Here is a 230,686-nt window from a genome sequence, read left to right on the forward strand (position 1 = left end):
CGCGGTGAGCCGGACCATCGGCATCGTCGCCATCACCCTGCTGGCGGGCGCGGCCACGGCGGCCTGCGGCCCCATCGCGTTCCTCGGGCTCATGGTGGCCCACGGGGCCCGGTATCTGACCGGTCCTGACTACCGCTGGCTGGTGCCTTACGCGGGTCTGCTCGGAGCGGTCGTCCTGTTGGTCTGCGACATCGTGGGGCGCTTGGTGGTGCGGCCGGGTGAGTTGGACGCGGGTGTGGTGGTCGCCCTTCTCGGCGCCCCGTTCTTCGCGGTTCTGGTGTGGCGAGGAAAGTTCAAGAGCGCATGAACGGGACAGATGTGAAGCCTTTGGTGGCGCCGGGCGTTCGGCTCGGCCAAGTGTCGTTCGTATGGCGGCCCTGGCTTGTCCTGGTCACGCTGCTGCTGATGGCGGCGACCTTCCTGGTGTTCTGCCTCTCCCTCAGCGCCGGGGACTTCCCCATCGGCCTGTCCCGGGTGATCGCCACGATCCTCGGCCGGGGCGAGCAGGTCGACGAGTTCGTGGTCATGGATCTGCGGATGCCGCGCGCCCTGGCCGGTCTCATCGTGGGCATCGCGCTGGGGATGTCCGGGGCGATCACACAGTCCGTCGCGCGCAATCCGCTCGCCAGTCCCGACATCTTGGGGATCACCAGCGGGGCCAGCGCCGTCGCGGTGTTCCTGGTGACGGTGTCGGGCGGGACTGCCGCGGCGGTCGTCAGCTCGGTGGGCCTGTCCGCGGCGTCGCTCGCGGGCGGCCTCGGTACGGGTCTGCTGGTGTACTTCCTGGCGTGGCGACGCGGGATCGACGGCGTGCGGCTCATCCTCATCGGTATCTCGGTGAGCGCCGTGATGGAGGCGATCACGACCTGGCTGCTGGTCTCGGCCGACATCAGGGATGTGGCCAGGGCCCAGGCGTGGTTGGTCGGTTCGTTGGACAACCGGTCGTGGGACGAGGTCCGGATCGCCTTCTGGTGCACGCTCGTTCTCATGGTCGTCGTGGCCGGCGCCGCGTTCCAGTTCAAGCCGATGCACCTCGGTGACGACGTCGCCGCCGGCCTGGGCGTCCGGTATTCCAGGGTGCGGGCGGTCCTGCTGTTGTGCGCGGTCCTGCTGGCCGCTGTGGCGGTGAGCGTGGCAGGCCCGGTTCCGTTCGTCGCGCTGGTGGCGCCGCAGGTGGCGATGCGTCTGGCGAAGTGCCCGACGCCGCCGATGGTGGCCTCAGGCCTGGTGGGAGCGTTGCTGCTGATCGGCGCCGACCTGGTCGCCCGCTCGGCGCTGCCGATCACTCTGCCGGTCGGTGTGGTCACCGCCGCGATCGGCGGCCCGTTCCTCGTCTATCTGCTGGTGCGGGCGAACCTCAAGTAGATGGTAGAAAGTAAGGTGAACCTAATAAGGGGGGCTTGTGGTCGCTCAGTCCATCACCGAGATCGAGTCCGGGGCCAAGGACGTCTCACGGCTGGCAGCCAGGGGCATCACGGTCGGATACGGCGGCCGGCCAGTCATCGACGACCTCGATGTGGCGATTCCGCCAGGAGTGATCACCACGATCATCGGCCCCAACGGCTGTGGGAAGTCCACCCTGTTGCGCACCCTGACGCGGCTGCTCAAGCCGACCAGCGGGACGGTGGTGCTGGACGGCGAGGACATCGTCAAGCTCAAGACCAGGGACGTGGCGAAGAAGCTCGGTCTGCTGCCGCAGGCGCCGGTCGCGCCGGAGGGCTTGACGGTGGCCGACCTGGTCGCCAGGGGGCGTCATCCGCACCAGAGTTGGCTGCGGCAGTGGTCGTCGGACGACGCTGGCGTTGTGGAGCGCGCGCTGGCCATGACCGGGGTGTCCGACCTGGCCGACCGTCCCGTCGACTCGCTGTCCGGCGGCCAGCGCCAACGCGTCTGGATCTCGATGACCCTGGCCCAGGGCACCGACCTGTTGCTCCTTGACGAGCCGACCACCTATCTGGACCTGGCGCACGCGATCGACGTACTCGACCTGGTGGACGACCTGCACGAGTCGGGGTGCACCGTGGTCATGGTGCTGCACGACCTCAATCTGGCCACGCGCTACAGCGACAACCTCATCGTGATGCGGGCGGGATCGATCCTGGCGCAGGGGCATCCGCGTGACGTGATCACTGCCGAGTTGCTGCACGAGGCGTTCGGGTTGAACGCCAGAGTGATCGACGATCCGGTGGGCGATCGGCCGCTCATCGTGCCGATCGGCCGTACGCACGTCCGGCTCGATCCGTAGGCCCCTGGGGCAGGGGAAAGCCCAACTGGGTTCCGGCGACGGAAGCTTGAAAGTTAGGCTAGGCTAACCTCACTTGTGCACGATAAGGTTTGGCTGCCCTTGCAGGGGGGCGCAGTGGACAGTGCGACAGTAAGGAACTCCGAATGCTTCTCCAACGAACGACGCTTGTGAAGCCATGGCTGCGGGTGGCGACGGTACTGACCGCCGCGACCTTCGGTGTGGGCCTCCTCGCGGGATGCGGTTCCGACTCGGCGGACAAGAAGAGCGACGACGCCCCGGCTGCCGCCGCCGGTGCCTTCCCGGTCACCGTGGAGCACGCGTTCGGATCCACGAAGGTCACCAAGGCGCCCAAGCGGGTCGTCTCCGTGGGCTACACGGACGACCAGGCCATCCTGGCGCTCGGCACCAAGCCGGTCGGCATGGTCGACCAGTACCCGAACCCGGCGGGCAAGGCCCCCGACATCAACACCCAGTGGCCCTGGGTGAAGGACAAATGGGGCGACACCCGCCCCGAGGTCGTCATGAACAACGGTGACGCGGGCCCCAACTACGAGAAGATCGCCTCCCTGCGGCCGGACCTGATCGTCGCGGTCTACTCCGAGATCGACAAGGCCGCCTACGAGAAGCTCTCCAAGATCGCTCCGACGGTGGGCCGCACCAAGGGCGAGAAGGAGCCCTTCAGCGCGCCGTGGCAGGACAACGCGGTGCACATCGCCAAGGCGCTCGGCAAGGCGGACGAGGGCGCCGAGCTGGTGAAGGGCATCCAGACCAAGCTCGACACGGCCGAGAAGGCGAACCCCGGGTTCGCGAAGCAGACCGCTGTCGCGGTGTCCTGGTACAAGGACGCGGTGGTGCCGTTCACCTCCACCGACGTGCGCGGACGGCTGGTGACGGGCATCGGATTCAAGTACCAGACCAAGATCGACGAGATCGCGGACGGCGGCTTCTCCGTCCCGCTGTCCCCCGAGCGCATGGACCTGGTCGACGTCGACCGCATCTTCGTCATCAATGACAAGGCGGACACGGAAGCGCTGAAGAAGTTCGAGCTGTTCACCAACCTGCCCGCCGTCAAGAACGGCAAGGTCTCGTACCTGCTGGACAGCGAGGGCCCGGCGGTCGGTGCGGCCATGTCCCAGGGCACGCTGCTGTCCCTGCCGTACGCGATCGACGAGCTCGCCAAGTCGGTCGACTAAGAAATGACGATCGCACCGTCCCGTCGTCCCCGGCAAGATTTGGTCTCTTTGTGAGTATCACCGACACCCGCGTCGCCCCGACAACCCTGCGCACGGCGGCCGGAGGTGAGGCCACCGGGTGGGTCGCGGCGCACTGCCGCCGGGCCCCGTGGCTGACGGCATCCACCGTGCTCACCACAGTGGCCGGGGCGGCGCTCCAGGTGCTCCCGGTGCTCCTGCTGAGCCGGGTGGTCGACGGGGTGGTCGGGGGCGAATCGCGCTCGGTGCTGGTCACGGTCGGGGTCGTGATGGTGGCCGCCGCGCTGCTCGGCGCGGCGGCCACCGCGGCGTCGACGTACCTGATCGGGCGGCTGGGAGCGGATCTGCTCGCGCAACTGCGGGAAGCCGCCGTCCGGGCGGTCCTGGGGATGCCGAGCGCGCGCATCGAGCAGGTCGGCCGGGGCGACGTGCTGTCCCGGGTCGGTGACGATGTGGCCGTGCTGTCCAAGGGCATCCGCACGGCCGTCCCCACGGTGTTCTCGGCGGGAGTGCTGGTCGCCATCGCGACGGTCGGCATGTTCGGCCTTGACTGGCGGCTCGGCCTGGCCGGTGCCTGCGCGCTGCCCGCCTACGCGCTGGCGCTGCGCTGGTATCTGCCCCGGTCCGCACCGCTCTACCGCAAGCAGCGGGTGGCCCAGGCCGACCGCGCGCAGGCGCTGATCAGTGGTCTGAACGGGATCGACACGGTCCGGGCGTACCGCCTTGAGGGCGCCGTCCGCGAGAAGGTCACCCAGGAGTCGTGGCGGGTGCGTGAACTCGGCATCGAGGTGTTCCGGTTCTTCGGCCGCTTCGTCGGCAGGGAGAACCGCGCCGAGTTCATCGGGCTGGTACTGATCCTCGTGGTGGGGTACGCCCTGCTGGAGGCCGACGCCGCCACCCTGGGCGAGGTGTCGGCGGCCCCGCTGATGTTCCACCGGTTGTTCACCCCGCTGGGCGCCATCATGTTCACCTTCGACGAGGCGCAGAAGTCCGGCGCGAGCCTCACCCGCCTGGTCGGGGTGTTGGGGGAGCCCGCGGAGGACCGGTTGGTGGGCGACGTGTCCGTCGCGCCGGCGGACGCCGCGCCCTACCCGGTGACGGTGGATGGGCTGACGTTCAGTTATCCCGACACCGAGGAACCGGTCCTGCGGGATGTGAGCCTGTCCATCCCGGCCGGCGGTTCGCTCGCCCTGGTAGGGGCGACGGGCGCGGGCAAGTCGACCCTGGCCGCGCTGATCGCCGGCATCGGGACCCCGCAGGCCGGGTCGGTACGCATCGGCTCGCACGACCTCGCCGGTATGGACGAGGCCGCGGCGCGGGTGTTGGTGAGCATCCTGACGCAGGAGACACATGTGTTCTCGGGGCCGCTCGCCGACGACCTGCGGCTCGCCGCGCCCGACGCGAGCGATGCCCGGCTGACGGACGCGTTGCGTACGGTCGGCGCCGGCGGGTGGGTCGAGCTGCTGCCCGACGGGCTGAACACCATGGTCGGCGAGGGCGGTGAGCGCCTGGACGTCACCAAGGTCGCCCAGGTCGCCCTGGCCCGGCTGGTGTTGAGCCGCTCGCCGGTGGTGGTGCTCGACGAGTCGACCGCGGAGGCGGGCAGCGAGGGCGCCGCCGAGCTGGAGCGAGCCGTGCTGGCCGCGTGCGCGGGCCGCACCACGCTGCTTGTGGCGCACCGGCTGACCCAGGCGACGGCGGCGGACCGGGTCGCCGTGCTGGACGCGGGACGCGTGGTGGAAGAGGGAACGCACGAGGAGTTGGTGGCTCTGGGCGGCCAGTACGAGCGTCTGTGGCGCGCCTGGCGAGAAGGTAGTTAGGCGAACCTAAGTTAGGTTAGGCTGACCTGTATGCCTTGGAAGGATACTGAGTCTTCGATGATGGAACCGAGCGCTCCCCGCGTACTGCTTTCTCCCGCCCGCCTGGCCGATGTGCGCCGGCGAACCGGCGACTACGGTGACCGGACCATCGTCGAAGCATGCGCCATCGCACTGTCGTACTGGACGACGGGCCACAGTCCCGACGGCATCGACCTCACCTCCGGCACGCTGTTCGCCGACGTCCTCGGGTGGATCGACAACGGCGGTGCGGGCAGCGGGGATTGGCAGGTCGGTACGGACGGCCGGAGCATCACCGTCCCCGACGGAGTCGGGCCGGCCGACGCGCAGCTCGCGCTGGACGACCTGGCCGACTTCCCGGACCGGCCCATCGGCACCATCAGCCCGTCCAGCATCCCGGCGAGGATCGCAGCCCTGGCCGAGTGGAACGACACCCGGGCCGACCGGGTCCGCCCGACCATCATGGAGATGTTCCATGAGCAGGTGCGCGGCAGGCCGGACGCCGTCGCCATCGTCGACGAGTACCAGTCGCTGACCTACCGTCAGGCAGCCGAACGCTCCAGCCAGTTGGCCCATCACCTGATCGAACGCGGCCTCACCTCCGAGCAGGTCGTCGGTATCTCGCTGGGCCGCTCCGCCGACATGGTCATCGGGCTCCTCGCCGTGCTCCAGGCGAAGTGCGCGTTCGTACCGTTCGATCCGCAGTGGCCGGCCGCGCGCCGAGCCGTCGTCGTCGAGGACGCCCGGGTCGTACTGCAGCTCAACACATCGGGTGAGCACGGCGAGGGTGAACCGGACGCCGTGGCCGTCGACCTCGCCGACTGGAAGTTCGGTGCCTACCCCACCGAGGCACCCGAAGCGACCGTGCCCGGCACGGCCCTGGCGTATGTGATCTTCACGTCCGGTTCGACCGGGCGGCCCAAGGGCGCCATGATCCGCCACGAGGCGATCAGCGAGCGCCTGCTGTGGCAGGTCAATGAGATCCTGGGCTTCGGCCACGACGACGCGTCGCTGTTCAAGGCGCCGCTGTCCTTCGACATCTCCATCAACGAGATATTCCTGCCGCTGGTGTCCGGCGGCAGGCTGGTCATCCTGCGGCCCGGCGGCGAGCGGGACCCGCACCACCTGCTGAGCGTGATCGCCGAGCAGCGCGTCACCTTCACCTACCTGGTGTCGTCCATGCTTGACGTGCTCCTTGAGATGGCGGGCGACTCCGGCCGCCTCAGCAGCCTGCGGCACGTGTGGTGCGGCGGCGAGGTGCTGACACCGGAGCTCTACGAGCGGTTCCGCACCCAGCTCGACATCCCCCTCTACCACGGCTACGGCCCGGCCGAGACGACCATCGGTGTCTCCCACGTCATCTACCGTGGCGCGGCCGAGCGCCTGTCGACGTCGATCGGCAAGGCCAACCCCAACACCCAGCTGTACGTGCTGGACGACGAACTGCGCCCGGTCCCGGTCGGGGTCGGCGGCGAGCTGTACGCGGGAGGACTCCTCCTGGGACGCGGATACGTCAACGCACCGGGCCTCACGGCGTCCCGGTTCGTGGCGAATCCATTCGCCGGGGACGGGTCGAGGCTGTACCGGACCGGTGACCTGGCGCGTTTCGCCCCGGACGGGTCGCTGGACTTCCTCGGCCGCGCCGACAACCAGATCAAGATCCGAGGCATGCGGCTGGAGATCGAGGACGTCGAGGCCAGCCTCGCGGAACACCCCGGCGTACGGCACACCTGCGTCGTCGCGAAGAAGAACACGGCGGGCGGCACCTACCTGGTGGGGTACGTGATCCCGGCCGCCGGCCACGAGGACCTGCAGGCCGACGAGGCCAAGGCGTGGGCCACTCAGCACATGGTGGAGTACATGGTGCCCACCCACCTCGTCGTGATGAAGCAGTTCCCGCTCACCGCGAACGGCAAGGTCGACCGGGCCGCCCTGCCGGAGCCCGTGATCGGCACAGGCTCCGTCGTGGCGCCCGCCACCGACAACGAGCGCGTGGTGTGCACGGCCGTCGCGGCCGTCCTTCGGCTGGAGAAGGCCGGTGTCGACCAGGACTTCTTCCAGCTCGGCGGAGACAGCATCCTGGCGATCTCACTGCTTAGCGCGCTGCGGAACGAGGGCCTCTATGTCACCGCGCGGCAGATCTTCACCCACAGCGTCCTCGGGGCACTGGCCGCGGTGGCGAGCCGCGAAGACGTCTCCGCCGTCGACACCGGCGATGTCGCGACCGGCTCCGTCGTGGGATCGCCCATCGTGCAGTGGCTCGGCGAGACCACGGACGCGATCGACGGCTTCGTACAGTCGGTCGTACTGAACACGCCGGCGGACCTGACCGCCGACGCACTCGACGAGATCCTCGCCGCGGTGCTCGGGCGCCACGACATGCTGCGCGCCAAGCTGGTGCGCGGCGAGCGCTGGAGCTTCGACATCCCGCAGGCCGGCCAGGCCGACGCGGGGTGGCAGGAGAGCGACCGCCCGCTCGACGAGTGCATCGCGCTCGCAACCGACGGGCTCGACCCCGACAACGGAGTGATGCTGCGCGCCGTCTGGCAGCGCGAGGCACAGCAACTGGTCCTGGTCGCCCACCATGTCGTGATCGACGGCGTGTCCTGGCGGATCCTGATGGACGATCTGGCCGCGGCATGGCGCCAGTTGACCTCGGGCACACCGATCGACCTGCCCCCCGTGGGCACGTCGTTCAGGCGCTGGACGCAGTTGCTGGGGCACGCGACATCCGACAGCGACCGTACCCACTACCAGCGGCCCCTGCCGGGAGTGGATGCACCGTTGGGCAGGCGTGCGCTGACCGAAGCCGACACCGTCGCCCGCGAGCGGACGCAAAGCGTCTCCATCGGGCCCAAGGACACGGCCGCGCTGCTGGGCGAGATACCCGCCAAGTTCCACGCGGGCGTCAACGACGTGCTGCTGACCGCGCTCGCCGTCACCCTCGCCCGGTGGCGCCGTGACCGTGGACAGGATCAGACGTTCGCCCACATCGAACTGGAGGGACACGGCCGCGAGCAACGCTTCGTGGCAGGCGCCGCCGGTTTCGAGCCCGATCTGTCGTGCACCGTGGGCTGGTTCACCACCCTGTTCCCAGTGACCGTGGACCCCGGTACGGCAGCCGACTTCACCGCACCCGAGTACCTGGCCGCCACCCTCAAGGCGGTCAAGGAGGACCTCGCCCGGGTGCCGAGCAACGGCGTCTCCTACGGCGCCCTGCGGTACCTGACCAACACCGCGCTGACCGCGCCCGCACCGCAGGTGCTGTTCAACTACCTGGGCCGCTTCGACGCGGGCCTGGCCGGAGCCTGGCAACTCGCGGGCACCACAGGGCAGTTGGGCGAGAAGCGCGACCCGAGGATGCGCATGCCGCGCGCCCTGGAGTTCAACGCGATCGCCGAACCCGACGCGAGTGGCGCGTACGAACTGGTCACCACCATCTCCTGGCCCGAGGGGATATTCACCGACGAGGACATCGCAACCCTCGGCGAGTACTTCCGGGCGGCCCTGGCCGCGCTGGCCGCACTCGAAGAAGGCGGCCACTCTCCCAGCGACTTCGCCCTGGTGCCGCTCACCCAGGCCGATGTCGACGACCTGGACGGCCCGGCGCTGCGGGACATCCTGCCGCTGACCCCCTTGCAGGAAGGCCTGTACTTCCACTCGGTCTTCGACGACGACGCGACGGGCAGCTACGTCGAGCAGCAACTGTTGACGCTGGACGGCGACGTGGACGCCGACCGGCTCGCGGCGGCAGCCACCCGGCTGCTCACGCTGTACCCCAACCTGGCCGCCCGGTTCACGGCCCTCGCCGACGGCCGTGTCGTCTCCGTACTCGAAAGCGGTGTGCAGGCGCCCTTCACCACGCTGGACCGCCCCGCCATCACCGACGAAGAGATCCGCGACCACGCCGAGCGTGACCGCCGCGCCGGTTTCGACCTGGCCACCGGGCCGTTGATGCGCTACACGCTCATCCGCGCCGGGTCCGGCCGCAACGTCCTGGTGCAGACCGTGCACCACATCATCGCCGACGGCTGGTCGGTGCCGCCGATGCTCCGCGCGCTGCTGGCCGAGTACTCGGCGCCGGGAACCGTCTACCCGCTCGGCGGCTACCGCGACTACGTGAGCTGGCTCGCCGAACGCGACCAGGACGAGAGCGACCGGGTGTGGGGCGACGAACTCGCCGCTCTGCCAGGCCCCTCGCTGGTCGCCGAGGGGCACACCCCCTCGGAGCGGTTCGCCGACATCGCCGCTGAGCCCGCCGACGACATCGACGCGGCCGTCCGCTCCGCCGGCGTGCCTTTGAGCGTGGCCGTGCACAGCGCGTGGGCGCTGACACTGGGCGGCATCCTGCACGGCACGGACGTCGTATTCGGGTCCACGGTCTCCGGGCGCGACGCGGAGGTGCCCGGCATCGGGGACATGGTGGGCCTGTTCATCAACACCATTCCCGTGCGCGCCCGTTGGGCCGGTACCACCACGGCCCGCGACCTGCTCGCCGCGGTGAAGGAACACCAGAGCGCGGTGCTGGCGCACCAGCACGTCTCACTGGCGAGGATCGGCCGCGAGGCCGGCGCCGGCTCCCTGTTCGACACCCTGGTGGTGTTCGACGTCGCGACCGACGTCGACGCACTGCGCTCGCCCGGCGACGAGCTGGTCATCACCGACATCGTCAACGAGGGTGCCCCGCACTATCCGTTGACGCTGGTGGTGGAGCGCGCACTCGACGGCCGTCCGCGCTTCAACCTGATCTACGACGGGGAACTGCTGCGCCGGGAGAGCGCCGAGGCGATCCTGCACACGTTCACCCGGACCCTCACCGGCCTGCTCGACCGGCCAAACGCCCCGGTCGGCGAGCTGGCCCCCGAGGCCGGCCGGCGCCCGGCGCCGATCACCCCCGCGACCCTGGGCGAACTTTTCGATGCCGCCGCGAACCGTGACCCGGCAGCCACCGCCGTCACCCAATGCGCTCTCGACGGCGCTACCCTGTCACTGACGTACGGCGAACTGGCGACCGCCAAGAACGAGCTGGCCTCGGCCCTGTGCACGGCCGGTGTCGGCTCCGGAAAGCGGGTCGCCATCGCTGTCCCGCGCTCCCTCGAACAGGTCGTCGCCCTGGTCGCGGTCGTCACCGCGGGCGGCGCGTACGTGCCGTTGGACCTGGCGTACCCGGACGAACGGCTGGAGTACATCCTCGCCGACGCCGCTCCGCAGGTCGTACTCGTGGACCGGGACCAGCACGACCGCTTCACCCGACTGCTGGCCCGAGCAGGCGTACAGGCCCGCGTGCTCGTCCAGGGCGATGAGCTGCCTTCGGCCTCCACCGCGCCCGAGGTGAGCTGGCACGACCCCGCGTACGTGATCTACACGTCCGGCTCGACCGGCAGGCCCAAGGGCGTCGTCGTCCCGCACTCCAGCGTGGTGACGCTCCTTGCGAACACCCGCCCCGACATGGACTTCGGCCCGCACGACGTATGGGTCCAATTCCACTCCTTCTCCTTCGACTTCGCGGTCTGGGAACTGTGGGGCGCGCTGGTGCACGGCGGTGAACTGCTGGTGCCGGAGTACGGGCTGACCCGCTCCCCGGTCGACTTCCACCGGCTGGTCCGCGAGCGGTCGGTGACCGTGCTCAACCAGACCCCGTCGGCGTTCTACCAGTTCATCGAGGCCGACCGGCACGCTGGTGAGCCGGTCACGGCGCTGCGCCGGATCATCTTCGGCGGCGAGGCACTGGATCTCGGGAAGCTGCGCGGCTGGGTCGAGCGGCACGGCACCGGTTCGCCCGAGCTGGTCAACATGTACGGCATCACCGAGACCACCGTCCACGTCACCCACCGCGTGCTGACCGACGAGGACTTCGGCCACGGCGCCGACGTCAGCCCGATCGGCGGTCCGATCCCCGGCCTGCTCACCTACCTGCTCGACGACCGGCTCCGGCCGGTGCCGCCGGGCCGGGTGGGCGCCATCTACGTCGCCGGCGACCAGGTGTCGCTCGGCTACCTGGGCAGGGCCGGGCTCACCGCGGGCCGGTTCGTGGCCAACCCGTTCGCGGCCGACGGCTCTCGCATGTACCACACGGGCGACCTCGCCCGCCGCACGCTCGACGGCGAGCTGGAGTTCACCGGCCGCGCCGACGACCAGGTGCAGCTCAAGGGATTCCGCATCGAGCTCGGTGAAGTGGAGTCCGCGGTCAGAGAACTCGACGGTGTGGTCGATGTGGCCGTCACCGTGGCGGACAGCGGCGACCAGCTCGTCGCGCACATTGTGGGACAGGTGCCCGGTGACTTCGCCGCCCTGCTGTCCACCAGGCTGCCCGTGCACATGGTGCCTGGCCGGGTCCTGCCGGTCGACATCCTCCCGCTGACGGTCAACGGCAAGCTGGACCGTAAGGCCCTGACCGAGCGCGCCGCACGGGACGACACCCCGGTGGCCGCGAGCGACTCCGCGCTCATCGCGCTGATCGACATCTTCGCCCAGACGCTGCCCGGCGCCGATGTGGACGCCGACACCGATTTCTTCGGCGCCGGAGGCGACAGCATCGTCGCCATCACCGTGATCAACCGGGCCAGGGCGCTCGGCCTGCCGATCGCCCCCCGCGACGTGTTCCTGTGGAAGACACCGCGCGCCCTCGCCGACCACGTGGCCACGCGCACCCCGCAGACCGTGACGGCCGCGCCGTCCCGCCGGGAGGACGGCCCGCTGCCGGCCACACCGATCATCCTGCGCCAGCGTGAACTGGGCGGTTCGCTGGCCCGGTTCGCCCAGGCCAGGACGCTGGTGGCAGCCGAGGGCACCGACCTCGCCGACGCCCGGCGCGCCGCGAACGCCGTCGTGGCCGCACACCCGGCCCTCCGGTTGCGGCTGCGCGTCGAGCACGGCGTGTGGTCCCTGCGCACCGGACCCGCCCGCGAGGTCACCGTCGCCCGCACGGACGCCGCCGATGCCACGGCCGCGGCGAACGAAGCCGCCGGACGGCTCGACCCCGAATCCGGAGACGTCATCGCCTTCTCCTGGCTGGAGGCGAGCCGGACCCTGGTGGTCACCGTGCACCACATCGCCGTCGACGCAGTGTCCTGGCTGGTCCTCCTCGACGACCTGGCCACCGCCATGAGCGGGGCTGACCTGGCGCCGCCGACCACGTCCTACGCCGAGTACGCCGAAGCACTGGCGGTACGGTCCACCGAGGTGATCGACGACCTCGGAGACTGGATCACCACGCTCCGGGCGCCCGCGCTGCTGCCCGCGGTCCAGGACCTGCGCGAGACCACGGTCGTACTCGCGCCCGAGGTGAGCGAGCGCTTGACGCGCAGTGCGCCCGCCGCACTCGGCGTGGGTCTCACCGAGTTGCTGTGCGGCGCGCTGCGCACCGCGCTGACACACATTCAGCCCACGCCCACCGATCTCACGATCGAACTGGAGCGGCACGGCCGGGTCCCGGCCCTGGAACACCACGACTACACCCGCACCATCGGCTGGTTCACCTCCATCGCACCGCTACGGCTCACGGCACACACCGAGCCCGTCGCGGCGGCCCGCGAGGTCGCCGAACGCCAGCCGGACGAGTGCGGGCACGTCGCCTACGGCCAGCTCAGGTACCTCAACCCGCAGACGGCGCCGCTGCTGAACGCCCGCCCGCAGGTGCTGTTCAACTACCTCGGCCGGGGCAGCGAGTCCCAGGCGCTGCACCTCACCGGCGGCGACCAGGGCAGCCCGTACGCCGTCGAGGTCAACGCGTGGATCGACGATGCCACCGGAAGCCTGCACGCGGCCTTCACCCTCGCCGCGGGCATACCCGACGAGATCACCGAGCACTGGCGCAGCGCACTTGAGCACATCGCCGGCGCCGCCGCGACGGCCGAGCGCACGGCGCCGGTCACCCCGCTCCAGCGAGGCCTGTACTTCCAGGCCCAGATGGCGGGCACGGCCGGATACTACGTGGCGCAGAGCTACTTCACCTTCGACCGGCGCCTGGACACCGACGCGCTGGCCGAGGCGATGGCGTACGTGATCGCGCGGCACCCCGTCGTGGGCGCCGGCTTCACCACCGACGACAACGGAAACCCGGTCCAGGTCCTCAAGATGGGCCGGAAGGTCGATGTCCACACGGTCCGTCTGACGACGGACGCCGACGTCGAAGCCTTCCGCACCCGGGACCGCGAGTCGGGATTCGACCCGGGTGAGCCCCCGCTGATCCGGGTGACCGTGGTGCGCCTGCCCGACGGCCGCGACGGCCTGCTGCTGAGCTACCATCTGCTGCTCTGGGACGGCTGGTCCCGCGAGATCCTGCTGGGCGACCTGTTCGACGCCTACCAGGCCGTCGTCGCGGGCGAGCCGCTGGACGCCACCCCGGCCACGCCGAGCTTCGAGGATTACGCCCGGACGCTCGACGCCAAGGACCCCGCGGTGTCGAACCGCTTCTGGGCGGAGCACCTGTCGGGGCTGTCAGGTCCGACGCTGCTCGCCGGGCCGACCCCCTCCGTCTCGGACGACCTGCCGCGCGCTCTCGTACACACACTCTCCGCCGAACTGTCGGAGCTGCTGCGGGACGCGGCCAGGGAGCACGGCGTCACACTCAACTCGGTGCTGACCGGCGCGTTCGGCCTGCTGCTCGGCGCCCACACGGGCCGCAGTGACGCCGTGTTCGGCGTGACCGTCTCGGGCCGCGAGGGCGAGGGCCACGAAAGCATCGTCGGTGTGCTGCTCAACACGGTCCCCACATGGACGCGGGCACGGCCCGACGACACGGTCGGCGCCTACCTGTCGGCCGTACAGGCGGACCGGGTCGCGGCGATGGAGCACGAGCACCTGGGGCTCGGCGAGATCCAGCGGGCCTGCGGGCAGGACACCCTGTTCGACAACCTGTTCGTACTCCAGAACTTCCTGGACCTCGACGCGTTCGCCGAGATGAACACCAGGCACGGCGTCACCTCGGTGAAGGCCGACGACTCCACGCACTACCCGTTCACCTGGGTCGTCACGCCCGGCGACCGGCTCACGGTCAAACTGGAGCACCGCGACCGCGAACCGGACGACGCCCGTCGTCTCCTCGACGACTACCTTCGCGTCCTTGAGGACGTGGCCCGGTCGACGGGCAAGGTGGGCGCGCTGCGAGGGCTGGGAGCCGATCCCAAGCCCGCGGATCGCACCGAAGTCGGCACCGACACCGTCGTCGACCGCTTCGACCAGGCGGCGGACCGTGATCCGCAGCGGATCGCGCTCGTCGCCGACGGCTCGACCATGACCTTCGCCCAACTCCGCGACCGCAGCCGTGCGGTGGCGGGAGTGCTCGCCCGGCGGGGCATCGGCCCCGAGACGACCGTGGGCCTGGCGATCCCGCGCTCACTCGACTCGATCGTGGCGCTGTTCGCCGTGCTGCGCGTCGGCGCCGCGTATGTGCCGCTGGAACTGGACCACCCCGACGAGCGGATCGCGGCGATCGTCGCGGACGCCCGCCCCGAGGTGATCCTCACCGTGAGCGCGGTGTCACCCCGGTTGAGCGGCGACCTGATCGAGCTGGACCGCCCCCTCACCGGGACCGAACCGTATGTGACGTTCGCACCGGACGACCCGGACCGCCTGCGCCACCCCGCCTACACGATCTACACCTCCGGCTCTACGGGGAAGCCCAAGGGCGTGGTGACCGAGTATGCCGGGCTCACCAACATGCTCATCAACCACCAGCGGCGGATCTTCGAGCCGGTCCTCGCGGAGCACGACCACCGGGTCTTCAAAATCGCGCACACCGTGTCGTTCGCGTTCGACATGTCGTGGGAGGAACTGCTGTGGCTCGCCGACGGCCACGAGATCCACATCTGCGACGAGGAACTGCGCCGTGACGCACCCCGGCTGGTCGCGTACTGCCTCGAACACGGGATCGACGTCATCAACGTGACCCCGACCTACGCACAGCAGCTGGTGGCCGAGGGCCTGCTCGACAACCCGGCACGGCGCCCGGCGCTGGTGCTCCTTGGCGGCGAGGCCGTCACCCCGACGCTGTGGCACCGGCTCGCCGAGACCGAGGGGACGGTCGGCTACAACCTGTACGGACCCACCGAGTACACCATCAACACCCTCGGCGTCGGCACCTTCGAATGCCTGGACCCGGTCGTGGGCGTGGCGATCGACAACACCGAGGTGTACGTCCTCGACCCGTGGCTGCGGCCCCTGCCCGACGGAGTTCCCGGCGAGCTGTACGTATCGGGCATCGGCATCGCACGCGGCTATCTCGGGCAGAGCGCCCAGACCGCGCACCGCTTCGTCGCGTGCCCGTTCGGCGACCCCGGCGAGCGCATGTACCGCACCGGGGACCTGGTCATCCGGCGGCCCGACGGGAACCTGACGTACCTGGGCCGCACCGACCAGCAGGTCAAGATCCGCGGGCACCGGGTCGAACTGGGCGAGGTCGAGGCCTTGTTCGCGGCCCACCCGGCAGTGCGGTTCGCCGCCGCGGTCGCCCAGCCCGACCCACAGGTCGACGGCGCGTACCGGCTGGCCGCCTATCTCGTGCTGGACGGCTCCGACTTGGCGACGGTCGCCGGCGAAGTGGGCTCCGGGCTGCCGGACTTCCTGCGCCCGACGCACTACGCCCAGGTCGACAGCATCCCGCTGACCGTGAACGGGAAGGCCGACACCAAGGCGTTGCCGGAGGCCAAGCCGCTCGGCGCGCTGACCACCGCCGGAGAACGCGGCCCGGAGACCGAGACCGAGACCACCGTGTGCGAGTTCTTCGCCGAGGCACTGGACCTGGACGACGACGAGGTGAGCGCGGTGAGCGATTTCGTGTCCCTCGGCGGGCACTCCATGCTGGCGGTGCGGCTGATCGGGCTGCTCCGCCGGGAATACGGACCTGTGATCACCATCCGTGATCTCTTCACCCTGCGAACCCCGGAAGCGATTGCCCGCCACCTTGATGAAAACTCCTGACACGCAGCGACCCCGCCCGGGGTCGGACATCCTGCGGACCGCACTGCGCCGCAACACCGGGGCCATGGTCTGGGGCACCGTCCTCATGGGCCTGTACCAGGCAGGGGAGACGGCCTTCCCCATCGCGCTCGGCCTGATCGTGGAGCACACGATGCAGGACCGCAGTCTGGGCGCGCTCGGCCTGTCGATCGCCGCGCTGGCCGTGATCATCACGACGGTGTCGCTGTCGTGGCGGTTCGGCATGCGCGTGCTGCAGAAGGCCAACACGACCGAGGCGCACCGCTGGCGGGTCCGGGTGGCCGCCTGCGGGCTCCAGCCGGTGGCCAGGGACGTCGACCTGAAGTCCGGCGAAGTGCTGACCATCGCCACCGAGGACGCCGACCAGACCGCCGACATCGTCGAGGTGGTGCCGCTGCTGATCAGCTCCCTGGTCGCGGTGGTGGTCGCGGCGGTCGCGCTGGGCCTGGCCGACATCAGGCTCGGCCTGCTGGTGATGGCGGGGACCGTCGCGATCCTGTCGATCCTGGCCGTGATGTCCAAGCGGATCGGCGCCAGTACCCAGGAACAGCAGGCCCGGGTGGCGCGGGCGGGCGCGAAGGTCGCTGACCTGATCATCGGCCTGCGCCCGCTGCACGGCTTCGGTGGCAACCACGCGGCGTTCGGGTCCTACCGGAAGGTCAGCGCGGACGCGAAGCGCCAGGCCATCACCGTCGCCAAGGTGAACGGCACGTACGCGGGCACCGCGCTGGCCCTCAACGCAGTCCTCGCCGCAGCCGTGTCCCTGACGGCGGGCTGGCTGGCGTTCGGCGGCCAGATCACCATCGGTGAACTGGTCATGGCCGTGGGCCTCGCGCAGTTCATCATGGAACCGCTCAAGTTGTTCTCGGAGATGCCCAAGTACGTGATGATCGCGCGTGCTTCGGCCGCGCGGATGGCGCTCGTGCTCACCGCGCCGCCGATCACGACCCCGGGCCCGCAGCGCCCGGCCGCGGGCGGAGACCTACAGGTCGACTGCGTCCGGTACGGGTCCTTGCGCAAGCTGAAGTTCGAGGTGGCCGCCGGCGAGTTCGTTGCGATCGCCGCCTACCAGCCACGCGCGGCGGCCGACCTCGCGTCGGTCCTCGCGGTGAACGTCGCGCCCCATGCGTACGAAGGAGTGGTGCGGGTCAGCGGGCAGGCGCTCGCGGACCTGTCGATCGAGGCGGTCCGCGAGCACATGCTGGTGAATCCGTACGACGGGGAGATCTTTGCGGGGACCCTCCGCACGAACATCGACCCGTCGGGCACCAGCCGGACGATTTCCGAGGCCGTCGAGGCGTCCATGCTGACCGATGTCGTCGCCCTCCACCGCGACGGGCTCGACTACGCGGTCCGCGACCGCGGGGCGAACCTGTCCGGGGGGCAGCGACAGCGGCTGTCCCTGGCCCGTGCCTTGGCTGCCGACACCGACGTACTGGTCCTGCGCGACCCGACGACAGCCGTCGACGCGGTCACCGAGCAGCTCATCGCGCGCAACGTCGCGGAGCTGCGCCGCGGCCGGACCACGGTCGTGCTCACCAGTAGTCCGGCCCTCCTGGACGCCGCCGACCGTGTTCTGGTCCTGGACGACGGTGTCATCACCGCAGAGGACACCCACCGCAACCTGCTGGCAGGCGACGCGGACTACTGCCTGGCCGTGGCGAGGTGAAGCGCCGGGCGGTTCCGGGGGCGTGTCCGAACACGCCCCCGGAACCGCTCAGGCGAGAGCCCAGGCGACGTCTCTGAGCAGGGCGTGCCGCCAGCCTGCCCGGTCGTGCTCCGAAGCCGACCGCGAAACACGCACGGTCGCACCGGCCTGTTCGGTGAGGGTCTCGGTCAGCTCGCAGTGGGGCAGCATCCGTGTCTCGTGTTCCCCCACGTCGAACGCGCACCGCAGACGGGACAGGTCGGGGCGCCGGCGCAGGCGCTCGGCGATGGCGCCGCCGACCGGGCCGCCCAAGGGGTCGGCCTGGTCCATGGCGTCGGGTGTCCACCAGAAGGACGCCGACTGGCAGGCGATTCGCGAGACCAGATCCGGGAACTCCAACGCCGCGTACATCGCGCTCAGCCCGCCCAGGCTCTGCCCGGCGACGACCAGCCGGTCCAGGTCGGCAGGGACGCCGGACTGCGCCACCAGCGGTAGCAGTTCGTCCCGGACCGCCTCCCACAGCTCGGGCCTGCACCCGAACTCGGCCTGCCGGTCCTTGGCCGGAAGGAAGACGAGTGTGACGGGGGGCAGCTCACCGCTGGCGACGGCCGAGTCGAACGCGGTCATCGCCGGGTGCAGATACAGCCAGTCGTCCCCGTCGAGCAGCAGGACCACGGGTCCGCCGCCGCCCGCCGGGTGAACGCGTACGGTGCGCCGCCCGCCGAGCCGTTCGCTGGTCCAGCGGATCCGGGTGCGCGGGAGGGGCAGGACGTCGTCGGCGCCGACGACGGGCCAGTGCGGCTGGGCCGGGGCGTCCGGGGTCGCGGCGATGGACCGGTCACCGCCGGCACCGACCGGGTTGAGCGGGTCGGCGTAGGCCGCGTCGCCCGCGACGATTCGGTAGGTCACCCGCAGCCGCGCGGGCATGCGCACTTCGGCGTACCAGCAGTCCGTATCGGCCCACCGGCGCAGGGGAACCGGCTGTGACCAGCTTTCGAAGTCGATGCTCGCCGAAGACCCGCGCCACAGGAACAAGGTCAGCCAGCCGCCGTCGTCGGCAGGTATCGACGCGGGCGTCCGTGCCGAAGCCCAGAACTCGTCGGTGCCTGGTCTGCCGGGCAGTCCGAACTCAGCGAAGGCATTGTCGTTGTCAGCCGCGGGGCCGGAATCGGGAGCGGTCATGGCCGGCCGGTGAGGCGGCCGCCCGTGGTCCGGGAGAACGTGCTCGGGGGCACGTTCGCGCCGTACTCGGTGCGGACCCGATCGATCACTGGGCGCATGAACTTCTCCTTGTGAGAGGGAAGGGGAGAGGTTAGGCTCATCCTGCATTAGGTGAGCCTAACCTAATGCTTATCCTCCCTCTGTCTCCGATCCACCTCCTGAACGGGCCCCATGTTCCTTGCCGGGGGCGCGGCAACGGGCCTGCCCACCGCCCCACCCACAACAACGACCTGACGCACACTCACGACGCGGCCGGCACCGGCCCGTCTGCCCTGAGGAGGCACTGACACATGAGCACCAACCCTTTCGATGACCCCGAAGGCCGCTTTCTGGTCCTGGTGAACGACGAGGGACAGCACTCGCTCTGGCCGTCCTTCTCCGAGGTTCCCGGGGGATGGACGATCGCCCTGGACGAGAACACCCGAGAGGCATGCCTGGACTTCGTCGAGGCCCGCTGGACCGACCTGCGCCCCCGATCCCTCACGCCGTCCGCCGGCTGACCCCTCACAGCGAACCGCCCCACCGGGGGAACGACCCGCCCACAGGCCCACCCGTGCGGGGGATCCGAGGCCGGGAAGGGCGTCGCCGAGCTCCTGCATTTTTCCGATGGGCAGTTCGGCACTGAGGGGCCACCGGTCGCCGCTTTCCTGCGTGGCACCGATGTGCCCACCTAGGCCGGCGATCCTCGAGCGACCGTTCCCAAGGTGTGATCGGGGATCACCGCCTCCACTTCCCTGCACGGCTCGTGGACCTGTGTTCCCGCGCGGCTCAGCACGCGCGTCAGCACCAGCGGTGTGAGTGTGCGGAAGTCGCTGCGGTGCTCATCGGGGATGCCCGGCCCTCGTCGGCAAGGTCGCTCAGCGCGGCGTGCAGCGCGCCCCGCTGACCGGGGCGGCGTGCGCGAACGACGGCCTCCAGTCCCGGCGGGGCGGGCTGCCGGCCGGTCGCCGCTGGCCGCACCGACGCGGTCGCCGACCCGGATCCCCGTTGGACCGCGAAGTACCCCTTCGTGCAGCTCGTGATTGGTCGGGACGTGTTTCGTTCTCCGGCGAGCCGGCGAGCCGGCCACCTGGCGTTAAAGCTTCACATTGGCGGTTGTGCGCAGGTGTTTCCGCCGCGTCCGGGGGAGGGGGCACTCACACAGCAGGCTTGGGTGTGGGTTTGCGACGCGGGGCGGTGGAGCGGGGCGGGATGGTCTGCATGTGTTCGCGGACGCGGCCGAGGGTGTCGCTGAGGGTGGTGATGTCCGGGCGTGCCAGTGGCGCCAGGAGCAGGCGCTGGACAAGTTCTTCGTGGCCGGGCATGACCTGGCCGAGCCGGGCCCGTCCGTCCGGGGTGAGGGCGACCGTGATGCTGCGTTCGTCGTCGCTGGAGGGTGCCCTGGTGACCAGCCCGGCCTTGGCCAGCTGGGTGACCTGGTAGGTCAGTCCGCTGCGGCTGTGGACCAGCCGGTCGGCGATGTCGGTCATGCGCTGCCGGCCGTCGGGATTCTCGCCGAGCGTGGCGAGGATCTGGAACTGGGTGTAGCTGAGGCCGCCGTCCTCGCGCAACTGCTGATCGACGGCGTGCTGGAGCAGGGTGCTGACCTCCATCAGAGCGAAGTAGGCGGCCAGCTGTTCGGGATCGAGGGACGGCGTGTGCGGCATGGACGTAGATTCTACTTGCTGCGAACTCGAAGCAGATGCAGGGTCATGAAGTGCTTCGAATTCTCAGCACATAGGGATCGGTCTCGAAATCCGGGACGACGGTCCGTATCGATGACCCTCAGGAGGCTTTATGAAGGCAGTACGTTTCCACGAGTACGGCGCCCCGGACGTCCTGCGCTACGAGGACACCGCTCGGCCCGAACCGGCACCCGGCGAGGTGCTGGTCGAGGTCGCGGCGACCTCGTTCAACCCGGTCGACGCCGCGATCCGCGCCGGGTACCTGCAGCAGGTCTTCCAGGTGGCGCTCCCGCACATCCCGGGTATCGATGTCGCCGGAACGATCGCGGAGCTCGGCGACGGCGTCACGAACTGGGCGGTCGGGGATCAGGTGATCGGGTTCCTGCCGATGATGCTCGACGGGGCCGCCGCCGAGTTCGTCGCGGTTCCGGCCGGCATTCTGGCGGCCGCGCCGACCTCGATCCCGCTGGCCGAGGCCGCGGCGCTGCCCGCGACGGCGCTGACCGCCTGGCAGGCGCTGTTCGAGCACGCGGGGCTCCAAGCAGGTCAGCGGGTGCTCATCAACGGTGCGGGTGGGGGCGTCGGCGGGTTCGCCGTGCAACTGGCCAAGCAGGCCGGGGCGTTCGTGATCGCCACGGCTAGCCCGCGCAGCACCGAAGCGGTCCGGGAGGACGGTGCGGACCAGATCGTCGACTACACCGTGACCACGCCGGCCGACGCACTGACCGAGCCGGTCGATGTGGTGCTCAATCTGGTGATGGCCTCCGAAGCGCAGATGGCGGCCCTGACCGGGCTCGTCCGTCCAGGCGGCGTGCGTGATCCTCTCGACGGCGTCACCCGCCGTGCCCGATCCGGAGCGGGGTGTGCGGGACCTCCAGATGCAGTTGCGGGCCGACGCCGACCAGCTCGCGGCACTCGCCAAGAAGGTCGACGCAGGGGAGATCCGCGTCCACGTCAGCGCCACCTACCCCCTGTCGCAGACCGCCCTGGTGCACGAGCAGAGCGCCGCCGGCCGGATCAGGGGCAAGGTCGTACTCACTCCCACCTCCTGATTCGCCACCTCACGGGCACCAGCTGTTGTGGCGCCATCGCACCGGTTGAACGGAGCAAGACATGGCCGACACGCTCGGCCCGTGGTGGAGAGGTCGCGAGCCGGGTCCGCGGTCCTCCGGTTGGGCCGTCGCTTCGGCGCGCGCAGAATCTCAGCAGACGTAGGCCGGATCCCCCTAAGTCGTCGGTCGGCTGACGCCATGTTCCGTGATTGGCCAACCGCCAGCGATATTCCCGTCGCCGGTGTGGCGCAGCAGACACCGTGAGTTGGATGGCGCCGCCGCTCTCCCTGGTTGCGTAGAGCGGACCCCATGCCTCCGGGCCGTGGCCGTCCCCATTCACGTATCGACCGAGGAGACTGACAGTGACATCCAGCGACTCCGCCGCCCGCGCGGCGCAGGTGCTTTCCCGCCCGTTCTCGCTGGGCCGCCTCACCGTGCCGAACCGGATCACGATGGCGCCGATGACCCGCGAGTTCTCGCCGGGCGGCGTCCCAGGCGCAGATGTCGCGGACTACTACGCCCGCCGTGCGGCGGGCGGTGTCGGCCTGATCATCACCGAGGGGACCTACGTCGACCACGCCGCCGCCGGGACCAGCGGCAACGTGCCGCGCTTCCACGGCGCGGACGCGCTCGCGGGCTGGGGACGCGTGGTGGAGGCGGTGCACGCAGCGGGCGGCCGAATCATGCCGCAGCTGTGGCACGTCGGCATGGCCCGCGCCGCCGGTGCGCCGCCGTTCCCGGACGCGCCGCCGTCCGGCCCCTCCGGGCTCGCCCTCGACGGGACGCAGTCCCCGACCGGCCACGCCATGACGCAGAAGGACCTCGACGACGTGGTGGCGGCCTTCGCCCAAGGTGCGGCTGATGCAGAGCGCCTCGGCTTCGACGGCGTCGAACTGCACGGCGCGCACGGCTACCTGATCGACCAGTTCCTGTGGTCGGGCACGAACCGGCGCGAGGACGGCTACGGCGGTGACCTCCCCGCCCGTACCCGCTTCGCCGCCGAGATCGTGGCCGCCTGCCGCGCCGCCGTCTCGGCCGACTTCCCGATCCTGCTCCGGATGTCGCAGTGGAAGATGGGCAATTACGAGGCGCGCCTCGCCGACACTCCGGAGGAGCTGGAGGCGATCCTCACCCCGCTTGTCGCGGCCGGCGTGGACGCCTTCCACTGCTCGACGCGACGCTACTGGCTGCCGGAGTTCGAGGGCTCGGACCTCAACCTCGCGGGATGGGTCAAGAAGCTGTCGGGCAAGCCCACGATTACCGTCGGCTCAGTCGGTCTCGACAACGAGTTCATGGGCTCCTTCAAGGGCGAGTCGGCCGCCGTGAGCGGCATCGACGGCCTGCTGGACCGGATGGACCGCGACGAGTTCGACCTCGTCGCCGTCGGGCGCGCGCTCCTCGGGGACCCGGAGTGGGCCGCCAAGGTCTTCGAGGGCCGCGACGGCGACCTCGTACCGTTCGACGCGGCGATGCTGCGCACGCTGAGCTGATCGCCGAGCGCGGGAGAGTCCGCAGCCAGTGTGCCCACTTCCAGGGCCAAGGCCGGCTCTTTGGTCGATTGGACCCTTGAGTCAACTGTCCAATTGATTGGACATGTCCGTCCGGTCAGTGATCACTGATGCGATACGGGTGTGGATTGATCCGCTCATGTCGGCCGATCCACCTGGCGGGGCGGCGGTGGGCCAACCATCGCCGCACGCTGGAACCCATCGCATGGAAGTGCCGGACCTGCTGGCCTCGGTGGGACCTGCCCTCTGAACTCGGCTCGTTCAAGGCTGCCCACAAGGCGTCCCCATCGAACTCCACGTATGGCCCGTCGAGCGTGGCGGAGCCGTGGACGGGGCGCTGCTTCCGTCGCCAGGTCCACAGGCCATACTGGTCGGGCCCTGATCACCCACGGAACGACTCCATGGCCAAGAAAAGCACCTCCTCGACCACCGTCCCCGACACCGCGTGGCTGGGGCGCGGGCGCCACCTCGGGCCCGAGCCCGAGCAGGACGTCCGGCGCAACCTGATCGCCCTCAAGGCGGCCGGGGTGCTCGATGACTTCCTGGACCTCGACCCCGTCGAGGCGGCCCGCTCCACAGTCCTGCACCCGCGGGACGGGTCCGCCGACCCCGGCCCGTCGGCCCGCCGCCTCTTCGAGGCCCGCTGGCGCGTGGCCGACGACGTCACCGTGCGCGCGCAGCTGACCACGTACGACCCCGAGGCCCGCCGCAAGGAAGGCGAGGGCGTCACCTGGGTCCTCGCAGCCGAGACGGAGCGAGCGTGGGACGTGTACTGGCCCTCGCCCGCCACCATGTTCTGGCCCGACAGCGAGCAGGTCGCCTGGGATCACGACACGGTGCCCGGCGTGCGCCAGCGGACGACGAATCACCTGCCGAAGGAAGACGGCGAGCTGCGCCACCGGCTGAGGGACTGCACCCGGCAGAGCTGGTTCATCCATGTCGTGGTGCACGAGGCGATGACGCCGGACGCGATGGGGCAGCAGCCGATCTCGGCGTTCCTGCCGCCGAGCCTGCGGCACCGGGTGATCGAGCACCGGGGCACGCCGGAGCAGGCACAGGTCGCCGACTTCGCGATGAAGCGGGAGCTGGGCGTACGGATACCGCGCGGCGGCGCCGTCGTCCTGCCTACGGCGCCGCAAGGCCCGGGGTACGACGCGGAGCGCTTTACTGTGCGTAGCGTCTTCCTGGACGGCTCGGAACCGACCGAACTCCTCGACAGAATCAAGGAGTTCGCCGCACTGCCGCGGCCGCTGCCGCCCGACGCCGAACGGGCCCTGACGCGGCTGCGTCAGGGCTGGCACCTGCTCACTCCGGACGAGGAGCTGGTCCACGCCCAAGGCATGGTCACCCAGTACGCCGAGGCGCTCGATGCCATGACGAACTCCCGTGACCTGTACCGGGAGGCTATGGAGGCGGCGCACGCCGCGCTGGCCGAGGTGACGGGTGGCGACGGCGTGCCCCGGCCGCCCGCGTCGGGGCCGGTCAAGGCGGACGGCTCGCCGCTGGGCGCCCTCACGAAGGCGTTCGGCCGCTTCCGGGACCCGAACAAGTAGGGGAACCAGTAGCGGGCGGGATGACCGCTGACCGCGCTCAGCCAAGCGACGAAGTGTCCGAGCCGGCCGGCAGGGTCCCGTTATGCGTACCCGAGTCAGTTGATCAACCCGCCTGTGGCGTACAACCTTTCCTGGGGTTGATCAGTCTTCTCAACGGCCACCATCGTGGTCGCGCCTACGAGGAGATCGTCATTTCCGCCATACGTAAAACCCTGACCGCTACTGCCGTCGCCACTGCGGTCCTGGCCGGATCCACCGCCTGCGGCACGGTGGAGAACCTGTCCGCCGGGCAGAAGCTCGACCGGGCCTTCGACAAGCTCGGTCAGGAACACTCGCTGTCCTTCGAACTCGACCTGGACGCCGACGCCAAGACGCTGAAGGCACTGGATGCCGATGCGGAGCCCGGCGAGGAAATTCCGGACGAGGTCGCCGAGCTGCTCACTGCGGGGCGGCTCTCCGTCTCGATGCAGTCCAAGAAGCCTCTCGCCGAGTCGGGCGACAAGGACATCACCGGCGTAGCCATGAAGTTCAGCAGCCCGGACGGTGACCTGTTCGAGTACCGGCTCGTCGGCAAATACACGTACTTCCGCGCCGACGTGGATGGCTTCGAAAAGATGACGGGCATGCCCATGCCGCCCGCCGACGAGCTGTCCAAGAGCGCTGGAGCCTTCAAGAAGCTGCTCCAGGGCGAATGGGTCAAGGTCGCGACGAAGGACCTTGAGGACACCCGCGACGAGATGGGCGCCGGGCAGGGCCCGGAAGGCGGGAAGCCCTCGGCGGAACCCACCCTCGATGCCAAGACGCAGAAGGACCTTATGAAGGCCCTTCGTGAAGTCCTTGCTCGCGAGGTCGATTTGCAGACCGCCGGTGGGAAGGGCGACACCGAGCACGTCACCGCCACCGCCCCGCTCCGTACTCTGCTCACCGAGCTGGTCGACGAGATCCGTCCGCTGGCGAAGGATCTGCCGCCGGGTGCCGAGCTGCCGACGGACAAGGACCTCAAGGAAGCGCCTAACAAGAAGGTCACCGCGCGCTTCACGCTCAACAACGGTGCGCTGAGCGAGGTGTCCGTGGATCTCGCGAAGCTGGCGCAAGACGCGAAGGTGAAGAAGCTCGCACTTGTGCTGCGCGTGGGCAAGGGCGAAAAGGCCACGGTTCCGGCCGGAGCCACCGAGGTGACGGTCGACGAGCTGATGGAGAGCTTCTTCGGGGGCACCTCGGGCGAGGTGCTGGGCGGAGAGGGATTCCCGGAGGAGGCGTAGGGGTAATGTCAGGCGGCAGGTGGGGCGGTGCCGCCTGCCGCCTGCCGCTTGTCGCCGGTGTCGGCGTCGGAGGAGGGAGATCCGTGGCCTCGGCGCTCTCCTGTACGCCGACGACTCTGTGGTCCTCGTGAGGTGAACCCACACCGGGGCACTGACCTCGGAATATCGTGACGGCTCGCCAGTTCAACTGGCGGGCCGTTTCGGCTTGTTGGGTAGGTTGAGGGGCGGTGCGCCGCTCGCCGTGCTGGTCGACGTATTCACCTATCTGGTGTCCGGCCTGCTGCTCGCCTCGGTGAGGGCCCACGATCCTGTCCCTCACACACAACTAATCGTTGTTGCCTAACTGGCAGCAGCGACTATCGGCGCTCTGGGTGGGAGCTCATTCGCTCGTCGAGTGCAGTTGGGCGAACTCGCCGGCGAGCATGCCCATGATGACGAGATCGTGGTGTTGACCGGCGAAGAACACGTGGTCGCGGAGGCGGCCCTCCTCAACAAAACCGAGCCGCTGATGAAATGTCATTGACGCCTCGTTGTGTGCGAAGACCCGCGCTTCGCACTTATGAAAGCGCCGCTCGGCGAACATGAAGCGCAGCAGCATCACCGCGGCTTCAGCCGCGTAGCCTTTGCGCCGGTGATCAGCGCCCATCGTGATGCCGTACTCGAACCAGCCCGCACGTGGATCAGCGTGGTGCGAGCCGACAGCACCGACGATTTTCCCCGTGTCGACTGCTTCGATTGCCAACCCGAAGCAGTCGCCATCAGATTTGGCGGCGGCCTGCTCCTTCGCCCAGGCACGGACGCCCTCGGCGGAACGAGGAGGGTTCAGCAGGTCCCCCAGCCGCTCCTCGTCCTCGGCGAAGCGCATGAACGCGGTCCAGTCGTCGGGCTCGATACCGCGCAGGCGTACCCGTTTGCCAGTCCAGAACGATGTCATCCCCTATTCGATCACTCTATATCGCGGTCGTGTGCCGCCAGCGAGACCGGATCAACCGGCTGTGCCAGGTGCCGCTGAAGACGCTGCGGCACGACGACTCCGTCGACGATTACGTGCTGCACTGGATCGACACACTACAGACCTACTTCTCCGAGCGCCCCCTGGACGACGTCGTGGCGAAGCTGCTGTCCACCATGGAGACGTCCACGCCGGACACTGTGAACCAAGCGCCGCAGGACTTCGTGAACCGCGTCGATTACCAGCCGGTCAGCAGGTCATGGCCGCGCTCTGCGACATCCTGTCCTGCACCCCGGCCGACCTGGTGACCACCACCGCCGAGAACGCCGGTGTCCGCAAGACCGCCACCGGCGACCTGCCCGCACCGCCCGTCGGCAACATCGCGAAGCTGCGGCCCCGCCCGGCCCGCATCCTGCCCGACGCATGAGCCCCGTCTACAAGACACCCGAACGGGCTGGGTTCCTCGGGGAACCGGTGACAGTTGAATACGAGAGCCCATCAGTACCGAAGGCCATGCTCTAGCGGAGGCGGGCCAGCAAGTGGGCGTCGAGGAAGCCCCGTTCGGTGGCCGGGTCGTGGAGCAGCCGGGCGAACGTGACGAGCCCGGCCCCGGCCAGCAGCTCGGCGAAGCGGTCAGCCGGCCAGCTATAGGCGGGCGTCACCTTGTGGTCGAAGCGGACCGGCTCGGGCCCGTCGGTCGCGAAGAACGAGACCAGGAGCAGGCCACCTGGTGCCAGGACACGCGCCTGCTCGGCGAGCAGCGCGGGTAGTTCCCCAGGAGGGGTGTGGATCATCGAGTAGTGGGCCAGCACGCCGCCGAGCGCGCCGTCCTCGACTGGCAGGGCCTCCATCCGCGCCTCGTCGAACTGCAGTGCCGGATGGGCCCGCCGGGCGTGGTCGATCATGGCTGGGGAGAGGTCGAGTCCGAAGGCATCCAGCCTCAAGTCGTACAGCATGGCCGTCAGATGTCCGGGCCCACAGCCGACGTCGGCCGCCCGCGGGTTCCCCGTCCCGCGCACCAACTCGGCGAAGGTGCCGACCATGGCCCGCGCGAACGGCTGCGTCTCCAGCCGATCAGCGAACATCGACGCATACAGCTCGACGATTCCGTCGTATGCCGCCCTGGTCTCATCCTGGTGTTCCACCACGGGAAGGAAGTTAACACCCCCCGTTCGCAGCTGTTCTCCGGCCCCGTGCCGAATCCCGTCCCAGTCGTCGCGGACTCGCTCGGCTACCACGACAAGACCACCACCCGGCTCCGCAACGAGACAGGTGGGATCTGGAGCCGATACGCCGCTGGCGACCACAGTCGGTCACCAGTTGGCTGGGTTCCTCGGGGAACCGGCGACAGTTGATCAGGCGATCACACCAGTATCAACCCCCGGAAAGTCCTTACCTATTCGTCGGTTCACCCCAGCGCTCAACAGGCACAACGAGCCGACAACGCGACAGCCGCATGATCAGCCGGGCAGGCCTCAGGCCTTGTCGAGTTGGTCGGCCAGGTCGGCCAGGTCGTCGGCGTGCAGGTCGAACCGGTCCGAGGATGCGGGCGGGTCGCCGACGGGGCGGGCGACGTAGGCGGAGCGCAGGCCGAGGCCCTGGGCTCCGCGTAGGTCCCAGGCGTGGGCGGCGACCATCAGCAGCCGCTCCGGCAGTCGTCCGGAGACGGTGACGGCCAACTGGTAGACCGCCGGGTCCGGCTTGTAGGTCCGGACGTCCTCGGCGGACAAGGCCTGGTGCCAGCGCAGCCCGGCGTGGGCGTTGAGTCCCAGCAGCGCCGTCCGGCTCGCGTTGGACAGTCCGATCAGCGGGAACCGTTCGGCGAGTCGGGCGAGCCCTGCCACGGTGTCGGCCCACGGCGGGAGGCGGCGGCCTGCCAGGGCCAGCGCCGCTACGGCGGTCGGGTCTTTGACCCCGGCGGCGTCCGAGTTGGGCGGCTTCCCGGTCGAGGACGTCGCTGGTGAGGTAGGGCCGGAGGCCGTCGAGGATGCGGCTTTGCTCGCGGTCGATGTGCTGCTGCCACAGCGACAAAAGATGCTCGATCCTGAGGTCGTCGAGCGACGGGTCGAGTTCACGAATGCCGGCGCGGATACCGGTGGGTTCGTCGACGAGCGTGCCGAGCACGTCGAACACGACGGCATCGATCTCTAGCTCTGCCATGGGAGAGGTCTCCTGAATGAAGCAGGTGCGTGAAGGCGGCTGTTGGTCGAACGCGACGGGAAGCCACCTTGATTCCCGACCCGCACATGAGAACCGCACGCACTGGGCCGCCCCGTTCTTGCGGGTGATCTCCTGGCCTTCGAGGGCATTGTCGCGGATGTAGTAGTGGATGTAGTCGCGTTCGGACTCTGCCATGGCGGCGAAGAAGGCGAACAGGGCGGCTCCGTGTCCGGTTGACCTCACCCTGGACCTCAAAGAGAACCGCCCCGCAGCGCATCCGAACTCGCGCAGCGGGGCGGGGCTCGCACCAGGGCGTCGGGTGATCCGCGCCGCCGTGCTCCTGGGGCAACTCCCCGGGAACGTCAGGGTGCCGGGACAGCCGGGACAGCCGGGAGTGCACAGCCTGCGGCGGCGGCTGCGGTCTTGAGAGCGTCGGCAGCCGCAGCGTTGGCCGTCTCCTGGGCCTTGAGGGCCTCCCCGGCCGCGGCCTGGGCAGCGGCCGGGGAGGCAGCGATGACCAGGGCGGCGGCCATGCTGGCCGACGCGGCGACGTTGGCGGCCGCGAAGGCCGCGGCCTTGGTGGCTGCGTCCTTGAGCAGGCCCACGCAGGCTGCGGCATCGGGGGGAACGGGAACGGGATCGGCAGCGGCCGACGGCGCGGTCAACAGCCCACCGCTGACCACCAGGACCGAAGCGGCCAGGGACGTGGCGGCGATACGACGAAGCTTCATGGATCGAACTCCTGACACATAAGGGACGAGCCCACACAGGGCAGATCCAGAACCGGAACCTCAATGCACGGGCCCACAGCCACGCGGCAGGCGACAGATTCGCTACCCGTTACGCGGCCAGCCACGGCGCGGCTCCCACCAGAGCCGACCACGCTCCGACCCCATCCGCATCCTCAAGCAGGCCGAACGAGTCGCGGGCTCATGAAGCTCGCGTATATCTGCGGTACGCGTTTCGTATCGAGCCGGTAAGTCAACGCATCGCTTTGGCACGGACGTTCGGCTGCGCAGGGGTGGTCTACAACGATGCGCTGGAGGGGCGGCGCCTGGAGTCGGCTGGCGAGCTCGTATACGACGGGTGCGTTGCCGCAGCCTTCGGCGAGCTCACGGAGCGCGGTCCGTTCGGCGTGAGTACCCGACGCGGTTTCGTGGAGCCCCAGTCCGCGGCGTAGGCGTAGTGTGCGTCGGCGGATGGAGACATTCACTTCGCGGGGTCCTTGTCATCCTTGGGTCGGTTGGAAGCGCGCGGGTTCGCAGATTCCTGGACGTAATGGGGCTGAAACCCGTGTGTGGTGCGGTGGTTGAGCTGCGAGTCCCGCGCGGTTTCGTGTCCTGGTCGCAGTCCTGCTGGCCCGGGTTGGGTGCGGGCGGCCTGATGTCCTGTCAGGTTGGAGCGCTCGCCATCTGTGGAGGGAGCGGGAGTAGCCGGCGAATCGGTCGAGGATCTCCTCGGCGCTCTTGTGCCAGGTAGGGGCGGGTTTTTCGTTCCAGTGGCTAGAATCGGCGGGATGCCAGGGCCGACCGCAGGAGGCGCCGTACCCGTGGGTAGGGCCCGCACACTCGCTCAGGTGTACCGACACTTCGGTGAGGTCGACGCCGCCGAAACATCGCCGCTGTACGAGCGTGTCGCCATCGCTCTGAGTGAGTCCGACGAGGCGCTGCACGCCATCGAGGCGGCGCCGACGCGCAAGTGGCACCCCACAGTGATCCTCGCCGCACTGCACGACCTCGCCCTCGCCGGACGCGCCCCGGCGCTTGCCGCGGCCTATGCCGCTGCGGACGGCGACGCTGCCGCGGGCGCGGCGGTCGACACGCTGCTTCGGATGACCGACTCGGTGGTGGCCATCGCGGTGCGCCGGCAGACGCTGACCAATGAGACCGGACGCTGTGCCGTGCTGTATCCGGCCATTGCCGAGGCGGCGCGCCGGGTAGGCGCGAATGCGGTTGGGCTCATCGACGTGGGGTGTTCGGCTGGGCTCAATCTCAATGTCGATCGCGTTGGCATCACGTACAGCAACGGACAATCGTTGGGCGACGCGTCATCTCCCGTGCAGCTGTCGTCTTCGATCGTGGGAGGCCGGCCCATCCCGACGCGGGCGATGCCCGAGGTCGTAGCCCGGGTCGGTGTCGACCTCGATCCGGTCGACGTGACCGACGCGGATGACGCTCGATGGATGCGCGCCTGCCTGTGGCCGGATCAGCCGGAGCGGGTCGCAAGGCTCGAAGCGGAGATGGCGTTGGCGGCGACGTCCCCTCCGCTGCTGCTGCAAGGTGACGCCGTCGAAGTGGTGTCCGAGGCCTTCGCCCGTGTGCCCGCGGATGCCCTGCCTGTCGTCACCACGACGTGGGCGCTGTCGCACTTCTCGCTTGAGAGCCGCCTGCGCTTCCTGCGCTGCCTCGACGAAGCGGCGGCCGGCCGGGCGGTGGCGTGGGTGTCAGTGGAGGGGGTCGGGGTCGCGCCGACGATACCGACACTTGGCGATCGCCGCGCCTCTGGCCACAGCATCATCGGCCTGGCGGTGTTCGACCGGTCGACTCTGCGCGCCGAGGCCATTGGCCGATGCTGGTCGCAGGGCCGCCTGCTGGCGTGGCTGGCAGACTCCTAGTGTCCTGTCAGGTTGATCCATCGACGAACTCTCCTGGAATCGGGATTTCGTAGGCTGGAGCTGGAGCGGAAGAGGCAAGTGCCTCGACAGAAGGGCTTGAGCACTCAGGGTGTGTCCGGGCAGAACGGGCTCCGGTCACCCGTGCGAGGTAACAGGTCCTGGTACAGGCACTTTCAAGAACGCCGGTCAGTCGTGGGTGAGGCCGGAAACTCAGCGACTATTGCTCAACCCTGGTCGGTGGTCGGTGGTCGGTGGTCAGCGAGGGAACCGGGTGGTCTTCCCGGGGTGAGCGGCAGAGATGTAGCGGAGGTCCACTTGAGCAAGGCGCTGTTGACGCGCGGGTGTCAGGTCGAGGCGACCAGGCGACGACCGCCGTCGTCCATGCCATGCAGGCAGGGTGTCGCAGCATTGACACCGTGGCGATCAACGACAACGAGGCCCACCGATGAACGCGAGTGTGTCCCATGGCCCACGGGCCATACCGTTCGGGCACCTCCCGCCAGGCCGTGCTGGTACGGAACTTCCGGCGGAAGGGCTCACTCCGTGGCCCGAAGCGACGGACCGCTTCGCCCTCGTCGGCGGCCACTTCGCCGAGCAGATCGAGGACGTGGCGCGGCGGGTCGCACGCGTCACCGGACACGAGCCGGTGGCGCTGGACCTGTCCGACGCGGACAGTCCCGTCCACGCGCTGCAGGTCGTCTGTCCTCGGTACCCGTACCACGCGCGAACCGAGAACCGTGATCTGCGGCGCATCACAGTAGACCAACTCAGGCTGTCCCAGAGTTGGTTCGGCGCTTCGCGTCCTGATCCTGCACTCACAAGCCGTTTTCGGCCAATCGTCGGTGCCTCATGGGTTCGCAGCCAACCCACAGCGCCTTCACCACCTCTCACAGGCAGGAGAAAGTTCGGAAGACCCGGAAGACGAGGAACGATGACCAGACCCCCCTTGAACCGGATGTGGCGCGCGGCGATCGCAGCCGGCGCGACAACTGCCGTTATTGCAGGAGTTGTTGCTGCCGCACCCGACGGCAACAATGCGCAGTCCGCGCCGAAGCTCAGCCTGATCGCCGCCTCCACCTCGGTCACCCTCGACTCGTGGAAGGAGGATCCGGGCGTCTACCTGGACCTCGGTACGTATCTCACCGCCGAGAGCGGCCCGCTCGAACTCAAGGTGACCCGGAAGTCCTACAAGGACCCGGTCGTCGCCCAGCAAGTTATCCGCGACGGCGCCAGGACGACGGTCAAGACCCTCCCCAAGGGGCTGGTGAAGGGCTTCTCCGGGCTGCCGGACTTCGCCCAGATCAAAGTCACCAACACAGCGGGCGCGACGGTGATCAGCAAGACTGAGCCGTTCTGTCCCAACAACGCCTCCGGCCGCGTTCGCCCCGACGCCCCGGCCAAGTCGAAGTATCCCGAGAGCTGCCCACCGAACCCGTTCACACTCGGTTCGGTCTGGGGCGTCGAGAATGGCTGGGCGTCCAACACCTACGCCGGTTACGACGCCGCTCCCGTCGCCCTGCCGGCCGGGAAGTACACCGCCACGGTGTCCGTGACCAAGACCTACCGCGATCTGTTCGGCATCGCCGACAAGCCGCAGACGGTCAAAGTGACCGTGCGTGAACGCAGTTGGGAAAATGGTGGTGCCGGGGCCCGCGCTCGCTCCACCATGGATCACAGCACCCACCAGATGTCCGGGCACTCAGGTCACGGCGCGATGCGCTCACCCGCGCCCGCCGCCGCTACGAGCGGCGCCGGACCCTCGTACAACGTAGGTCACGGTCCGCACACCCCCGCGCCGCCCGCCCTCCCCTGGGCGGTGAAGAAGGCCGCCGGTTTCCGTGCGGCCCAGACGGGTGACGCGCCCGGCCAGACCGACGGCTCCCGCAAGGCGCCTGCCGTGCAGCCCAACGCGAAGCGGCCGACCGGCAAGGCGGCCGTGCCCAACGTGCCCAAGCCCGACCTGCGCTCGCTGCCCGCCTACGGCATCCAGATCAGCGACGGCGGCCAGGACGTGCCCGGCAAGGACTACCTGGCCTTCAGCGCCAACGTGTGGAACGCGGGCCCCGCGCAGCTCGTGGTGGACGGCTTCCGTAAGCCCGGCGCCGAACTGATGGACGCCTACCAGTACTTCTACGACGCCAACGGCAAGCAGGTCGGTTACACCCCGACCGGCACCATGGAGTGGGATCCGCGCCCCGGTCACGAGCACTGGCACTTCACCGACTTCGCCAGCTACCGGCTGCTGAAGGCCGACCAGAAGGAGCAGGTGCGCAGTGGCAAGGAGGCGTTCTGCCTGGCCAACACCGACGCCGTGGACTACACGGTGAAGAATGCCAACTGGCACCCGGGCAACACCGATCTGTCCACCGCGTGCGGCCAGGAGAACTCCATCTCCGTACGCGAGGTACTGGACGTCGGCTCCGGTGACACGTACACCCAGGACCTCCCCGGGCAGTCCTTCGACATCACAGGGCTGGCCAACGGCACCTACTACATCCAGGTGCTGGCGAACCCGGAGAAGCGGCTCAAGGAGACCAACCTCACCAACAACAGCGCACTGCGCAAGGTGATCCTGGGCGGCACGAACGGTGCCCGCACGGTCACCGTGCCCCCGCACGACCTGGTGAACGCCAACTGACACCAGAGCGAGGACAGCGGTCGGCCCCCGGGACGCGTTCCCGGGGGCCGGTCCGCGCTCACCCGGTTCGCAAGACGCCGATGCCGTTCGGTACGGGCCGCTCCGCGCTGCCGCTGGGGTGGTCGAGTGCCGCTGCCCCTGCGTGTGCGGCGGACCGGGCGATGGTGGAGATGGTTCCCTTGGCGGTCCGGTTGAGAGCGCCATCTCCGCGCCACGGGGTGATCACCGGGCCGTTTCTCGTGTGCCGGGGCAGGCATGGAAGGAGGAGGCCGATCGCCACCTCGGGTGGTGGCGTGCAGCGCGAGCAGCATGCTCGGCGGCGGCGCCGTGCAACTGCACTCATACGCAGCGGACTTGAACCCAGTGGAAAGTGTCTGGTTGCTGCTGCGGCGTGCCTCACTGGCCGATGTTGCCTTCACTGACGACGAACACCTCGAAGGCGCTGTCGCCCTCAGGTGACCTCGTTCATGCCGTCAAGGTTGGTCGCCATTGGGATTTTCCCTTTGCCGAGGGGCCATGCCTCGATGTCGCGGTAGTGGACCGGTCCGCGGCTGCGGCCGACGTTGCTGCCGACCAGGTGCAGACGTTCGGCAGGCCATCGGCGGCCGGTGAATCCGGCGAATCCTTCGGCGATTTCTCCTGCCGAGGATCGGTCTCCTCGGCGGGCGCGGGCCAACGTCAGATGGGGGTGCAGGGGGCGGTCCTCGAAGGCGACCCCGCAGTTCTTGACGGCGGTACGTACATCGGCGGCGAGCATGTGCAGCTCATCGAGGTCTCCGTCGATTCCGCTCCACAGCACCCGGTCGTCGAAGTTTCCGCTGCCGCGCAGTGCCAGACAGGGGGGTTGGTGGTCGGCTGCGAGGTTGGCGAGTGGCGGTCGCAGGAGCGGAACTGTCTCGGCCGGTAGCTCCCCGAGGAACGCCAGGGTGATGTGCCAGTCTTCAATGCGGTTCCACCGCATGTGAGGGTGTGTGTCATAGGCGGGGCGCAACTCCCGGGCCAGTTCTTCTTTCGCGTGGTCGGGCGGGGCGAGGGCGATGAACACGCGAACGGTCGCCGGCTGGGTCTGATCGTTCATACCGGACTCCGTTCTGCACCCGGGAAGTGGATGCGATGGCCCAGGCTCCGGGCCTGTGCCCAGGTGACGGCGGCCGGGCAGGTGAGTGTGCGACGCCTCGTCGCGGAGGCCCGGCTCTGCGGAGGCCCGATCCGCGGCGGTACCGGCGCGCTCGGGTGCGGGCTTGGTCGCGGTGTTCGGGGTACGGGGGCCGGTGCCCGGCGTTCTCTCGCATGTTTTACCTGTTGTTTGTGATTCTCGGTGGAGGCACGGTTCTGCAGGTCATGCCGTATCGGGTGGTGTCTGTTTCCCGCAACAGGTCGGCATGGACTCTGCGGGCCGTTATGCATGAAGGGGGTAGCGCCGAGGTAAGGCCAAAATTCAGGGGCACGCGATCTTGGTGCAGCTGCGGCGGGTTCTGCGACCGCTGCTAGCCTGCCGTCCATGATCAAGGGCAGCCTGACGGGCCGAATAGGCCGCATTGCGGGGGACAGCAGGCCGGAGCGCGTGCTGATCGCCGCCAGTTTCGTCAACCGGGTCGGCAACGGTCTGTTCAACGCGGCGTCGGCGCTCTATTTCACCTTGGTCGTGGGCCTGCCAGCTGTGCAGGTCGGCGCCGCGCTCACCATCGCCGGATTGATCGGCTTGTGCGCGGGGATACCCGGAGGGCATCTCGCCGACCGACGTGGGGCGCGCACGATCATGATGCTGGCCCTCGCGGTCCAGGCGATGTCGATGGCGGCCCTCGTCCTCGTCGAGAGCTGGGCCGCGCTCACGATCATCGCGGCGGTCGACCAGATCGCCGCAGCGGTGGGCGGGGCGGCCTGGGGCGCTCTGGTGGTCCGGGTCGGGGGTGATCGCCCGGCCCTGTTCCGGGCGAAGTTGCGCACCTTCGTCAACCTGGGCGTCGTTCTCGGAACGGTGGGTGCCGGGCTGGCGCTGGCCGTGGACACCCGTGGCGCCTATGTCACGCTGATCCTCGGCAACGCGGCGAGTTTCGCCCTGTGCGCGGGGCTTCTGCTCCTGCTGCCCCGCTATCCGGTGCTGGCAGCACCGCCGCAGCAGCGTCGCTGGCTCGCTTTCGCGGACCGGCCATTCCTGACGTTCACCGCCCTCTACGGGGCCATGGGACTGCAATACCCGGTGGTCTCCCTGCTCCTGCCGATCTGGATCTCCGAACACACCGAAGCGCCGCGCTGGACGGTGGCCGCACTGTTCGCCGTCAATGCCGCCTTCTGCGTACTGATGCAGACCAGGATCGGCTCCCGTATCGAAACCCCGCACGACGGCGGCAGTGACGGCGGCCGTGGCAAAGTCCAGATGTGCGGCCAGCCGAGTCCAGGCTGATGGCCACCGGAAGTCCAGGTGGATGGCCGTCTGACCAGTGGTGTTCCTGATCACTTCCTTAACTGGAGGAGACCCCTCCGCCCGTTTGCTGGTGTTTGCACGCATCAGCTACCGGCCGGAGAGGTCCTGTGACGAAGTCTGACACGGAGATTATGGAAATCCTTGAGGCGTACGACCTGACCGGGACGGTCTGGTCGGCGGCGACCTTGACGGGGCACGACCCGAAGACGGTCAAGAGGTATGTCGAGGCCCGCAACGGCGGGCGCAATCCCTATGAGCGAGAGCCGCGGCCGAAGATGATCGACGCGTTCGGGGAGAAGGTCGAGGAGTGGGTCGAGCAGTCGAAGGCGACGATCCGAGCCGATGTGGTGCACGAGAAGCTCGTGAAGATGGGCTACCGGGGCAGCGAACGCTCGACGCGGCGGGCGGTGAACGCGGCGAAGAGCGCGTGGAAGGCGGGCAAGCGCCGCACGTACCGGCCGTGGATTCCCGAGCCGGGCCGGTGGCTCCAGTTCGACTGGGGCGAGGGTCCGCGCATCGACGGCCGTCGGACCTGGTTGTTCTGCGCGTGGCTGTCCTGGTCGCGGTTTCGGGTCGTGATCCCGGTCTGGGACTGCACGTTGGGCACGCTGGTGGCCTGCCTGGACACCACGCTCAGGCGGATCGGCGGGGCGCCGACCTACGTGCTGACCGACAACGCGAAGACGGTGACCGTCGAGCACATCGCCGGGATCCCGGTACGTCATCCGCAGATGGTCGCCGCGGGCCGGCATTACGGCTGCCAAGTGGTCAGTTGCGTGCCCTACGACCCCGAATCGAAGGGCGGCGCGGAAGCGACGGTTCGTATCGCGAAAGCCGACCTGGTGCCCACAGATGCGAACCTGCTGGCCGCTTACGACACCTTCTCCGAGCTCGCCGATGCCTGCCTGACCTGGTGCGATGCGGTGAACTCGCGCCGCCACCGGGCGACTGGGCAGATACCTGCGGACCGTCTGGACGTCGAACGCACCACGCTGCACGTCCTGCCCATCGAGCCGCTCGCGCTCGCGCTGGGCGAGGAACGGCTGGTCGGCTCGGACCGCACTATCAGCTTCAACTCGGTGCGCTACTCGACCCCGCCGGGATATACCGGCGCGAGGGTGTGGTGCCGGGTGGTCGGCGAGGAACTGTCCATCACCGCCCGCACCAACTCCGGTGATCTCTCGGAGATTTGGCGCCACGAGCTCTCCACCCCGGGTGTTCCGCAGATCATCGACGAGCACTACCCCGACCATCCCGACGGACGCAGCATCCACCAGCCGAGGCTGCGGCCCCGCTCGGAAGCGGAGATCGCGTTCGTGGGCATCGGCCCCGGAGCCGGGCGCTGGCTCAAGGAAGCCGGACCCGCCGGCGCCACCCGCATCCGCGCCAAGATGGCCCGCGCGGTCGAGCTGGCCGCCGTCCTGGGCAACGACAGAGTCGACCAGGCCCTGGGGCTGGCGGCCACAGCCGGGCGCTTCGCCGACGACGACTTGCTCTCGATCCTGGGACACATCGCCGACAGCAAGCCCGCCGGAGAGGTCGTCCGCGCGGACGAAGCCCACTCCGTCCAGAACGGAACCAGTGGCTGGCAGGCCCTGGGCCGCTGACCCAACACATCACCCACCAGCGAATCCTGACCGAACGTCTCATAAGAGAACGGCACCCCCATGAGCTTTCCCAACCCGCCCGCGATCCCCGAGGAACTCGACAAGCTCATGCGCCGCATGCGTCTGCCCTATATGCGCAAGGCGGCCCCGGACGTTCTGGCCACCGCCCGAGCTCAACGCTGGGACCCTGCCGAGGTGCTGCGGCTGCTGATAGCCGAGGAGGTCACCGGCCGCGACGCGGCCACCCGGCGCCTGCGGCGCCACTCGGCGAACTTCCCCACCGGCAAGACCCTGGGCTCCTGGCGGGCCGAGGACTCCACCATCCCCGAACCCACCCAGAATTCCCTCACCACCCTGGAATGGATCGGCCGCGCCGAGAACTTGGTGATCGCCGGCCCGTCGGGGACGGGCAAGAGCCACTTCACCGAGGGCCTGGCCCAGGCCGCGATCGAGAAGGACATGCGGGTGTCCTGGTTCACCCTGGAGACGCTGAGCACCGCGATCGGCAAGTCGAAGGTCGACGGGTCCACCGCACGGACCGTCGCCCGGATCTGCCGGGCCGATTTGATTGTCATTGATGACATTGGCCTGCTTCCAGTCGGCGAGGACGCCGCCGAGGCGTTCTACCGGATCATCGATGCCGCCTATGAGCGCCGTTCTATCGCGGTGACCAGCAACATTCATCCCTCGGGCTTCGACACGATCATGCCGAAGACTCTCGCGGGCGCGAGCACCGATCGCCTCATGCATCACGCTCACCTCGTGACCACCTCCGGCGACTCACATCGCCTCGCTGAGGCCCTCGCCGGGAAGGGAGTGGTCCCCTTGAACTGACCCCCCACCCCAGGAACACCACTGGCCACACGCCTGGGTTTCTGATGGCCACCAGCCTGGGCCTCCAACGGCCACCTACCTGGGCATCTCAATGACCGTTGACAGGCAGGGCGTTTCGCACCGCGGGGCTGCTCTTCCTCGTCAGCTGCCCGATGATGGCGCTGGCGGCGTACACCCCGGTCTGGGCGGCAGCGGGACTGGTCCTGGCAGCGATCTTCGTCCATAGCCTGGCAGAGGTCTGGGAGTCCTCGGCGGGCTTCGCCTTGGGCTTCGGTCTTGCCCCCGACCATGCGCAGGGCCAGTACCAAGGTGTCCTCGGCCTAGGCTTCAGCGCGGGCCAGGCTCTTGCCCCCGCGATCCTCACCACGGTGGTGCTCGGCCTCGGCACGGCGGGCTGGCTGCTGCTGGCGGTGTTCTTCGCGGCGCTGGGATCTGCCGGCCCAGCTCTTGCCCGCTGGGGCATGCGGACCCGGCCGCAGCCGGGCGTGGCTGCGGAAGTGACGGGATGACCAAGGAGCAATTGTGTCAGGTCGCCTGGCCGTAGCCGTCCACGCCGGGGACATCGCCGCGCAGCGGACTGAAGTCGACGTCCAGGGGCGGGGTCCCACCAACGACCCGTGGCCGAATGGGTGACGGGCGACATCGGCCGGACACCAAGATCAAGTACTGGCGGCTTTGGCCTCACCTCGGCGCTACCCCTGAAGGTTCCGCCGTGTTGATCGCCCAGTCCCTGCTCACGGAGAGTTCTCGGGGCGGGGTAGAGCCACCACTTGGGCGGTATTGGTCTCGCGCCCGGTCAGGGCGGCGTTCTCCAGAGCGAGCAGGTTGATCGCGGTGGCGTAGAGCTGGAGTCGTTCTTCCAGTTCAGCGCAGTGTTTGACCAGCTTGGTGTGCTTCTTCCTGAGCTTGTCGTAGTCACTGAGGTCCTTCGCGAATGCTGCCGGGGTGGCATCGGCGGCCTTGACTCGGGCCTCGAAGAGTTCTTTGAGGTCAAGGTGCTGGTGCGTCAGGTGCCAGCGCTTGACGCCTGCCTCGATGGCGAGTTGGGAGACGCTGAGCCGTCCGCTGGACCGGAGCGGCTGGCCGGCGAGCAGGCGGTCGATGGCGGCCTGGATTGCGGTCCGGACAGTGTCTTTCCCGGTGGGCTGGGTGGCTGTCATGCCCGGTGTTCTGGCCTTTCGTGGTCGTGGTCTCCGAGGATGGCGGCCAGGCGTTCCCTTTCGTTCGTCTCGCGTGCGTGACGGATCGGGGGCGCCAGGGGGTCCGTGGTGATCTCGGTGAGTTCCTGGTGTCGTGTCCGAATCTGGAGGATGTCGCGGTCGGTGCGGGCGATGTTGCGGCACTTGGGCCGGCAGTCGTCGGTGTCGGGGGTGACCAGCGGGTCGCCCTCGGTGCCGCGGAGCTGACAGGCGGCCTGGGCGGGGTCGAGCACGCAGGTCATCCCTTCACCGTGGTGGATTTGGAGGAGGGGGTTGCCGACGAGGTCCCGGGCTTGGCGGTCGCTGGTCAGGACGTGCCCGGCGAATTGGCGGTTGGCGGCGGTGACGCGTTGGCGGTAGGCGTCGGCGGCTGGGCCGCTGATGTGCTCTCCTGCTTCCAGGGCTTCCTCGTCTTCGGCGAGACTCTCGATCCGGAACAGCCAGTCCTCGAAGGCGTACTCATCGGGGAAGCCGGATTCGTAGGTGCCTGCATAGCCTTGCAGGAGCCGGGTTTGGAGATGCCCGTACTGGATCGAGGCGGCGACCAGGCCGCGCGGGCGCCGCCGGATGAACCAGGCCAGTGTCCGGCGGAGCCGGGAGGCGGCGAGCAGTCCCAGATCGTCCGCGGGAATGCCGTCGGTGCGTCCTTGTGTCCGGCATTCTTCGTTGACCCATCGGACGAAGTTGGCCATGTCCATGGCGATGCGCTTGTCCGGCCGGGCCTGGCCCTGGCGCTTGGTAGGGCTGGACTGGGTATGAGGCTCGATCCGGGTCGGGAACAGCAAGGGGCCCGGGTGGAGCCGTTCCAGTACGGTCACCGCCCGCGCGACGGCTTCGACGATGACCCAGGGGTCGCGGCGGAGTTCTCCCTCCGGCATCTTGTTGCCGTCTGCGTCCACGGCGTTCTTGAAGTAGCGGCCGTGCATAAGCCACAGCTTGCTGTCCGGTGTGTAGGTCACGCAGCCGCGACGCAGGTTCAGTACCTCCCCCGGACGGGCCCCGGAAAGGTAGGCGATGGTGAGGAAGCAGGCGGTACTCAGGAGACGGGCCAGTTGCTTGGCCTCGGGGTAGGCGATGTGCTCACGCCAGGCGCTGCCATCCAGCATGCCGATGACGGGTGTGTCGAGGTAGGCGTTGTCAGCTATGGGAAGCCCCGACTCTGCGGCCATCCGGCCGGCCGGGGACGTCTGGACCGAGGCGGAGCAGATCACGGCCCGGCTGATGTGGTTCCAGTCGATTGCCAGGGTGCCGTCTGGCTGGCGCTTGCCCGGTAGCGATCCTCCGTCCCGGTGCAGCCGGTTCAGATAGGCGGTCATCCGCCGGGTGACTTCCCTGTGGGGGAGCCTGGCGTTCTGATCATTGCGTCGGCGGTGGACGGGCCCGTTGTCTCGGAGCTTCAGGAACTGGGAATGGGCGGCGAGGATGTCGTCGGAGAAGTCCTCGACGAAGCGCAGTGACCACATCAGCAGGGGCTGCATCGCCCGTTCCGGGATCCTCCGCGTGCGGTTGTCCCCGCTGATCCTCGCGCGGCCGAACAGGTCGCCGGAGTCCTCGCCGTCCCACGGCGGCGCGGCTGGCAGTCTCATGCTCGCGGGCAGGAGGTCTCGGTGTGCCCACAGCCTGCGGACTGCGGTCAGGCGGCGGTACTTGCGTTCCAGGTCGATTTCCTCGTCGGCCATGTCGGCCAGGTAGTCGTCCAGCAGTTGCGGGGTCACGCTGCTGAGCGCGGTGACACCGCGTCGATCCAGCCAGTTCAAGAACTGTTTCAACCCGCTGAACGTGTGCAGAACGGACGTCACTGCGAGGCGGCCGCCCTGCGCGTGCCTCATCATCTTGGGGCCGGTGTAGTTCAACAGCTGCCAGACGTAGCACTTCGCGGTAAGCCGCAGCGGGGCGGGGACCAGTGCGAAGTTGAAACTGCTGGCTTGCGCGTGATCCTCGAAGATCGCTGGGTCCATGTCCCACCGGTCGTCGGCGAAACGGGACAGCCGGGCCAGATCGGTTCCGGGCCGCAGTTCGCGGGTCATCAGCACCAGTGTGTCGGGGGCCGGACAGGTGATGCCCTCGGGAGTGTCGTCCTGGAGATTCGCGATCGTGGTCCCGGTCATCGTAGATCAAGCTCCCTGGTCAAGAACCGGGCGACGACAGCCCGGTCGCTGTCGGTGGCATCCGTCCGGGCGTCCTGGATGTCCTGGACGTCATGACGGGCCAGCAGATCGGCGAGCTGGGTGTGCGGCAGCGCGAAGCGCTGGGCCCATTGCATCGGCGTCAGCTCGTCGCGGCGGGCTTCGAGCTGGTCATGGACCAGCACTTGGAGGGGCAGATGCCGGGGCAGGGCCCGTGCGCAGGGGCAGTCCAAACACAGCATGAACGAGGCCCTGCAGGGCTCACTGGCTGGGGAGTGTGGGCTGTTGGTGTTGTCGACGCACGCGTTCATCACCGTGTCGAGCTCGCCGGCGATCATGCGCCCGAGTATGACCGCGTCCACTCCGAGCTCGGCGGCGACCGCTTGGGCATCGGTGTGGGCCCGGATGAGGTCGGCCTTCGACATCACCGACATCACTCCGCGGACGCGGGCCTTGTCGACCTCTTCCGCCAGGGCTGCCGCGACCACCTTCTGGTACTCGGCCAGGTTGCCTCGGTTGCGTGCCAGGTAGTCGGTAGCCAGCGTCTGCTCCGTATGAGCGACGGGCTTTTGGTGCAGTTCCAGGTATGTCAGCCGGGTTCGGGCCAGCGTCACCCGGAGCGGAAGCGGTGAGTCTTCCCCGGCGGACTCGTCCGCAGTCAAGGCGTGGTCAGCTCCCCATTTCTTGACCCATCCGCAGGGAGCCTGCGGGCGTAGCCCTCGGTGGCCGGCGTTCTCGGGCCACCCCATGAGCAGCAGGTCCGAGCCGGTCAACGCGCGCGAGTGCGAGGTCAGCTCGTGCAGCAGGAGGTAGAGACCGAACGGTGTGTGCAGCTCGTCGCGGGCCGAGATGCCGTCCGCATCCGCAGGGATCGTGATCCAGTCGGGAACCTGGCTCAGAAGCCGTAGTTCAATCGATCATGTGGCCTGGCGGTCGATCTGATGTTCCTCGCGTCGATCCCGGATAGGTGATCTTCATGGGGCGGGGCATGAAAGCAGGGCCTCTTGGAAGCGAGTGGTTGTCGAGATCACCGTTTCCAGGAGGCCCTGTTGTTCCAGTTCACCGCATCGATGGGGCCGGTGGCCAGTGGTTCGGCGCGGTCGTGTGACTGTCTCGCGCACGTGTACGGAAACGCGGCCGATCAGCCCGGCCGTGAGCGTCGGTACCCGACGGACATGACGGACGCGGAGTGGGCGCGGGTGCGCCCGTTGCTGCCGGTCCCGGCGTGGCTGGGCAAGCAGGCGGGCCGGCCGGAGTCTTATTGCCACCGGCAGATGGTCGACGCGGTGCGCTACGTCGTCGACAACGGTGTCAAGTGGCGGGCGATGCCCGCAGACTTCCCCTGCTGGGAGCGGGTGTACGCGTTCTTCCGCCGGTGGCGGGAGCAGGGGTTGATCGCGGAGTTCCACGACCGGCTGCGCGAGCAGGTGAGGGCGCGGGCGGGCAGGAACGTGGAGCCGAGCGCGGGAATCGTGGACTCACAGTCGGTGAAGGCCGCCGCCAACGTTCCGGCCGCCTCACGGGGTTACGACGGAAACAAGAAGATCAACGGGAGGCGTCGGCACATTGTGACCGACGTCCTGGGTCTGCTGCTGAGCGTCCACGTCGCCCCTGCTGACATCGGTGACCGTGACGCGTTCCAGGCCCTCCTGCCCTTCCTGAGCAAGAGATTTCACCGGCTCCGTCTCATCTGGGCCGACGGCGGCTATACCGGCCCTGTCCTCGCCGGTGCGGCGAAGGCGCTGAACATCGTGCTGGAGGTCGTCAAGCGCAGTGACGACACCAAGGGCTTCAAGATCCTTCCCCGCCGCTGGGTGGTGGAACGGTCTTTCGGCTGGCTGATGCGCTCGCGCCGTCTGGCCCGCGACTTCGAGACCACGACCGTCAGCGCCGAAGCGATGATCCTGTGGTCGATGACCATGGTCATGAGCCGTCGCCTCGCTGGCCGTCCGCGAGCGTGAACCGTCCCGCCCGCACCTCGGTCAGCCATCCACGGGCCACCATCTTCTTCGCCTTCGACCGCACCCCCTCCACCTTCGCCGGCACCAACTCCAGGCCCAGCCCACCGGCGATCTCCCTGCAGATCATCGACCGGTCACCATCCGCCCCGCCGGCCTCCCGGCCGACCAGAACACCGATGATGCGCTGATAGTCCGGCGGGAGCGCGGAGGCCGACAGGTCCGCCCGCCATTGCGGCACCATCGAACCCGACACCGTCACCGACGGGTCGGGCCGCGACTCCCCTCCCACCTCGACCGCCACGGACCCGTGGTCCACGCTCAAGGCGTCATCGAGCTCTTCCAACGCGACGACCTTCCGTTCCCAGAACGTCTCGGCCTCCCGCAGCGCGGCCAGGACCCGCTCGGCCTCCTCGCGCAGCAGTTCCACCCGCTGCCTCGCCGCACGTTCCCGCTCCTCGAACAGCCCTTTCACCGACGGCATCCCCGCACCTCCACGCTCGGACAATCATGACGCCCGAACCCTTCCGCGCTCAGCCCACTTCATACCTGACCAGCGGAAACGCAACCCTCAAGACCCTTTTAGCAACAGCTTCTCATCACCAGGCTCATGTGTGCCCTCCGGCCCCGCCGCGGCTTATGGGCGGGAAGGATCGCCGTTGCGGTCGCTCCCGTGTAGCCGTCAGCGCGATGGTGGGCGGCCCGGGTCGCGAGCACCACGTTCCGATTCTGGCCGGTCATAGCGGTCAGCAAGACGGCGGCCGCTGTCGTTTCCCGCGCCGACAGATGGAGCGAGCAGACGATCTCGCTCACCGTTCCGTAGCCGAACACCCATTCATGGGGGAAACCGATCCGGCCACGTGTGAGCTTCGTCCGTCGCGGAACGTCTCCGTAGCGGTCCACCCAGTCCATGAGCTCCATCCGGCGGTCGGTGACGCCTTCGAGCTCCCCCTGTCGGAATCTGAGCAGCAGCTCGCGGTTGTGCCGGATCCTGCGGGCCGCCGTGCGAATGTCGGACCGCGCGGCGTCCACGATGCGCTGGAACTCGGCCTTGCTGTAGCTCGCTTTGGGAGCCTCAGGCCGCCACCTGCCAAGAACGGGCTCCTTGAGCTTGGCGACCACCGACTCGTCCAGGCGCTCGGCATGGGCCAAAAGCAGCTTGAGCGCGCCCAGCTCCGCGCCCGCAGTCTTCTTCACCTTCCGTCGGATCTCGTAAAAGCGGTCGAGATGGTCCGGTGCCAGGTGGGCCACCCTCGTCGGAGGCCAGGCCAGCCCGGCCAGATAGCGCGTGAACATCACCACGGCGCCGAACACCTTGTTCACCGAGACCAGCGCCGTCAGCCCGCCCCCCGGCGCCGTTCGTCGTGCGAACGCCTCGGCGAAGTTGGCCTGGATGCCCTCGGCGACTGGTAACGCGCCGAAGTCGTATTCGCGGCTCCTGCTCCCGTCCTGGGCGAAGACCCGGACGACGAGCGCCCGGTCAGCGTCCAGAAGACCGTGGGCTGTCGGGGCGCCCGGGGCCGGCAAGGCTGCCCGGCGTCCGCGGGGGCTCACCGGCCCACCGCCAGGGGATCCGTGCGCACCCATGGATGGCTGGCGAACGCCTCGGCCATGAACCGGCCCACCGGGAAACCTTCCGCATGGGCGAGCAGCAGCTCGACCTCCAGGTTTCGGAAAGGCTCCAAGTAGACCTCCTTGGTCGTCTCTACCCGGCGATGACCCAACATCGTCTGCACCAGGTGCCAGACATCCCCGAACTGCTCGCGGAAGTCCTGCAGTTCGTCATTCGTGAGATGGGCGAGCCGCCGGGCACTGACCAGCTTGCCGACCGCGAACCATTTCAGGGCAGCAGAGTGGCGGAGCATGTGGGCGGTGCAGGTGAAGTTCTGCAAGCCCAGCTGCTTGATCCTGCGGTTGCCGGCCGTGAAGGTGTGCTGCCAGCCGTGTCCGGCCCTGGGCAGACCGTCCTCGTTCAACCACAGCGCTAGGCAGTGTCTGATGGCTCTTGTCCGGGCGGTGGATCTATCGCTGTTCAGGGCAGGAGTCGGTCATGGTGCGTCGGCATGAACTGACAAATGCTCAGTGGGAGCGGATAGCTCCGCTGCTGCCGGAAATCGGCGGGCCGGGTGGACGGTGGGCCGATCACCGCACCGTGGTCAACGGTGTGTTCTACCGGACACGGACCGGGATTCCCTGGCGTGACCTGCCTGAACGCTACGGAACCTGGCAGACCGCCTACGAGCGACACCGCCGTTGGTCGGCCGACGGCACCTGGTCAAAGATCCTGCGTGCCTTACAGGCCGGCGCGGATGCCACCGCTTTGGATACAGACGGCGAGTGGGCGGTGAACGTCGACTCAACGACATGCCGGGCCCACCAGCACGCGGCTGGAGCCCGGCATACTCCTCCGACCGACCATCCTGAAAAAGGGGCGGCATTCGTGTGGACGAAGATGGGCGTGAGGCCCTGGGACGCTCCCGGGGCGGACTGACCAGCAAGATCCACCTGCTGGCCGACGACCGCTGCCGGCCTCTGGTCTGGCTGACCTCGCCCGGTCAGCGCGGGGACAGCCCGATGTTCATCCCGCTCATGCACGCCCTGAACGTGCCCCGCACCGGGACCGGGCGTCCCCGCACCCGACCGGACCGGGCCCGCGGCGACAAGGCGTACTCCAGCCGCGCCAACCGCGTCTACCTGCGCAGACGCGGGATCAAAGCAACGATCTCGCAGCCCGACGACCAGCGCGCGAACCGCCACCGACGCGGCCGGGCCGGCGGACGTCCACCAGCCTTCGACCGCGACCAGTACCGCCGACGCAACACCGTCGAACGCACCATCGGCAAACTGAAACAACACCGGGCCGTCGCCACTCGGTACGACAAACGCGACTACATCTTCAACGGCACCCTGGCCACCGCAGCCATCGTCATCTGGCTCCGCGACCTCATCAAAGAGCCATCAGACACTGCCTAGCGGCTCCAGCCCGTGCGGGGTCTCCTGGAAGAGGTTGCGCCTCAGCGGCGGCGGCACCAGGTTCCACGGCCGCTTGACGGTGCCGCCCCGGCCGTCCTCCAAGATGACCGAGGTCCTTCCGGCCGCCACGACTACGCGGCGGCCCGGCACCGACGCGTAGCGGCCCTCCTGCTGTGCTTGCCGCACGGCCCGGGCCCGAGCACCCTCCCTGTAAGAGGACGTGCCGGTGAGCACGGCGCGAGGCATCCAGTACCGATAGCCGTAACCGCCTTTGGCGCACTTGTCAGCGAGGGCGCAGGTGAAGTAGCCGCGGTCTGGAGCGATGCGGGGCAGCTCGGGCAGCACCACGCTGGCCCACGACGACACGCGCAGACCGGTCCCGTACAGACCGTCGAAGAACGCCGTGTCCCGCTGTTCATTGCGCCCGCGCCAGGACCTGTCAGCCCGGCCGTCCAGGCCCCGCCCCCGCAGTCCCACGTCCCGCCAGCGGGCGACGGCCGCGGGGTCGAGCCACTTCACGTTCTCCTGCCGCTTGCCCCGAGGAGCCTCCATGTCCTCGAAAGGGTCGGCCACCTGGTACTTCCTGCCGGCCCATCGGTAGAACTTCTTGCAGGCAGCCAGGTCCTTGGAGAATGCAGATGTCTCGACCGTCCGGCTGTTCCCTGGATCGGTAAGCCGCCAGAACTGGAACTCCTCGGCGTCTTCCTCGGTCGCCTCCCACCAGCGTCGTCCGCAGGTCAGCAGGAAGTTCAGCCACAGTGCGAGCGAGTAGGCGTAGTCGCGGTTGGTCAGGTCGGCCAGATTGCGCATCTTCGCCGAGGCCAGGAAGGCGTTGATCCGGAGATCCGGGTAGCCCTCCGGCCCGATGAGGAACCGCTGCCCGTCCCTGCCTCCACGCTCGCTCAGCCACGACGCCAGATCTTGCGTACGACCTGGCAAAAGATTGCGTAACTCACCCCACACACGATCCCCGTCGTACCGATGTACACGCCAGCCCACAAGGTTGTCGGCAGCCGCAACTGCCTCAGCAACATGCATGCGGTCACTACAACAGAGCACTTGCTACAGAACCAAAGGGCGGCGGGTGCTCACGGCTCCTATTCTGCCTGTGTCTGGGTGCCCAATACGCGGAGAGGGGGTCGTTGCATCGTGACCACAGCCGTTGTGTGGGTGGGGCGGGTTCAGTCGACCGGCTTGCCGGGCTGGTCGTGCGTCGAGCAGTGGATGCCGCCGCCGCCGGAGGCGATGGTGTCGATCTGGACCGGCACGATGTCGCGTTTGGGGAAGTGCTCCTGGAGGATGCTCCGGGCGTGGTTGTCGGCCTTCCGGTCTCCGAACTTGGGCATGAACACGGAGTCGTTGGCGACGTAGAAGTTGGCGTAGGTGGACACGAAGTCGTCGCCCTCGCCGGTGATCCTGTCCAGGTCGGGCTGCGGCAGATCGATGATCTCGAAGGGCCGGCCCCTGGCGTCCGTCGCCTCGCTGAGTACGGATCTGGCCTGATCGGCCGCGCGTGACCAGGAGTCGGCGGGCATGCCGGGGAAGGCACTGTCCAGGAGCACCACACCGGGCGCGGTGAACCGCACGAGGCTGTCCACGTGCGCGTCGGTGATGTCCTGGCCGCGCACGCCGGCCAGCCAGATCACCTTCTTGATGCCCAGGGTCCGCTTGAGCTCGGCCTCGATCTGATCCCGGTTCCTTCCCCGGTTGCGGTTGTCGTTGACGATCGAGCTTTCGGTGATGAGGAGGGTGCCCTCGCCGTCGGTCTCGAAGGAGCCGCCCTCGGAGACCAGGGAAGCCTTCCTGCGGGGGATGTCGTACTTCGACAGGAGGGCGCGGCCCACCCGGCCGTCATTCGTGTGCTCTTGCTTGTTGCCCCACCCGTTGAAGTTGAAGTCGATGCCGATGACGTCGCCGTCCTGCTCCACGAACACCGGCACGGTGTCGCGGGCCCACAGGTCGTCGACGGCCAGCGGGATGACCTCGACGTCGCGCCCGCACGCCTTCTGGGCAGCGGATAGCTGGTCGGGCCTGGCCATCATCACGACGTACTCGCACTGCGCGATGGCGCGGGCGACGCGTGCGATGTCCTCGCGTACGTAGGGGAGGTCTTCCTCCCACACCGACTCGCGGGCGGGCCACGACATGAAGGTGCGCGCGTGGCTTTCCCACTCGGCACCCAGGCGCAGGCCCTTGGCCGCCGTGTCCTCGTCGCCGGCGATGCTTGCGGCCCCCGCCAGTTTGTCGCCGGGGCCGCACGCCGAGGCGCCCAGGACTGCAGCGCCGATCCCGGTGAATGCGCGCAGGGCCGAGCGGCGGGAGGGGCGGGTGAGGGGGACGGGGAGGGACACGGTGAACTCCGATCATCGTGATGAGGATCAAGCTATCCGTCGGCACGGCGTGACGCTCCACGAGCGTGGAGCGGACGGGTGTGACACGTGGAGGGTGCGATGCGGTTGGAGCTGCTCGCCGTCTCGACTCTGACACAAACTGAAAATTCAGTCAAAGAGGGAAGTGGTACGCCACCGGTGCGCCAGTTTCACCGCGATGGCCTCGCGCATGAGCCCGCAGGTCACGGTGGTCACGGTGGTCACGAACGGTCACCGTGAGAGCGACTGACGCAGGGCCGCGCAGGCTGCCGCCCCGTTCGGCTGGCGGTCGCCTGAGATCACCGGGCTGGGAACGGACCGGTAAGGTTCGGATTCATGGCGCCTCGCACTACTCAGATCCTCGAAGCAGCCGCACGGCTGATCGCCCGCCGCGGCGTCCGCGGACTGCGCGTCGATGAGCTCGCCACCGAGGCCGGTGTCTCGACGGGGCTGATCTACTACCATTTCAAGGACCGCACCGGGATCCTGCGCCATACGCTGGATTTCATCAACGACCGCGCCGAGCGCTACACCACGTGCCGCGACACGGACGCCGGACCGGTGACCCCCCGTGCGGAACTGGAAGAGACCCTCCTCCTGGAGCTGCAGGACACACCGGAGGTCAGGGAGAACAGCTCGGCCTGGGGGGAGTTGAGGGCGAGCGCTGTCTTCGACGAGGTGCTGCGGGAAGACCTCGCCCGGGCGACCCTGGCGTGGGTGCAGGAGGTGGCCGCTCTCCTCGGTCGGGTGCACCCGATGACCCCGGCGCCCGCCCTGGCCGCGGCAGGCGAACGGCTCACCGCCATGCTGGAAGGGCTCAGCATGCGCTGGCTCAGCGGCGGAGTGCAGCTCGGTCACGCGCGTGACCTGGTGCGCGGCGCCATCGACGCCGAACTGGCGCTGCTGCGGGAGAAGTAGCGCCGGCTCCTGCGGGGCTGTTCCGCCGCTGTCGCAGGCTCGTAGCCGACTGTGGTGGTGGGCCTCACTGGCTGTTGCTCATTCGGCCGTGATGCTTGACGGTCGAACGGGAGTGCCAGCCGGATCCACCTTCGCGTGATCATTTAGCGGTCCGCGCATGAAAGCAGGGCCTCCTGCACAGCTCGGGGATGTCGAAGTCCAACGAGCAGGAGGAGACCCTGGTGCTCCAGTCTGTCGCGCCCGCCGCCGCGACGTCCAACTCCGGCGTGTCGCGGTGCGATTGCCTGGCTCACCGATTCGGGAACGCCGGCGACCACCCTGACCGGGCAGCGCGCTATCCATCCGATACGACCGACACCGAATGGGCGATCGTGCGCGCGGCCATGCCGGTCCCGGCCTGGCTGGAGAGCCGGCGCGGACGCCCGGAGTCCTACTGCCACCGCCAGATGCTCGACGCCGTCTTCTACCTCCTGGACGGCGGCATCAAGTGGCGTGCGATGCCTCTCGACTTCCCGCCCTGGGACCGCGTCTACGCCTTCTTCCGCCGCTGGCGGGACCGCGGATGGACCATCGAACTGCACGACCGGCTGCGCGCGCAGGTACGCGAGGACGCCGGCCGCGACCCCGAGCCGACCGCCGCCATCATCGATTCGCAGACCATCCGCTCCACCCCCACCATCCCGGTGGCCACCTCCGGCTACGACGGCAACAAGAAGACGGTCGGCCGCAAACGCCACCTGCTGACCGACACCATCGGCATGCTGCTGGCCGTCACCGTCACCCGCGCCGATGTCGGGGACCGCGACGCCGGCCAGCACCTGATCGAACGTGCCGGCGCACGCCACCACCGCATCCGGCTCATCTGGGCCGACGGCGGATACACCGGCTTCCTCGTGTCGTGGTGCGTGGCCGTACTCGGCCTGACACTTCAGATCGTCAAGCGCAGTGACGACGCGGAAGGCTTCCAGATCCTGCCGCGCCGCTGGGTAGTGGAACGCACCAACGCGTGGCTGTGCCGCACCCGCCGCCTGGGCCGCGACTACGAGCGGCGCCCCGACTCGTCCGAGGCGATGATCTACTGGTCGATGGTCATGCTGATGCGGCGCCGGCTGGCCCGTCGGCCAGGGTGAACTTCCCCGCCGAGGTCTGGGTCAGCCAGCCGCGCTCAGCCAGGCGGCGGGCCCGGGAGCGCACCACTCCCTCGATCTTCGACGGCGTCAGCTCGACGCCCATCGCCGTGGCGATCTGCCTACAGGCCATCGGCTCCTCGCTGCGGCGCCGGGCGTCGGCCAGAACGGCAAGGATGCGCTGGTAGTCCACCGCGAGCGCTCCAGGATCGGCACCAGGACTCCACGGCGGCAGGATCGATCCGGGGCGCGCGGCAACGACGGCTGCAGAGCCCGACTCGCGGCCCGCCACCGGAGCTTCCAGCTCTCCCGCCGCCTGCCCGCCAGCGTCGTCCTGATGCTGCCCGGCCAGGACCCGGCCGACCCGCTGCTGGGCGATGACCAGCTCCTGCCAGTCGGTCTCGGACTCGTGCAACTCAGCCAGCAGCCGGTCCGTCTGCTCACGCAGCACCTCCACCCGCTGCCGGGCGGCGCGTTCTTCGGCTTCCAACAGTCCCATCACCGACGGCATCGGCAGCATCCTCCCTCTCGGCAGCAACATGCTGGAAAAGTTCTGCCGCACCACCCGGGCGCCTATGCCTGACCTGCGGAAACCAGCCGGTCACACTCGAAAGAACAACAGCCAGTCAATGCAGCACTGGTGATTCTGGCCGCCGGGCAGGCGAAAAGGCGGACAGGTTGAACGCTTCCGGAGGGCCGGTGAGCCTTGGCGTGGCAATCCCACGCCAGGCACGGCCCGTTGAACGAGGAACCCACCCGAAGCCCCGGCCGGTCACCACCGGCAGGCGGACGGACATCCTCCCCGCCATTGTGGGCGGGGAGGATGTCCGTCCGCACTCGTAGTCCCGCGCGTTGCAGGACCGGGCAGGTCACGGCAGGAGGGGCGTCACCATGTCGCTGAGGACCGAGTGCAGGTCTTCGCCGGGGCGTGGGCGGAGCGCGGTGGCCAGGCGGTCGGCGCGGTAGTGCCAGTGGTGGTCGAGGTCCGGGTGGACGTGTTCCTCGTCGACACTGACCGTGCTCTTGCTGTTCAGCAACCGCACCAGCACGGCGGCCAGTTCCGGCCAGGCGACGTGGCCGTTCACGGCGTTGGCCACCCCGTGGACCGGTGTGTCGAGGCAGGCGGTCACCGCCCGAGCCAGTGCCGCCGCGTGCACCCACGGTGCTCCGTACCAGTCGTGGCCGCCGCTACCGGACGCGGGCAGGGTGATCGGGTGGCCGTTGACGGCGGACTGGTAGAGCAACCCCGTTGCACCCCAACGGAGTTGGTCGCGCAACCGGTCGTGGGGGCCCCAGACGAGGGGCGAGCGCACGGCGCTGGCGCCGCCGCGGCCGCCGGTGCCTGCCGCCCGCAGCAGGAGCTGCTCGCAGTCGAGCTTGGCCTGCCCGTACGGGCTGAGTGGTTGCCGGGACGGCGCCTCCTCCGCCACCCACGCGTCCGGGGGGTGGCCATAGGCGTCCACACTGCTGACGAAGACGAAGGGGCCGCCGCGCCAGGCGTCGACCATCGCGGCCATGGCGGCCACGTCCACCTCGGGCCGGGTGAAGGTGCTGGCCGCGTGGATCACCGCGTCGGCGCCGGCGACCGCGGCCCGTAGCCCTTCGAGGTCACTCAGGTCGCCTTCGACGACCTCGATGCCGTCCCCGGCCACCAGGTGCGCCGACTCGGGGCGGGCGAGTGCCAGCACCGGCCGGCCGCTCGCCGCCAGCTCCCGCAGGACGAAGGCACCCACGCCTCCGGTGCCCCCGGTGACGAGGACAGTTCCGGTACGCGTCCCGGTACGTTTCCGGCGCGAGGCCGCCGTGACGGCGGAGGCCGCCTGCTGGGCCGCGCGGGTGTCCAGGAGCGTGGTGACGCCGCGCGGGGTACGGGCCTGCATGATGTCCAGGCCGGTCAGCGGCAGGGTGAGGGTGGCCCGTAGCCGTTCGGCGAGCTGGACGGCGGTCAGCGAGTGACCGCCCAGCGCGAAGAAGTCGTCGTCCGGCGCCGGGGGCCGGCCGAGCAGGTGGCCGAACGCTTCCGTCACCGCCTCGGCGCGCGGTCCCCGCGGAGCGGGCACCGCCGGGGCGCCGGGCAGCCGGTCCGTGGCCGGCGTTCCGTCGGCCCTGCGCGGCATCGCGTCCAGCAGGGTGATGGCGGCCGGGACCAGGTCGGGGCCGAGCGTGGCCCGCAGGTGGGCTCGCAGCTGGGCGGGGGAGAGACCGTAGGGCCTGCGCAGAACGACGTAGGCGAGCAGCGGTCCGTCCGCCGGGGCGGGGACGACGGCTTCGGCGACCTGCGGGTGGGCCAGGAGCAGGGCCTGCGCCGGATGGAGGAGGGCGGGGTCGTCAACGGCCGGACGTACTGCCGCGACACCCGGAGGCACCGTCGCGACACCCGGACGTACCGTCGGGCCCGGCAGCGCGGAGAGCCTGCGGGCGGGATCGGACGCGACCTCGGTGAGCAGGGCCGCGAAGGACGTGGCCAGCGCCTCGCCCGTCGTATCGTCTAGCGCGCTCCGGCGGTACTGGACCAGAGCGGCCGGGCTGCCGGTGTCCACCAGGCCGAGCGAAAGGTCGAACTTGGCCTCGCCCACGCCGATTTCGACCGCCGCCGCCCGTAGGCCCGGCAGCCGCAGCGCGGTGGGTTCGCCCAGCACGTCCGACGTCACGCGTATCAGGGCGGTGCCGTCGCTCCCGCGCGCCGCCGCGCCGAGCCGCTCCACCATGAGGTCGAAGGGCACCTCCCGGTGCTGCTGCGCCTCCAGCAGTGCTTCGCGTACACGCCCAAGCAGGGTCCCGAATCCGGGGTCGCCGGACACGTCCACACGTACCGGAAGGGTGTTGACACACAACCCCACCAGGCCGCGCATGGCCTGGCCCTCGCGGTGAGTGGCCGCGCAGCCGATCACCAGGTCGTCCTCACCGGTCAGCCGGTGCAGCGCGGCGAACGCGGCGGCCAGCTGCACGGTGAACAGCGTGGCCCGGTGCGCCCGCCCCACCGCACGCAGGGCAAGCAGAACCTCCTCGCCCAGAGGTGCGGTACGGGTGACTGCCGGGCGCGCCGCCCCGTCGGCGGGCGTTGCCACGGGCCGGGGCAGTCGGGGCGGTGTGGCCCCGGCCAGTGTGCGGACCCAGTGGTCGAGGCCACGGCCGAGGCGGTCGGCGGTGGCGTGTTCGCGCCGGGCGACGTCCGCGTACTGCGGCGGGTGCGGCGGCAGGCGGTGCGCATCGCCTCCCGCGGCGGCTGCGTACAACTGCTCCAGTTCGTCCGCGACTGTCTCCAGTGAACCGCCGTCCAGGGCAATGTGATGGAACGTCAGTAGAACCGTGTGGTCCTCGGGTCCGTGGCGCAACACCAGGGCGCGCGGCAGCGGGCCCGCCGCCAGGTCGAACGGGCGCCGGGCTTCCTCGGTCAGCAGCTCCGTTCCGTCGCCCTGCGTGGCGACCACGCGTACCTCGATCGACGGCGGTGCGGAAAGCGTCTCCTGGTACGGCTCCTCGCCGCGCTGTCCGTACCGGGTGCGCAGGATCTCGTGGCGGCCCACCAGCGTGGTGAGCGCGCTTCGCAGCGCGTCCACGTCGAGCGGCCCGGCCAGCCGGGTCGCGAAGGGCACGCTGTACAGGGCGTCGTGGTCGCCGAGGCGCTCCATCAGCCACATGCGGCGCTGGGCGTGCGAGAGCGGCGCGGGCCCCAGGTCGCGGGGGGCGGCGGGGGCCGCGGCCGATGCGGCGGTACGTGCGCGGGCCCGGCGCAGCAGTTCCTGCTGGAAGGCGGTGGAGGTGGAGGTGGAGGCGGAGGCGGAGGTGGAGGTGGAGGTGGCGTCAGTGGTCATGGGTGTGCTCCGGCGCGTCGGGGTGCGGGTCACTGTGGGCGGCCAGCAGGGCGCGTTCGACCAGCGCCGCCTGCCCGGCCACCGTGGGGGTGGTGAAGAAGTCGGCGAGGGACAGTTCGACTCCGAGATCCTCGCGGAGATCGTCGGTGACGACGAGCGCGAGCAGGGAGTGCCCGCCGAGGGCGAGGAAGTCGTCGTCGGGGCGGGTGACTTCGCACTCCAATGAGCGGCTCCACACCTCGGCGACGGCCTGTTGTAGCGGGGTCAGCGACTCGGCTTCGCCCCGGGGTGCCGCCGGGGCAAGGGCGGCGAGCGCCCGCAGGTCCACCTTGCCCGAGGTGGTGAGCGGCAGCCGGTCGATCACTGTCAGCTCGTCGGGCACCAGGTGGTCGGGGAGCAGCTCGGTGAGCCGCTCCCGCAGGGTCTGCGCGAGCACCGGGGCGGGGCCGGCCACCACGAAGGCGGCGAGCCGGGTGTCGTCGGGGGCCGGGTGGCGCACGGTCACCGCGGCGTCGGCCACCTCGGGCTGTTGGCGCAGGACGTGCGCGATCTCGCCGGGCTCGATCCGGTGCCCCCGGATCTTGATCTGGTCGTCGCTGCGGCCGTGGAAGTCCAAGACCCCGTCGGGGCGGGCGCTGACGAGGTCGCCGGTGCGGTAGAGCCGTCCCAGCGAGGGGTGTTCGGTGAACCGTTCAGCGGTCAGCGCGGGCTGTCCCACGTAGCCGGCGGCCAGCCGGGTGCCGCCGATCCACAGCTCGCCGCGCTCGCCGGCGACGGCCATCTGCCTGTTGTCGTCAAGGATATGGGCGCTCGCCCCGGCCACGGGGCGGCCGATCGGCACCGGTCCGTCGCAGTCCGCGTCGGTGACCCGGTGAGCGGTGGCGAAGGTTGTCGTCTCGGTCGGCCCGTAGCCGTTGACCAGTTCCAGCCAGGGGAACGCCCGCAGAACGGCACGGGCGTGCTGGGCGGAGAGGGTCTCGCCGCCCACCACCACGGTGCGCAGCACCGAGAAGACGCGTGAACGGCGTGCAGCGAGCTGGTGGAAGAGCGCCGTGGTGAAGAACGCGACGGTGACCCCGTGCCGCTCCACCTCGCGCACCAGGTCCTCGAAGGAGGGCCGCTGGGCCGTACACACCACAACGGCCGCACCGTTGGCGAGGGCCGCCCACACCTCGAACGTCGAGGCGTCGAACGTCGCGGGGGAGTGCAGCAACACCCGGTCGCGGGGGGTCACCGTGAGGTACGACGGGTCTGTGACCAGCTCGGCGACGGCGCCGTGCCGGACGGCGACGCCCTTGGGGCGGCCGGTGGATCCGGAGGTGAACATGATGAACGCCGTGGCGTCCGGGCCGGGCCCGGCGACGCCATGGGGCTGGCTGCGGCTCGGCGCTGTATCGTCGGCCGGCGTGTCGCCGTCAGGCAATGGCGTGTCGTCGTCGTTGAGCCAGGCGTCGGGGCTCAGCGTCAGGCACCGCCCGCCGCCGCCCGCCGACTCCAGTAGCTTGCCGTCGCCCACGGTCAGAGCGACTTCCGCGTCGGCGAGCATCGCTTCGGTGCGGGGCCGGGGGTGCGCCGGGTCGAGCGGGACGCATACCGCGCCCGCCCACCACAGGGCGAGCTGCGTGACGACGGAGTGCGCCGAGCGCGGCATCAGCAGTGCCACCCGGTTGCCGGGCCGCACACCCTGCTGCGTCAGGTGCGCGGCCAGCCGTCGGGCGCCCGAGGCGAGCTGGGCGTACGTCAGTGTGGTGTCGCCGTCGGTCACGGCCAGCGCGTCGGGGGTCAGCCCGGCGTGCCGGGCCACCAGGGCGGGGAGGTCGGGCACGTCGGTGGACGGGGGAGGGGACGCGGGCATGGAAGGTTCCTGTCGGTGGCCAGACCGGTGGTCAGACCGGTCGTCGGGCCGGTGGCCGGGCCGGGGCTGCGTCGATGCGGTCCGCATGTCAGATCCCCGCGCTTCGGTCGGCGGCAGCGGCGGTCGAAGACCGCTTGTCGAGGACGGCAGCCATCGCCCGCAGGCTGGGCTGGCGCAGCAGCTCCGGCGCGCGCAGTCGTACGCCGGTCTCCGCCTCCACGACCGCCAGCAGCCGGGCGGCGTCCAGGGATGTGCCGCCGAGGTCGGTGAAGTTGTCGTCGGGTGCGGCTCCGGGGAGGCGCAGCAGTTCGCGCACCACCCGCAGTACGAGCCGCTCGCTCGCAGTCGCCTCCGGCGAGATGTCCCCGCCCGGGGCGAGAGGTTCATCGCTCTGCTCGACGGCCTCGCGCCGCAGGAGCGCGGGCCGGTCGACCTTGCCGTTGGCGTCCAGCGGGAAGGCGTCCACGATCCGCACCACCGAGGGCACCGCCTGCTCGGGCAGCCAGGCGCGCACCGAGGCCCGCAGCTTCTCCGGTTGGGGCTCCGTTCCGGCCGCCGCGGTCACATACGCCACCAGCCGGGCACGGCCGCCGGCGTCGCGGGGTGCGGTGAGCACCGCGCTGCGCACCGTGTTGTCCTGCTCCAGTGCGGCCTCGACCTCGGCAGGTTCAATCCGTACGCCGCTGATCTTCACCTGGTCGTCGAGACGGCCGAGGAACTCGATCAGCCCGTCGGCGCGCATCCGCACCCGGTCCCCGGTGCGGTACACGCGGGCGCAACCGGGCACAGCCGCTTCGCGCGGCGGGGCGGTGAACCGGCTCGCGGTGAGCTCCGGGTCGAGGTAGCCGAGTGCGAGCCCGGCGCCGCCGATCAGCAGTTCGCCCTCCTGCCCGCGCGCTACGACGCGTCCGGCGGCGTCGGTGACCATCACACTCACGCCGGTGACCGGACCGCCGATGGGCGGCGCGGCATTCTCGTGCACATCGGCGTCGGTGGCCCGCATGGTGTGAACGGTGGCCAGGACGGTGGCCTCGGCGGGCCCGTAGGCGTTGTGCACCACGGCACTGACGTCGGGGCCGGGACGGCGGCGCATCCGGTCGCCGCCGACAAAGAGGTGACGCAACGTCAGATCCTGGGGCCAAGGCCGGTCAAGCAGCGGTTCGACCATGGGGGTCGCGGCGATCGCGACCGTCACGCCGGCGCCGCGCCACCAGTCGGTGAGTGCGGCGGGGTCCCAGCGGACGGCGTCCGGGGCGGGCACCAGCGCCGCACCGGAGGTCAGCCCGGCCCACAGTTCCAGCAGGTGCGGGTCGAAGGCGACGCCGATCAGCAGCGACTGCCGGTCGCCGGGGGCGAGCCCGGTCTCCTCGCGATACCAGCCCAGCAGCGCTGCCAGGGCCGGTTCGGCCACGGCGACCGCCTTGGGCCGGCCGGTGGAACCCGAGGTCAGTACCGCGTACAGCGCGCCGGGCAGGGCGGTCCTGGCGTCCGGCGCGGGCGGGGCGAACGCGGCGACCACCCCCGCGGCGGCGTTCGCACCCGCGCGGGGCAGCGGCAGCTCCACCAGTTCGGCCGCCGTGCGGTGCTTCTCCGCGAGCACATCGGGGGTGCCGATCAGGCAGACGACCCCGACGTCCTCTCCGACGGCGGCGAGCCGGCGTTCGCCCGGACGCGGCCCGAGCGGCAGATAGACCGCACCGACCCGGGCCAGCGCCACCGCGCACACCACCAGGGCCGCCGAACGGTCCAGGCAGACCCCGACGAGGTCTCCGGCCCGTACCCGCCCGCCCCAGGCCCGTACGACGTCGTCGGCCGCCGCGTCGAGCTGCTGGTACGTCCAGGAGTGGTCCCCGTCGATCACGGCGGGGGCCTGCGGGGAGCGGCGTACCCACTCCTCGTAGGCGGCGAGCACGCCGGAAGGAGCATGGGGGTCAAGTGGCCTGCCGTGCAGCACACTTGGGATCTCGTCCGGGTGAACCGGCGTGTTGCTGGTGAGTGTGTCGTCGAGTGTGTCGGTCATCACGACTCCGTCGGCGTGGTCGTAGCGGCGAGGGTGAGGGCGGGTGCGGCGGTGGCCGCGAGGGCGCGGGCCTGGTCGGCGAGCACCGGGTTCTGGAAGAGCAGCCGCAGCGGCGGCCGTTCGCCCAGGCGCGGTTCCAGCCAGGCCGCGAGCTGTGCGGCGAGCAGGGAGTGACCGCCGACGCGGAAGAAGTGCGAGGAGTCCTCGAAGCGGCTGTGGCCCAGCGCCTCACGCCAGCCCTCAGCGACCAGCGCCACCAGGGGTTCGGTGGCAGACGTGGGCTCCCACGCGGGCTGGGTCTCCGCCACCGGGGCCGACGGCTCCAGCTCCGCGGCCAGCCGGGCCAGCGCCACCCGGTTCGGTTTGCCGCCGGGCAGCGACGGCATGGCGTCCAGCCGCACCCACTGGCCCGGCACCAGCGCACCGGGCAGCCGGCCGCTCAGCTCGACGTGCAGCGCCTGCTCGTCCCACACCCCCTCCGCCGCGTCCCGGGTCTCCAGGAAGCCGACGAGGCGTGGCCCGCCACTGGCCTCCCGGTCGAGCACGACGGCGCAGGAACGGCCGCCGAGCACTGCCGATGCCGCTGCCTCCACCTCCTCCAGCTCGATGCGGTAGCCGCGCAGCTTGATCTGGTTGTCCTTGCGTCCCAAGAAGCGCAGCAGGCCGTCCGTTCCGCGATAGCCCAGGTCACCAGTGAGGTAGACGCGTTCGCCGCCGAGCGCCGGGACCGTCACGAACCGGGCGGCGGTCGCTTCCGGGTTCCGGAGGTACCCCTCGGCCAGACCGGCGCCCGCGACGGCGAGTTCACCGACCGCCCCGGCCGGCAGCGGGCGCAGACCGGCGTCCAGTACGTGGATCCGGGTCCCGGGCAGCTCGGAGCCGAGCGGGATCTCCGCTCCGTCCACCAGAGCGTCCGCGGTGATCTCGTACACCGTCGAACTGATCGCCGCCTCGGTCACGCCGTAGACGTTGAGCACGCGCACCCTGCCGGCGGTGTCGGTGAGGAACGCGCGCATCGCGTCCGCCGGGATGCGCTCGCCGCCGAGCACGAGCAGCCGCGGCGTCCAGCGTCCGTCCCGCAGCGCGGGCCGCAGGTCTTCGCGGGTGGCGAGGAAATAGCTGGTGGGCAGGTTGGCGACGGTGACGCGGGCGGCGGCGAGCAGGTCGGCCAGCTCGGCCCCGGTGGGTACCTCCTGCTCGGGCACGACCAGGCAGGCACCCGCGTACAGCGACGGCAGGACCTCCTCCAGCGCCACGTCGAACGACGGCTGTGCGAACAGCAGCACCCGGTCGCCCACCGCGAGGGAGAACCGGTCGGCGGCGCCCGTCAGATGGTTCCGCAGGGCAGCCCGGCCGACCGCGACCGGCTTGGGTATGCCCGTCGAGCCCGAGGTGTGGATGATGTACGCCGCCGAGGGCACGGCCTCGGCCGGTGCGGCCGTCGGCAGCACGGCGGTGTCGACGGTGGCCGTCACCAGGCCCCGGGGGAGAGAGGTGGCGGCGTCGGACGTGAGCACCAGCGCCGGACCCAACCGCTCAAGCAGCAGCTCAAGCCGGGCGGGCGGGTCGGACGGCGACAACGGGCAGTACACCGCGCCGGTCCGCAGACAGGCCAGCAGCGTCACCACGGAGTCGACGCCCCGGGGCAGCACCGCCGCCACCGGCTGACCGGCCCGTACCCCTGCGGTACGCATCCGCTGCGCGAGCAGGGCGACCCGCTCGTCCAGCTCGCCGTAGGAGATCCGGCGGGCGCCGACGAGCAGCGCGGGCAGCGACGGGTCCTGGAAGGCGGTGGCATCGAGCGGATCGCGGTCCTTCGGCACATCGAGGGCGGGCGCCGCCGGCGTGGGGCGCGCCGGCAGGGCGAGCTCAGCGAGAACCGAACCCGGCGCGTCCAGATAGGCGCGCAGCAGGTCGAGGAACCGCCCGGCGAGCAGCGTCGCCACCTCCTCGCCGAACAGATCGGCGTCGTAGTCCCACACCAGCGTCATGCCCGCGACCCCGTGCCGGGGGCCGACGCCGCGCCGGTCGTCGGGCAGCAGCACCACATCGAGGTCGAAGCGGGTGGTGCCGGTGTTGAAACCCTCGAACAGGGTGATGTCCAGGCCGGGCACCTCCAGCTCGGGCAGGGCAGCATCGTGCGCGCTGAACATCACGCCGAACAGCGGATTGTCGGCGCCCGAGGTATGCAGCCCCAGCGCGCGGGTCAGTTCCTGGACCGGTACCTCCTGGTGCGGCAGCGCACGGAAGAGCGTGTCGGTCACCTCGTCCATGGTGTCGTCGGCCGGGGCGTCGGCGTCCAGGTGCAGCCGCAGCGGGATGGTGTTCACGAACATCCCCACCGCGTCCTCGAAACCGCGCGGCCGGTTGCCCACCGCCGTGCCGATCACCATCTCGGACCGGCCGCTGTGCCGCCGCAGCAACTCGGCGAAGAGCCCCAACAGCGCGGAGAACGGGGTCAGCCCGCGCTCACGGGTGTGGGCGCGCAGCCGTTCGGCGAGGTCCGCGCCGATTGACTGGCGCAACTGCCCGCCGCGGTGCCTGCGCACGGCGCCGGGCCGCACCAGACCGGGCAGCGGCATGTCGTACGACGCCTCCCGCAGCTCGTTCACCCAGTGCTCCAGGCCGGCACGTCGCTCTGCGGCCTGCCCGGCGCCGGCCTGGGCGCGCACATGGTCGGCGTACGACGAGGCGGGCACCGGCTCGACGCTCTCGCCGAGCACATGGGCGCGGTAGACGCCGAAAACATCGGCGAGCAGGATCGCGAACGAGTGCCCGTCGTGGATCAGATGGTGTTCCACATGGATCAGCCGGTGATGGTCGTCGGCGAGCCGCACCAGCGTCCAGCGCAGCAGCGGCGCCTCGAAGGTGTCCAGCGGGCTCTCGGCCTCGGTGCGCAGCAGCGACTGGTACGCGGTCTCCGCATCAGGCTCCTGGGTCAGGTCCACCGTTCGCAGCCGGGGCAGGCACGTGTCTGCGACCCGCTGGCCCGGCACCGCGCCGGCGGCGGGTACGAGTTCCAGCCGCAGCCCGGGATGGCGGTCCAATGCGGCGCCAAGACCCCGGTTCAGGGCGGTGCTGTCGAGGGTGCCCCACAGGTCGAGCGAGGCGGTGAAGTTGTAGGCGCGGCTGCCCGGTTGCACCTGTTCGTGCAGCCAGACGATCTCCTGCGAGGACGAGAGAGGAAGCATGGTCGATCCCTGGGGTAGTCGGGTCGGATTCCGGGCGCGTGTTGTCCGGGTGCACCGGCACGGTCTGTACGGATGCACGGGCACGGTGGTGTCCCCGCGTCCTGCGGTGCACCGGCCGGTCCGCGGATCGCGCGGTCGGCCGGGTGGGGCGTTGCGGGTAGTGAGGTGCGGGTGGTGAGGTCCTGGGAGGAACGTGCGGTTGGTCCGGGGTATGGCCTGCTGGTGTGGCCGGGGCCGGTCCGGGTGTGCGCGGGGGCGCGGGGGCGCGGGCTCAGCCCACGGGGGCCGTCGCCCGCAGCTCGCCGCACAGGGCGGCGAAGGCCTCGCGGGCCGCGCCGTCGTCGAGAACCGCGCGGTCCCACACCATCCGGAGCCGGAGTTCGCCCCCCTGCACGACCGAGACCGCGAAGGGGCCCCGGACCTGCCGTCCGTCGACGTACACCTCGCGGCCCGGCACGTCGCCCAGGCGCAGTACCGGCCGCCGACGGGCGTCGTCCACGGTCAGCAGTCCGTCCAGCTGCCCGGACCACCGGGACCCGGCCGACCGGGCGGCGTGCACCACTTCGTCGAAGGGGGTGTCGGCGCGATCCAGGTCGTCCCACCACTGGGTGGCTGTCAGGTCGGGATTGGGCCGGACCGCGTCGGTGGCGGCCGGAAAGACCACGGTGTTGAGGAAGCAGCCGAGCACCGGCGGGGCACCGGCGGGGCGCCCGCCCCACGGGTAGCCGATCGGCGGCATCCGAGGTGTCCCGTACAGGACTGCGGCAGCCGCCCGGCAGGCATCGAGCAGAGCGGGGAACGGGACCCCCAACTCCGGTGCGGGCAGTGTCAGTTCGGCTGATCCGGTGGGTAGGACGCCTGCGGCGGGCAGTTGCGCCCGCGGCTGTGGGGCCCGCTCGTGCACCGTACGCAGCCGCTCGCCCCAGTACGCGAGCGCGCCGGGCGAACTCGCGCGGTGTTCGGCGTCGAGTTGGAGCAGGACGGCTTCGCGGTAGGCGGTCAGTTCGGCCGTCACCTCGGCGGGCGACGCGTCGTCGGGCCCGAGCCCGTAGCGGTAAGCGGCACCCAACTCCTCCACGAGGCGGGCGAGGGACTGGCCGTCGCAGGCGGCGTGGTCCAGCACGACGGCGAGTACGTCCTCCGCTGTTTCGGCGTCCCCCTCTGCGAGGAAGAGCCGCAGCGGCGGCCCGTCCGCCGACCAGGAGCCCAGGACGCGGCGCAGCGCGGTGTGCGCATCTTCACCGGGGCCGCGACGTACCCGTTCCACGGGTACGTCCGGCTGATGCGGCCGGAGCACGGGGGTGCCCCGCACCACGTAGGCGCGGGAGCGCAGCGCGGGATGGACGGCGGCCAGGTGTGTCGCAGCGGCGCGCAGCCGCTCCACGTCCACGGTGCCGCGCGGGAACGCGAAGAACAGGGGGACGGTGTCCGGACGACCGGCGGGGTCCAGGGAACGCACCAGCACAAAGCGCCGCTGGGCCCCGGTGACGGGCAGCAGGTCCGCCCCTTCGTCGCCTGCGGCGACACGCTGGTAGCGGGTCAGATACTGACCCGTGATGCTGCGGTGCACGTGATCCTCTCAAGACTGGACTGGATACGGAGGGCTGGTCTCAACGAGCTGCTGTCAAGGAAGCGGCTCCAGGCTCCATGGCACGGGCTTCGGCGATCGGGATCAGCGAACCGGCTGTGGGTCGCGCCGACCGTCCCGCTCCTGCTCGTCGTCCGCCACCGGGCCCGGCAGGTCGCGCATCCGGCGCAGTGGCGAGAGCAGCAGGGGCAGCGGTACGAGGAGGAAGCCGGCCGCGCAGATCCACAGGGCGGCGCGCGCCCCGAACACCTCGGCGACGGCCCCGCCGGCGAGGGCGCCCAACGGCAGCGTGCCCCACATCAGGAAGCGCAGAGTGGCGTTCATGCGGCCCAGCAGCCCTGGCGGGCACAGGGTCTGACGGAAGCTCACCTGTGCGACGTTGTAGACGACCGCGCCGAAGAAGACCGCGCCGGAGGCGACCGCGAACAGCGCGGCGGCAGCCCCCCTGCCCGACAGCGGCCACAGCAGCGCGAACGGGCCTGAGACCAGCGCGGACAGCCAGATGAGGCGCGCCTGCCCGAACCGCGCGGCCAGCTTTCCGGCGCACAGCGCGCCGGTCAGCCCGCCCACGGCGGACGCGGCGAGCATCAGCCCGACGGCTGCGGGCTCCAGGCCGAGCACCCGCACCAGGAAGACGGTCTGGGTGGCGAGCAGCATGGCGCTGAAGAAGTTGCCCAGGCCGGTCGCGCCGGCGATGACCCGCAACAGCGGATGACCGAGCACGAATCGCAGGCCCTCCGCCACTTCCTTACGCAGCGAGGCGCCCGGCACGGGTTCGGGCTTGGCCTCGGGCTGTCGTATCGCCATCAGGAACAGCGCCGAGAGGGCATAGCCGATCGCATCCGCCACGATCGCGAGTTGGGCCCCGACCAGCTGCACCAGCCCTCCGCCGAGACCCGGACCCGCCACCTGGGCGGACGACCGGACGGTCTCCAGCGCGCCGTTGCCCTCCACCAACCTCTCCCTGGGCAGCAGTTGCGGCAGGTAGCTCTGGTGGGCCACGTCGAAGAAGACCGTCGCCACCCCGGTGACCAGGGCGACGACGTACAGCTGCACCATCGTCAGCGATCCGGCCACCGCGGCGAGCGGCACACTGGCCATGGCCAGCGCGCGGACCAGGTCGGCCCGGATCATCAGCGAACGCTTGCGCATCCTGTCGACCCAGGCCCCTGCGGGAAGGCCGATCAGCAGGAACGCGGCGGTCTCCGCTGCGGTGAGCAGCCCGACCTGGAAGGCGGGTGCGCGCAGTTCGAGCACGGCGACCAGCGGCAGGGCGACCAAGGTGACTTGGGCGCCGACCTGTCCGGCGGCCGCTCCGGCGAGCAGCAGGCGGAAGTCGGGCAGGCGAAGCAGGCCGCCGGAAGCGGCCTGGGGCGAGGTGGGCATGTACGCGACCCTCGGGCACCGGGTGATCAAGAGTCAAAGCAAGTAGGAGAGTTTCGGTCGTTTCTTCGGCCCTTGTGCTCAACTTCTGCAAATTTTCCCGCTGATGTGGGCAACTGGCAAATGAATTCGCTGCCTTGGGGGCCTCATGTGTGGGACATGTGCCCGCTGGCGCACCGGTGATCACAGGTGAGTACAGGCTGTGCACCGCTGGTCACGCACGCATGTCCGAAAATCGACACTGCCGGCGATCCGTAGTGGTCGGGGGGAACCTCAACGGGCCCATGAGCGTCCCGGGTTGCGCTCCCTGCGGCGGCAGCTACCGTCGAGTCATCGCGTGCGCCCTCTGGTTATGAGTGTGATCGTGTGTCGGGGCTCGCGGGGAGGTGGGCGTCGACCAAGCGGAAACCGATGCGGCCGTCGACGTCGGCGGTGCCCGATGCGGTCAGGGCAGAGGGCTCGCCCCCCGCTGCGGGCCGGCCTCGGCCGTGGGTGACCCCCTGGTCGCCTCGCCGGGGCGGTGGTAGGGGTTGCTGCCGTCCCAGCGTCGATGAACCCCGGGAACAGCGCGTTGATCGACTCCTCGAACTCACCATGCAGGACACCGTCTTGGCGACGCATCGGGTGGCCGCGAGGTCGGAGCCATGCCGTCCTTTCAGCCGGCGCTTTTGACCGCGGAGAAGTACGCGCGGGATGCGGGCAGGAAAAGGATGACGGCGATTGCTGCGGTGAGGATGCCCGGGGCATGCGAGGAAAGGAGGCTCCAGTCGAGCGCGGTGAGTCCGCTCATGCTCATGTCGTTCAACGCGAACAGCAGAGAGCCCGCGCCCATGACGATCATTACCAGCCGCGCCCAGTTGTGTCCCCGGCGCATCCACACGGCACACAGCAGCCAGGAGGTGGCGAGCACTGCGAGCACCGCGGCGGACAGGGAGAGTTGGAGGATCGCTCCCGGCAGTCCCTCGTGATGGCGCAGTTGACGGAATCCGGTGGGAGGAATGACGGACGCGTGCAGCACCCAGCCACCGCATTCGAGGAACACGGTTCCGAATGCCGCTCTGAAGGCGATCTCCACCTCGTTCGGGGGTTGGATGCGACGTGCCATGGCGCGGATCATGCTCTCGCTCTCCTGGAGGCGTCGGGGGCGGGGACCTGTCGCCGCAAGTCCGTCCGACCGGGGCGGGCTTGCGGGGCGTATGAGTGTCACGGGCGCCGCGGCCTTGACGGGCAGGGTTGCGGACCTGTCCGGTCGGTAGCCAAGACGGAGGCCATGGACTCGGGGTTCCACCGGTCGCCGCGCAGCCCGTAGAGCGTTCCCCTACGGGCCACACCCGGCCGAGGCCCCGTCAGGGCCCCACCGACGCGTACCAGTTGCCTCCCCTTTGGCTCCGACCGGCTTGGGCCGGCCCCGGTGCCCTCCGTAGCGCGCAGTACTGCGGCGCGTTGGAAGCCGAGCTCTGCCCATAGCTGACCGAGGCGTTGTCGTCCTCGTAGATGCAGGCGGGCAGGCTGCCTGTCCACACCGACTCGAAGACCAGTTACTGGACGTCCCTTACTCAAAGGTCTTCAGGGTGTCCTCGCCGTCGGTCCACCAGATGCCGAGCCTTTGGCGGGTCAGGAGCCAGCCGTTCGGGCCCCGGCGGAATTCCCAGTCGTAGGGGCCGCCCATGGCGTAGGGGGGCGAGGTCTTCCCAGGTTCGGTGACAGCGACGAACCACATGTAGCCGATGCCGGTCCCAAGGTCTCCCGCTACGTCGAAATGCATGTTCAGGATGTGGTGCTGCATGCTCGGGTAGGCCGATTCCGCCTCTTCCACCTGCGCCCGGACCGCTTCCTTCCCATGGGTCTTCTCCCACGGTCCGAACTCCAGCACTGCCTCCTGGGCCCAGCATGCGATCCAGGTCTGCCAGTCCTTACGGTCCAGTGCCCTCCACCCGCGGATCATGAGGGTGCGCAGCGCTTCCTTGTCCTCCAGGGCCCGCACTCTTCGCACCAGGCCGTGGTAGCCGGCGGCAGTGGGCGGCACATCGGCTCCTTTGCTTCCGGGGTAGGTGGCACTCGTGGCGGGACGGACCACGATCTCGTTCACGTCGACCTGCGCAGGCTGGGAAAGGGCGTAGGCGACGGCCTCCGCGATGGCGGCGGCGGGCAGTGCTACGGCTCAGTAGGCCTTCATCGCCTCCCTGACTTCCGGGTCGCAGATGTGGTCGGCGAGTTCGGACTCGGTCACGCCCGGGGAGACGAGGGTGACGCGGATGTCCCCGGTGGACTCCTGGCGCAGTCCTTCGGAGATCGCACGGACGGCGAACTTGGTGGCGCAGTAGACGGCGGCGGTGGGCGAGACCTCGTACGCGCCGACGGAGGCGACGTGCACGAAGTGCCCGCCGCCCTGTGCGCGCATCACAGGAAGTGCGGCGGCGATTCCGTGCAGGACTCCCCGCACGTTCACGTCGATCATGCGGTCCCATTCATCGGTCCTGAGCGCTTCCAGCGGGGAGAGGGGCATCACGCCCGCGTTGTTCACGAGGGCGTCGATCCGGCCGTACTTGCCAAGCGCCGCATCGATGAACGCGCGCATGCTCGCCGTATCGGTGACATCCAGCTCTCGGAACGCGGCGGTGCCGCCCTCCGCGGTGATCTCCTCGGCCAGCCGCTCCAGCCGCTCCAGCCGGTCGGTACGGCGCGCGCCGAGAAGAACCCGGTGCCCGTCCGCCGCCAGACGACGCGCGGTCGCCTCACCGATGCCGCTGCTCGCACCGGTGACGGCCACGGCCTTGGTGTTGGTCTGCGTCATGATTGTTCCTCCTTGTAGAGCACGAGGTGCCCGTCGTGGAGCACACCGTCACGGACCCCGCCCGTGGTGGTGCACCCGGTGCCGTCGACACGGCCGAGATGGCTGCCGGTCGGCGTGGAACGGCCGGCACAGGCCCTGCGAAGCGTGCCGCGGGCCGAGTCTGGGCGGCGGCGGAACGCCCGGCCAGGACAGGCTGTTCCTGGGTATGGCGCACCCTGGTACACCGCCTGAGCGCGATCTAACCTGAAGTGGTGACCCGCAACGATCTCGGAGATTTCCTTCGCGCCCACCGCGCACGGCTGCGACCCGGCGACGTAGGACTGGCCTCCTACGGCCGACGCCGGGTTGCGGGGCTGCGGCGGGAGGAAGTCGCCGTCCTTGCAGGCATGAACAGCGACTACTACGCCCGCCTGGAACAAGGCCGCGAGCGCAGCCCCTCGCCACAGTTTCTCGACGCGATCAGCGGCGCCCTGCGCATGGATCACGAGGCACACGACCATCTGTACCGGCTGGCGGACGCCTTGCCGACCGGTCACCGGACGCAGCCGAGAGAGACGGTCAGCCCGGGGCTGATCCAATTGCTGGACGGCTACACGAACACCCCGGCATTCGTTCTCAACCCGGCGCTGGACCTCCTGGCAGCGAACAGCCTCGCCGACGCGCTCTTCTCCCCGTTCGGGAAAGCGGACAACCTCGCCCGCATGACCTTCCTCGACCCCGCAGGCCGCGGCTTCTACGCCCAGTGGGACCGTACGGCCGAGGCGGTCGTCTCCCACCTGCGCCAGGCCACCGGCCTGAAACCGCACTACCCACGCCTGCATCAACTGGTGGGCGCCCTCACCGACACGAGCGAGGAATTCGCCACACTCTGGTCCTCGCACACCGTCTACGGAAAAACCCACGACACCAAGGAACTCATCCACCCCGACGTCGGACCCCTCTCACTCACCTACCAGTCCCTCGACGTACGCGGAGCACCCGGCCAGCAGGCCGTGATCTACCACGCAGAGCCAGGAAGCCCCAGCTCCCAGGCGCTCTCCCTGCTCGGCAGCCTCAACGCCACACGCCGCCGAGAGCCGGCCTCGGAGCAGTAGCCCCGCACACCGGCCGCTCGTGCCGGGTGCGAGAGAACTGGTGCCGCTACTCAGCGCGGTTGTGATCGGGAACGAGTGCCCCTGCGCGGCCAGCCGCCAGATGTCGTCCTCGGCGGGCGGGGCCAGCGCGGCCCGCCGGGCCGACCCTGGTCCCCGACCGACCCCGCGCTGCCCCCGCTCGGCCCCAAGCGCGCCACCGCGACGGGCGGCCCCCCCAACACCGCTGCGTGAGAGAGGGCCGCTGCATCTGTACAGCGGCCCTTGTGTACGGGGAGCTTGCCTCCCCATTTCCGTGGAGGTCGGCGAATTCCGTGACGGGTGTCAGTGGTAGGCGTGGACGACGGCATGGCCCTTGCCGCGGCCAATCATCCACTTGTTGACCGGGGTCGTGATCAGGAAGGCGACGGCGAAGCCGCCCAGGAGTGCCGACCAGAACAGCCCGTCGGACAGGTGGGCATCCATCGCGCCCGGCGTCAGGGCGATGATGCCGTTGTCGACAAGCTCCATCACCGCGATCGAAACGGTGTCCGCGGCCAGAGCCACCTTCACAGCGGTTTTGAAGTCCAGCCCCGCCCTGCGGACTGCGAAGAGGGTGAAGGAGTAGCCGAAGATGAATGCCAGGGTGATCGCCAGGATCATGGTGGGCACGTTGTCCCACAACAGGGCAGTGCCGATCACCATGCCGAGGATCTCACCGATGGCGCATCCGGTCAGGCAGTGCAGCGTCGCTTTTGCTGCAGCCCCCCAAGTCACCACGCCCGCGTGCTGCACACCGTGCCCTTGGTGCACGGCGTGGTCGTGACCGGTGCTGGTCTGGTGTGCGCTGTGGTCCATGACCGTCATCCCCATTCCCGTCCAGTGTGACCCGTACTCGGTGCCAATAGAGAAAACCATATACCCCCCATGGGTATATGGCGAAGGCAGGAGAGCGAATGGTGCAGGGGGTGCGGCAGGCCGAACCTGGCCTCCTGCACCCCCTGCACCGTGCGGGGTCAGTTCTTGCCGAGGAGCCTGTTCATCGTGCTGATCTCGGCGCTCTGGGAGGCGATGATGGCGTCGGCCATCTTCTTGGCGTCCGCGAAGGCGCCGTCGGCCTTCTCCGTCTTCGCCATCGTCACAGCACCTTCATGATGCTTGATCATCAGCTCCATGAAAGCGGTGTCGAACGCTTTGCCGGAAGTCTTCTCCAGCCTGTCCATCTCCTCGACCGTCATCATCCCGCCCGTGCCGTGCGCGGAGTGGTTCATGGCGCCTTCGGCGGGCACCTGCTCGCCCCAGGTGGTCAGCCATCCCGCCAGGGTCTTGATCTCCGGGGCCTGGGCCTTCTCGATCTCCGCGGCGAGCTTCTTCACCTCGGCCGACTCGGCCCGGGTGGGAGCGAGGTCCGCCATCTCTACGGCCTGGCGGTGGTGGGGGATCATCCCCTTGGCGAAGGCCACGTCGGCGAGGTTCTGCTGCCCCTGCGAAGCCGATGACGAAGCCGACGGTGGCTTCGAGGAACGGCCGTCGTGCCCGACAGAGCTGTCATCGCCCGAGCCGCAGGCGGCCAGCACCAGTGTGGCCGCGCCGACGGCCGCTCCGGCGGCGGTGCGGCGGATGAGGGAACGGTTCTTGTTCATGGTGAGGCAACTCCTTGCTGCGCAGCCACGATGGGCATGCGTCCGTGCGGGATGAGGGCCTACTGGTGCGCGGCATCCGTTGCCGGCCGAGCCGGGACAAGCGGGTGCCGTGTGGGCCGCTCTATATCCGCAGGAGTTGCAGTTTCGCCAGGTCAGGCGGCGCGCGCTCGACCTCCGTTGCTTCCGCCGCGCGGCCAGGCGGTGCCGCAGCAAGGGGCGCGACGTCGAGGGCGGGTGCCAATGCGGGCGGGGTGTAGGGGGCGCCGATTCCTGTTGCCGCACACGTGGCATCGGCGTGATCCAGGTGACCTGATCCACCGGCGGTGTGCGAGCAACTCTCACCGCCCTGATGGCCGGTCCCCTGAACCGTCACCGTGGTGTGACCGCCGGCGGCCGCAGGCGTTGCCACGGAAACCGGCCCGGGGCTGAGGCCGTGCATCGCCAGGACGCCGGCCAGCACGGCGAGCACCAGCAGCGCGAAGCCACGCCCGACAGGGCGGCGGCTCGACGGCTCCGCGGCGAAAATCACGCGCTCATCGTATGTCCGCCGGCGCAGGGTGCGCTCGGCGGCCTCGACCGGGGCGGAGTCGACTGCGTCCATCGAGCGGTACTCGCTCCTTCACGTCGTTGAACTGGAACTGGACGCCGGCGACTTCCCCCGGGACCCCCCATTGCTTGTTAGGTTAGGCTTACCTAAGATTCCGGCTCGGACCTCTTCAACCGCCCTGGAGTATTTGGATGCGCCCTCACAGCACCCGCGTCACGCAGCCGACCCCCGCCGAGCGCGTGCAGTCGATCTTGCAGGCGGCGCAGTCGATGACAGTGGTGAGCGACGGGAGTTACGGCGAGGTCCGCCGGCTTGTCGGCGCGGGTGCAATGGGGCACATCCACCTGCACGCTCCGGCCGACGACGCTCCGGCCGCGCCGCACGGACGCCTCCCGGTGCGACTGGAACTCACTGACATCGCACCCACAGCCGTACGTGACCGGCTGCGTGCCCGTGTCACCCTCACGGGGCTGCTCGCGGCCCCGTACCAGGATGAGTCACCCCAAAGCACCTGCATGCAGTTCGGGCAAGCACTCCTCGAAGACGGCCAGGGGCGCCACTTCATCTCGCTCGACGAACTCTGGGCGGCCACCCCTGACCCTATTGCGGGGAGTGAGGCGGACATGCTGACCCATCTCGTGGACAGCCATAGAGAACTTGTGCCTCTCCTGGTGCGCCTTGTGCAACCTCGGCCGACGCGAGGCATGCTGCGCGCGGTCCCGCTGGCGATGGACCGCTACGGGGTGGTCCTGCGCCTGGAGTACCCCACCCGCCATCTCGATGTCCGGCTGCCGTTCGCAACTCCCGTCAGTGACATCGACCAGGCAGGTCCGCAGGTCCGGGGGCTGCTGGCGGCGGCCCGTCGCGCCTCCCATCGAAATCGCCTGCTCACCTGACGCTTGCGGTGCCGCACCGGAGGATGTACGCGTCCTGCCAGCCCAACACCGAGAGATGTCCCGGTGCCACGGCAACCGCGTGCCGTGGGCCGACTCCTGACGGACCGGTGAGTACAAGGAGTGGGAGTCGGCGATGTTCGCGCCCCGCACTTGTCCAGCGACCAGCGTCCTGCTGGCAGTTCGGGCAGGGACCGGCCCCTGAAGCCACTCCTGGCGTGCGGCCTACAGCGCTCGGGCCGCGCTGTGCAACGCGGGCCATGGACGGGGCAACTGTGACTTCACCGGTGAAGTCACCCGGCCCGGCAGTGACCGTCTTGGTCGCGGCGAGTGGAGTCCTCAGCTCGCCGCTCGCTGCATGAGTGCGCCGACGCTCGCCTCGTTGTCAGCAGTCAACTCCGTCAGTGCGAAGGCGGTCGGCCCTGCTGCTCGAACACCGGCCTGATGTCGCCGTACTCGACATCAGGCTGCCACCGGGCTACCGGGCTACCGGGACGAGGGTCTGCGTGCCGCCACCGAGGCACGGAAAGCCGTCCCGGGACTGCCCGTTCTCATGCTGTCGCAATACGTGGAGGGCAGTTACGCCACCGAGCTTCTGGCCGGTGGCGCCGCCGGTGTCGGCTATCTGCTCAAGGACCGGGTCGGACGGGTGGCGGAGTTCCAGGACGCGCTTGAGCGCGTGGCGGCCGGCGGTACTGCTCTCGACCCCGAGGTGGTCTCCCAACTGATGAACCGCCACAGCCCCCTCGACCTCCTGACACCACGCGAACGCGAACTGCTCGTCCTGATGGCCCAGGGCCGCGCCAAACACCACCATCGCGAGCACCCTCCACATCACCGAACGATCCGTGAGCAAGCACATCGGCAACATCTTCGCCAAACTCTAACTCCCGCCCAGCGACAGCGGACACCGCCGCGTCCTGGCCGTCCTGGCCTACCTCAACTCCTGATACCACTCAGGGGAATCCGGCTCAGCGCGCATCGGGGCCGCGTCAGGACTCCGCCCACCGGCCACCTTCACCGCGACGTCGTCTGTGACCGTTCAGCTCCTCAGCATGGGGCCTGGGCGGAAGGGCTTCTCATCGGCGGGCCACTGGCCCTCATGCGTGTTCGGCTGTGCCTGCCGGACAGCGGTCAAGGCCTCCAGCATGGTGGCCACGATCTTCAGGAGCGGGCCGACCCCGGCAGCGTTGAGGACACGAAGGGTGAAGCGGTGCGCGCAGATGACCACGAGGCGGCCGCCCGGCTCCACGGTCATTCGGTGGAGCCTGCACAGCTCCTCGGCCGCGTCGCTGCCGAGGAAGCTGACCAGACGCAGGTCGATGATCAATGGACTGTGGCCACGAACGCCGGCGGCATCCAGATGCCGACGCACTTCGGGTGCCGACTCCAGATCGATGGCCCCCCGAAATTCCACAACAGTCGCTCCCTGTATCGCTCGGGTGACAGTGCGAAGTGCCGGTTCAGGGCGCTCCATCGGCACTAAGTGGTCGGCGCCGCAAATCCTTCGGGGGTTGTTCACGCTGCCGGTGCGGCAGAGGATTCTTCGTGGTGATCGGCGGTGTGCCGGTCGAGCCTGGCCAGCAGATCGTCCAGGTCGGAGGTGGTGAACCTCCACTGGAACGGCTGTGCCGTGGCGTTGTAGCGGTCTTCGAAGGCTCGGAGCCGGTCCCTGACCTCGGTGAGGTCGGTGAAGTCGTTGGGCGAGAGGGCCTTGCGCTGGACGGCAGAGAAGTAGATCTCGACTTGGTTGAGCCAGGAGGCGTGCACGGGGGTGTGGACCATGACCGTGTTCGGGAACGCCGCGGTGGGCCGGTCGGCCGCCTTCTGACCGCGATGGGAGGAGCCGTTGTCGACGATCCAGAACACGCGCTTGGCGCTTGCGTAGGGTTCCTGGTTCATGACCTGGGTAGCCAGGTTCATGAACGGGACGATGCCGGTGCGTTCTTCGGTGCGGCCGAACACCTTCGCGGCGTGGACGTCGTAGGCGGCGAGGTAGGCTAGGGCACCGCCGCGTCCGTAGGTGTGATTGACGCGCATCGCCCTGGCCTTGCCGGGGGCGAGGGTGGGGTGGCAGCGGCACCGGGCCTGGATGGAGGTCTTCTCGTCCGCGCTGATCACGTACTCGTCATCGCCGAGCTGTTCGCCCTGCCAGATGCGGGCGTACACGTCCAGCACCCAGGCGGCCTTCAGCCGGAGGCCGGGGCTGGTGATGAAGATCCAGGAGCGGTGCTGCCAGGGCTTGAGCGCGTCCTGGGCCAGCCAGCGACGCACGGTCGACGCCGACATGAACGGGGCGATGCCCCGCCGGGCGGCCTCGCGGGCCAGTTCCGGGCACGACCAGCGTGAGAGCGGTACTTTACTCTCGGCAGGCAGCCGGCAGGCCAGCGCCTTGACCTCGGCGGCCTGCAGCGGTGTGAACGAGGCGGGACGGCCGCAGCGTTGACGGTCTTTGAGCCCGGGCAGGCCCGCCTGGGCGAACCGGCCACGCCAGCGGCGCACGGTGTCCAAATGCAGCCCCGTCTCCCGGGCGATGCATGCGTTGGAGCGTCCACGCGCGGCGTGCAGCACCACCTGTGCACGCACCCGCAGCCGGTGCTCGGTCTTGTGGCCGTAGGCCATCTTCTTCAACCGCACGCGTTCGGCGGCACTCGGGGCTATCGGACAGGGGGTGCGGACGGGCATGACGGGCGAACCGATCGGCCGAAGTGGATCACTGGTACCCCGCAGCCTGCCCCGCCCGTCACCGCCCCAGCCCCCGCAATGACCGGTGCAAGAGGCCACTTGGGCAGGGAAAACGCAACTTCGACATGGCCCGCAGAGGCAGCTACCTTCACCTGGTCTTCGGCGATCGTCCACGGTCGCACAGGAGTTCCTTCAGGCTGAGCCACCCGCGACGGGATGAGTTGGTCACGCCCCACGAATCCTCGCCCCCCATGCGTAAGCCACCGAACCGGGTCCACACCAGGCACCCCCAACCAGGGAGAGACGAATGCCCCATCTTGCGCTGTACACATTCGGCGTCCTGAAGTCACCTCTCGCCGATCCCGCACCTCTCACGCGCGAACTCCACGAGAGCGGCGAGGCCATCTACCGGAAGATCAGCCAGCACCCCGGGTACCTCGCTCATGCTGAAGCGGCAGACGGCGACCGGGGCACACACTTCGACTTGGACTGGGGTGCATGGGGAAAGTTCGCCGTACCGACCTGGTACGGCAAGGGCCATACGGTGGAAACCACCGCCCTGGCCGCGACCCTCTCACTCTGGACCGACCTGCGCCCCGCCTTCGACGCCATCTACACCGGTCTGCACCGCGAGGCGCTGAACAGGCGTTACGACTGGTTCGAGAGGACAGGACACCCGAGTTACGTGTTCTGGTGGGTCTCCGACGGCGTGATACCCACCTGGCAGGACGGGGTTTCCAGGCTGGAACACCTCCACGACCACGGCTCCACGCCGCACGCCTTCACCTTCCACCACTCGTTCGCCCCGGAGGGAACTCCGACCAGGATCAAAGGCATCGGGCCGAAGAGCGACCAGGTTCGCTGACAAGGAAGCCTGAACGACTGGGTTCGCTGTCAAACGCCTCGATTGAATGACGGCGAACAGATGCGTCTGCGCCACGGCGGATCCGCCAGTACCTGGGGCTTCGCCCTCTACCTCGCGAGCACCGATGAGTACCAAGACGCCATCCTGCCCACCAGCGGCTTCGCCGGCACCCCCGAAGACGCCCTCGACTGCCCCTGCGGCCTCTACCTCACCGACCCCAGCATCTGACCCCGCACCACACACAACACAGGCTCCACAGTCAACCCCCGAAGGATTTACGGAGCCGACCACTAAGCGATGAAGATACGAGAGAACAGAACGGCCCACGACATCCCCCTGCGACGTGACTATGCGATGCCCACGCACCGGAGGGTGGCCGATGACTGCCACTGAGGTCCTGGGCGACGGAAGAACCGTACAGAGCAAAGCAGTTGATGGGGCGTCATGGCGTCCGGCGTCCGCTCGAAAGAGTGAACTTCCGTTCCTCGGCTTGCTTGTCAGTGGATCCCTCAGGAGCGGATGTTCTCCGCTCGTGGCCGGTCGGAGACGTGCCGTTGAGCATCCCGACCGGGCGCGGGTGGCGCGTTCCTGATCGGATCCCCCGCCGCCGGAGTGGCCCCGGGCTCCGGACATGCTTGATCATTGCCACAAGCCGCACTGGCGCAGCGCCGGAGAATGGATACGCGCCGGGGCCTTGCCCCACCCGGCCGGGGCCTCAACCACCGCCTCCACACGCCTCGCGCGCTGCTCGTATGCCATCCGGTTTGGCTCCACGGCCTTGGCTTGAGCCCTCTATCGGCCAGCCCTCTGTCGCGTCTAATCTGTTCGTAGGGCATGTGCCCGGCGCCTCGGCGTCAGCCGGTCACCGGGGCGGGCCCGTGCGCCTGGCCCCCAAACCCCGGGTCGATAGGCGGGCCGGAGCTGTATCGCCGACAGTGCTCCGGCCCCGTCCTCCCAGCATGTTCCAACCCGGGGTGCTTCCCGCACATCTCGGATGCCGGTGAGGACACCCCGTGCGGGGACACCGCGGAGGGGGAGCCGCGCCGTCCCCACACAGAGGCCGCCGCCGGGTGACATACCGGCGGCGGCCTCACACCTCTGCGGACCACGGCCGAAGGTCTCGATCAGGTCAGCTTCAGGTCCCCGTGCCTCGGCAGTACGCGCCCCAACGCGCCGAGGGGTACTCGCCGTTCAGGCCAACTACCCTCCAGAACAGGCTGGTTGAGTCAGCCCTGAGGGCCGCTCAGGGGGGCGTCGGCAGGGGCGCCGGGGGCCTGGGCCGGCGCCGGTGTGCTCAAGGGGCGGGTGCTCGCCCCGGGCGCGGATCCGGTGCCGGTCGGCAGACAGCAGGGGCTTAGCCTCGGGCGGGGAGTGCGGGGCGTCGCGTACTGCTGCCGTGCCGTACTGCTGCGGTGCGCGCCGGCCGACCGCGCACCACACCGGCAACGCCACCCCCTTCACGTCATGCGTTGGCGGTCAGAAGCGGTCCGGGGAGCGCTGGGGGAGCGGGGCCCCGGGGATTTCATCCCGCTTCTGGTTTTCCCGGGCGTGGGCGTTCGAGTCGGCCGTCGCCCGGCAGGTGATGTCCTTCGCCGGGTGCCTGCCGGTGGTCAGGTAGTCCGTCACCTTGCCGTCCACGCACGCGTTGCGGCTCAGGAGGTAGACGCCGTGACCCTCGCCGCCGCGGACCGTCAGCATCTTCGAGTTCTTCAGGTCGGCGTGCAGGGCCTGACCACTCGGCAGCGGGGTCTGGGAGTCCCACTCGTTCTGCACGATCATTGAACCGACCTTGTTGTTCACCACGGTGGCCGGTTCAACGGACTTGTCCCAGAACGCGCAGGGCTTGATGTTGGACGCGTAGTCACCGAAGAGCGGGTAGCGGCCCTTGTCCTCGATGGCGTCCCGCCGGTAGGTCTCGGGGTTGCGGGACCAGGCGGCCGAGTTGTCGTTGCACACCACGGCCCAGAAGCTGGCCGTCCCGTTGTCGAGTGGCACGTCGGAGCCGGCGGCGAGGCGTGACCTTTCGGCCGGAGCCGGAAGGTTCTTCGCGGAGGCGGGTTCGCCTGCCGCGGCCTTCTTCAGTTTCACGACCAGTTTGGTGCCGGACTGCACGCTGAAGACCGCGCCGCGCATCATTTCCCGGATGTCATCACCGGTGTACGGCTCGCCGTCCATTTCGATGGGCTTCTCGTCCGCCTGCTGGACCAGGTCCCAGAACGTCCGGTCGACTTTCTTCGGGGTGTCACCGAGGCCGTACTGCCCGGAACGCGCGGCGGCCCACTTGGTCCACCGGTCGAACGCGGGCTCGGCTCCCTCCGCCCACCACTGGATCATCCCCCGCCAGGCGCGCGCCGGATCGACCGCGCTGTCGAGCACGAACCGGTCGGCCCGTCCCGGGAACAGTTGGGTGTAGACGGCGCCGAGGTACGTCCCGTACGAATAGCCGAGGTAGGAGATCTTCTTCTCGCCGAGGATCGCACGGAGCAGATCCAGGTCTCGCGCCGTGTTGCGCGTGGTGATGTGCTTGAGCGTGCTGCCCGACTTCTCGCGGCACTTGCGCGCGACGTCACGCGCCCAGGTGACGTCCTTGTCGAACGTCGCTTTCTTGTACGGCCGCAGCCAGTTCTCCTCTTCCGGCTTCAGACCGCAGGTGACGGGCGTGCTCCGGCCCACTCCGCGCGGGTCGAAGCCGATGAGGTCGAACTTCTGCCGTACGGTCTCGGGCAGCAACTCCTTCATTTCCAGCGGCATATCGAGCCCCGGCCCGCCGGGTCCGACGACGAGTTCGCCCGGCAATCCGCCGCCCAGCTACGCGCAGCAGGCGCCCGCAGCAGAGTGTGCCGCTCAGCCGGATGGCCAGCCGGATGGTGTTGCGTTCCTCGGAGGACAGCAAGCCCGAAGTCGATGATCAACTCGGCTGCCGCGCTGTTCCAGGCCAGGATGTCCAGTCGCTCGTCAGCCAGGTAGGCCGGTATCGGCCCGAGCCGGTCCAGAAACTGGCGGACGTCGCCGGACACAGGCGGTCCATCGGCGTCGGTGACGCTCGGGACCTGCCCGGCCAGCCGTGCCAAGTAGTCGCGTTCCGCGGCAGTGAGCCTCAGCGCCCTGGCCAGCGAGGCCAGCACCTGCGGGGACGGATGCGGTGCGCGTGCCTGCTCGAGCCGTTCGTAGTAGCTAATTGACACCCCGGCCAGCGCGGCCACCTCTTCGCGGCGCAGTCCGGGAGTGCGCCGCGCGCGCCGGCCTGGGGGATGGACAGCTTCGGCCGGCACTTGGTCGGGGCGCAGTGCCTCCCGTCGGCGGCGTAGGAAGTCGGCCAGTTCGCCTCTGTTCACCCTGTCAGGTTCGCACAGGGGCGCCCGGCTTAGCCACGGACTGGTGGTCCGGGGCTCAACTGTCCGTTCCTCGGCGGCGATCCGAGGCCCAGCCTGGTGTGGTCCCACTCGCTCGACACCGGAGGGCCACCGTGCCACGTACCCCTGATGAGATCTTCCATCGGCTGCTAGACCTGTTGCTGGCCAAGGACATGGACGCCGTCGCCGACCTGTGGGCGCAGGAAGGCACCGCCGAGTTCCCTTTCGCAGCGGGGGCCGCGCCGCGGCGGCTGGCCGGGCGGGAGGCGGTCCGCGGCTATCTGGCCGGCTACCCGGAACTGATGGACGTGCGAGAGATCCCTCCGGTCACCGTGCACCACACGGAACGGCCGGAGACCATCGTGGTGGAGTTCACCACGCACGGGCGCACGGTGCGCACCGGAGAGCCCTACCGGCTGGACTACATCACGGTGATCACCGCCCGGGACGGTCTGATCACCCACTACCGGGACTACTGGAGTCCGCTGGCCGCCGCTGCCGCGGCCGGCACGCTGCCCGAGCTGCTCGACTCGCTGCGCCCGGGGGCCGCCCGATGACCGGCGTACTGGTGACCGGCGGCACAGGGAAGACCGGGAGCGCGCTGGTGGACTTGCTGCGAGGCAACGGGGTGCGGGTCCGGGTGGCCAGTCGCAACCCCTCTGCCGATGATCCTGACGCGGTTCGGTTCGACTGGGACGACCCGGCCACCCATCCGGCCGCGCTGCGGGGGATGGACAGGGTCTTTCTGGTGCCTCCGATCAATGCCGTGGATCCGATGCCGCTGGTCGGTCCGTTCCTGGCCGAGGCGCAACGCCTCGGCGTGCGCCGCGTGGTGCTGCTCGGCTCCGCCATCGTGCTGCCGAACGCTCCCGGCGCGCTGGAACTGGCTGAGCGGGTGCGGGCCCGCCCCGGGTGGGTCGTGCTGCGCGCGTCCGGGTTCATGCAGAACTTCCTTCGCCCACACCCGCTTGGCGAGCGGATCCGGCGGCACGGCGAGATCCGCACCGCCGCCGGTGCCGGCCGATTGGGCTGGATCGACGCGCGGGATATCGCGGCCGCCGCCTCCGCCCTGCTGATCGACCCCGACGTCGATGCCGGCGACCAGCGTGACTACCTGCTGACCGGGCCGAAGGCGTTGGGCTACGGGGACGCGGCGGCGATCATCACCGCTCGCACCGGCCCGCCGATCCGGGTGCTGCACATCGGGGCCGACGAGCTGGCGGGCACCTACCGGGCCGCCGGCATGCCGGGTGAGTTCGCCGACGCCCTCGCCGCCGTGGAAGACGGCATCAAGGCTGGTCGGGAAGATCTGGTCAGCACCGCGGTGCTGGACCTGACCGGCCGCCCACCCCGCCCCTTCGCCGAGTTCGTCCAGGACCACGCAACCGAGTGGGCGAACCATGGCTTGCCCGAGTGCTGACCGGCGCCCGCCGGCTCTTTGAGCCCTGAACCAGCCTTCATCACCCTTGGGCGGCGGCCGCATCGCCCTCGGGGGTGCACGCGGGCAGGGTCACGGGATCGTCGGATTCGAGGTGGAGGCGGGAGTTCATCCACGAGCGGCCCCGATCGGCCTGGACACCGCCGCGGTCAACGGCAACCACGGCGGCCGCCCGCCCGCGATCGGGTCGGGCTGACTGCTCCGCGCGTGCTTGGGTCTGGGCGAGGCGGTGTGAATGTGTGCCGGTCTCGATGATGCGATCTTTCGCGGGAGCCCGTCAGCTTGGTGACGGGCTCTTCTTCGTTTGGTGTGGTGGGTGTTGGGGCGTGTGGGCAGGCTGGTGGCCCGGCTGTCGCGTCGGGTGGGCGCCGGGTTCCACGTCTCCGGTGGGGTGTTTCAGGCTCGTCAGGACAGGTGATTGTGCTGGTTCAGTCGGGGTTCGGGAGGGCGTTGAGTCGCTTGATCGCGACTGTGATGACGTCGGTCCAGGGCCAGTGGTCTGCGAATCTCAGGTGCCGGCGGCGGGCGGTCGTGACGATCTGGGCGGCGGCGGAGAAGAGACGGAGCCGGAGACGGCGGGGCTCCCACCTGCGGGTTTCGCCGGTCAGAGCGAGCATGGGCATCCAGGCCAGCAGGTCGAGGGCGATCTGGATGATCTCCAGCCAGATCTGGTTCTGCGCGGTGTCGTGCAGGGGCAGGTTGCGCAGGCCGGTGGTGCGGGCGGCCCGGATGCGGTCCTCGGCACGTGCCCGCCGGCGGTGTCGCATCCGCCTCAAGATGCAAGACCTGGCGGCGGATACGGCCAGCACTCCGCACCTGGAGGTCGTCGGCCCTGCCCGGACCACCGGTCTGCCGGCCGCCGTCGAAGTCGCCGCATACCACATCGCGGTGGAGGCAATGGCCCAACTGCATCCGCCAGGCGCACGCCTCCCACTGCCTGGTGCGTATCGGCTTCACCGCGCCACCTGATCCGCCCAGGCCGTCGACCTTCGGTGGGGAAGCGCCGCCGCTGCAGTTTGAGGTGGTCGATGACGGCATCGGGTTGCCGGTCATCATCGATGACTGTGGCCCCGGCTTCCTCTTCCGGCGGCATGCTCGCTGGTTCGATGATTGCGCTCAGCATTGAATGTACGTGAAAAGTTCGCCAATTGGTACGCGACATGTTCGGTTCTTGCTATGGTGTGGGACAGGAGGTGTTTCATGTCCGAGTTGTTCGACGCGGTCGATGCCCTGATCGCCGGGCAGTCCCCGTTGCCGGCGCCCGCCGAGCGTGAGCGTCTGCGCAAGGCCCATGGCCTCACCCAGGACCAGGTCGCCCAGGCGCTGAAGGTGCGCCGGCCGACCGTGGTGTCGTGGGAGAGCGGCAAGACCGAGCCGCGGTCGCCGCAGCGCGAGGCGTACGCCCGGCTGCTCGAGCAACTGTCCGAGCTCTACCCCGCCAACACCACCGCGCCCGTTCAGGACGCGGCGGTGCCCGGCACATTCACCCGCCCAGCCGCGTCCGCGCAGCAGTCCGCCGGGCCCGCAGAAAACCCGCCGGCCGCAGACCCGGCCCCGGACACGGCGGCCAAGGCTGCGGAACACCGCGCCCCCCAGCGCCCCGCCCGGCTGTCCCGCGCGGAGGTCTGGGCCGGGCCGTCGATGACGGCCCGGCGTCCGGCCGCGCGTCCGGCCGCGGCCAGGCCCGCCCCGGCCGCCGTTGCCTTCGATCCGCAGTTTCAGAACGGGCCGCTCGCGGTCGTCGATGTTGTGGACGGGCAGGTCTTGGCGTACGGCGTCGGCGGCCTGATCCTGGACGTGCCCGCCAAATCCATCCCATCCCTCGTCGACTGGACCCTGACCGAGGCGAAACTCGGCGCACCGAAACTGAGCGGGCCGGGTAAGGACGCCGACCCGCTGATCGTGCTCACCGAGGCCGCGTGCGAGCGTTACGGCCTGCCGCCGCACCTCACCAGCGAAGAGCGCCAGTCCGGCCGGCTGCCGGAGGACCACAAGGTCATCAAGCAGCTCACGCGGGCCGAATGGCAGCTCACCAAGCGCGGGTTCGGACCATGGGCGAGGATCTACCGCCCGGCGAAGGGCTCCGAGCGGATGTGCGTGCAGCTGTGCATCCCGTCCTGGGAGGCACTCGACACCCGCCACTGGGGCGAAGCCGCACAACTCCCGCCGGCCGAACTCGCCCGGCTGCTGGGCACCTACGCCACCCGGGTCATGACGCCCCGCGGCTCCACCGCGGTGACCGGGCTGGAACTGATGACGGCCCTGCACCCGCCGACCCGCGCGTCCGAGCCCGACGAGACGGGCAAGCGCCACAGCGAGCACAACCCCGGCTCGCTCGGAAAGGACGCGGTCGACTGCGCGCCGTGCGAGGCCCCGGACGGACACCCGCTCCTCAAGGACCTGCCTCGCTTCCACCGGCGCACCCCGGCCGAAGTGCTGATGGAGGAGGCGTACGACTGGGCACGCCCGCTCACCGATGACGAGTGCCTCAAGCGCCACCTGGTGGGCATCGATGTGAACATGGCGTTCGCCGCCGGTGCCAACGGCACGATCGTCGGCCTGGGCGCACCGACGCATGTCAACAACCCACGGTTCGACCCGAAGCTGCCCGGCGCGTGGCTGGTCGACCTCAGCCACGTCGACGTGTCGCGGGTGCTGGTCGCCAAGCAATGGCAGCAGTTCGACGGGGACCTGCTGCCCAGCCCGTTCACGCCCAGGGGCGAGCGACCCGAGGGCCCGGCCTGGTACGCAACACCGACCGTGGCGTACGCGGTGGAGCTGGGCTACGACGTCGCACCGGCCGAGGCCTACGTCCGCTACGACAACGGCCGTTACCTGGACGGCTGGTACAACCGGCTGCGCGACGCCTACGTGGCGACGATGGCCGATGTGGGTGTCACCGCCGACCTGCCGCCCGAAGAATTCCTGACGCTGATGGACGGCCACAAGCAGGTGGACCCGCAGTTGACGATCGTGCTCTCCGCGGTGAAGGCCACCGTGAAGGGCGGTATCGGCAAGCTGCGCGAGCGTCCCCGCGGTGAGGGCTGGAAGCCCGGCGAGCCCTGGCGGGCGCTGTCCCGCCCGACGTGGCGGCCCGACATCCGCGCCGCCGTCATCTCCCGGACCCGGATCAACATGCACCGTAAGGTCCTCAAACACGCGCTGGCGACGGGCCAGTACCCGGTCGCCATCCTGTCGGACTGTGCCGTGTACGCCGCTGATGGGCCCACGCCGCTGGACTTCGTGCCGTACCAGGACGGCAAGCCGCTGCCGGGTGGCTGGAGGCTCGGGGTGAGTCCCGGGATGGTCAAGCACGAGGGCACTCAGACCACCCTGTGGGGCGAGGGCGCTCGCGAACAGTACGGCCCCGAGCTCAACTTGGCCCGCTACATCAAGGACGGCAACGTCACGAGCAAGGACGACGGGGAGTAGAGCGCGATGAGCATCTTCGGGGACAGCCTGGACAAGGCGGTGCAGAAATCATTCACGCGCCCCATTCCCAAGTCGGCCGGCGCGCAGATGCGGTACCTGGTCAAGCAGCTCAAGGGCACAAAGACGGTGGCCGAGTCGCTCGGGATCTCCCAGCGCACCGTTGAGCGGTATGTGAAGAACCAGCTCAAGAAACCGCGCAAGGATCTCGCGCGGCGCCTGGAAGACGCGGTCAAGGGACGGTGGCAGCCGCAGATCCGGGCGAAGGCCAAGGAGACGGCCGCCACCAGTGGTGGCATCGTCATCGACACCCAGGCCCAACTGGGCTACACCGCATCGATCGGCACCACCGACCAGGACCGCCTCCGTCATCTCACCGTGGCCCTGCCGCCGCCGTACGCCGCCCGCCTCTTTGAAGCCCAGGAGCAGGGAGCCGGCGATCAGCGGCTCCAGGAGATCGCCGCCGAAGCCCTCAAAGACGTGTACTTCCAAGATGGCGGCCGCCGCGCCGGAAGTCTGGACGAGGTGCGCTTCACCAACGTGAAGCACATCGCCTTCGAGCTGTAGGTCTTCGCGAGCAATCGCGAGGGCCGGGTTTGGTGTGACTGATTCCCATTGGGCGGCGTGCATCGTGAGTTGCTGGTCTCGCGTCTGGTGTGCGTGGGCTTCGGGGTGCTCGGGCTGGTTGCGGGCGGATGACTCCCGTCAAGATCGTCTGACCGTTCGGCCGGGGAGGTTCTCGGATTCTGTTGCGCTCGCTGCAGTGCCGCTTTTACGATCCGTCACCGGGCGTGCCCGGGGACGGCTGAGCACATCGCCGCGATGCCCGGGATCACCGTCCTGGACCTTGGCCTGTCGGCGGCCCTGGCCGTGGCACGTCATGAGACATGGGCCGCCGCCCATACCCAGTACGCGGCGCAGCCCACGGCCGACCGGCCGGACGGAGCCGTCATCGCCACCACCGCGCCGAAACGGTTGGGCGGCCAGCCCGACCGCGTCCTGGACCTCACCCCCTACAGCGGAGCCGGAGCACTGGGAGGTGACTCGGATGCCTTCCGCCTCCTGACGGCCTGAGCCTCCGCCCGGCGGTAGCCACGACTACGTCGGTATCGACCGGGCGGAGGGTCCTCGCGCTCGCGCATAGTGCAGGAGAGGGGCATCTCGCTGCACGTCGGCTAACGGGCCCAGGAGCGTAGGCGGTCCGCTCCGAGCCGACCACGGGTGACCACGGGACCAGACATACCGAACTGTTCGACTACGACGCGGAGTTGCGGCTGCACAACGAACAATTCCGCGCCGCTGCCCGCGTCGGCGCCCGCGACCGTGTGCTCGACATCGGCTGTGGCACGGGCCAGACCACGCGCGAGGCCGCCGGCGCCGCCGTCACCGGAAGCGCGCTGGGCGTCGACCTCTCCGCGCCAATGCTCGAACGGGCCCGTCAGCTCAACGACGACCAGGGGCCGTCCAACGTCACCTACCAACAGGCGGACGCCCAGGTTCACCGCTTCCCACCGACGCATTTCGACCTCTGTATCAGCAGATTCGGAACGATGTTCTTCGCCGACCCGGTCGCCGCGTTCACCAATATCGGGCGCGCTCTGCGCCCCGCAGCGCGCTTGGTGCTGCTGCTCTGGCAAGACCGCGACCGCAATGAATGGGCCTCCGCGATCCGCCAGAGTCTCACCGCCGCAACAGCCACACCCACCCCTCCCAGCTGCGGTCCGGACGCGTTCTCACTCGCCGACCCGAGCATCACGGAAGGCATCCTGGCGGCGGCAGGCTTCACGGACGTCAGCTTCACCGACGTGCACGAGCCCGTCTACTACGGCCCGGACAGTGCCACCGCCTTCGATAACGTGCTCCGCCTACTGAAATTCCAAGACCTGCTTGCCAACCTCGACGCCGCGACGGCCGAGCAAGCACGCACGCGGCTACGCGCCACCCTCGCCGCCCACGACACCGGCGGCGGCGTGTGTTTCGACTCGCGTGCCTGGATCGTCACAGCCCGCCGCCGCTGACCACCACGCCCGAACGCGGAGACCCGCAGCTAGCTACCAAGATCAAGCGCTGAACGTTGGGACCACAGGATCTGGGACCCCACAGAGGTTTAGGTTCCGCGTCGGTTTGTCCACCGGTGTCGCTCTGACCATCGGTTTCCGCCCTCGCCGGCGGAAGCCAAGCCGACGATGAAGTGTCATTGGCAGCTTGTTGTGCGCGAAGATCCGCGCTCCGCACCTATGAAAGCGCCGCTCGGCGAACATGAAGCGCAGCAGTATGCTCGGTCCAGCCGCGCAGCCCGTACATCTGACGATCCCGGCCATGTCGGCGGGCGGCAGCGGGCAGATCTCGGGGGCGCGGCATTGCGGTAGCGGCGGGTGGCATGGCGTCAATGGCCCTGACGGGAGGGGGAGGTGCATCGCATCTGCCGGATGGTCTGCGACGGTGTGCGGGCTTTCGCTGGGGTTGTAGAGGCACTCGGTGACCAGAGCCCGAAACGCGATGCGCGTGGCACGGGCCACCAGGTGGGCGGCCAGTTGGCCCTTGGTGCGAAACGCCGGATCGGCAGGCCCTTGGGGCAGGGTGGGAGCCGGCTGGTGGGGCACGGTGTGCGGCGGGCAGTGCACACACTCATCGGCCCGGGCGGTGGTGACCGTGACAATGCCGTTTCCGACCTGCCCGCGGGAGCCGAGGTACTGACGGGACACATAAACCGTGGCGTGCCCGGACTTACGGTCACCGGAGTCGTCCGGAGAGATATGAAGGTCACCGAAAGCAGGCCGGGCAGTTTGCAAGAGGGCCTGGAGCAGGGGAAACAGGAAGCCGCTGATTCATGGCTGTTTATCGGTCGGACGAAGGGCCGCACCCTCACTCTGCCTCAAGAAGTCAAGATCCGGAACATCGTCTACCGATCACAGCGAGCTACCGCAGATCGACCGGACGCGGTGGGCGCGTGACCGGCCGGCCGGCGCCCGCGGTGCTGCCCCCATCGCTGCGCGCGTGGCTCGGGCTGATCGCGGCCCTCGCCACTCTGATGGTCGTCGTGCTCGGGGTCCTGTACGCTGGCCACAGCCAGCCCGGCACGGTGGACGCGTGGATCCAGCCGGCGGTGGACGGTGTGCGGCCGCCGTGGCGGCACGTAGCTCTGGCCACGGACTTCCTGGGGGAGCCCGCCGGAGCGGCGACGCTGGTCGTGGCCGCCGTGACGGGCTGCCTGCTGCTTCGACGTCCTCGCGCCGCGGTGCTCATCGTTGCCGGCGTCGGCATGACCGTGGGGACGACGACGCTGCTCAAGTCCCTGGTGGGACGCACCATCCACGACGGGCACCTGTCCTACCCGAGCGGGCACACCGCCTTCTTGACCGCGCTCGCCCTCATGGTGGCGCTGCTCGCGACCGGCCGGCGAAGCCTTGGCAAGTCGGCCGGCACGTTGCTCGTGCTCGCCGCGGCGCTGGTTGCCGGCGCCGCCATGGGCTGGGCGCAGGTCGCTCTGGGCGCGCACTACCCGACCGACGTCCTCGGCGGCTGGTGCACCGCGCTGGCGGTGATACCGGCGACCGCGTGGCTGGTCGACCGGATGGCTGACGTCGGCCGGCGGAAACGCCGCTGACGTCACGTCACGCCAAGCGGCGGAATGCGGGCTTCACCGGTCGCCCGGCCAGCCAGGGGGTGGGGTCAGCGGCGTCCAGCGCCTTCCGGTACACCGCACATGCCTGGGCCACTGTGTCGACGGTGCGGTCGATGTCGGCTTCGCTGAGCGCGCTGCTCACCACGAACGACGGGGCCAGCACCCCGCCCGCGAGGAGCTGGCGCAGGAACAGGGTGCGGTACTGCTGCGACGGCTGCCGGTTCTCGTCGAGGGTGGCATAGACCAGGTTGCTGGCCCGGCCCCGGACGACGATGTGGTCGCCGACGCCCATGCCGGCCGCAGCCTCGCGGACACCGGCGGCCAACCGCTCGCCGAGGGCGTGCAGTTGCGCGGTGATGCCCTCCTCTGCATAGGTGGTTTGCACGGCCATCGCGGCGGCCAGCGAGTGCGTTTCCGCACCGTGCGTGGTGGACAAAAGGAACACCCGGTCGCCGGAGTGACGCAGCCCGCCCCACTCCATCAGATCGCGGCGCCCGGCCAGCGCCGAGACGGCGAACCCGTTGCCCAGCGCCTTGCCGAACGTGGAGAGGTCGGGGACGACGCCGTACAGGCCCTGAGCGCCCGCCTCGGACCAGCGGAAGGCGGTGATCATCTCATCGAAGATCAGTACGCAGCCGTGCCGGTCGGCCAGCTCGCGCAGGCCGGCGAGGTACCCGGGAGTGGGGTCTCCCCTGCTCGAACGGAGTTGAGAGCCTTGGGAGGGCTCATTGTGGGTGGCAGGTTCCAGGATCAGGCAGGCGACCTCGTCCTGGTACCGGGTGAGCAGCTCCTCCGTGGCGGCCAGGTCCCCGTAAGGGAACGCCAGGGTGAGCTCGGTGGTCGCCGCCGGAACACCGGCGGACATCGGCGTGGTGCCGATGAACCAGTCGTCGACGGAGAAGAACGGCTGGTCGCCGCAGATGGCCACCCGCGGGCGCCCGGTGACGGCACGGGCGAGGCGCACCGCGGCGGTGGTGACGTCGGAGCCGTTCTTCGCGAACTTCACCATCTCGGCGGTCGGCACGGTGGCCAGGAAACGTTCCGCGGCCTCGACCTCCACGATGGAAGGCCGTACGAAGTTGCTGCCGCGGTCGAGTTCCCGCCGTACTGCCTCGATCACGCGGGGGTGGGCGTGGCCGAGGCTGACCGACCGCAGACCGGAGCCGTACTCGACGTAGCGGTTGCCGTCGATGTCCCACACGTGGGCACCGCGGCCGTGGCTGATGACCGGGGCCAGGTTTTCGGGGTATTGGTCGTCGCCCTTGGCGTAGGTGTGCGCGCCCCCGGGAATCATGGTGTGCAGCCGCTCGTTCGCCAGCCGCGACAGGGGCAGTTGGAACTCTTCGGTGTCCATGCCGACCTCACCTCTCTTTTCGCTGCAGGACCTCGGCGAATCTCGGCGCCTCCCGGTCCCGCTGGGACATTGATGTGACCGGCAGCGGCCAGGGAATGGCGAGCTCCGGGTCGTCGAAGGCGATCGTCACGTCCTCGGCCGGATCGTGCGGGCGGTCGATCCGGTACGAGACGTCGGCGGTCTCGGTCAGCGCCTGGAAGCCGTGTCCGCACCCCGCTGGGACGTACAGGGTTGCCTGGGTCTCGTCGGACAGCTCGAAGAAGGCCCGGTTGCGGTATGTCGGCGAGTCCGTCCGCAGGTCCACGACGACGTCGAAGACTCTCCCGTACGAGCACCGCACCAGCTTGGCCTCGCCGGCGCCGGAGCGCAGGTGCAGGCCGCGCAGCACCCCCCGGGCCGAGCGGGACACGCTGTCCTGGATGAAGGTGCCCGGGTCGAGGCCCACCGAGCGGACCACGTCGGCGTCGAAGGTGCGGCAGAAGAAGCCGCGCTCGTCGGCGTACGGCGTCGGCTCGAACAGGTACGCGCCGACGATCGCCGGGATTCCGGTCGCCTTCATGAAGCCTCTCGCACGGTGTGGGCGTGGGTGTGGTCGGTCGCCGCGAACAGGGCCGCGGTCAAGGCGGTGAACTGGTGCTCAAGGCGCCGGGCGGCGACCAGGTTCCGCTCGGTGAGGGTCCGCCGTAGCTCCGCCGATCTCTGCTCCAGCGCCCGGAACTGCTTGAGCAGCCGGTCGGCGTCGACCTCGCGAGCCGGGTGGCAGTACGCGTCAAGACCCATCTGAGCCATGAGCGCGTCGCTCTTCGCCGCATAGCTGAGTGCGAGCGTCGGCGTGCCGACCTTCAGGGCGCAGATCAGGTTGTGGTACCGGGTCGCCACCACGGTGTCGGCAGCCGCCATCTCCTCCATCAGGTCGGCCAGTGAGGACGCCTCGGCAGCGGTGACCAGCGGCGAGTCCACCGCGTCGAGGATCGCGGCGACCACCGGCACGTCGACCTCGTCGCCGGTGAGCAGCCGGACCGGCCTGCCGTCCTCGACCAGCGCGCGGACGAACCGGGTCGTCCCGTCAAGGTAGCGCCGGTGGATCTCCTCGGCCCGGGCGCGGTCGTCGTTGCCGCCGTGGAAGGCCATGACGCCGACGCAGACCGGGCCCGGGGGGCCCGGGGGCGCTTCCCCAAGCTCTCCGACAGGCTCCGAGCAGGGGATGCCCCATTCCCGCGGTGTCGGCAGGGCGAATGCGAGGTCCGGGTAGACCTCGTCGCGCGCGGTGTCCACGCCCATCGCCCGCATCGCGTCGCGGGACAGGGCGTCCCGGTACGACCGGTACGTGGCCAGCCGCGCCGACCAGCGCACCAGGGCTCGGGTAGGCCGGCGGCCGATCGCGGCGGCGCCGACACCGACCAGCGCGACCCGGGTGCCGAACAGCCGGCCGGTCGCGCAGAGCAGGAACAGCGAGTACGGGAAGCCCCACGGCCGCAGCGGCAGCGTGGCCTCCAGGACGCCCATGCCTGGCACGATCACCACGTCGTGCCGGCGCACCCAGGCAGCGGTGCGGAAGGCGTCGACGAGTTTGCCCAGCCCCTTCGCCGCGATCGCGCCCGCACGCGACGCGGTCCGGTACTCCCCGCGGTACCAGTGCAGCCGCGTCGCGGGGATCCGGTACCGGGTCGCGACGACCTCGGGTCCGCCGCACAGCGCGTCCACGACCGCCTCCGGGTGCGCGGCGCGGAGGTACCCGAGCACGGCTTCGAGCGACCCGTCGTTGCCGTGGTTGCCGGAGCCGAGCAGGCCGAACACCCCGACGCGCACCGGAGTCCCGTTCGTAGACTTCATGCCTGCCTGCCTTCACGGCCGGCGACGAGGGCGTCGACGGAGACAGTGAGCCGGCCCGGGTCGACCGGGGCGCGGTCCTCGACCCGCTCGCCGGCGCCCGGCCGGACCCGGCTGGCCATCCATGCGACCAGGTGGCGGTAGCACGCGCGCCGATCGGCCGGGGACAGCGGCGCCCGCCGGATCGCCGCAACGAAGCCCCAGACGTACTCGGCGAGCAGCCGGGGTGTCGGGTGCAGCGGGCCTGCCCGGCGCGGGTCCAGATTGACGCATCGGGAGCGCTTGCCCGGGTTTGCCCGCTCGGCGCGGGTGGGGTGGTCGCGGCGGAAGTACAGCAGCTCCGGCACCTGGTGGAAGGGCCCGTGCAGGGCGATCTCGGCGACGAACGTGCGGTCCGCGTGGTGGTAGCTGTCGTGCGGCTTCACCCGGCGCAGTACGTCGGCCCGCATCACCCCGTAGAAGTCGTCGCCACCGGGCTCGAACAGCAGACTGTGGAAGCGCTCCGGCGGGTGCGGCGAGTCGGTGGCGAGCCCGTAGTCGTACGGGACCTTCACCTGGCCGTCGCCGTCGATGACCGCCTGGCCGCTGTGCGCGAGGATCACGTCCGGCTGCTCGTCCAGCGCCTCCACGCAGCGCCGCAGCAGGTCCCTGGCGTACAGGTCGTCGTGCGAGGCCCACTTGAACAGCTCGCTGCGGCACTCGGTGAACACGTAATTGTGGTTCGGCGCGGCGCCGATGTTCCGGGGCAGCCGGATGTACCGGATACGTGAGTCCCGCGCGGCGTACCGGCGGCAGATGTCCCGGGTCCCGTCGGTCGAGGCGTTGTCGGAGACGACCAGCTCGAAGTCCTCGTAGGTCTGGCCGAGCAGGGCGTCGAGCGCCTCGGCAAGGTACTCCTCGCCGTTGTACACGGGCAGGCCGATGCTCAGCCGGGGAAGGGCGGTCATGGCGTCCTCACTTCGCGGATGGGGTTCTGGTGGCGCTCGCGCAGGGCGGACCGCAGGTGCAGCCACCACACGGCCGAGCCGCTGACGGTCGCGGCGGCTACGCCCCAGGCCGAGCCGACCGTGCCGGCCACGGCCGCTCCGCCGAGCCCACCGCTGACATAGCAGGCGGAGGCGAACAGCTGGCAGCGCAGGCTGCGCCGGGCCGCGGCGAGTGCGCGCAGCCCGGCCGCCGCGCCGGTGCCGAGGCTCGCGCCCACGACGCCGAGCGTGGCCGGCACGATGAGCTCCGAGGCGGAGTGCCAGACGCCGCCGAGCACGAGCTCGCCGACCCGGTCCGGCACCAGCAGCAGCGCCGCGCCCCAGAGCAGCGCGGCGGCGGCCTGCCCGCCGCCGAGCAGGAGGCAGAACCTGGCCAGCCGGTGCGGGGCCTGCCGCAGCACCCGTGCTGCCTCCGCGACGGTGACCAGCGACAGCCCCATCAGCACAGCGAGGAACGGGCCGAGCAGGAGCTCAGCTCCCCGGACCACACCCACCGCGCTGACCCCGACGATCGCGCCGAGCCCGTACGCCCGCAGCTGGCTCGCGCCGCTGACGCCGACGTTCTCGACCAGGTACCGGTAGCCGAGGTCGCGGTGCTCGCGAAGCCACTCGCGCGCTCCGGTCAACTGGGGCCGGATGCCGGACTGGAAGCAGCCGTACACCGCGGCCACCGCGGCGGACGCCCCCCAGGCGAGCACGAAAGCGGCCACGCTGCCCACGCGGGCCGCCACCACCATGGCCGGGACGAGCGCGACGCCCCACACGAGGTCGTTGACGAACGCCTTCCGCCCAGCGCCGGCGGCGAAGAACGAGTACCGCCAGGCGTCCTGCAGCAGCAGCCCCGGCAGCATGACGCCGAGGCCAGCGAACGCGGGCCCCACGCTGCCGCCGAGAGCAAGACCGACCACCAGACACACCGCGCCGATGGCGGCACTGATGCCGAGCGCGGTCCCCGACGACCGGGCCACCGCCCCGCGCCAGGACGCGTCCGACACGCCGCTGAAGCGCACCACGAGCGGGTCGGTGGCCAGCCCGCGGGAGACGCTGAGCACCACGCCGTAGGTCAACCAGGCCAGGCTGAACACGCCGAACGCGGCCAGCCCCAGCGAGCGTGCCACGTAGAGCCCCACCGCGAAGTTGGTCATGCTGGAGGCCGCCTGGTCGGCCAGTCCCCAGGACAGCCGGCCGACGGTGGCCCGCTTGGCGGTGGACCGGGCGTGTCCGGCCCGGGCCGTCGAGGTCGTCGTCTTCTCCCTCCGGGTGGTCATCCGCGTCATGCCTTGATCAGCCCGGCGCCGATCAGGGCGTCGGCCGCGACGGCGACGGTGTCGAACGGCAGCCCGGACCGCTCGGCGACGTCCAGCAGACTGTGCTCGCCGTCGGAGAGGCTGAGCACCCAGAGCATGGCCAGCTGGGCCTGCTTCGCGTCGCTGCGGCCGCCGAGCGAGTCGTACAACCCACGCCGGCCCAGCTGTGGTTCGCCGTAGGGGCTGAGATTGAGGTACTGCCGGTTGCGGTCCAGCACGGCGAATGTCTCGCGGCAGACGGCGAGGGTGTCCGCCATCGCCTCCGGGGAGACGAAGTCCAGGTTGTCCGCCGAGGTGTGGTATTCGGGGTAGCCGGAGTACGGGGTCCGGCTGAGCGAGCCCACGCCGAGATCGAACCCGGGCGAGCAGAACTGCCGCTCGTCGTAGCCGTACGGAGTGAACTCGGTGATGCGGTGCGGGCGTTCGGAGGCGGCCAGCACGTGCTGCATCACCCGGTCGATCTCCGCGTTGCCGCGCCTGCTCTGCTTGTACGTCAGCCGGCCCGAGTCGCCGGCGCAGGCCAGCACAAGACCGTGCTTGACCCGCTCCACCCGCTCCGCGTTGCGGGCCAGCCAGGTGATCGCCCCGATGGTGCCGGGCGCGTAGATGAACCGGTAGGTGTAGTACGGCGTCTCCTGCGCCAGCGCCCGGGCCAGGAACGTCGCCACCGCGATGCCGGCCAGGTTGTCGTTGGCCAGCGACGGGTGGCACACATGGCAGGAGACGATCACTTCGTCGGGGACCTGACCGGGGATGACGTACTCGGCGTAGGTGAGGTGGCCGTCAGCGAGTGTGGAGTCGATGCGCACCTCGTAGTCGCCGTCCGGCAGCGCGTCCAAGGTCTCCTGGGCCAGGCAGAATCCCCATTCCGGCTGGTAGTAGCTGGTGCGGTACGGCACCCAGCTCGGGTGGTCCGGCAGGGTGTGCAGGTGTCCACGCAGCTCGGCCAGCGGCATGGCCGCCGACACCGGCACGCTGTAGCCGAGCACGTGCAGGCTGGACGCGGCGAAGTCGACGACCCGGTTCCCGGCGGTGTCGGCGATGTACGCGTCCCGGATGTTCCACTCCTGGGGCACCGTCCAGTCGAGCACCTGCGTCCCGGTCGGCACCTCGTGCACCTGCAACGGGACGTACTCGCCGACGATCTCCAGGGTGGCGCGCACACCGTCGCCGGTGATGCTCCGGCACAGCGGGTACAGCCGCTCCACCAGCGCGTGCATCTGTTCGCCGACCGCGGTCATCGGCGCCACCGCAGGGTGTCGTCCACGGCGCCGGCGTCGGACGCCGCGCGCAGCACTGCCAGCCGGGTGAAGCGTCGCTCGAAGTCCTCCCGGGTCAGCCCGTGCTTCCGGTAGGCGTCGGCGAGTTCGAGCGCGCCCTGCTTCACCGTCCACTCGCAGTCGAAGCCGGGCAGCGCGGCGCGGAACCGGGAGAAGTCCACCCGGTACGACCGCGGATCGGCACCGTTCTCCCCGGTGATCTTCACCCGCGAGCCGGATACCGCCTCGGCGACCTGCTCGGCGATCTCGGCGACCGTGACGTTGTTGAGCTCGCTGCCGATGTTGAACGCCCGGTCGTGCACCGCCTCGCGCGGCGCGATCAGCGCGGCTGCGAAGGCCCGTGCGATGTCGGCGGCGTGCACCAGCGGGCGCCAGGGGGTGCCGTCGGAGAGCACAAGGACTTCGCCGGCCAGGAGCGCGTGCCCCACCAGGTTGTTCAGCACGATGTCGGCGCGCAGCCGGGGTGAGTAGCCGAAGGCGGTCGCGTTGCGCATGAACACCGGGCTGAAGTCGCCGTCCGCCAGCGCGTGCAGGTCATCCTCCACCCGGACCTTGGACTCCGCGTACGGCGTCACCGGGCGCAGCGGGGCGTCCTCGGCCACCAAGTCGTCACCGCCGGAGGCGCCGTAGACCGAGCAGGTCGACGCGTACAGGAAGCGCCGCACTCCGGCGTCGCGGGCCAGCCGTGCCAGCCGCACGGACGCGTGGTGGTTGATGTCGTAGGTGAGGTCCGGCGCCAGCGCCCCCAGCGGGTCGTTGGACAGCGCGGCCAGGTGGATCACGGCGTCCACCCCGGCCACGTGTTCGGCGGTGACGTCGCGCAGGTCCACCCGATGCCCCGGCGGGTCCGCGGGCGGCGGGCCCAGCACGCAGTCGGCGAACAGGCCGGCGTCAAGACCGACGACCTCGTGCCCGGCGGCCGCGAGGACCGGGGCCATCACGGTGCCCAGGTATCCCTGGTGTCCGGTCAGTAGTACGCGCAAGGTTCATTCCCCCAGGTTGAGAGTGAGTTTGGTGACGGCGAAGGCCTCGGCGTAGCGCGCGTGGCATTCGATGCCGCGGATCCGTGCAAGACCGAGGAAGGCCTCCCGGTCGTACCAGGGCCGGTGCCGCTGCGAGGGGTAGTGCTCCTGCAGCAGCCGCACCTTGCGTTCGGCGATCTCCGGCGACAGCGGCTGGTACGCCGCCGGACGGCCGAGGTCGCCGTCCCACTTGACGATCTCGTAGCCGAGCATCAGGTGGTCGCGGAACGCGGTGGATACCAGCTTCGCCAGGCCGCGGTGGTCTTGGTGGGCGTCATCGGTACGCGGGGCCAGCACAAGATCCGGCTCGGTCTGCGCGCGCAGCTCCTCGACCGCGGCCTTGGCCTCCTCCCACTGCGCCGGCAGTCGGCCGTCCGCCAACTTGAGTACGGTCAGCCGCAGTTCGGCGCCCGGACAGAAGGCGGCGAGCGCGGCCTGCTCCTCCTGCTCCCGCTCGCCGCCACCGCCGGAGAGCACAAGGGCGTCAATGCGAATACCGGGCCAAGCGAGGCACATCGTCAGCAGCGTGCCGCCGGCGCCGATGGCGATGTCGTCGCAGTGCGCGCCCACCGCGACGAGCCGGTCCAGGCGCCCGGCCCCGAGCCGGATCACGAGGTCCTCGCTTTGGCGCCGTTTGTGCTCCCGTTCGCGCTCGCCCGCGCGCCGCCTTGTTCCCACACGGCCCACGGGCGGTCGCCCCGGGTGTAGGCGTCGTCGAGCGCGGCCCGCTCCTTCACGGTGTCGGTCGGTTTCCAGAAGCCGCGGTGCTGGTGCGCCACCAATCGGCCACGCTTGGCCAGTTGGGCGCAGCCGTCAGCGACCAGGTCCCCGTTCTCCGGGATGTGGTCGAAGATCTCCTGGCGGAGCACGAAGTAGCCGCCGTTCTCCCACAGCGGCAGTTCGCTCACCGCGGTGATGCCTCCCACCAGGCCGTCCTCGCCCAGCTCCACGCAGTGGAACGAGGACTGCGGCGGCACCACCAACATCGACGCCCCGGCGTCGCGCCGGGCGAACCGGTCGATCATCTCCGGCAGCGGGGCGTCGGTGAGCACGTCGGCGTAGTTGGCGAGGAACATCTCGTCGCCGTCCAGGTGGTGCCGCACCCGGCGCAGCCGCTCCCCGATCGGTGACTCGATGCCGGTCTGCACGAACGTGATCGTCCAGGAGGCGATGTCGGTGGACAGCAGCTCGGTCTGCCCGTTGCGCAGCACGAAGTCGTTGGACGTCGTCTCCTCGTAGTTGAGGAAGAAGTTCTTGATGTGGTGAGCCCCGTACCCGAGGCACAGAATGAACTCCGTGTGCCCGAAGTACGCGTAGTAGCGCATGACGTGCCAGATCAGCGGCCGAGGGCCGACCATCGCCATCGGCTTGGGCATGTCGTCGGAGGCTCCGTTGCGCATACGCAGTCCGTAACCGCCGCAGAACAGAACGACCTTCATGGCTTGACCTCGACAATGCTCAGTTCCGGGATGGGAAAGACCAGTCGGCCGCCCCAGGCGTGCACGAAGGACAGCTGCTCGACAAGCTCGGCCCGCAGGTTCCAGGGGAGTACGAGGACGTAGTCCGGTTTGTCGGCGGCAATCTGCTCGGGCGGCAGGATCGGGATGCGGGTGCCCGGGGTGAACCTGCCGTGCTTGTAGGGGTTGCGGTCGACCGTGTACGGGAGCAGGTCGGGCCGGATGCCGCAGTGGTTGAGCAGGGTGTTGCCCTTGCCGGGGGCGCCGTAGCCGACGACCGTCTCGCCGCGCTCGGCCGCCTCGATGAGGAACCGCAGCAGATCCCGGCGCACCTTGGCCACCCGCGCGGAGAACTCGGCGTACCCGGACAGCTCCTGCAGCCCGGCGGCCTTCTCCCGGTCCAGTACGTCGGCCACCTGCCGGCTCGGCTCGCCGGCCACCTCGGCCGGCCGGGCCCACAGCCGGATGGAGCCGCCGTGCGTGGGCAGCAACTCGACGTCCACGAGCGCGAGTCCGCCGCTCGCCAGCGCCCGGGCCGCGGACGCGACCGTGTAGTACTGGAAGTGCTCGTGGTAGATCGTGTCGTACTGGTTCTCCTCGATCAGGGTCAGCAGGTGCTGCACCTCGATGGAGACCCAGCCGTCGTCGGCGACCAGGGCGCGCAGCCCCTGGGTGAACCCGACCACGTCGGGGATGTGCGCGTACACGTTGTTGGCCACGACCAGGTCCGCCGGGCCGTGCTCGGCGCGGACGGCGGCGCCGATGGCCGGGTCCAGGAACTCCGTGAGCGTAGGCACACCCGCGTCCCGCGCCGCGGCGCCGACGTTCACCGACGGCTCGATGCCGAGGCAGCGGATCCCACGGTCCACCATGTGCCTCAGCAGGTACCCGTCGTTGCTCGCGACCTCGACCACGAAGGCGTCGGTGCCGAGACCCAGCCGCTGTACGGCATCGGCGACGTACGTGCGCGCGTGCTCCACCCAGGAGGTCGAGTAGGAGGAGAAGTACGCGTACTGGGTGAACGTTTCCTCCGGCGTGATCAGCGGAGGGATCTGCGCGAGCCAGCAGTCGGTGCAGACCCGCAGGTGCAGCGGGTACGCCGGTTCCGGTTGGTCCAGTTGGTCCGCGGCGAGAAAACTCTCGCACGGCGGGGTCGCTCCAAGATCGACGACGCTTGCCATCGCCGCCGAGCCGCAGAGTCGGCATCGTGTCATCTACTGCCCCCATCGCGCTCGCGCGGGTGCCCCCGCCGCGAGCCAGTGTTTTTGTCCCCTACCGGCGGCGGGCTGTCCCCGCCGCCGGACCGACCCGCGATCGCGGTGCGGTACTCATCCAGCAGGCGCTCCAGCCCGATGGCCGGGCTGAAGTCCTGCTCGTAACGGCGCCGGGCCGCCTGGCCCATCTCCCGGTTGCGCTCCGGCTCGGCCGTGATCCGGCGCAGGCAGGACGCGAGCGAGTCGGGCTCGCCCGGCCGGTGCAGCAGCCCGGTCACGCCGTCCTCGACGAGTTCGACGAAGGCGCCGTGACCGGCGGCGACGGCCGGGACCCCGGCCGCCATCGCCTCCACGACCACCAGGCCGAACGCCTCCAGCCACGTCGAGGGAGCCACCACGGCGACCGACCGCGCGACGGCCTGCCGGCACTGCGCCGCGTCGTACAGGCCGACGTACCGCACGTCGTCCCGGCCCGCCGCCCAGGCGGTCACCTCTCGCTCCAGTGGCCCCGCGCCCGCGACCACGAGCGGCACGCCCACACCGCCGTCCGCGGCGATCTCGTCCCACGCGGCCATGAGCAGCCGTACGCCCTTGGCCTCCGCGAGTCGGCCGAGATAGAGCAGATGCTCGCCGGCGCCCGATCGGCGGGCGTCCGGGTCGGGCACGAAGTTGTGCTTCACCGCCAGCCGCTCGGGTGGCATGCCGGCCCGCACCAGGACGTCGCGCTGCGCCGCGGAGATGCAGAAGAACCGCTCCACGCCGGACCACCACCGCCGCCGGTTGACCGACAGGCTGACCGCGAGCGGCACCGTCGCCAGCCGGGAGCTGCGGTAGCAGCCGTGCCGGATGGCGGGCAGCGGCGCTCTCCCGACGCACTCGGTGCACGGCCGACCGTCCCGCTGCAGCGTGCCGGGTGGGCAGACCTGGGTGTAGTTGTGCAGCGTGGCGACGGCGGGCACGCCGGCGTCGGCGCAGGCGGCCAGCACCGCCGGGGACAGGAGCGGGAAGACGTTGTGGACGTGTACTACGTCCGGCCGCTCGGTGCGAAGCCGGGCGGTGAGCTCCGTGCGGACCGCCGGGTTCCACGGCACCAGCAGCGGCACGGCGGCCTTGCCCAGCAGGGACCGGGCGGCGATGTCGTCGCTGCGCCGCTCGAACACCTCGACCCGGTGGCCGGCTGCGCGCAGCAGCTCCACCTCCTGGTCTACGACCTTGTTCTCCCCGCTCGGCTGCGCCGAGGAGTAGCGGTTGTGCACCACGAGGACGTGCATGTTTAAGGTCACCTCCGATCCTGGGCCCATCGCGGGATGCGTCGTTGGGGGACTGCGGGCGTTGTGAGGGGTATGGCCGCGGCAGGTGCCGCCAGCAGTGAGGCGGCCAGGGCCAGATGCAGCAGATACGGCGAGGCGTCGCCAAGACCGGCCTCGGTGTACGACGCGATCGCGCAGTAGCTGATCAGGAAGATCGCGCAGGCCCTCGGCAGCGACGGTGGGCGAAGCAACGCGACGCCGCCCAGCACGATGATGATCGCCGTCACCAGGGCGACGCCGGTCAGACCCTGCTCGTGGTAAATGGCCAGCCAGCTGTTGTCGATCGGCAGCCCGCCGAAGGACTTGTCGCCCAGGCCCACGCCGAACAACTTCTTCTCGGTCGTCCGGGGCGCTGCCAGCAGGGCGTCCCAGACCTTGGCCCGGCCGGTGAGGCTGGTGAGGTACTCCTGGCTCTGTCCGCGCAGGAACCACGCCTGTAGCGCGGAGGTGAACCCCACCGCGGCCACGGCGGTGCACAGCACCGCCCAGATGAAGAACCGGCGGGCGGCAGCGCTGGTCAGGATGAGCGAGCTGATCGCCAACACCAACCCGATGAGGAGGCCGAGCGTGGCGGTGCGGGTGTGGGTCAACGCGAGCAGGATGAGTGAGGGCACGATGACTACCGCCGCGCCGGCCCTGTCGGTCCGGCGGCCCAGTACGAGCAGCACGGTGAGCCCGATGATCACTGCGGCGTACTGTCCGATCTGCGGCGGGGTGAGCGGCCACAACGCGCCGACCAGCCGCCCGCCGTAGAGCTCGGGCATGGCCGCGCCCGGTGAGATGACCGCGCCGGCGGCGACCGACCCGAGCACCGCGAAGTACATCCGGATGTGGTGCCGGACGAACGTCAGGCTGCCGTCCCACCAGCGGCTGAGTAGCCACAGCGTGCCGACGAAGAGAGTCAGCCGGGCGCAGCGGAACAGCGCGCCGAACCCGGACTCCAGTTGCAGGCTGGAGATCACGCTCGGCACCAGCAGCAGGGTGAGCAGGAGCACGAAGGCGCTGGCTCGGAGGCGCAGCCGGAGATTGAGCGCGAGCGCCAGCGTGAACGCGGCGACCAGCGCGCCCATGGTGACTATCTGGATGAGGGAGCGGGGCAGCGGGATGATGGTCTTCGCCCCTGCGGAGCCGAGCGTGTTGAGGATCAGCAGCCCCCAGACGATCCCGACGCTCTTCGGTGTGCCGACAGGGCGCGGTTCGGGGCCGGGCTGCGTGCCCGCCGTATCCGCTCCGCCCGGCAGCCCACCGTGCCGCAGGTCCCCGCTCATCTCAACCACCGGCCCGTGGGTCAAGGGTGCTGCCCGTGTCTTGCTGGTAGGGCGTGCCCTGCCACTGCCCGAAGTCGAGCACCCGGCTCGGGTCGTGGGCGACGAATTTCCATGGTCCGAGGTAGACGTTGTCGTGCCAGCGGTTGTGCTGCTTGCGGGTGATCGCCTCCGCCACCCGCTCGCCCTTGTACGGCGACCAGTCCGGATAGGTACCGTAGTTGGCCAGCACCGCCATTCGGTCGCACTTCACCGTGCACTCGACGACGGACTTGTCCAGCACGAAGCGGTTGTCGTGGATGTCCACCCGTTTTGTCTTCCACCGGCAGTCGGCGTAGAGCGGTGCGGTGGCGATCGCCGGCTTTGCGCAGCGGTCGGTGTTCTTCACCAGCAACGTGCAGTTGCCGGAGGAGGTGTTGGCCGGGCTGTTGCAGAACCGGTCGGAGTTTTCCCACAGGGTGATCCCGGACCAGTTGTTCTCCAGCACGTTCCGGTAGATCTCGATCTTGTCCGTGCGGGCTCGGACCCGTGGTTCGCCGCCGGACTCGGACAGGTAGATGGTCGCGAACGGAAAGCTGTCGCCGCGGTCGGCGTACCTGCGGCCCTCGACCCAGTTGTTCCGCCGGATCGTGTTCTTCCGGATGACCGCGTTGTAGCTGGTCTCGTAGATCAGTGCGGCACCGTCGTTGGCCTCCAGCAGGTTGTCCTCGATGCGGAAGTCGTTGTTGTTGGTGTCCGCCCACAACCCGGTTCCGCGGTTGTCGTGCACCCAGTTGCCGCGTATGTCGGCTCCGTTGACGGCCCAGAACTTAATGCCTCCAGTGCAGCCGCAGCCCTTCCGCCGCCGCTCCCAGTCGTCGGTGTTGTTGCCCACGATCTCGTTGCCCTCGACCACCAGGTCGCGGATGGGGCCGGTGCCCTTGTACGCGTTCATGCCGTACTGACCGTTGCCGCGCAGGCAGCTGGCGCGGACCTGTTGGCGGGCACCGGCCATCAGCCCGGCGCCGGAGTTGTACTGGATCGTCGCGTGCTCGATCACCCACCCGTCGGCCGAGTCATGGTTGACCACGCCCTCGTCCGGCGGCGCCACGAAACGTTGCACGGTCAGGTAGCGGATGGTGACGTTGCGGGCGCTGCCGCCGAACGCGTACTGGTTGGTCTTCCGGCCGTCGAACACCGCTCCGGGCGCGCCGAGGTAGCGGTTTCCCTTCTTGGGGATGACCTGGGAGTAGCGGTCCGGTGCGAGCCTGTGCTTGCCCGGTCGAAGCCAGAACGTGGTGTTCGGGGGGCTGCTCTTGGTCTTCGCAGTCAGGTCACCGACCACCGCGGGGTCGACTGTCACCGCGCCCGCCGGCGCCTTCGCCGGCCCGGTCGCAGGCTTGGCGCACACCCGGGCCACGGACGTGGATGGCGCGCCGGTCGGCTCCGCCGGGGCGCCCGGCGTGCTCACACAGCCGGCTCCCAGCAGGGCCAGCGCCGCCATCGGCAACGCCCAATTCCGCCACTTGATGCCCACGCGTCCTCCCTAACCACGGAACCTGAGTACGGTGGTGAACCCCTCCGCGTCGTCGGCGAAGCCAGTGCCGACCAGCGTTGTGGTGGGTTCCTTGCGCCCGAAGCCGGGGGAGTACCAGCCCAGCGGCGGGTCGGTCTCACCGCGATGACCCCGCCAGCACAGCTGTCCGGGCAGGTCGAGCACCGCGGAGCGGTCCTCGCCGTCCCGGGTCCAGGTGAGCACTGCCCGGTTCCCCACCAGGTCCGCGGCGATCGCCGGGCCCAGGTGGAACGCCAGGCGCACGGCCCGGCGCGGGCCGCGCACCTCGTCAACCACCCTCAGCTCCTGGCTCGCGGCGGTCAGCTCCACCCGGCGGCGGTGCACGGAGCGCTGGTAACCGTCGTGCTCGGCGCACCAGCGGGCCACACTCTCGTCGGATGTGTCCGCGACCAGGACGCGGCTGAGGGCCTGCCGGGTCCACAGGAACGGGCCGCCGGAGACGGACTGGTCCCCGCCGTCCAACTGCAGGGTGTTGTGGCCGAGGGTCGACCGGAAGTACTGCCGCCACGTGGGCTGCCCGTGGTAACAGAACGTCCCCGGGTCGGCGAGCACGTCGACCCCGTCGTGCCGGACCTCCACGGACAGCGCGTCCGCGTGGGCATGCGCGGCGATGGACAGGAAGCCGTGCGGACCACCGTCGCAGCGGCACCAGATCTCCGCCGGACCGCGCAGGATGGTCATGCCCGCGTCGGCGAAGTGGGCCGGTCGGCTTGCCGGACGGGTCACGGCCGGTGCAGTGGGCCGGATGAGCGCGGCCAGCAGCGGGGTGCGCACATCGGTGCCGGTCACTGCCGGCCACCAGGCGAGCCGACCGAACACGGCATCCCCGGTAGCCAGCAGCGAGGCCCAGCGGTCGGTGCCCGCGCCGTCCACGACCAGACCGTGCCCGTCGTCCGCGTCCCCCTGGCGCGGCGGCCGCAGCCGGCCGTCCACGATGGCCGCGAGCGCGTCGGTCATCCGCAGCAGCACCAGCCGGATCGACGCGGGGACCGGCACACCGGCGGCATCCGCCTCGGCCACCGCGGCCAGGCCGAGCTCCAGCACAAGTCCGTGATACTCGGTGGCCAGCTCGCGGTTGAGGCCGGAGTCGAAGGTGTTACTTCGCAGATGCCGCTCCAGCGACCGCAGCGCGCCGGCTCGCCAACGCGCCGAGGAGGGGAACCACCCGAACGCGCAGGCTGCGGCGAACTGCCCGGCGGCCTCGGCGATGACGTGGTTGTTCGCCGAAGACCCCCGGCTGGGGAAGGCGGCCAGCCAGCGCTGGTGGTGCCAGATCTGGTTCAGCGCCACCGGGTTGCCCTCGAACAGATCGGCCACGCCCGGCCAGCCGTCGAGCAGCCGGCGGATCCACACCCAGGACAGCAGCCGGATCCCCAGCTCGATGCCGCTGATCCAGTGCACTCCGTGCAGCGGCGCGTTGGCCGCCCACCATAACCGCAGGTGCTCGGCCACTCGCTCGGCGTACCGCTCGTTCCCGGTGATCGCGTAGGCGACGGCGAGCACGGTGAGGTACTGATGCCGGGACAGCTCCCAGATCTGCTTGATGTCCCCGACCGTGTCCTCGTTCCGGTACGGCACGTCGAAGGCGTAGCCCCACGGAGCCCGGCGCCCGGTCTTCGGGTCGTACCACCAGTCCGGGTCGGCCAGGTCGTCGCGGTCCACCCCGAAATACTCGGCGTGCCCGGCCATCAGCCGGTCCGCCTCGGCGATGAGACGTTTCGCGGCGTCCGGTGGCACTGCGGCGATCGTCCCGGCGGGCAGTACCGCGGTGAACCGGGCGCCGGTCAGGCTCGGGCAGTCCGGCCGCGCCGACCGCCACCGCCGCCTGCGCACCGCGTCGCCCACCCGGCCGCCGACCTCCCGCGGTCCCATCCGGGCCAGCCGCCGCAGGTACCAGCCCGCGCTCATGGTCATCGAGCCCTCGCCAACGTCACCGGCGCGCCGGTGACCAGGCTGGCCTGCACAGCGAGGGTGGCCGCCGTGGTGGCGACCAGCGACTCCAGCGGCACCGGCATCGGCCCGCCGGTCCGCACGGCCTTGATGAACGCGGCCAGTTCGGCGGACTGGCCCTTGTCCCGGGCCTTGGGCAGCCGCGAGCTGACCCACCGCTTGCGACTGCCGTCGTACACAGCGGCACGGACGAAGTCGTCGAGCCGCAGCACCCTGCCGTCCGCGACAAGGTCCAGCGTCTCCTTGGGGAAGCCGGGCGGGCCGGTGGTGACGTAGCTGATGGTGGCGGTGGACCCGTCCGGGTAGCGCAGCACGACCTGCAGGTCCTCATTGCCGGGCGTGGCGAGCGCGTACACCGAGACCGGGTCGGCCGCGAGCAGCCAGCTCGCCGTGTCGATGAAGTGTCCGCCCTCGCCGGCGAACCGCGAGCCCTCGGTGCCCTGTTGGAGGTACCAGCTGCCGTGCTCCAGTCGGCCCGCGTTGACCAGGTAGCGGACGCTCGCCGGACCGGTCCGGGCGCCTAGCCGCTTTCTGGCCTCCTGCAGCAGCGGCGCGAACCGGCGGTTGAAGCCCACCTGCAGCCGGTCGTTGCCGGACTTCTCCACCGCCGCGAGCACGCCGGCCAGCTCGTCCTCGGTGAGCGCCAACGGCTTCTCCACGAACACCGCCTTGCCGGCCAGCAGCGCCCTTTGGGTCAGTTCAGCGTGCGAGCTGTGCCGGGTGACCACGAACACCGCGTCGATGGACGGGTCGCCGAGCACGGCGTCGAGATCGGTGGTCGCCTCGGCGAAGCCGAACTTCCGCTTCGCGTTGGCCGCGGACAGCGCCGTCGTGGTGACGACCGTGGACAACTCGACGCCGTCGCGCTGTGCCAGGTGCGGCAGCAGCATCGACGTCGCGTAGTTTCCCGCGCCGGCGAACGCCAGCCGCACCGGCGCCTCGGCAGCCCGGGCCCGGGTGGACACTTTGCCGCTGCGTCGCACCGGGGGCACGGTCACCACCGGGGCCCCCGCTTCCCCCGCGTGTTCGGGGTACTGGAACAGCACAGCCACGGCCTTCAGGTCGCCGTCCTTCAGGCGCTGGTACGTCTCGACGGCGTCATCGAAGTCGGCGATGTGGGAGACCAGGGGCTCCACATCGATGCGGCCGCGGGCGAGGAGATCGAGGAAGCACGCCAGGTTGCGGCGCTCGGTCCAGCGCACGTAGCCGATCGGGTAATCCCGCCCCTCAAGCTCGTACTCCGGGTCGTAGCGCCCGGGGCCGTAGGAGCGGGAGAACCGGACGTCGAGCTCTTTCTCGTAGTACGCGTTCCACGGCAGGTCCAGGCGGCACTTGCCGATGTCGACGACCCGGCCGCGGTCCCGGCTCATCCGGGCGGCCAGCTCGACGGGCTGGTTGCTGCCGCCGCCGGCGGCCAGGTACACCTGGTCCACGCCGTGACCGCCGGTGAGCTCGGCGACGGCAGCTTCCACGGCCGCGGACGCGGGATCGCCGCAGGCCGCAGCGCCCAGGCGCTCGGCGAGCTCGCAGCGCACAGGGTCGGGGTCGACCCCGACGACGCGGACTCCCGAGGCGGCAAGCAGCTGCATTACCAGCTGCCCGATCAGCCCGAGGCCGATGACCAGCGCCACGTCGCCGAGCTGTGACTCGCCGCGGCGGACGCCCTGCAACGCGATCGACCCGACGGTGCCGAAGGCCGCGTGCTGCGGCGCGAGGCCATCCGGCACCCGGGCGTAGAGGTTCTTCGGCACCCAGTTCAGCTCGGCATGCAACGCGTGCTCATTGCCGGCGCAGGCCACGAGGTCACCGACCGCCACATCGTCGATCCCGGTGCCGACCTGCTCGACCACCCCGCACAGCGAGTAGCCCAGCGGCGTGTAGGAGTCCAGCTTGCCCATCACCTTGCGGTAGGTGGCGGGCACTCCGTTGGCGGCCACGCTCTGCATGACCTTGGCCACCTGGTCCGGCCGGGAGCGGGCCTTGCCCACCATCGACAGGCCGGCCTCGGACACCTTCATGAGCTCGGTCCCGGTGGAGATCAGCGAGTAGGCGCTTCGGACCAGCACGCCGTCCGGCTTGCACCCCGGAACTGGCACGTCGAGCAGCGCCAGCTCGCCACTCTTGTAGTTCTGCACAACTTGTTTCACCCGAGCTCCTCTTGTTTCTACGCTGTCAAGCTGCCCGGCTCTGGCCGGAGCCAGAGGTCGCGCCGCGGTACCAGTACTCCAGGGTCAGTACGTGCCACAGATGCTTGGAGAAGTCCCGCTGCCCGGCGGCGTCCTCGGCGACCATGCGCGCCAGCGCGTCGCGTCGCAGGAGTCCGGAATTGACGAGCACGCCGTCGTTGACCACCTCGCGCACCAGCGGTGCCAGATCCCGGCTCATCCAGGCGCGCAGCGGGGCGCTGAACAGGCCCTTGGGCCGGTAGACGATCTCCCGGGGCAGGATCGAGGTGGCCGCTTCCTTGAGGACGGCCTTGCCCTGTCGTCCGACGATCTTGCGATCGCCGGGCACGGCGAACGCCGCCTTGACCACCTCGACGTCCACGTACGGCACCCGCACCTCGGTCGACGCGGCCATGCTCGACCGGTCGGTGTAAGCGAGGTTCAGGCCCGGCAGGAACATCCGGGCGTCGCCCAGGCACATGCGGTTGACGAAGTCGTCGAGGTCGTTGTCCTGGTAGATGTCCGCATGCTCGGTCAGCACGTCCTCGACCGTCCCGGCCAAGTCCGGATTGACCAGGGCGAGCAGCTCGCCCCGGTCGTACATGGTGTAGCTGCGCCGGAACGCGGTCTCCTCCGGCAGATCGGCGAAGGAGAGGAACCGCTTCGCGAAGCGCACCGACCGGTACCCCCGGCGGGCCGTGGCAACCGGCAGCCGGTCCACGGTCGCGGACAGGCCGCGCCGCAGGGGCCGCGGGATGCGCTGGTAGCGCAGCGCGAGCAGGTTGGCCAAGTGCTTGCGGTAACCGGCGAACAGCTCGTCGGCACCCATCCCCGAGAGCATCACCTTGACCCCGGCCTCCCGGGCGGCCGAGCAGATCAGGAAAGTGTTGATCGCGGCGGGGTCGCCGATCGGCTCGTCCAGGTGGTACGTCATCTGCGGCAGCAGGTCGAGCACATTCGGAGCGATCTCGATCTCATGCAGGTCGACGCCGAACTGCTCGGCCACCCGCCGGGCATAGTGCAGGTCGTCCGGCATCGCCTCGAACTTGGCGTCCTCGGCGCGGAACCCGATCGTGTAAGCGGAGATCCCGGGTTGGTCGCGGGCCGCCAGCGCGGTCAGGTAGCTGGAGTCAAGACCGCCGGAGAGGAAGGTCGCCACGGGTACGTCGGAGAGCAGGTGGCGTCGAGTCGACTCCTCGACGATGGCAGCCACGTCCGGCTGCTCGCCGCTGCGGGCCCGCTCCCGGCCCTCGGCGGCGACGTCCCGGAGGTTCCAGTACCGGCCGCGCTCCACCCGGCCGTCAGGCCGGCACCGCAGCCAGCTCCCCGGCGGCAGCTTCTCCGCTTCGCGGAACGCGCAGCGCGAGTCCGGCACCCAGTAGTACAGCAGCGAGGCCACCAGCGCCGCCTCGTCCACCTGCAGCGACCCGCCGGTGGCGGCGGCGAGCGCCTTGAGCTCGGAGGCGAACATCAGGCCCGCACCGCGCCGGAGCAGGAACAGCGGCTTGATGCCGAGCTGGTCGCGGGCGAGCACCAGGTCACCGGTTCGCTCGTCGAAGATCGCGAATGCGAACATGCCGCGCAGCCGGGGCAGGCAGTCCGTGCCCCAGCGGCGCCAGGCCTCCAGCAGCACCTCGGTGTCGGAGGTACCGCGGAAGCGCACCCCAGCGGCTGTCAACTCGGCACGCAGGTCAGCCGCGTTGTACAGCTCGCCGTTGTAGGTAAGAGCGAGGCCGCCCGAGACCATCGGCTGGGCGCCGGTCTCGGACAGGTCGATGATGGCCAGCCGGCGGTGCCCGAGGTGCACTTCGCCGTCACCGGTGGGGTGGCTGTACCGGCCCGCCCCGTCCGGACCGCGGTGGGCGAGGATATCGGTGAGCCGGTCGGTCACGACCTTCCCGTCCGGCCATCGGTAAGTGCCTGCGATGCCACACATGTTCTACTTTGCCTCCTGGTCGCTGTCCGGGACTCGTACTGGCCATGACGGCCGCTCCGTCGGCAGCTGGCCCGTCTCGTTCTGCCGGGCCGGCCGCTCGTTGTGGCCGCGCAGCGCGGTGTGCAGCCCGTCCCACAGCGTGCCGTCCGTCCGGTCCCGCGGATCGGGGTCGATCAGCACCACACCGATCACCGGAATGCGCTGGTCCGCGAGCTGCCGTGCCACGGTGTGCAGCCATGCGGCGCTGCCGTGCCCGGCACGAACGACGAGCACGGTCTGGCTACCGAGGTACTGGAGGTCGGTCCACGCCGTGCCGGGCGCGACCGAGCCGACGCCGAGCCGGCGCACCTGATGCGGCACGGTCGCGGCACGCTCGCCGCTGACCACGGTCGGGTCTCCTGGCTTCTGGCGGCTGTTGGCGAGCTTCGGGCCGGGCAGACCATCGATGATGACCACTGGCCCCTCCGCCGCCAGTGCCCTGGCGACGCTCAGGGCGATCACGCTCGTACTGCGCGCACAGCCCAGTTCCAGCAGCGACATCGGTCCCGCGGAGCCGCGCACGGTGCGGGCCAGGGTCGCGGTGAGCCTTGTCCGTGCCGCCCGGGTCCGTCGGCGCTGCCACAGCCCGCCCGACCGGCGGGGCGCGCGGCGCAGCTCCGCGATGACCGAGGCGCCCAGGTTCGCCGCGATCTCCCGGCGCAGCACGGGGCGGTCCGCCACCACCGTGCCGACCGCGGCCAGCGCGAGCCCGAGGACGAGCCCGAGGACGAGTCCGATCGCGGCGTTGGTGACAGCGGCCCTGGGCAGGGAGTGCTGCACCGCGCGCGGGGCGTCCACGATCTGCGTGCCGACGACGAGCTTGGGCGTGCCGGTGCGCGCGTCCGCGGCGCGCTGGTCGAAATCGGCGATCCGAGTGTTGAGCTCGGCCCGGCGGGCGAAGAGCGACTCGATGCTCGCCGACGCTTTCGGGTCGCTTTCCGGCGATCGGAGACCGATCGCCTTGTTGACCTGGGCGAGCTCGTCCCGCATACGGTCACGCTGGTCGACCAGGGCCTTGGCCTCGGCCTTCGCGGTTTCCCGCATCCGCCCCACATGGTCCGTGACGAACGCATCGGCCAGCGCCTTGGCTCGGGCCACCGCTTCCGCGTCGCTGTCACCTGTCACATCGATCTGCAGCAGGTTGTTGGTCAAACCGGTACCCCGGTAGTCCCGCATGAAGTCTTCCGGGTTTTCCGGGGACTTGAGGGACTGCAGGGCCTTGCCGGCGATCCGCGTGGTCCCCAGCAGTGCGACATCGGTACGGATCAGCGTTCCGGTGTCGTTCGGCTGGTCCTCCTTGTGCGTGACCAGCACCTTGGTCACCGCGGTCGGCGGCGGCGGCAGCAGGACCGCCACCGCCGCGCCGACCAGCAGCCCCAGTAGCGCCAGGGAGCACCAGAGGCGGCGGCGCCTGCGCACCGCCACCACCAGCGCCTGGAGGTCGAGCAGGGGAGTGGGAGTGGCTGGCGACGACTGCGAAGTCGTGCTCGTTGTCACACTGAACCTCCCGGCGCGTGGCCGCTGACCGCGAGTGCCAGAGTGGCGTTCTCCGGAGTACGGCCGGCGGACCGCGTCGGACGGGCCCGGACCGTGCCGGCGATGACGATGCCGACGACCTCATGTCTGCCGTCCGCACACGCCTCGGCGATGCCGGCGAGCTCCCCTGCGGTCCAGCTGCCCGCGCTGAGCACGATCAGGGCACCGGACTCGGTGTCGCGGTCCGGCACCATCGGCTGGGACACCGAAACGTCCACGACCCGCAGCAGCGGATCGCTCTTGGCCTCGGCGACGAGCTGCCCGGCGGCCCGGCGGGCGATCTCGTCGCCGTCCGGTACGACAACCAGCAGCCGCCGGGGGGCGGGCAGTTGGTTACGGAGGCGAGCGCACACCCGCCGGTAGCGGATTCGCCTGCCGGCCTCGTCGCCGGACCCCTGCGGGGTTGGTATGTCCCACCGGGTGTCGACGCCAAGGAGACGGCGGATCCAGGCCCGCGGGCCACGGTCTTCTGGCCGGTGCGCGGGCCGTTCACCAGGCACGTCGACGGTGCCAAGCAGCGCCGATCCCAGCGCCGCGGCGATCTCCGGTTCGGTGCGCAGTCGGCGATTCACCCGTGCGGCGGCGAGATGGCCGATGACCGTGAGCAGGAAGAACAGCAGCGCCCCGCCGACGATGAGCTGCATCCTCGTCGGCGGGGCCTCGCCGGTCGGCCGGGCCGCCGGCCCCATGACGACCATGCCGGCCTTGCTGGTCGCCGGGTCGGCCCGGTCCAGCTTCTGCATGGCCTCCTCCAGCGCGGTGCGCAGATTTGCGAGCGTGGTGCGGGCCTGCACGCTCTCCACGGTCTGCCCCCGATCGGCCGCTTTGGCCAGGTCGGTGATGCGGCGGTTGGTCTCCTTCACCTGCTGCCGCAGGGCCTCGGGCCCCGTAGCCGCTTCGGCGTCGGTGCTGTCGCCGGCGATCCGCGCGGCGAAGGTGACGAATTGCTGGGCCAGCCGGTCGGAGAGCTGCTGCGCGCGCTCCGGCGTGTCGGCCGTACCCGAGATCTTGACGATGTTCCCGTCGGCGGCCTCGGCGCTCACCCGGTCCAGCAGCTCGCCGCCGCTGACGCCCGTCCAGCCGAGTGCGGCAGCCGCTTGGTCGACCACCGCCGAACTGGTCGCGATGTCCACCTGAGTCAGCAGCTCGCGCTCCTCCCACTGCCCCGGCAGCAGTACCGATGCCGACGCCGTGTAACGCGGCGGAAACAGCACCGAGGTGCCGTAGCCGACGAGCGCGCCCACCACGGCGAGGATGGCGAGAAGGCGCCAGCGCCGGCGGAGAATCCGCCCGATCGTGACCAGGCGAATCGTGTCATCGCTCAAGGGCGCGGCCTCTTCTCTGCCCGGACCGGGTCGCCCGCCGACACCGGAGTGTGCTCGCGGCAGGCAGCGGCGTAGGCGGCGAGCAGCGATCGCTGGGAGTTCCGCCAGGAAAGCTGCCCGCTGATCCGCTCCTGGCCGATCTTGCCCATCCGGGCCCGCTTCTGCGGATCGTCCAGCAGCAGCACGATGAGCTTGGCGAATTCAGCCTCGTGGTTGGCGGGCGCGTAGAGGGCGGCGTCACCGGCGGAGACTCGCGCCTCCCGGAGGTCGAACGAGACGATCGGTCGGCCCATCGCCATGTACTCCAGGACCTTGTTCATGGTCGACACGTCGTTGAGCGGATTGCGCGGGTCGGGGGAAAGGCACACGTCCGCGGTGGACAGGTAGCGCACCAGGTCGGCGTCCGCAATGCGCCCGGTGAACTGCACCTGCTCGGAGAGCCCGAGCCGCCGGGACAGCTCCACCATCGCGTCGAAGGCATCGCCAGCGCCGATGAACACCGCATGCCAGTCGGTCCGCCCGAGCTCGTCGCGCACCTTCGCAAGGGCCCGCAAGGCGTAGTCGACGCCGTCCTGAGGGCCCATGACGCCGAGGTAACACAGCAGATGAGGCTTGCCGCGCTTCAACTCCGGCTCGGGCGGTACGGGTTGGAACCGGTCGGTCTCGGGTGCGCTGCGCACCACGAAAACGTCGGCCGGCCGCCTACCGCCACGGTGTATCGCGACATCCCGGTAGCTCTCGTTCGTGGCGAGCACGATGTCCGCGGCCCGGTAGGTCAGCCGTTCCAGTGCGCACACGGCGCGGTAGAGGAGATCTTCGCCGCGGTCGAACCGGGAGAGGTACAGCTCGGGTACCAGGTCGTGCTGGTCGAAGACGAACCGCGCGCCGCGCCGCTTCAGCCACAGTGCCGGCAGGAACAGCAGGTCGGGCGGGTTGCAGGCGTGGACCACGTCGACCGGGCCGACCTTGCGGGCCAGCCGGGCCGTATGCCACAACGCCGATCCGTACTCCCGCAGGTAGCCGGCCGGCCCTCCGGTGGCCGCGCGCAACGGGTAGCGGTGGATCCGCACCCCGTCAATCTCTGCCTCCGGCTCCGTGTCCCGCGTACTTCCCCGGGGACAGATGACGTGCACCTTCCAGCCTGCGTCGCGGAGCGTCGTGCACTCCTGCCACACCCGCCGGTCGAAGGGCACCGACAGGTTCTCCACCAGGATCAGCGCGCGCCGGTCAGGCCGGTCGCCGCTGTCTGTGTCATCAAACGACGTGTCACCAAGCAAGGCCCATGTACCCCGGTTCGGATCGGCGCGCCTCGGCGTCGGGAAGGTGGATGAGGTCGATGAGCAACGGGCCGTCGCCATGGGGCAGCGCCGACAGCACGGCCGGATCCCTGGTCCCGACCAGGCACACCTCGGCGTGCTCAAGTACCTCGTCGACGGAGTCCGCAAGCAGCTGCGCGAGGTGCGGCAGCCGGGTCTCGATGTACTCGCGGTTCGCGCCGACCAACCGGGAGAGGCTCACGTTGGCGTCGTAGATCCGCAGGTCGTAACCCTTGCCGAAGAGCCTTTCCGCCAGCTCGACGAGCGGGCTCTCGCGGAGGTCGTCGGTGCCGGGTTTGAAGGACAACCCGAACAGGCCCGCCCGGCGCTTGCCGGTGCGCTCGACCATCTCCACCGCGCGCTGCAGATGTGCGGAGTTGGAGGGCAGCACGTGGGCGAGGATGGGCACCGAGACGTCGGCCCGCTGCGCCGCGTGGACCAGGCTGCGCAAGTCCTTGGGCAGGCAGGAGCCACCGAAGGCGAAGCCGGGCCGCAGGTAGGCGGGGCTGATGTTCAGCTTGCGGTCGGCCAGGAACACATCCATCACCTGGTGCGAGTCCACCCCGAGCGCCTGGCACACCGCGCCCAGCTCGTTCGCGAAGCCGATCTTGAGGCCGTGGAACGCGTTGTCCGCATATTTGATCGCCTCGGCCGTCGGGATCGGCACCCGGAACACCTCGCCGGGCAAGCTGTCGTACAGCGCCGTCACCGCGTCGCCGCTTGCCGGGTCGAGCTCGCCGATGACGGTCTTGGGCGGGTCGAAGAAGTCCTGCACGCTCGTGCCCTCGCGCAGGAACTCCGGGTTGACCGCGACCCCGAAGTCCACCCCGGCCGTGCCGCCGACGTGCTTTTCCAGGATCGGTACCAGCAGGTTCAGGCAGGTGCCCGGGAGCATGGTGCTGCGGAATACGACGGTCTGCCGCCCACCCCGCTCGGCCAGCGCGGCGCCGATCTGCTCGGTGACCCGCTCCAGGTACGTGGTGCACAGGCTGCCGTTGGGCTCCGACGGCGTGCCCACGCAGACCAGCGACACCTCGCTGCCCATGATCGCCTCGTGGACGTCGCCGGTGGCGCGTAACGCTCCGCTCTGCACGACTTCGGCGATGAGCTCGCCGATCCGCTCCTCGACCACCGGGGCCTTGCCGTCGTTGACCAGGTCGACCTTCACCTGGTTCACGTCCACCCCGATGACCTCGTGACCCATGCTGGCCAGGCACGCGGCCGACACACAGCCTACGTAGCCGAGCCCGAAAACGCTGACCCTCATGACCCGTTCCTCCCCCCAGGCAGGCCCTCTGGGCCTGCGGTTCGCGCCCCGGCCTTACGACGATTCCCGCGCATCAGTAGGCCCCCTGCCCGTAGAGCACCGCACGCAGCGTCTTCCACAAGATCACTGTGTCCAGGGCGAGCGACCAGTCCTCCACGTACCGCAGGTCCAGTCGGACCGCCTCCTCCCACGGCAGGTCGCTGCGTCCGCTGATCTGCCACAGGCCGGTGAGCCCGGGCTTGACCAGCAGCCGCCGCCGGATGTCCGGACCGTACGCAGCGGACTCCTCCGGTAGCGGAGGCCGCGGCCCGACGAGCGACATCGATCCGGTGAGCACGTTGAAAAGCTGCGGGAGCTCGTCGATCGAGTACCGGCGCAGCACTGCTCCCACCCGGGTCACCCGCGGATCCCGGCGGAGCTTGAACAGCAGCCCGGCGCCCTCGTTGCGGTCGGCCAGCTCGGCCCGTGCCCCGTCAGCCCCGGAGACCATGGTGCGGAATTTGAAAATGGTGAACTCGCGGCCGTCCTTGCCGACCCTGCGCTGGCGGTAGAACGCCCCACCCCGGCTGTCCACCAGCACGAGCAGCCCGACGAGCACCATCAGCGGCGCGAACAGCATCAGCAGGATCGCCGCGCCCATCCGATCGACGACCCCTTTGACCGCCCGGCGGCCCCCGGTGAAGGTCGGCATACTGACCCGCAGCAGCGGGATCCCGAGCACCGCATCGACGTGCAGCCGTGGGCCGGCCACCTCCATCAGCACGGGGGCCACGACCATCTCGGCATCGCTGCCTTCGAGATTCCAGGCCAGCCGCTGCAGCCGGTCCGGTGACCAGTGCGGGTCCGCTGTGACCGCGACGACACGGTAGCCGTCGCGGCGGACGTGGTTGGCGACGTCCGTCAGTCGGCCGACGACCGGCACTCCGTCCAGTTGGTCACCGTCGAGCCCGAGACCGTCCGTCGTGCATACCGCATCCACCCGCCAGCCGAGGTGCGGGAACTTGCGGGCTCGGGTGATCAGGTCGCGCACGGTGTCCAGGCTCCCGGCGGCGAGCACCGGTCGCAGGCACCGTCCTTCCTTCCGCTGTTTGTGCAGCCAGAGGCGCAGCAGATACCGCGTGGTCATGGTGATGAGCGCGATCGCGGGGATCGCGACGAAGATCCATAGCTTGATGTTGCGTGAGGTGAGGGCGATCCCGCCGAGCGCCAGTACGACGGCCGCCGTGAACAGTGAGTGTCCGAGCCGGCGGAATTCCTCGGCGCCCTGGCCGAGCACGGTCGGAGCCCACGCCCGGCTCACCGCAAGCGCTCCCAGCACCAGCAGCTCGGTGCCGAATGCGAGGATTCCCCACTTCTCGTGCCAGTTGGCCGCGTCCCGGGCTCCGAAGAAGATGCCAATCGCCGCCACTACGAAGGCGGTGGCCACGGTATCGCTGGTGATCACGGTACGTCGGTAGCGCTGCTCCCAGTCGATCGCGGGCCGGCTGATTGCCCCGTTCGCCAGACGCCCGCGCGCCGACGGAAACGGGCTGACTAATTCCCCCCTTTGCACAGAACCCCCCAGGTCCCCAGTGGTTCGACGTGTTCTCCCGACACAGTTCCTCCCCCCGGGAGACCCCCGCCCCCCGCACTGTTCGTCCCCTCGGGGGCCCCCGCCCCCGCGCATGACATCTCGGCTATTTCAGCGCTACTTGAACAACCCACCCCGGTGGCAGCGGACTCGCATGTCCTGCCAGACTCTCAAGGTGCTCGGGAACCCGTAAAAACCTCGGGTGCTCCCCGCGCCCAAGGCCCCCTCTCGGGCTCCAAGAATTGATCACCCCCACGACTGGTGCCGGGGACGCGCCTGCTGGCTGTCCGTAGCGCCGGACCTATAGATCACTATTGGTCGCTTCGTGTCCGAACAGCTGAAGCACGGTCAACTTAGACCATCGGGGTCAGCATGTAGAGGGGGTGTGTGTAATTTGTGCTCAACCTTTGAAACTGGATCCACCTATCGGTGATCACCTAAGGGTGCCTTGACGAAGAAGACGTGCCTTGTGACCTGTGATGACGGGAGTTCGCTGGGCTGTCGGCACTGGCACCCCCGAGGCGTCCCGGCACTGGCAACTGGGCCGCGCCCAGGCCCTGGAGACTGGGGACTGGGCGCGTTTCGGTGCAACTGGCCGAATGGCGCGGCTAGTTGATGTTGTCGTGTGGGGTGAGGCGGCCTTCGCGGTGATCTCTCCGTGGGTCAGGCCCTTGCCGGCCGGCGACAGTGCCAGATCCTCATGCCCGGCAGCCGGCGCACCCGCTTGGGCGCGATGGCTGGCTCGAAGGAGGCGTCCCGGTCACGCGCGGCACCTCCAGTGGCCCCGACTCGGTCAGCACCGGCGCTACGCCGCTTCTCAGCCGGGAGACCCCTCAGCACCCAGGGGCGCCAGGTCTACGCCCGACATTGGCCTCGCAACTCGCTTGTCGGTCGGCGGAGTTGGGCCTGTTTGCCGTGCTCGACGGTGGCCTGCCCGTCGGGTTGGCTGCCCTGCTCGGTCGGGGCCTGGCGGCTTTCCCGGCTCGGTAAGGCATCGGTAAGCGCCGCACACCAGAATCTCATCAGGAACGGCAGCGAAGCGGTCCGGTCGACCGGGTGGTCACCCTTGCCGCGAAGACCCCATGCCACCCGTGGGCGACTCCGTGGCGAAACCCACTTGAGCAGCGAGGACGACCATGCGAGACGTACGGACCGCCGACCACACTCTCTGCGCCGCGTCAGTCCTGGTCACCGCCACCTCTCCGGCGCGGACTTTGGGGGCTGGGGCACTCGGTGGTGCAGGTCTCTTCGAGCAGCAGAAACAGAAACGCGCCAACAAGCCGGCCATCGGCTCTGGCGGAACCTGCGTAATCTGCCTGCCGAATAACAGATGGCGTTTCCTCCCTGAGCGACGTGAGGCATTGAGCGGCCTTCGAGTCGTCGTCGCCGACTCTCCATCCCCCCTCAGCCCGCGCGTCCGGGCGCCGCCCGTCTGGGCCGGAGCGGGCCGTTCCAGTCGCACCGTGAGTTTCACGGCCGCGGGTCGGCAACTGCTTCCCGACGCACGGGAAGTAGTGGGAGCGATGGACCGTCTGCGCGGCCGGGGTGATGCTCTCGCCCGCGAAGTATGGGGGCGTCTGGTCATCGGGTTCATTGCCGGTGAGGCCGCGATGCCCTATACCCACGACATTCTGACCCAGTTGGCCGCCTGCCATACAAGGATCAGTGTGGAGATGCGCAGCCTCGGATTCGGTGAGCAAGTGGAAGCGCTCGCCGCGGGGGACGTCGACGCGGCCTTCTTGCGCGCTCCGCTTCCGTCCAGCATGCAGAGTATGCATCTTGCGGTCGAGCCCCGGATGGCCTGCCTGCCGGCCAATGACAGCCTCGCGACCGGCGCACCGATCACGCTCGTACAACTCGCCGACTATCCGATGATCGATTTCCCGTCCCAGCTCCACCGGGAATGGTGGGACTTCTGGTCGGTCAATCCCCGTCCGGACGGTGCGCCGGTACGGTTTGGACCGGTGGCCACGGACATCGAGGGTGGGGACATGCGGTGGCTGTCGCCGGCGGCTCAGGAGGATCTGCGGCTGCGGGTGGTGGCCGCGTTGGAGTCGGGGCGGGTGGCGACGTACGCCCAGGCCGCGGAGGTGTTCGGGGTTGCCGAGCGGCCGGTGGGCACCTGGTGGCGGGCCTTCAAGTCCGGCGGCAAGCGGGCGTTACTGGGCTCTTTCAGTGTGGTCACCGATCGGGTGACGGCGGCAGGCCCCGCAACGCATGGGGCTCCCGTGCCGTTGAGGGGTGGCACCGGCTGTCCGCCGCTGACTGATCCCTCCGGCGGCACCTGCGCACGACGCTGCTCCTGAATCAGACGCGTACGTGGCCAGACGGACCGACAGCAGATTCGAGCCGCTGCTGCTGTGGCGCGGTGAGATGCCGATTCACCCGCGGGTAGTGCGCATCCCGCCCTCGGCCAGGACCCCGAGCACCGTGGCGACCAGACCCTACGCCTCATCCTCCGGTGATAGGACGCGGGACACGTACTCGCACAGGGTCGCGGGGGCGTCGGCGCGATCACGCACCGCCCACCCCCGTTCGCGCGGGAAGCACGCACACCTACCCCACCTCCACCCGCTCGGCTAGGCGACGGTCTCGGTGGTGATGCGAGTGTCGATCTGTTTGTAGGCGGAGGCCTGCCGGGTCAGGACGGGCAGGCCGGAACGCAGCGCGAGATGCGCCGTGTGGGCGGTGGGGAGGTCTACTGCCCGTTCGTGGGCGATCTGCGCGATGGCCCAGCAGGCCGCCTCGTCCAGGGGACGGAAGACGAAGCAGGGGGCGGCGAGGGCATCTTGCAACATCTGGCCGACTTCCCCCAGCGCACTGTCGGCCAGCCCCTGAGCGAACGCAGTCGCCGGCACATACAGCGGCTGCACCTGTTCAACAGAGCGCACCACCCGGGCGGCCAGGTAGATATTGCCGTGCGCGAGAGAGCTCACCGCGGTGTGGTCCAGGACGTAGCCAGCACTCACGCGGCGCTCTGCCCTTCGCTGGTGGCGGTGAAGCCGTGGCGCTCATCGGCGTACAGGTCAGCAAGGACCTCCCGAAACTGGGGGTCCGCGGTGACGTGACCACCACCGGCGGTAAGGGAACGAGCCTCGTCTGCGGGGTGCAGACGGAACTTACTGCCGTAGCTCTCCGTATCAAGCCCCGTGGTCGGCCTCAGGTTGGCTTGCGCCACACGGAAATTTCGAGCCCAGCGATCCGTGCCATCAAGTCGAGCTCTGCCGGCCAGGCATACCGGTGACGGGAGTTGCCGCGACGGTAGCGGCCGTTGTCGCCATCGCGGGTGAAATGGTGCGAGACGAGAATCTGTTCGACCAGGTCGAAGGTGTCGAAGCCGACATGCTGCTCAGAGACATCGAACGGCACCGCGACCTGGCCGGGCGGCAGGAACCGCAGAGGTGGTACGCCCAACTCGATGACGAATCGGCCGCCGGGCTCCAGATGACGTGCGGCGTTGCGGAAGCACTCGACCTGTGCAGCTCGCCGACTTCCTCCAGTCACGCCGGGGCCTTCTGCATCCCGAGGATCTCGGGTTGCAGACCTACGGTGAGCGGCGCCGGGTGCCGGGGCTGCGGAGGGAGGAGCTGGCGATGCTCGCGGGAATCAGTGCGCCCTACTACGCCCGGCTTGAGCAGGGCCAGTCACACAACGCCTCGCGCGAGGTGCTCGATGCCATCGCGACTGCCTTGCGTCTGGACGAGTCCGAGCGGGCCCATCTGCACGAGCTCGCCCGTGCGCCGAAGCGGGGCAAAGCCGCACCCCGTCCCCGTCCCGAGCGCATCAACCCGGCTACCAGCGCGTTGCTGGCAGCTCTCGAAGGCACTCCCGCCATCGTCATGGGCCGCCGTAGTGACGTTCTGGCCTGGAACACGCAGGGGCACGCGCTGTTCGCCGGCCATCTCGGCCAGGGCAGCCGACCCAACCGCCTTCTGTGCCCGCCGGGCCCGGCAGTTCCGCCCGCGTCCTGCCTACTGCTTGCGCAACAGCGCGCAGACGAAGTTCTCCTCCACGGTCCGCAGCCGCTCCAGCAGTTCCGGCTTGTTCGTCTTGTTGACCTGGGTGGTGAGGGAGACGGTCAGCGACCGCTTGCCGTCCGGGGTGGCTGCGACCAGCTGTGTGTAGCCGGGGAAGTTGCCCGTGTGGCCGTACACCACGCCGCAGCGGGTGGTGTAACGGAAGATGGCCAGACCGGCCTTGTTCTTGCCGGGACCTGCGGGTTCGGATGCGCCGTTCACCCAGTTCAGCTGCTGATGGCGTGTCCGGTCGGAGATCAGCTTTCCGCCGGCGTAGCCGCGGATGAAGGCCGTCATGTCCTTCGGCGTCGAGATGATCCCACCCGATGCCCACACGCCCGACGCACTCAGTACCTCGCTGATGTCCTCGGGCGGGTTCGGCGGGGTGACGTCGTAGCCGTGCATGTACGGCTCGGGCATCCGGTAGCCCTGCGGCAGGCTGGTGCTGCGCAGACCCATCGGGCGGTACACGAGCTGGGTGAGCAGATTTTCGTAGCGGCGGCCTGTCACCGCCTCCGCCATCAGTGCCACGGCGATGTTGTCGGAGTTGGAGTAGGTGTACCGGGCCCCAGGACGGAACACCAACGGCTCGTCGGCCACGAAGTCCAGCAGTCGGCGGGAGTCAAAGTGGCGGCGCGGGTCCTCGGTCACCAGGGCCAGGAACTCCGGGGCTGCGGTGTAGTCCGGCAGTCCGCTGGTGTGGTTCAGGAGCTGCCGCAGCGTAACCCGATGCCAATCACGCGGCAGCCGGGGAAGCACCTTGCCGATGGTGTCGTTCAGACGCAGCTTCCCGCGGTCGACGAGCTGGAGGGAGACCGCGCCGCTGTACGCCTTGGCCGTACTGGCGATGCGCATGTGGTCGGTGACCTCGATCGGACGGTCGGTGCCGGTCTCGGCAACGCCAGCCCGGTAGACCTCGGTGCGGGACCCGCGCTTGAGGACGGCAATCGCTCCGGGCGGTCCGCCGGGCGCGGTGGTCAGTTCCTGCAACTGCCGTCGCAGTGAGCGGTTGTCGTCGGCGGGGACATCCGCGGCTTGGGCCGGGGCATACACCAGCCCGGCCATGCAGGCAGCGGCCAGCAGAGCGACAAGGGGGAGGCGGACCTGCGAGGAGCTGGGAAGTAGCACGGAAGGACTCCTGAAACGTGAGCGCGGTGGGACGTCCAGCTTCACCCGTCGGTCAGGAACCTGCGCGCGGCTCTGCTCCATCCAGCCGAGAGCGGTACGCGGGCAACGCCGAGGCCCGCGCAGAGCTTCTCTTCCCTGCTGCCGTACCCGCGACTCCACAGTCACTGTCGCCCCGACCCCTGCGCAAGCCCCGCGTGGCCGAAGCTCTTCCCAGAGCCCGCCGGGCGCGGACTGTTCGCGGGTCAGCTCTGGTGAAGTGGTCAATGATCATCCTCATGACCCGACGCCTCGCACGACACACACCCACCAGCCCGTGACCGGTTCTCAGCCAGGGTCTGAGGGGTTGCGGGCGACGACGCCGAGATCGAGCAGACTCTCGGCGGCCGCGACGATCGCTTCGGAGGCGGGACGGCCTATCCACCCCAAGTCTGGCATCCGCGCTGGGGCGCCCGCAGGGCAACGATGCCCTCGCCGGTTCGTCCGCCGGTTCGCCCGGGGGCTCCGGGTCGCCGATGATGCCGCAGATGATGCGCGGTGGCAGGGGTGAGTCGGGATCGTTCGGAGAGCGGGTGCGTAATGTTGTCGATCCCAGTGCTGGCCGCTCCGGCAGAGTGGCCACCTCCGGATCGACCGTCGAGGACGAAAAGCACAGGGTGGTCCCGAAATCCACACAGACAAGCAGCGGTTCGCAGCCCGTCATGCCACCGAGTGACAGAACGTCACAGTCGACGGACCGCCGCGATACCTGTTTAATGATCAGATCGGCCATTGAGGAGTCCGGGTTGAGTCAGTCGATGGATGACCGTGTGGCGCAGGCGATGGCGCACCTCAAGGCGACGGAAGCGGCTGCCGCGGAGGCGCAGGCCGTGCTGGACGCGGCTTCGGTGAGCGCGCGGTCGGCGGACAGGTCGGTCCGGGTGGTTGTCGGGGCCAAGGGTGAGCTGACGAGCCTGGAGTTTCTCGACGGCAAGTACCGGAGCATGGCTGCCTCCCAGCTCTCCGCGGCGGTGCTGGAAGCCGCGAACACGGCTCGCGCCGAGATGGCACGTCGGGTCGTTGCCACGCTCGACCCTCTCACCAGGATGTCCGCCCGTGGCAGCGTCCCGGAGCAGATGGGGGTCGACTGGGGTTCGATCTTCGGATCGTTGATCAGTGAAACCTCCGTGGACAAGGGGTCGACGGCGATGAGCCATCTCCGCGACGAGATCCACGAGGACGAGGAAGAGCCCGCGGCCCCGCCCGTCGATCGTGGCAGCACGAACAAGCGACAGGGGAGCGCGTAGCCATGGCTGGTAACTACTCGGCTAAAATTCAGGCAATTCTGGCGAGTTCGGGTCATCTCTCCAACGCCGTCGGATACAGCGAGAAGCTCGTGCCCAACTTCGAGCGCGACAACGCCGAGTACGACGGCTGGTGGGGCGAGGAGGGCAGCGACGACCTCTTCGCCAACCAGGTCGGCGAGCAGGTCAGGAAAGAGCAGGAGGACGTGATCGCGACGACGAATGCCATCACCATGGGTTTCATGGCATTGGTCGACGCGGTAGCTGGTGAGGCCGCGAACGTGCAGAAGCCGCAGGATCTGGCGATGGAAGACATCCAGACACACAGCGCGGAAAGCGAATCAAAGCGGTAAATGGCGATCATGTTCTCTCCCGCTCTGCGGGAGTTCATCGAGGTGTGGGTAGGCGCCAACGTCGCCACCGGCAATGAGGACAGAGGCTACGGCAGCCGTAATCCTTATCGTCGGCTGGCCGACGACGTCGGGGCGCTCTCCGACGCGATGAAGGCTGCGATCGACACAGCGGGACAGTCGCTTCCGCCGGAGATCGGCCGTGAGTTCGTCGCCGCGATGAAGACCTTCGTCGACGACGCCGGCCACAACCATCTTGATGACTTTTCCAAGGAGCTTCGAGACATAGGCCGCCGGCAGGTGGACCGCTCGATACAGCTCGCGGAGAGCAAGTACCAGATCCTCCTTGAGTTCATTTTCATGAACCTCGAACTTGCTCTGATCGCCGCGCTCGCCATCTTCACCGGCGGTACCTCCATGACCCAGATAGCTGTGGTCAGGTCGCGTACCGCGCTCTCCATCCTGTTGATCCTCCAGCGGATGGGACACGCTGTCCCGACGCCGATCTCGGCGCTGCTCGAAGCGATCCAGGAAGCATTCATCACGTTCGCCGCCCAGGTCATCTCGATGACCGCGCCGGACGAGGGCCGGCGCCGTACCGATTTCGACTGGACGGACATCGGTAAGTCGGCGGTCGTGGGGGCACTTGCGGGGGCCTTCGGCGGCATCTTCTCCCAGGTGACCGCGCCGCTCTTCAAGAACTTCTTCAAGAGGCACCCGGTGTGGAAGGAGGTGTATGAACTTCCCCATACCTTCATCAACGAGGGCCAGGCCGAAACCTTCGCGGAGACGTTCACCAACCTCTTCTTCCTGGGCACGTTCGCCATCAACCCCGCCACGTTCGTGAGCGCCGGACTCAGCGGCGCCCTGTTCGAGGGCGCTTCCGACGTTGCGGAGTACGGCGGGAAGTGGGCCAACAAGAGGTTCTTCCCGGAACTCAACTTCGGTCAGAACGACATCAATTACCAGACGGGCGGCGGTAGGAGCGGGAGCGGGAGCGGGAGCAGCGCCGACAACAACAAGCCGACCCCCTGGAAGCCCAGCAATGCCGGTCCCGATGCAAACGCCGGTCTCTACCGCGCCCCGGCCGACTACTACTCCGACCCTCCGCCCCGCCCCAACACGGTGTCCACGTACGAGAACCGGGACGCTCCCGATCCCAGCAACTCCGTCATCGATGATGTCGACGGCAATGGTTACGCTCCCATCCAGACGGCGAACGGACCCGGTGCGGGCCCCTATGTCCCGCCGTATCGGCCCGACCTGGACAACTCCGCATCGCCTATCAGCGATGTCTCATCCGAGTCCGGTTCCGGTTCAGATGCGGACTTCGACTACGACTCCCGCAGCGATACTTCGTCCGTAACGGATTACGACTCCGACTATGACGCGTACCAGCAGCAGGGGCCGGTGACCAACGCGGGCCCGGGTGCGGCGACCGGAGCCGGTGCGGGCAGTGCGGTCAAGTACTCCTCCTCCCCGACGAATTACGACGGGGAAGACTCGAATTACACCGGGGGAGACGCCACCACCGGGGACATATCGGGGAATTCGAGCCGCGAGTCCGTCATCTCCGCGCTCAACCCTCTGGATGCTGGGGGCCCCGGGAACAACCCGTCCGCCGACGCGCTGTCGAACCTCCCCACCACTGCGGGCTCTTCGGCTCCTTCGTCGGTGCCGACCCACTCGTCGGGCACCTCCGATTATCAGGAGCCCGACAGCCTCCTCGGCGACAACGAGGGCATCGCCGCTGCGGACGGCGCACTGTCCGCCGGCCAGCAGTCGGCCTCACCGGGTTCGGACACCGTCGAGTCGGCTTCGGGTCGGCCTGCCGGCGCCGGCGGCAACAGCTCCACTGCAGAGGAGTTCGTGCGGGAGCGGACAGCGGACGGCGAGGCTCTCGCACCGTTGGCCGGTGACATGGACATGGGCGAGGACGCGGATGCGCTGTCCTCACTCCCCGCCCGTGCGGAAAACTTGGTCCCGGACTCGGCGGCCCAGCGGTCGCCGGACCTCAACACGCAGGCGAGGGGTCACCAGGCCGGCGACGGCACCGCCCCGGCCCCGCGGACAGGGTCGAGCCCCGGTACGGGGGAGCAGGCCGAATCGGACCTCGCCGCCGAGGTAGTGGCCCCGGCCGACACCGTGGTGGCTCCGCCGGTTCACGCCGTGGCGACCGACGTCGCCTCCGCCCCTCACCGCCCCGCGGCCGGGGCGCACCAGCCAACGCCCGGCCCGGTCACCACACCCCAGAGCGGTGCGGTTCCGGAGGAGACTTCGTACGCCGCCGAGGAGTCGGCCACCACAACGTTGCTCCCGGCCCCCGTCGGCACCACCACAGGCATACTCGGCAGCGGCGCCCGCGCGGGCGATGCGCAGGCCACAGCACCGCAGCAACGGCCCTCGGCCTCTCCTGGCGATGCCGACGCCCCGCCGCAGCTCCGAGAGGAAACGCCGCCGCCGTACCGCGCCGTGCCGACCGAGTCCGAAGCGCCGCCGACCGTATCGACGGTATCGACCGTATCCACGGGCTCGACCGGCGAGACTGTCATGCAGTCGGAACAGGCCGCCGGGGCCCTCGGGGCGTCGCCAGTTCGACCGCTTTCCGACGACGCGAAGCTGGATGTCGGCCGCCGGTTCAGCGCCCTCATGAGGGAGATCGGCCACCCCGTCGTCCTCGCGAGCGGAGCTCGGGGCAGGGTGCAGTTCGAGAACCCGCGCCCCCTCGGCACCCTGGAGTTCCATCTCCGCGCAGAGGTCGGCGAGTTCGCCGATGACGTCAACCGGGCCATCGCCCAGCGGTTCCCCGGGGTGTCGCCGAACGCCCTGCGCGTGGGCGCGGACGGACGCTCGCTGACCGGTGTGGTCCAGGGTGCGGAGATCAGCATCGGCACCGCCCCGCACGCCTTTGCCGACACCACCGAGACCGACGGCTTCACCGTCCCCGCCGTCACCGAGTCGCTGGCGGACACCGCGTACACGCTGGCTCTGGCCACCGACGAGCAGCAGCGGGCGAGGGGCCTGTTCGATCTGATGTGGGGGTTGTCGCACGCCCCGGCCGACGACGCACTCCCGGCCGCTCGGCTGGAGGCCCTGCGCGGGGACACCTACCGTGCTGCACGCCCCTCTGCGGCCGCTCCCACGCCGACCGTCCGGCTCAGCGAGCTGCTTGACGAGGTCGCGCGGAACGCCGACGCCCGGTCGGAATACGAGGCGAAGTGGTCGGCCCTCGGCGCGGGACCGAACGACCTGAGGCGGCTGAACGACGAACTCGCCACCCTCGCCGACGCTTTGCGCGGCACCGACGCGGTGGCCTTTGACCCGGTCCGGCAACTGGCCTCGCGTCTGCCGGACATGCCCGAGGCGGACCGCACCCGCGAACTGGCGCTGCTGTCACCGGCCGAGCGTGAGCGGCTCGCGTCCGACCCGGCCCTGGTGGACGCGCTCCGGAGGCTGCCCGGCGAGGAGTTCGCCAAGGCGGCGGCCCAGTTGATGGTGCAGATACCGGCCGGGGTGGACCAGCCGGTGTCGGCGCGCCACGAGGCACAGGAGCAGATCGCGCGTACGCTGCGCGACCCGGATGTCACGGCGAAGTTGCTGAAGAACGGCGCCCGCATGATCGTGGTGCCCAAAAGCGAGGCGATCACCACACTGGACCCGTTCCGCGACCTGGCGGGGCAGACCACGTCGGACGGCCGTTCGTGGGACGAGGTGCGCGGTATCGGCCGACGCACCGCGGGTGTGACGGAGGAGAACCTCCTCGGCGAGTTCACCTCGGTCCCGGGGGCCGAGTCCGCCTATCCGGACGGGTACTCCACGACCCTCCACGAGTTCGCGCACACGATCCACCAGTACGGGCTGAGCGAGGCGGACCAGCGGCTCATCCACGACGCGTTCCAGGCGACCACGGACGAGTACGGCGCGATTTGGCCCGATGGAGTGCTGCACGGCAACTACTCGAGCCGGGACGAGCTGGAGTTCTTCGCCCAGCTCACCAACGTCTACTTGCGGGCGAACCGGGGGAAGGACCCGTACACCGGGGAGACGCGGCAGAACGGCGGGCCGGACTGGGTCCGCAGGCACCAGCCGACGTTGTTCCCGCTGCTGCGGAGGCTGTACGGCACGGACCCGGAGTCTGTGTACGCGGGGACGGTCAACCCCTTCGACGCCACCCAGGCGGAGAACGAGACGTACGAGGGCTTCCGGGCGCTGTGGGATGCGGCGGAGGGCACCCATGTGCCCCAGCCCCACACCCCCGCCCCCACGCCCGCGCCCCCCGTGCGCCCGGCCGGCGCTGTCACGGACGCTCCCGCGCCGCCGCCCAGTGGCATGGCGCGCGCGCAGTGGAAGGCGCTGGCGGCCGTTCTCATCCAGGTGTTCGGTCCGGATGCCCCCGCGAACCCCGCCTTCTCGCAGACGGTGAGCACGCTTGCGGTGCTGGACTCGGCGCGCAGGGGGGATCGGCACTTCGGCGCTGGACCGATCGATCTGTGGGGAATCACGCGGCGCGTCCTGCATGTCGCTCCTGGCGCGCAGGTGACTCCGGACCTCGTCTTTCAGGCCCTGTCGGTGGCGGGCAGCGCGGCAAGGCGGGGCCGGGCCGGGAGTCTGGCCGCGGTGGCGGCCTATCAGTTGGAGCGGTCGGGAGCGCTGGCGGCTTCCACGGTACTGAACGGTCCTGACGGCCACTTCCAGGGACGGAACCTGACGGGACGGCCCCTGAACCTGCTCTTGGACAGAACGGGCGTACAGGGCAGCACTGGCGTCATCAGGCAGGGCCCGGTGCCGTGGGACGAGCAGGCATACGCGGTGGTGGGGGAGCGGGCGCCCTCGGGCCTGATCGTCCTGGACAACCGCCAGGGGAACCCGGTGGAGGTGGACGAGGACGAGCTGATCGAGCTGGTGGTGCACGACCCCGACCGGGCCGCGGGCGTTCCGCTGGTGTTGCTGGTGGAGGGCGTCGGTGAGGCGTTGACGCGGAAGCTGGCGGACCGGATCGGGGGGCGGGTGTGGTCCACCGACGGCACCTTCCTGTTGCAACCGGTGTCCGACAGCAGCGCGTGGCAGCATCTCGTCCTCGCGAACCCCCAGCCGGGGACGATTCCGCGCGGGACGTGGATTCCCAGCGATCCGGGGCTGGTCCCGGACGATCCCGACGCCGTGGTGACGCTGGCCGACGGGACACAGGTCAGGGAGGACGACCTGTCGTCGTACACCCTGACGACCATCGACGGACAGCGGCTGACCGGACGGGCCTACCTCAACGCGCAGGACGTGGCGCGTTGGGAGAACGGCATGCGTCAGCTCTCCGCGGTCGAGTCCTACACCGATCTGTACCTGGGGCAGTCGGAGACCGACAGCACGCGGGAGAGCGGATTGCGACCGCTGCCCCGGAGCCTGGCCGATGCGTACACCGCCGTGGGCCATGGCGGTGGTGGTGACCCGGGTGTGCCGGCGCGGAGCACCGGCCAGACCTACAGAATCGGCGGTCAGGAATTCGGCAGGCTGATCAGCCGGAGGAAGAGCCTGCAGCAGCTGCCGCCGGAGAGTCCGGTCTGGATGCTGTGGTGTGAACTCGGCCAGGTGCGGCCGGGGAACGACAGGCTGGAGTCGCCACCTGTGGCCCAGTACGTCGCGAACTCGACCGGTCGCGAGGGATTCACGTCGGAAGCGCCCCAAGGATGGCAAGCGCCGACTGAGGGGGTGCGGTTGATCAAGTACGACGATCCGGACCAGCCCCGGTTCCGCTACCGCGCGTTCCGTCCCGAGCCCGCGACTGCCACGCTCAGCCACCTCGCCGACCTGGCTGGCCTGCCCGCTGACACTTACCGCAGAACGACCCGGGCGAAGCGATGGGTGCGGGCACTGCGGGAGACCCACGGCCTGGACATCGACACCAACCCCAGCCGGGTCGCGGAGTTCCAGAACCTGATCCAGGGCTTCGGCGCGCTGGAGTCGCTGCGGATGAACGCCCCGGGCAACCCGGACACCGGACCGCTGACCTGGCGGTCGCTGGAACAGATCGTGGGCGTCTACACCCAGGGCCAGGGCTGGGACCCCTGGCTGACCGCGAACGCGCTGGAACACGTGCTGTACCAGGCGCAGGTGGGCGGCCTGCCCCAGGAGTCCGTGGTTGTCGCCGGCGCCCCCGGGGCGCCGGCTGCTCCGCCCGCGTCCCGCCTGTCCGACGACCCCGCCGAACCGGGTCGGGACGACATCGACATCGACGCCGGTGCCCTGGAGCCGCAGGACGACGCGTCCCAGGTCACCGAGGCGGGCCCGAGCGGAACACAGGGGCAGACGCAGGAGTCGACCGCCGCACCGCAGACCCGGCAGAACTCGTCGCCCGCTTCCCGCGAGCTGTCGGCGTACGCCCTGGCCTACGGCTCCCAGCACGACGGCCACGTCGGCCTCGTCCTGCACGAGCCGACCCCCGCCGCCGTCCTCGACGGGCTGTACGGGCAGGTCATCGACGCACTCGGGGTCGAGGAGGGCAGCGCCGACGCTTCATCCCTGCGGACCCAGCTCCGCGAGGTCCTGAGCGCGGAGGAAGTCGAACGCAACCGGCCGTATCTGCGCGGCCTCCAAGGCCACCGGATCACGGTCCGGCACGGGGGCCGGGAGCGGACCGTCGACGTACGGCTGGCGCACGGGAACAGCAGGATGTCGACGAAGTACGGCGAGAACGCCGTGACGCTCCCCGACGTCCAGGTGGAGCAGAGGGCCAGGGGAGGCCAGTCGTCCTCCACCACCGAGGGCTGGGGGAACATCCGCACCAGCTCCCTCCCGTGGACCTTGATCCGCCTGGCCAACGGTGCGGGACCGGTGCGCTGGGGAGACGTCACGGTCGCGGTGTCCACGACGCACAACCAGCTGGCCCAGTCCCTCACTGTCAGTGAGTCGCTCGTGGTCACGAACAAGCTGCGGGCCCAGGACCCGGCGTTCCCGATGGACTTCGACGGGTTGTGGCAGATCCAGGTGGACACCCCCCGCGAGCACACCGGCAACTGGCTGCCGGAGCGGTCGCACGGTCCGGTCACTGTGTGGGTCCCCGAACACCGCGCCTTCGACGACGGCACCGACCCGGCTGACCTGCCCGCGCCCGCGGATCCGGATGGCATTCCGCTGTGGGGCGTAGAGAGCGTGGGACAGCCGCGCCGGCTGCTCACCGAACTCCTCGCGGACCCGGGTTTCGGCTCGCTGGCCGAGCTGGACGAGGGCTCGGCGCGGGAGTTGGAGATCTTCCTGGGCGAGGAGATGCTGAGTGGCACCCCGCACCTCCAGGCCGGCGGCGGGGTGTACTCGCCGACGCTGATGGACGCGGGCGGCAGCGCGATCGGCGTGCTCGAGCTCAGGGCGCGGATAGAGCTGGGGCAGCCGACGGGGATGAGCCCCGACGGCAATTTCCTGCTGGAGACATGGTTCACCCACGGCGCGAACACGGAGCAGTCGGCGAAGTTCACCAGCGGACTGGGGTTCGAGGGCACCGGCGGGCCGACGTTCACCACCGACCACACCCCGGAGCACCCGAACGGGGCGGCGTCGTTCGGTGGCAACCTCCTGGGCAAGCTGGGTGTGAACTGGCAGGTGAACGAGGGGCTGAGCGCCTCGGGCGGCGCGATGCTGATGCACGGCCTCACCACAGTGAGCAGCACTCTGCTCACCCCCGGCCGGGTCACCTACGAGGTGACGCTGCACCGTGCCGGGGGCGGTGAGATCAGCGGGACGTTCGGGCCGTGGGAGGACGGCCTGCGGCTGCAGATGGCCCAGCGGAGCACACAGGAGGGGCACCGGCCCGGTCCGGGCGAGGTGCGGGAGCTGCCCGACCATCTGGAGAACCTGGAGAGCATCGGGTACTCGGAGACGCCCTTGAAGGTCGAGGGGGCCGATGTGCTCTTCGACCGGGCAAAGGCGTGGTTGCAGCAGGAAGGGTTCCTGCCGTCGGCCGAGCACCAGGAGTCGTCCTTCCCGATCCGGCTGGACGAGCCGCTCCGCCAGGCGCAGTTGGCCAATCTGCGGCAGCTGGGAAAGCTGCGCACCCGGTTCGGCCTGGCCACCTCGATGCCGGAGGCGGTGGACGGCGGGCGCCCCATCTGGTTCGAGCGGCCGAACGCCGTCAGCGGCACCCGCCGGGTGCAGCTGCGGTTGTCCGCCCTGCGTGACACCACGCTGCCCGCCGAGCACACCCGGAGGCTGCCCGACGTCCATCAGCTCGGCTTCAGCTCGTCCGAGTCCGGTGGCGGGCGGCAGCGCGGTACCGCGCTGGGCGGCGCGTTCGGGGCCGGCGGCGGGTTCAACGTCCCGCTCGCGGACGGTGCCGGAACGCTGAGCACCGGCCCCGACTACACCGGTTCCGGGCAGATCTCCGACACCGTGTCCGTCGGAGATATGGTCGGTTTCGAACAGGTCGCCATGACGAGGAAGAACGGCAGTGAGGTCTTCCGGGTGCCGGCCAGGTTCGCCCTGGACCTGTACGAGGGCACCGACGATCAGCCCCTCGTCCGTTTCGCCGACCTCGTCACGGAGGGCGTCACGGAGGGCGATACGGAGGGCGATACGGACGCCGGGGACGGCGCGAACACGGCCGTACCGCTGCGCGACCTGTCCACCGCGCCGCACACCGTGCCCGGCAGCATCTCCCTGCTGGTCCCGTACTACCGCACCCGCCCCCCGAGCGGGAGCATCGTGTCCGCCGGGCCGCGGCCGGGCCAGGTGATCCGTCAGGTGGTCACCGACGGCGGGCCCATGGACGACCACGCGCGCCTCGGCATGGTGGACGCGTACGGCCGCCCGCTCCCCGGGATCACCCGGCTGCCGGACGGCGCGGTCGTGGACACCTTCCGCGGCACCGCCGCACTGATGGAGGCCCTGGGCCAGATCGTCGCGGGGACCTATCCCGGCCGTCCGGAGCCCGGTGCGCTGACCCGGGCCGTGCGTCGTACCGCCGCCGGTCTCTCCGGCGCGGCCACCGGCGCCGCGGGCCTGATCACCGGTGCCGCGCAGCGGACCGCCGCCGCTGCGAAGAGTGTCGTCCCCGCCCGTTTCGGTGGCGCCCTGAACAGCGCCGCCACCGTGGCAAACCTGTTGGGCTCCCCCCTGGCACGGGCGGCACTCCTGCCCTACACCTGGGCGACGACGTCCTACACGTGGACGTCGGTGGCCGTGGCGGGCGCGGCGAAGAACGACCCGGGCACCCTCGCGGCCGAGACCCGGCACGCCGGGATCCGGCCGGCTCAGCTTCTCTCCCGGTCGCCACAGATCCTCGGGAGCCGTCATGTGGTGGAGGGCCTGACGCTGCCGGGCATGGCGGCGGACCAGGTCATGACGGTGGAGATCGAGGGTTATCTGCACCACCCCCGCCACCTGGGCTCCGAAGACATGTACTCCGAGCAGGATGTGAGCTCGGCGGACTCGGCCGGTCAGCAGCGGGGTGTCGGTCTGGCCCGGCAGGGGAACTTCGCGCTCACCGGTTTGCAGACGGCCCCGGCGGACCCCGCCGACCTGGTGCATCAGTTCAACCCGAGCGGCCGGTACACCTACTCCCGACGCACCGACGACACCCGTGCGCTGAGCAGCGTCACGAAGATCACTCGCGTCCCCCTCCAGGACGGAGTCCACCATCTGATCGGCGCGGACGTCACGCTGCTGGTGACGGTCAAGCAGGGCCTGCGCAATGTGGCCGGGAACACCGTCGGGCTGGGCGGTCACGCCCCCGTGACGGTGGCGATCGATCTGCCGCGTGCGGTGACGTTCCTGGCGCCGGAGGCGGCGCTGGCCCGTTACGCACAGTGGTTCCAGGGTCTGGCGGGGCTGCCGTCCCTGACGCTGCCGCAGCCGAGCGTCCCGCTTCCCGACGTGTTCGCCCGCACCCGCCAACTCGGCGTCGCAAGCGTCCTGTCGATCACCCAGCTGGACAGCACGATCCGCCGCCACGAGCGCCGGGACCGGCTCCGCCAGGAGCTGACCGAGCTGGTCGAGCACGAGGCGCCGGGCGCCACCCAGCCGGGACACTCCTCCCATCTCCCCGGTGTGGCGTCCGCGATCGCCCGCCACACCGAACCCTCGGCGCTGCGCACGCTGCCCGGCCGTGGTGAGGACGGCACCCGGTTCCATTTCCTGCACGTCGCCTACGGCGGCGCACGACTGGTCGAGGTGACCGTTCGCGCGGAACTCCTGATGCAGACACCGGCGCTGCGCGGCGTACTCGGCCGCCCGGCGGCCCAGGGCAGTGGTCTGGAGCAGGTCCAGTCGCACACCCCGCAGGCGAGCTCGAACGCCGCCGCCACCACCTGGACGCACCAGACCGCGGTCAACCCGATCTCCCGGTACCCGCGTCCCGGCGTCACCGGCCGCGCGGACCGCGAAGGCCCGTCCGTCGCGCTGACCAACACCCGCTCCCGCACGAGGCAGTCCGGCATCACCGCTGAAGACCGCCAGTGGACGCGTACCGACAGCGCCGCCGACTTCGACGACATCGACTACGCCTTCACCGCCTCGGTCCGCTCCCAGCTGATCGCCGAATGGCCCGCGAACATCCCGGGCGGGCTCATCCAGGCCGGGCTGCTGTCCTTCTCCGGCCTGAACGGGAATGCCGTGGCCCGGCTGATCGCCGGGGCCCGCCGCCTGCTGAGCGGCCGGCCGGCCGGCTCGGTCACGGTGCCGGCCGCGGCGGCACTGCGGTTCGCCGGGTCCGAGGCCGTCCAGCCACTGCGGCACGAGGGTCCTCGCCCACCCGCGCTGCTCACCCAGGACCCGCTGGCGATGTCGCCGCAGCAGGCGCACGCCCAGGGCACGCCGCCGTTCCCGGCGAACTCCCGGCTGGTGCCGACCGGGACGACCCCCGTCCAGGACTTCAACGCCTTTCCCCAGCTGACCCAGGCCCTGCACACCGTCGCACCGGACCTAACCTCCTCCTGGGGGCTGCCCGCCGATGCCTCCGGGGAGGCGGCCGCCGCCCGTCTCGGTGAGCTGATCCAGGCCGGTGACATCAGCGTGGACCTGCCCCGCGCCGCGGCGGGCCTGACGCCGCGGATGCCCGGCAGCTGGCCGCTGGACACACCCGGAGTGGCGCCCGCTCTGTCGGTGTCGTTGCACAATCCGCGGCCCGTCACGGACACCGGTGACGTCGCCGTGGACCGGGTCCGGACGCACTCCCGTACGGCCTTGTCCTCCTCCTCGGCGGGTAGTTCCTTCTCGGTGGTCCAACAGGGCACGTACAGCCTCGGGACCGGCAATCTGCAACTGCTGGGCGTGAACGTCCCCCTGGCGGCCCAGCAGCCGCACACCGTGTCCTCCAACACCGGTGTGACCGGTACCCGGTACGACCGTATGCGGACCGGCCATGCCACGCAGCCCGCCGACCGGCGCGGCACCCGCAGCTACGAGACGCTGGTCGACACGGTCCTCACGGTGGTGGGCCCGGAGGGCACGCGGTACGTCACCGGGACCGCTTCCGCGCGACTGTGGGAACGGGACGTGCTCGGCTTCGGCGTCACGCCACCGCGTCCCGACGCCGGGGTCTACGACCTGCCCGCGATGCTCGCCGACCAGGACGCGGAGGATCTGCGGGACTGGACGCGTCATCCGGTCACCGATCTTCCGCAGGCGCTCGCGGACGGGCTCGACGATCAGGACTCCTCGGCACAGCTGTGGCTGGCGCTCGGCGTCGACCCCGGCGGGACCCGGCTGGCCCGCGCCCTCTTCACGGCCTCCCGTACCGCCACCCTGTCCGGAAAGCCTGTCGAACTGGTGGTGCGCACCGAGGAGGGGTTGCGCCACTGGCCGTTCGCCGCCGACGGCATGCTGACGGACGTCACCGAAGCCACCGCCGACGCGTCGCGGGCGCTGCGCGACACGGCCGACGCGTACACGGCGGCGGTGACGGCCGAGCGGCAGGCCGTCACGGACGAACAGGAGCTTCTTGCGGACCGGGGCGAGGCCGAGCGGGACCTGGGCCGGTCGGAGCAGGCGGTGGTGGACGCCACCGCCGAGCACACGGAGGCGGTGACGGCCCATGAGTCCGTCGTACGGGAGGCCGGACTCGCCCGGGAGACGGCCGACATCGCGGTGCGGGAGGCCGAAGCGGAGCTGGCCCGTGCCGCGCAGGCCGTCCGGGACGCGGAGGCGCTGCCGACCGCGGAGCAGGTGCGGCAGGCGCGGCTGGCGTGGAGGCAGGCGCAGGCCGAGGCGCAGAGTATCGAGCGGATGGCCAGGGAGAGCGGTCCCCAGCCGGGCCTGGGGGAGGCTCAGGAGCGTGCCGCGACCGCCCACGGGCAGTGGCTCGACCTCCAGCAGCGGCATGAGGGCCGCGCGGCGGACCTGAGTGACGCACAGGCTGTGCTTCCCACGGCTCGTACGGCGGTGGACACCGCACAGGCGGGCCAGGAGCAGGTCCGGCTGGAGACCGAGCGTGCCGTGGCCGAGGCACAGAGCGAGGAGCGGCGCAGGGCCGGGGCGGTGTCGCGCCGGACGCGGTTCCGCGACGGCGACCTGATCCGGCTGAGCGAGATCGAGCAGACGCTGCGGGACGCCCGGCAGGACCGGCAGACCCAGGCCCGGGCTCAGGGGGACGCGTGGCGCGGGCTGTCCGGCCTGGCGGGCACGCTGGACGCCGCGCGCCGCGCGGTGGGCACCGGTCAGGGAGGGTCCATCCGCGGCTCCCTGTCCTCGACGCCCGCCCGCTGGCCGGGCGACGGTCGGCAACCGACCCCGGCTACCCCGGTCGGCCCCGCCGGCCAGGACACGCGCCGGGCGACGGAGACGGCCGGTCAGTACGGAGTGGACCCGCGGCCGGACGCCGTGTCGCGGCCGACGGCGTCCGGCACGACCGAGACGGACGAGCTCTACCTGTTCTCGCCGCCTGCTGGCCCGTCCGTTTCCTCTTCCACGGGGCCCGCGCCCGCGCCCGCTCCCCGGACCACGTCGGGGACTTTCGCTGGTGCGTCCGATCCGTTGCTGTCGGCGCAGACTCTGATGGCGGGTCTGTCGGGTGCGGGGCAGGGGCGGAACTGGACGGGCAAGGTGGTGAGCCGGGTGCGGTCCGGTCGGGTGCGTGTGATCGAGACGCGGCCGGGTGTGCTGGCGAAGATCGTGTCGGAGGAGGACGCGCCGTGGCCGGATTCGGCGTATGTCGTCGCGGCGGACGGTGACTCCGGCGGGGTGCGTGTCTTGGACGGTCGGGTGCTGGACACGGAGGCGCTGGCCGATGTGCTGGCTGCCGACCCCGAGTTGGCGCGGTTGCCGAAGAACGTGCCGGTGCTTCTGGCTGTGCCGTTCGCGCAGCGGTCCCTGGATCTGCAGACGTTGGCGAACCGGCTGGGCCGGCGGGTGGTGGGTCCCAGCGGTGAGGGGCGTCTGGTCGGTGACGGGTCGGGGAACGCGCATCTTCCGGTGCTGGTCGACCGTGCGGCCGACCAGCCGGTCGGCGTCTGGGCACCCTACGATCCCCTGGCCACGGCGCTGCCGTTCGAGGACCGTAAGTGGACGGCGCTGGACGGGACCACGTTCCGGGACAGCGACGTGGACAGCCGGCCCCTGGTCTCCGGCGGGCACAAGCAGCGGTTCGGCCGGATCTCCGTGCAGGACGGCGAGCACCTGCGGGAGTTCGAGCAGCGGTTCAAGTCGTACCTCGACATGCGGCGCCTTGTGCACAAGATTCCGGCTGGTGCCGACCATCAGGACGCTGAGATCGAGGAGCTGACCCCTGATCCGGCGGTCTATGTCTACGCTGGTCACGGGAATCCGGGCCGGATGACGCTCGCCCTCCGCGACGGCCGGACCGTGCGGTTGGGCAAGCGGGACGCCGCGCGTTACATCGCCGGGCTGCGCGAAGTGCGCCAGCTGCCCCCAGGGCACCGGCTGGGCCTGGAGGTCTGCTGGAGCGCCTCGGACGGCGACCCGCAGCAGCAGCCCCCCAATCACGGTCCGCGGCCCCACGTAGACGACCCTTGGGCTGACGTTCCGTTCGGTCAGTACGCCGCCAACGAGAGTCGGCGGGAGACCACTTCGGCGACCACGCAGACCGGCATGACGAGTAAAGACCGGGTGCTGATCGCCGCGGCTGATGGGGAGAGGGGGCGTCGCGTCACGTTCCTGCCTGAGCCGCTTGAGCATGAGTTGGACGGGCTGGCGCGTGACGCGGGTCTGCACAAGGGGCCGGGTTCGGTGCCGGCGGAGGCGCGGTCGACTGCATTGCGGCTGGTGCGAGGGCTGCGGGGCGTTTTCGGCAATGACGTCGAGAAGGACCGTGGTGTGCCGGGCGGCCGGTATGAGCGGCTGGTCCGGGGCATTGGCGCGCTGGAGACGATGCGTGCGAACGATCCGGCGCTCAGCGGGGTCACCCCGCTGCGGGAGGACATGCTGGCCTTCTACGCGCAGCAGCACAGTGGGGGGATCGCGGACACGGCCGCCTTTGAGTCTCTTCTGGACTTCGCCCGGGACCGCGTCGCGGCAGACCTCGGGGCCCGGCTCAGCACGGAGGTGCCGGCGCCTGCTCTGATGGTGACGCTCAATGAGCTCGCCACTTCGGGCGAGGCCATACTGCGTTCCGTTCAGGGGCTGCCCGTGGGGGCGGCGGTGAGCCCGGGGCAGGTGGCGTCCACCCTCTGGGCGACGGTCCGGGCCGCGAAGATGCTGTTCAACGAGATACCGCCGGCGGACCGGGAAGCACACGGCCGCGGTGTGCTCCACCTGCCCGACACCGATACCTGGGACCTGTCGAGGCAGAAAACACTCTGGGCGCTGACCGCCAAGGCCCTCGCCGAGGGTCTGGACGTCACCGACCGCGACCTGCTGGCCGCCTACCACTTGAAGCAGACGGGTGCGTTCGGCCCTGCCGCTCTGCTGTGGCAAGGGCAGAACGTCCAAGGCGTCTATTGGAGCGACACGCCCGCGCCCGAGGGGGTCAACTGGCGCAGCGTGCGCCAGATGACGCACGGGCCGGGCGGGACCACCGTCCAACAGGTCGTGCCGGAATGGGCCGGACCGGGGCTGCCCGACCCCATCCTGAACCTGATCAATGTGGACCGGGTCGGGAACATCGTGCTGCACCTGCCCGGCCGCACCCCGCTCCCGGTGTCGGAGGACGAGTTCCTGGCGCTGCTGGACCTGGACCCGGCGCTGCGTACAACGCCCCTGGGTACTCCCGTCCTGTTCCTGGCCTCCGGTCCCGGGGCTCTGCGGCCGGAGCTGGTGCAGCGGTTCGCCCAGCGCAGCGGCCGTCCCGCCTTCAGCTACGGCGCGCCGCTGATGCTGACTGCCGCCGATCCGTCGGCCCCGCTCAGCATCGTCGCTCTCCTGGACCCGGCCACCCAGGCCCCGGGCCACTGGACCAAGGCCGCCCGGCAGCCGTCGAAGCTTTCTGGGGAGTCTTCGGGCTCCATCAGCATCTTGGGCTCGCCCGACCCGGCAGACCCGGCCGCCGCACAGCAAGAGGGTTCCGGCGGAACCGATCCGTTGCTGTCGGCGCAGACCCTGATGGCGGGTCCGTCGGGTGCGGGGCAGGGGCGGAACTGGACGGGCAAGGCGGTGAGCCGGGTGCGGCCCGGCCGGGTGCGGCTGTATGAGACTCGTCCGGGTGCGGCGCCGCTGATCGTGTCGGATGAGGACGCGCCGTGGCCGGATTCGGCGTATGTGGTGGCGGGCCAGGGTGAGAACGGGGGTGTGCGGGTCCCTGACGGCCGCGTGCTGGACGCGGCGGCGCTGGCCGATGTGCTGGTCGCCGACCCCGAGTTGGCGTCGTTGCCGAAGGATGTGCCCGTGGTGCTGGCTGTCCCGAACATGGGCAGCGAGTATCTGGACGGGGTGGCCCGCCGGCTCGGCCGGAGGGTGTGGGCGCCCAGTGGTGAGGGGCGTCTGATCCCCGACGGAACGGGTAACGCGCATGTTCTGGGGCTGGTCGACCGTGATGCGGATCTGCCGTACGGCGCTTGGGTGCCGTTCGATCCGACCCCCAGGACGGCGGCGCCGTTCGAGGACCGTGGGTGGACGGCACTGGACGGCACCACGTTCCGTGACAGTGATGTGTATACGCGGCCAATGGTTTCGAAGGACCACGAGCGGTACGGGCGGATTTCGATCGCGGACAGCGACGGTCTGCGGCGGCTGGAACAGCGGTTCCGGAAGTTCCGGGAGATGCGGCGACTTGTGCATCTGGTGCCGACCGGTGGCGGTCGGCACCACGGGATGTCCGAGGAGGTGACTCCGGATCCCGCGATCTATGTGTTCGCAGGTCATGGAAAGCCCGGTCGGCTGGCGCTGGCGCTCCGCGACGGCCGCATCGTGCGGTTGGGCAAGAGGGATGCGGCCCGTTACGTCGCGGGTCTGCGCGAGGTGCGTGAGCTGCCGCCGGGGCATCGACTGTACGCGGAGGTGTGCTGGGGTGCGTCGGACGGCGACCCGACGCAGGCTCACCCCGAAACTGCTCCCGCGCCGCATGTCGATGATCCGCTGGAAGACATTCCGTTCGGTCATGTCCTGGCGAACGAGAGCGGACGGGAGACGTCGGCGGTCACCCGGCCGACTGGCCTGAATGACGATGTCCGGATAGTTCTGGACGGCGCCGATGGTGAGCGCGGGCGTCGGGTCACCTACCGTCCGGACCCGTCGGATGCCCAGTTGGACAAGCTGGCCCGCGACATGGATCTACACAAGGGGCCGGGTGATGTGCCGCCGGAGACGCGCGCGACCACTGTGCGGCTGGTGCGGGCGTTGCGGACCGCGTTGGGCAGCAAGTTCGAGGACAATCCGTTCCGGTATCGGCAGGTGCTCAAGGGCATCGGCGCGCTGGAGACGATGCGTGCGAATGACCCGGACCTGAAGAACCGCACCCCGTTCCGTCTGGACATGCTGGATTTCCTGACCCAGGCGCATACGGGGAAGACTCCGGACGAGGCGGGCCATCTGGCATTGCTCACCTTCGCTCGGGACCAGATCGCGGCTAATCCGCATGCCGAGCTGAGCAAGGAGATCAATTCACCTGCCCTGCGGCTGACTCTCGGACAGTTCTCCACCAGCGGTGAAGCTGTGGTGCGTGCCGTGAAGGCATTGCCGGGCAATGCGCCGGTGCGCCCCAAAGATGTCGCGTCCGCTCTGTGGGCGACAGCCCGTGCCGGGCAGCGGATGGGGCAGGTGCCGGGACCGGACCGGGAGGCGTTCGGCCGCAAGGTGCTCCATCTGCCCGACACCGAGACCTGGGACCGGGCGAAGCAGCAAACGCTGTGGGAGCTGGCGGCGAAGGCCATCGCTGAGGGCATGGACGTCACCGACGGCAATGTGCTGGCCGCCTACCACTTGAAGCAGACGGGTGCGTTCGGTCCGGCCGCTCTGCTGTGGCAAGGGCAGAACGTCCAGGGCGTCAACTGGAGCGGCACATCCGCACCCGCGGGCGTCAACTGGGGCAGCGTGCGCCAGATGACGAACGGGACCGGCGGAACCACTACCCAACAGGTCGCGCCGGGCTGGGCCGGCCAGGGGCAGCCCATGCCACTGCTGAACCTGATCAATGTGGACCGGGCCGGGAACATCGTGCTGCACCTGCCCGGCCGTAGCCCGCTCCCGGTGTCGGAGGAGGAGTTCCTGGCGCTGCTGAGCCTGGACCCGGGGCTGCGTACAACGCCGCTGGGTACTCCGGTGCTGTTCCTGACCTCCGGTCCCGGGGTGCTGAGGCCGGAGCTGGTGCAGCGGTTCGCCCAGCGCAGCGGCCGTCCCGCCTTCAGCTACAACGCGCCCCTCGCACTGACCGCCGCCGATCCGTCGGCCCCGCTCAGCATCGTCGCTCTCCTGGACCCGGCCACCCAGGCCCCGGGCCACTGGACCAAGGCCGCCCGGCAGCCGTCGAAGCTTTCTGGGGAGTCTTCGGGCTCCATCAGCATCTTGGGCTCGCCCGACCCGGCAGACCCGGCCGCCGCACAGCAAGAGGGTTCCGGCGGAACCGATCCGTTGCTGTCGGCGCAGACCTTGATGGCGGGTCTGTCGGGTGCGGGGCAGGGGCGGAACTGGGCGGGCAAGGCGGTGAGCCGGGTGCGGCCCGGTCGGGTGCGTGTGATCGAGACGCGGCCGGGTGTGCTGGCGAAGATCGTGTCGGAGGAGGACGCGCCGTGGCCGGATTCGGCGTATGTCGTCGCGGCGGACGGTGACTCCGGCGGGGTGCGTGTCTTGGACGGTCGGGTGCTGGACACGGAGGCGCTGGCCGATGTGCTGGCTGCCGACCCCGAGTTGGCGCGGTTGCCGAAGAACGTGCCGGTGCTTCTGGCTGTGCCGTTCGCGCAGCGGTCCTTGGATCTGCAGACGTTGGCGAACCGGCTGGGCCGGCGGGTGGTGGGTCCCAGCGGTGAGGGGCGTCTGGTCGGTGACGGGTCGGGGAACGCGCATCTTCCGGCGCTGGTCGACCGCGACGCGAAAAAGGCGTTCGGTCTCTGGGCCCCCTACGATCCCCTGGCCACGGCGCTGCCCTTCGAGGACCGTGAGTGGACGGCGCTGGACGGGATCACGTTCCGGGACAGCGACGTGGACACCCGGCCCCTGGTCTCCGAGGACCACGAGCGGTTCGGCCGGATCTCGGCGCGGGACGGCGAGAGCTTGCGGAGGTCGGAGCAGTGGTTCAAGTCGTACCTCGACATGCGGCGGCTCGTGCACGAGATTCCGGCTGGTGCCGGCCATCAGGATGGCGAGATCGAGAAAGTAACCCCTGATCCGGCGGTCTACCTCTTCACCGCACACGGAAGTCTGGGCCTGATGGTGCTCGTCCTCCGTGACGGCCGGAGGGTGCGGTTGGGCAAGCGGGACGCCGCGCGTTACATCGCCGGGCTGCGCGAAGTGCGCCAGCTGCCCCCAGGGCACCGGCTGGGCCTGGAGGTCTGCTGGAGCGCCTCGGACGGCAACCCGCGTCAGTTGCGTGGCTCGAACCGGCCCCTGCCTCACGTCGACGACCCCCTGGAAGACGTCCCGTTCGGTCAGTACGCCGCCAACGAGAGCAGGCGGGAAACCAAGGCGGCCACCAGATCGACCGGTGTGATGAGTGGCAGTCATGTGATGACCGCCGCGGCTGATGGGGAGAGGGGGCGTCGCGTCACGTTCCTGCCTGAGCCGCTTGAGCATGAGTTGGACGGGCTGGCGCGTGACGCGGGTCTGCACAGGGGTCCGGGTTCGGTGCCGGCGGAGGCGCGGTCGACTGCATTGCGGCTGGTGCGAGGGCTGCGGGGCGTTTTCGGCAATGACGTCGAGAAGGACCGTGGTGTGCCGGGCGGCCGGTATGAGCGGCTGGTCCGGGGCATTGGCGCGCTGGAGACGATGCGTGCGAACGATCCGGCGCTCAGCGGGGTCACCCTGCTGCGGATGGACATGCTGGCCTTCTACGCGCAGCAGCACAGTGGGGGGATCGCGGACACGGCCGCCTTTGAGTCTCTTCTGGACTTCGCCCGGGACCGCGTTGCCGCGGATCCCGATGCGCGGCTCAGCACGGAGGTGCCGGCGCCTGCTCTGATGGTGACGCTCAATGAGCTCGCCACTTCGGGCGAGGCCATACTGCGTTCCGTTCAGGGGCTGCCCGTGGGGGCGGCGGTGAGCCCGGGGCAGGTGGCGTCCACCCTCTGGGCGACGGTCCGGGCCGCGAAGATGCTGTTCAACGAGATACCGCCGGCGGACCGGGAAGCACACGGCCGCGGTGTGCTCCACCTGCCCGACACCGATACCTGGGACCTGTCGAGGCAGAAAACACTCTGGGCGCTGACCGCCAAGGCCCTCGCCGAGGGTCTGGATGTCACTGACCGCAACCTGCTGGCCGCCTACTACCTGAAGGGGTTTGCATTCGTCAAGGTCAATCTGCTGAGGCAGGGGCAGGCGATACAGGGCGCCAACTGGAGCGGGCTACCAGCGCCCGCGGGGGTCAACTGGCGCAGCATGGACCAGATGACGCAGGGGCCGGGCGGGGTCACCACCCAACAGGTCGTGCCGAAATGGGCCGGACCGGGGCTGCCCGAGCCCATCCTGAACCTAGTTCATGTGAACCAGGCCGGGAACGTGGTCCTGCACCTGCCCGGCGGGCCTCCGGTCGAAGTGTCCGACGACGAGTTCCTGGCACTGCTGAGCCTGGAACCGGGGATGCGCACAGCCAACCTCGAGCAACCGCTCCTGTTGCTGATCTCCGGTCCCGGGGTGCTGAGGCCGGAGCTGGTGCAGCGGTTCGCCCAGCGCAGCGGCCGTCCCGCCTTCAGCTACAGCGCGCCCATGACGCTGACCGCCGCCGATCCGTCGGCCCCGCTCAGCATCGTCGCTCTCCTGGACCCGGCCACCCAGGCCCCGGGCCACTGGACCCAGGCCACCCGGAAGCCGTCGAAGCTGCTCCCCCAGTCATCGGCGTCAGAGGAGATGTCCCTCTTCGCACCGTCGCCGGGACCCTCCGCGCCGCCCGTCACGGTGAACGCCCCCGCGCCCGCTGCCGTGTCGGGTGGCTTCACCGGCGCGAACGACCCCATGCTCGCGCCGGAAACCCTGATGAGGGGACCGTCCGGCAGGCCACAGGGCCGCAACGTGACGGAGAAGTCCGTGAGCCAGGTGCTGCCCGGGAAGGTGCGGGTCATCGAGACCCGGCCCGGCAAGCCGCCGGTGATCGTGTCGGAGGAGGACGCGCCGTGGCCGGACGACTCGTATGTCATCTGGGCCGAGGGCGGCAACGGGCGGGTGCACCTGCCCGACGGCCGGGTGCTGGACGCGGAGGGGCTGGCCGACGCGCTGGCCGCCGATCCGGAGCTGGCCGGACTGCCCGAGCACGTGGAGGTGGTGCTGGTCCTGGCGGAAGCGGGGGACCAGCATCTGGACATATTGCGCGCGGTGGCGACCCGGCTGAACCGGAAGGTGTGGGGTCCGAGCGGCAAGGGGCGCATGGTCGCCGACGCCTCCGCCGGCGGCCACCGTCCGGTCATAGTCGACGGTGACGCCAACCTGCCGTACGGCGGCTGGGTGCCGTTCGATCCGCCGGCCAGGACAGTGCCGTTCGAGGACCGCGAGTGGACGGCGTCGGACGGGACGACGTTCCGCGACAGCGACGTGTACAGCCGGCCTCTGGTCGACGAGAACCATGAGCGGTTCGGCCGGATCTCGGTACCGGTCACGGACAGTCTGCGTACGCGTGAGCGCCTGCTGAGGGCGTTTCCCGGGATGCGACTTCTTGTGCACAAGACGCCGGCCGGTGACGGCCACCGGGTGGTCGGCTCCGAAGAGGTGACACCGGATCCGGCGGTCTATGTCTTCGCGGGCCACGGGCAGCCGGGCCGGCTGAAGCTCGCCCTCCGTGACGGCTGGACGGTGTGGCTGGGCAAGCGGGATGCCGGGCGGTACGTCAGCGGGCTGCGTGAGGTGCGGGAGCTGCCGACGGGCCACCGGCTGCACCTGGAGGTCTGCTGGGGCGCGTCGGACGGCGACCCGCGGCAGCACACTTCCGCGACCCAGCCCGCGCCCCACGTCGACGACCCGCTGGACGATGTTCCGCTTGGTCAGTACGCCGCCAACGAGGGCCGGAGGGAGACTACTGCGGTCACTCGGCCCACCGGCCTGGACGCCCATGACCGGGTGGTGATCGACGCGCCCGGTGGCGAAGCCGGACGCCGGGTCACCTACCGGCCCGAGCCGCTGGAGCACGAGCTGGACCAGCTGGCGCGTGACGAGGGTGTGGACACCATCCCCGGTGTCGGACCGTTGGAGGCGCGCGCGACCACACTGCGGCTGGTACGGGCGCTGCGGCAGGTGTTCGGCAATGAGATCGAGGACGACCGTGGGGTGCCGGGCGGCCGGTACGAGCGGGCGATGCGGGGCATCGTGGCGCTGGAGCGGATGCGGGCGAACGATCCGGCGATCAACCAGTTCACGCCGTTCCGGCTGGACATGCTGGACTTCTTCACCCGGGAGCACAGCGGAAGGGCTCCGGACGAGGCCGGGTACCGGTCGCTGCTCGACTTCGCCCGGGACCGGGTGACGGCCGACCTCGGGGCCCGACTCACTGAGGCGGTGTCGGCACCGGTCCTGCAACTCACGCTGGGCGAACTCTCCGCCAAGGGCGAACAGCTCATCCGGCACACGCAATCGCTGCCCCCCACCGCGACGTTCACCCCGCGGCATGTGGCGTCCACCCTCTGGGCCACCGCCCGCGCCGCCAAGACGCTGTTCGGTGACACACCGAAAGAGAACCGTGAGCCACTCGGCCGCAGGGTGCTCCATCTGTCCGGCGCGGACCCGTGGGACCGGCAGAAGCAGGAGACGCTCTGGGCGCTGAGCGGCAAGGCCATCGCCGGGGGCGTGGACGTCACGAACCACGATGCGCTGGCCGCCTACCACCTGGCGGAGAGCGGCGCCTACGCACCGGGCCGGATACTGACGCAGGGGCAGCACGTCCAAGGCGTCAACTACAGCGGTGCGCAGGCCCCCGCGGGCGTCAACTGGGGCGTCGTCCATCAGACGGTCATGGGGCCGGGCGGACCCGCCACCCAGCCCGTTCAGCCGGTCTGGGTCGGTCCGGGGCAGCCCATGCCCCTCCTGTACCTGATCCACGTGGACCAGGCGGGGAACTTGGGCCTGCAACTGCCCGGCCGTCCCGGCGTCCTGGTGCCCGAGGCGGAGTTCCTGGAACTGCTGGCGTTCGATCCGGCGCTGCGGAGCGCCCCCCTGAGCAGCCCCGTCGTGTTCCTGACCACCGGCCCCGGAGCCCTGGGGCACTTGGCGCAGCGGTTCTTCGAGCGCACCGGACGTCCCGCCGTCAGCCACAGCGCGCCCATGACGCTGACCGCCCCCGCTCCGTCCGCCCCGCTCGGCATCGTCACCCTGCTGGATCCGGCCACCCAGGCCCCCGGCCAGTGGACCGCGGCCAACCGGCAGACGATGAGCCCGCCCGGGCAGTCCACCGCGTCCTCGGGCCCCACGATCACCTTCGCCCCGTCGGCCCCGGCGGCGTCGGCACAGATGCCGGACATCTGGGCGCTGAAGATCGGTGCGGAGGGGGAGCCCTCGTCCGATCCGCTGCTGTCGCCGCGGATCCGGCACGCCTCCGGCGTCGGGACGTTCCACTTCGCGCCCGGCACTCCGCTCACCGTCGACCAGGACGGTGCCGGCTCCGAGGAGCGGGACGCCCGGACCGGTATCGCCTCCCCGGCGCCCGTCCAGATCAACATGGCCCCCGTCTCCGCCGCCGACCGGGCGGACGCCACGGGTGATCCGGGCTGGTCGGTGTCGTCCTGGCGCCCCGCCGGATCGCCGGACCGGGCGCGGTTCGAGAGCCTGTACCAGGACCGTGAGTGGCGGCAACGAGGCGTGGCCCTGGAGTTCACGTTCGCCGGGGCGATGAGCCAGCTCCGTCAGATCACCGACTCGGCCCGTGACGGCGTGGTCCGCATGCAGCGGGAGCTTGCCGCGCGTCACGGCGAGGCGCCGGCGCAGCGTGCCTTCTTCGCGCCGGACGCGGTTCCGGCTGATCCCGCCGCTGCGCTGGAGCGGCTGCGGACCCTGCCTTCCGGGCCGCTCACGCTGGACGAGTTGATGACCGCGCTCACTTACGCGGCGTACGCGGGTGCGGGGCTGCCGGGTGGGCTGGCCGAGGCGCTGTCGCGTCCGGTCGGCGGTCGTGCGCGTTATGCGCCGGGCAGTGCCTACCGTGCGGTCCACGACAGCCGTGGTTTCCGCCGGGTGGGCGGTGAGGGTGGTCCCGCACTGCGGCTGCTGCGGACCTACGCCGCGCTCGGCGCCTCGCCTGCCCAGCTGCTCGCGTTCCGCGGCGTGCTCATCGCCTGGATGATCCCCGCCGATCTGCAGTCGTTGCACGAGATTCTGCGCGCCTCCCACCTGCTCGGGGTGGGGAACGCGGAGGAGCGCGGCGCTGTGCTGCGTGATGGCGCGGGGCTGCACAACTGGGCGCACGACTCCGCACGGCAGGCTGGCCTCCAGAGGTTCGCTCCCCGCAGTCGGTTGATCCCGCCGCATCGCGCTCTGTACGCCGAGCGGATGGCGTACGGCCGGAGCGTCACTCCCAGCGGGCTGGACCTTCCGGACGATCTGGTGGACTTGGTCGACGCCGCGCTCGCCGGGTTTTCGCAGTCGGAAACCCGAAGGGGGCAGGCGCTCGACGCGTGGCTGCGCCGCTACGGTGCTGAGGGTCGGCGGGCTCTGGTGCGCCTGGCACCGGCTCACCTGACGGCCATCCATCTCTACAGCGGGCCCGACTACCGGCTGATGAAGGCGTTCCTCAACGGTGAGCGGTTCGGCGCGGGGATGAGCCGCCGTCTGGTACGCCTCAGCGTCTGGTCGATGACCCGGAAGGCGGCGGAGGTCGGCGCGACCGACTTCGCACCGATGATGCTCCGCAAGCACCCCGGTTTCGCCGACCTGTTCGACCAGATGTGGGAGGTGGATGACCTCGGGGCGCGCACCAACGGGGTGGCACGGCTGCGCCGTCGTCTGGACGCGATGGCCGACTGGGTGTACGCGCAGCTGCCGCTGCACGTCGACATGGCGATCGAGGCGCTGGAGACCCTGCCGCCGGTGGACGCTGACGTCTGGTGGGGCGACCGCGGGATACCGGGTTCGCTGGACGGGCCTCCGGTGGACGGGCCGATCTACGGCCGGGACACGGTCACGATGCCGTTCTTCCGCAGCACATCGCTGCTGTCCAGTACGGCACTCGGCTTCATGCAACGGAGCAAGGGGATACCCGGCGACTCGCATCGCGGAGTGGTGCATGTCTCGCGTTCCACGGCGCGGGAGGTCAGCCCGTTCGTGGTCTTCATCTCCGAGGCGGAAGCCGCGTATCCGCCGGGTGCGTTCTTCCGCATCGCCGGCCGGGGCGTTGTCCGGGGTGGCGAGAGGGCGGTGCCGTACGAGTCCATCACCGCCCAGGAGGCCAGGCCGCCCGAGGAGCAGGGGTCCGACCGCTCTCTTCCGGCTTTCCATGAGCTCGGCGCACCGGACGGCCTGTTCCGCGTCGGCCCGGCCGCCGACACCGCCGAGCAGGACCGGCCCGCGCCGGTGGTGCGGGAGATTCGTGGGGCGGACGGCCGGGTCGTCGGTGTGGCGTCGTTCGATGACGCGGACTGGGCGGTGCGGCGGGACGCGTACGCGCGGCTGGACGGTGCGACGGGGTTTGTGTCGTGGGAGCGTGACGCTGAGGGGCGGCCGGTGGCGACGCACCAGGCGTTGCCGGGTGGTGAGGCTGCGGGGGGGACGTTCTTCTTCGCTTCGCACGGTGGGCCCGAGGGTCTTGCGGTGGTCACCGTGGACGGTGGTGTGCGGCGGGATGACGGGTCGTATGCGGGGCGGCTGTTGGGAGATGTGCGGGGTCGTGGTTTCCGCAGGGTCACGGTGCTGGCGTGTGGTCCCGGCGGTGCGGCGATGGGCGTGGCGGAGGCCAGGGCGCGGGCACGGCGGCTGGCGAACCAGGCGGGATTGCCGGTTCACCTGGCGGTCGGCCGTGCCGCGGTCTCCGGTGGGCTGCCGCATCTGCTGGAGGACGCCGAGGGGCGGGCCACTCAGTGGGTGACGGAGCATCCGGACGGCTGGCCGGTTCCTCCGGCAGCGGCCTCGGGCACGGACACCGGCACTCCCGCCTCGGTCGACTACCCGGCCCCCGAACAGCACAACGTCATGCCCAGCAGGGCGGACGCGACCCTGGAGGAGATCGAGGGCATCGACGCCGCTGGGGGAGGCGCCTGGTCGGTGTCGACCTGGCAGCCGGCCGGCAGGTCCGACACGGTGCGGTTCGCCGGCCTCCAACGGGACCGTGAGTGGCGTCGGCGCAGCGTCGCCTTCGAGTTCGCCCTCGCCGACGCGCTGAGCGGCGTCCCCGAGCTCACCCAGGTGGCCAAACGGGCGGTCCGCGAACTGCACGGGGCGCTGGCCGCCCGCAACGGCGAGGAGCGGACGCGGCGCGCCTTCTTCGCCTGGGACGCGATGCCGGAGGATCCGGGCGCGGAGCTGGAACGGCTGCTCGCCCTGCCCCCGGGGCCGGAGACGCTGGACCGGCTGATGACGGCCTTCACCCACGCCGCGTACGCCGGTCCGGGGCTGCCGTCCGAGGTCGAGACGGCGCTGTCCCGACGGCCCGACGGCACTCGTGGGCGGTACGCGCCGGACAGCGCCTACCGCGCCGCGCACGACAGCCGCGGCTTCCGCCGGGTGGGCGGCGAACGCGGCCCCGCGCTGCGACTGCTGCGGATGTTCGCGGCGCTCGGCCTGCCGCCGTCCACGCTGCCGGTGTTCCGTACCGCTTTGACCGCCTGGATGATCCCGTCCGACCTGCAATCCCTGCCCGAGATCCTGCGCGCCTCCCACCTGATCGGCCTGGGCGACCCGGACGAGCGCACCGCCACGGGTCGCGATGGTGCCGGTCTGCACAACTGGGTGCTGGACCACATCGCGGAGGGCGGACTGCTCCGGCTCGCCCCCGCCGACCGCCGGCTCCCCGCCCTGATCCCGCCGCACCGGGCCGTGTACGGAGGGAGGATGACGTTCCCGGAAGAGCTCACCGATACCGTGGATGTGCCTGACGCCCTGGTCACCATGGTCGATGTCGCGCTCGCCGGCACACTGCCGCCCGCGACCAGCGGCCGGCTCAAGGCCATGTCCAAGTGGCTGGACCGTTACGGAAGCCGCGGCACCGAGGCGCTCAAGCGGCTCGCCCCCGCCCACATCACGGCCCTGTACCTCTACAGCGGGCCCGACTACCGGCTGATGAAGGCGCTGCTCAACGGTGAGCGGTTCGGCCCGGGCATGGGCCGTCACCTGGTGCGCTTCACCACCTGGAGGCTGGTGCGCGACGCGGTACTCATGGAAGATCTCAGGGAGCTTCCGCTCATAGTGCTCAGTCATCTTTCTTTCCTGGAGGTGTTCGACGAGCTGAGCGAGCTGTCGGATCTGGAGACACCGAGCCCCGAGCTGTCCCGTTCCCGACGCCGGCTGGACGCCATCGCCGCCCAGCTCTACGACGACCTGAAGCTGCACGTGGACATGGCGATCGAGGCGCTGGAGATCCTGCCGCCGGTCGGGGGAGACGTCTGGTGGGGCGACCGGGGGGCGCCAGGGCCGTTGGACCGGCCCTCGGTGAACGGCCCGGTCTACGGCGCCGAGACGATCGAGGTGCCGTTCTTCCGCAGCACCTCGCTTCGGGTCGGGGAGGCGCGGGAGTTCGCAATGAACATCAGGTCGGTTCCCCGGCATTCGCACCGCACGGTGGTCCGGGTCAGGAACTCGACGGCTCGGGAAGGCGCCCCCTTCTTCGCGTATCCGACGGAGAATGAGGCGCTGTATCCGCCGGGCATGAGGTTCGACATCATCGGTCGACGGCGGGTCGACGGGGTCAGGGTGGGCCTCTCGCACGAGCTCCAGACGGTCGAGGAGGCCACTCCGCTGCCGGACGGCCGCTCCGCTGCCTCGCGGGTCCGTCATCTTCCCGAGGCGTCGGCCGAAGGCGGTGCCGTCGCGGACGACCTCTTCGACCTCGGGTCCTCCGACGACGAGATGTTCGATGTCGACATTGACTTCGACTCGGATGTCGACATGGAATCCGACGCGGACGGTGACACGAACGCTGGCACGCCGGTGACGCGGGAGATCCGTGGGGCGGACGGCCGGGGCATCGGTATGGCGTCGTTCGACGACGCGGACTGGGCGGTGCGGCGGGACGCGTACGCGCGGCTGGACGGTGCGACGGGGTTCGTGTCGTGGGAGCGTGAGGCCGGGGGCCGGCCGGTGGCTACGCTCAAGGCGTTGCCGGGTGGCGGGGCTGCCGGAGGGACGTTCTTCTTCGCGTCGCACGGTGGGGCCGAGGGGCTGGCGCTCGCCGAGGACGGTGGCGGCGTCCGGCGGGATGACGGGGCGTACGTGGGGCGGCTGTTGGCAGGTGCGCGGAGCCGTGGTTTCCGTAGCGTGACCGTGCTGGCGTGTGGTCCCGGCGATATGCCCGGGAGCGTGGCGGAGGCCAAGGAGCGGGCAGAGCGGTTGGCGGACGCGGTGGGCCTGCCGGTTCATCTGGAGGTGGGCCGTACCGCGGTGACCGGCGGCCGCGACGGTGGTCCGGCGCTGATACACGCGCTGGAGGACTCCGAGGGGCGGGCCACGGGGTGGGTGACGGCGTATCCGGCCGGCCACCGACGCACCGGCGCACCGGCCTCGGATACCGGGCGTCCGATCGAGGCCGACTACCCGGCCTCCGGACTGATCAACGCCGACAGCGACATGGACCTCGATTCCAACTCCGGCGAGGCACCCGAGCCCGACGCCAAGTCCGAGTCCGGCGAGGCATACGAGCCTGACGCCGAGTCCGAGTCCGAGTCCGGCGAGGCATCCGAGTCCGACGACGAGTCCGACGACGACCCGCGCATGCAGATCCCGTCCTGGCGGGTCACCGGCGCGCCTGACACACCTCGTTTCACCGGGTACTACGGGAACCCCCACTGGCGGCAGAAGAGCGTCGACTTCGAGTTCGCGCTTGCGCAGCTCCTGGCCGCGCACCCCGATGTGATCACCACGGTGCGCCAGACAGTCGGCCGCGCGCACCAGTTCCTCGTCCAGCGGTACGGGCAGGAGGCGGCCACCCAGGCGTTCTTCCCGCCGCACCACCCGATGTGGGCGGCACCGGGCGGACCCCTCGCCCAGCTCTTGGGACCGGGCGCCACGGCTCCCCTGTCCCAGTTGATGTGGGCCTACGCCAACGCGGTCTTCGCCAACGTCGGCGGCCCCGCGACCATCAGCCGCGCCCTTCCCGGCAGGATTCGTTACGCCGGACAGCCACTGAGGAGGCCCAACCCCGCGGACCGCGCGAGTTGGCAGCGGCACGACGCCCGAGGCTTCCGACAGGTGGGAGGTGTGAACGGGCCCGCGCTGTGGCTGCTTCAGAGCACCCATGAGCTCGGAGCCACCCCCGCCGAGATGGGCACCTTCCGCGCGGCGCTGATCGCCTGGGCGGTCCCGGAGGGCGTGCAGTCCCTCCACGAGGTCCTGCGAGCCTCGCACCTGATCGGTATGGGCGGGGCGGAGGAGCGCATCGCGACGGAGCGGGACGCCGCCCGTACGCACGGTTGGGCCAGGGATCACCTCGTCCCCTGGCAGCACATCCCGCAGACCCCCCAGGGCCTCGCTCTCGGCAATCATCTGCGCGCACCCCACGTGGCGCTGTACAGCGATGGCGTGAGATATCCCCGCGAGGCGACCGGTGAACTCGACGGCCCGGACGACCTGCAGACGATGCTCGACGTCCTTCTCTCCGGCGGCCCTTCGACGTTCCCCGACGATGAGCGCATGACCGTGGCACGAGAGTGGCTGGCACGGTACGGCGCGGAGGGCCGCGCCGCGCTGCTGAGGATGGCCCGGGCCCATGTCACCGCCCTGTTCATCTACAGCATGTCCGACTACCGGCTCATGAAAGCGCTCCTGAACGGTGAGCGGTTCGGACGGCACGCGGGCCGGTGGCTGCTGCGCTCCGTCGCCTGGTCGATGGTCACGCGCGGTGTCCACAACGCGGAGGGATGGCAGAACTTCGTTCCCTTGACGCTGCGGACTCAGCCGGGTTTCGCGGAGGTGATGCAGGGGTTGCTGGACCTGTCCGACCTGGAACCCAGCCCCGAGGTGTCGCGGCTGCGTCGTAGGCTCGACGCGATCACCGATGGGCTCCACGGTCAGCTGAAGGTGCACATCGAGATGGCCGTCGAAGCCCTGGAACTGCTCCCCCCGGTGAGGCGTACCGTCTGGTGGGGCGACCGGGGCGTGCCCGGGTCATTGGCCCGACCGGCGGCCAACTCGCCCTTGTACAACGGCGCGGTGATCTCGGTGCCGTTCTTCCGCAGCACCTCCCTGGATATCGACGAAGCCCTGGACTTCGCACTGTCCACGAAGCGCGCGCCGTCGAAGACCCACCGCGGGGTGTTCGAGATTCCCGACTCCCTGGGCAAGGAGATCGCCATGTTCTCCGCCTATTCCAGCGAGTCGGAGGTCCTCTATCCGCCCGGTTCCTTCTTCCTCGCCCAAGACCGGACCATCCGCACACACAACGGGGACTCGAAGAGCCAGAAGTACGCGTACTCCGTGGTCAAGGACGCAACCGGCAACCGGCCGTCCGCGCCGCCGAGGCCCGCGGTCGCTCCGGCCGACCCGGCCGACGGTGACCAGCAGATCCTCCGCTCCTTCTACGCGGATCCACGCTGGTGGAGGCTGAGTGGGGAGTACGAAAAAGCCCTGGGCGAGGTGCTCGCCCACGAACCCGCCGTGCGGGACGCTGCGCGTGCGGCTGTCCGCATCCTGTACACCTATCTGTCGCACCACCTCGGCGCCCGCGCGGCGGCGTCCGCCTTCTTCCAGGAGATGTCCGAGGCGGACGACCCGCAGGCCATGATGGACCTCCTGCTCGACGAGGACATGACGGTGAACGTGCGCACATTCGTGCTCGCGCTCGTCGACGCCGGCTACGCGTCCGCGAACGAGGGAGCGGGGCCCTCGCTCAGCCGGCTGTGGGGGAACCGCCCCGAGCTGAATGTCCACAACCAGCCCACCTCGGTCAAGGACACGTCCCCGCACAAGCGCTCCAGCCACTGGTACCGGGACCGGCACGACCGGCTGGGTCACGGCGTCGCCAACGGCCGCGCGGAAGGCGTCCAATGGCTGCTCCGGGCGTTCCAGAGCCTGCCCGGCACCGACCCCGCCCTGCTGCTGGGGCTGCGCAACGCCCTGCTGGCGGCCCGCCTGATGTTCGGCGAGCACTCGCTGGCCGAGGTACTGGAGGCCGCCCAGTCGGCCGGGGTGCGCGACGAGGCCGAGCCCGAGCCCAAGGACGTCGAGGCGGCCCGGCTGTATGCCTGGGCCGACGCCGTCTTCGCGCCCGGAAAGCGCATCGACTCCGAGCCCGAACTGCGCTGGAAGTTCGCCGACTACAGCACCCTGCGCGAGCGGCTGCGCCTGCCCCACCAGCGGATGTACCAGCAGCGCACCGCCTGGCTCGCGCCCTGGATCACCGGCAACGCGGCCGAGCCCGCCGCCATCATCGAGCTCGCCGGTCTGGAGGGAAGCACCTGGAGTGCCGAGGATCTGCGGACGCTGCCGTGGCCCACGGGCCCGGCGGCCCGGGAGCGGCGTTCGGCGCTGCGTGACTGGCTGCTGCGGCATGAGACCCAGGCGCTGCTGCGCAACGTCACCGCGGCGCACGTGCCCGCGCTCTATCTGATCAGCGGCCCGGACGGCACGCTGACCGACCCGCGCTTGACGACGGGCCCCGAGTCACTGAACCGGCTGCGCCAGACCGTGGGCGCGCTGGTCCAGCAGCGCATCGCCCAGAATGCTCCGGACCAGGCGTTCCCGCTGACGTTGCTGCGCGACACGCGCTTGCGGACCCTGGTGCGGCAGGCCAGGAGCGTGCCGCCGCTGGCCCCGAACCGTGCTGCCGCACTGGCCCAGATCGGTCAGCGGGCCGCGGCGCGCGCCGTCGAGGTGGCGGCCGGGATACGCGGGGAGGTCGCCCTCCTGCGGCGCATGGGGCGCGAAGCCCTGCACCTGCTGCCGCCGGTGGACGCGCCGGTGTACTGGTCCGCCTGGGAAGCCGGGACCCTGGAGGACGCCCGGGGGAGGCCCATGGCGGGACTCTCCTTCACCAGCCCCCCCTTCCACATCGCCTCGGCCTCGCGGAGCGTCGGGCTGCGCATGATGCCGGGCCGCCCGCCGCAGGGGGAGAGCCACCCGGTCCTGTACGAGGTGCGCCGGTCTTCCGCGCGGGACATCGCGCCGTTCAGCCGGACGCCTGCGGCGCGGCAGACGATGTTCCCGGAGGAGACCCGTTTCGAGGAGGAGTCCCGCGAGGTCCGCTACGACGCCTCGCTGGGCCGTAGCCACGTGCATGTGATCCTGCGCGACGTGCCGGCTCCGGCCCTGCTCGCGCCGGAGCAGTGGGACCGGGAGATCCTCACCCGTCCTATCATCGCTCCCGACGGCACCTGGTCCGGCGTCACCAGTTACACGGCGCAGGAGTGGTCGGAGCGCCACGACGCGATCGCCCACCTGCCCCGCCTCACCTACTTCAAGTACTACGACACCGAGGCCGAGGTGTGGGAGGACGACCGCGTCCCCGTGCCCTGGAGCCAGGGCTCCCTGTTCTTCGCCGCACCCAGCGACGGTCGGCTGGTCCAGGTGGGCTCCCGCTACGGATCCAAGCTCGCCACCGCCGGACAGGTCGGCAGCTTCCTGCGCGAGCTGCTGCGTGACTCCGCCGCCGGGGAGAACGCCGCGCTCGTCGTCTTCGGCTCGCCCGCCGGGGCCGGGCCGCTGGCCCAGCGGATGGCCGACCGCACCGGGCACGATGCCGTCGGCTCCACGGCTCCCAGCGATACCTACGAGCGGGGCGAGGGCGCGGACCCGCCCTACGGGCTGGAACTCGAACACGATCCGGGACGCCCCGCTCCCCGGTGGCTGATCCGCACCCCGCGCGCCCAGGACGGCACCGAGGACGAAGCACCCCGTGATCCGTCACGGCACGCCGAACGTTTCGCCGCGGTGTACGCCGATCCGCGCTGGCCGGAGGCCGCCCGCGGCTGGGAGCGGGCGCTTGGCCGCGCCCTGGCCGGCGATCCACGGGTCACCGCCGCCGCCCGCGCGGCGCTGCGGGCCGTCCACCGGTTTGCCATCGGCCAGTTCGGCGAGGCAGAGGCCGCGTCGAAGTTCTTCTCCGCCTCCGACGACGACGCGGGAGTGGACCTCGACGCCGCCCTGCGACGGCTGCTGGACCCCGGCGGCGGCGCCGGGCTGCCGGAGCTGATGGAGGCCTACGCGAGGGGTACGGGGCTCTCCGTCTGGTTCACGCCTCCGACGCCGCTGGACCGGGAGGGCAACTGGTACCGGGAGTTCCACCGCGACCGGGGCTTCCCCGTGGGCCATGGCCCCGCCGATGTCGCCCGCGACGCGCTGTCGCGCTACTCGCGGCTGTCCGGCGTGCGGCGGGCCGATGTTCTGGCCTTCCGGGAGGCCGTCATCAGCTGGCAGCTGTCCCTGGACCGCCACTCCCTGATCGAGGTCCTTCTCGCCTCCCACACTCTCGGCCTCGGGGACACCATCGAGCGTGCCGCGGCTCTCGGCGACGCGGTCCACCTCTACCAATGGGCCGACGGTGCCCTGACCCCTCGTACCCGCCCCGGCTCCCAAGGGTCGGACGACAGCCTGCGGTTGCCGCACCGACGCCTGTACGGCGCCGGAGTCGGCCCGATTCCCCTGGGGGCCACCGGGGCCGACACTGTGTCCGACGGTCTCATCATCGCCATACAACGCGGTGAGAGGCTGCTCTCCGGGGAGTTCGACCCCGAAGGGCTGCTGGGACGCGAGGAGGCGCTGCTCGACTGGCAGCGCCGCCACGGCGGTTCGCCCCTCGACGGTCTGGACCGCGCCCACGTCACTGCCCTCCACCTTCTGGGCGGTCCGGACGCCGTACTGCTGGGCAAGCCCGACCCGGTGGTGCGGGCCCGGTCCGTCGTCGTCGGCGAACTCCGCAACGGCCGCTTCGCCTTCCCCGTCCTGCTGATGAACGACCTCGGCTTCCGCGGCCTCGCCGCGCAGGCCAAGGCGATTGCGGAGTCCGCTCCCGACCGCTCGGACCGGCTGGCCGCGCTGCTCCCCGCCATGGGGGAGCGGATCGGCGAACTGGCCCCCCGTATTGAGGCGGAGGTGTCCCAGCACACCGCCTTCGTCTCCGAGGCGCTCGACCGGCTGCCTCCCGTGAACGCCCCCGTGTGGTGGGCGGCCTGGCTGCCCGGCGACCTCCCCTCCGGTCTGGACGGCACGGAACCACCCGGTCTGCTTGACGGGGTCTCCACCCCTTCGTTCCACTTGGCGCGGCGCACGGAGGAGACCGCGCTGGACCGGCTGAGGTCCGGCGGCGATCCGCCGGCGGGCTGGCATTCGGTGGTCTTCGAGGTGAAACGCTCCTCGGGCCGCGATGTCTCGGTCTTCGCCGGGGACCCGGAGGGCGAGCCGGTGGCCTACCTCGAACCGGCCGACTTCACGGTGCTCCGCCGCTCGCTCCGTACGCATCCGGAGACGGGCCGTCGCTACGAACACGTCCTGCTCGCCGAGACCGCCGCCACCAGCCGGGCGCTCGCCGCCCCGCCCACGCCCTCCGAAGCCGCGGCCCCGGCCTACCCGGAGCCGGACTTCTGGAACGCGCCCTGGGAGGGACACGAGAGCGCCCGGTCCCTGGACGGGATAGTGGTCCAGGAGATCCGCGCGGACGGGCGGACCGTCGGCAAGGCGTCGTTCTCACGGCGCGACTGGTCGTTGCGTGAGCGTCCCTACGGCCGACTGCCCGGGGCCACTGCCTACACGCAGTGGAACCGTGGCCCCGGCGGTGAACGGGTAGCCCACCGCCGCCCGCTGCCCGCCACGGGCCGTACCGGCACGTTCTTCTGGGCGTCCCATGGCAAGGACAGCGGCTACGCCCTCGTCCGCCAGGACGACATACCCGTAGGCGCCGACGACGAGACGGTGGGGCGTCTCCTCGGCGGCGACCTGGCCGCGGCCGGCTTCACCAGCGTCACGGTCCTCGCGTGCGACCCCGGCGCCGTACGCGACGCCGACGCCCCGGCGCGCGCCGTCGCCCGGGCGCAGGGCATCGCGGAGGCCACCCAACTGGACGTGTACATCAACACCGGCGGGGTGGCGGTCACTCCCGGCCAGGACGAGGACGGCGGCGCCACGGCCGACATCCACCTCCTGGAGGCCGCCGACGGCAGCCCGACGACATGGCTGCGGATCTCCCCGCGCGGCCGTGCCGGAGCCGCCCCGCTCCCGGGTCTCCCCGAGCCTCCAGCGTCCGCCGGCCCGGAACCCGGCCCGCTCGCGGGCGCGCGTAATCCCTGGTCCGTACCCGGATGGCGGATCCCCGGGCTGCCCGAGACGGTGCGGTTCGCGTCGTACTACGGACAGCGAGAATGGCGCAACCTCAGCGCGCGGTTCGAGTACACCCTCGCCCAGCGGGTGGCCACCAACCTTGGGACCGTTCAAGCCGTCGCGACGGCTGTCGCCCGGCTTCACCAGTTCCTGGCACAGCGGTACGGCCCGGCGGCGGCGGACCGGACGTTCTTCCACGGGCCGCGGGCCGAGCACTGGATCCGGGAGCCCGACGCGGTAGGCCGGTTCCTGGACAGCCGGCCGCCCCTGGTCGACCTGATGTCCGCGTTCGCCCACGCGGCGTACGCCGGTGGAGAGCCCACCTCCCTGTCCCGGACCCTGCCCGGGTGGCTCCGGTCGCCGTGGGCGCCGCGGCCCCGGGGTCCCCGGCAGGGCGCGTACCGTACGGCGCACGACCCGCGCGGGTTCCGGTACGTCGGAGGGGCGGTCGGCCCGGCTCTGTGGCTGCTCCAGGCCTACCGGGCGATCGGAGCGAGCGAAACGGAGCTGCTGGCCTTCCGTAACGGGCTGGTGGCCTGGTCCATCCTGAGTGACAGTCACTCCCTGCCCGAGGTGTTGCGCGCCTCGCACGTGCTCGGCATGGGCGACGAAGCGGAGCGCACCGTGGTCGACCGGGATGGGGTACGTCTCCACCGGTGGGCCCAGCGTGCCTTCTCCCTCGGCGTACCGCTGCCGCACCACCAGATGTACGACAGCCGGACCCGTTTCGTGTCCACGTACGGCGTCTCTGTGCCCGCGGACATCCGTAGGGCGCTGGACGCCGCGCTGGCCGGGCGGCAGATGGACAACGAGGACGATCGGGTCGAGGCTGCCACGGAGTGGCTGGAGCGGTTCGGCGAGGCGGGCCGGGAGGCTGTCCGCGCCCTGGCCCCCGGGCACCTGGCCGCGTTGTACCTCTACACCGGCGAAGATCACACGCTGTTCAAGATCTATGTCACGGGAACCCGCTTCGGTGAGGCGGTCGGCCGATGGATGGTCAGGAGGCGGGTGTGGAAGTACGCACAGGAGGTCGCCGCCGGTGAGGATTCGGACCTGCCGCAGCTGCTGAAGGACAACCTCGACCTGAACGAGGTGATCGATGACCTGACCGAGCTGGGGCCGGACGCGGACGGGCCGGCCGTCGCTGAGGCGCGGCGCCGGGTGAACCAGGTCGCCGACAGGCTGTACGCCGATCTGGCCGCGCACGTCGACATGGCGGTGGAGGCGCTGGAGATACTGCCGCCCCTGAACGGACCGGTGTGGTGGGGCGGCTGGGCCTCGGGCCCTCTGGTGGAGACCTCGGACGACTCACCGCTGGCGGACACCATGTTCATCCCGCGATTCCGCAGCACCACCGAAGACCTGATCATGGCCATGGAGTACATGCGGGACGACGAGGACGACACGGAGGACCGGCACCCGATGCTGGCGCATGTCCCGCACTCGACGGGCCGACTGGTCACCCCCTTTTCCCCGTGGATCGAAGAGATCGAGGTGCTCTACGCACCGGGCTTCGCCGTGGACATCGAGACGCGCGACATCGCCGCCGACCCGGAGACCGGGTGGCAGTACGCCGACTACACCCTGCGGGAGATGCCCCCCTACCCGCCCACGGCCTACCGCAACGCCGACGACGCACCGTCACCGCGGGTCGCGGAGATCACGGACGCGCAGGACACGGACCGGGAGGACACGGCCCCCGGCCCCGACGAGCCAGCGCCGCGCGGCACCTACCGGCGCACCGGGCCGTATGCCGCCGAACTCGACGGCACCGTCTTCGCGCTGCACGAGTCGCCGGGGGAGGGCGACCGGCCGGCCGACGCCCTCCTGCTGGCCCTCCGGTACGCGGCCCCCGACGCGCTGACGAACGCCGGAATCGACACGCCCCACGCCCTCCGCGACTGGCTGGGGCGAAACGTTACCGACGACGACCTGTCACAGGAGACGCCGCTTCCGCTGGACGGGGGCCGGATGATCCCGCTGAAACTGCTGGACGAGATCGGTGCGCGGATCAACGCCTCCCAGCGCATGGAAGGGGTCCTCCTCGGCAATCAACTTCCGGCCCCAAGCCTCGACCTGAGCCTGGTCCAGCGGTTCCGGCTGCTGCTGCGGGACCCCTCCTACGGAGGAGGGAACGGCACGGGAGCGCTGGCGGATGTGGTTCTGGCGACGGCCCCCCGCGCGCTCGGCGTCGAGCTGGCCGTGGTGGGCCCGGACGGGCAGGTGACGTTCCACGGCGCCGTCGCGGACGACGACACCGCCGTGGCCGCACCGCCCGCGCTCCTCGTCCGCGACGGCGACCGCCACCTCGCCGGACTTCCGCACGGACCGGGCGACACCACCGGTGAGAGCGAGGCGCGGCTGCGCCGGGTGCTGGAGGCCGTCACCTCCGCGCCGGTGTCCGTACGGCAGAAGCTGGTGACCCGGCAGGCGCCGGACTGGATCCGGGCGCGCATCCACTACCTGGGGGAGGCCGAGCGCTTCGAGGAGCGGCTCGCCCGGTATCTCGGCGACGACGAAGCCGCCAACGCCCAGCTCGGCGTGATGGTGCGCGAGGTGTGGAAGCGTGCCGTGGCGGCGGGGCGCTGGGCGGAGCTCGGCTCGGCCGATCCCACCACCGACGGCGCCGTGGGCACCGATCGGGACCGGATCGAGGCCGTGGTGGAGTCGGGCAACCTGCGGGAGCGCATGGGCCTGCTGTGGATCGGCGCCCCGCACCCGGCCGGGGGGCTGATCTCCGACCTGCTCGGCACCCCCGCCCCGGTGCCGCAGTCGATCATCGACGAATACGGCGAACGGCTGCGGTCGAGCGCGATGACCGCGTACCGCGAGGTACACGCACAAAGGCACGGCATGCCGCCCGAGGAGCAGGCGCGCCTGCTCGCCGAGGCCGAGCGGACGCTGCGGGCACCGGTGCGCCCCGAGGACGTACGGCCGCCGCTGAGCGAGGCCGAGCGGGCGCTGATGCCCGACGAGGACATTGCATGGATTCCGGGAAGGAACCGCTGGGACTACGCCATGAGCAGCCGTTTCCAGGCCGCCACCGAGCTGACCGGCGGCCTGGTTCTGGCCGGCACGTCCGGCTCGTCGCAGCGGCTGATGACACAGGCCGTGGCGATGCGCGATGTGTGGGGTCTGGACCTCGACCTGGGTCTGGTGCGGATCGCGTTGCTGGCCGAGATGCTGACGGCGGGGCACCACTCCCTGCACGAGATCATGCGGGGCTGCCAACTGGTCTTCGACCAGCTGCGGGAGCGCGGCACCCCGGAGTCGCCGGATCTCGACTACGTCGACAACTGGGGCCGCTACTGGCGTGTCGCCCCGCTGACCGAGGCCGAGCTGCGTGAACACGTGGCCGTCGACGGCAGGTTCCCGGATGAGCACGCCCTGGACGCCACGGGGCGGCCTACCGGTATCGGGTCGGACGCCTCGGACGGGCCGGCCGACCAGGAAGCGGCGTGGCTCGCGGCCCACCGTGACACCCTGGAGGACGTGAGGGATGCCCTGGTGGCGCTGGGTCCCGACGTGGTACCCGACTCCGACGACGGGCCCCTGACGCCCGATCTGCTGGAGCGCCTGATCGACGACTGGCTCCGCACGCGGAACGTGGAACCCGTCGGCTCCCTGGCCGAGAAGCTCCGCCAGATACTGAACGACCGTGCATAACACCCGAACGAGGAGCTCATGAACGACAACACCGCCGCCGGGACCTCCACCGCCGAGGCCGCTGCGGACGCCCCGCCCGTCCCCGAGGAGATCAAGGAGGCGGCCCGGCTCGCCCCCGACCACTGGCTGGGCATGGTCGACCCGGCGTGGTCAGGGGAGGGCGATCCGCCGAACTGGGCGGTGGTGGGCCAGTGGCGGTCCGGCCTGGACGGGGAGATCGAGGAGTGGCGCGCCAACGAGGAGTACCGCCCCTCGCCCCAGGCGCTCGGCTGGCCCGCGCCGACCGACGCGGTGGACGAGGCGATCCAGCTCGCGGCCACCGGTTACGGCCCGGGTGAGGCCGTACCGCGGTCGCTTGTCGGCGCGGAGGTGGCGGTGCTGCTCGGGCCCGGTGGCGGCCCGTTGTCGGCCACCTCGCCCGACGGCGCGTCGGTGGTCCCCGTCTTCACCTCCCCCACGTACCTGCACGCGGCCGGTCGCTTCGGATACGAGCTGATGCCGGTGATCCAGGTCGCGGACCGGATACCGGAAGGACATGTGCTCTACCTCAACCCCTCGGGACCGGTGAGCATGACCGTGGAAACCGACGCACTGCGTCAGGCGGTCGAGGACACGGCGCGGGCGCAGAACGGGGCCTCGGAAGGGGAGGAGCCCGAGCCCCCTGCCCCCGTGCGCCCCTCGACGGCCGACGGCGCACAGGCGCCCGCCACGCCCGCCGCAACTGCCCCCGCCGAGGACGAGGGCGCCGACGGGGAGGCCGCCGGGGGATCGTCCCTCGGCCTGGACTCCACCACCTGATCCGCGGAAGTCCGCGCCCACCGCACGTCACAAACCCCCGCACATCGATGGAGTTTCACCCCATGACGAGTCCTTCCGGCACACTGGACGACGAGCCACAGAACACCGCGGCGGCGGACCCTGCGGGCGATCCTGCCGACGGGCGCTCGGGCACCGCAGGGACCCAGGGCGGCCCTGGCGCGGTGCTCAAGGGCCAGGAGGGCTTCCGGGAGCCGCCCGAGGACTACGTCAAGGCCGCCCAGGTGGCCCCCAACCACTGGCTGTCCATCATCGACCGGCACTGGAACGGTGACGAGGGTGAACCCCCGCCGTCCTGGGCGAGCCTCGGGCGCTGGCGCAGCGACGAGAGTGGCGAGATCGTCGAGTGGGAGGCGAACACCGAGTACCGCCCCTCACCCGACGCGTACGGCTGGGCTCCGCCGGTCAGCCCCGTGGACGCCGCCGTGCAGCTAGTCGCCACCGGATACGCCTCGGAGGAGATGTTCGCCCTGATGCTCGCCGACGCCGAGGTGGCCGTGTGCGTCGACGAGAACGGCGGCCTGGCGGTGACCGACGCACAGGACGGTACAGCTGCCGTGCCCGTTTTCTCGGCATCGCCGGAGCTGGAGGAGGACAAGCTGCCCCCGCACGAGGTGATGTCAGTGCCCGATCTCCTGGAGAGGCTGCCGGAGGGGAAAGAGGTGTTGTTCCTCAGCTCCTCCGCCCCGGTGGGGCAACTCGTCACGGTAAGCGCGCTGCGGGAGGGCAAGGCCGACCTGGAACGGTACGAGGCGGAGAGCGGCGACGACGGACCCGAGACCGAAACGGAGGGTAACCCCACGGAATCGCCGGACATCGCGGCATTCGGAGGTCTGTCGGACTCCGCGGAATCCCCTGTGGCCGACGAGCGACTGGAGACCTCCTGACGTGCTACGACCCGCCTGCAGGCCAGGGAGGCGGGCCGTTGGGCAGAGGCTTGGACAAGCCGGTTCACCTGCGAGGCAACGGTGTCCCGCGCCTCCTCACCGGTACTGCACACCGTCTTCGGAGCCGTTCCGCCGTCGGCGTGCTGCGGTCATCGGCTGAGGACGGCCATCCGTTGGAGGTTGTAGGCGAAGATCCCGAGTCCGGCCCAAGTCTGGGCGCCGGTCAGGCGGCGGAGGCGGGTGCGGCGGAATCCGAAGCTGCGCTTGAGGTGGCTGATACGGGCTTCGATGCCGACTCTCCAGTTGCGCATCCGCCGGAACGGCCGGGTGTGTTCGTACTCCCGGCGGGCTCGCCCTGGTGTTCCGGTGCGTTGGAGGCCGATCCGCTGGACGCCGAGTTCGGCCAGGGCCAGATCGTTGGCCGCGGTGCCGAAGCCGCGGTCGGCGACCACAGTTCCTGGCACCCGGCCGGCCAGCGTGGTCACCCGCTCGACCGCGGGCACCAGCTGCGGGGCATCGGGTGGGTTCTCGCGATGGACCTGGTGGTCGACGACGAAGCCGCGTTCGTCCTCGACCACCAATGCGGTGTAGCCGAACTGGGTGGGGTGCTGGGGCTTGCCTTTGCGGATCGGCCGGGCATCAGGGTCGGCTAACGAGACCAGCCGGTCGGGAATCGTGCGGATGCCCGCCAACCGCAGTCCGGTCAGCTCCAACAGACGCCGGGTGCCAGCTACGGTCTCCGCCAGCTCGCTGACCAGGTGCGTAAGCTGTCCCGACGGCCTTTTGCCCAGCGCGCGGCGAGTATTGCGCTCGACCCGGTGCCGCGCAGCGCGGTGCGGCCCGCCGCGGCGTACCGCGCGGCGGGCCACTACTTGACGATGACGACGCGGACGCCCGAGTTCAGCCCGAAGTACCGGCAGGTGCTGTGGGGTGGTTGGCCGCCGTAAGGCTCCGGGGAGCAAAGGGGTACGGGGTACGAGGCCGGCCCAGTGGGACTACTCGAGCCCGAGCTCCTCGCACTCGGCCTGGACCTTGGGGACGCAGATCTGCTTTACCGTGTAGAGGCCGTCAGCAATGACGGTCCCCTTGATATTGTCCTTCGTCAGTGCGATGACGGGGATGCGCACCGTCGGGACGGACTTCTCGGTCGGGGTGTCGATGTCCGTGTGCGCGGCGGCGCCGAGCGACATGTTCCTGGCCAGCAGAATGGCCATCTCCGCGGCGGCCTCTGCCTCAGGTGCGTACTGCTTGTAGACGGTCATGTACTGATCTCCGGCAACGATGCGCTGCACGGCGGCCAGTTCGGCGTCCTGGCCGGTGACCGGCGGGAGGTCTGTGACACCGGCGGCCTTGAGCGCGACGATGATGCCGCCCGCCATGCCGTCGTTGGCGGAGTAGACGCCGGTGATGGCCTCCTTGCCGAGGTAGGCGATCGCGGCCTCCATGTTCGCCTGGGCGTTCTCCGGCTTCCAGTCCTTGGTGTCGTACTCAAGGCCGATCTCGACTTTGCCGTCGAGCTCGGTGTGGGCGCCCTTCTTGAACATGGCGGCGTTCGGGTCGGTGAGGGCGCCGTTCATCATCACGACCTTGCCCGGCGCGGATCCGGGCCCCGAACCGGACCCGGCCTCGCCCTTGAGGGACTCCAGCAGGGACTTGCCCTGGATGTGGCCGACCTGTTCGTTGTCGAAGGAGACGTATCCGTCGATGGGGCCCTCGGCGAGGCGGTCGAAGGCGACGACCGGGATGTCGGCGTCGTCCGCCTTCTCTATCGCGCCGGCTATGGCCTTGGAGTCGACCGCGTCCACGATCAGCACGTCGACCTTGTCCTCGATCATGGATTCGAGCTGTTGCGTCTGCCGACCGGCGTCCTGGTTCGCGTTGGCGTAGCGGACCGTGCCCTTGCTGTTGGTGAGCAGCGCGATGCGCTTCTCGATGACCGGCTTGTCGAACTGCTCGTAGCGAGCGGCCTGGTTCTCCGGGAGCAGCAGACCAACAACGATGTCGTCACTCAGCCTCACACCCGGTTCCTCGGTCGTCCCACAACCGAAGAGAGACATGGTCATCGCGGGGACGGCGGCTGCGACGGCAGCGCGATGCAGAAGTGCGTTCATTGGTTGAATCCAAGCTCCCTGGCAGGCCGCATCAATTGCGGCCAAGGTGGCCGAAAGCCAACTCTGTGGTTGAGGAAGCGTCAAGATGCGTCCGACTAACGTGACCGCAACGTGATTCTGTGTAGTCAAGCGTTTAAGCATCTGTGATCGCCGGGGCCGGGAGCGGAGTGCGGTGACGGTGCGGAAGGCCAGCCAGGCTCGATCGCGGCGTGTTGACTGAACCATCTTCTGTGTTTGTACAGCTCAGCGGGCCTTCTGCGAGTTCCAGGCATGGGTCAAGTAGAGCGGGTCTGTCAAACAAACGTGTAACGCGGGTTGTTGAGGTTACTGTTGGGCTGCTGAGAGGCGGCCGTCGAAGGTGATGTCGAAGGCGTTCAGGGCGGTCTTCCAGCGCACGGCCCAGCGGGCTTGGCCCTTGCCGGTGAGGTCGAGGGACATGATCGCCATGTAGACGCTGGCCGCATCGTCTGCACCACCAACGCCATCGAGTCGGTGAACGCGCGCCGCCCTGGACCGCTTCGCCGCCTTCGCCGAAGACGGACTTGAGGAGTTTCGCGATCTTGTCCCAGTCCTGGCGGTCCGCGTAACGGAAGGAGTTCCGCAGCAGGTGGACCACGCAGGTCTGGACGATCGTCCTCGGCCAGACCGTTTCCATGGCGTCGGGCAGGACCTCGAGGCCGTCGCAGACGAGCATGAGGGCGTCGCCGACGCCGCGGTTCTTGATCTCGGTGAGGATGTGCATCCAGCGTTTGGCACCCTCACCGCCGTCGCCGGCCCACAGCCCCAGGATGTCGCGGCGGCCCTCGGTGGTGACCGCGGGGGCAACGTAGACCGGCTGGTTCGCGACCGCACCGTCCCGGATTTTCACGTGGATGGCGTCGATGAACACCACCGATGGAAACCACCCGGGGTCGAGTGGGCGGTTCTGCCATTCCGCCATGCCCTCAAGGACCTCGTCGGTGATGGTTGAGATGGTCTGCCGGGAGACGTCGGCGCCGTAGACCTGGGCAAGGTGGGCCTGGACCTCGCCGGTCGTCAGGCCTTTCGCGGCGAGCGAGATGACGATCTCGTCGACCCCGGACAGACGTCTCTGCCGCTTGCGTACGATTTTCGTCTCGAAGGAGCCGTCCCGGTCCCTCGGCACGGTGATCTCTACCGGCCCGACGTCGGTCAGTAGCGTCTTGGAGCGGGTCCCGTTCCGGGAGTTGCCACCATTCTTCCCGGCCGGATCGTGCCGGTCCCAGCCGAGGTGATCGGTGATCTCGCCTTCAAGCGCGGACTCCAGCAGCCGCTTGGTCAGTTGCTGTAGCAGGCTGCCTTCGCCAGTGAGTTGCAGGCCCTCGCTCTGAGCTCGTCCCACCAGCTCGTCGATCAACTGCTGATCTACCGAACTGCACTGCTGCGGCTCGACAGACTCAGGCCCTGTCACGTTGTCGCTGGTCGTCGATGCATCTTCCTTGATCAGGAGTTACACCGTTCGTTTGGCTCTGTCTCACTTTCGGTGGTAACGGTGGGTGAGGTCAGCCCAGCAGGATGCGGTGGCGGAGGAGTTGGAAGCCCGCTCGCCCGTACATTTGCCGCTTGATCAGCTTGGTCTTGTTGTTCACGCCCTCGGTGCCTCCGTTATGAAACGGGAGCGTGAGAGCGGCGACGACCGCGTCGTGGTCTCGTTCGAGGCCGCGGACGAAGGCATGCAGGTGAGGCAGGTCGGCTGCGCGGGCATCGGTGGCCCAGCGGCTGAGGGCGGCGGTGTTGCCCGGCTTGGGCACCAGGATCGAGGCGAAGGTGCGGACATGGTCAGCGAGCCGGGTCATCTCCGGGCAGGCCGCGGTGAGCCGGTCCAGGAGGTTCTGCTGCTCGGCCTTGAGGCCTTCGGGCCTGCTCAGAAGCATCCGGGCGAGGCGGCGGGGCGAGATGTGGCTTCGCTCGGCGTCCGCGCGGCCTTGGTGGATGTACTTGTGCAGGAGGTTGAGGCAGCCGGTGAATCCGAGGGCTTTGATCTCTTCGAAGAGGTGCTGGACGGGGACGGCAGGGTCTTCGGCCCGGCGTTTGCGCAGGTGTTCGCGGTAGGGATCGACAAGACTGGTGCGGTACTTGGGGACACGGAGCATGCGTTCGGGCCGGTCTGCCCGGGCGTAACGCTTGACGGTATTGAGGGCCAGTTCCAGACGCCGGGCGCATTCGAGCAGACCTACACCCTTGTCGAGAAGGGCGTGGACCTGGTGCCAGCGTTCGAGGGTGGTCTGTGCGCGGGGCCCGTCGGACAGGGGTGCGTCCAGCACGGTGGCCCAGCAGCTGCTGTGTGCTTTGACCTCACTGAGGGTGACTTCGCACAGGTTGTGCCACAGGTGCCAGCGGTCGGAGACTTGAATGGCATCGGGCAGAGCGCGGCGGATAGCTTCGGCATAGGTGGCCGAGCCGTCGCGGCACACGATCTCGGCGCCCGGATGGGTCCGCAGCCAAGCCTCCAGGGTGTCGGCCGTACGGTCGGGCAGCACGTCGATCCGCTCGTGAGTTTCGGCGTCGATGATCACGGTCGCGTAGCGGTGACGCCGGCGCAGGGCGAAGTCATCGACACCGATCACACGGGGCACCCGCGATCTGGGCAGCGGAATGCGCAGGAGGGTGCGCAGAGCGGTGTGACGCGACAGGCGCATAGCCAGCGCCGTCAGCAGACGCGCACCCGCCCGGCCCGCTAACTCCTTCACCACAGACCTGACTTGCCTGGTCAGACGGGCAGTGCGGCGCTGGTATCGCTCCAGCACCCCGGGCACCTGCTCGCGGAAGGTGTGGCGGCAGCCGCGCGTGGGACACACCAGGCGCCGCACCCGCACACGCACCACCACTCGCCGCCCGTCCACCGACACATCGGCCACCGTCCGCAGGTGATAGCCGTGCACGCGGCCGGACGCCGCCCCGCAGCCCGGGCACGGCACCGAGTCGCGCGGTGTCTGCGCCCGCACCACAATCCGCTCACCTTCATCGACCACGTCCTCGATGACCAGCGGGGCCAGACCCGAAAACACCATGGCTACAAGCTCGTTGACGTCACGCATGCCATGCCAACGACCCGCCAGCACACTGAGTCACCACCGAAAGTGAGCCAGATCCGTTCGTTTTACAGTCCCCCGCCAGCCTCGCGAGTTTCGAGGGGAAGAGTATCGATCTGTCGAAGAATTGGGGGGCTGCGAAATCATGCGTGGTGTGGCACGCACAGGGTGTCGTCTCCTGCTTCCGGAGTTCCAGCGAGCGTGATGCCGCCGCGCGAAAGCTTGAAGCGACAGCAACAGAGAGCGTGGCAGCCGCATCCTGTCTGACACCGCTCGACCTGTACCAGGACTCGAACCGAAACGGTCGGGACCTCAAATTCTACGACCGAGGGTATTGACGAAATCTTTCCGCCTACAGCTTCGATAATCTTACGTCCTCATATTGGACGGGAGCCTGTCGTGCCCATCTGGCGGAAAACGCCGGCGGCGGCGGGTACCGGTATCCCGGCAACACCGGCCCCAACCACATCGAGAATGTCAGCCTCGCTTGGAACGACCGCATCGGTTCCATTTTCATCGTGTGACCCTCTCCATCGATCAGGCTCTCGGAAGATACGTTGGGGCCGCCCGAGGGTGACACCACCACAGGTCAGAAACCGCACACAGCGCACAGGGCCGGCGGTCAGTTGATCATGCGGTGGCTGCGGAATTGGATTTGGGTGTAGCTCCTCTGGAGGGAATATCTCACCAGGGCAGACCTGCGGGTTCACAAGTGACGTGTGGTCCTTGCGGCTCGTCCGATGGTCCCGCCGTTCTCCAGCGGCGACCTCCCAGTCGATCTTGGTGACGGCTGGTACGACCACCTGCGGCGCTCTCCCGATGGGCAGCCTTACCTCGCGCGATCGATCTGGCAAAGCCCCAGCTCAGCCTGTCCTTCCAGAGGAGCTACACCCAAAGTCGAGTGTTACTGCAGTCCGGTGTTCCAGCGCTGAGCGCCGCTCCTGTTGCAGCCGAAGATCTGAACGGCCAAGCCTTCGGTCGATTGTCCGCCCGGTACGTCGATGCAGAGGTTGGTGTCAGAAGCCGTATCTCAACCGAACTTGATCGTTTGATTCGTGCTGGTCAGGCATGGTTTCGCTCGGGGTGAGGGAGGCATGCGACGTCTTGTTTCCGCTTCGTGGTCGAGGGGTGCGCGGTGGCGTCGGTGCTGGGAATGCTGGAGGCGCGAGAGGCGGCTGCCCGAGTGCGGGTGGAGGGTCTGCGGGAGGAAGCCACCCGGGTTGCCGAGATGTTGGAGGCAGCCGAGATCGAGCTGGATCGGCGGGTGATCGCGCGGGAGGAGCTGGTCGAGGCCCTGGCCGTCTGTGCGGCCGAGACCACGGCCGCGACCATGGCGAAGGAGGAAACGGCACCCTCGCTCGCGCCGGCGCCAGGCTCGACGGTGCCGCCCTGGCGGGACGGGCTGCCGGTGACGGTTCTGGCGCCGGACTATCAGCGGATTCTGGGCGTGCTGGAAGAGCGGCGGGGAACGGGGCAAGGACCACTGCGCGCCAAGGAGATCGCGGTGAAGCTGGGCCTTGAGACGACATCGGCGAAGGTCGAGGGGGTGCGGTCGAAGGCCAGACGTCTGGTGGAGCGTGGGTGGCTCCTGCTGGAGGCGTCGGGGGCATTCAGTGCCGGTCAGCGGCCCGTGGCCGTGCCAGACGCCGGCTCATCCGTGTGACCATCGACCACTGGATCATCGCCTCGCTGTTCTCCGGCCGTGTCTCGTAGTCCCGGGCCAGACGGCGGGAGTTCAGCAGCCACGCGAACGTGCGCTCTACCACCCACCGCCTCGGCAGCACCACGAATCCCTCCATGTCGTCGGTGCGTTTGACGATCTCCAGGGTCAGTGAGAGTTTCTGACGGCACCAGTCGACGATGCCGCCGGTGTAGCCGCCGTCGGCCCAGACGAGGGTGATGTCGCGGTGCAGGCGGCGCAGCCGCCCCAGCAGGCCCACGGCGGCGTCCCGGTCGCCGATGTTCGCGGCGGTGACCGCCACGACCAGGAGCAGGCCCAGGCAGTCGGTCACGATGTGCCGTTTGCGGCCCGCTACCTTCTTCCCGCCGTCGTAGCCGCGTGAGGCGGCAGGCACCGAAGCCGCGGCCCGCACCGACTGCGCGTCGTTGATCCCCGCGCTCGGCTCCGCCTCACGGCCCTCGCGCTCACGGACCCGACCGCGCAGCCGGTCATGGAACTCCGCGATCAACCCGTGCTCGCGCCAGCGGCGGAAGAAGGCATAAACCCGGCCCCAGGCTGGGAAGTCCGCGGGCATCGCCCGCCAGGAGATCCCGCCCGCGACCAGGTAGCGGACTGCGTCAAGCATCTGACGGTGGCAGTAGCCCTCGGGCTGCCCACCCCTGCCCTGAAGCCAGGCCGGCACCGGCAGCAACGGCCGCACGGCCGTCCACTCCGCGTCCGTCATGTCCGACGGATACCGGCGTACCCGGTCCGGATGATCGACCGCATTCCCGTACACGTGCGCGAGACAATCGCACGACACGGCAGTCGAGTTGAAGTCAACGGGCGCGGGCGCGTACAACAACGACAACAGGGCCTCCCGGCATTGCTCGGTTCGATTCGCATCCCCGAGCTACCGAGAGGCCCTGCCTTCATGCGCGTACAGCCCGCAGACCACCCGATCAGGACCCCCGTTCGACCCGCACACCCCAAGATCGGTTGAGATACGGCTTCTCACGGTGTCCGGCCCTCGACATCAACGTCACGATCTCGGGGGGCGGTAGGGAGCTCTTCCAGTCCTCATTGCTGACGGTCGTGCACTCCACCTGCGCGATGGGGGAGTGAGCCCTGACGGGGCCGTTCATGTACATGCACAGGCCGCTGAGCTGGTTGACGATGTGGTAGATGCCTCCACGGTCGATGAACAACCATTGCTGCGTTTGGCTGCCGTTGCAGGTTGCCTGCACGATGGTCGCCTCGCCCGTGGATCCTCCCGCAGGCTGCAGGCACTTGTTGTTGCCGATGTTCGTGATAGGGCGGAAGACACCGCTTATGGGATTGGATGGCGCGGGCTGGGCGCTCGCCGGGATGGCGGTCGCGGCCAGACCGGCGCCCGCCATCAGAATCGCGGCGCTGAGACCAGCGAGTCTGTTGCCTATGGAAAGAGGCATGTCTTTGAGGCACTCCTTGGTGAGTTGGCGATTCGGGATCGGGAACCGGGGCAGGGCTGATGCGTTCTCAGATTTCGAGATCGAGTAGTTGGAGTGCGTGGTCGGGTCGTGACCGGTAGTGGTCGGTCGCGGCGGCGATGTTCGCTCCTCCCTTCTGCCGGATGAGGCCGATGGCGAGGTTGCGGAAGGTGGCCATGGCGCGTGGTGCGGTGCCGGTACGGACGCGGGAGGCGTCCTCGGTAAACGTCACGTCCCTGACGTGGTGCAGGGCCTCGACCTGCCAGTGTCCGCGGACGAGCTCGGCGAGCCTGTCCGGGTCGGCCTGCTCGGGAGCGAGGCTGGTGACGGCGTAGACCGTTGTGATCGTGGTCTTGCCGGTGGTGCGGCTGGTGCGGCGGCGTTTGACCTCGATTCCCTGGACAGCGTGAGGGAAGAACAGTCCGGGCTTCACGGTGCAGACCTTCAGCCGGCGGATCTCGCGGCGTCCGTGCCCGTTCTCGCGGACGCGGTGCTGGAGCGGGATGTCGCGCCAGGGCAGCCGGCGCATCTGGCGCCGGAGGTTCTTCTGGTTGCCCTTCACGATCAGGATGTAGTGGCCGCCTCGCTCTCGGATCTGCTCCGCGTGGCCGGTCTGGGTGTGCATCGCATCGGCGGTGACGATGTAACGGCGCAGGTCGAGCCGTTCCAGCAGCGGGGCGAACGCGGGGATTTCGTTGCGTGTGTCCTGAATACGTAGAGGAGCTGGTTGTAGGAAAGCTGCCTTGAAGTAGTGCTGTACGGGAGATGAAGGTGTTTGGCCCTTCGGAGCCGCCCTGCGGGGGAGGCTTCAAACCGCCTCATGCTGCGCTAGCTAATGACTGTCGTGGTGAGCGATTGAGGAAAAGGCGTCGTAAGAGGCGTCAGGTGGGGATCAGGAAGACGAACGCAAGTGAATCGTTGCTGAAGTGTCGAAAGATTCTTAGACGACATCAGAACCGGGACGTACAACGGGTTCCGGGATGAGCCTGGCGGGTGCCCGCTTATTGGCCAGGCGGTGTCCGGCATGAAGACGACGTGAGCCTGATCTGCCGCTTCCGTACGGAACAGGAGAAGGCGCTCCTCGGCACTGTCTGCCCTGGTAGGGGTGGCGAGAGGGAGTGTCCCAAGCGGCTGAAACCGCGAGGGATCGAGTACCGATACGAGGCGCGCCGGCGGACCGGCTCGTAGTAGTGATGAAGCCTCTGTAATAGAGGTGGAGCGAAGGGGTCGGGCTATTCGTGACGTTGTGTATCTAGACAACCGGACGCTCTCCGGGAGGAACTATATGGACACGTTGAAGTCAACAGGCAAGCCGTTTGAGATCTCGAAGCGGGAAGTCTGGGAGGCATACAAGGGAGTTAAGGCGAACAAGGGTGCGCCCGGTGTGGATGGGCAGTCCCTTGAGGACTTCGACAAGGATCTGAAGAACAATCTGTACAAGATCTGGAATCGTATGTCGTCCGGGACGTATTTCCCGCCGCCGGTACGTGCGGTGGAGATCCCCAAGTCGTCGCCCCGCGGCGGCTCAAGGATCTTGGGCGTGCCCACGGTGGCCGACAGAGTTGCCCAGACCGTAGCCGCCAGGCACCTCATGGACCGGGCCGAGCCCGTCTTTCATGAGGATTCCTACGGCTACCGGCCGGGGCGCTCGGCGCTGGATGCGGTGGAGTCCTGCCGACGACGCTGCTGGAAGAAGGACTGGGTGATCGAGCTTGACATCCAGAAGTTCTTCGACAGCGTCCGATGGGACCTCATCGTCAAGGCAGTGGAAGCGCACACCGATGCCGTCTGGGTGATTTTATATGTGAAGCGATGGCTCCAAGCGCCGCTTCAACTGCCCGACGGGACCTTGCAACAGCGGGACCGTGGAACCCCACAGGGATCAGCGGTCTCGCCCGTGCTCGCGAACCTGTTCATGCACTACGCGTTCGACATGTGGCTGGCCCGGGAGCATCCCACCGTCACGTTCGAACGGTATGCAGACGACGCCGTCGTGCACTGCGTCACTGAGCGTCAGGCCCGCGAAGTGCTGGCCGCGCTCACGGACAGGATGGAGAAGGTCGGGCTGCAACTGCACCCCGACAAGACCAGGATCGTCTACTGCCGGGACGGGCAACGCCAGGGCTCCTATGAGCACATGGAGTTCACCTTCCTCGGGTACACGTTCCGCGCGCGCAAGTCGCAGGACAAGTGGGGCAGGCGTTTCCTGTCCTTCGAGCCTGCAATCAGCAAGGACGCCTTGAAACGGATCAGCGGGGAAGTGCGCAGCTGGCGTCTTCACCGACGGTCCGATCTCTCCTTCGTGGAACTCGCCCGACGGATCAACCCGATCGTGGCGGGTTGGGTCAACTACTACGGCCGCTTCTACCAATCGGCCCTGACCCCCCTCCTACAGCGCATCAACGCCTACCTGGTGCGATGGATCCGCAAGAAGTACAAGCGGCTCGCGGCGCTGCGCAAGGCCCTTTCGAAGATGCGGGACATCGCCCAGCGATACCCCCGTATGTTCGCGCACTGGAAGGTGACCACCGCAGCGTCCTCAGCCTGGTGATCAGAACGGCAAGAGCCGTGTAAAGAGAGATCTTTACGCACGGTTCTGCGAGAGCCGGGGGGTGAAACTCCCCCCGGCTACTCGACTCTTGGCGGCGATCTGTCGCTGGGCGATGGCCGCCTGGCCCTCGTGCAGGACGGCGGCGAGCAGATGAACGGCCGACTGGGTCCCGTCGCGACTGCCCCGCACTGCCTTGCCGTCGACCGCCAGCCCGGCCAGCTCCGGGCCGGCGTTCTCGACGGGGTCGCGTGAGAAGCGTTCCAGCCAGGCACCGACGGCATCATCGAGCGCGTCGCCGTCGATCCGGGCCAGCAGACGGCCAAGCGTCGTGGCGCGCGGGAGACGGGTCAGTCCGAGCCGTGCCCGGACCTCGCAAGGACTGTCGATGGCGAACCGTGCGATGCCGGCCAGCGTGGTGGCGCCACCCAGGACCGCCAGCAGACACAACCCGAGCAGTGCGCCCAACTGGTAGCGGCGGCCGCGAACACGCCGGGGATCGGGCAGCCGGTCCAAGACGTCGGCCAGCGAGGAGAGTTCAGGACCGTCAGGCAGTGGGCAGGGCAGGCCGGCGTCCTTGCGGTGGCGATGCAGGACACCGATCAGGGAGGATGGCACGCGAACGCGACCCCTGTTCATGATCAAAGGCTTCAAGGACCTTGATCATCGGGGGTCGCGTTTCTCGTTCCCCAACCGGGCCAACCACCCGAACCGCCACGTACACAGGCGATCAGCTCATCTCGCCAGCTGAGAACGCATCAGCCCTGGGAACCGGGGGCTCTGGCGAGCTGGTCCCCGGCCTTTCCCTCTCTGCCAGCCTTGGGTGAGACATCCCGCTTTGTCGGGTTAGCCTGAGAGGGCATCGACAGGAGTTCCACCCTTATGACCAGCACGAAGCCGTCCGGATCGGATCCGGCAGCGAAGCCGAAGCGCCGCAGTTTCAGTCCCGAGTACAAGCTGCGGATCGTGGCCGAGTACGACGCCGCGGCCAAGAACGAGAAGGGCTCGGTCCTGCGCCGCGAGCGGCTGTACCACTCGCACATCAAGGAGTGGCGGGCCGCCCGGGATGCCGGGGCCCTGGAGAAGCTGGCCGACAGGCGCACCGGCCCGGCGAGGCCGAAGAGGTCGCCCGCCGAGGTGGAGAACGAGAAACTGCGCCGCCAAGTGGAACGGCTGGAGAAGGAACTGGCCCGCAACAAGGCCGCGTTGGAGGTCATGGGAAAAGCTTCCGCGCTCTTGGAAATGATCTCCGAGAGCGCGGACTGACCCAGAACGCCGCCCCGGTCCTCGACGACGCCTTCGCCGGTGTCGAGCCCGCACTGGGTATCACCACCGCGTGCCGGCTGACCGGACGCTCGCGGGCCACCCACTACCGCAGGCTGCGGCCCGCAGCCGAGCGGAAACCGAGGAAGCCGCAGGTCCAGCCCTCGGCCCTGAGCGCGCCGGAGCGATCTGCGGTACTGGAGCTGATGAACCGCGAGGAGTACGCCGAACTCCCGCCCGCCCAGATCTGGGCCCGTGAGCTGGATGCCGGGCGCTACCGCTGCTCCGTCTCCACGATGTACCGGATCCTGCGCGAAAAGGGCCAGAGCGGCGAGCGCCGCCGACAGGCCACCCACCCTGCCAAGGCGGTGCCCGAACTCCTCGCCACCGCCCCCTCGCAGGTGTTCACCTGGGACATCACCAAGGCCGCCGGACCCGAGAAGGGCATCTGGTACCACGCCTACGTGATCATCGACATCTACTCCCGCTATATCGTCGGCCACACTGTCGAGAAGGCCGAATCGGCCGAGCGGGCCGAGGAGTTGATCCGCGAGACCATCACCCGCAACGGCATCGTGCCCGAGACCGTGCACGCGGACCGCGGGACCTCGATGACCAGCAAGAAGGTCTCCCAGATGCTGATCGACCTCGGAGTGACCCGGTCGCACTCGCGGCCCAAGGTCTCCAACGACAACCCCTACAGCGAGGCCCAGTTCAAGACCACGAAGTACATGTCGGACTACCCCGACCGCTTCGATTCCCTGGCCCATGCCCGCGAGTGGTTCGACACGTTCATCGCGTACTACAACCACGAACACCGCCACTCCGGCATCGGCTGGCACACCCCGGCCTCCGTCCACTTCGGGACCGCCGAGGAGGTCCGCGACCAACGAGCCGTCACTCTCGCCCAGGCATACGCCCGCCACCCCGAACGCTTCGCCCGCCGCCCCCGACCACCCCGAATACCCGAGAAAGCCTGGATCAACGACCCGGCCAAGCGCCGCGAACCCGCACCACAAACCTCATAGCGTCCCGACCGTCTCACTGGACTTGAAATCTTCCGTTTCGAGCTATACCGACGGTAGGTCGGCACGGCGCGCTCTCCTAGGACTTGTCCGGCCAATCACGAAAGGGGTATTTTCTCTGGAGGGATGGGTTGAGCTGGGAAGACGCTGGTAGGCATGTTCTCGTGGTCGGCTTGCTTCTACCGTGACGGGTTGAGGTGGGGTGCCATGGCGTCGTTTGCCGGAGGAGCTTCAGGCGCGGGAGGCAGCGGCCCGGAGCCGGGTCGAGGAACTCCAGGCCGAAATAGAGGAGTTGACTGCCCGGTTGGAGCTGTCGTGGTTGGTGATCACGCGGGAGACGATCGCGGTGGTGCTGGCGGAGGTATCTGGACGACAAGCTGCTCGGGATCGTCGCCGACGCCGCCTCGGCCGGCGACGAGGGGTTGTACGTGCTGTCGGGCGATACCTACTGGGCAGCCTCCGGCGCCATTGGCCGTCTGGCTGCGAACCTGCCTGCGACGGCCAGGGACGGCCGGGTCTATCTGCTTCCCCTTCCCGCGTGGGAGCTGGAAGCCCTGTGGGAGGTCCTCCTGGTGTTCCGTCGCGCTCAGGCCGGTGAGCCGGAGACCGCTGAGCTGCTGGAGCTGGTTCAGGAGCTCAGCGGCACCCTGTTCAGTCCCTCCCGTACCGCTGCCGAGTTCGTCGCTGACCTGGAGAGTGTGGTGGCCGTGCTGATGCTGGACATCCCCGCTGTACGGACGCTGGCCACCGCCCTCGTCCTCGACGCACCGCGCGACCTCGCCGTCCACGAGGCCTACGCCCAGATCAGCGCGGCATGGGAGGCCGCCGGAGTCCGCTGCTGAACAAGACACTCCTGCGCTGCGCGCGGACGTCGCAGGGTTCCGGTCACCTACTTGGCGCGGGGCTGAAACGACCGTTTCCGCACCCTCGGCTCATTGGACGGGGTCGTGGTGCGTCGCCTCTTTGTCAGGATCACCTGACAAGGAGGTGGTGTCAGGTTCGCCTGACAGCCTGTTGCCGCCGAAGCAGGAGGAAGCGCCATGTGGGACGACGACCGCGACGGACGCCGCGAGCACGAGGGCCTGGCCCGCGTCCTGGACGAGAGCGGGGCACCGGACGGGAGGATCTGGAACGGGCACGCCTGGCAGGAGTGGGACTTCTGGAGCGAGACCAGACTGGTCACCTTCCCGCTGCCCCCGGCGGGCCGACTGCGCTGCGCGCCGAGTGCCAGTGCGTCTGGCGCGGCCCGGTCCACCCGCTCGACGCGGACCCGTCGGTCACCGCAGCCGCGGTGAAGGCCGACTGGGAGCAGCACATCGCCGCCACCACCGTCGTCGTGCCGGCGCTCGACATCGCCGAGGAGATGAGCGACCTGCTCTCCCGGCTCTTCGCCCTCTCCCAGGAGCGCCCGCTCGCCGCCCTGGGTGCGCTGCGTGAACTGGCAGAGGAGATCGAGCCGCAGCGGGTGGTCGCGGTGGCGCGTGCCCGGCACAGGGGCGAGTCCTGGCAGAAGGTCGCTAACGCACTCGGCGTCGCCCGCCAAAGCGCCTGGGAGAAGTACCAGTTCGCCGGCACCACTGCGGACGTTGATGCTGCCTACGCGAAAGCCGCACCGCCCACCTCCTGAATCTCTCTTCCAGCGGTCCGGCCCGGAGCCATGGGTAGTGGCTCCGGGCCGGACCGTTTCCGTCTCCCCGGTTAATCGGATCCCCGGATTCGGGCCCGTGGTCCCTGATTGCACGCGCAGCACAGGCGGGCCGGCGTCGCGCAGGCGATGTTGGTGACATGAACGAACGCGACTGGCAGAAGACCCTCACGCTGGAGCTGAACGGCAAACTGATCTCTAGGGCTCACCAAGATGGGGATCCCGACCGTGTGAGCGAACTCGAACACGCACAGGTGGCATTCGACGGGGCGTTCCTGCACATCGCCCCGGAGCCCTCTTCGGCGGACGATGATCCCCCCGTGACAGTGGTCCCTGCGACAGCGCTCAAGCGCCTGACATACGAGCAGCAGCCCCCGAAGACTGGCGTGGCGCCCTGGGTGTCTCGGAGGTAAGAGCGTCGCCGTAGGGCTGCGTGCTCACCGAGCGAGTGGCGGCCTACAGCCGAGGTCTGGGCACCATTCCGGAGCCTGAGCAGGCTCGCCCTTGGCACCCCTCACGGGACGGCCCGCGACCGGAAGTGTGGACGTGGCCGAGCGGTGACCGTCCGACGCTTGAGGTCTGGTCGGCCGGGCAGTGGCGGACGGCCCCGATCCTGGCGCGACAGACCTGGGCGGACGGCACGGTCCGCTATCAGGTTGAGGTGCACCTACTCGGCGACGCGATGGTCATGATCCGCACGTACCAGTGGCCACAGCCGGGACTGCGGGCGGTACGGAAGCACGGCGGCCGACGAGGAGCGGCAAAGGAACACGCCGCAGACGCGGCCCCGCCGGGCGTAGCCGGGGGGCCTCCAAGGGATCTCAGATCCCGCTGTCCACGGATCCGCTTCCAAGTGTGCGCCGGGCGTCCGTGGCCGTACGCCGCGTCTCCAGGGGCACGATCCACTCGGCATCTGCGGCCCGCTCCGCAAGAAGCTGCACCCCACGCAGTCCAAGGCGAACAAGGACCACAAGGACGGCGCCTGCTTCAAGGCCGGCCCGGAGAGCACCAAATACCTGGACACCGGCCTGCCCAACCGCCCCGGCCCCGGGCAGCAGTGCGACGAGTACCCCTTCGCCTCCACCCTGGAAGGCCCGGCAACCCGAAGCCGGACTTCTCCGTGAAGGCGGTTTCCGCGACCGACAACCGCGTGGCCGGCGGCATGCTGCGCAAGTACTACGTCAACGACCGCATCCTGGCCTGGGACGCGACCTTGACCCGCCCCGACCGGACCAACGACCGCTTCTACATCCGCATCGCCGACAAGTAGCACCCCGGGTAAGGACACCACCGCCCTGACATACCACCGGGGATGGACGGCCACAGTGCCGCCCAACACCCTTCCGGGCCCCTTCCCTTCTATGGGAGGGGCCCGGAAGCATGCCAGGCAACGGGGCCGGCCGGTGGTCTCCCGCCCCTCGGGGAACACGGGAGACCACCGGCCGGCGTCCAGGGCAGGCGGCTACATGGGGTCGATGCCCTGGCTGCCCATGCCGCTCTCCTGCTGCTTGCTCTCTTCCTGCAGGCGCCGGGCCTTGTCCGTCAGCCGCTTGCGCTCGTCCGGGTCGGTGGCACGCTCCGCCGCGTCCGTCAGTTCCTGCGCCTTGGCACGCATCTGCTGGGCCCGGCCGCCGGATTCGCCTGCAACACTCATGATCACTCCTGGATCTGTGGGGAGAGGACCACATCAGCGAAGCAGCGCCCCGATGCTTACGCATCTCGAACGATCACTCAGCGCAATCACCCCAGCTCCACCCATCCCCATTCGTGTTCCCGGGCCCGGCTCGCGCCTGCCGGGACCTCAGCCCTCGATCTTGTTGCGGAAGCCACTGGAGACGGTGCTGTCCCACGGGGCGGCGTCGTAGACAGGATCCCCCAGGGCCTTGGCCACGTCCCTCTTGGTGGGCAGCGCGACCGGGTCGGCGGGCCGGCCGAGGTTGCGGGTGAGGAATTTGCCGTCGGTGACCCGGGTGTTGATGTTCCAGTTGCCGCTCGCGTGAGCGAAGGGTCCTGTCATCACCTGCCGGTCGCGCCGCTGCCCACGAGGAAGTCCTCGCCGGCGTCCCCTCCCGCCGGGCCGGGATGCGCACCGCACTGCACGGCGGTGAGGCGCACCGGGTGCGCACCGCCGGTGTGCGCCCGGCGTGGACAGTTATCCGGGCTCGCCGGATAATGGAAATGAGGGGGAAAAGGGGCAAATCATCTGAGTGAAGGTGTGGATCGCTATGGCTGAGCACATGGACAGTGCCCTGGTACGCCGGGGCTACGCAGCATTCGGCGCGGGTGACGTGGACACCCTCGCCTCCCTGATGACGTCGGACGTCGTCCACCACGTGCCCGGGAACAGCCCGATCTCCGGGCACCACAAGGGCCGCGAAGCCGTCCTCGAGCTGTATCGCCGGCTCGGCGAGTTGACCAACGGCACCATGCGGGTCGAGCTCGGATCCGTGCTCGCCGATGGGCGCGGGCACGTTATGTCTTTCCACACGTCGCGGGCCGATCGGAACGACCGTGGCATCGAGATCCGCGAAGGGCTCTTCTTCACCATTGTCGGGGGGAAGATCTCCGACATCGATGAATGCACCGAGGACATCGACGTCTCGGACGCGTTCTGGAGCTGACTGCGGGCGCGGGAGCCGCCGGAGCGACCCCCGCCCCTACAGCCGCTCGGGGGTGGGTGGGTTTTACCACCCGGGCTGGCGTGGGGATCATCGTGCACAGGTTCCTGAGTACCTGGCACTGCGGTGCGGACGGTGGACCGCACCGTGCGCACCGAGGGGTGTGGCGCACTCTCTGTCGCTGTCCCGCGGTGCGCACCGCCCCGCGATGCGGACACGAAGGGTGAGGACGTGTCCAGCTGAAAGCAACCCTTGCCCAAGGACGAATCTTCCGGTGTTGAACCGTTCCGGGTTTGATCGAGGCTCGATCTTTTGGAAGGATCGAGTGCGTTATGGCGAAGCAATATCCGAAGGAGCTCAAGGAGCGGGCCGTGCGTCTGGTCCTGGAGACTCGTGATCAGTACAAGACCGAGTCCGCGGCGATCCGCTCGATCGGAGCGAAGCTCGACATCGGGCCGGAGTCCTTGCGGAACTGGGTGCGGCAGGCAGAAGTCGACGCCGGTGCCCGGACCGGGACCACAACCGAGGAATCCGCCCAGCTCAAGGCCCTGAAGAGGGAGGTCGCCGAGCTGAAGCGGGCGAACGAGATCCTCAAGGCTGCGGCAAGTTTCTTCGCGGCCGAGCTCGACCGGCCACACACACGCTCGTAGCGTTCATCGACGAGCACCGGGACCGCTTCGGCGGAGTCGAGCCGATCTGCAGGACGCTCACCGAGCACGACTGCAGCATCCACCCGTCCACCTACTACGCCCACAAGAAGCGCCCACCGTCGGCCCGTGCCATGCGGGACGCGGAACTGGCACTCCTGATCGTGGAGATCTTCCGGGACAACTACAGCGTCTACGGAGCCCGCAAGATCTGGGCCGAACTGAAACGGCAAGGTCATCAGGTGGCCCGGTGCACCGTCGAGCGCCTGATGAAGGCCGAAGGCATCACGGGAGCGGTGCGCGGGAAGAAGATCGTCACCACCAAGGCGGACAAGGAAGCAGAGCGGGCCCCGGACCGGCTGGGCCGGCAGTTTGTGGCCAGCGCCCCGAACCGGGTCTGGGTCGCAGACTTCACCTACGTGGCCACCTGGTCCGGCACCGTCTACGTCGCCTTCGTCGTCGACACCTTCTCCCGCCGGATCATCGGCTGGTCCGCCGCGACGAACAAGCAGACACCGCTCGTGCTGTCCGCACTCGAAATGGGCCTGTGGCAGCGCGACCGCGCGAACACCCCAGTCATTGCACGGGAGTTGATCCATCACTCTGACGCCGGTTCGCAGTACACCAGCTTCCGTCTCGCCGCTCACCTGGCGTCCGAACAGATCGCGGCCTCCATCGGCACCGTCGGCGACGCCCTCGACAACGCGCTGATGGAATCGACCATCGGGCTGTACAAAACCGAACTCATCAAGCCCCAGCGGCCCTGGAAGGCCCTCAGCGACGTCGAGTTGGCCACCGCCGAATGGGTCGACTGGTACAACCACCGCCGACTCCACGGTGAGATAGGCCACGTCCCGCCAGCCGAATACGAAGCCGTCCACTACCAACATCAGACAAATCTGCAGGTCACAGCCACAATCTAGGGTCTCTACCGAATCCGGAACGGTTCAAAGGCCGGCGGCCGACTTCCTGCGCGGCCAAGGCGCTTGCGGTTGCGGACCTGGTCGGCCGGCTCGGCAATGGTGCAGCGGATCCCGCGTCTGCGCAGGTAAGCACGGTTGGCGCGCGAAGAGTACGCCTTGTCACCACGCACCCGCAGTGGCCTGCGCCTGGGACGGCCACCGCCGGCCTTGGGCACCCGGATCGCTTCGAGGACCGGCTCGAACTGTGGGCTGTCACCCCGCTGACCTGCCGTGACCAGCAACGACAGCGGCTTCTGGCCTTGCTCGCACGCCAGATGGATCTTCGTGGAGAACCCGCCCCGCGACCGACCCAGCCCGTGATCCTCCGGCTCGACCCCGACCCCTCCCGGGGGCTCCTTCGGCCCGGCGCCGTCCCGCCGGGCACCGGCAGCATGCTGATGGGCCCGGCAGACCGTGGAGTCGACGTTTACCTCCCACGTGATCACCCCGGCCGCATCACCCCTCGCCTGCAACAAGGTGAGAATCCGGGCCCACACACCCTCACGTTGCCATCGGCGAAAGAGCCCGTAAACGGTCTGCCAGGGCCCGTACTCGCGCGGCAGATCACGCCACGGAACACCCGTCCGAACCCGCCATCGAACTCCGTTGATCAACCGCCGCCGGTTCCCGGACCTGCGGCTCACGCCTGCCGCAGGCAGCAACGACTCCAGCACCGACCACTGCTCATCAGAAAGATCCCCACGCCCCACACCATGATCATCACAGCGCGAGGCGTGGACCGGAACCCCTATCTAAAACACGGCCTAGCCGTCAAGGTTGGAATAGTTTTCTAGAAAGAGAAGCTGGGAAACCGCTTGGCGAGCCACCCTTCGACGTATGAGCCGAAAAGCCACGCCGGAGCAGGACATGGGCTGCGCCCTGATCCTCATCCTGCTCGTGATCGGACTGTTCCTCCTCGTGAAGGGCGTGAACACCCTGCGGGACGGCGTCGAGATCACGTGCGTCAATCGGACGATGCATCCGGGCGACACCTGCCGGATGACCGCGAACGGCACGCTGAAGGAGTGGACGTACGAGGAAGCGCGCGCGAGATGGACCAACAACCGTCCCGCCCTCGCGACGGCCGCCGGCGCGGTGGCCGTCGTCGGCGCGGTGGCCGCGGGAGTCGCCCTGACCAGGAGGATCGAACGGGGCTCCGGCGGTCCGCCCGCTGCCCACCGGTGACGACCAGGGGCAACGGGCTGCGGCGCATGCGGGGAAGATCTCGGGTGTCGGCGAGCTCGTAGATCTGGCCGAGCACCGACTGGGGCGCTGCCCCCACCGACGACGCGTACGACAGCAGCCCGCGCACCGCCGTTAGGATCACGTTGATCCGTCGCTCGCCCCGTACCGGCTTGGCTCCCGGGCCGAACACAACCGCTGCGGAGCCGTTCACCGGCCGGGACGGCGTGTACTTCAACCACACGATGAAGAGGCCCAAGTCCCGAGGTGCCGCTGTCCAGTCCCGCCCGGTCACCAGGCACCACCGGAAGTAGAAGGCCGCCCCACCAGCGTGTGACTTCGTTGTCAGCTCGGCCCATGCTCCGGCCGAATCGAAGGAATCGAAGCCACTGATCGGCGATGGGTGGGCTTGATCCGCTTTGACGGACATTCGAGTTCAGGGGTTCAGCCCCGGGAGGATGTCCATCATGGAGAGCATGGGGAAGAAGAAGCCTCGCCGCCCTCGCCGTTCGTTCACGCCGGAGTTCAAGGCCGAGATCGTTGGGCTGTGCCGACGAGGTGACCGCTCGGTCGGGCAGGTCGCCAAGGACTTCGAGCTGACCGAGACCGCGGTGCGGGACTGGGTCAAGCAGGCCGAGGTCGACGCGGGCGAGCGCAACGGACTGACCAGCGCAGAGCGCGAGGAACTGGCCGCGTTGCGGCGGGAGAACCGCCGGCTGCGCGAGGATGTCGACATCCTCAAACGGGCCACAGCTTTCTTCGCGAAGGAGACCCGGTGACGGTGCACCCGTTCATCGAGGCGGAGAAGCAGGCAGGTCACAGCGTCAAGCGGGCGTGTGAGCTGATGAAGGTCTCCCGGGCCGCCTTCTATGCCCGTCGTACCGGCCTGCCCGGCCCCCGTGCAGTGCGGGATGCCGACCTGACCGAGCAGATTATCGAGGTCCACGCGACATCGTGCGGAACCTACGGGGCCCCGCGCGTGCATGCCGTGCTCAAGCGCGAGGGTGCCGGGTGCGGCCGCCGTCGTGTCGCATGACTGATGCAGGCCGCCGGACTGCAGGGCCGACACCTCCAAGGGGCCACCGTCCGGGTTCGGGCACCGCCGCGGGAACCCCGTTCCCGGTGAGCTGGGTTGGCGCCCACACGGACTGGATCAAGGAAGAGTGCAGCTGACCAGCTAGCCCGTCACACCAGCCGTGCAGGGCTCAGGCCCGGCCTGCGGTACGAGGCGACGGTCAGCCCTTGAGCGGCGGCCGGCTCGGTCAGCGGCTCGGCGTTCTCGGGAGCCGCCAGGACATGCCCGCACGCGAAGCGCACCATCCGGTCCAGCGGCCCGACGGTTCTACCCCACCCCCGACCAGCAGAACTACAGCCTCACCCGCTCGATCCCGACCTTCACTCCAGAGGATCCACCCTTCCCGGTTCACGCCACCGCCCCCCAGACAGGGCCCTGCCCCCGCCAGCTGACGACCAGCAGGATGTCGTCGAGCCCGCCCGCCTCGAACAGGGCCTTGGCCTCGGGGCCGAAGCCGAGACGCCAATCGCCGGCCGGGGTGACGCCGTTCAGGGCCCGCCAGCTCGCGGCGTTGCCCCGCCGGGTGGAGGCGATGCCGTCGTCGGTGGTGGCCTCGCCCCCGGCGGTGCCCCGGTGCAGCGACACCGTGGTGGGTGGCACGGCTTCCTTGCCTGTCAGGCGCACGGCGACCGCGGCGGTCGCCAGGTCCGTGATGGCGAGCGGGAAGTCGGGCCCGCGCAGGGTGAGCGTGACCGCGCTGGCGGCGGGGTCGGCCGGGTTGTTGAGGTCGTACCACTGGTCGGGGAAGTCCCGGGCGAGGCTGAACACGCAGTCGGCGCCGCGCTGCCGGTCGGCGTTGAGACGGGTGGTGATCTGGTCGCGGTAGGCGTCGTCGTGCAGTGCCGTGTACTCGATGGTCATCAGTACGTCGACGATGGTGGAGAAGTCGAACGGGTTGGCGGCGCGCGGGAGTTGGAGCTCCCAGGTGGTGTCCACGCCGCTGGACTCGAAGGGCAGCAGGAGGTCGGACTGGGCGTCGAGCTCGAAGACCCCGGTGGCGCCGACCGGGGAGGTAAGGGCGACCTGGGACGGGTCGTGCCGCACTGTGATGTCGCGGAAGACGCCGTCCTGTCCGGTGGTCACCCGGGAGATGCCGTTGGAGGACAGGGTGGCGCGGATGCCCCGGTCCGGCGGGACGAGCGCGACGATGCTGGTGTGGACCGTGCGGACCAGGCGCAGGTAGTGGCCGGGGAAGTCGGCGTCGAACAGGGTCATGGGGGTGGCGAAGGCGAGGGTTCCCGTCTCGCGGAAGCCCAGGAACTCCATGGGCATCAGCCGCGCCAGGGAGAACGTCTGGGAGAGATTGAGGCGGCGCCGCTCGGAGTTGAAGGCGTACTGGTCGAGGCGGGTCAGATCCTCGGCGAGCTGCTCGGCCCCCGCCAGGCCCCGACGGCTTGCGCCGGCGGTGTCGGTGGGCGACTGCCAGTAGTCGCCCCGGATCAGGGACTGGGCGGGTTCGGCCCGCTCGAAGGCCAGCTGGGCCTGGGCGAGGCGGGCGGTGGCGGTGGCCTGCTGCAGGAAGTAGCGGTAGACCCCGCCGAGCGTGGTGCTCAGCCACAGATACAGATCGGCGTTGGTGAACTGGGAGGTGAGGAACTTCAGGGTCGCCACCGCCTGGTTGTGCTGGAGGCCCGCGATGGTTTCCTCCTGCAGGGCGATGGCCACCTGGTCCTGCGCCGTCATCACCTGCGCGGCGGCGACCAGGTTGTCCTGCTCGGCGGCGACCAGCTGGCGCCGCCACTCGTCGCGGCGCTGCTCGATGCCGGCGTTCAACTGGTTGGCCTGCATCTGCGCCTCGACGTCGTTCTGCCACGCCTGCAGGCCGCCCTTGGCGACCAAGCCCGCCGAAATACCGATGGCCAGCGCCGCCTTGGCGCCGCCGCTGAAGACCTCGTCAAGGAGGTTGGCCGCGTTCGAGGCCGCCTGCGCGATGCTGATGGCGGTGTCCACCACGACGATGCCGTCCTTGATGTCGCGCAGCTTGTCGTACGCGTGCAGCAGACGTGTCTCGTACGCGTTCGGGGGTGCGTCGATCGCGGCCGTATAGCTCTCGGCCATGACCTGGGCCTTGGTCTGCTGTGCGGTGGCGGCACTCACCGCGTCGCCCGCCTCCTTGACCCGGCTCGTGGCAAGGGCGGCCTGGGCGGCGCTCAGGTCGATGCCCTTCATCGCGTCGAACACTCGCAGGTTCCGCTCGTCGTACTTCTCCAGGGCGGCGAGGTAACCGGCCTCCATCTGCGCGGCCTGACCGGTGAGTTGACGGGCCCGCTCCAGGAGGACCCGGAAGCGGTACGGGGTCGGCTGGCTGACCGTGACCATCGTGGAGACGCCCTGGGCGCGGGGCATTCCGGCGATGTTGCGGCCCTGGCGCAACTTGGCGAGCTGCGTGCGTGCCCGGGCCCGCAGCGACTCGACCTCCGGGATCGCGAGGGCCGGCTCCCCGGCGTTGGTCGGCTGCAGCGCCTTGAGCTGGGTCGCGTCGAGCAGGTGTCGCGCGCTGACGTACAGGGCGCGGGCGTGCGCGACCGACTCGTTGGTCTCACGGGTGAACTCGGCGTCCGCGTGGTCGAGATGGCAGCGGATGACGGCGAGCAGCGTGGATCGGCTGTACGGGGTCGGCCGGGTCGGGGCGAGCGCGAACGGGGCGAGGCCCGCCGTCCACTTGGGCGGGAAACGCAGATCGGGCCGGGCCGGGGACTCCAGGTTGATGCGGTGGTAGATGGAGATGGGGGCGCTGACGTCGTAGGGGTAGACGAGCCAGTACCAGTCGAGGGCGGACTGGAAGTCGCCGACCGACTGCAGCCGCGCGGCGAGCAGCAGGGGGACGGCCCAGAAGGCCTCCCGGGCGGCACTCTCGCTCTGCCGGGCGGACAGGTCCCGCAGCGCCTTTTGGTGGTCCACCGACCGGCTCGGGTCGAGGTAGGTGAAGTTCAGGCCCAGTTGGGACACGTACGACGCCGCGTGCCGGGCGGCGTCGGCGGCGCTGAACGGGCCCGAGCCGCGGATGTTGGCGTAGAAGGTGTCGAAGGGCAGCGCCGGCCTGGCGTTCGGCACCAGGAGCGCAGGGTCCAGGTTCCGCTCGGGGAAGAGGAAGGCGAGGGATGCCGACTGCCAGCTGCCGAGCTCGCCCATCCACACCCAGGCGGCGGTGAACGCGTCGAAGTCGTTGAGGGTCCAGGCGGCCGCCGGATGCCCCGGGGGTAGCTCGCCGGAGCGTTTCGCGGACAGCAGCGACTGGACGCTCTCGATAGCCTGCTTGATCCGGGTGGTGCGCAGCGTTCCCCCGGCCAGTACGTCGACCAGGAACAGCGCCGACATCACCTCGCCGGTGGCGGTGAGGTCGCTGCTGGTGGGAGCGGCGAGATCGGTGAGCAGGGCGTCGCGCAGGAGCGGTAGGGCGACCTGCTCGACTCCGGCGACCGCCCGGGCGCCGGAGTCGAGCAGGTCCTGGCGCTCGGTGATCCGGCCACGCAGCACGGTCTGCCAGTCGCCCCGCGCCCGGCGGTCCGCGCGATAGACGTTGACCTGGGGCTCTTTGTCGGCGAGGACGAAGAAGTCGGGTGAGAGCACGAAGGCCGTCTCCTGCGCCTGCCAGGTGGGATACAGCTGTCGCCGGTGGGCGCCGACGAGGGTGGCGATGGCATCAATCCATTCGGCTTGGGTGAGCGGTCCCACGGCCGCGAGGCGACCGAGCCGGCGCAGACAGAGGAAGCCGCTGCGGGTCAGGCCCGCTGCGGCGAGCGCTGCGGCGATGTCGGTGCCGCGCGCGTCCTTCGCCTCCAGATCGGCGAGGTCGACGCCGGGCAGCGCCTGTGTCTGGACGGCGGCGAGCCCCTTGGCCGGGTCGGGCTCGGCGTTGCGCAGGCTGTTGAGCAGGTTCCCGTGGTTGGACAGGGCGCGGGCGCGCTGGGCCAGCAGCGTACGGAGGGGGTTGCCCTTGGGGCCCGCCACGACATCGTCGGCGGTGATGACATCAGGGTCGGCGAGCGCGGTGAACGCTTGGGGGGTACGCGGGTGTTGGTCCTGCTCGGCCCAGGACAGGGCCAGGCCGGCCAGCTGCCAGGTGAGGATCAGCGGGGTTGCGGGCGCCCTGAGCGGGTCGGCACCGGTGCTGGACGGCAGGCCGAACAGGGTCTCCAGGGCCGTTTCGGTCAGCGCCGAGCCGTCCAAGACGAGCCGGTCCAGTTCGTCGGGCCGGGTGGCGGCCGGCCGGATGCCAAGCCGGTCGGCCAGCGCGCGGCGGGCCGTAGCATCGGCGCCCCGGACCAGGCGCAACTCGGCGTAGGACGTGCCGAAAGCGGCGAGCAGACCGGCGTAGGCGGCGGAACGGTACGCGGCCTCGGCGGCGGCGCCGGGAGCGGTCGGGGTGGCGGTGGCGGCGATGCGGGCGCGCAGCAGCTCGACGGGCACCCGCAGCTGGTTGACCTCGCGGCTGCCGCGGTCGGCCGCCGCGGACAGCGGCTGGCTGAGCCGGTCCAGGGGCTGGCCGAGCGCGGCGACGAGCGTGCGCGTGTCGAGCGGCGCCGACGGGCTGCCGGGCACGGTGACCTGCTCCTGCGCGAAGGACAACAGCCCCGTCAGGTACTGCCGTTCACCGAGGCGCTCGTCCAAGGTGGCGGGAACGTACGAACTGATCACTACGAGGGGGATGGCGAGCGGGGCCGCGATCGCGTTGCCCGCCTGGTCGCTGCCCCGCACATGGATGGTGTGGGCGCCGAAGCCGGCAAGGGGTATGTCGGCGCTCCAGCTGCGGAAGTCACCGGCGGCCGAGGGCCGGACCGTGGTCCACGGGCCGCCGGGCGCGAGCGCCCAGGCCACGGTGGCGGGGGCGCCGACCATGCCGCTCTGGGTGTCCTCGGCGGTGCCCTGCACCGGCACGGTCGCCGCGCCGTTCGTGTCGCCGACGAGGTGGGCGCCGGGCTGCGGCGAGGCGACCCGCACATGCGGCGGGGCGATGTCACGGCAGGTCAGCGAGCGGGTTTGGGTCGTCGTCTGTCCGTCCGGGTCGGCGCAGCTGACGGAGAGGGAGCGGGCGCCGAGCGGCATGGGGGCCAGCAGAACCGTCTTCGTGTACGTGGTGCCGGTGAGCTGCTCGGAGGTGGTCTGGCCGTCCCGGGTGATGCTCACCGTGAGCGGGAAGAACTGGTCGCCAGGGGTGGTGAGTTGGACGCTGACCTGACCGCCGCCCTCGCTCAGGCCGACGACGGTGCCGTCGGGGGGAGAGGTGAGGGTGAAGGCGGGCGGGGCGGCCGCCGCCACGTGGACGCCGCGCGGCGCCGACCGTATCTCGGCTCCGCCGGCGATCCCGGTTGCCATGATGGTGTGGTCGCCGGGGCGCGGGAACGTCAGGGAGTAGGTGCCGCCGTCCCCGTGGGGGTCGCGGACCACCACGGCGCCGTCGACGGTGATCCAGGTCTGCGTGTAGGTGACCGCGGGCTTGGGCTCATAGGTCAAGTCGGCGGGAATCCACACCCAGCGGGTGCCGCGGTCGAGCCCCACGACGACGTTCTTGGGCACGCCGGCCACGACCTGGCCCGCGGACACGGAGATGCTCACCGACGGTGGCACGTCCGGCGGGGGCTTCGGGATCGGGGGCGCGTCGGCGGCGGCGGCGGGCAACCGGCGGCCGGTCGCGACCTCCTGGTTGCCCGACGTCCCCCATTCGTCTGCGGTGTACGGCGGTTCTGCGTCCTTGGCGGTCACGACGACCCCCTTTCGTGGATGTGCGCGGATGAATCCCGAACGGGCGACCGGGACGGCGTACGGATCACTGGGACGTCGTTCGCGTCGATGCTCCTGCGCCTCACTGGCGGCAGGCGGGAGACGAGTACAGACAGGAGTTGCGGATGATCTGTTCCGCTGCCTTCGGGGAGTACGTCGCCCTGATCTTCTGGATGAGTTCCTGGCGGCCCTCAGCCCCGGCGAGGAGCAGCGGTCCCGGGGACAACTCCCAGGCCAGCAGGCTGATCTGCTTGGCGGCCTCCCAGCCGTGCCCCTCGCGCAGATGGGCCCCGACCATGAAGGAGCGGTACATGACCGGGATGGCGATGGCGGCCCTGCCGACGAATCCGAGGACCCGGCCGGCCTTGCCGGCGGCGGTGCCCGCCTCCGCGACCTCGGCCACCGCCACCCGCTCGGCTGCCATGCCTTCGGAGGCGGCTGCTGCCTCCGACGCCGCGGTTCCCGCACCGGAGGCCGCGGGCGCCGGACGCGGCGTGACGGGGCTGCCGCCCCCGGTGGGCCTGCGCATCATGAAGCCCTTTTCCGGCACGTTGTCGAACCCGAGCTTGCCGAGGGCCTGTCGCACGCGCACCGCGGCCGTGCTGGTCCCGGTCTTGATGATCTGCCACATGTGGCCGTTGATCGCGGCCTTGAGCGCGGTCGGGGACATCCCCATGGGGTCCCGGATCTTCCCGACCGCCTCGGCGAAGATCGTCCGCATCTCCGTGATCTCGTTGAACCGGTGGGTGAGCAGGATGCTCGCGTCCTCGGCCACCGACCGAACGGCCCGGCTGAGACTGGCGGCGCGTGACTCGACGCCGAGGTACTTGGTGGCCCGGTTCGTGGCCGGATCGAGCAGCTGACGGTTTGACAGGTCCAGGGCCCTGGCCCGCGCCTCGGCCACCGAGATGCCCCGCTGCCCGACCGGCAGTGCTTCGTCGATGTCGAGGGACACGGGCACGCCCCGCAGCCCGGCCTTCCCCTGGACCTGGAACGGGTTGTCCGCGCTGTCGATCGCACTGATCGCGTCGTCAACCACATCGTTGATCGGCGCGCTCTGCTTGCCCTCGGGGTCCGTCAGGCGCAGTGGATTGGCGCGGACGTACAGGAAGAGGTTGAGCCCGTCGACGCCGCCCAGCGGGTCGCAGCTGGTCCAACGTGCGTTCCATGGCGTGTAGTTGCGGGCCCCGTGGTGGCCCAGGCCGCTCTCCTCGTCCCGCTCGCGGCCGGTGAACCGATAGCGCTTGCGGGTGTAACTGCCGTAGCTGGTCTCGCCGTACGGCGTGTATTCCTCGCGGTTGGTGAGGGCCCCGGCCTGGTCGAGGACGGCCACGCTGCTGCCGAGGTGGTCGCCCAGATGGTAGGCGGTGGCCGGGCCCCGGTCGTCGGGGTGGGCGGGGCCGATCCGTACCAGCGCGACGCGCCGGTGGTCGTCCATGACGTGCAAGTGCTGGTTCTGGCCGCTGCCCGTGGGGGTGCTCCAGCGGTGGTGCTCGAAGAGGTCGTCGACGTAGTGCACGACCTCCACGGCGCCGCCCTGGCGGCGCACCAGCTTCTTGATCCGCCGTCCCGTGGCGTCGTACAGGTACTGCGCGTGCACCGACGGTTCGGCGTTCGCGGCCTGGGTCGCGAACGCCTTGAGCCGGTCGCCATGGTCCCAGGCGAAGTGTCGGGACGTGGTCTCGGTGACCATGTTGCCGTTGCGGTCGAAGGTGTAGTCGTACGGCGTCTGCCCGGTGGTCGTGCGCCGCAGCCGGTTGCTGTCGGGTGCGACGGTGAAGGTGCGGGTGAAGCCGCCGGGGCCGGTGTGGGCGAGGGAGAGCAGGTTGTCCGCCGCGTCGTAGCGGTAGGTCTCGGTGTACGCCTGCGTCCGGGTCACGTCGGTGCCGCGCGGCGGGGCGTTCCACGGGTCACCGGCGAACGGGGCCTGGTGTTCGCGGCCCGTCGCGCTCAGCAGCCGGTAGAGGGGGTCGTAGGTGAAGTGCCGGTCGAGGGCGTCGCCGCCGCCGAGCAGCTTGCGCAGCAGCGGGTCGCCCGCGCCGAGCGCGCCCGGGTTGTTGGGGATGCCGCTGCCCGGCGCCCGGTCGCGCACGGTCAGCGGGTTTCCCGTCAGGTCGTAGGCGTAGCCGTGGTCCTGCAGGGGATCGCCGCTCGGACGGTAGGTGAGGTCCCCGACGAGCGTGTAGTGCTCGCTGCGCAGCCGGACGGGAAGGAAGGTGTCCGGGTCGTACGCGTACCGGGTCATGACGCCGTTCCCGTAGGCGATCAGCGTCCGCTGCCCCTTGGCGTCGTAGCTGATCCGCTGCACGTACGTCGTGTCGTCGAGCCGCACCTGATCGAGGGTGCCCGCCCGGTTGTAGACGGGTCGCAGCACCCGCCGGCGCCCCTCCACGTCGGTGGGGAACTCGTGGCGCACGACCCGGTCGAGTGCGTCGTACGCCGACGTCGTCACATACCCGGCCGCCTCGAGGAGTTGGGCGTCGCGGGCCTGCTGGCTCTGGCCGGGCGCGAGCGTCCACTCGACCTGGAAGGGCACCACCTGCCAGCCCCTGTCCTTGGCGTCCTGATAGGCGGCGAGGATCGGGGCGTCGGCGATGACCTGCCGCGTCGATTCGAGGACATTGCCCTTGAAGTCGGCCGCCGTGACGGTCACGAGGCCCGCCTCGTCGTGATGGCGCACCGGGCGGCCGAGCAGATGGCGGGCCCTGGCCGCGGTCCGCTCGGCGGCGCTGTGCCCGTCCGTGCCGCCATCGCCGTACTCCACCATCTGACGCAACGTCACCGGACCGGTGGCCCCGTCGCGCGCCCACACCCGGCTCGGGCGGCGCAGCGCGTCGAATGCGCACAGCGTCAACGCGCCCTTCCCGTCCCGGGATTCGATCGGCCGGCCGAGCGCGTCCGGCACCGTGTCCCGGCGCCCGCAGTCGTTGCCGTCGGCCCGCCAGCGCCTGCGCGCCACGTCGTGCACGTAGCGGAAGGCCTCCCGGCCGAGCGCGTCGGTGACCGACACGAGATTGCCTTGGATGTCGTACGCGGACCGGGTGACGAGCCGGTCGGCGGCCGCGGGCCCGGTGCGGGCGACGGTCCGCACGGTGCGGCCGAGCGCGTCGACCTCGGTGCTCGCCGGGGTGTTCCAATGGCCTGCGTACGTCTGTGCCCGGCCGGGATGGGTGCGGCCCGCGTTGTCGTTGGCGTCGTAGCTGTACGACTCCCAGGGCGTCGGCGCGAACACCTCGGGGTCGGCCACATCGGCCGGGATGCCGAACAGGACGCGCTGCTCGCTGCCGTCCGGGTTGAGGGTGCGTACGACCTGGCCGCGCGGGTCGTAGAACAGTGTGGCCCTGCGCCCGAGTTGGGCCTCCGGTGGGGCGGCGTAGGCGAAACCGGTGGAGTAGAAGGGCTCGTACTTGCGCACCACCCGGCCCTTGTTGTCGTACACCTGCCAGCCGGAGACGATCACGTTCTCCGGTCCGGATGGGCTCCGGGTGCGTCCCGTGGTGTCGCCGACCGAGGTGAGGTCACCTGCCGGTATGACGCCGCCGCCGTGAGTGGGATCCCCGAAGAGGGTGTCCTCGGCCTGGGCGCGGGTCTGCACGATTCGGCCGAACCCGTCGGAGTACTGCACCGACACCAGCACCTCGTCGATGCGGTCCGCAGGCACTCCGCTGTCCGTGTCGTGATGTGCCCGCCGGACGGTACGCACGGATGTCGGCCCGCGCCGCTCGGCGAAGGCCAGCAGGTCGTACGTCATCCGGATGCCGGGCGCCGCACGGTCGCCCTCGCCGCCCCGGCCGCGGACGAAACGGGCGGTGACGAAGCCGGCGGGGGAGTAAGTCACCGACGTGACCGTGCCGTTGGCGTCGGTGAGCTCGCGCGGGTACAGCAGCCGGTAGTCGGTCGCAGCCTCGGTGGTCAGCCCGGCCGGGTCGACGCAGCGCACCGGCAGCAGGTCGTGCCGGTCGTAGTCGATACGGCTCAGTGCGCCCAGCGGGTCGAGGGAGGCGAGCGGCAGTCCGCGCGGCACCCGGCCCGCCACCTGGGAGTCGTACCGATGGCGCGCGGTGATCACGTAGTAGCCGGCGGGTGACCCCGGCAACTCGCCGTCGCGGTAGTGCACATACCCGCCGAGCGACGGCAGCCGGTCGCGGAACTCCTGCGGATACTCGCCGCTCCAGGTGACGCTCCCGCCCGGCGCGAGATACACCGGGCGCGGGCCGGTGGCCGCCGGATCGCCCGCGGGGTAGAGGGAATCGAGGAACGCGTCGGTGAACGCGAGCGACTCGGTGCGAGTTAGCAGCCCGAACTCGCCAAGAACGCCCGGGGCGAGCCCGGTGAACGCCTCCCCGTCATAGCGGTTGCGGGTGTCCGTGAGTACGCGCAGCGTCACCCCGATGCCCGGCGTCGGCCCAGCGATAACCAGGTCCCGCAGGTCGGGCACGCGCAGCCGTCCGTCGTGGACGACCTCGTACTCGGCCTTTCTGGCGACATTGTCGACCAGGTAGTGGGTGGCGTCGTCGCGCTGGGCGTAGGTGAGGCGGGTGTACGTCGCCAAGTAGGGCTGTGGCGCGGCAGCGACGGTGGCCAGGGGGTCGCGGCCGCGCGGGACGGCGACGGCGAGTTGCCCGGTGGGGCGGCCGTAGGCGTCGTATCCGGCGGGGAAGGTGAAGCGGGTCATCGGCTCGCTGCCGCGCTCGTACTCGGTGACGCGCCCGCCGAGCGTGAACGGGAAGAAGATTCGCTGACGGGTGTCGTCCGCGGCGGGCGGTGCCTCCTCACGGACCCCGGGGAGAGACTCGGTGACGGTGTACGGGCGGTGCTCGCGGGCGGTGCCGTCCAGGGCGTACAGCTCGGTGCGCAGCAGCTGCCCGCGCAGGGCGCGCAGCGCGGATCTGCGGGCGTCGCGGGGGAGTGACGCCAAGAACGCGGACTGGGCCGTTGGGCGCACCAGCATCGGGGTATCGACGTCGAAGTACTCGCCGCTCAGATCGAGTTCGGCCCAGCCGCCCGCTTCGGCCGCGGCGACCGGGCCGGGGTGGAACCAGCTCTTCGACAGCGTGGGCGGCGAATGGTGCTCGTCCCGCTCAGGTGCGGCGGCTTCGGGTGCGAAGGTCTCGGTGTCGAGGTACTCCACCCTCGCGAAACCGCGGAACTCCCGCTCGGCGCCGTCCCAATAGCCGTGGTGGTAGCGGTAGTCGGTGGTGGCCCGGCCACCCGAGATCGCGTCCGTCACCTCGACCCGGGTGACGACCTGCACGGGGAACGGCAGGGTCGTGCGCCACCGGGTCGCCGGATCGCGCTGGTCGCGCAGGTACTCCTGGGTGGAGGGCGCGTACGTCACCCGGGTCATGGCCCCCAGGTGGTTGTCCATGAGGTCCAGCAGATGCGGCTTGACCCCGCCGGTGAAGTCGAGGAACCGCAGGTGCGGGCGGCCCGACCCGTCGTCGGTCCGGCTGAACAGGAGTCCGGCGGTGCCGCTTCCGTACAGGTCGCACGGCTGCACGCTGTCCGTGCCGACCACGTCCGGGGTGCCCCGCACGGTGACCGGCTCGTCCGTCCATTCATGGCCGGACCGGTTGCCCCACAGCAGCACCCGGCCGTGATCCACGAAGATCAGGTCGGCGGCGCCGTCCCCGTCGACGTCCGCGAGCAGCACCCGGCGCGGGTCGTAGCCGTCGGGCAGCCGGGGTGAGCGGCGCATCGCCACCCGGGCGCCCCACCGGCCGTGCCCGAGGTTCGGCAGGTAGGAAACGTTGCCGCTGCTCAGGAGCACGATGTCGGCCAGCCCGTCGCCGGTCATGTCGGCCAGATGCACCCGCGGGTCGGCGAGATCGACCAGCTCGTCGGGCACGGTTGTGCTCGTCGTGCGCTGCCACGCACGGCGCGGGTCGGGGTCGTTGAACCAGCACTCCAGTCGGGTGCCGGAGCGCAGCACATCGGTCAGCCCGTCCCCGTCCAGATCGACCAGCCGTACGTTGGCGTCGGAGAGCCTCACCGAGGGCGATTGTCCATAGCGCGTGAAGGAGCGGCGGCTCCAGCCGCCCGCGAAGCTCAGCGGGAAGTAGCCCGCAGCCGCGGCCGTGTTTGTGGGTCGCAGACCGCGGCCCCCGGGCCTGCCGCGCGCGGCAGGCCCGGACACCAGCAGGTCGGGCCGGCCGTCGCCGTCTGCGTCGAGGAAGCGCACCCCGGGGTCGTCCAGCGAGCAGGGTGGTGCCTCGGCCAGCGGGCGGGGCAGCTCGAAGCGGCCGCCGCCGGCATTGCGCCACACCCGGGGCGTGGCGCCCAGTTGCACCACGTCGGGCAGTGCGCAGCCTCGCAGGTCGACCAAGGCGAGCGCCGGATCGCCGAGCGACGCCGTCGGCAGGCCGGGACCGGTCACCGCATCGAAGCGCCGCTTGGCCGGGTCGAAGCCCGTGTAACCGAAGGTCAGCGCCGGCAGGCTCTCCCGCGCGGGTTCCTGCCCGGGCGGCACGCCCTGGTCGTCGATGCCGGTCACCTCGACGCGGGTCAGCAGTGACACCCCGTTGAACGCGGCCTGTTCATAGCCGAAGCGGTACTCGCGGGCGAGCCGGGCGACCTGGTCGGCGGCGTGCGTGATGACGCGTACGGCCCGGCAGCGCAGGGACGTCCGCACCTCGAATCCCGACCGGTGGACGGAGAAGGGATCGGGCCGCTGCTCGTACGCGAACTCCACCTCGACCAGGAACGACGGCGCCGCCCGGTCCCCGTAGTCCGCGTAGCGGATGCGCGCGAGCAACGGCTGGTCCCAGGCGTGCCCCGGCTCGCGGCCCCGGTCGCGCAGATACTCGTACCGGATCAGATTGCCGAGCGCGTCCCGGGCCTCGGTGACCCGCCAGCCGAAAATCCGGCCCGCGTCATCCGGGTCGGCGACCACCGCAGGGTCGCGCCAGACGGCGTCCGCGCCGCCGGGGCGTGGGGTGCCGTACCGGGTGAGCGTGCCGTCCCGGCCGCGGACCTCCCAGTAGTTGCCCGAGCCATCGCGCACGTGCTCGATCCGCGCGAACTGCCCCTCCGTACGCGGCCGGTAGCGTAATCGCCCCGCCCCACTGCCCTCCACCGGCACCAGATCCTCCGTCCCCGACAGGACGAAAACATCGGCCCGCTGTCCGCCACCGGGCCCGTCGCCATCGACGTAGCGCGGCACGCCACGGGCGGTCTTGCGGGCCACACCCGGCAGGCTGAGCTGCCAGCCCACGCCGAACGGGCCGTTGCCGTTGCCGGTGCTGTACCCAAGCGACAGCTGCGGTGCGAGACCGGCCCGGCCGGGCGGCACCCCGAGCGGCACGGTAAAATTGCCCGTCCCGGTGAACAGATCGGGCGCGAACGTCTCGCCCAAGCCGGCGACCGCGCCACCACCCTGCGGCAGCGAGATCACGCCACCCGCCCCCGCCGCCTGCGCTGCGCCGCCCATGGCCGACCTCCGCTCCCGCACAGCCGAACGCCACGACGGCTCGTACCGGATCGGCTGCGTGCAGGGCATTGTGGTGGCCCGGGCAACCACCTGTCACGCCCTGCACGGCCAAGGAACCGCCACGCCAACTATCCGGCCGCGCGCCACCGCTGATCCATCCCCGGGCTACGCTTCCGACCTGCCGCCACGCGCCTTCGCCGGTCCGGGAGCACCGGCAAGAATGGCCGGTGGACGCCGTCGGAAGATGGCCAGCCACACGCACTACGACGCCCGGGCCGGCGTCCTGGAGTATTTCGCTGGGCGACGTGGAGTATCTGCCCGCTGTTGTGCAGCGTGTGATCGGTGGCGCCGGGTGCCCCGTCGCTCTGCCGCGAACGAGCGCGGCACGACCTGACGGACGGGGCTCAGCCTTGTCCCCGGAGCAGGCCCACCGCGCCGGAGGAGCAAAGCACTCCGAGCTTCCGGGGGTTCGCCCGGGTGACGGACCTTTCCGACGGCGGATTGCTGCTCCGGGCCATTGAGGACATCCGCGACTACCACGGCCGCCCCATCGAGAACGTCTTCGATGCGCCGCACTCGCTGCTGCCTGAGGGCTGTCCCCTCGAACCGCGGGCTGGAACGGAAGACGACAGGCCTCGTCGTGTCTACCTGGATGCCCGCGAGGGATGGCTGCAGTTTGGCTCCTTCATCGTCAACGTCGGTTCGGTCGGGCGTTCTTCTCGCACCACTGCCGCCAGGTCAGGCACTGGGCTGTGTGAGAGGTGACGAACGAACCCCCGCCGACTTGTGTCGACGGGGGTTCTGCGGTCCGGTCGTGTCAGATGCGGACGCGGTAGCCGGGTGCTCCGGTTCCGGCGGCGATGGTGCCCTGGTCGGTCAGTTTGACGGTGCCTGTGGTGGCGTCGGTGGTGGTGAGCCAGGCATGGATGCTGCCGTTGTCGTCGAGGACGAGATAGTCGGCGTGGGCGTCTCCGCCGGTGTTGGCGAAGCGGACCTGGCTGCCGGTCCAGTTGGCTGAGCCGGTGGCGATGTACCCCTTGTCCAGCCACCCGCCCCGGCCGTCACCGCCCTGGTTGATGTATGCGCGGGTGGCACCGTTGGGCTCGACCACGAGGTAGTCCGCCCTGGTGTCGCCGCCGACGTCGGCGAAGCGGACCTGGTTGTCGGTCCAGGCGGCCGAGCCGCCGGCGATGACGCCTTGGTCGCTCCACTTGCCCGCGCCGGTGTTGAGCCAGGCGCGGGTGGCACCGTTGTCCTCGATGACCAGGTAGTCGGCCAGGCCGTCCCCGTTGATGTCGACGTCGTAGTCGCCGACGTTCGTGGCCCGCTTGGGCGGGGCGGGCTTGACCTCGACACTCTCCTTGATCCAGCCGTTACGGGCGAGGGTCCCGATGCCGCCCTGGAAGGCGTCGGCCATCTTCATATATCCGGCGTTGTTGGGGTGGAGGTTGTCGTTGAGGTCCGCGTTGCTCAGAGCACCCATGCCGACCTGCGTGATCTTGAAGCCCTTGGTGGTACGGGCCGAAATCACCCCGGGTATCGCGTTGTTGTAGGTGTTGATGCGGGCCTGCACCGCGGGGTCGGTGGCGGGGACCAGGGAGGCGACCGCGATCGCGGTGTCGGGTGAGGCCGTGTTGATTTGGTCGATGAGGCCGCCGAGCCGCTGGGGCGCGGTGTTGACCTGATAGTCCCGGTTCATGTCGTTGGTGCCGATGTGCAGCAGGACCACGTTCGGCTTCGCCTCGGCCAGCCAGGTCTCGATGTTGGCCTGAAGCTGGTCGATGCGCCAGCCCGAGTGGCCCTCGTGGCGAGTGCCGTCGGCATCGGCCTGCGAGCCGACGAATTGCACAGTGGACGCGGCGCCGACAAGGCGGCTGGCCAGCCCGGGACGGTAGCCGGTGCGGGTGCTGCTGCCCACGCCCAGGGTGATTGAGTCGCCCAGCGGCATCACGCTGAGCCGGGGAACCGTGGTCGTCCGGCCACTGAGCGTGCCCACCCGCGCGTTCGGCCGTCCCGACGGGGGCTTCTCCGTCGTGGACGGCGGTGTGCGCTGGCGGGCTGGTGCCGAACTCTGGGTGCGCGACGGCGCCGTCCGCCCCTGTGCCGGTGGTGAGCCCCTCGACGTCACCGTCTCGGTGGACCGGGCGATCAGCATGTCGTTGACGCTGGCGCTCGACGACGGCGCGACGGCGACGCTGACGAGCGACCCACCGCATCCCGCGGGGCTGAAGACGGTGCCTGCTCCGCCCGGCGGCGGCACGGTGGAGGCCGACGGCTTGCGCGGTGTCTCGGTCACGGGCGTCGGCGTCGGCGTGACCGCCGTGGAGGCGAACCGGCCGTTCGCGCCGTCCTCGCCGACCGGTGACCTGCGGATCACCGGCGTGGCGCTGCCCGGCGTCCAGCCGAACGACCATCATGTGACACTGGTGGCATTGGCGGCCGTGCCGTCGCTGTCTGGTTGGACGCTTCGCTGGATTGACGCGGTCGCCCCGGGAGAGCCGGTCTCCTACGCGGAGCTGCCGGACGTGCCGCTCGGCGACGGCGAACGGCTGCGCCTGTTCCCCGGTCTCAGCCAGGTGCCTCCTGGAACCGATGTGCAGGCGTACGCGGGCGGACCGGGCGAAGACCCGCCCGCCCATGGCGTCGTGCTACAGCTTGTCGACCCGGAGGGGGCCGTGGCTCACGAGACGCGGCGATGCCACCGTCTCCCGGGGCGCCGGCGCGGGTTGTGAGCGTCGAGGACCACGACGGCACCCGCGCCCTGCTGCTGCCCGCGACCGGAGCCGGCTTCCCCGCCGGCTGGTGGGCGCTGACCGTGACCGCCCGTTCGGATGCGGGCCCCGATGTTCTGACCTGGACGTCCGCCGTGGCGCCGGCAAACCAGACTGCCAGCCTGGCATTCCTACTGGAGTGATCACTCCCGTGCATCGGGGCCGCTGGTGCGCGGTTGCCCGAGTAATGACGGGATGGTACCCGCCCTGGTGCGAGACATCGGCCCGGCCGCATGGTGGCCCGGCGTCCTCAGCCGCCAACCGCCGGGTGAGCTCAGCGCGGCGAGCATCAGTCCAAAGAAGACCGGCGATCAGCGACCGACCACCCGAACGCGATGAACCTGTTGGGCCCCTGCGGCGGCGAACATCGCATGGGCCGAACGGGATGCCTGCAAAGCCGTCCGCTGCGCCACACCGGTACATCGCTGGGCCTCCAACGAACTGCCCCTTTGAAGTTGCCCGGAATGGAGTTGGGCTTGGTCTTGTCGGCAGGTTCGGATATTCAGGCGTGCGGAATAGGTCGGAACAGGGAAGCCGCTTCGGCTCGGCTTTGCCGTGGTGTCGCGCGACGCATCGAGGGGCCCGCGCCTGCTGTCCTTCGGGCTGCTGGGGAGCGTCGCCCTGGTGAATCTCCACCTCTTCCACGATGTGCCTGATGGCTTGACTCGGCGAGCCCGATCGTTTGTACGCGCGCACGGCGTCAAGGTCGACGTCCGGCCCGTGGAGGGGCACAGGCAGTGGTGGCTTGAGCGAGACGTCCCGGCAGCAGTGATCGATCGCGTGGCGGCCTACCAGGAGAGATGGGGCGGTCTGCTCCTGCCACCCGCATCGCAGTATGACGGAGGCCCTAAGTACCTCGATCCGGACTCGCCCGAGTCAGACTCTGCAGGGTGGTGGTTCGAAGCCGGGATGCAACGAACCGCGGTCCCCTACTCATTCATGATCGGTCCGTCTGGTGAGTTCGGAATCCATGTAGATGGGTGGGCGCCTCTCCACGCGACCATCGAGGGCTGGGTGGAATCGCTCGCCCTGGCCCACCACGCATTCATGTGGGCGAAGCAGGTCACCAAGCTCGTTGGCGATGACGTCGATGGCATCGAGCTGGACGGCTACGAGGCCGCATCGCGTTGATCTACTCGGGGCTTGATGAGTGGGGGTTGCGAGGCGGCGTCGAGGCAGACGGTAGCTGAGATCGCTTGGGAATGACCAAGCCCTGGGTTGCTGTTTCGTGTGTCACGATCGGCGGGCCACCTCGGCTGCGTAGGCGGTCCTGACGGCTCCGGCTGCCCACCGTTCGGCGGTGAAGGCGCTGACTTCGAGGAGCCGTTGAAGGACGGCCGGTACGGCGGGATCAGCGGCTTCGCGATCTCCCACAGCCCGTCCGGAACAATCCAACTCCGCGTACCCCGAATCATGTTCGGCTCAACGTCCGCCTCACCACGTAGGGCACGGTCTGAAGAGGGATGGCCGGCATCAAGATCACCGTCAGTTCCCGGAGGTGACGGCGCATCACGTCGATGCACGCGGCTCGGGCGGCGGTTGATCAGTTGCGGCGGTTGGCGGAGCCGAGATCCATCCCCTCGTCGGTCCTGGTGGGTGGCTGCTGCCGGGCGGGACTCAGCTGTGCGCCGACTTCAGCACGGGCCGTGGCGACGAGGATCGCGTACGGCCCTGCGACGTACGACGCTTCGATCTGGAGCCATACCTGGCTCGACCTGCCGTACGGATCATCAGCAGGGTAGCTATAGCAGGACCTGAGGTTCGTCGGCCGCACACGAGGGAGCCTGCGCCCCGAGGGCAGTTAAATCCCTGAGAAGCCGTATCTCAACCGATCTTGGGGTGTGCGGGTCGAACGGGGGTCCTGATCGGGTGGTCTGCGGGCTGTACGCGCATGAAGGCAGGGCCTCTCGGTAGCTCGGGGATGCGAATCGAACCGAGCAATGCCGGGAGGCCCTGTTGTCGTTGTTGTACGCGCCCGCGCCCGTTGACTTCAACTCGACTGCCGTGTCGTGCGATTGTCTCGCGCACGTGTACGGGAATGCGGTCGATCATCCGGACCGGGTACGCCGGTATCCGTCGGACATGACGGACGCGGAGTGGACGGCCGTGCGGCCGTTGCTGCCGGTGCCGGCCTGGCTTCAGGGCAGGGGTGGGCAGCCCGAGGGCTACTGCCACCGTCAGATGCTTGACGCAGTCCGCTACCTGGTCGCGGGCGGGATCTCCTGGCGGGCGATGCCCGCGGACTTCCCAGCCTGGGGCCGGGTTTATGCCTTCTTCCGCCGCTGGCGCGAGCACGGGTTGATCGCGGAGTTCCATGACCGGCTGCGCGGTCGGGTCCGTGAGCGCGAGGGCCGTGAGGCGGAGCCGAGCGCGGGGATCAACGACGCGCAGTCGGTGCGGGCCGCGGCTTCGGTGCCTGCCGCCTCACGCGGCTACGACGGCGGGAAGAAGGTAGCGGGCCGCAAACGGCACATCGTGACCGACTGCCTGGGCCTGCTCCTGGTCGTGGCGGTCACCGCCGCGAACATCGGCGACCGGGACGCCGCCGTGGGCCTGCTGGGGCGGCTGCGCCGCCTGCACCGCGACATCACCCTCGTCTGGGCCGACGGCGGCTACACCGGCGGCATCGTCGACTGGTGCCGTCAGAAACTCTCACTGACCCTGGAGATCGTCAAACGCACCGACGACATGGAGGGATTCGTGGTGCTGCCGAGGCGGTGGGTGGTAGAGCGCACGTTCGCGTGGCTGCTGAACTCCCGCCGTCTGGCCCGGGACTACGAGACACGGCCGGAGAACAGCGAGGCGATGATCCAGTGGTCGATGGTCACACGGATGAGCCGGCGTCTGGCACGGCCACGGGCCGCTGACCGGCACTGAATGCCCCCGACGCCTCCAGCAGGAGCCACCCACGCTCCACCAGACGTCTGGCCTTCGACCGCACCCCCTCGACCTTCGCCGATGTCGTCTCAAGGCCCAGCTTCACCGCGATCTCCTTGGCGCGCAGTGGTCCTTGCCCCGTTCCCCGCCGCTCTTCCAGCACGCCCAGAATCCGCTGATAGTCCGGCGCCAGAACCGTCACCGGCAGCCCGTCCCGCCAGGGCGGCACCGTCGAGCCTGGCGCCGGCGCGAGCGAGGGTGCCGTTTCCTCCTTCGCCATGGTCGCGGCCGTGGTCTCGGCCGCACAGACGGCCAGGGCCTCGACCAGCTCCTCCCGCGCGATCACCCGCCGATCCAGCTCGATCTCGGCTGCCTCCAACATCTCGGCAACCCGGGTGGCTTCCTCCCGCAGACCCTCCACCCGCACTCGGGCAGCCGCCTCTCGCGCCTCCAGCATTCCCAGCACCGACGCCACCGCGCACCCCTCGACCACGAAGCGGAAACAAGACGTCGCATGCCTCCCTCACCCCGAGCGAAACCATGCCTGACCAGCACGAATCAAACGATCAAGTTCGGTTGAGATACGGCTTCTGAGCCCTGTGACATCCCTTGTGGCCTGCGCTGTACCAAGGTGCCAACCGTCTCTCTAATTCCGCGCCTCAAGCTGCTGAAGCCATTTGGCACCAGCACAGGCCACAAACGTTGCCTGGTGCCAATACCCGTCCCGGTCACAATGCCTTGGCGTTGCGAGGCGGACGCGCGAGGCTGCACGATCCGGATCGTCCGGTGACCGGTATTGCGCCGAGGAAGTTCCGAGCGTGAGCGTCGGTCGCTGTCTGTCGCCATTTCGCGGTTTGCGTGCGGGCGGGGCCCCTATGGTGTGCCGGGCACGGTGGTCGAGGGGGGCTGCCGTTCGGCCGAATCTGTGAGGGGGCAAACGGTGTTGGAGGAGTTGACCGCCTTGGCGGCGGTCGGTGGGGCCGCGGTGGTCCAGGCCGCAGGTACCGACGTGTGGCACGGAGTGCGGCGGCGGGTGGCGGTTCTCGTCGGCCACGGTGACACGGCGCGCGAGGACGTCGAACTGCGGCGCCTGGACGAGACCGGCACAGTTCTCGGCCCGGACGCCGCAGGGGACCGGGCCGTGGAGCGGATGCGCCAGGAGTCGCTGTGGCAGGGGCGGTTCGAGGCGCTGCTGGATGGACTCGACCCCTCCGGGCAGGAGCGGGCCGCCGGGCGGCTGCGCGAGCTGGCGGCATTCGTCGCCGCCCGCGCCGGGGACACGGCTGAAAGGACAGGCGACGCCACTGCCGACGCCGGCGGGACGGCGGTCAGCGGGGTGCGCCGCAGCGGCACCGCGGCCGCTGGTTCGGCGCGGGCGGTCGACACCGGGAACGCCGAGGCCGACGGCCCGGGCTCCACGGCCGTCAGCGGCGTCCAGATTCAGCAGACGCGGGCGCCGCACTGCTCCGGTTGATCAACGGCGGCCGAGAGGGGGAAGTGGTCGTGGCCAAACGGCGCGAGAAGAAGAGCCGCCCGGCAGCGGACCCGGGAGGCATCCCGGCGGGGCAGGGGACCCGGGACGGCGGCGGCAGCAGGTGGCAGGCCGGGCCGGCGGCGGAGATCGTGTGGCAGGAGGCCGGCCACACCGGACACGCCACAGCGAAAGACGGCGGGACGGCTGTCAGCGGCATCTACAACCACTATGCAACGGTGCACCTGCCCGTCGGAGCCGTGCGGAAGCCGGCCGAGGTCGACGCTCCCGCCACAGTCGGCAATCTGCCGTACCGGCCCGAGTCGTTCGTCGGACGCGAGCGGGAACTGGATCAGCTGGACAGCGCGCTCCGCACACCGGGGGCGGCGTGGGTGCAGGTGGTGCACGGGCTGGGCGGGATCGGGAAGAGCGCGCTGGCCGCGCACTGGGCTGCCACCCGCCCGCACGGCCATGCCCCCGTCCGGTGGATCGTCGCCGACTGTCCGGCCGGAGTCCAGCAGGGCCTCGCCTCGTTCGCCGTCGCCCTCCAGCCCGTCCTCGGCACCGTTCTGACGCAGGAGGGCCTGGCCGAGTACGCGATGGAGTGGCTGGCCACCCATCCGGGCTGGCTGCTCGTCCTGGACAACGTCGACGACCCCGATCACATCGCCGATCTGATCGGGAAACTCCCCGGCGGCCGGTTCCTGATCACGAGCCGGCGGTCCCACGTCTGGACCGGCGCCGCCACCCCGGTGCGGCTGGATACCCCGGACCCGGCGGAGTCCCTCGACCTGTTCACCCGCAGAGTCACCCAGGCCGGGCCCCGCGATCTGGGAGGCGCCGCCGAACTCTGCGAGGAGCTCGGCCACCTCCCGCTGGCCGTCGACCAGGCCGGTACCTTCCTGGGCCGCAACCCGTTGCTCACACTTCGTGGCTACCTGGAGATGCTCGCTGTCGCGGACTCCGCGGAGGTGTACGGCCGCGCGGAGTCGCCCACCCAGGCCCTGCTCACGATTTCCAAAGTCTGGCGCGTGACCCTGGACCGGTTGCACGCCCTCCACCCCGTGACGACCGACATGCTGCGCACCTTGGCCTGGTACGCGCCCGAACGTATCCCCGCCGCCCTGGCGGGCGCGGACGCCGACCCGGCCGCCCGCGCCACGGCGCTGGACCTGCTCAACGACTACAGCATGATCACCCTCGACCCCGCGACGGGCACCCTGGCCGTCCACCGTCTCGTCCAGGCCCTGGCCCGCACACCCGACGAAGGAGACCCCCACCGCACCCCCGATCTCATCGACCGGGCTCGCCGCCTGGCCGCCGGCAACCTCGGCCGTACCTGCCCCGCCGACTGTGACGATCCCGCGACGTGGCCGGCCTGGCGTGCCCTGCTCCCGCATTTCGACGCCCTCGTCAGCCGCGCGCCCGCGGACACGGACACCGCCGAAACCGTCGATGTCATCGGCCAGACCGCCCTGTTCCTGCGCAGCCAGGGCCTGATCGTCGATGCCCTGCCGCGTCTGCGACGCGCCCTCGACGGCAGCGAGAGGGTCCTGGGCGCGGACCACCCCGACACCCTCGGGGTGCGCAACAGCCTTGCGGTGGCCTACGAGTCGGCCGGCGAACTGCACCGGGCCGTCCCCCTCCTGGAGCAGGTCCACAAGGACGCGGTGCGTGTGCTGGGGAAACAGCACGCCTTCACCCTCGTCTCCCGCAACAACCTCGCCAGCGCCTACCGGTCGGCCGGTGACCTGCGCCGGGCCATCCCGCTCATCAGGCAGGCTCTGGAAGACCAGTTACGGAGCCAGGGCGAGGACCACCCCGACACCGCGCTGTTGCGTAGCAACCTGGCGTACGCGTACGAGTCGATCGGCGACTTGGGCCGGGCCGTTCCTCTGTTGGAACTGACCCTGAGAGACCGAGTGCGGGTGCTGGGCAAAAAGCACCCCGACACCCTGACCTCCCGCAACAGCCTCGCCTACATCTACCGGGCCGTCGGCGACACGGCCCGAGCCATCCCGTTGTTCGAGCGGACCCTCAAGGACCGGGTGCGCGTCCTGGGCAAGGACCACCCCGACGTCCTCAGCACCCGCAGCGACCTCGCCACCGCCCATTCCGAAGCCGGCGACCAGCGCCGCGCGATCCCGCTGTTCGAGCGGACCCTGGAGGACCGGACCCGGGTCCTGGGCACCGACCACCCACACACCCTCGCCTCCCGCAACAACCTGGCCAACGCCTGGCTGGCCGCAGGTGACATCCACCGGGCCCTCCTCCTGCACGAGCAGGCCCATGCGGACACCGAACGGGTGCTGGGCAAGGACCACCCCGTCACCCTGACCACACGCCACACCCTGGCCGACGCCTGCCAGGCGGCCGGCGATCTTCGCCGTGCCTTCGCCCTGCTGGACCAGACACTCAAGGACAGGGTCAGGGTGCTGGGCAAGAGGCATCCCGACACCCTGACCACCCGCAACCGCCTCGCCGACGCTTGCCGGGAGGCCGGCGACGCACGCCGGGCCCTGTTTCTGCTGACGCAGACGGTGAAGGACCGGATCCAGGTGTCGGGCAGGGACCACCCGTACACCCTGACCGCGCGCAACGACCTCGCTCTCGCCTACCAGACCGTCGGCGACCTGCGCCGGGCCGTCCCGCTGCACGAACAGGCCCTCGCCGACACCGAACGCGTGCTGGGCAAGGCACACCCCAGCACGCTGACCTCCCGTAACAACCTCGCCAACGCCTACCAGGCCGCCGGCGATCCGCAGCGAGCCGTCCAACTTCTGGAGCAGTGCGCGAAGGACCTGGTGAAGGTGGTCGGCAAAGACCATCCCAACCTCCTGCGCTGCAACAGCAACCTCGCCACCGCGTACCAGTCCACCGGCGAGCTGCGCCGGGCGATTGCGCTGTTCGAGCAGACTCTGGGGAAGGCCCGGAAACTGCTGGGTGAGGAGCACCCGACCACCGCCTGGGTCCGCGAGAATCTCGCGGTCGCGAGAGCCGCACGCGAGCCGGGGACCTGAGCGGTGCGGTCGCCGCCGCGGACCACGGCCGCATCGCGGCGGGATCACCTGGACCCGTCGGCGTCCTCGAAGCCGTGGAGCGGTGGTGTCGCGCCGCGCGTCGCGTGGATCAGCCAGAGGGCCGCTGTCAGACAGAGCAGGGAGATGCCGCCGGGCCGGAGGGGGACCGTGCGGGTGCCGGACCACCGGGCATGGAGGCCGTCTCCTTCGTCGGCTCCACGCCGATCGCCAAGTACGTGCACGAGCAGGGGACTTCGCACGGCAAGCGGGCAGCCAGACCTCCGCCCTCGACTCCACCCAGACCGCCTACGAGACATACGCAGCCCGCAAGCGCAACGACTCTTGCCGACTGGCCGGTCGGACGTACGTGGTCTCACGCGAGTCCGACCCCGCGCAATCGAAGGCCGCAGCCGCCTGGTCACCGCTACGCCCGCCGCCTGGGCGGCCCCCGCCAGGCCGGCTGGAAGACCGGCCTGGCCCTGGGCGTCACCAAGAGCGTGCGCATCGCTGAGCGCGACGTCTCCCACAAAGCCCTCTCCCACACCGTGCTGCACACGGTCCGCCGCTTCTGTCACTCCGCCGACCGTACCCTCACCCGCACGACCCCGCAGGCGGTGACCTGCGCCCGTTCGTCGACCTCATCGACCAACAGGGCGCAGAAGCCGTCCTGGCCGCGGTCGACCAGCTCACCTCTGAGCTTGACTCTGTCGGGGATCTTGAAGATCCCCGGCGGGGCAGCATGATCAACGGGCATGCTCGGCTCTGTTCAAGAACCGATGAGGTTGTCGAGGTGCCCGTTGTCGCTCCACGCCCGTTCTGGTGAGCAAGTCCCTTCTCTGACCGTGCAGATGGCGCGGGCGAGCAACCTGGGCGGTACCACGGCGATGTGGGTGAGAGATCACCTGGGCGGGCTGTGGCGTGACGAGGACTTCGCCGACTGGTACCCGCGCGACGGCCGCCCGGGGCTCTCGCCCGCCCAGTTGGCCACCGTCTGTGTGCTGCAGTTCCTGCTCGGTCTGTCGGACCGGCAGGCGGCCGAGGCGGTTCGCTGCCGCATCGATTTCAAGTACGCGATGGCCATGGAACTGGACGATCCTGGCTTCCACCACAGCGTGCTGACCGACTTCCGCGAGCGTCTCACCGAGGGCGGCCGGGCCGACCGTCTCCTCGACCTCGCGCTCGCACGCCTGAAGGAGGCCGGTCTCGTCCGCGAGCGCACCACCCAGCGCACGGACTCCACCCACGTCCTGGCCGCGGTGCGCGACCTGACCCGGCTGGAACTGGTCACCGAGGCCGTCCGCGCCGCGCTGGAAGAGCTGTCCGGCACAGCCCCGCACCTGCTGTCCGGCCTGGTCGACGAGGAGTGGGGGCGCCGCTACGGCCGTCCGGTCCGTCTGGGCAAGAACCTCACCCGCCCCAAGACCAGGATCCTTGCCACAGGCGGCGACGCCGTCCGGCTGCTGGAGCACGTCGGGGAGCATGGGGCGGATCGCCTGTCCGGTCCCCGGATCCAGGCCCTGCGGCAGATCATGGTGCAGAACTACTACCGCGACGGGGCCGGCCGCCTGCGCTGGCGCACCGCCGAGGACGGCGGGCTGCGCCCTCGGCCGCCGCAGTCGTCTCGCCCTACGACCCGACGGCCCGCTACGCGCGCCGCGGACATGTCACCCGTTGGATAGGGTTCGTCGCACACCTCACCGAGACCTGTGATCCCGACGGCGTCAACGTGATCACGGATGTGGCCACCACCGATGCCACCAGCTACGACGCGAAGGCTCTGCCCGGCATCCACACCCGGCTGAAGCGCCGCGGGCTGCTGCCCGCCGAGCACCTGGTCGACGGCGGCTACACCTCCCTGATCCATCTGGAACGGGCAGCCCGCGAACACCAGGTCGCGGTCACCGGACCGCTGCCGGTCAACTCCACCCGCCAGCACCGCAAGAACGACGGCTTCGGCCGCGACGACTTCCACATCGACTTCGACCGCCAGCAGGTGACCTGCCCGCAGGGCGAGACCAGCAGGGGATGGCACGGCCCCTATCCGACCTCCTCACCCACCGCGGCACCCCTGATCGTGGCACGGTTCACCAAGAGCCAGTGCCGCCCCTGCCCGGTCCGCACCCGCTGCACGACCACCGCCGACAGCGCCCGAACCGTGGGCTTTCCCCCGCGAGAACTCCGCGATCTGCAACTCCGAGTCCGCGCCGAGCAACAGACACCCGAATGGCGGGCCCGCTATGCGGTCCGCTCCGGGGTGGAAGGCACCATCAACGAGCTCGCTCACGGGCACGGCATGCGCCGCTGCCGCTACCGGGGACAGCAGAAAGCCCACCTACAGCACGTGTTCACAGCTATCGCCGCGAACCTCGAGCGCCTCAGCCGACGGCCGCCGACCGGAGAAGCACCCCCGTCCCGGCCGCCGACCGCCTTCCAAAACTTCCTGGACCAGCACGGGATCCCCCGGCCGAGGTCTTGGCGGTCCGCCAGAGACTGAGCAGACGACACCAAGATCCCCGACAGAGTGAAGCTCAGTAGCAGGCCGAGCGGGAAGAAGGATGCTGTCGGCCCTGGCCGTGCCCATCTCCCGGCACACCGCCCTGCGCATCCTGCTCCGGTTTCCACGCCGGGCGGACGAGGGCGTCGAATCGGTCAAGGCGGCCACGGACGTCTGCGCTCCTGCCGACAGCGAGGTCACTGCGGTGAACGAGGCGCATGCGCCACGAACTACACGTGCGTAGCTAAGGTCCGCAAGGAGTGGCTGCCGTCCGGTGAACCGCACCGGGGCCTCCACGCGCATCTGCGGGAGACGGCCGCGAGTCTGTAGGGGGCGCGCGGCCCGGGTCGCTGAAGCGTCACGCGCAACAGCAGCAGTAGCAGTAGCACATGACAGCGCCGAAGCGCCCGGTCTCGAACGAGTACGAGACTCCGGCGGGGATGAACATCCAGTCGCCAGTGGTCAGCTCCTGACCTTTGTAGGTGATCGATCCGCTCGCGATGAAGCGGATTCCGTCCCCCTCGTCATGAGAGTGCGTGGATGACTTGGCACCGGGTTCGGCGACGGTGATGAAGAGGTGCGACGGCTTGTTCAAGTAGACGGGGAGCTGCCACTTGTGGAACCCGGCAGGAGCGTTGTCGACGGTGAGCGCCTTGACTGCCTCTTCGACGTTTTCATCACGGGATGTAACGATTCGCCCGTCGGTGCGGAGGCCGGCATCCTTCACGGCCTGCTGAATGCGCTCCGTGCACTGTTCGAAACTCTTCCTGTTCGGATCAAATTTCGTCTTCGCCATGATTCCTCCTGAAATGCGATGGTCTTTACGGGAATCATCTCTACCCGCAGAAAATCAGGGGAAATCCGCCATTCGGGTACTGGCGACGTCATGAACGTGGCGACTATGGGGCTCGGGTGAAGGTGAGATGACCCCCGTGGTGTGGACACACCTGAGAATGGATCTTGACGGTCCGGGAAGGTGTAGGTCTCCATGGCAAGGCCCTCGAAGTACAGTGCGGAGTTTCGGTCCGACGCGATCGCGTTGTGGCGGGCGTCGGCCGGCAGGCGGACGTATCGGGACGTCGCTACCGATCTGAACGCCGAGGCCTTCGCCGTTCAGCGGATATGCCGTGTGCTCCAGGTCTCCCGCTCGGGCTACTACCGGTGGCTCGCCGGCACCGAGGCGCGCGACGCCCGCCGGGCCGACGACGAAGCCCTGGTCGCCGAGATCCGCGAGATCCACACCGGACACCACCAGAACTACGGCGCCCTGCGCGTCCACGCCGAACTGCGCGGCTTCGGGCACACGGTCAACCGCAAGCGCGTCGCGCGGCTGATGCGTGAAAACGGCATCGTCGGCCGTCACCTGCGCAGGAAGCAGCGCACCACCGTCCCCGATCCACTCGCGCCGCCCGCCCCGGACCTGGTCCAGCGTGACTTCACCGCCCGCCGGCTGGATGAGAAGTGTTGCGGCGACATCACCTACGTGCAGGTCGGCGCCTCGTGGTATGTCGCGAGCGTCATCGACATCTGCTCGCGCCGGGTGGTCGGCTGGTCGATGGCCCCGCACATGAAAGCCGAGCTCGTCATCGACGCCCTGCGGGCCGCGGTTGCCGCGCGGGGCGGTGACGTGACCGGGGTGGTCTTCCACGCGGACTGCGGATCGCAAGGCGGATTCAAGTGGTCGTCGCAACACCTCCATCGTGGAGGAGCGGGTTGTGGCACATGGAAGAGCGCGTGCGGCCATTCAGGCCGGTCGTCCGCCGCTGCGGTCGCCGGGGCGTCCCCCGGTCAACCGGCGTGCGGAGAAGCAGCGGTTCTGGCGGAGGATCGCTGACTGGCTGTTGCTCATTCGGCCGTGATGCTTGACGGTCGAACGGGAGTGCCAGCCGGATCCACCTTCGCGTGATCATTTAGCGGTCCGCGCATGAAAGCAGGGCCTCCTGCACAGCTCGGGGATGTCGAAGTCCAACGAGCAGGAGGAGACCCTGGTGCTCCAGTCTGTCGCGCCCGCCGCCGCGACGTCCAACTCCGGCGTGTCGCGGTGCGATTGCCTGGCTCACCGATTCGGGAACGCCGGCGACCACCCTGACCGGGCAGCGCGCTATCCATCCGATACGACCGACACCGAATGGGCGATCGTGCGCGCGGCCATGCCGGTCCCGGCCTGGCTGGAGAGCCGGCGCGGACGCCCGGAGTCCTACTGCCACCGCCAGATGCTCGACGCCGTCTTCTACCTCCTGGACGGCGGCATCAAGTGGCGTGCGATGCCTCTCGACTTCCCGCCCTGGGACCGCGTCTACGCCTTCTTCCGCCGCTGGCGGGACCGCGGATGGACCATCGAACTGCACGACCGGCTGCGCGCGCAGGTACGCGAGGACGCCGGCCGCGACCCCGAGCCGACCGCCGCCATCATCGATTCGCAGACCATCCGCTCCACCCCCACCATCCCGGTGGCCACCTCCGGCTACGACGGCAACAAGAAGACGGTCGGCCGCAAACGCCACCTGCTGACCGACACCATCGGCATGCTGCTGGCCGTCACCGTCACCCGCGCCGATGTCGGGGACCGCGACGCCGGCCAGCACCTGATCGAACGTGCCGGCGCACGCCACCACCGCATCCGGCTCATCTGGGCCGACGGCGGATACACCGGCTTCCTCGTGTCGTGGTGCGTGGCCGTACTCGGCCTGACACTTCAGATCGTCAAGCGCAGTGACGACGCGGAAGGCTTCCAGATCCTGCCGCGCCGCTGGGTAGTGGAACGCACCAACGCGTGGCTGTGCCGCACCCGCCGCCTGGGCCGCGACTACGAGCGGCGCCCCGACTCGTCCGAGGCGATGATCTACTGGTCGATGGTCATGCTGATGCGGCGCCGGCTGGCCCGTCGGCCAGGGTGAACTTCCCCGCCGAGGTCTGGGTCAGCCAGCCGCGCTCAGCCAGGCGGCGGGCCCGGGAGCGCACCACTCCCTCGATCTTCGACGGCGTCAGCTCGACGCCCATCGCCGTGGCGATCTGCCTACAGGCCATCGGCTCCTCGCTGCGGCGCCGGGCGTCGGCCAGAACGGCAAGGATGCGCTGGTAGTCCACCGCGAGCGCTCCAGGATCGGCACCAGGACTCCACGGCGGCAGGATCGATCCGGGGCGCGCGGCAACGACGGCTGCAGAGCCCGACTCGCGGCCCGCCACCGGAGCTTCCAGCTCTCCCGCCGCCTGCCCGCCAGCGTCGTCCTGATGCTGCCCGGCCAGGACCCGGCCGACCCGCTGCTGGGCGATGACCAGCTCCTGCCAGTCGGTCTCGGACTCGTGCAACTCAGCCAGCAGCCGGTCCGTCTGCTCACGCAGCACCTCCACCCGCTGCCGGGCGGCGCGTTCTTCGGCTTCCAACAGTCCCATCACCGACGGCATCGGCAGCATCCTCCCTCTCGGCAGCAACATGCTGGAAAAGTTCTGCCGCACCACCCGGGCGCCTATGCCTGACCTGCGGAAACCAGCCGGTCACACTCGAAAGAACAACAGCCAGTGAGGGCCACAGGCGCGTGCGTGTGGGTGTGGTGGGCACTGTCGGTCCACAGGTCAACGGCTCACGTCCGCGGCGTGAGCCGCGACCGCTGCGTCGTGGCGTGCCCGGAGTTCCGCGTCCGGCGATATCCGTAGCAGCACGCCCAGCGCCCGTACCGACCCGTCGTCGTAGCCGGAGGCATCCGCCTCCCGCGCCGCCACGCTATGTCGCCTCAATGGGAATTCGTTCTGGTCCGGCTATCGGAAGCCTTTGACCTGTAGGGATGCAAGATCTGAGCTTGACGTTTAACGTCGCAGGTCACCCGACCTGCTGATCTGCGGTTCTTCCTGGGACAACGAAGGCGGCGTTCTCCACGCTTCGAGATGTCGAGTCACGAAGTACGAGAGAACGGCCGCTGCGTATGAGTTTCCCCGTCACTGGGTCCGCAGGCGATGCGTTGGGCATCTTGTCCCGCTTTCGAGTTGAGTTCTACGACTGCCTGTATGCCCGCGCGGACGCGCTCTTCGAGCTCACGGATGCCGTCTTGTGCGCGGACGGTCCGGTCAAGACGCTGGTTGAACTGTCACTGACGGCTGAGCACCGCTGTGGGCACGGCGCACTGTACGCGGCTCTCGACCGGGGCTGGCTGGAGCCGGCACGGCTCCGTCGCGCTCTGGCCGGCCTGCCGCTGCCGAAGGCGGCCGACGGGCGGATCGTCCTGGCCGTCGATGTGTCGAACTGGCTGCGGCCGGACGCCCCGACCAGTGACGAGCGGCTGTTCTGTCACGTCTACGGACGGGGCGACCGCAGTTCGGACCAGTTGATTCCCGGCTGGCCGTACTCCTTCGTCGCCGCTCTGGAAGCGGGCCGCACCTCGTGGGTGGCATTGCTGGACGCGGTGCGGCTGGGTCCCGCCGACGACGCGACCGCCGTGACCGCTGCCCAGCTCCGCGAGGTCGTGGACCGGCTGCTCAAGGCTGGGCACTGGCAGCCGGGCGATCCCGAAATCCTGATCATGATGGACTCCGGCTACGACGTCGCCTACCTCTCCCACGTCCTGGCGGACCTGCCCGTCGTTCTGGTCGGACGTCTGCGCTCGGGCCGCGTCATGCTCCGCGACTCGGGCCCCGCCCGCTCTGGTCCCAAGGGCGGGCGGCCACGCCGGCACGGAAGCGTGCTCACCTTCGCCCAGCCCGACACCTGGCACCAGCCCGAGGTCACCACCGAGACGGACACCACCCACTACGGCAAAGCCCAGGCGACGGCCTGGGACCGGATGCACCCCCGACTCGGCCACCGCGGTCCCTGGCTGGAGCACGCAGAGGAGGAACTGCCCGTCCTGCACGGCACGTTGATCCGCCTCGAGTCGAGTACCTGCCGGGCAACCGCGCCCCTAAACCGGTCTGACTATGGTGCTCGACAACCGCCGCTACCAGCACGGACGTGAACCGCTGGTGGCAGGCGTTCCTCCGCAGATTCGATCTTGATCTTGAGCACACCTTCAGGCTGATGAAGCAGACACTCGGCTGGACCACCCCAAAGATCCGCCACGCGGACACCGCCGACCTCTGGACCTGGCTGATCATCGCCACCCACACCCAGATCCGCCTCGCGCGTCCCCTCGCCGAGGACCTACGCCGCCCCTGGGAACGGCCCGCCGAACCTCGCCGGCTTACCCCTGCCCGCGTGCGACGAGGGTTTCGCAACGTCCGCGCCGCCACCATCAGCCCAGCGGCCGCACCGAAACCGTCCCGCCCCGGCTCAGGCCGCCCCACCGGATCGAAGAACAGCAGGCCAGCACCCCGATACGAGCCCGGAAAGACCGTAAAACGGATCGAAACCCTCACCGAACACCGCAGGGCAAAACAGGAGGTTCGTTAAATTTCAAGCTGAGAGACGGACACATCAACGGAAAACACGTCGATGGTTGCTGCTTCAGTGGAGCTGCACGAAGTGAGAGGGGCTGCAGTCTCGTTGAGGTGGCCCCTGGTGTGCCTCGGGGATCACCTCACCCGACCCCGACCCCGACCCCGACCACGGCAGGTCAGCGCGCTGTGGGTCGAGCGGCACTCGGACGGCGACCCTCGGCCGCGGCGGGGCACGGTCACCTGTCGGCCGCCCGAGGCCGGCTCAGATCCTTGTGATGGTGCGCCTCGGTGCCGGTACGGCTTCCCCCGCCGGCCTGGGGCGCCGTCTCATTCCCGGTCGAAAATCCCCGCGGGTAGCAACCCCGGCTCGCCGAGGTGACGCCGGGCGCTACAGGTCGATGACGGCCCAGAGGCGGCGTCCGTCGGGCGCGGTGTCGGTGCCGCAGCTGGAGACGATGGAAATGCCCGCCAGTTCCTTGAGGATCGTGTCACCGACAGGATCGTGTCCGGCGACCAGGTCTGGCTGGTGGGACAGGGCGAGGATGCATGCCTGGGTGCCCTGGTCGGAGAGGTGAATGCTGATGCGTCGGCCGCCGTCGTTGAGGATCGAACCGACGACCGTCGTGATGACGTGGGCGGCCTTGTCTGCATCCGGCCGGTGGCCCCACTCGTGGAGCTGCGTCAGGACGCGGCGCCTCGCCGTGGCCGTGGTCCACGGGTAGTTGTCCATGCAGAGATTGAGCCCGCGCCGGTTGGCCATGGCCACGCCGCGGCGGGCGGTCCCCACCAACTCGCCCGGCACGACGCTCGGCTCCGGGGCCGGCGGGCTCGGGGGCTTCCTCGGCGGCGGCGGGGTCCTCGGCGGATAGTCCGGCCGGTGATCGGTGTCAGCGTCCGTACGCGGTGCCATGGGCCCTTCCCCTCCCGGTGGTGCAGCGGCCCGGGGCCGCCCGACGTTTCAGCGTAGGCCCGGCCACGGCGCCCGGGGAGTGCTTCGACGCGAGTGCACCCGTCCGGGCTGGGGCTTGGAACATCGGTGTTGAATCGCGCGTCTGTACGCTCCGTTACCGACCTGCCGGTGACACCCCAATATCTTCGGCACTGGCAGACGTGAGCTGCTGCTACAAGGCCCTGGAACTACACGCCAGGAACCGTTGCAGTACTAGTGTCCTGCGCCAGTAGTTGATCGTTAGTTGTTGTGTTACTTCTGCTGCTGGTGCGTCAGTTCCTCGTCGGGGCCCGAAGCTGGGGCCGTTGCTGCTCTCTGATGAGGAGCGGGCGGTGTTGGAGCGGTGGACGCGTCGGGCGACGTCGGCTCAGGCGCTGGCCCTGCGCGCACGGATTGTGTTGGCGTGCGCGGGGCCGGAGGTGCCGCCGATCGTGGCGGTCGCCCGGGATCTGCGGGTGACCGCGGACACGGTCCGCAAGTTGAGGCTCGCAGTCCCCAGGCCGTCCGTACTGGTGCACTCTCCGGGGTCCAGCCCCATCGCGGTGTTCAGCGCGGGCCCGCGCCATGGCTGACTCCCCGAAGGATTGGGACAGAGGCCGCGACAGATGACGGCCTTTAGCCATGGCCGGGCACGGATGTTGTCTGCCCTGACTTCGCCACCGCCATTAACATCGAGAATTCGGCGCCCGGCATCCCCCGCCAGATGCCCGCCCTCACTCCGCTCGAGCGCTGAGCCGCACCAAGTCCCCATTGTTACCGACTGGTTGGAAGAGAGTCGGTTGCGCAATCAACTACAGCTTTGCCAGTTCTTGGTGTAGATCGGCCGTCGTTTACGTGAGTCTCGTTGGCACCAGGCGGTGACTGCAAGCCCTCCGGTACCAGAGCGCGCATTGCGGTCGCCGTCCCCCCACGCACGGCGAGAGGCACCAATGCTGACGAAAAACCGCGTAGGCGGCCGCATGATGGCGCTGGCGGCGACCACGCTAGGACTGGTCGCGGCGACGGCCCTGCCGGCCGCGGCCGAGGACCAGCCCACCCGCGAGCAGTTGATAGCCGACTGCGCCTCCGGAGAGGGCAAGTGCACCTTCAACTCCCCTGAGATCGGAGAGGCGTACCTCGGAGAATCCCGCCAGGTCTCCGACCTGCTCTACAACTGCACCACCTCGCCCGCCTCCCAATCGATGAGCTGGGCCGACACGGTGGGCTCCTCCCACTCGTTCGGGACTTCGGTGACCGTCGGCGGGGGCATCGAGGGCATCATCACCGCCAGCGTGACCGCGACGTACAATTACACCTGGCAGAGCTCGCACACGGAGACCAGCGCCTTCACCGAGACCGTGCAGCCCGGGGAAGTGGGCTGGATCTCCCGCGCCCAGCTGATGCAGAAGATCTCCGGCACCTGGCAGACCCACTACGACGACCCGAAGTGGGGCCACTACTACTGGTTCACGGACGATGTGATCACGGGCCCGGCCACGAACGGCACGGACGGAAAGCACAGCGCGGTCCTGGTCAAGTCCCGCAAGATGACCGACGCCGAGAAGAAGTCCTGCTCCGCCGGCTCCACCAAGGGCAAGGTGTTCGTGCGCAGCAGCTGATCAAGGAGACACCGCGAGGCGGACGCGCCGGCCGGCTCGCCGCCCCGCAGGGTACCTCGTGCCCATCCGGTCCTGATCCGCCGGACAGGACCTAGGGCCAATGCCGTGACTCTGTTGGCGATCTTGTGAGGGTCAGCCGGTGGCGGTGCAGAGGGCGTGGAAGTGGCTGGGTGCCCGCCGAGGGCGGGCTGGGTCGGCGATTCAGTCGGCGATGCGGGTGACGTTGCAGGCCAGGCCGGTTAGTACGTGCTGGACGTGCGTTTTCGGCAGGCCTCGGTAGTGGGTTCGGCGCAGGCCGCAGGTGCGGACGTTCTGGGAGAGGGTGGCTTCGATGCCGGCGCGGGTCGCGTAGCGCCGCTGCCAGTCCTGGGTGTGCTGGTCCAGGCGGTTGCGCTGCTGGATCTCGTGCAGTTCACGGGTGGGCAGCAGTGCGAGCGAGCGCGGACCGCTGACGGCGTTGGTGCACAGCGGGCGGACGGGGCAGGCCAGGCAGGTGGCCTTGTCGAACTTGACCTGGATGTAGTCGTGGCCGCTGCCGGCACCGCTTTTGGCCTGGTGGCTGTGGTCGGGCACGACCGGGCCGAGCAGGGTGATGCCGTGCACCCGCTGGGCGCGTTCGATCCGCGCCGGGCTGATGCAGGCGGCGTCGACCGCGTGCTCGGCCGGGGTCAAGTTGATCGCCGCGAGGTCGTCGTGGACCTGGTCGGTGAGTTCGCCGTCCTGGACCCGGGCGATCGTGGTGGCCACGTGTACGACCACCTCCGGCAGTTCTGACGTGCAGGTTTCGGTCAAGTGGGTGCGGTAGCCGGACCAGGCGGTGTCCCGTTTGCCGCAGTAGTGCGCGTCGGTGTCGTACGGGGAGTCGAACCGCAGCGACGCCGGCGGCAATGCGTGGCCGTCACGCCAGCGCAGCCGCCCGCGAGGATCCCAGTAGTAGTGGTGCACCCAGACCTGGCGCAGGACCTCCACCTGCGCCAACGCCCGCAGCCGGGGCGGGGCGTCGGCCGTCCACGCGGCGGCCAGGACCTTCTGCCCGTCCCGGCCGAAGGCCTCCGCCAGGGCAGTGACCCCGGCCTTCCCGCCAGGGACCTTGCCGATCTCGACCTTCCGCCCGTAGCGCTTGTCCCACTCCGGTTCGACCAGAGCGAGCAGCCGGTCCGGGGCGGCCTGGGCGAGCTGTTCCAGTGTGGCCCGAAGGCTCTCGCCGACCAGCTCCAGCCGACTCAGCGTGCGCACTGCCGCGAGCACGTGGGTGGCATCCGTGCGCTGTCGGCCACCGGATTTGAGCAGTCCGGCCTCGGTCAACCGGTGCAGCATCACCTGCAGCAACCGGTCCGCCGCGTCGCCCTGGGCCAGCCGGGCCCGGAACTCGCACAGTACCGAGTGGTCAAAGCCGGGATCGTCCAGTTCCAGGCCCAGAGCGTACTTCCAGTCGATCCTGGTACGGACCGCGTTCGCGGCCGCGCGGTAGGACAGGTTCTCCGCGAACTGCAGCACGACACCAGCGCCAACTGCCCCGGCGACAGCCCCGGCCGCCCGTCCTTGGGGTACAGGTCCGCGAACTCCTCGTCCTCGAACACCACATCCAGTGGATGTAAGGCCACATCCGGTCTGGCAGATGGAGGCGCGGTGGCAGAGCCCGTCCGAGTACGCAGACTGACCGATCAGGAGGGGCGGCAGCTGCAGCAGATCGTGAGGCGGGGCAGTACCAGTACGGTGCGCTACCGGCGGGCGATGATGCTCCTGGCCTCAGCTGGCGGGAACCCGTGTGCCGGTGATCGCCCAACTCGTCCAGGCGGACGAGGACACCGTTCGCGACGTGATCCACCGATTCAACGAGATCGGGCTCGGCTGCCTGGACCCTCGGTGGGCGGGAGGTCGTCCCCGCCTGCTCAGCGATGACGACGAGGACTTCGTCATCCAGACGGCCACCACCCGCCCCACCAAGTTCGGCAAGCCCTTCACGCGCTGGTCGATCAGGAAACTCGCCGACCACCTGCGGCGCAACGTCGCCCGCCCGATACGGATCGGCCGCGAGGCCCTGCGCTGTCTGCTGGCCCGCCGCAAGATCACCTTTCAGCGCACGAAGACGTGGAAGGATTCCACCGACCCCGACCGCGACGCCAAACTCGACCGGATCGAGCACGTCTTGGCCCATTTCCCCGACCGGGTCTTCGCCTTCGACGAGTTCGGACCGCTGGGTATCCGGCCGACCGGCGGGTCCTGCTGGGCCGAGCAGGGAAGGCCCAACCGTCATCCAGCGACCTACCATCGCACCCACGGAGTCACCTACTCCACGGCTGCTACTCGGTCGGCGACGACACCCTGTGGGGCGTCAACCGCCGCCACAAGGGCGCGGCCCCGTCCTTAGCTGCGCTGAAAACGATCCGGACCGCGCGTCCGGACGGCGCCCCGATCTACGTGATCTTGGACAATCTCTCCGCTCACAAGGGCAGCAAGATCCGCCAATGGGCTCGGAAGAACAAGGTCGAGCTGTGCTTCACCCCGACCAACGCCTCCTGGGCCAACCCGATCGAGGCGCACTTCGGCCCGCTGCGACAGTTCACCCTGGCCAACTCCAACCATCCGAACCACACCGTCCAGACCCGTGCATTGCACACCTACTTGCGCTGGTGCAACGCCAACACCCGCCATCCCGACGTGCTGGCCGCCCAGCGCAAGGAGCGTGCCCGCATCCGCAGCGAGAAAGGCATCCGCTGGGGCGGACGCCCCCTCCTCAACGCCGCATGACAGGACGGGCCGCGAGCAGGCTCAACCGACAGGGACTCTCTCCTTGAGAAAGCCGATCAGCAGATCGGTAACGGCCGACGGCTGCTCCAGGCTGGGTAGGTGACCTGCCCATGGCAGTTCGACGTGGTCGGCGTTCGCGAGCAGATGCGGCAGTCGGGCAGCGATCTGTCGGAAGTCCGCCAGATCATGCGCGCCGGACAGGACAAGGCAGGGCGCTTGAATTGCCGCCAGATCGACCACGGCCTCGACTGGCTCGAACTCCTCAGCGGCGGCCAGCTGCAGCTCGAAGGCGTGCCGCTGCATCTGGCGTACCGCCTCTCGGGCGGTCTCGTCGGCGTCCGGGCCGAGCCAGGTTTCGACCATCAGTTCCGTCGCGCCGACGATGTCCCCCGCCTCGATCAGCGCTTCCTCGCGCTCCCCGAGCGCACTCAGTTCGGCAGAAGGTTCATGACCGGGCAGGGCGGAACAGAGCAACCCAATGGCGCTCACCCGATCCGGCCAGCGCGCGGCGATCTCCAAGGCGACCTGCCCGCCGTACGAGGATCCCACCAGTGCCGCCTGCGCGATGCCCAGACTGTTCAGGAGGGCCAGCACATCCTCGGCGTCGCTGTGAGGCCGGTCCGGCGCTGAAGTCTCACCGAAGCCCCGAAGATCACAGCGCACCAGCCGGTAACCAGCGTCGATCAAGGCCGGCCACTGGGCATCCCACATCCGCCGGTCACACACCCCGGAATGCACCAGCACCAGCACCGGACCGTCTCCGGCAACATCATGAGAGAGCGTCATCCGGCAGACCCTACGCAGCGGCTGCTCGAAACGCCTCCCGATTTGCACCGCTACTTCCCCGCCTATCAGCCCGGCGAACCATGCCGGTCACAGCACTAGCCGTCCGGTCCGGCACCCTGATCCTGTTCGCGGAATGGTGCTGGATGCAGCCCGCCCGGCCGTCGAAGCCCGGCAAGCCGCCCGGCCCGCTCACCTCACCGGCCACCATCGACCGCCGCCTGGCCGGAGTCGTCGTCACCGGCCGCCGCCAGCACCGCCTCCCGCTCGCCGTCGACATCGCCGAAGAGGCCCACGTCCTGCTCAAGGCGAAGAAGATCGCGCTGGAGAAGTCAGACGAAGTCCGCGGCCGCGGCCCAGTCGTTGCCCTGCTCATCGGCGTTGTGTGTGCCGTCGGCCTCCTGGCCGCGCTTTGGCGGACGCTTGGGGGCCGTCGCGCGGCCGGCTGGGGCTTCGCCCTGTGCCGTACATCGCGTGCGGTGCGCGCGCAGGGCAGTGTCGCCGGGCGTACCGGGCCGTACCGGACCGTCGCGTCATCCGGTTCACGGCTACGGGACGGTTGTTAATCCTTCGAGTGGGGCCAGGGGTGGATGCTGCCCACCAGAGCGGCGGCTGCCACGAACCCGATCAGGACGAGGACGGGCATGTGACCACCGTGTGGTCTGTCCACCGTGTCGGTGTACCACCCCGCCATGACCGCCCATGCCGGAGTGGCGAAGGCAAGCAGGAGATGGGTGTAGGTCTCGCTGAGCGCGCGCATGCCGGCCCACAGGAGCAGGGGCATGAACACGCAGGACGCCAGGAGGGTCAGAAGAAATACGGGCATGCCGTTCATTGAGTCCGGGTTGGCGTCCTGCTGGCTGCGTGCCATGGCGAAACCGGCATTCATGGTGAGGTGGCAGACCGCCGTGGCGACGACGGCGACAGCAAGGGCCTTGATGCCGCGAGCGTGTCTCATAGAGGTGTCCAAGAGTCAGGGAGCGGGCCCCCGCCGGGAGGTGTCGGTGGGAGCCCGTCCAGGATGCTGTACGGCCCGGTGGGCCGTGGTGGTCGTACTGCTCAGCGAAGGCCGCGCTCCAAGGTGTCGGCGTAGAGCCGGGCGCCCGCGATCTTCGGGCGGAAGGACATCGACGGCGGTGGGGCGGACCGCCGACCGGGACTCGGCTGTCGCAGCTGACCGCCGTGGGAAAGCCGCCGGCCAGTGCGCTGGTGCTGAGGATCGAGTAGGTCTACCCGCACTGCCCCAAGTCGCTGCTGCGCAGCGGGGCCTGGAAGCCGGAGCAGTGGCTGCCGACGGACGCCCAGCCGGCCTCGGCCGAGGTGACGCTGACCCAACTGCGGATGCCGGAGCTGACGATCGCCGACATCGAGCAGGCGGAGGCGGACTCGCTGGAGTACCGGTACGAGTCACGGGCCGAACTGCGAGTGAACACCAACCAGCCGACCTCCCAGGCCAGCACGCCCCAAGATCAATCGCGGGTCAGCCCGTTACAGCTGGTCCCCAATGCTGGCTGGTTTCGGAGGATGCGTCCCGCCACCGTCCTTGATGTCCGTCTCGCAGGTTGGTCCGTCGTAGGACTGGTCATTGGGGATCAATAGCACTCCGGCAACCTGCTCAGGGTGCTCGACGGTGAGCCAGCGGTCGCCCGTGAGGTCACAGTCCGGCCCGGGCCACGCCTGGGACGAAGACACCGTCTGACACATCAACGCCACGCGCTTCTTGTCGACCGCGCAGGCATCCACTGCAGGGCCGGATCTCTCGTCGGCGCTGTCGAAGCGGTAGTGGAAGTGGACCTGGTCGCCGTCGGAGGGCACCTGTGGGTGGGGCTCAAGGCGCCAGTCAACGACCTTGGCGGTGACGCCGAGAGGCTGCCCAGATGTGTCCTCGACCTGCACCCTGACACCGGCCTTACCGCGCTCGGCCGTCGTGTCGGCGCAGCCCCAGGTGGAAGAGCAGCCGGACAGGGCGAGAATCACCAGAGCCAACGGGGCACCGGCAAGTACCCGTGCGGGGAACACTGAGATGACCTCCGGTCGGGGTGGGGCGGAGCAGTGTATCCCGGGGCCTGGCAGCTGCGGGTGATGGCGACGAGCGCCTGCGGCGGCGAAGCCGAAGCGCAGAGGAGCCCCGTCAACTGGGCGCGTACGGCGGTGACGCTACAGCTGAATGGCCGGACGACGCGCAGTACCGCCGGCCTGAAGACAAGGAGAATGCCCGTGAGTGGATCCCGACGGCGCCCCAAGAAGCCCCACGACCCAGCGCCCTTCTTCGACCTACGCCGGCCGCGGTAGCCGTCAGGGACAGTACCCGGCAGGGAACCTTGCTGAGCGTCACGTGCAGGCCCCCGACCCGCCGCGGCCGTCTGGGTCCTGCGCTGACAAGCTGCACGCCGTACGTCCGGTGCCTCGCACCGGTGAGAGGGCGCAACTGTCCCACTGGGCCGAGGCGCGAGCAGACGAACTGCACACCGGCCCAGGGCCGTCCGCACTGCTGTCGGGTCCTCAGCGCACAGCACTCGCCACCGAGCAGCGTCCGCCCGTCCTTCGCCGCTGCCGCGGACGCGTCAGATATACCCGGCTCGCCATAGGTCTCGAAGGCTATGGCCCTAGCCGGGTGAAGTGGGCCTGGGCGAACGCGGCCGAGGTGTATTGCGATCCGCAGTCCGCGTGGAAGATCACTCCGGTGACGTTGCCGCCGCGAGTCGCGACCGCGGCCTGGAGTGCGTCGATGACGAGCTCGGCCCGCATGTGCGGGGCCATCGACCAGCCGAGCACTCGGCGCGACCGGATATCGATGACGCAAGCGAGGTAGAGCCACGCGGCTCCGACCTGCACGTATGTGATGTCGCCGCCCCACTTCTCGTCCAGCATGCCGGTGAAGTCCCGCTGGAGCAGGTCCGCCACCGGCGGCGCGAGGCGGTCCGGGATCGTGGTGCGCTTCTTCTTCCGCAGGTGGCGGCCGACGATGCCGTGCTTGCGCATCAGCCTTGCCACGCGCTTGCGGTTGACCGTGTGGCCGAAGCCGCGCAGTTCGGCATGGACTCGAAGCGCGCCGTAGCTCCCGCGGTGTTCGGCATGGATTTCGCGGATCTCCCCGACCAGGGCATCCTCCTCGAACTGCCGCCCTGCCCGCGCCTCGGCGCCGGCGATCCACCGGTAGTAGCCCGAGCGGGAGACCTCCAGCACCCGGCATATCCGCTTGATGCCGAACATCTCGGCATGGGCGGAGACGAAGTCCCAAGCGGCGGTCTTCACTTCATCTCCCGGGCGAAATAGGCCGCTGCCCGGCGCAGAATCTCCCGCTCCAGCTGCCATTCCTTCTCCGCCTTGGCCAGCCGCGCGTTCTCCGCCCGCAGCCGGGCCAACTCGGCCTCGGTGTCCTGCGTCGCGCCGACGGCGACTGGACGACCGTCAGGATCCGGCACCCAGGTCCGCAGCGTGTCGGGGTTGACGTTCAGATCAGCTGCGATGTCCTTGAACGTTCGCCTGCCGGCCGAAGCCCGCCACAACGCGATCGCGTCGGACCGGAACTCCGCACTGTACTTCGAGGGCCTTGCCACGCAGATCTACACCTTCCAGGATCAACAAGATCCATTGTCAGGTGTGTCCACACCACGGGGATCACCTCACTCCTTCGAATGCCGCTTGCCCTGTTTGTTGCTCACCTGGTTCTACTTCCTCTGGAACCTCACGTCCCAGTCTCCAGGTGTCCAGGTCCACGGGGAAGCTTCACCCTGTTTTCTACGTGCAGCTATCGGCGAACCAGCCCGCCCACCCGAGAGCTGTGGATCAGTTTGTTCACAGGCGCTGAGCTACGCCGCCGTGCAGTCCACCTTGACCGGGGCCGCGGCGGCGTGCCGGTTGCCGGAGGTCTTGCCGCGGTTGTCGAGCACGACGGAGACCTTGCCCGTGCTCGCCGGGAAGGTACCGGCGGAGACCCACTGGCCCAGGTGTGCGGGCTGGTTGATCTCGAAGGTGCCGATCTCGGTGCTCGACTTGGGGACGAATGCGCGGTGCACGGTGTAGCGGGCCGGGTTGCCGCCGACGTAACCGATGTCCTTGACGTTCGGAATGTAGACCGAAACCTTGCAACTGCCCTTCGTCACCGACCCGGTGTAGAACTTCCACTGGGCGAAGCCATTGGACTTCGAGGTGCTGTCCGAGAGCGGCACGCTGTAGTAGAAGCCGCTGCAACCGTTGGACTGCATGCTGCCGCGGCTGCCGCGCCAGCCGTTGCTGCCGTCCCTGTACTGCTCGGAGGTGGCGAAGCCGGCGGTGTCGCAGCCGGGGCCTATGAGGTGTTGGAACGTGACCGGGGCAGCCTGCCTGTTCTGGTTGCCGGCGGGCTTGTCGGCAGGGGACTTGTCGGCCGGGACACCGGGGTTGGCGGGCACGCCGTTCTTCTGGGCCGGAACGGTCTTTCCATCCTTGCCGGTCCCCAGCCCTGCCGTGCTCCCGGTCTTGGCCATGACCTCCTTGCCGGTGGCAGAGCCGCCCTCGTGGACGCCGCCGGCCTGGCCGGTATTGCGCTTCGCGTTCGCCCCGCCGCCACCCGGCTTGGGTATGTTCTCGCCGGGGGCGTTCTGCTGGCCGGGCACGAGGCCGGGCCCCGAACCGTCAGGCCCCATCCGGCTGCCCCCGGGCCCCTGCGCGGACGTGGGGATGGTCTGGTCGTCCGACCCGGACAGCCCGGAGATCAGGAACGGTACGCCGACCAGGATCAGCCCACCGGCCACCGCCGCCGCGATCATGGGCTTGCCGGGGCGGCCCAGGGGCAGTCCGACGGTGCGGCGGGGAGAGGCGGTGGCTGTGGCGGTGGCCGCCGTGGCCGTGGCGGCAGCAGTGGTCGTGGTCGAAGCGGAGGAAGCGGAGGCGGTGGTGCCCGCCGTCGACTCCGCCGACTCCTCCTCCTCGGCAGCGCTCGCCGTGGTGGCCGGGACCGCGGTCGTGGTGGCTGTGGTGGCCGAGGCAGCGGGCGGGGAAGCGACGGGAGCGGTGGCCTCGCCGGTGGACGGGGACGAAGACGAAACAGTGGGCTTCGGCGACTTCGCTCCCTCAGCCTCCGCCTCAGCCGACTTCTCCGGGAACAGGCCGGACGTCGGCTCCTCGGCCAGCACGGCAACTGCCGTCGCACGGGGGACCGATGAGCCCAAGGCGCCGGACGTTGCTCCGGTCGTGGCGGCTGACTCGCTGGTGGCCATGACGTGCCTCTCTGAGGGGAACAGGGGGAAGAGCGGGAGGAAAGGGGGAGGGACGTTACGGGGTACAGGGCACGGGGGCCGGCCCCGAGCAGCGTTCGGGCCACAGTGCGCCCGACGCATCGGCTTCCCGGCAGGCCGAAGCGTCCATTTTGGCGAGCGCCTCGTCCGAAGGAGGTCTGAACTGCGTTCTGCCGGAAGGTACTTCGGCGAGCAGCACCCGCGCAGGAAGACCGTCGTCCGCCCGGTGCGCAGCCAGTACGGAGAACTCGGTCCCCGCCGCGAAGAGAGCCGCCGCGCCACCGCCCCCCGTGCCCGTCAGTATCGCCGTACGGCGAGCCGTCATCGGACGTACGACATACCGCACGTACTCCTCGGGCGGCAGCGGCGCACCCTTCTGCTCCAGGTGCACGACGTCGAGCGGCGCGGCGCAGCGCAGGAGCGCACCGGGAACGACGCCGTCCGCGATTGCGGGCCCGGGTACGGCCCGCACCAGTGTGCCCCGCAGCGCGGGCAGCCTGCGCAGCCCGGAGGACAAGCATGCGGCGTACGGGCCCAACTCGCCCGCCCCCGTACTCGATTCCGCCTCGGCGGCGAGCGTCTGCGCCCCGAACCGACCGTCAGGAGGCGACGACAGATACAGGTGTACGGCGATGAGGTCGATCCGGGCCTGGTCCTCTCCGGGACCGCGCAGGCCCGGCAGCCGTACGAAGGCCTGGTGCACCGGGCCGGTGTGCTCCTCCCAGACCGACGCGGCCAGCTCCCGGAAGGCGGCCCGGTCGGCGCCGCTGCTGAAGCCCACCGGAGCCGGGGCGGAACGCCGGGGGGCCACGCCGGAAGCTCGGACCGGGGAGGGAGACGGAGTTGCAGCCGGAGTCGGAGCCGGAGCCGGATTCGGCGGGGTGGGAGTGGCCGCCGTCGCGGGGGGCGCCGGCGTACTGACGGGGGTCGGGGTCCCGGAGCGTACGGCGGAAAGGTGTTCGGGCGTGTCCGGTTCCGGCCGCTTCGGTGTGGGGCTGCTGCTGCTGGTGGTCGGACGGGTGGCAGGGGCGGTGACTGCGGGCGGTGTCGCGGCTGCGGCCGGGGCGGAGTTGCGTACGGCCGCGGCCGTGGAGACGGCGGCCACCGACGTGGACGCGAGCGCGGCGGGCCGGACGGGGGCCTCCGGGGCGGGGGCGGCCGTTGACTGCCCGGTGTCCGGAGGGAGAGCGGTGCTCTCGGCCGGAGGGCTGGGTATGCCCGGGGCCGTCGCCGCCTCAGTCGCCGCCTCCGGTGAAGCACGTGAGGCGGTGGGAGTGGAGGGGGCGGGTGTCGTCGAGAAGGTCAGGCCGTTGCGTACGGCGAAGCGCCGCAGGGCGGTCACCGTTTCGGGGCCGGCACCGGCGGGAGCGGTGATCTCGGCGCGCTCGCGTACCTGTTCGTCCAGTTCCGGCAGGAGGGCGGCGAGCGCCTTCAGGAGTGCGCCGCGCGCCTTGTCGTCCGTGGCCGTGTCCTCGACCTCGATCCGTACGGCCCGCGCCTCGGCGGGCCGGTCGCGGACGGCGGCCGGGGGAGTCGCGGAACCGCCCACCCACAGCCCGGCCCGTACCGCGACCACGTACTGGCCGCCGGGCATCCGCAGCGCGGCGGGTTCCGGATCTGCGGTGCCCACGGCTTCGGGCAGCAGCCAGTGCACCGGGCGCGGCGCCCGGCGGGACTCGTCCGGCTCGGCCGGGGCACAGAGCACGGCGGTGAGCAGCGCGGGCCAGGTGCACTCGCCCTCGGGCGAATGCAGCCGTACGGACTCGTGGTGCGCTGTGGTGCCCGAGGCGGGTGCGGGAGCGGGCAGGGGGAGGCCCGTGCAGACCTCCACCTCCGTGCCGAGCAGGTCCGCCACGTGCTGGGCGGCCGGCAGCAGGTCGTGTCCGTCGCCGGGGGCCAGCCGCACCCGGCCGCGCAGGTCCGCCGGCAGCCGGGCGAGCAGCGCTGCCAGGTCCTCCGGCAGGTCTTCCGCGAGGTCGTCGCCGGCTGGTCCGTCACTCACCAGCACGGTCGGCCGGCCCGGGTGTACGGCCAGGGCGAAGGCCAGATCGCCGGGGCGGGGCGCCGCAGCGCCCCGGGGGTGCAGCAGCAGCCCCGCCGGAATCTGGCGCACCGTGTGGCCGCCCAGCTCGCCGAGCGGGACCCGGGCCAGTGCCCGTTGCCAGTCCGGCGCGGGTATGCGCGTCCCCAGTGCCTCGGGTTCCGCGCCCGGCGCGAACCGCCACCAGCCGCCCGCCGGGCTCGCCGGATCACTCACGTACAGCCCGCCGCCGGGCACCAGTACGGCCACCGCGTCGGGAGCTTCCAGCTCCAACTCCCAAGCATCAGCGAGGCGTTGGGCGAGCGGCAGTTGCCCGTCGGGCTTCCGTGCCGCCGCTCCCGACATCACAAGCCGGGCGGCGGACCGCTGTTCGTCGCGCAGCCTGCCGAGCAGTGCGCCCAGTTGCTCGCCGAGGTTTCCGGCGGCCTCCGGGGCGACGTCGACGATGACGACAGGGCGCTCCCGCTCGACTGGAAGGCAGCGGGCCAGCTCCTGCACGGAGGTGCGGTGGTCGGCGGAGGAGCGCAGCAGGAATCCGTCCGCGCCCCCGGGGCCGGACCGGCCGAACTCTTCGAGGACCGTGTGCGGGCGCCGTTCGGCAGCGGAACCGGGATCGGCCTCCGGCTCCGTCGCCGCCGTACGTCGTCCGATCCACCGTGGCAGCCGCGAGGTCAGGCCGCTCATCGGGAACCCTCCCGACGGCTGAAGCTGCTGCGCTGCACTGACCCTCCATCAACGAACTTGCTCAGGGGTGATGTTAACCATTGCTGCCAAAAGTTCATGCGGAACCCCTGGGGCTGATGGTACGGGTGGGGCTTGTGGTGGATCCGCCAGTGGACCCGCCAGTGAGGATGTTCAGGGCGAGGTCGGAAAGGGCGGAGGATCGGGGGGCGGCGGGGGCGGCATTGAGGGCCGCCAGTCCGGCACGATCCACCTGTAGCTGACGTTCCATAAATTCCAGCTGGGCAGTGAGCTCCTGTGCGGTGGGAAGGCTCTCCAGCTGCCCCTGTCGTGCGGCCTGTTCCCTCTCGACGTGCGCGCATCGGATGGCGGTCACCGCGTGCGCGCGCAGGGCAGCGGCGAGTTCGGCCTCGGCAGTGCCGGTGACGGAGGTCATCGGGCACCGCCGAACTCGGGCTCGGCCTGGATTTCGAGCGCGAGGACGGCTTCCTCGGCCTGGACCAGGTCGAGCCGGGCCTGGCGCAGTCGCTCTTCGGCCGTACGGTGAACGGCCTCGGGGCTCCGCTGGGACGAGCCCTGCCCCGCCAGAGCTGCCTGGCGGGTGCGCTGTTCCTGTGCCTCCGCGTCGGCGAGTGCGTCGACGGCCTGCTGGTGGGCGACCTGGGCGTGCGCATGCACGGCCGCGCTCGCCAGGGCCCCCTGCCTCGCCCGTTCGGCGCTCAACTCAGCGGTCAAGCGTACGAGTTCGGCCTCCTCGGACTCCACCGCCAGGCGCTTCTCCAGGTCCGCGCGGATCTGCCGCACCGCTTCCTCGGAATCCCGGACCCGCTGCTCGGCCTGCTGCCGTTCGTCCGGACGCGCCGTCGTGTCCGCTGTCGTGTCCGTCGTCGTGTCCGTGGCACCGGGCTCCCCGGGCAGCAGCAGGTGGGCGACCGGCTGGGCGTACAGATTGCGGGCGCGCAGTACGGACACGGGGTCGTGGGCCGATCCGGGGGCGAACAGCGCGGCGAATTCGGCCTGCGCGGCGAGCAGTCCCTCCTGGGCCTGTGCCAGCTTCTTCTCGTCCTTGAGGAACTGGATGACTCGCTGCTGTTGCTGCCGCTTCTTCTTCTCCCTCTCCCTCTTCTCCGCGGGAGTCAGCTGTTCCTCGGCGGGGGCGGGGGCGGGGTCGGCGGGGGCGGAGGCGGCTGCCGGTGCAGGCTGGGCAGAGGGGTGGCCGTTGGCCCTGATGTAGGCCTTCACGCTCTTGTCCAGCTTCACGATGTCCGCCCCGGTGTGCTTCTCCACTTCACCCGCGAGGCGTTCCACCTCCGT

The 230,686-nt window shown here is 69.8% G+C and carries 151 protein-coding genes and 22 pseudogenes (2 of these 173 running past the window's edge); 81 read left to right on the forward strand and 92 right to left on the reverse strand.

Annotated features, from left to right (window positions below):
- The 7 genes from ABCR94_RS12770 to ABCR94_RS12800 form a co-directional block, all read left to right on the forward strand.
- Positions 1 to 307 carry the 3' portion of a FecCD family ABC transporter permease gene (locus ABCR94_RS12770; protein ID WP_347119379.1) on the forward strand. The gene continues 752 nt to the left of window position 1, outside the view, so only the last 307 of its 1,059 coding nucleotides appear in the window; its start codon lies beyond the left edge, outside the window; it ends in the stop codon at positions 305 to 307.
- Positions 304 to 1,365 (forward strand): FecCD family ABC transporter permease, encoded by a 1,062-nt coding sequence (locus ABCR94_RS12775; protein WP_347119380.1) that lies wholly within the window; start codon positions 304 to 306, stop codon positions 1,363 to 1,365. The genes ABCR94_RS12770 and ABCR94_RS12775 overlap by 4 nt, the downstream gene beginning before the upstream one ends.
- A gap of 37 nt (positions 1,366 to 1,402) precedes the next feature.
- Positions 1,403 to 2,245: an ABC transporter ATP-binding protein gene (locus ABCR94_RS12780; RefSeq protein WP_347119381.1), complete on the forward strand. Its 843-nt coding sequence runs from the start codon at positions 1,403 to 1,405 to the stop codon at positions 2,243 to 2,245.
- A 143-nt stretch (positions 2,246 to 2,388) separates the two neighbouring features.
- Positions 2,389 to 3,438, forward strand: a complete 1,050-nt coding sequence (locus ABCR94_RS12785) for an iron-siderophore ABC transporter substrate-binding protein (RefSeq protein WP_347119382.1) — start codon at positions 2,389 to 2,391, stop codon at positions 3,436 to 3,438.
- Between the two features lie 50 nt (positions 3,439 to 3,488).
- Positions 3,489 to 5,276, forward strand: a complete 1,788-nt coding sequence (locus ABCR94_RS12790) for an ABC transporter ATP-binding protein (RefSeq protein WP_347119383.1) — start codon at positions 3,489 to 3,491, stop codon at positions 5,274 to 5,276.
- 57 nt (positions 5,277 to 5,333) lie between these two features.
- A complete protein-coding gene (locus ABCR94_RS12795; RefSeq protein WP_347119384.1) occupies positions 5,334 to 16,214 on the forward strand; it encodes a non-ribosomal peptide synthetase in 10,881 nt (3,626 codons plus the stop codon).
- Positions 16,201 to 17,901: an ABC transporter transmembrane domain-containing protein gene (locus ABCR94_RS12800; protein ID WP_347119385.1), complete on the forward strand. Its 1,701-nt coding sequence runs from the start codon at positions 16,201 to 16,203 to the stop codon at positions 17,899 to 17,901. The genes ABCR94_RS12795 and ABCR94_RS12800 overlap by 14 nt, the downstream gene beginning before the upstream one ends.
- 48 nt (positions 17,902 to 17,949) lie before the next feature.
- Here ABCR94_RS12800 and ABCR94_RS12805 read toward each other — a convergent pair whose 3' ends face one another.
- Positions 17,950 to 19,062 carry an alpha/beta hydrolase-fold protein gene (locus ABCR94_RS12805; RefSeq protein WP_347119386.1) on the reverse strand — a complete coding sequence of 371 codons (1,113 nt, stop codon included), beginning with the start codon at positions 19,060 to 19,062 and terminating at the stop codon, positions 17,950 to 17,952.
- A 329-nt stretch (positions 19,063 to 19,391) separates the two neighbouring features.
- Between ABCR94_RS12805 and ABCR94_RS12810 the strand changes: the two genes are divergently transcribed.
- Positions 19,392 to 19,601, forward strand: coding sequence for an MbtH family protein (locus ABCR94_RS12810; RefSeq protein ID WP_347119387.1), 210 nt, complete (start codon positions 19,392 to 19,394; stop codon positions 19,599 to 19,601).
- 636 nt (positions 19,602 to 20,237) lie between these two features.
- Here ABCR94_RS12810 and ABCR94_RS12815 read toward each other — a convergent pair.
- Positions 20,238 to 20,747, reverse strand: a complete 510-nt coding sequence (locus ABCR94_RS12815; RefSeq protein WP_347119388.1) for a MarR family winged helix-turn-helix transcriptional regulator — start codon at positions 20,745 to 20,747, stop codon at positions 20,238 to 20,240.
- Positions 20,748 to 20,877: 130 nt separating this feature from the next.
- On the opposite strand from ABCR94_RS12815, the gene ABCR94_RS39050 reads away from it, so the two are divergent.
- From ABCR94_RS39050 to ABCR94_RS12845, 5 genes and pseudogenes are all read left to right on the forward strand, one after another.
- Positions 20,878 to 22,011: an NADP-dependent oxidoreductase gene (locus ABCR94_RS39050; protein WP_521976860.1), complete on the forward strand. Its 1,134-nt coding sequence runs from the start codon at positions 20,878 to 20,880 to the stop codon at positions 22,009 to 22,011.
- A 162-nt stretch (positions 22,012 to 22,173) separates the two neighbouring features.
- Positions 22,174 to 23,307: an NADH:flavin oxidoreductase gene (locus ABCR94_RS12830; protein ID WP_347119632.1), complete on the forward strand. Its 1,134-nt coding sequence runs from the start codon at positions 22,174 to 22,176 to the stop codon at positions 23,305 to 23,307.
- 103 nt (positions 23,308 to 23,410) lie between these two features.
- Positions 23,411 to 23,603 (forward strand): annotated as a pseudogene (locus tag ABCR94_RS12835) (transposase); the annotation flags it as partial.
- A gap of 123 nt (positions 23,604 to 23,726) precedes the next feature.
- On the forward strand, positions 23,727 to 24,878 hold the full coding sequence (locus ABCR94_RS12840) for a hypothetical protein (protein ID WP_347119633.1): 1,152 nt from the start codon (positions 23,727 to 23,729) through the stop codon (positions 24,876 to 24,878).
- A 137-nt stretch (positions 24,879 to 25,015) separates the two neighbouring features.
- Entirely contained in the window at positions 25,016 to 26,140 is a 1,125-nt protein-coding gene (locus tag ABCR94_RS12845; RefSeq protein ID WP_521976862.1) for a hypothetical protein, read from the forward strand.
- A gap of 379 nt (positions 26,141 to 26,519) precedes the next feature.
- Here the strand turns inward: ABCR94_RS12845 and ABCR94_RS12850 are convergent, their stop codons facing one another.
- Positions 26,520 to 27,074 (reverse strand): GNAT family N-acetyltransferase, encoded by a 555-nt coding sequence (locus ABCR94_RS12850; RefSeq protein ID WP_347119389.1) that lies wholly within the window; start codon positions 27,072 to 27,074, stop codon positions 26,520 to 26,522.
- Positions 27,075 to 27,103: 29 nt separating this feature from the next.
- Between ABCR94_RS12850 and ABCR94_RS12855 the strand changes: the two genes are divergently transcribed.
- On the forward strand, positions 27,104 to 27,400 hold the full coding sequence (locus tag ABCR94_RS12855) for an Imm49 family immunity protein (RefSeq protein WP_347119390.1): 297 nt from the start codon (positions 27,104 to 27,106) through the stop codon (positions 27,398 to 27,400).
- Positions 27,397 to 27,519 carry a hypothetical protein gene (locus ABCR94_RS12860; protein WP_347119391.1) on the forward strand — a complete coding sequence of 41 codons (123 nt, stop codon included), beginning with the start codon at positions 27,397 to 27,399 and terminating at the stop codon, positions 27,517 to 27,519. Before ABCR94_RS12855 ends, ABCR94_RS12860 begins: the two co-directional genes overlap by 4 nt.
- A gap of 91 nt (positions 27,520 to 27,610) precedes the next feature.
- On the opposite strand, the gene ABCR94_RS12865 is transcribed toward ABCR94_RS12860, so the two are convergent.
- The 3 genes and pseudogenes from ABCR94_RS12865 to ABCR94_RS12875 all read right to left on the reverse strand — a co-directional run bounded on the left by ABCR94_RS12865 (position 27,611) and on the right by ABCR94_RS12875 (position 29,983).
- Complete coding sequence (locus tag ABCR94_RS12865; protein ID WP_347119392.1) at positions 27,611 to 28,240, reverse strand: class I SAM-dependent methyltransferase; 630 nt, start codon at positions 28,238 to 28,240, stop codon at positions 27,611 to 27,613.
- Between the two features lie 327 nt (positions 28,241 to 28,567).
- Positions 28,568 to 29,252 (reverse strand): annotated as a pseudogene (locus ABCR94_RS12870) (haloacid dehalogenase type II).
- Positions 29,253 to 29,614: 362 nt separating this feature from the next.
- A complete protein-coding gene (locus ABCR94_RS12875) occupies positions 29,615 to 29,983 on the reverse strand; it encodes a hypothetical protein (protein ID WP_347119393.1) in 369 nt (122 codons plus the stop codon).
- Between the two features lie 218 nt (positions 29,984 to 30,201).
- Here ABCR94_RS12875 and ABCR94_RS12880 point away from each other — a divergent pair, with 218 nt between their 5' ends.
- The 4 genes and pseudogenes from ABCR94_RS12880 to ABCR94_RS12895 all read left to right on the forward strand — a co-directional run.
- Positions 30,202 to 30,432, forward strand: a complete 231-nt coding sequence (locus ABCR94_RS12880) for a helix-turn-helix domain-containing protein (protein WP_347119635.1) — start codon at positions 30,202 to 30,204, stop codon at positions 30,430 to 30,432.
- A 396-nt stretch (positions 30,433 to 30,828) separates the two neighbouring features.
- Complete coding sequence (locus ABCR94_RS12885; RefSeq protein ID WP_347119394.1) at positions 30,829 to 31,866, forward strand: DUF2332 domain-containing protein; 1,038 nt, start codon at positions 30,829 to 30,831, stop codon at positions 31,864 to 31,866.
- A gap of 931 nt (positions 31,867 to 32,797) precedes the next feature.
- Positions 32,798 to 34,504, forward strand: coding sequence for a lysyl oxidase family protein (locus ABCR94_RS12890; RefSeq protein WP_347119395.1), 1,707 nt, complete (start codon positions 32,798 to 32,800; stop codon positions 34,502 to 34,504).
- Positions 34,505 to 34,831: 327 nt separating this feature from the next.
- Positions 34,832 to 34,942 (forward strand): annotated as a pseudogene (locus ABCR94_RS12895) (IS630 family transposase); the annotation flags it as partial.
- A gap of 13 nt (positions 34,943 to 34,955) precedes the next feature.
- Here the strand turns inward: ABCR94_RS12895 and thpR are convergent.
- The gene (thpR, locus tag ABCR94_RS12900; RefSeq protein ID WP_347119396.1) at positions 34,956 to 35,582 is read right to left on the reverse strand and encodes an RNA 2',3'-cyclic phosphodiesterase; all 627 of its coding nucleotides are present in this window, start codon (positions 35,580 to 35,582) and stop codon (positions 34,956 to 34,958) included.
- A gap of 423 nt (positions 35,583 to 36,005) precedes the next feature.
- Between thpR and ABCR94_RS12905 the strand changes: the two genes are divergently transcribed.
- From ABCR94_RS12905 to ABCR94_RS12920, 4 genes are all read left to right on the forward strand, one after another.
- Entirely contained in the window at positions 36,006 to 36,908 is a 903-nt protein-coding gene (locus ABCR94_RS12905) for an MFS transporter (protein WP_347119397.1), read from the forward strand.
- A gap of 152 nt (positions 36,909 to 37,060) precedes the next feature.
- Positions 37,061 to 38,536, forward strand: coding sequence for an IS21 family transposase (gene istA, locus ABCR94_RS12910; RefSeq protein ID WP_521976416.1), 1,476 nt, complete (start codon positions 37,061 to 37,063; stop codon positions 38,534 to 38,536).
- 60 nt (positions 38,537 to 38,596) lie between these two features.
- Positions 38,597 to 39,370 (forward strand): IS21-like element helper ATPase IstB, encoded by a 774-nt coding sequence (gene istB, locus ABCR94_RS12915; RefSeq protein WP_347116964.1) that lies wholly within the window; start codon positions 38,597 to 38,599, stop codon positions 39,368 to 39,370.
- Positions 39,371 to 39,468: 98 nt separating this feature from the next.
- Positions 39,469 to 39,879 carry a hypothetical protein gene (locus ABCR94_RS12920; RefSeq protein WP_347119398.1) on the forward strand — a complete coding sequence of 137 codons (411 nt, stop codon included), beginning with the start codon at positions 39,469 to 39,471 and terminating at the stop codon, positions 39,877 to 39,879.
- 225 nt (positions 39,880 to 40,104) lie between these two features.
- On the opposite strand, the gene ABCR94_RS12925 is transcribed toward ABCR94_RS12920, so the two are convergent.
- From ABCR94_RS12925 to ABCR94_RS12935, 3 genes are read right to left on the reverse strand one after another with little or no spacing between them, the layout of a single operon-like run.
- Positions 40,105 to 40,530, reverse strand: a complete 426-nt coding sequence (locus tag ABCR94_RS12925) for a hypothetical protein (protein WP_347119399.1) — start codon at positions 40,528 to 40,530, stop codon at positions 40,105 to 40,107.
- Entirely contained in the window at positions 40,527 to 42,677 is a 2,151-nt protein-coding gene (locus ABCR94_RS12930) for a hypothetical protein (protein WP_347119400.1), read from the reverse strand. Before ABCR94_RS12930 ends, ABCR94_RS12925 begins: the two co-directional genes overlap by 4 nt.
- Complete coding sequence (locus ABCR94_RS12935) at positions 42,674 to 43,357, reverse strand: hypothetical protein (protein ID WP_347119401.1); 684 nt, start codon at positions 43,355 to 43,357, stop codon at positions 42,674 to 42,676. Before ABCR94_RS12935 ends, ABCR94_RS12930 begins: the two co-directional genes overlap by 4 nt.
- 513 nt (positions 43,358 to 43,870) lie before the next feature.
- Between ABCR94_RS12935 and ABCR94_RS12940 the strand changes: the two genes are divergently transcribed.
- Positions 43,871 to 44,656 carry an IS5 family transposase gene (locus ABCR94_RS12940; protein WP_347117076.1) on the forward strand — a complete coding sequence of 262 codons (786 nt, stop codon included), beginning with the start codon at positions 43,871 to 43,873 and terminating at the stop codon, positions 44,654 to 44,656.
- On the opposite strand, the gene ABCR94_RS12945 is transcribed toward ABCR94_RS12940, so the two are convergent.
- From ABCR94_RS12945 to ABCR94_RS12955, 3 genes are all read right to left on the reverse strand, one after another.
- On the reverse strand, positions 44,619 to 45,137 hold the full coding sequence (locus tag ABCR94_RS12945; RefSeq protein ID WP_347117077.1) for a zinc ribbon domain-containing protein: 519 nt from the start codon (positions 45,135 to 45,137) through the stop codon (positions 44,619 to 44,621). The two genes, ABCR94_RS12940 and ABCR94_RS12945, sit on opposite strands and share 38 nt — an antisense overlap.
- 98 nt (positions 45,138 to 45,235) lie before the next feature.
- The gene (locus ABCR94_RS12950; RefSeq protein ID WP_347119402.1) at positions 45,236 to 46,207 is read right to left on the reverse strand and encodes a hypothetical protein; all 972 of its coding nucleotides are present in this window, start codon (positions 46,205 to 46,207) and stop codon (positions 45,236 to 45,238) included.
- Positions 46,204 to 46,629, reverse strand: coding sequence for a hypothetical protein (locus tag ABCR94_RS12955; protein WP_347119403.1), 426 nt, complete (start codon positions 46,627 to 46,629; stop codon positions 46,204 to 46,206). The genes ABCR94_RS12950 and ABCR94_RS12955 overlap by 4 nt, the downstream gene beginning before the upstream one ends.
- 74 nt (positions 46,630 to 46,703) lie before the next feature.
- Between ABCR94_RS12955 and ABCR94_RS12960 the strand changes: the two genes are divergently transcribed.
- Positions 46,704 to 47,626 (forward strand): IS5 family transposase gene (locus ABCR94_RS12960; RefSeq protein ID WP_521976869.1). Its coding sequence is split into 2 segments (ribosomal slippage): positions 46,704 to 47,090 and positions 47,093 to 47,626, totalling 921 coding nucleotides; the frame shifts between segments, so codons are not numbered across the junction.
- On the opposite strand, the gene ABCR94_RS12965 is transcribed toward ABCR94_RS12960, so the two are convergent.
- Both ABCR94_RS12965 and ABCR94_RS12970 read right to left on the reverse strand, forming a co-directional pair.
- The gene (locus tag ABCR94_RS12965) at positions 47,612 to 48,565 is read right to left on the reverse strand and encodes a site-specific integrase (RefSeq protein ID WP_347119404.1); all 954 of its coding nucleotides are present in this window, start codon (positions 48,563 to 48,565) and stop codon (positions 47,612 to 47,614) included. The genes ABCR94_RS12960 and ABCR94_RS12965 overlap by 15 nt on opposite strands.
- 242 nt (positions 48,566 to 48,807) lie before the next feature.
- Positions 48,808 to 49,977: an agmatine deiminase family protein gene (locus ABCR94_RS12970; RefSeq protein ID WP_347119405.1), complete on the reverse strand. Its 1,170-nt coding sequence runs from the start codon at positions 49,975 to 49,977 to the stop codon at positions 48,808 to 48,810.
- Between the two features lie 354 nt (positions 49,978 to 50,331).
- Here ABCR94_RS12970 and ABCR94_RS12975 point away from each other — a divergent pair, with 354 nt between their 5' ends.
- A complete protein-coding gene (locus ABCR94_RS12975; RefSeq protein ID WP_347119406.1) occupies positions 50,332 to 50,913 on the forward strand; it encodes a TetR/AcrR family transcriptional regulator in 582 nt (193 codons plus the stop codon).
- 188 nt (positions 50,914 to 51,101) lie between these two features.
- Entirely contained in the window at positions 51,102 to 52,043 is a 942-nt protein-coding gene (locus tag ABCR94_RS12980; protein WP_347119407.1) for an IS5 family transposase, read from the forward strand.
- On the opposite strand, the gene ABCR94_RS12985 is transcribed toward ABCR94_RS12980, so the two are convergent.
- From ABCR94_RS12985 to ABCR94_RS13035, 11 genes and pseudogenes are all read right to left on the reverse strand, one after another.
- Entirely contained in the window at positions 52,003 to 52,551 is a 549-nt protein-coding gene (locus ABCR94_RS12985) for a hypothetical protein (protein WP_347119408.1), read from the reverse strand. The two genes, ABCR94_RS12980 and ABCR94_RS12985, sit on opposite strands and share 41 nt — an antisense overlap.
- Positions 52,552 to 52,909: 358 nt before the next feature.
- On the reverse strand, positions 52,910 to 55,855 hold the full coding sequence (locus tag ABCR94_RS12990) for a condensation domain-containing protein (protein ID WP_347119409.1): 2,946 nt from the start codon (positions 55,853 to 55,855) through the stop codon (positions 52,910 to 52,912).
- Complete coding sequence (locus ABCR94_RS12995) at positions 55,845 to 57,710, reverse strand: amino acid adenylation domain-containing protein (RefSeq protein ID WP_347119411.1); 1,866 nt, start codon at positions 57,708 to 57,710, stop codon at positions 55,845 to 55,847. Before ABCR94_RS12995 ends, ABCR94_RS12990 begins: the two co-directional genes overlap by 11 nt.
- 88 nt (positions 57,711 to 57,798) lie before the next feature.
- A complete protein-coding gene (locus tag ABCR94_RS13000; protein ID WP_347119412.1) occupies positions 57,799 to 59,730 on the reverse strand; it encodes a non-ribosomal peptide synthetase in 1,932 nt (643 codons plus the stop codon).
- A complete protein-coding gene (locus tag ABCR94_RS13005; RefSeq protein WP_347119413.1) occupies positions 59,730 to 62,921 on the reverse strand; it encodes a non-ribosomal peptide synthetase in 3,192 nt (1,063 codons plus the stop codon). Before ABCR94_RS13005 ends, ABCR94_RS13000 begins: the two co-directional genes overlap by 1 nt.
- 271 nt (positions 62,922 to 63,192) lie before the next feature.
- On the reverse strand, positions 63,193 to 64,491 hold the full coding sequence (locus ABCR94_RS13010) for a non-ribosomal peptide synthetase (protein WP_347119414.1): 1,299 nt from the start codon (positions 64,489 to 64,491) through the stop codon (positions 63,193 to 63,195).
- 102 nt (positions 64,492 to 64,593) lie between these two features.
- The gene (locus tag ABCR94_RS13015) at positions 64,594 to 65,895 is read right to left on the reverse strand and encodes an MFS transporter (protein WP_347119415.1); all 1,302 of its coding nucleotides are present in this window, start codon (positions 65,893 to 65,895) and stop codon (positions 64,594 to 64,596) included.
- A 652-nt stretch (positions 65,896 to 66,547) separates the two neighbouring features.
- On the reverse strand, positions 66,548 to 66,997 hold the full coding sequence (locus tag ABCR94_RS13020; RefSeq protein ID WP_347119416.1) for a hypothetical protein: 450 nt from the start codon (positions 66,995 to 66,997) through the stop codon (positions 66,548 to 66,550).
- Between the two features lie 447 nt (positions 66,998 to 67,444).
- Entirely contained in the window at positions 67,445 to 67,918 is a 474-nt protein-coding gene (locus ABCR94_RS13025; protein WP_347119636.1) for a nuclear transport factor 2 family protein, read from the reverse strand.
- 27 nt (positions 67,919 to 67,945) lie between these two features.
- Positions 67,946 to 68,686, reverse strand: a pseudogene (locus tag ABCR94_RS13030) (SDR family oxidoreductase); the annotation flags it as partial.
- Positions 68,683 to 68,976, reverse strand: a complete 294-nt coding sequence (locus ABCR94_RS13035; RefSeq protein WP_347119417.1) for an Atu4866 domain-containing protein — start codon at positions 68,974 to 68,976, stop codon at positions 68,683 to 68,685. The pseudogene ABCR94_RS13030 and the gene ABCR94_RS13035, both read right to left, overlap by 4 nt.
- Between ABCR94_RS13035 and ABCR94_RS13040 the strand changes: the two genes are divergently transcribed.
- Positions 68,938 to 69,780 (forward strand): helix-turn-helix transcriptional regulator, encoded by an 843-nt coding sequence (locus ABCR94_RS13040; RefSeq protein ID WP_347119418.1) that lies wholly within the window; start codon positions 68,938 to 68,940, stop codon positions 69,778 to 69,780. The genes ABCR94_RS13035 and ABCR94_RS13040 overlap by 39 nt on opposite strands.
- Positions 69,781 to 70,101: 321 nt before the next feature.
- Here ABCR94_RS13040 and ABCR94_RS13045 read toward each other — a convergent pair whose 3' ends face one another.
- The 3 genes from ABCR94_RS13045 to ABCR94_RS13055 all read right to left on the reverse strand — a co-directional run bounded on the left by ABCR94_RS13045 (position 70,102) and on the right by ABCR94_RS13055 (position 72,000).
- On the reverse strand, positions 70,102 to 70,614 hold the full coding sequence (locus ABCR94_RS13045) for a DUF4396 domain-containing protein (RefSeq protein WP_347119419.1): 513 nt from the start codon (positions 70,612 to 70,614) through the stop codon (positions 70,102 to 70,104).
- Between the two features lie 158 nt (positions 70,615 to 70,772).
- Complete coding sequence (locus ABCR94_RS13050) at positions 70,773 to 71,399, reverse strand: DUF305 domain-containing protein (protein WP_347119420.1); 627 nt, start codon at positions 71,397 to 71,399, stop codon at positions 70,773 to 70,775.
- Between the two features lie 121 nt (positions 71,400 to 71,520).
- Positions 71,521 to 72,000 carry a DUF6153 family protein gene (locus ABCR94_RS13055; protein ID WP_347119421.1) on the reverse strand — a complete coding sequence of 160 codons (480 nt, stop codon included), beginning with the start codon at positions 71,998 to 72,000 and terminating at the stop codon, positions 71,521 to 71,523.
- Positions 72,001 to 72,137: 137 nt separating this feature from the next.
- Here ABCR94_RS13055 and ABCR94_RS13060 point away from each other — a divergent pair, with 137 nt between their 5' ends.
- Positions 72,138 to 72,842: a DUF2470 domain-containing protein gene (locus ABCR94_RS13060; protein WP_347119422.1), complete on the forward strand. Its 705-nt coding sequence runs from the start codon at positions 72,138 to 72,140 to the stop codon at positions 72,840 to 72,842.
- Between the two features lie 422 nt (positions 72,843 to 73,264).
- Positions 73,265 to 73,789, forward strand: a pseudogene (locus tag ABCR94_RS13065) (LuxR C-terminal-related transcriptional regulator); the annotation flags it as partial.
- 92 nt (positions 73,790 to 73,881) lie between these two features.
- Here ABCR94_RS13065 and ABCR94_RS13070 read toward each other — a convergent pair.
- Both ABCR94_RS13070 and ABCR94_RS13075 read right to left on the reverse strand, forming a co-directional pair.
- A complete protein-coding gene (locus ABCR94_RS13070; RefSeq protein ID WP_347119637.1) occupies positions 73,882 to 74,316 on the reverse strand; it encodes an STAS domain-containing protein in 435 nt (144 codons plus the stop codon).
- Between the two features lie 41 nt (positions 74,317 to 74,357).
- The gene (locus tag ABCR94_RS13075) at positions 74,358 to 75,476 is read right to left on the reverse strand and encodes an IS630 family transposase (RefSeq protein WP_347119423.1); all 1,119 of its coding nucleotides are present in this window, start codon (positions 75,474 to 75,476) and stop codon (positions 74,358 to 74,360) included.
- A gap of 355 nt (positions 75,477 to 75,831) precedes the next feature.
- On the opposite strand from ABCR94_RS13075, the gene ABCR94_RS13080 reads away from it, so the two are divergent.
- Both ABCR94_RS13080 and ABCR94_RS13085 read left to right on the forward strand, forming a co-directional pair.
- Positions 75,832 to 76,389, forward strand: a complete 558-nt coding sequence (locus ABCR94_RS13080) for a DUF3291 domain-containing protein (RefSeq protein WP_347119424.1) — start codon at positions 75,832 to 75,834, stop codon at positions 76,387 to 76,389.
- A gap of 42 nt (positions 76,390 to 76,431) precedes the next feature.
- Positions 76,432 to 76,617 (forward strand): hypothetical protein, encoded by a 186-nt coding sequence (locus ABCR94_RS13085; RefSeq protein WP_347119425.1) that lies wholly within the window; start codon positions 76,432 to 76,434, stop codon positions 76,615 to 76,617.
- Between the two features lie 1,248 nt (positions 76,618 to 77,865).
- On the opposite strand, the pseudogene ABCR94_RS13090 reads toward ABCR94_RS13085, so the two are convergent.
- Positions 77,866 to 79,164, reverse strand: a pseudogene (locus ABCR94_RS13090) (alpha/beta hydrolase); the annotation flags it as partial.
- Positions 79,125 to 79,862 carry a helix-turn-helix domain-containing protein gene (locus ABCR94_RS13095; RefSeq protein ID WP_347119426.1) on the reverse strand — a complete coding sequence of 246 codons (738 nt, stop codon included), beginning with the start codon at positions 79,860 to 79,862 and terminating at the stop codon, positions 79,125 to 79,127. The gene ABCR94_RS13095 and the pseudogene ABCR94_RS13090, both read right to left, overlap by 40 nt.
- Between ABCR94_RS13095 and ABCR94_RS13100 the strand changes: the two genes are divergently transcribed.
- Complete coding sequence (locus ABCR94_RS13100) at positions 79,856 to 80,299, forward strand: nuclear transport factor 2 family protein (protein WP_347119427.1); 444 nt, start codon at positions 79,856 to 79,858, stop codon at positions 80,297 to 80,299. The two genes, ABCR94_RS13095 and ABCR94_RS13100, sit on opposite strands and share 7 nt — an antisense overlap.
- Entirely contained in the window at positions 80,296 to 81,162 is an 867-nt protein-coding gene (locus ABCR94_RS13105; RefSeq protein WP_347119428.1) for an NAD(P)H-binding protein, read from the forward strand. The genes ABCR94_RS13100 and ABCR94_RS13105 overlap by 4 nt, the downstream gene beginning before the upstream one ends.
- Before the next feature lie 446 nt (positions 81,163 to 81,608).
- On the opposite strand, the pseudogene ABCR94_RS13110 reads toward ABCR94_RS13105, so the two are convergent.
- A pseudogene (locus ABCR94_RS13110) lies at positions 81,609 to 81,947 on the reverse strand (transposase); the annotation flags it as partial.
- Positions 81,948 to 82,120: 173 nt separating this feature from the next.
- Between ABCR94_RS13110 and ABCR94_RS13115 the strand changes: the two are divergent.
- The 5 genes and pseudogenes from ABCR94_RS13115 (at position 82,121) to ABCR94_RS13135 (ending at position 86,627) form a co-directional block, all read left to right on the forward strand.
- Complete coding sequence (locus ABCR94_RS13115; RefSeq protein WP_347119429.1) at positions 82,121 to 82,306, forward strand: hypothetical protein; 186 nt, start codon at positions 82,121 to 82,123, stop codon at positions 82,304 to 82,306.
- Positions 82,307 to 82,380: 74 nt separating this feature from the next.
- On the forward strand, positions 82,381 to 84,612 hold the full coding sequence (tap, locus tag ABCR94_RS13120) for a telomere-associated protein Tap (RefSeq protein ID WP_347119430.1): 2,232 nt from the start codon (positions 82,381 to 82,383) through the stop codon (positions 84,610 to 84,612).
- Between the two features lie 6 nt (positions 84,613 to 84,618).
- Positions 84,619 to 85,176, forward strand: coding sequence for a telomere-protecting terminal protein Tpg (gene tpg / locus ABCR94_RS13125; protein ID WP_347119431.1), 558 nt, complete (start codon positions 84,619 to 84,621; stop codon positions 85,174 to 85,176).
- Between the two features lie 219 nt (positions 85,177 to 85,395).
- A pseudogene (locus tag ABCR94_RS13130) lies at positions 85,396 to 85,683 on the forward strand (hypothetical protein); the annotation flags it as partial.
- A gap of 194 nt (positions 85,684 to 85,877) precedes the next feature.
- Positions 85,878 to 86,627, forward strand: coding sequence for a class I SAM-dependent methyltransferase (locus ABCR94_RS13135; RefSeq protein WP_347119432.1), 750 nt, complete (start codon positions 85,878 to 85,880; stop codon positions 86,625 to 86,627).
- A 42-nt stretch (positions 86,628 to 86,669) separates the two neighbouring features.
- On the opposite strand, the gene ABCR94_RS13140 is transcribed toward ABCR94_RS13135, so the two are convergent.
- The gene (locus ABCR94_RS13140; protein WP_521976957.1) at positions 86,670 to 87,437 is read right to left on the reverse strand and encodes a transposase; all 768 of its coding nucleotides are present in this window, start codon (positions 87,435 to 87,437) and stop codon (positions 86,670 to 86,672) included.
- Positions 87,438 to 87,559: 122 nt separating this feature from the next.
- Between ABCR94_RS13140 and ABCR94_RS13145 the strand changes: the two genes are divergently transcribed.
- On the forward strand, positions 87,560 to 88,216 hold the full coding sequence (locus ABCR94_RS13145) for a phosphatase PAP2 family protein (RefSeq protein WP_347119433.1): 657 nt from the start codon (positions 87,560 to 87,562) through the stop codon (positions 88,214 to 88,216).
- A 7-nt stretch (positions 88,217 to 88,223) separates the two neighbouring features.
- On the opposite strand, the gene ABCR94_RS13150 is transcribed toward ABCR94_RS13145, so the two are convergent.
- The 21 genes from ABCR94_RS13150 to ABCR94_RS13250 form a co-directional block, all read right to left on the reverse strand.
- The gene (locus ABCR94_RS13150; RefSeq protein ID WP_347119434.1) at positions 88,224 to 89,588 is read right to left on the reverse strand and encodes a glutamate-1-semialdehyde 2,1-aminomutase; all 1,365 of its coding nucleotides are present in this window, start codon (positions 89,586 to 89,588) and stop codon (positions 88,224 to 88,226) included.
- Positions 89,589 to 89,595: 7 nt separating this feature from the next.
- Complete coding sequence (locus tag ABCR94_RS13155) at positions 89,596 to 90,147, reverse strand: dTDP-4-dehydrorhamnose 3,5-epimerase family protein (protein ID WP_347119435.1); 552 nt, start codon at positions 90,145 to 90,147, stop codon at positions 89,596 to 89,598.
- Positions 90,144 to 91,421 (reverse strand): polysaccharide pyruvyl transferase family protein, encoded by a 1,278-nt coding sequence (locus tag ABCR94_RS13160; protein ID WP_347119436.1) that lies wholly within the window; start codon positions 91,419 to 91,421, stop codon positions 90,144 to 90,146. Before ABCR94_RS13160 ends, ABCR94_RS13155 begins: the two co-directional genes overlap by 4 nt.
- Positions 91,418 to 92,365: a glycosyltransferase family 2 protein gene (locus ABCR94_RS13165; RefSeq protein ID WP_347119437.1), complete on the reverse strand. Its 948-nt coding sequence runs from the start codon at positions 92,363 to 92,365 to the stop codon at positions 91,418 to 91,420. The genes ABCR94_RS13160 and ABCR94_RS13165 overlap by 4 nt, the downstream gene beginning before the upstream one ends.
- Positions 92,362 to 93,672: a hypothetical protein gene (locus ABCR94_RS13170; protein WP_521976882.1), complete on the reverse strand. Its 1,311-nt coding sequence runs from the start codon at positions 93,670 to 93,672 to the stop codon at positions 92,362 to 92,364. Before ABCR94_RS13170 ends, ABCR94_RS13165 begins: the two co-directional genes overlap by 4 nt.
- Positions 93,673 to 93,677: 5 nt before the next feature.
- Positions 93,678 to 94,952 (reverse strand): DUF4910 domain-containing protein, encoded by a 1,275-nt coding sequence (locus ABCR94_RS13175; protein ID WP_347119439.1) that lies wholly within the window; start codon positions 94,950 to 94,952, stop codon positions 93,678 to 93,680.
- Positions 94,949 to 95,974 (reverse strand): NAD-dependent epimerase/dehydratase family protein, encoded by a 1,026-nt coding sequence (locus ABCR94_RS13180; protein WP_347119440.1) that lies wholly within the window; start codon positions 95,972 to 95,974, stop codon positions 94,949 to 94,951. The genes ABCR94_RS13175 and ABCR94_RS13180 overlap by 4 nt, the downstream gene beginning before the upstream one ends.
- A 3-nt stretch (positions 95,975 to 95,977) precedes the next feature.
- Complete coding sequence (locus tag ABCR94_RS13185) at positions 95,978 to 96,625, reverse strand: PIG-L deacetylase family protein (RefSeq protein WP_347119441.1); 648 nt, start codon at positions 96,623 to 96,625, stop codon at positions 95,978 to 95,980.
- The gene (locus ABCR94_RS13190; protein WP_347119442.1) at positions 96,622 to 97,452 is read right to left on the reverse strand and encodes a glycosyltransferase family protein; all 831 of its coding nucleotides are present in this window, start codon (positions 97,450 to 97,452) and stop codon (positions 96,622 to 96,624) included. Before ABCR94_RS13190 ends, ABCR94_RS13185 begins: the two co-directional genes overlap by 4 nt.
- Complete coding sequence (locus ABCR94_RS13195; RefSeq protein ID WP_347119444.1) at positions 97,449 to 98,684, reverse strand: class I SAM-dependent methyltransferase; 1,236 nt, start codon at positions 98,682 to 98,684, stop codon at positions 97,449 to 97,451. The genes ABCR94_RS13190 and ABCR94_RS13195 overlap by 4 nt, the downstream gene beginning before the upstream one ends.
- Positions 98,681 to 99,955: a glycosyltransferase gene (locus ABCR94_RS13200; protein ID WP_347119445.1), complete on the reverse strand. Its 1,275-nt coding sequence runs from the start codon at positions 99,953 to 99,955 to the stop codon at positions 98,681 to 98,683. Before ABCR94_RS13200 ends, ABCR94_RS13195 begins: the two co-directional genes overlap by 4 nt.
- 8 nt (positions 99,956 to 99,963) lie before the next feature.
- A complete protein-coding gene (locus ABCR94_RS13205) occupies positions 99,964 to 101,262 on the reverse strand; it encodes an O-antigen ligase family protein (RefSeq protein ID WP_347119446.1) in 1,299 nt (432 codons plus the stop codon).
- 1 nt (position 101,263) lies between these two features.
- Positions 101,264 to 102,775, reverse strand: coding sequence for a right-handed parallel beta-helix repeat-containing protein (locus tag ABCR94_RS13210; protein WP_347119447.1), 1,512 nt, complete (start codon positions 102,773 to 102,775; stop codon positions 101,264 to 101,266).
- A gap of 9 nt (positions 102,776 to 102,784) precedes the next feature.
- The gene (locus tag ABCR94_RS13215; protein ID WP_347119448.1) at positions 102,785 to 104,728 is read right to left on the reverse strand and encodes an alginate lyase family protein; all 1,944 of its coding nucleotides are present in this window, start codon (positions 104,726 to 104,728) and stop codon (positions 102,785 to 102,787) included.
- Entirely contained in the window at positions 104,725 to 106,911 is a 2,187-nt protein-coding gene (locus ABCR94_RS13220) for a bi-domain-containing oxidoreductase (RefSeq protein ID WP_347119449.1), read from the reverse strand. Before ABCR94_RS13220 ends, ABCR94_RS13215 begins: the two co-directional genes overlap by 4 nt.
- Positions 106,912 to 106,936: 25 nt before the next feature.
- A complete protein-coding gene (gene asnB, locus ABCR94_RS13225) occupies positions 106,937 to 108,865 on the reverse strand; it encodes an asparagine synthase (glutamine-hydrolyzing) (protein WP_347119450.1) in 1,929 nt (642 codons plus the stop codon).
- A 3-nt stretch (positions 108,866 to 108,868) separates the two neighbouring features.
- Positions 108,869 to 110,401, reverse strand: coding sequence for a Wzz/FepE/Etk N-terminal domain-containing protein (locus tag ABCR94_RS13230; protein ID WP_347119451.1), 1,533 nt, complete (start codon positions 110,399 to 110,401; stop codon positions 108,869 to 108,871).
- Positions 110,398 to 111,765, reverse strand: coding sequence for a Wzz/FepE/Etk N-terminal domain-containing protein (locus ABCR94_RS13235; protein WP_347119452.1), 1,368 nt, complete (start codon positions 111,763 to 111,765; stop codon positions 110,398 to 110,400). Before ABCR94_RS13235 ends, ABCR94_RS13230 begins: the two co-directional genes overlap by 4 nt.
- A complete protein-coding gene (locus tag ABCR94_RS13240) occupies positions 111,762 to 113,042 on the reverse strand; it encodes a glycosyltransferase family 4 protein (protein WP_347119453.1) in 1,281 nt (426 codons plus the stop codon). The genes ABCR94_RS13235 and ABCR94_RS13240 overlap by 4 nt, the downstream gene beginning before the upstream one ends.
- On the reverse strand, positions 113,032 to 114,348 hold the full coding sequence (locus ABCR94_RS13245) for a nucleotide sugar dehydrogenase (protein ID WP_347119454.1): 1,317 nt from the start codon (positions 114,346 to 114,348) through the stop codon (positions 113,032 to 113,034). Before ABCR94_RS13245 ends, ABCR94_RS13240 begins: the two co-directional genes overlap by 11 nt.
- Positions 114,349 to 114,421: 73 nt before the next feature.
- Positions 114,422 to 115,900, reverse strand: a complete 1,479-nt coding sequence (locus ABCR94_RS13250; RefSeq protein WP_347119455.1) for a sugar transferase — start codon at positions 115,898 to 115,900, stop codon at positions 114,422 to 114,424.
- A gap of 1,481 nt (positions 115,901 to 117,381) precedes the next feature.
- On the opposite strand from ABCR94_RS13250, the gene ABCR94_RS13255 reads away from it, so the two are divergent.
- Entirely contained in the window at positions 117,382 to 118,224 is an 843-nt protein-coding gene (locus ABCR94_RS13255; RefSeq protein WP_347119456.1) for a LysR substrate-binding domain-containing protein, read from the forward strand.
- Between the two features lie 273 nt (positions 118,225 to 118,497).
- On the opposite strand, the gene ABCR94_RS13260 is transcribed toward ABCR94_RS13255, so the two are convergent.
- The 3 genes and pseudogenes from ABCR94_RS13260 to ABCR94_RS13270 form a co-directional block, all read right to left on the reverse strand.
- Positions 118,498 to 118,887 carry a hypothetical protein gene (locus ABCR94_RS13260; protein ID WP_347119457.1) on the reverse strand — a complete coding sequence of 130 codons (390 nt, stop codon included), beginning with the start codon at positions 118,885 to 118,887 and terminating at the stop codon, positions 118,498 to 118,500.
- Positions 118,884 to 119,096 carry a hypothetical protein gene (locus tag ABCR94_RS13265; RefSeq protein ID WP_347119458.1) on the reverse strand — a complete coding sequence of 71 codons (213 nt, stop codon included), beginning with the start codon at positions 119,094 to 119,096 and terminating at the stop codon, positions 118,884 to 118,886. Before ABCR94_RS13265 ends, ABCR94_RS13260 begins: the two co-directional genes overlap by 4 nt.
- Positions 119,078 to 119,395 (reverse strand): annotated as a pseudogene (locus ABCR94_RS13270) (SAM-dependent methyltransferase); the annotation flags it as partial. The gene ABCR94_RS13265 and the pseudogene ABCR94_RS13270, both read right to left, overlap by 19 nt.
- Here ABCR94_RS13270 and ABCR94_RS13275 point away from each other — a divergent pair.
- Positions 119,368 to 119,823 (forward strand): annotated as a pseudogene (locus tag ABCR94_RS13275) (helix-turn-helix domain-containing protein); the annotation flags it as partial. The pseudogenes ABCR94_RS13270 and ABCR94_RS13275 overlap by 28 nt on opposite strands.
- 66 nt (positions 119,824 to 119,889) lie before the next feature.
- Here the strand turns inward: ABCR94_RS13275 and ABCR94_RS13280 are convergent.
- Positions 119,890 to 121,143, reverse strand: coding sequence for a serine hydrolase domain-containing protein (locus tag ABCR94_RS13280; RefSeq protein WP_521976891.1), 1,254 nt, complete (start codon positions 121,141 to 121,143; stop codon positions 119,890 to 119,892).
- A 713-nt stretch (positions 121,144 to 121,856) separates the two neighbouring features.
- On the opposite strand from ABCR94_RS13280, the gene ABCR94_RS13285 reads away from it, so the two are divergent.
- The 5 genes from ABCR94_RS13285 to ABCR94_RS13305 all read left to right on the forward strand — a co-directional run bounded on the left by ABCR94_RS13285 (position 121,857) and on the right by ABCR94_RS13305 (position 162,945).
- Complete coding sequence (locus tag ABCR94_RS13285; RefSeq protein ID WP_347119459.1) at positions 121,857 to 122,345, forward strand: YbaB/EbfC family nucleoid-associated protein; 489 nt, start codon at positions 121,857 to 121,859, stop codon at positions 122,343 to 122,345.
- Positions 122,346 to 122,347: 2 nt separating this feature from the next.
- Complete coding sequence (locus ABCR94_RS13290; RefSeq protein ID WP_347119460.1) at positions 122,348 to 122,695, forward strand: hypothetical protein; 348 nt, start codon at positions 122,348 to 122,350, stop codon at positions 122,693 to 122,695.
- Positions 122,696 to 122,704: 9 nt separating this feature from the next.
- A complete protein-coding gene (locus ABCR94_RS13295; RefSeq protein ID WP_347119461.1) occupies positions 122,705 to 161,242 on the forward strand; it encodes a lonely Cys domain-containing protein in 38,538 nt (12,845 codons plus the stop codon).
- An 18-nt stretch (positions 161,243 to 161,260) separates the two neighbouring features.
- On the forward strand, positions 161,261 to 162,040 hold the full coding sequence (locus ABCR94_RS13300; protein ID WP_347119462.1) for a type VII secretion system-associated protein: 780 nt from the start codon (positions 161,261 to 161,263) through the stop codon (positions 162,038 to 162,040).
- A gap of 62 nt (positions 162,041 to 162,102) precedes the next feature.
- Complete coding sequence (locus tag ABCR94_RS13305) at positions 162,103 to 162,945, forward strand: type VII secretion system-associated protein (RefSeq protein WP_347119463.1); 843 nt, start codon at positions 162,103 to 162,105, stop codon at positions 162,943 to 162,945.
- Positions 162,946 to 163,094: 149 nt separating this feature from the next.
- Here ABCR94_RS13305 and ABCR94_RS13310 read toward each other — a convergent pair.
- From ABCR94_RS13310 to ABCR94_RS13325, 4 genes and pseudogenes are all read right to left on the reverse strand, one after another.
- Positions 163,095 to 163,760: pseudogene (locus ABCR94_RS13310) on the reverse strand (transposase); the annotation flags it as partial.
- Between the two features lie 180 nt (positions 163,761 to 163,940).
- On the reverse strand, positions 163,941 to 165,056 hold the full coding sequence (locus ABCR94_RS13315; protein ID WP_347119464.1) for a substrate-binding domain-containing protein: 1,116 nt from the start codon (positions 165,054 to 165,056) through the stop codon (positions 163,941 to 163,943).
- Between the two features lie 327 nt (positions 165,057 to 165,383).
- Positions 165,384 to 166,485: pseudogene (locus ABCR94_RS13320) on the reverse strand (IS256 family transposase); the annotation flags it as partial.
- Positions 166,486 to 166,576: 91 nt separating this feature from the next.
- The gene (locus tag ABCR94_RS13325; protein ID WP_347119465.1) at positions 166,577 to 168,112 is read right to left on the reverse strand and encodes an ISL3 family transposase; all 1,536 of its coding nucleotides are present in this window, start codon (positions 168,110 to 168,112) and stop codon (positions 166,577 to 166,579) included.
- Between the two features lie 1,147 nt (positions 168,113 to 169,259).
- Between ABCR94_RS13325 and ABCR94_RS13330 the strand changes: the two genes are divergently transcribed.
- Complete coding sequence (locus ABCR94_RS13330) at positions 169,260 to 169,769, forward strand: hypothetical protein (RefSeq protein WP_347119640.1); 510 nt, start codon at positions 169,260 to 169,262, stop codon at positions 169,767 to 169,769.
- On the opposite strand, the gene ABCR94_RS13335 is transcribed toward ABCR94_RS13330, so the two are convergent.
- The 3 genes and pseudogenes from ABCR94_RS13335 to ABCR94_RS13345 form a co-directional block, all read right to left on the reverse strand.
- Entirely contained in the window at positions 169,717 to 170,511 is a 795-nt protein-coding gene (locus ABCR94_RS13335) for an IS5 family transposase (protein ID WP_347119466.1), read from the reverse strand. The two genes, ABCR94_RS13330 and ABCR94_RS13335, sit on opposite strands and share 53 nt — an antisense overlap.
- Positions 170,512 to 170,728: 217 nt before the next feature.
- Entirely contained in the window at positions 170,729 to 171,217 is a 489-nt protein-coding gene (locus ABCR94_RS13340; RefSeq protein ID WP_347119467.1) for an RICIN domain-containing protein, read from the reverse strand.
- Between the two features lie 67 nt (positions 171,218 to 171,284).
- Positions 171,285 to 172,001: pseudogene (locus tag ABCR94_RS13345) on the reverse strand (ISAs1 family transposase); the annotation flags it as partial.
- A gap of 519 nt (positions 172,002 to 172,520) precedes the next feature.
- On the opposite strand from ABCR94_RS13345, the gene ltrA reads away from it, so the two are divergent.
- Positions 172,521 to 173,786 carry a group II intron reverse transcriptase/maturase gene (gene ltrA / locus ABCR94_RS13350; RefSeq protein ID WP_347117696.1) on the forward strand — a complete coding sequence of 422 codons (1,266 nt, stop codon included), beginning with the start codon at positions 172,521 to 172,523 and terminating at the stop codon, positions 173,784 to 173,786.
- 33 nt (positions 173,787 to 173,819) lie between these two features.
- Here the strand turns inward: ltrA and ABCR94_RS13355 are convergent, their stop codons facing one another.
- A complete protein-coding gene (locus ABCR94_RS13355; RefSeq protein ID WP_347119468.1) occupies positions 173,820 to 174,401 on the reverse strand; it encodes a transposase family protein in 582 nt (193 codons plus the stop codon).
- 264 nt (positions 174,402 to 174,665) lie between these two features.
- Here ABCR94_RS13355 and ABCR94_RS13360 point away from each other — a divergent pair, with 264 nt between their 5' ends.
- The 8 genes from ABCR94_RS13360 (at position 174,666) to ABCR94_RS13390 (ending at position 178,986) form a co-directional block, all read left to right on the forward strand.
- Positions 174,666 to 175,049 carry a hypothetical protein gene (locus tag ABCR94_RS13360; RefSeq protein WP_347118891.1) on the forward strand — a complete coding sequence of 128 codons (384 nt, stop codon included), beginning with the start codon at positions 174,666 to 174,668 and terminating at the stop codon, positions 175,047 to 175,049.
- A gap of 59 nt (positions 175,050 to 175,108) precedes the next feature.
- Complete coding sequence (locus ABCR94_RS13365) at positions 175,109 to 176,074, forward strand: IS3 family transposase (RefSeq protein WP_347119154.1); 966 nt, start codon at positions 175,109 to 175,111, stop codon at positions 176,072 to 176,074.
- A 425-nt stretch (positions 176,075 to 176,499) separates the two neighbouring features.
- Positions 176,500 to 176,913: a hypothetical protein gene (locus ABCR94_RS13370; protein WP_347119469.1), complete on the forward strand. Its 414-nt coding sequence runs from the start codon at positions 176,500 to 176,502 to the stop codon at positions 176,911 to 176,913.
- A gap of 198 nt (positions 176,914 to 177,111) precedes the next feature.
- The gene (locus ABCR94_RS13375) at positions 177,112 to 177,366 is read left to right on the forward strand and encodes a hypothetical protein (RefSeq protein ID WP_347119470.1); all 255 of its coding nucleotides are present in this window, start codon (positions 177,112 to 177,114) and stop codon (positions 177,364 to 177,366) included.
- Positions 177,363 to 177,698, forward strand: a complete 336-nt coding sequence (locus tag ABCR94_RS13380; RefSeq protein ID WP_347119471.1) for a hypothetical protein — start codon at positions 177,363 to 177,365, stop codon at positions 177,696 to 177,698. The genes ABCR94_RS13375 and ABCR94_RS13380 overlap by 4 nt, the downstream gene beginning before the upstream one ends.
- A gap of 158 nt (positions 177,699 to 177,856) precedes the next feature.
- Positions 177,857 to 178,129 (forward strand): hypothetical protein, encoded by a 273-nt coding sequence (locus ABCR94_RS13385; RefSeq protein WP_347119472.1) that lies wholly within the window; start codon positions 177,857 to 177,859, stop codon positions 178,127 to 178,129.
- 522 nt (positions 178,130 to 178,651) lie between these two features.
- Complete coding sequence (locus ABCR94_RS39055; RefSeq protein ID WP_521976959.1) at positions 178,652 to 178,840, forward strand: NucA/NucB deoxyribonuclease domain-containing protein; 189 nt, start codon at positions 178,652 to 178,654, stop codon at positions 178,838 to 178,840.
- Positions 178,837 to 178,986, forward strand: a complete 150-nt coding sequence (locus ABCR94_RS13390) for a hypothetical protein (RefSeq protein WP_347119473.1) — start codon at positions 178,837 to 178,839, stop codon at positions 178,984 to 178,986. Before ABCR94_RS39055 ends, ABCR94_RS13390 begins: the two co-directional genes overlap by 4 nt.
- A 192-nt stretch (positions 178,987 to 179,178) precedes the next feature.
- Here the strand turns inward: ABCR94_RS13390 and ABCR94_RS13395 are convergent, their stop codons facing one another.
- The gene (locus ABCR94_RS13395) at positions 179,179 to 179,370 is read right to left on the reverse strand and encodes a DUF6381 family protein (RefSeq protein WP_347119474.1); all 192 of its coding nucleotides are present in this window, start codon (positions 179,368 to 179,370) and stop codon (positions 179,179 to 179,181) included.
- Between the two features lie 150 nt (positions 179,371 to 179,520).
- Positions 179,521 to 179,757, reverse strand: a pseudogene (locus ABCR94_RS13400) (tyrosinase family protein); the annotation flags it as partial.
- A gap of 184 nt (positions 179,758 to 179,941) precedes the next feature.
- Between ABCR94_RS13400 and ABCR94_RS13405 the strand changes: the two are divergent.
- The gene (locus ABCR94_RS13405) at positions 179,942 to 180,337 is read left to right on the forward strand and encodes a nuclear transport factor 2 family protein (RefSeq protein WP_347119476.1); all 396 of its coding nucleotides are present in this window, start codon (positions 179,942 to 179,944) and stop codon (positions 180,335 to 180,337) included.
- A 329-nt stretch (positions 180,338 to 180,666) separates the two neighbouring features.
- Positions 180,667 to 181,904 (forward strand): IS3 family transposase gene (locus tag ABCR94_RS13410; RefSeq protein WP_347117015.1). Its coding sequence is split into 2 segments (ribosomal slippage): positions 180,667 to 180,940 and positions 180,940 to 181,904, totalling 1,239 coding nucleotides; the frame shifts between segments, so codons are not numbered across the junction.
- A 23-nt stretch (positions 181,905 to 181,927) separates the two neighbouring features.
- Here ABCR94_RS13410 and ABCR94_RS13415 read toward each other — a convergent pair.
- A pseudogene (locus ABCR94_RS13415) lies at positions 181,928 to 182,653 on the reverse strand (IS5 family transposase); the annotation flags it as partial.
- Positions 182,654 to 182,780: 127 nt separating this feature from the next.
- Between ABCR94_RS13415 and ABCR94_RS13420 the strand changes: the two are divergent.
- The 3 genes from ABCR94_RS13420 (at position 182,781) to ABCR94_RS13430 (ending at position 184,161) form a co-directional block, all read left to right on the forward strand.
- A complete protein-coding gene (locus tag ABCR94_RS13420) occupies positions 182,781 to 183,128 on the forward strand; it encodes a hypothetical protein (RefSeq protein WP_347119480.1) in 348 nt (115 codons plus the stop codon).
- Between the two features lie 464 nt (positions 183,129 to 183,592).
- On the forward strand, positions 183,593 to 183,904 hold the full coding sequence (locus tag ABCR94_RS13425) for a transposase (RefSeq protein ID WP_521976899.1): 312 nt from the start codon (positions 183,593 to 183,595) through the stop codon (positions 183,902 to 183,904).
- A complete protein-coding gene (locus tag ABCR94_RS13430; RefSeq protein WP_347119481.1) occupies positions 183,901 to 184,161 on the forward strand; it encodes an IS3 family transposase in 261 nt (86 codons plus the stop codon). The genes ABCR94_RS13425 and ABCR94_RS13430 overlap by 4 nt, the downstream gene beginning before the upstream one ends.
- 149 nt (positions 184,162 to 184,310) lie before the next feature.
- On the opposite strand, the gene ABCR94_RS13435 is transcribed toward ABCR94_RS13430, so the two are convergent.
- From ABCR94_RS13435 to ABCR94_RS13445, 3 genes are all read right to left on the reverse strand, one after another.
- Positions 184,311 to 184,445, reverse strand: coding sequence for a hypothetical protein (locus ABCR94_RS13435; RefSeq protein WP_347119482.1), 135 nt, complete (start codon positions 184,443 to 184,445; stop codon positions 184,311 to 184,313).
- Positions 184,446 to 184,548: 103 nt separating this feature from the next.
- Positions 184,549 to 189,903, reverse strand: coding sequence for a Tc toxin subunit A-related protein (locus tag ABCR94_RS13440; protein WP_347119483.1), 5,355 nt, complete (start codon positions 189,901 to 189,903; stop codon positions 184,549 to 184,551).
- 100 nt (positions 189,904 to 190,003) lie between these two features.
- Positions 190,004 to 197,350: a SpvB/TcaC N-terminal domain-containing protein gene (locus ABCR94_RS13445; RefSeq protein ID WP_347119484.1), complete on the reverse strand. Its 7,347-nt coding sequence runs from the start codon at positions 197,348 to 197,350 to the stop codon at positions 190,004 to 190,006.
- Between the two features lie 477 nt (positions 197,351 to 197,827).
- Between ABCR94_RS13445 and ABCR94_RS13450 the strand changes: the two genes are divergently transcribed.
- Complete coding sequence (locus ABCR94_RS13450) at positions 197,828 to 198,115, forward strand: hypothetical protein (protein WP_347119485.1); 288 nt, start codon at positions 197,828 to 197,830, stop codon at positions 198,113 to 198,115.
- A gap of 52 nt (positions 198,116 to 198,167) precedes the next feature.
- On the opposite strand, the gene ABCR94_RS13455 is transcribed toward ABCR94_RS13450, so the two are convergent.
- Complete coding sequence (locus ABCR94_RS13455) at positions 198,168 to 199,268, reverse strand: GDSL-type esterase/lipase family protein (protein ID WP_347119486.1); 1,101 nt, start codon at positions 199,266 to 199,268, stop codon at positions 198,168 to 198,170.
- On the opposite strand from ABCR94_RS13455, the gene ABCR94_RS13460 reads away from it, so the two are divergent.
- The 3 genes from ABCR94_RS13460 to ABCR94_RS13470 all read left to right on the forward strand — a co-directional run bounded on the left by ABCR94_RS13460 (position 199,255) and on the right by ABCR94_RS13470 (position 201,252).
- Entirely contained in the window at positions 199,255 to 200,082 is an 828-nt protein-coding gene (locus ABCR94_RS13460) for a hypothetical protein (protein WP_347119487.1), read from the forward strand. The genes ABCR94_RS13455 and ABCR94_RS13460 overlap by 14 nt on opposite strands.
- Entirely contained in the window at positions 200,079 to 200,264 is a 186-nt protein-coding gene (locus tag ABCR94_RS13465) for a hypothetical protein (protein ID WP_347119488.1), read from the forward strand. Before ABCR94_RS13460 ends, ABCR94_RS13465 begins: the two co-directional genes overlap by 4 nt.
- Before the next feature lie 796 nt (positions 200,265 to 201,060).
- Positions 201,061 to 201,252: a hypothetical protein gene (locus ABCR94_RS13470; protein ID WP_347119489.1), complete on the forward strand. Its 192-nt coding sequence runs from the start codon at positions 201,061 to 201,063 to the stop codon at positions 201,250 to 201,252.
- A gap of 188 nt (positions 201,253 to 201,440) precedes the next feature.
- Here ABCR94_RS13470 and ABCR94_RS39060 read toward each other — a convergent pair.
- Positions 201,441 to 201,536, reverse strand: a pseudogene (locus tag ABCR94_RS39060) (IS5/IS1182 family transposase); the annotation flags it as partial.
- A 128-nt stretch (positions 201,537 to 201,664) separates the two neighbouring features.
- Complete coding sequence (locus ABCR94_RS13475) at positions 201,665 to 201,895, reverse strand: hypothetical protein (RefSeq protein WP_347119490.1); 231 nt, start codon at positions 201,893 to 201,895, stop codon at positions 201,665 to 201,667.
- A gap of 308 nt (positions 201,896 to 202,203) precedes the next feature.
- On the opposite strand from ABCR94_RS13475, the gene ABCR94_RS13480 reads away from it, so the two are divergent.
- Complete coding sequence (locus ABCR94_RS13480; RefSeq protein WP_347119466.1) at positions 202,204 to 202,998, forward strand: IS5 family transposase; 795 nt, start codon at positions 202,204 to 202,206, stop codon at positions 202,996 to 202,998.
- On the opposite strand, the gene ABCR94_RS13485 is transcribed toward ABCR94_RS13480, so the two are convergent.
- On the reverse strand, positions 202,946 to 203,455 hold the full coding sequence (locus ABCR94_RS13485) for a hypothetical protein (RefSeq protein ID WP_347119640.1): 510 nt from the start codon (positions 203,453 to 203,455) through the stop codon (positions 202,946 to 202,948). The genes ABCR94_RS13480 and ABCR94_RS13485 overlap by 53 nt on opposite strands.
- A gap of 483 nt (positions 203,456 to 203,938) precedes the next feature.
- Between ABCR94_RS13485 and ABCR94_RS13490 the strand changes: the two genes are divergently transcribed.
- Together ABCR94_RS13490 and ABCR94_RS13495 are read left to right on the forward strand one after the other, a co-directional pair.
- On the forward strand, positions 203,939 to 204,472 hold the full coding sequence (locus ABCR94_RS13490; RefSeq protein ID WP_347119491.1) for a hypothetical protein: 534 nt from the start codon (positions 203,939 to 203,941) through the stop codon (positions 204,470 to 204,472).
- Between the two features lie 29 nt (positions 204,473 to 204,501).
- The gene (locus ABCR94_RS13495; protein ID WP_347119492.1) at positions 204,502 to 207,489 is read left to right on the forward strand and encodes a tetratricopeptide repeat protein; all 2,988 of its coding nucleotides are present in this window, start codon (positions 204,502 to 204,504) and stop codon (positions 207,487 to 207,489) included.
- Between the two features lie 571 nt (positions 207,490 to 208,060).
- Here the strand turns inward: ABCR94_RS13495 and ABCR94_RS13500 are convergent.
- Positions 208,061 to 208,243 (reverse strand): hypothetical protein, encoded by a 183-nt coding sequence (locus ABCR94_RS13500; RefSeq protein ID WP_347119645.1) that lies wholly within the window; start codon positions 208,241 to 208,243, stop codon positions 208,061 to 208,063.
- 136 nt (positions 208,244 to 208,379) lie between these two features.
- Between ABCR94_RS13500 and ABCR94_RS13505 the strand changes: the two genes are divergently transcribed.
- The 4 genes and pseudogenes from ABCR94_RS13505 to ABCR94_RS13520 all read left to right on the forward strand — a co-directional run.
- Positions 208,380 to 209,168 carry a transposase gene (locus tag ABCR94_RS13505; protein WP_347119493.1) on the forward strand — a complete coding sequence of 263 codons (789 nt, stop codon included), beginning with the start codon at positions 208,380 to 208,382 and terminating at the stop codon, positions 209,166 to 209,168.
- Positions 209,169 to 209,215: 47 nt separating this feature from the next.
- Positions 209,216 to 209,983 carry a transposase gene (locus ABCR94_RS13510; protein ID WP_347119495.1) on the forward strand — a complete coding sequence of 256 codons (768 nt, stop codon included), beginning with the start codon at positions 209,216 to 209,218 and terminating at the stop codon, positions 209,981 to 209,983.
- 61 nt (positions 209,984 to 210,044) lie between these two features.
- Positions 210,045 to 210,227, forward strand: coding sequence for a hypothetical protein (locus tag ABCR94_RS13515; RefSeq protein ID WP_347119647.1), 183 nt, complete (start codon positions 210,045 to 210,047; stop codon positions 210,225 to 210,227).
- Positions 210,203 to 210,313 (forward strand): annotated as a pseudogene (locus ABCR94_RS13520) (acetamidase/formamidase family protein); the annotation flags it as partial. The gene ABCR94_RS13515 and the pseudogene ABCR94_RS13520, both read left to right, overlap by 25 nt.
- Positions 210,314 to 210,341: 28 nt before the next feature.
- On the opposite strand, the gene ABCR94_RS13525 reads toward ABCR94_RS13520, so the two are convergent.
- A complete protein-coding gene (locus ABCR94_RS13525) occupies positions 210,342 to 210,779 on the reverse strand; it encodes a cupin domain-containing protein (protein WP_347119496.1) in 438 nt (145 codons plus the stop codon).
- A gap of 192 nt (positions 210,780 to 210,971) precedes the next feature.
- Here ABCR94_RS13525 and ABCR94_RS13530 point away from each other — a divergent pair.
- Positions 210,972 to 211,649: pseudogene (locus ABCR94_RS13530) on the forward strand (IS3 family transposase); the annotation flags it as partial.
- Positions 211,650 to 211,938: 289 nt separating this feature from the next.
- Positions 211,939 to 212,880 (forward strand): IS5 family transposase, encoded by a 942-nt coding sequence (locus ABCR94_RS13535; RefSeq protein ID WP_347119407.1) that lies wholly within the window; start codon positions 211,939 to 211,941, stop codon positions 212,878 to 212,880.
- Here the strand turns inward: ABCR94_RS13535 and ABCR94_RS13540 are convergent.
- Both ABCR94_RS13540 and ABCR94_RS13545 read right to left on the reverse strand, forming a co-directional pair.
- Entirely contained in the window at positions 212,840 to 213,388 is a 549-nt protein-coding gene (locus ABCR94_RS13540) for a hypothetical protein (protein WP_347119408.1), read from the reverse strand. The genes ABCR94_RS13535 and ABCR94_RS13540 overlap by 41 nt on opposite strands.
- Positions 213,389 to 213,556: 168 nt before the next feature.
- Positions 213,557 to 213,703 carry a hypothetical protein gene (locus ABCR94_RS13545; protein ID WP_347119497.1) on the reverse strand — a complete coding sequence of 49 codons (147 nt, stop codon included), beginning with the start codon at positions 213,701 to 213,703 and terminating at the stop codon, positions 213,557 to 213,559.
- A 200-nt stretch (positions 213,704 to 213,903) separates the two neighbouring features.
- Between ABCR94_RS13545 and ABCR94_RS13550 the strand changes: the two are divergent.
- Positions 213,904 to 215,363, forward strand: a pseudogene (locus tag ABCR94_RS13550) (NF041680 family putative transposase).
- A 375-nt stretch (positions 215,364 to 215,738) separates the two neighbouring features.
- On the opposite strand, the gene ABCR94_RS13555 reads toward ABCR94_RS13550, so the two are convergent.
- Positions 215,739 to 216,260 carry a hypothetical protein gene (locus ABCR94_RS13555; RefSeq protein WP_347119498.1) on the reverse strand — a complete coding sequence of 174 codons (522 nt, stop codon included), beginning with the start codon at positions 216,258 to 216,260 and terminating at the stop codon, positions 215,739 to 215,741.
- A gap of 344 nt (positions 216,261 to 216,604) precedes the next feature.
- On the opposite strand from ABCR94_RS13555, the gene ABCR94_RS13560 reads away from it, so the two are divergent.
- Both ABCR94_RS13560 and ABCR94_RS13565 read left to right on the forward strand, forming a co-directional pair.
- The gene (locus tag ABCR94_RS13560) at positions 216,605 to 216,871 is read left to right on the forward strand and encodes a hypothetical protein (RefSeq protein ID WP_347119499.1); all 267 of its coding nucleotides are present in this window, start codon (positions 216,605 to 216,607) and stop codon (positions 216,869 to 216,871) included.
- Between the two features lie 357 nt (positions 216,872 to 217,228).
- Positions 217,229 to 217,897 (forward strand): hypothetical protein, encoded by a 669-nt coding sequence (locus ABCR94_RS13565; RefSeq protein ID WP_347119500.1) that lies wholly within the window; start codon positions 217,229 to 217,231, stop codon positions 217,895 to 217,897.
- 201 nt (positions 217,898 to 218,098) lie between these two features.
- On the opposite strand, the gene ABCR94_RS13570 is transcribed toward ABCR94_RS13565, so the two are convergent.
- A complete protein-coding gene (locus ABCR94_RS13570; protein ID WP_347119501.1) occupies positions 218,099 to 219,394 on the reverse strand; it encodes a transposase in 1,296 nt (431 codons plus the stop codon).
- 132 nt (positions 219,395 to 219,526) lie between these two features.
- On the opposite strand from ABCR94_RS13570, the pseudogene ABCR94_RS13575 reads away from it, so the two are divergent.
- Positions 219,527 to 220,648, forward strand: a pseudogene (locus tag ABCR94_RS13575) (IS630 family transposase).
- Positions 220,649 to 220,669: 21 nt separating this feature from the next.
- Here the strand turns inward: ABCR94_RS13575 and ABCR94_RS13580 are convergent.
- Entirely contained in the window at positions 220,670 to 221,434 is a 765-nt protein-coding gene (locus tag ABCR94_RS13580) for an alpha/beta fold hydrolase (protein ID WP_347119502.1), read from the reverse strand.
- Positions 221,435 to 221,514: 80 nt separating this feature from the next.
- Here ABCR94_RS13580 and ABCR94_RS13585 point away from each other — a divergent pair, with 80 nt between their 5' ends.
- Complete coding sequence (locus ABCR94_RS13585; protein WP_347119503.1) at positions 221,515 to 221,997, forward strand: hypothetical protein; 483 nt, start codon at positions 221,515 to 221,517, stop codon at positions 221,995 to 221,997.
- Here ABCR94_RS13585 and ABCR94_RS13590 read toward each other — a convergent pair.
- On the reverse strand, positions 221,994 to 222,389 hold the full coding sequence (locus ABCR94_RS13590) for a hypothetical protein (protein ID WP_347119504.1): 396 nt from the start codon (positions 222,387 to 222,389) through the stop codon (positions 221,994 to 221,996). The genes ABCR94_RS13585 and ABCR94_RS13590 overlap by 4 nt on opposite strands.
- 206 nt (positions 222,390 to 222,595) lie before the next feature.
- On the opposite strand from ABCR94_RS13590, the pseudogene ABCR94_RS13595 reads away from it, so the two are divergent.
- Positions 222,596 to 222,838 (forward strand): annotated as a pseudogene (locus ABCR94_RS13595) (PNPOx family protein); the annotation flags it as partial.
- A gap of 81 nt (positions 222,839 to 222,919) precedes the next feature.
- Here the strand turns inward: ABCR94_RS13595 and ABCR94_RS13600 are convergent.
- The 6 genes and pseudogenes from ABCR94_RS13600 to ABCR94_RS13625 all read right to left on the reverse strand — a co-directional run.
- Positions 222,920 to 223,450: a hypothetical protein gene (locus ABCR94_RS13600; RefSeq protein ID WP_347119505.1), complete on the reverse strand. Its 531-nt coding sequence runs from the start codon at positions 223,448 to 223,450 to the stop codon at positions 222,920 to 222,922.
- 612 nt (positions 223,451 to 224,062) lie between these two features.
- Positions 224,063 to 224,991: pseudogene (locus ABCR94_RS13605) on the reverse strand (IS3 family transposase); the annotation flags it as partial.
- A gap of 252 nt (positions 224,992 to 225,243) precedes the next feature.
- A complete protein-coding gene (locus tag ABCR94_RS13610; RefSeq protein WP_347119506.1) occupies positions 225,244 to 226,632 on the reverse strand; it encodes a hypothetical protein in 1,389 nt (462 codons plus the stop codon).
- A gap of 55 nt (positions 226,633 to 226,687) precedes the next feature.
- Positions 226,688 to 229,375, reverse strand: a complete 2,688-nt coding sequence (locus ABCR94_RS13615) for a hypothetical protein (protein ID WP_347119507.1) — start codon at positions 229,373 to 229,375, stop codon at positions 226,688 to 226,690.
- Between the two features lie 94 nt (positions 229,376 to 229,469).
- The gene (locus ABCR94_RS13620) at positions 229,470 to 229,808 is read right to left on the reverse strand and encodes a hypothetical protein (protein ID WP_347119508.1); all 339 of its coding nucleotides are present in this window, start codon (positions 229,806 to 229,808) and stop codon (positions 229,470 to 229,472) included.
- Positions 229,805 to 230,686, reverse strand: the final stretch of a protein-coding gene (locus ABCR94_RS13625; RefSeq protein ID WP_347119509.1) for a hypothetical protein. 6,315 nt of this gene lie beyond the right edge of the window; the window shows 882 of its 7,197 coding nt (coding positions 6,316–7,197); the start codon falls outside the window, past its right edge; it ends in the stop codon at positions 229,805 to 229,807. The genes ABCR94_RS13620 and ABCR94_RS13625 overlap by 4 nt, the downstream gene beginning before the upstream one ends.

Origin of the sequence: Streptomyces changchenzhani (assembly GCF_039766235.1) — a bacterium.
Lineage (GTDB): Bacteria > Actinomycetota > Actinomycetes > Streptomycetales > Streptomycetaceae > Streptomyces.

Coding starts and splice junctions, on each gene's coding strand:
- tpg (WP_347119431.1), top strand. CDS start 84,619: ATGAGCATCTTCGGGGACAGCCTGGACAAGGCGGTGCAGAAATCATTC.
- ABCR94_RS39050 (WP_521976860.1), top strand. CDS start 20,878: ATGAAGGCAGTACGTTTCCACGAGTACGGCGCCCCGGACGTCCTGCGC.
- ABCR94_RS12785 (WP_347119382.1), top strand. CDS start 2,389: ATGCTTCTCCAACGAACGACGCTTGTGAAGCCATGGCTGCGGGTGGCG.
- ABCR94_RS13585 (WP_347119503.1), top strand. CDS start 221,515: ATGCCGGTCACAGCACTAGCCGTCCGGTCCGGCACCCTGATCCTGTTC.
- ABCR94_RS13325 (WP_347119465.1), bottom strand. CDS start 168,112: ATGCGTGACGTCAACGAGCTTGTAGCCATGGTGTTTTCGGGTCTGGCC.
- ABCR94_RS12775 (WP_347119380.1), top strand. CDS start 304: ATGAACGGGACAGATGTGAAGCCTTTGGTGGCGCCGGGCGTTCGGCTC.
- ABCR94_RS13105 (WP_347119428.1), top strand. CDS start 80,296: ATGACCGGCGTACTGGTGACCGGCGGCACAGGGAAGACCGGGAGCGCG.
- ABCR94_RS13050 (WP_347119420.1), bottom strand. CDS start 71,399: ATGAACAAGAACCGTTCCCTCATCCGCCGCACCGCCGCCGGAGCGGCC.
- ABCR94_RS13070 (WP_347119637.1), bottom strand. CDS start 74,316: ATGGAGCGCCCTGAACCGGCACTTCGCACTGTCACCCGAGCGATACAG.
- ABCR94_RS12815 (WP_347119388.1), bottom strand. CDS start 20,747: ATGCCGCACACGCCGTCCCTCGATCCCGAACAGCTGGCCGCCTACTTC.
- ABCR94_RS12925 (WP_347119399.1), bottom strand. CDS start 40,530: ATGACAGCCACCCAGCCCACCGGGAAAGACACTGTCCGGACCGCAATC.
- ABCR94_RS12995 (WP_347119411.1), bottom strand. CDS start 57,710: ATGCCCGCGTCCCCTCCCCCGTCCACCGACGTGCCCGACCTCCCCGCC.
- ABCR94_RS13285 (WP_347119459.1), top strand. CDS start 121,857: ATGGATGACCGTGTGGCGCAGGCGATGGCGCACCTCAAGGCGACGGAA.
- ABCR94_RS13245 (WP_347119454.1), bottom strand. CDS start 114,348: ATGAGGGTCAGCGTTTTCGGGCTCGGCTACGTAGGCTGTGTGTCGGCC.
- tap (WP_347119430.1), top strand. CDS start 82,381: ATGTCCGAGTTGTTCGACGCGGTCGATGCCCTGATCGCCGGGCAGTCC.
- ABCR94_RS12840 (WP_347119633.1), top strand. CDS start 23,727: ATGGCCAAGAAAAGCACCTCCTCGACCACCGTCCCCGACACCGCGTGG.
- ABCR94_RS13515 (WP_347119647.1), top strand. CDS start 210,045: ATGCTGTCGGCCCTGGCCGTGCCCATCTCCCGGCACACCGCCCTGCGC.
- istA (WP_521976416.1), top strand. CDS start 37,061: ATGGAAATCCTTGAGGCGTACGACCTGACCGGGACGGTCTGGTCGGCG.
- ABCR94_RS12805 (WP_347119386.1), bottom strand. CDS start 19,062: ATGACCGCTCCCGATTCCGGCCCCGCGGCTGACAACGACAATGCCTTC.
- ABCR94_RS13060 (WP_347119422.1), top strand. CDS start 72,138: ATGCGCCCTCACAGCACCCGCGTCACGCAGCCGACCCCCGCCGAGCGC.
- ABCR94_RS13080 (WP_347119424.1), top strand. CDS start 75,832: ATGCCCCATCTTGCGCTGTACACATTCGGCGTCCTGAAGTCACCTCTC.
- istB (WP_347116964.1), top strand. CDS start 38,597: ATGAGCTTTCCCAACCCGCCCGCGATCCCCGAGGAACTCGACAAGCTC.
- ABCR94_RS12980 (WP_347119407.1), top strand. CDS start 51,102: ATGTCGAAGTCCAACGAGCAGGAGGAGACCCTGGTGCTCCAGTCTGTC.
- ABCR94_RS13195 (WP_347119444.1), bottom strand. CDS start 98,684: ATGACACGATGCCGACTCTGCGGCTCGGCGGCGATGGCAAGCGTCGTC.
- ABCR94_RS13360 (WP_347118891.1), top strand. CDS start 174,666: ATGACCAGCACGAAGCCGTCCGGATCGGATCCGGCAGCGAAGCCGAAG.
- ABCR94_RS13020 (WP_347119416.1), bottom strand. CDS start 66,997: ATGGCACGTCGCATCCAACCCCCGAACGAGGTGGAGATCGCCTTCAGA.
- ABCR94_RS13405 (WP_347119476.1), top strand. CDS start 179,942: ATGGCTGAGCACATGGACAGTGCCCTGGTACGCCGGGGCTACGCAGCA.
- ABCR94_RS13205 (WP_347119446.1), bottom strand. CDS start 101,262: ATGAGCGGGGACCTGCGGCACGGTGGGCTGCCGGGCGGAGCGGATACG.
- ABCR94_RS13485 (WP_347119640.1), bottom strand. CDS start 203,455: ATGCTGGAGGCGCGAGAGGCGGCTGCCCGAGTGCGGGTGGAGGGTCTG.
- ABCR94_RS13280 (WP_521976891.1), bottom strand. CDS start 121,143: ATGGAGCAGAGCCGCGCGCAGGTTCCTGACCGACGGGTGAAGCTGGAC.
- ABCR94_RS13200 (WP_347119445.1), bottom strand. CDS start 99,955: ATGCACGTCCTCGTGGTGCACAACCGCTACTCCTCGGCGCAGCCGAGC.
- ABCR94_RS13565 (WP_347119500.1), top strand. CDS start 217,229: ATGCTGACGAAAAACCGCGTAGGCGGCCGCATGATGGCGCTGGCGGCG.
- ABCR94_RS12795 (WP_347119384.1), top strand. CDS start 5,334: ATGATGGAACCGAGCGCTCCCCGCGTACTGCTTTCTCCCGCCCGCCTG.
- ABCR94_RS13150 (WP_347119434.1), bottom strand. CDS start 89,588: ATGGACACCGAAGAGTTCCAACTGCCCCTGTCGCGGCTGGCGAACGAG.
- ABCR94_RS13165 (WP_347119437.1), bottom strand. CDS start 92,365: ATGACCGCCCTTCCCCGGCTGAGCATCGGCCTGCCCGTGTACAACGGC.
- ABCR94_RS13295 (WP_347119461.1), top strand. CDS start 122,705: ATGTTCTCTCCCGCTCTGCGGGAGTTCATCGAGGTGTGGGTAGGCGCC.
- ABCR94_RS13190 (WP_347119442.1), bottom strand. CDS start 97,452: ATGAAGGTCGTTCTGTTCTGCGGCGGTTACGGACTGCGTATGCGCAAC.
- ABCR94_RS13500 (WP_347119645.1), bottom strand. CDS start 208,243: ATGCCCGTTGATCATGCTGCCCCGCCGGGGATCTTCAAGATCCCCGAC.
- ABCR94_RS12945 (WP_347117077.1), bottom strand. CDS start 45,137: ATGCCGTCGGTGAAAGGGCTGTTCGAGGAGCGGGAACGTGCGGCGAGG.
- ABCR94_RS13480 (WP_347119466.1), top strand. CDS start 202,204: ATGACGGACGCGGAGTGGACGGCCGTGCGGCCGTTGCTGCCGGTGCCG.
- ABCR94_RS13535 (WP_347119407.1), top strand. CDS start 211,939: ATGTCGAAGTCCAACGAGCAGGAGGAGACCCTGGTGCTCCAGTCTGTC.
- ABCR94_RS12975 (WP_347119406.1), top strand. CDS start 50,332: ATGGCGCCTCGCACTACTCAGATCCTCGAAGCAGCCGCACGGCTGATC.
- ABCR94_RS13610 (WP_347119506.1), bottom strand. CDS start 226,632: ATGGCCACCAGCGAGTCAGCCGCCACGACCGGAGCAACGTCCGGCGCC.
- ABCR94_RS12875 (WP_347119393.1), bottom strand. CDS start 29,983: ATGAAGCTTCGTCGTATCGCCGCCACGTCCCTGGCCGCTTCGGTCCTG.
- ABCR94_RS13175 (WP_347119439.1), bottom strand. CDS start 94,952: ATGACCGCGGTCGGCGAACAGATGCACGCGCTGGTGGAGCGGCTGTAC.
- ABCR94_RS13525 (WP_347119496.1), bottom strand. CDS start 210,779: ATGGCGAAGACGAAATTTGATCCGAACAGGAAGAGTTTCGAACAGTGC.
- ABCR94_RS13045 (WP_347119419.1), bottom strand. CDS start 70,614: ATGGACCACAGCGCACACCAGACCAGCACCGGTCACGACCACGCCGTG.
- ABCR94_RS13385 (WP_347119472.1), top strand. CDS start 177,857: ATGAACGAACGCGACTGGCAGAAGACCCTCACGCTGGAGCTGAACGGC.
- ABCR94_RS13300 (WP_347119462.1), top strand. CDS start 161,261: ATGAACGACAACACCGCCGCCGGGACCTCCACCGCCGAGGCCGCTGCG.
- ABCR94_RS13215 (WP_347119448.1), bottom strand. CDS start 104,728: ATGACCATGAGCGCGGGCTGGTACCTGCGGCGGCTGGCCCGGATGGGA.
- ABCR94_RS13435 (WP_347119482.1), bottom strand. CDS start 184,445: ATGGTGCGCTTCGCGTGCGGGCATGTCCTGGCGGCTCCCGAGAACGCC.
- ABCR94_RS13155 (WP_347119435.1), bottom strand. CDS start 90,147: ATGAAGGCGACCGGAATCCCGGCGATCGTCGGCGCGTACCTGTTCGAG.
- ABCR94_RS13000 (WP_347119412.1), bottom strand. CDS start 59,730: ATGACCGACACACTCGACGACACACTCACCAGCAACACGCCGGTTCAC.
- ABCR94_RS13580 (WP_347119502.1), bottom strand. CDS start 221,434: ATGACGCTCTCTCATGATGTTGCCGGAGACGGTCCGGTGCTGGTGCTG.
- ABCR94_RS12810 (WP_347119387.1), top strand. CDS start 19,392: ATGAGCACCAACCCTTTCGATGACCCCGAAGGCCGCTTTCTGGTCCTG.
- ABCR94_RS13315 (WP_347119464.1), bottom strand. CDS start 165,056: ATGAACGCACTTCTGCATCGCGCTGCCGTCGCAGCCGCCGTCCCCGCG.
- ABCR94_RS12990 (WP_347119409.1), bottom strand. CDS start 55,855: ATGACCACTGACGCCACCTCCACCTCCACCTCCGCCTCCGCCTCCACC.
- ABCR94_RS13055 (WP_347119421.1), bottom strand. CDS start 72,000: ATGGACGCAGTCGACTCCGCCCCGGTCGAGGCCGCCGAGCGCACCCTG.
- ABCR94_RS13330 (WP_347119640.1), top strand. CDS start 169,260: ATGCTGGAGGCGCGAGAGGCGGCTGCCCGAGTGCGGGTGGAGGGTCTG.
- ABCR94_RS12905 (WP_347119397.1), top strand. CDS start 36,006: ATGATCAAGGGCAGCCTGACGGGCCGAATAGGCCGCATTGCGGGGGAC.
- ABCR94_RS13620 (WP_347119508.1), bottom strand. CDS start 229,808: ATGACCTCCGTCACCGGCACTGCCGAGGCCGAACTCGCCGCTGCCCTG.
- ABCR94_RS12850 (WP_347119389.1), bottom strand. CDS start 27,074: ATGACATCGTTCTGGACTGGCAAACGGGTACGCCTGCGCGGTATCGAG.
- ABCR94_RS13590 (WP_347119504.1), bottom strand. CDS start 222,389: ATGAGACACGCTCGCGGCATCAAGGCCCTTGCTGTCGCCGTCGTCGCC.
- ABCR94_RS13015 (WP_347119415.1), bottom strand. CDS start 65,895: ATGCCCACCTCGCCCCAGGCCGCTTCCGGCGGCCTGCTTCGCCTGCCC.
- ABCR94_RS13340 (WP_347119467.1), bottom strand. CDS start 171,217: ATGCCTCTTTCCATAGGCAACAGACTCGCTGGTCTCAGCGCCGCGATT.
- ABCR94_RS13335 (WP_347119466.1), bottom strand. CDS start 170,511: ATGACGGACGCGGAGTGGACGGCCGTGCGGCCGTTGCTGCCGGTGCCG.
- asnB (WP_347119450.1), bottom strand. CDS start 108,865: ATGTGTGGCATCGCAGGCACTTACCGATGGCCGGACGGGAAGGTCGTG.
- ABCR94_RS13375 (WP_347119470.1), top strand. CDS start 177,112: ATGTGGGACGACGACCGCGACGGACGCCGCGAGCACGAGGGCCTGGCC.
- ABCR94_RS12800 (WP_347119385.1), top strand. CDS start 16,201: ATGAAAACTCCTGACACGCAGCGACCCCGCCCGGGGTCGGACATCCTG.
- ABCR94_RS13160 (WP_347119436.1), bottom strand. CDS start 91,421: ATGAAGTCTACGAACGGGACTCCGGTGCGCGTCGGGGTGTTCGGCCTG.
- ABCR94_RS13005 (WP_347119413.1), bottom strand. CDS start 62,921: ATGCTTCCTCTCTCGTCCTCGCAGGAGATCGTCTGGCTGCACGAACAG.
- ltrA (WP_347117696.1), top strand. CDS start 172,521: ATGGACACGTTGAAGTCAACAGGCAAGCCGTTTGAGATCTCGAAGCGG.
- ABCR94_RS12930 (WP_347119400.1), bottom strand. CDS start 42,677: ATGACCGGGACCACGATCGCGAATCTCCAGGACGACACTCCCGAGGGC.
- ABCR94_RS13540 (WP_347119408.1), bottom strand. CDS start 213,388: ATGCCGTCGGTGATGGGACTGTTGGAAGCCGAAGAACGCGCCGCCCGG.
- ABCR94_RS13170 (WP_521976882.1), bottom strand. CDS start 93,672: ATGACCACCCGGAGGGAGAAGACGACGACCTCGACGGCCCGGGCCGGA.
- ABCR94_RS13425 (WP_521976899.1), top strand. CDS start 183,593: ATGGAGAGCATGGGGAAGAAGAAGCCTCGCCGCCCTCGCCGTTCGTTC.
- ABCR94_RS13395 (WP_347119474.1), bottom strand. CDS start 179,370: ATGAGTGTTGCAGGCGAATCCGGCGGCCGGGCCCAGCAGATGCGTGCC.
- ABCR94_RS12940 (WP_347117076.1), top strand. CDS start 43,871: ATGACGGACGCGGAGTGGGCGCGGGTGCGCCCGTTGCTGCCGGTCCCG.
- ABCR94_RS12890 (WP_347119395.1), top strand. CDS start 32,798: ATGACCAGACCCCCCTTGAACCGGATGTGGCGCGCGGCGATCGCAGCC.
- ABCR94_RS13615 (WP_347119507.1), bottom strand. CDS start 229,375: ATGAGCGGCCTGACCTCGCGGCTGCCACGGTGGATCGGACGACGTACG.
- ABCR94_RS13445 (WP_347119484.1), bottom strand. CDS start 197,350: ATGGGCGGCGCAGCGCAGGCGGCGGGGGCGGGTGGCGTGATCTCGCTG.
- ABCR94_RS13290 (WP_347119460.1), top strand. CDS start 122,348: ATGGCTGGTAACTACTCGGCTAAAATTCAGGCAATTCTGGCGAGTTCG.
- ABCR94_RS13420 (WP_347119480.1), top strand. CDS start 182,781: ATGAGCCGAAAAGCCACGCCGGAGCAGGACATGGGCTGCGCCCTGATC.
- ABCR94_RS13305 (WP_347119463.1), top strand. CDS start 162,103: ATGACGAGTCCTTCCGGCACACTGGACGACGAGCCACAGAACACCGCG.
- ABCR94_RS13555 (WP_347119498.1), bottom strand. CDS start 216,260: ATGGCACCGCGTACGGACGCTGACACCGATCACCGGCCGGACTATCCG.
- thpR (WP_347119396.1), bottom strand. CDS start 35,582: ATGAACGATCAGACCCAGCCGGCGACCGTTCGCGTGTTCATCGCCCTC.
- ABCR94_RS12985 (WP_347119408.1), bottom strand. CDS start 52,551: ATGCCGTCGGTGATGGGACTGTTGGAAGCCGAAGAACGCGCCGCCCGG.
- ABCR94_RS13470 (WP_347119489.1), top strand. CDS start 201,061: ATGATCGGTCCGTCTGGTGAGTTCGGAATCCATGTAGATGGGTGGGCG.